A 230,686-nucleotide genomic window follows, 5' to 3' on the forward strand; every position below is an offset into this window, starting at 1 on the left:
TTAATCAGAGGTTTCTCGATAAAAGCTTTTCCAGCTTTAAATTCCTTCAAATTGTCTAGAATACTATTGAGTTGCACTTCATGAGTACCCACATTATCCAGACTTTTTTTACGGTTTTCATGATTATCTTTTGGAGGAAGTTTAAAATAATCATCCATTTGGAGCACCATAGCTGTAACCCCGTTTTGTTCCATTACTTTTTGGAGGGCGAAAGCTGTTATCGATTTGCCACTTCCGCTTTCCCCGCAAATTCCTATTGTCAGTTTGTTATTGCTAGCAAAAGGTAATTTTTGTTCGATAATGTGATACATACTTTCTGCCGTTAATAAATGCTTTTCCTGTAGCTCTATTACATCTCCGATCATCTCTTTATTCTGTTTTAATCAATAATTATTTAATAAGGTGGCCAGCTTGTTTAGATTTTACTATTGTGGGTAATTTCAATGTCAGGCTGAGCACAGATTGAATACCTGCGAACGAAGTTTACGAAGCCTGTTACACATTTTTGGAATAAAATCTAAACAAGCTCTAAATTGTCATAAGTAAGTATCCTGAGGCTGAAAAGCATAGTTGATCGGTACCCGAAGGTAATAATTGATCTGTTGAATAATACTCTTTGAAACTTGATCCTTTTTGCTCAAGAAGCTGTTCGTATTGTTTTAAAATTTTGAGTGGAACTTCATGAAAACCTCTCTCCTTTAAAGCCAGGCAGAGCCAGCCGAGATATATCGGCCATGACCCTCCATTATGAAAATGATAAGGTTTGTTTTTAAAATGATAGCTGTAGTTATTTTCCAATAATTTCCAATCAGGATCCGTAGGAAAGATCACAGGATAAAAAACCGGAAGCATCCAATGATGAAATTCTTTGTTTAGGTTTTCTAAAAAGATGATAAAGGCTTCCATATCCAGTTCAAAGCCTAAAAGAATGGCCAGTGCATTTCCTGCAAGATCAAAACGTTCATCATATCCATTGGGATTTAGAGATGCCCAGAAATAAGGTTTTTCAGATGCTTTATGATAAGCGGTTTCGTGGTATTTTGTTTCATGAATATTATTTTTTCTGAAATTATTTTCTATCAGCTTTTTAGTAGCTTTGGCCTGAGTAGCCAACTGGTTATCTTCATATACTTCTGCCGTATTCTTTAAGGCCCAATAGCGAAGAATATTGTCATAGAGCACATATCCTGACGTTATATATTCATCGGCCCAGTTTCCACCAAGTGGGCTATACAGCAATCCTCTCTGGTTAAATTCCCAGGTTTTGAGACATGAAAGAGCCTTATAAATTTTATCTTTTAATGCTTCTTTTAAAATGTCATTTTGTGAATATCGGAGATATTCGCAAGTGGCAATAACCCACCAGATTGTTGCATCCGTTCTTCCGGCATGCGTTCCATAGCTTGCTTTTTCGTCAAAGACATTCGATGGAATCTGCCCGTTTTCTGCCTGGTGTTTTGCTAATGTTATGATAGATTTTTCAAGACCGTTGATGATCATTTCATCTTTGATGAGTATACCGGTAATTCCGGTCATCATAGAATCTCTGGACCATATTCTGGCATAATTATCCCGTTGCTCCGATGAAGCTAAGATTCCTTGTTCCGTTATAGATTGATAAATTACATCTAAAGCTTTTTGTCTAAACATATTATTCTTAATTCTTATAAATTTGGAGTATCCTCAGTTAAATTAATTATTTTAAATATAACTCTAAACTCACCATTATCTCATGATACCTTTTTTACTATAACACTTTAATTCTAAGTCTGATATCTAACTTCTAACAATCTATTTAGAAATCAAACTTTATACTTGCTCCAAAAGTCCTTCCGGGCAGGGTTCTTGCTCTGATGATTCTGTTCGTTCCAGCCAATGTACCTTCTTCTGCTTCCGTAATCGCCAGGGCATTGAAAATATTATTAGCATTCACATTTAGAGTTAGATTTTTTAATACTTTATAAGAGATGTATGGATTGACGATAACATAACCCGGCATAACAAGTTTGTTGATATCCTGGGTATAGGCCTTTGTAGAACCCACCAAAAATAAACCTAAGCTGAGCTTTTCGATAATGACATTGGGGTTTACAGAGTACATCACTTTAGGGACTCTTCTCGGGGCATTTCCAATAATGGTTCTATCGATTGCATCTTTGATTTGTGCATGAGTATAGGTCATTCCGGCTTTGATATCAAAATTTTTATTGATTTTGTAGTACCCGTCAAGTTCTACTCCAAGTGATTGGTACCTGTTTTCAGTTCTTAGTTGTGTTGTGGCCTCGTAATTAGCTTCTACAGTTTTAGCATAGAAAAGAGTAGTATTTAGAAAGTAGTTGGATCCTCTTAGTTTATAACCGGCTTCAATCTGATTAAGCTTGTTTACTTTCACTGCATCCAAGGCAGGATCATTATTATTGGTGTAATTATATCCAGCAAATAAAATTCTGTCTGCCGAAGCACTGCCTCCCTGGCTAACTCTTGCAAAAACAGCATTATGAGAATTGATTGCATAATTGGCTCCGAAAGAGTAGCCGAAAATTTGATAGCGGTAATCTACAGGAACGGTGCCATCTACTACAGCTACTGAACGTTCAGGGGTTTCAATAGTTCCGTTTTGGTTGATATCGATTATACGGGTGGTATTTTGAGTGCCCGCAAAACTTCCCGATACTTTACCGAAATCATATCTCACTCCTAAATCCAGGGTAAGTTTTTCAATGGGATTAAGTTCAACCTGAACATGAGGAGCAACTACTGAGTATCGGGTATCGTAATTTCTGTTCAAACCGCCCCAATCCGGTACACCATAATGCAATAGTCCGTTGTCTGTGATTTTGTTCCCTGTTGCATCCATAACATCTACCAGTCTTGCATTTCTGTCAGATACTTCCATCAGATAAGTATTCCAGTTCCAAGAAAGATTGATGTTCTGAATGCTGTTATATACGCCTGTGTTGAGTTTTATTTTATCCCATTTCTTAGTAATGTTCAAATCATTGAAGAAGTTGTTGAGATTATTCAGTTTGGTATTAAATAATACAGTTTTCATATACTTTGCATTGTTGTCTACAGTTGTGTTAGTTCCTGCATACACAGCATTGTTGTATCCTGTAATCGACTCCAGAATTTCTGCTTTGCTTCCTACAGAAGCTGGAAATGGAGCTAAAAACTGTCCGTCATTAGCTGAATATCTTGCTTTTTCTTCCAGCTTCCAACCAGAGCCTAAATCATAATTAAATTCTAGGCCGACTGATTTAGAAACAGAATGCATACCATCACGAATATCACTTTTTAAGATTTGTCCATTTCCTCCAAAAGTCAGATCATTGGTCAAGTTGCGAGATTGTAAAGCTCCGGTTAAGATGTTGTAGCTGTTGAGGGACGTATAGTCAGGATTACGATCAGAGCCGGAAACGGCTATAGGCATAGGCATATAGGCTGCTGTTCGGTCGTCCAGATACTTCCCGTATATACGGATGCTTCCTTTCTCAAACTTTTTTAATAAAGAAAGGCGAAACTGTCCTCCGTTATTCGAAATATAGCCTGTTCTTCTCGGCCCGTCACCTCCTCTGTAAAATCCACCGACCCCTATGAAAAAATCCTTACCTAAAGAAGTTCCATAGTCTATATCTGTTCTAAAATTATTGTAATTGAGACCTACCTGCTGGGTAATGCTACCACCTTGTTTTTCTCCGGTTTTAGTAATAAAGTTGATAATACCTGCTGGTGAATTGGATGCAAAAACAGAAGCGGAACCCCCTCTTAACGCTTCAATTCTGGATACAAAAGTATCAAATCTCGTAAACTGATCCTGTGTACCGAAAGCAATATCTCCAAATTGCAATACCGGAAGGCCGTCTTCCTGTATCAATAAGTATCTTGAACCACCGGCAGAAACAGGGACACCTCGCACTGTGATATTAGAGTTTCCTTCACCACCCGAAGATTCTGCCCGTATACCCGGAATCGTTCTAAAGATTTCAGCGGTACTTCTTGGAGCCGCATTGATGATATCTGCAGGTTTTAAAGTGGAAATAGAGGTACTGGTTTTAATGGAAGCTTTCGGATTAGAATTACCGGTAATCACGACTTCATCTATCATTTTATCTCTCACAGCAAGAGAATCTGTAGTAGTTGCTTGTGAAAACATAAAAGCAGCGGTATTCATTGTTCCGAAAACCAGCAATTTCTTAATTACTTTGGATTCCATAATTTTTCAAGTTTTGTTTATGGTTTAAAAGTATTTTTTTTACACTTTAGAAATGTGAATTTGAACTTTGTATTAAGGTAATATGAATTTCAAACGATTGTGCAAACGGTTGCGGTTGGTAAGTTATTTTTATTTTAACTTTTAATTAACATTTTTACTCGTTTTATTTAACGTTTTTTGGCAAAAAAGGATGGGGTAAATATTCCTAATTTCTCCCAATAATCTAAGCCGACTGCCAAAATGAAAAGAACTACCATAAAAGACCTTGCAGAAATGCTTCATATAAGTACTTCCACTGTTTCCAGAGCTTTGAAAGACCATCCTGATATCAGTAACTCTGTAAAGCTCAAGGTAAGGGAGGCGGCAGAAACATTTAATTATGTTCCTAATGACTTTGCGATTAATTTCAGGAAGAAATCCTCTAAAGTGATCGGCCTTATTGTTCCATCCATATCCATGTTTTTTATTCCTTCTATTATCAAAGGAATTTCTTCGGTACTTAATAAAAAAGGATATCATTTCTTTATTTTATCTTCTGAAGATTCCTATGAGATTGAGCGGGAAAATATTCAAACCTGTATTAATTCCAGAGTAGATGGTATTCTTATTTCCTTAACCAAAGAGACCAAAGATTTTAAACATTTTGAGAAAATGAATGAGATGGAGGTTCCTGTTGTCATTTTTGATAAGATTATTCCTCAGGATCTTTATGATTCTGTCATTTTTGATAATGAAAAGAATGCAGAATTATCTGCAAAAAAACTGATTCAGCATGGGTGTAAAAAAATATTGGCCATTTTTGGAGATGAAAGCCTCGGAATCACACAGACCAGAAAAGAATCTTTTTTGAACACCTTACAAAGTATTCCTGAAATCCAGTGTAAAACAATATATTGTGAATCTCCTGAATCGGTAAAAGAAAAACTTGACATTATTTTGGAGTATGATCAGTTTGATGGCTTTTTCGCTATGAGTGACGAGACTCTGGCAGGGCTTCACAGTTCTTTGGTCAAAAAAAAATTGGATACAACCCATATCAAAGTTGTTGCGATAAGTGAAGGGACCTTGCCTAAATATCTTGATGAATCTTATGAATATCAGATTAATGACGGATGCGAAATGGGAATGATAGCAGCATCTGCACTGATTAGCAGAATTCAGAAGAAAGAAGAGGAGGATGTGATCCTTGTTCCGAAGACATTTTATATATAGAGTTCTTATAAAGGTAAAATCGCAAAATCGCAGATTTGTAAAGCCGTAGAAGGCTCAGTGTTGCCATTTCGACGAAGGAGAAATCTCTTACTCTTATGTGTACTTGTTATGCAGCATCTATCTAACTTCAATAACTTAAGTGTTCTTTGTCATTGACTACGTCTAATCTTTGATTTCAGAACACAGACGATAAGTCTGCGAACATAGTTCAAAAGCGAAGTGGAGGAATCTAACCATAGTTTTCCCTCCAGAGAAGCTAATCTAAAGGCAAAATCGCGGATTTGTAAAACCGTAGAAGGCTCAGTGTTGTCATTTCGACAAAGGAGAAATCTCTTACTCTTATGTGTAATTCTTCTACACCACGAATTGAACTTAAATAACTAAAGTGTTTAAAAACTTTTGTGACTTTTGTGGTTTAATTTTTTCACTACTGATTAGCACAGATGTTAACGCTATTTTTGTGCTTTTAAATCTAGTAGAGGGAATTTTTTTGAAATTTATTTTCAATAATTATTGAAAATTCAAAAACTATAATTATATTTGTAACAGAAATTCAAAGTCATACAAAATGAAACTTTCAGAAGCCAAAGAAAAATACATTCAAACCTGGGGAACATTTGCTACCAATTGGGGGATCAATCGTACCATGGCACAGGTGCATGCTTTGCTTTTGGCAAGTGGAAAACCTCTTTCTACTGATGAGGTAATGGAACAGCTGGAAATTTCCAGAGGAAATGCCAATATGAATTTACGTGCTTTAATGGATTGGGGTATTGTAAAGAAAGAATTTGTAAAAGGAGATCGAAAAGAATATTTCATTGCAGAGAAAGATGTATGGTTTCTTTTCAAACAGATTACAAAGGAACGCAGAAAAAGAGAGATTGAGCCTGTGATTTCTTTTTTGGAAGAATTGAAGGGTATTGAAGATAAAGATTCCGAAGAAGCAAAGGAGTTCATTAAATTAATGGATGACTTCAGTAGCGTAACCGGAAAAATTAATAATATTATGGATTTGGCGATAAAAAGTGATGATCACTGGCTCGTAGGAAAGATTACCAATTTATTAAAATAGAAAAATAGAATAGAAGAGGATGAAGATCCTTTTTTATTTCAAATAAACTTTCAAAAATTATTGAAAATATAATAAATATAAAATGTTCAATATTATTTCATATATATTATTTCTTTCTGTCAGTTCTTATATAACCATTGATGTTGGAAGACGATGCTTTGATTCAGGCAAAGTTTATCTAGAATATCTCATCAAGGACAAGAATTTTTGTTTAACGGTAAACAGAATACTTTTAGGGAGTTATTACCTGGTGAATCTTGGCTATATAGCAATAAGCTTGAGCCATTGGAGAAAGATTATAAGTTTAGAGGAAATAATAACCACTGTCTCTATCCGTATTGGATACATTATGTTGATTCTTTGCTTTTTACATTGTACCAATATTGCGATACTATATATTTTAAGAAAAAAAATAACATTAAATAAATTATCATGATTACAACTATTTTAACCCCAACCTACAATTTCTCAGCGTATATGATCTATCTGCCAATTGTAATTACATTAACCGTAGTCGTATCACAGTTTTTATTCAAAAATTCCAAAGCATTTATGATTGATATTTTTCACCAGAAGGAAGATATTGCCCTAGCTACAAATAGTCTTTTTAAAATTGGGTTTTATCTTTTAAATATCGGTTTTGCGCTTTGTATTATAGAGTTCTTTCAAATAGAAACGATCGAGAGATTAATTGTAAGCTTAAGCCGGAAAATAGGAGGTTTCTCTATTTATCTTGGTGTAATGATGCTTATAAACCTTTTGCTTTTTCTAAAAGGTAGAAAACACGCAATGAATAAAGAAAATATATTAAAAAATGAAAACGCAGATTTTTAAAATCTGGATGTATTTCACATTCAAATTCTCCAATAAAAGAACAAGGGGAGACTTTTTAAACCTTTGAACATAAGAATAATTATTCGGATTGATAAAGAGTTGTTCAGACATTAGTATAAACACATATTTAAAAAATTAAAAATGTCTAGAATTTATTTAGAAACTATTATTGAGGCAGATATTCATACAGTTTTTGATCTGGCAAGAGATATTGATCTACATCAGAAATCAACATCTAAAACTAATGAAAAAGCTATTGAAGGACGTACACACGGACTCATTGAATTGAATGAAACGGTAACCTGGCGAGCCCAACATTTAGGAGTTTATCAAACCCATACTTCAAAGATTGTTAGCATGGAAAAACCTTATCAATTCACAGATGTGATGTTGAAAGGAACTTTTAAATTCTTTGGACACCAGCACATTTTTGAGGAGAAAGGAAAAAACACGGTCATGATTGATATCCTCGAATTTGAATCTCCATTGGGAATTATAGGAAAACTTTTCAATAAAGTTTTCCTTAAAAATTATCTTAAAGATTTCTTATTGGAAAGAAATGCAATCATCAAAAAAATAGCTGAATTATGAATTTTTCAATAAGTAAGCTAATATCAGTATTTTTCCTAAACCCTAAACCCTAAACCCTAAACCCTAAACCCTAAACTATGAAAATAATTATTGCCGGCGGTACCGGATTTCTAGGTGAAAACTTAGAAAGCTACTTCGAAAAAAAAGGAGATCAGGTCTATATTTTAACCCGAAATCCAAAACGTAAAAATGAAATATATTGGGATGCCCAAACATTAGGTGAATGGAAAAATCATCTTGAGGGTTCAGATGTTATCATCAATCTTACTGGAAAATCTGTAGACTGCAGGTATCATGATAAAAATAAACAGGAGATATTTTCCTCAAAAATTGATAGCACAAAAATTCTCCAGAAAGCAATAGATGGGCTGGTGAACGCTCCTAAGGTTTGGCTGAATGCAAGCTCAGCGACTATTTATGTTCATTCTGAAAAACATTTGAATACAGAAGAAAACGGAATTATAGGAGATGATTTTTCAATGAATATCTGTAAAAGCTGGGAAAAAGAATTTTTCAAAGTTAACAATGAACAGATAAGAAAAGTAGCATTGCGGACATCAATTGTTCTTGGCAAAAACGGAGGTGCTTTTCCTAAGCTTTATCAGGTGACAAAATTAGGATTAGGTGGAAAGCAGGGGAAAGGAGATCAGAAGGTAAGCTGGATCCACATTCATGATTTCTGTCGTGCCGTTGAATGGATTATTGAAAATGAAAATATTTCCGGAGCTATAAACGTAACAGCCCCGAACCCTCTATCTAATGAGGAATTAATGAAAAAATTAAGGAAGAGTTTGAAAGTTCCTTTTGGAATGGAAGCACAGGTCTGGCAGCTGGAAATTGCCTCTATTTTCCTAAGGACAGAGACTGAGCTATTATTGAAAAGCCGGAATGTTTATCCTGGAAAATTAATGGAAGAAGGTTTTGATTTCTCATATCCGGATATTGATATTGCATTTCAGAATTTGCTTTGAAAGGTTTAATTTTTTTTGAAAGTTCCCGATAGAATTGACAATGAAGGTAAAATCGCAAAATCGCTGATTTGCAAAACTGCTAATTCAGCCTATGTTTGTCATTTCGACGAAGGAGAAATCTCTTAGTATTTTAGTAATGGTTTAATTTTCCCACGGATTACACAGATTTTCACAGATGTGGATGCTTATTTTTTTCTCGCAGATTGCGCTGATTTCGCAGATCTTATAAAAATCTTTGATTTTTAAGAAGCTTATGTGTACTTGTTATACAGTATGAATTGAACTTAAATAACTAAAGTGTTTAAAAACTTTTGTGTCTTTTGTGGTTTAATTTTCCCACGGATTACACAGATTTTCACAGATGTGGATGCTTATTTTTTTCTCGCAGATTGCGCTGATTTCGCAAATCTTATAAAAATCTTTGATTTTTAAGAAGCTTATGTATACTTGTTATACAGTATGAATTGAACTTAAATAACTAAAGTGTTTAAAAACTTTTGTGTCTTTTGTGGTTTAATTTTTTCACCCCAGATTCCTCAGATTAGCACAGATATTTATGCTATTTTTTTGTTCACAGATTGAGCCTATTTAAAATATTAAAAATTTAATTTCAAACTATTACATTAGCAAAAAGTATTTTTATGCTGACTTCACGAAAAACCAAAGTATTTTTTCTTGCTTCAATTTGTCTTTCTGCGGCTTCTTTTTCACAGGCTCATCAAGTATCAAAAGGATATGAAAAGCCTACTGATCCTTTAGTAGTACAGAATCTTGAAGAGTGGCAGGATTTGAAATTCGGACTTTTTATGCATTGGGGGACGTACAGCCAGTGGGGTATCGTGGAAAGCTGGAGCTTATGTCCTGAGGATGAATCCTGGACACAGCGTAAACCTGAGCATGGAAAATCATATGGTGAGTATGTGAAGAATTATGAAAACCTTCAGACTACATTCAATCCTACTGAGTTTAACCCTCAAAAGTGGGCTGATGCAGCTAAAAAAGCAGGGATGAAATACGTGGTTTTTACGACCAAGCATCATGATGGCTTTGCAATGTTTGATACCGGAGAGTCAGATTATAAAATTACATCATCGAAGACTCCTTTTTCTACAAATCCGAAAGCAAATATTACAAAGGAAGTTTTCAATACATTTAGAAAAGAAGGGTTTAAAATAGGGGCTTATTTTTCAAAACCGGATTGGCATTCTGATGATTATTGGTGGACTTACTTTCCGCCCAAAGACAGAAATGTCAACTATGATCCCAAAAAATATCCGGAGAGATGGGAACGCTTTAAAAAATTCACATTCAATCAGCTTAATGAAATTACTTCTCAATATGGTAAAATAGACATTCTCTGGCTTGATGGCGGATGGGTACGTCCTTTTCGAACGATAGATCCGAGTGTTGAATGGCAGAAAACAATTAAAACGGAACAAGATATCGATATGGATAAGATTGGAATGATGGCCCGTAAAAACCAACCGGGCATTATCATTGTCGATAGAACAGTTCCCGGAAAATGGGAAAATTATGTAACGCCTGAACAGGCTGTCCCGGAACATCCCCTTTCTATTCCATGGGAAAGTTGTATTACTATAGGAGATTCTTTTTCCTATGTACCTAATGACCATTACAAATCCTCTCAAAAAATTATAGAGACCTTAATAAAAATTATTTCACGAGGAGGAAATTACCTGATGAATATTGCTCCAGGACCTAATGGGGATTATGATCCGGTGGTCTATGAAAGGCTAAAAGAAATTTCGGAATGGATGGACAAAAATGGATCTGCAGTTTTTGCAACAAGGAGTATAACTCCTTATCATGAGGGGGACTTTTATTATACCGGAAGCAAAGATGGCAGAACAATCAATATTTTTCATATTCAGGAAAAAGCGAATTATTCTTCACCATCAGATCTTAGTTTTACAATTCCTGACAACTTTAAACCTTCATCGGTAAAGGTTTTAGGAATTTCGTCTAAGGTTCAATGGAAGAAAACAGGAAATACGATGCATGTACAGCTTCCGCAGGAACGAAGCAGGCTAAAATATTCTACCGTAATACAATTGAAACAGTAACGTTATCGGTTAAAAATAAGCTTTAAATGATTCAATCCTAAGATTTTGAAGGGAAGGTCCAAATTCAAAAACAATGACAAAAAAACTAAAATAATGTGGATTTCTTAAGCTTATGAAGTGATCTGGTTTTAAAGGATTTTTAATTTAAAGCAGATTTTATTGAAAGAAAATGCTTGTAATGGAGTCTTTTTTTGTTTAAAATTAATTGAATTTAGCTTTAATAATACATTGTCAGATGAATTTGGCGAAACGTGGAACATCCCATATTTTTTCCTTAAATTCGCATAAAAAATTTAAGCTAATGAATTACGATATTATTGTCATCGGGAGTGGTCCTGGTGGATATGTTACAGCAATTAGAGCAGCGCAATTGGGTTTCAAAACTGCAATTATCGAAAAAGAAAACTTAGGAGGAATTTGCCTTAACTGGGGATGTATTCCAACTAAAGCTTTATTGAAATCTGCTCAGGTTTTTAATTATATCAACCATGCTGAAGATTATGGTTTGAATAAAGTAGAAGCAAGTTTCGAGTTTCCAAACGTAATTCAGAGAAGCCGCGGAGTTGCTAACAAAATGAGCAAAGGAATTGAATTCCTGATGAAGAAGAATAAAATTGATGTTATTCTTGGGACGGCAAAAGTTTTAAAAGATAAAAAAGTTTCTGTTACAGATAAAGATGGTAAAACAACTGAGTATTCAGGAAATCATATTATCATCGCAACAGGAGCACGTTCAAGAGAATTGCCTAATTTACCTCAGGATGGTAAAAAGGTGATCGGATACAGACAGGCATTATCTCTTCCTGAGCAGCCGAAATCTATGATTGTAGTAGGTTCTGGTGCCATCGGGGTAGAGTTTGCAGATTTCTATAATACAATGGGAACAAAAGTAACTGTTGTTGAATTTATGCCGAATATTGTTCCTGTAGAGGATGAAGAAATTTCTAAGCACCTTGAAAAGTCTCTTAAGAAATCAGGGATCGAAATTATGACCAATGCTTCTGTAGAAAGCGTTGATACTAGTGGAGAAGGAGTAAAGGCTACTGTGAAAACAGCGAATGATACTATTACTTTGGAAGCTGATATTTTACTTTCAGCAGTAGGTATCGCTGCGAATATCGAAAACATTGGTTTAGAAGAAGTAGGAATCCAAACGGATAAAGGAAGAGTTTTAGTAAACGAATGGTATGAAACTTCAGTACCGGGTTACTATGCGATTGGAGATCTTATCCCGACTCAGGCTTTGGCTCACGTAGCTTCAGCTGAAGGAATTACTTGTGTAGAAAAAATCAAAGGATTACATGTTGAGAAAATCGACTATGGTAATATCCCTGGATGTACATACTGTCACCCTGAAGTTGCTTCAGTAGGTCTTACAGAAAAACAAGCAAAAGAAAAAGGATACGAAATCAAAGTAGGTAAATTCCCACTTTCAGCAAGTGGTAAAGCTACTGCAAACGGTAATACAGATGGTTTCATCAAGGTTATTTTCGATGCTAAATATGGAGAGTGGTTAGGATGTCATATGATTGGTGAAGGAGTAACAGATATGGTTGCTGAAGCTGTTGTAGCCAGAAAACTGGAAACTACAGGTCATGAGATCATTAAATCAATTCACCCGCACCCTACAGTTTCTGAAGCTATTATGGAAGCAGCAGCTGCCGCTTATGGGGAGGTGATCCACATTTAATTTATACAACAAATATTACTAAATATTAAAAAGCCTGGATTATATCTGGGCTTTTTTAGACCAATTCATTATGAAAACAAGATTCATTATACTATTTTCTTTATTCTCAATAGGTCTTTATTTTTCGCAGGAAAAAGAAGATAAACGATTTTTTCCGGTAGAATATATTTTAAAAAATTCTAATGATACTATCAAAGGAAAAATAAGAAACACAGGCTACTTCACAAACAAAAAATACTATTTTGCCACCATTATGTTTAAAATGAAAATGAGAAGTGGAAATGGTGAGGAAACCTGGGTACAGCCGAATGATGTAAAATATATTAAAATTACTGATGAAAATAACATCAAGCATGAATACTTTGCGTCTACGGAAAAATTGCCTAAGGATGAGGGGTTAATTGAAATTATGTATGAAGGAAAACATATAAACTGGTATAAGGGATACCGTAATCCGGTTCTTGGAACCCAACTTGAGATTCGGGGATATATTACGGATAAGGATAAAAATTTATTGTATTCAGGTTTTTTTTATGATTTCAAAGGGAAGTTCAAAAAAATGCTCAAAGATGATCTGGATTTGGAAGCTAAACTAAAAGCAGCAAAGACTGATGAAGAATATGTTGAGGTATTTCGATTGTATGATGCCAAGATTGACAAGCCTTAGTTGAAAAAATACGATAACCACAGACAAAATCTGTGGTTTTTTTATGGAATTTTATTAATTTCAGCAAAATTTATAATATGAAAAACAAATATATTGTAGTTGCTCTTTCTTTGGCTGGAATTTTTCTATCAGCACAGGAAAAAAGCGAATTTGTTAGTCCTAATGAAAATCTGGTTTCGGAAAATATTTTACCAATTCCGAAAAGCTTGAATCAGACGATAAAAAAGTATTCTGAGAGCCGAAATGCAGGATTAGCAGACATTCATCCTAACGGTCAGGAAATTATTGCGACGACACGTTTTGCATCTACTAATCAGCTTCATAAAATTTTAGCTCCTATGGGAAGCAGAAGGCAAATTACTTTTTTTGATGAGCCTGTGAATACGGCCAGCTATGAACCGGTAAAAGGAGAATACTTAATTTATTCAAAAGATATAGGTGGAAATGAGTTTGGACAGCTTTTTAAATTAGATTTGAAAACCCTGGAATCCAAACTTCTTACTGACGGTGGAAGATCTCAGAACGGTGGAATTAAATGGAAAAAAGATGGATCAGGATTCTACTTCAGCTCTACCAAGAGAAATGGGGGAGACCGCGATATTTATTATATGAACCCCATGAAACCGGAAGAGGCACAGCTGATTTTAGAAGTGAAAGGAGGCGGTTGGGGAATTAATGATATTTCCGACGATGGTAAAAAACTCCTGATAGGGGAATATGTTTCTGCCAACGATTCTTACCTGTATATTTACGATCTTGAAACTAAAAAATTAGAGCCTTTAACGGATAGAAAAGAAAAAGGAGTGGTACAATCCGGCGCTACTTTCGGAAAGAATCCCGATGAGATATGGTATGTAACAGATCGTAATAATGAATTTAACCGTCTGGCTGTACTTAATACCAAAACAAAAAAGACGAATTACCTAACCACTTCAATTCCATGGAATGTTGAAGATTATGAAGTTTCGAAAGATAAATCCAAAATAGTTTTTGTTACCAATGAAAGTGGGATCAACAAAATATATATACTGGAAACAAAGACCAATGCATTTACCCCCGTCAATAAAATTTCGTCTGGACTGATGGGAGGTGTCAAGTTCTCCAAAGATGGACAATCTATCTACTTTGCTCAATCTAAGGCAAATTCAGGATCGGATATTTACAAATTGAACCTCGCATCTCAAAATGTTGAGCGTTGGACAGAAAGCGAGCAGGGAGAAATGCAGCCTTCTGATATGTCAGTTCCGAAATTAATTGACTGGAAGAGTTTTGATGGAATGAAAATTACAGGGTTCTATTATCCAGCTTCATCAAAGTTTACAGGGAAAAGACCGGTTATCATATCTATTCACGGTGGGCCGGAAGGCCAGTCAATGGCTTCATCACTAGGATCAGGAAATTACTATACTAATGAAATGGGTGTGGCCATGATCTCCCCCAATGTAAGAGGGTCATCAGGATTCGGTAAAACGTTTATTGCTGCGGACAATTGGGAGTTAAGAATGAATTCCGTTAAAGATATTGGAGCATTGCTGGATTGGATCGCTAAGCAGCCTGAGCTCGATAAAGACAGGATTATGATTATGGGAGGAAGCTACGGTGGATTTATGACACTGGCTACTGCTTATGAATATGCTGATAAAATCAGATGTTCTGTTGATATTGTAGGAATTTCAGACTTTAATACATTCCTGAAAAATACAGAAGAATATCGAAGAGACTTGAGAAGGGTAGAGTACGGTGATGAAAGAATTCTGAAAATGGCCGAATTCTTCACTAAAATAGCGCCTTTAAATAATATTGATAAAATTAAAAAACCGATGTTTATCATTCAGGGGGCTAATGATCCACGGGTTCCTGTAACAGAAGCTGTACAAATGAAAGATAAATTGAAAGCACAAGGGAAAACGGTATGGTATCTGGAGGCTAAAAACGAAGGTCATGGTTTCCGTAAAAAAGAAAATATAGATTTCCAGCGTTTGGCCACGATAAGGTTTATGCAGGAGTATTTATTAAAATAATTTAAAATATTGATATTTAATAAAATTAATCGCATTTTCTCGCCCTGTTTTCTTAATTTTATTCTATGAATTTTGAGAAAGTAGGGCTTGTTTTATCAGGAGGTGGTACCAAAGGTATTGCCCATGCAGGAGTTTTAAAATTCTTGATTGAAAACAATATAGATGTTGATGTCCTATCATGCTGTAGTGCAGGTTCCATCGTAGGCTGCTTATATGCGGTAGGGAAGACACCGGAAGAAATTCTTGAGTTCTTTAACTCTGTTTATTTTTTCAATTGGAAACATTTTACATTCAATCAGCCGGGACTGGTTTCATCCGTAATTTTCAGGAATTATCTGAAGCCAATTTTTCAGGATATGAAATTAAAGGATCTGGATAAAGAAGTGAAGATAGTGGCGACTGAGCTTGTTTCCGGGACGGAAAAAATATTTGATGAAAATTTCAAAGTGGTAGATGCCATCATTGCATCATGTTCTATTCCCGGGGTTACAACGCCTTATATTCTAGGAGAAGAAATGTATTGTGATGGAGGAGTACTGAACAATTTTCCTGCAGATGTCATAAGGGATGAATGTGATAAGCTAATCGGGATTTTTGTCTCTCCACCCCATGATATTGACATTAAAGATTTAAAAACAATTAAAGCCATTGTCTCACGTTCTTATGACCTTCTTTCTTACAGGGTTGAAAAAGTAAAATTCGAGCATTGTGATTGGTTTATTTCTTCACAGAGTTTATCCAGCTATGGAACTTTTGAAAGAAAAAAGGATCGGTTGGAAGAGATTTTCAACATCGGATACAAGGCTGCAAAAGAAAGTTTTTCCGAAAGTAGCTTTTATAAAGAGATTAAACAATTAGGTACATAAACAAAAAGCTCTCACTGTAACAAGTGAGAGCTTTTTATTTGGTGTCGGTTTTTAATAAGCGATGTTAGTTTTTATTTTACGCAAAAATTATCCACCCACTTTGTCATCCCGTAGGGATCTCAACAAGCACTATAAATATTTCAGAGATAGACCTTTCAACTGTTTAGATTCTTTCAGAAACTAAAAGTTCGACGAAGTCAATGACAAATACTGCGTAGAGACTTAATGAGCTGCTTTGTCCAGAAAAATGCGAACTTTTACTTATCCCATAAGTTTGAGACAAGCATTATAAAAGCTTCAGAGATGAAACCATTCAACCGGTTGGATTCTTTTAGAAACTAAAAGTTCGACGAAGTCAATGACAAATAATGCGTTGAAGCGTAATGGATTCTATGGGTTATTTTTTCGGACAGCAAGAAACGGGATATCCCAATACCATCATCCATCATCCAGCCTCCAGCTCCCATCTCTATAACCTTCACCTCTTCACAATCTGTCCGTCCTGTTCTACCACTGTATTTCCCTTTTCATCACTTACAACAAGGGTATAAGGTGCTTTATTGGCTGAATCGGTAAGGTAGTTTCTCCAAACCTGATAAGTGTAACCTTTATTGGTGAATGCGTAGTAATAATTACCACCCGTTCCATCAGGAATCAGTTCTCCGTCGCTGATGATCATATTGGGCTTTGAAGTAATTTTTGAATTGGCTCCCCAAGCCTGATAGAGATACTTGCCGTTGGGTTGCAGATCGATTCTTATTTTAAATTTTTTCGTTTTGATAATAACGGTCTTTGGTATTTTTTGAAAATAATCTGTACTGTTATGGAATGGTATAGTAGTATTTTCATTAAATCCATTGGCATTAACTGACCAGAATAGAGTGACAGATAATGCACCCACTAAAATTTTTTTAATCATGGTGATTTGTTTTTGAAGTTGGGTTACCTGAATCAAATATAGAGCCATTTATACTATCGTAATAAGCTGTACACGACTGATAAAAGCTTTCCTTGCGTAGAAAATTTTGGCTGAATTAATTGATGAATACGTCGGTAAACTTAAATTCCTGGCCATTAAACAAACCTTTGTCACTAAGCTTTAATTCCGGAATAACCAAAAGTGCCATAAATGATAAACTCATATACGGAGCTCTTAACTGGCTTCCCAATTCTTTGGCATATTGATCCAGTCTGGTATATGAAGCAGCTACCTCTTCTGCGGGAATGTTCGTCATAATTCCGGCAATAGGCAATTCAAGAACGAGTTCTTCAGTTGCTGTTGCTAATGAAATACCGCCTTTAGCTTTAATAATTGCGTTCACGGCTTTACACATATCATCGTCATTGGTTCCCACAACTACAATATTGTGACAGTCATGAGCCACGCAGGATGCTATAGCACCGGTTTTTAAACCTATATTTTTAATAAATGCTGTAGCAACCGGTGAATCCTCATAGCGGTTTACTACGGCAATTTTCAATATATCTTCCTCGATATTAGATTCTGCATAGCCATTAACTATTAAAGCATTACTATGGATTTCATTGGTAATTAACTGTCCGTCCAGGACTTCTATTACTCGGATTTTATCTCCTTTACTATTTATTTTAAAATCTGAAGGTTGCTTTAAGCTGCAATGGAAATTATTAACGATAGGAGCCTCAACCGATTGAATAAATGATTCACCGTTTTCAGCTACCAGTTCACCCTCAATATAGGTTTTTAAAACCGTAAAGCCTTTGAGATTGTCAATTTCAATAAAATCAGCCTGATCTCCTTCCTGTAGTAACCCAATTGGCAAATTATAATGCTTAATTACGTTGTAGGAAGCTGCACGGAGAACATCATATAAATCATATCCCAGTGCGAGCGCTCGTTTTACATGATCATCAATATGAGACTCTATCAAGTTATCGGGATGTTTATCATCACAGCAAAACATAATTTGATCAGGGAAGTCTTTTAACAAAGGAATCAGGGTATCAAAATTTTTGGCAGCGCTGCCTTCCCGAATGATTACTTTAACTCCATGCTGTAATTTTTCCAAAGCTTCCTGATAATCAAAACATTCATGATCAGTAGTGATACCGGCATTGAAATAATTTTTCATTTCTTCTCCCATCAACCCGGGAGCATGTCCGTCAATAGGTTTGTGATATTTTTGTGCAGATGCAAGCTTTTTCAGGACTTCCTCATCGTTATACAGAACTCCGGGGAAATTCATCATCTCTGCCAGATATAGAATTTCTTCCCTTGCTAGCAGCTCATCTATATGACTGGAATCGATCACGGCCCCTGCAGTCTCAAAGCTGGTTGCCGGGACGCACGAAGGAGCACCGAAATAAAAATGAAAAGGAACCTGTCGGGCATTATCAATCATATAATCTACTCCTGCGACACCTAATACATTAGCTATTTCGTGAGGGTCTGAAATAGTTCCTACCGTTCCGTGTTTTACAGCAATACGTGCAAATTCAGAAGGAATCAGCATGCTGCTTTCAATATGGACATGAGCATCAATAAACCCGGGTAAAATATAGGTATTCAGGGATTCGCTGATCCTTTTTACAGAAATAATCTTATGATCTTTAATGATGATCTCAGCCGGATAAGTCTCTCTGGAAACAATATCTATTAAATTGGATTTGATGGTCAATGTCATGATGTTTTGTGATCTGATGGGTTGGGGAACAGCGTTCCCGGATATTAGCGGGTATGGCTTGCAAAAGCTTCTTCCAGGCTGTCAAATTTCCCTTTAAATTCGTCAATAGGGCAATCCTGAAGAATGTTTCCTTTATGGATAAGGATAACACGGGAGCAAAGTGCTTCCACTTCCTGCATGATATGGGTAGATAGTAAAACTGTTTTTTCTCTGCCGATCTCCTTTACTACATTTCTGATTTCGATAATCTGGTTGGGATCTAAGCCATTCGTAGGCTCATCCAGTATCAATAGGTCAGGCTGGTGAATAATCGCCTGAGCGAGTCCGACTCTTTGCTTGTATCCCTTTGACAGCTGTCCTATTTTTTTAGACTTTTCAGGTGTAATTCCTACCAGCTCTATAACTTCGTCAATTCTGCTTTCCGGAATCTGGTGAATATTGGCAACAAACTGTAAATATTCTTTCACATACATTTCCAGATATAGAGGATTATTTTCAGGGAGAAAACCAATGTTCTTTTTACTTTCTATTTCATGTTCTGAAATATTCTTATCGTTAAAGATAATTTGCCCTTCATCTATTTTTAATGCACCGACAATGGATTTCATTAAAGTGGATTTTCCTGCTCCGTTGGGTCCTAAGAGACCTATAATTTCATTTTTATCAATGGAGATATTAATATCATTAAGAGCAGTTTGTTCACCAAATTTCTTGGTTAAGTTGATTATTTGAAGAGACATAGTAGGTAATGATCTTTTTGCAAAAATAAAAATAAAAAACTCATTCGAATGAATGAGTTGAGTTTATCTTATAAAATAATTTTTATTTTCTGGATTTCTTGTTCTTATTATAAGAAGAAGATGTTGTAGAAGCAGAACCTGCAGTTTCTCTTCTGATATTGTTCATGGTTCCGGTTTTGTCATACAGTGTAGATTTCCCGTTGGTTTTTCCAAAGATCTTGTCAACCTGTTTTTTATTTAAGAACTGAGATTTTCCAACATATTTCTTGTTCTTGTTGATATATTGGATAAATTGTACAGTAGGCTGACCATAGTTTCTCTCATAATTCAGCTCAATAATATCATTGGGAAGTTCCAGGATAACATTTCCTTCGGGAGGGGATATAAATCCGTCTGTGATCAATTTATAAAGATCAGATACATCGCCATTAAGATTCTGGAACGAAAAAGACCTGAAAGTATTCAGATTACTGGTATTCAGATCCTGATAATTGATTGTGAATTTATCTTCTTTTTTATATAAGCCAACAGAATTATCTTTACCAATTTCCACTAAACTTTCGTTTTTCAGCACTTTTATTTGTGAGAAAACTGAAATACTGAATATACAAGTAAATAGTAAAATTATTTTTCTCATTGGATTGATTTTTAATGTTTTATAATCTGGTGTTATGAAGATTTTAGGTTGAAACAATAGCAAAATAGTTCGTCCTTAAAGCAAAAGTAACACTTTTTTTTGATATTTATTTTTGAAAGATAGTCTATACTATGCGGAATATTTGACTCTGTAATCCGGAAGTTGATGCTTAATTGCAGATCAGATTTTCTTTCAAGAAAATTGAAGACTTAGTATAATTTTGGAAAAGAGGAAGTTGGGATCGGTAGATAATCTTGACGAGATCTCCCGAAAGGAATTGGTAAAATAAATTTTTCATATTTTTTTATTGTGTTAAAAAACAAATTTATGGTATTAAATTTAATTAATTAAAAAAAGTTATGGAAATATATCGATTAAATTAAAGAGGCTGTCTCAAAAGGACAGTCTCTTTTTAGTATTTCATTGAAAAAAGATTTCGATATTTTGAATAAAAAAAATATCTTGGAAAAAAGAAGATATAAGTCAAAAAAGCAGTCTGTTTTAGGCTGCTTTTGACATTTTCTTTAGATTGTGGGCAATTGCGAGTATGCCGATTTCTACCTCGACTTTATTTTTTCCCCGAAGCATGAATCGTTTAAAATTTTTGTTGTGTTTGAGCTCTGCAAAAACAGGTTCAACATCATGGCATCTTTGTTTTCTGAGTTTGATGCCCTTGCTGGTATTAAGAAGTTTGAAAACCTTTTCTCTGATTTTTGCCAATTTAGGATTGTTTTGTGAAGTGGTTATTTGTCCCGATTTCTGATCTTTTCTGAAGTAATTATATTTAACATAAGCTTTTATTTTCTTAGATTTTAACAAGTTGTAATTTTCTTCTGAGCCATAACCAGCATCAGCAACAAGCTCTTTGGGAGCTTTATGATAGCTTTCTTCAAAACCCAGTAAATGAGTCGCTAATGTTTTGGTGTCTGTTGGGTTGGGATGAATTGAATAATGTAAAATGAATTGTCTATGGGTAGAAATTTGTAGATTGTAAGCGGGTTTTAGTTGTCCGTTTCGCATATGATCCTCCTTCATTCGCATAAAAGTAGCGTCTGTATCGGTTTTGGAATAGGAATTTCTATCTTCTAATAATTCTTGCTGTTTTTTATATTTCTCTAAATTATCTGCCCAGTTTTTCTTAGCATAATTCAGTTTCTGACGAACTTTTGAAGCTACTTTTTTATCTTTCAAAACTTCATTGATCTTTTCGATGGTTTGAGTTACTTTTTCAGAATCTACTTCTTTAAAATCAATACTTTCTGTATTTTCAAGCTCGTCTTTGGCAACTGTTTCTGCATAGTTCCAAAGCTCTTCTAATTGCTCTGCAATCCTTTCTTTGTGTTTTTTGACAGCTCTTCCCCAAACAAAAGTATAGCGATTGGCATTGGCTTCTATCTTGGTGCCATCTACAAAAGTGGTTTTCAGACTTACCAAACCTTCCTTTTCCAAAAGAAGAACAATTTGTGTGAAAATAGCTTTAATCTCACCTTTCAATCGTTCACTACGGAACCTGTTTAAGGTGTTATGATCGGGACGGCTCATTGCAGAGAGCCACATAAAATGGATGTTTTCTTTCAAGGCCTGCTCCATTTTGCGGCTTGAATAGATATTGCTTAAATAGCCATAAATCAAAACTTTCAAAAGCATTTTCGGGTGGTAGCAAGATGTTCCGCCAGGTTTGTAGGTTTTAATTAAGCTTTTGATATCCAAGCCATCAATAATGTTTGAAACAATTTTCACAGGATGTCGCTCATCAATCAACTCCGATAAATTGGGAGGAAAAAGCAGATTTTCTTTGGGGGTGTAATCTTTAAAGACTACTTTTGACGTACTTAACACAATGCAAATTAATCAATTTGCAACTATTAGGAAAGCGAAAGCTTTCCTTTTTGCATAAAAAAGGCTATCTCTTTTGAGACAGCCTCTTTTTTTATTGATTTCTGTTTTGCTTATCTGAAGAAAGAGGCTAATTTCCATTAGGATCTAGAGTCATAGCTATTACAGGGATATACAGGTGTTTTCGCAATTTTCTGACCGGAAGGTATACGAAAATTACGGAGAGTACTCCTGCAAGAATTCCGTCCAGAATGGCCATTGCAGTTGCATCTAATTTATAATATTTTGACAGGCTGAATTGGGCTAGGATCAATATGGATAACACCAATAAACCGGTAATAAGCCCATGTAGAATACTCAGTCTTGTCATCAGCTTTTTTATATTAAGCTGGTCATCCACCACAAATTCAATAGCGCCCTGTTCGGCAGCAACCGTTACTCTTTTGATAATATCAATGGTAAGGATGACGGGCAGGAAGATAGCCATGGGAAGAGTAAGCCGTGCCAGATTTTGTGTTCCTGCAAAAAAATGGGTGTAGCCCAGCTCCTGAAAGCTGGCATACGCAATAATAAAATTGAAAAATACATTCGGAAGGACATAGTAGATCGTTCGCTTGATCAAAAAGCGTTTAAGGGTAGTTTTCTTTATTTTCTTTGGTTCAGCAGACTTCATTTCAAATTTCATACAGGTATAGGCTGGGTTAACAGCTCAAGGGCTTTATCTCTGATTTTACTGGCTTCTTCTTTGGGAAGAAAATACTCATTGGACATGAATGTAAAATCCATTTCCTGATTGTAGGTGCTGGTAACCAGTGTATTGGAGTTCAACCATGGAAATGCTACAGTGGGGCTAAAAATTGTTTCCAGCTTAAAATGTTTATAATTTTTCGGAATATCAATTTTACCCATATTAGATAAGGTGATATCATGTCCTCCGGTGGTTGACTTAAGCATGGAAATCATGCGTTCAACAACCGGATGCATTTGTTCTCCCATCCATAAAAGCTCTCGTGCTTCCATCTTGTCTATCTTTTGGATGAGCTCCTCTTTGATCAGTTTTGCATGATCGATCATATCCTGTTTCCCTTTTTTTAACGATAGCTCAACAGTAGGGGCAAAGGCAAATAAATGGTCTTGTTTGATTTCCGGGATAAAGTGGCGTACATCTACAGGGCTGATGACTTTACCTTTGGCCTGAGTGCCTTTTATCTCTTGGAATGCCTGCATAAAGGCCGTGCAGAGAAGCGCATGTACAGAGATGCCATGGGCTTTACATTTTTCGGTGACCTGTACCGTTGTCTTTGAGTCTAACTTTCGGTGGATAGCATAATTTTTTCCGAGATTCCTCTTTTTGCTTTTCCTTTGCATCAGGAAAAAGATTCTGGCAAACATCAAATAAAGGTTAGCCTTGTATTTCCTTTTGTTTCCATTGGAATTCGCAGGGAAAAACTCATTCACCGAATTGAATGCCTGATAGGGATCTAACTCGAGAGAGGGGTCATCCAGAAGATAAAGCAATTCGCGGATTAAGGTAACACCCGTTGTACCATCACCGATACAATGAGGCACTACCCAAAGCAGTTCAGACATTTCCGGACCCTTGACCCATACCATCCGGGCCAGTGGTTCTTTCTCTTCATTAAAGAGGTGAAACCACTCCTTTTCAGATTCCAAAAGCCAGTCTTCATCCGTTTTTCGTTCTACAATACGAAGTTCGATAGGCTTAATCTCTTTTTCTTCTACAAAAAAAGGATACGGCTCACTTTTATCATCAATAGTTGTTCTTAGCAAAGAATGTTTTTGCTGGATTTTTGCTAAAGCAATTTTAAAGTTCTCTTCGGAAAGCGTTCCGTTGATTCTTGCTGTAAACACACAGTTTAAAGGTGTTTGAGAATCAACATACATGATTCTTTCCACCATCATTAGTTTTCTCTTCATCATGATACGGCTAAATATTCAAGTTTTAATTTGATTGTTTCAATGACTTCATCACGAATGGCCAGAGCATCTGCATACGGTAAATACCCTTCACTTCCGATAAAAGAAAAATCCATTTCTCCCTGGAATGTTGAGACAACAAACCCGGTAGTCTGGCCTAAAGGGCCAAGTGCCGAAGGGCTAAAAACAGTATCCAATGCAAAGTTCTTATATTCATGAGGAACCTGGATAAGTCCTAAATTGGAAAGCATGCAATCGTTGGTTGCTTTACCATTTCTCAAAATTTTCGTGAAATTGTCCAAAGCATAATGCCATGATTCTATCACCATCATTTTAATATAGGGATCAAGTTTGGCGGTTTTGCGTTTTACTGTCTTTTGCATTAGGCGTACATTATCAACAAAATTCATTTTTTCATTAATCGAAACTTCGACCATAAGCCCGAAAGCAAAAATATGATCGTGTTTGATCTGTGTCGTAAGACGTCTGATATCTACAGGACAGCAAACCTTATTTAAAGCTGTCTTTCCTCTTATTTTTTTAAATGCCTTAAGAACTACTGCACATAAAAAGGTATTCACTGTAAAGCCATTGGACTTGCAGTAGGAAATCAGCTGTTGGGTCATTTCCTTATCAAATTTCCAGTGAATGAGATAGTCATTTTGCCTCTCAATAGCTTTTTTGCTCACAGGAGCATATTTGATAATAGTAGACGCCACTCGTCCTATAAATTTTGCCTTCAAACGTTGTCTGCGGCTGTTTAGAATAGCTGGAGGAACAATATCCTGAATTCCCAGGATTGGATTTTCCGTACCAATATCTGCTGCGGGATTATCCAATACCTGTAAAAACTCATACAGGAGCGTCATTGCAGAACCTCCATCACATAGACAATGGTGAAATGCAAAGAACATGTCCGATACTTCTTCTCCTTTAATCCATACAAACCGGATTAAAGGAAACTTTTGATGATCAAATGGCATATACCATTCTTTTTTTGATTCTTCCTGCCAATCATCTTCTCCTTTGCGGATCACTATTCTTATGGGAATAGAAACCACCTGTTCGGGAACTTCAAACCAGGGTATATTTTTCTCGTCATGGGTGACGTGTGCCCTTAGCCAGGGATGTTTATTCTGAAGTTGAGCCAAAGCCCGCTGAATTTCTTCCAGGGTGAAGGTACCTTTGAGCCTAAACGGAATAACGCCGTTAAAAGGCTCCGTTCCGTCTCCCAATATCATACGTTCTCCAAATAGTAATTTTCGTTTCATAGGGTTATATTGAAATTAGTTTTTGATTCTTCATGTTTTGTTATACAAAACTTTCTTAACAATTCCACACCATATTGTTGCTATCTGCGGGAAAGAAACGGTTTGATAGTTTCTTTCCTTTTATATTGAAATCCGGCGGTACCAATCATTTACTGAATTGAATGCCAGACAATGCTGCAGCATACAAACTCCTTTCTAAAAGTATCATTAATTTTTGATTAATTATGATACGGCTATATATTCCAGTTGCAGTTTAATCGATTCGATCATCTCATCACGGATAGCCAAAGCCTCCGAATGTGGTAAATACCCTTCGCTCCCCATGAAAGTGAAATCCATTTCGCCTCTGAATGTAGAAACCACCATGGTTGTGGTATTACCCAAAGGACCAATCACCGAAGGACTGAAAATTGTGTCCAACGTAAATTCTTTATATTCATGAGGAATCTGAATACGTCCCAGGTTTGAAAACATACAGTCATTTGAGGACTTACCCCGTTTCAACAAATTGGTGAAATTTTTCAGAGCATCGTGTCCTGATTCCATGACCATCATCGTCATGTATGGATTGAGCTTGGAGGTTTTACGTTCCACTTCTTCCTGCATCAGAGCCAAATTATCCAAAAAGCTCATTTTTTCGTTGGATGAAATAACAATCATCAGCCCAAAAGCGAAAATATGATCTTCTTTTATTTGTGGTGCAAAACGTCTTATATCTACCGGACATGAAACCTTGTTAAATGCTGCTGTTCCTCTTACTTTTTTAAATGCATGAAGTACTGCTGCACTTAAAAAAGTGTTCACCGTAACTCCCATCGATTTGCAATAAGAGATGAGCTGCTGACTGATTGCTTTATCAAGCTTCCAATGAATCAGATAATCGTTTTTTCGCTCAACCATTTTTTTCCGTACCGGAATATATTTAATGGCTGTGGCTGCGAGTCTTCCAATAAATTTTGCTTTAAGCCGCTGTCTGCGATTCGTTAAAATAGCAGATGGAACGACATCTTCAATTCCAAGGATAGGGTTTTCAATTCCGATATCAGCAGCCGGATGATCCAATACCATCAGAAATTCATATAGAAATGCCATTGCGGCTCCACCATCAGACAAACAATGATGGAAAGCAAAAAGCATATCGGATACTCCCTCTCCCTTAATCCATACGAATCGGATAAGAGGGAATTTTTCATAATCAAAGATCGTATGCCATTCTCTTTTAGACTCTTCCTGCCAGTCATTTTCTCCTTTTCGGACCACGATTCTCATGGGAATAGGTATGGTAGGCTGAGGAACTTCAAACCATGGAATATTTTTTTCATCATGGGTAATGAGTGCTCGTAGCCAAGGATGCTTAGCCTGAATCTGATATAAGGCATGTCTGATGTTTTCTTCTTTGAAGTCACCCTTTAGCCTGAAAGCAATAACCGCATTGAAGGGTTCTGTTCCATCCCCCAGGAGCATGCGCTCGCCAAATAACAATCTTCTTTTCATAAGCTTAAACGGAAACTAAAGTTGAACGTTCTTCTTGTACAAAATTCTCTAAAAGCTCTACAGCCTTATCATTTCCGCCTGCAGTAATAAAGGTATGCTGAACCTCTTTAGCGGCAGCTCTGTATTTAGGATTTTCGAGTAATTCAAAAGCCGTTTCGCGAAGGGCATCAACCCTTAATCTTTTGTATCGGATTCCAATTCCACAACCGGCCTGCTCAATTAATTTTGCAATATGAAAATGGTCGTAAGCAATAGGAGTGATTAACATTGGTAATCCATTGTAGAAAGTATCATTCACGGTATTGAAACCTCCATGGCAGATCACCATATCCATATGAGGCATTAAGGCTGACTGGGGCACAAATCCGCTCACGATGAAATTAGAAGGCCATTCTTCAAATATTTCCGGTGGAGTGGCCGCTACAACGGTGACAGGTTGATCGGCAAATGCAGCAATCACCTTTTCAAAAAAGGCCTTTCTGATATCGACCAGCAATGTGCCTAATGATACAAATATTTTCGGTGTGGTAGCTGCGTTTAGTTTTTCCCAATCAAAGGGACTGTTGTTTGGACGTCCTTTTACGGGACCTACAAATCTCATATGCGACGGAACAGTGTCAAAACCTGCGAATGCCTGTGATGTAAACACAAGATTTAATTGATGCGAGTGAATGAAAATACCGTCGTCTGTAATTCCTACTTCCTTTTGGAGATCTTTAATCAGATTTTGCTGCCATTCAAATATCTTAGGGGCGCTTTTCTCAGTATCGCCCATCACATCCGGTGGAACGGGAGTGGTAGTCACACAAGGAATTTGATGCTTATGAGCGAAGAGGGCTCCTCCAAAAGTAATACAGTCGTTTACAATAACATCAGGTCGCCAGTTTTCTGTAAGGCGGGTTAATCCCGGCATCATCATCTTAGCAAACGGAACATACGTTTCCTCCAACGCCAGTTTCATCACCTCAGGTCCCGAGCATGCGGGGCCATCATCCTGTCTTTTTAAAATACGCTGGATTTCCTCCTGATACGGAATTAGATCTTCTTCAGGATAATAATACGATCCTCCTTCCGGAATATGTTTGCTGTCCAATGGAGTAATACCGAACCATTTTACTTCATGCCCACGGGCAATGAGGCTGGCACCCACACTTAATGTTGGGCTGATGTGTCCGAAAAACGGAGGGATAACAAATAAAAATTTAGAATGTGGTTTTACCTGTTTGGGTTGACTAATCAATGTTTGTTCGAGCAAATCTGCTGCAGTTGCTGTGCCTCCGGCATCAATAAAAGACTGACGGACAGCTTGAGCTGCTTCCCGGTAACTTTCATTGCTTAAAACCTGTTCTACAGCTTCCTGTAAATGATTAGCCTTAAATCTGTTGAAATTGAGACGCTCACCAGCTCCTGTACGTACAACGCGTCCGGCAACATGAGACTGATCATATGCGATTGGAATCACAACCAGCGGAAGTCCGTTCGAAAGTGCTTCAGAAACCGTATTATGTCCACCGTGACAAACAACGGCATCAAGATGAGGTAATAGATCCAATTGTGGAACCTGCTGGTACACCATGAAATTTTCCGGCCAGCTGTCAAAAAGCTGAGGATCGGAAACGACAACAACCGTTAAGTCTTTGTCTTTAAATGCATCCACTACTTTTTGGAAAAAGGCTTTTTTATGATCATGATCGAAGGTGGTGCCGATACTGACCAGAATTTTCTTTTTGGTACTGCTTTTAAAGGCATCCCAATCAAATTCACATGCTATACGTCGTTCCGTAAGAACAGGACCTGTGAACTGGTAATTGGAAGGTAAGTCCATTTCACCAAAGAAATATTGTGAAGTTAAGACCAGGGTTAGTAAATCTGAACAAGCCAAAGAATGGTTTTCTTTTACACCCAGTTCTTCCTGTAATGCCATGATTTGGTTGACTTCCCATTCATGAACTTTAGGAAGCTCACTGATTATTTTAATGGCAGCCGGTGCCGTAACGGAGGTACAATAGGGAAGACCCAGAGCCTTTGCAGCGATGGGTGCAGCGAAGAGCTGATGGTCACCAATAATTAAATCGGGTTGATATGCTTTAAGTAAGGTAACAATACCGTTATAACAGTGTCTGTTTAAAGGAATGAGAACATCTTCATAAAGAAACTTGATGCTGTCAATACCATACACTACTTTTTTTGAAATAATATCGAGATATTGTTCACTTTCTCTTTTTTCATCATCAGTCTGATCGTATTGAATAAGTAAGAGCTCTCCTCCGGCAGGAAGTTTAGCGCTAAGATTGTTATCAAGACTGATCCATGCCACCTGATGTCCTCTTTCTAACAGAGTAGCACCGATGCTTAAGGTTGGATTGACATGTCCTGTCAATGGTGGAACTATAAATACAAATTTAGCCATGGTTTTGTGTTTTAGATTTAGATAAAAAATGAACGATAGTTTCTGCTATCTGATGAGGTTCCTGGATAGGGATATTGTGATCACCAGGAATTAATTCCAATTCAGACAAGACGATTTGCGATTGTAGAAATTCGCCTGTAGGTCTGCAGTTGGACCCAGAACCGTAAAGTAACAAAGTAGGAACAGCCAGATCATGGAGAGGAACTTCATTCAGGAAATTTTTTTCCCGTATCATATCTGCTTTAATGCTGGTCTGCTCAAATAGAAACTCATACATACGATGGTTTTTTTCCATTTGCCTTTTGCCCATCTGAACTTTTGTGGTGTCTGTGAAATTAGCTACATAATGTTCAAGGAACTCTTTACTATATTCGTCAATAATATTACGTGTTTTGTCATCTCTCGGATCCGGAGCTTCCATAATCACCAGCTGATTTACACGGTCAGGATATTTCAAAGCGGTTTTAAGGGCAACAAGGCCTCCGAAACTGTATCCTACAAGATGTACTTTTTCGAGCTGGAGATAATCCATCAAACTAATAAGGTCGGATGACATGTTGTCCAGATCATATCCATCCGGAAAACGCTCACTCATGCCGTGGCTTTTTAAATCATACATCACAACATGGAAATGCTGAGCCAGGACAGGAGCAATATTAAAATAGTAAATGGACAGATTGCTGAACATACCGTGGATGAGCACCACGGTTTGTTTAGCATCTTTGTTGAGTTCCTGTATATGAACTTTTCTATTGTCAACAGTAATTATTGGCATTCGTAGATATAATTGATAATCATACTAAGGTCAAGGTTGATCAATTGGTCAAGGTCCATAGAAGACAACCAACCGGTGAAATCAATCTGATCGCCAAAATGGGCTTTGATCTTTTCAGAAAAAGAAACAATTTCTATACTGTCCATTTCGAGGTCTTTGGTGAATGAGCTTTCCGGAGTAATATTCATTTCTTCTACAAATTCTTTACCGATCACTTCAGTAATAAAACCTTTTAAAAGTGTAAAAAGTTCCTCATGATTCATTTTTAATGTTGGGTTTAGAGTGTCCATCCTATTATATAATTTTTATGTTTTATGGTTTTAATTTCAATTTGGTTGATCCACAAATGATCATCCTGTATGCGGGTAACTTCGTATGCTTTCGGGTTACCTTTCAGTCCTGTTCCCAGGAACTTTCCATAGGCCTCTTTGGCTACCCAGAAGCGGGTGGTCCATTCAGCCTGATCTCTGCCTTTCAGTAATGCCAGTTCACCATCAGTAAATACCAGGTCATAAAATCCGGAACTGCGTTCTTCCATAATTTCCATATCAATGCCTACGGGACTGCCATGGCGTGCAATAGCAACGGCTTCTTTTCCTTTGTGGGCTAATGATACATGGATATCTTCGGTGAAATCACTGATGAGGTAAGGTTTACCGGCTTCATCTGAACTTATTTCAAAGGTGATCGGGAAGCAGGCATAATTTTTTTGCTGACGAAGAAGATTCCGAACGGCATCTTTTACCGCTACACGGCTGACCATCCAGTTTTTTTTCTTGTTTGGTAGCAATTGCTGGTGGTGTTGCTTTTCAGTTTGGTTGAAATAGCGTTTGAGGATAAAATCCCATGAAGCCACTCTGGTATAAGCCTGGTGAAAGAAGAATACCTCAGGGGCAATTTCTTCTGAAAGACGGTTATGCAAAGGTGACATAGAAACATTCCATAATGGAGCGTCAATTTCTAATCTCCTGTTTTGCCATCCAGTGATCATACACCATACCTTTCCGTCTCTTTTGAGCATAATGTCTGCTATGGCAAACTCATCATTGAGTTCAGTAAGCATACAGGTGCATTCAAAAAGACCTTCCTGGTCATGCATATTTCCAAAGAATTCGATGTCCTTGATTTTAACAGGGAACGCAATACGGTCTTTCGTTAAAGTCAACTGTAACCAAAGTCCGAATAATTGTCCTGCATTATCGAGTAAAGAGCCTTTTCCTCCGTTTCCTTTGATTTTTCCAATAATACCTTTAGTTCCTACTGCCGATACCTCAGTAATTCCCTGATAGGCATCTCCATGGAACATATGTTTATCATAGATTTCTTCAGGAGTTCGTTCGATAGGTAAGAGGTCGCCAATAGATAGTTTAAAGTTAGGGACAGGAATAGAAGTTGATTTCAATACTACTTCTGCATTAGCGAAATTCTCGATATCCAGATAAGCATGATTGGATGACCGCCATTCTCCTTTTACTGTTTTTTCAAATGGCTTGGCAACATTCATCCATTGGAATACACTTACATTCATGATTTTATGCACCAATGTTCCTGGTATTTCAGCTTCTGCGATTTCAGCCAGCTGCTCAAAAATCATGGTCATAGGAATAACCGGTTCCATATCTGAAACATGAGGCCAGCCTGCCGGCTGTCTCAAAAGACTATGATCGATCAGATAAGGATGGCTGTCCAGATTGACATGAAGAGCTTGATCGAAATGAGTGCTAGCAGGTACTTTAGGTTTTGGCGGTGCAAAGTTTGGAGCAGGGGTTTCCGGACGATTTTGGAATAACGTCAGTACTTCTTCCTGCATACGGATCATATCTTCTATATTCTCCTGAAATGCCTGTACAAGGGGATGTCCTGTTTTTGCAACAGTTGCAGAAACTTTGTTTTTCCTTGATGCATCAAAAGAAGGTGTTAAAGACTTTATTTCTTTGAAATCACGGACAATGGGTGAGCCCAGCTGCAGTTTAATTCCTTTGCCTGAAGGTTTTTTGGAAGAACTGTGCAGATTTAAAAAATCAAGTGCTGTCATTTTACCCTCCACGAATAATGCAGCGACTACTCTTTGTAGCTGAGCCAATGCAGATCGGGTAGGCGTACTGGAAGCAATCGTGCTGAACGCTTTCCCTTTTAGAGTATCGTCGATAAATCCAATCAATCCGCCGGTACCTACCTGGATAAAAAATCTTGCCCCTTCTTCATAAAGCTTATCGGTCAGCTCACGGAAGCGGACAGGCTGAACCAGATGTTCAGCGCTTAGCTTTCTGATAGCATCCTGATCAGCAGGATAGGGTGCAAGGGTAGTGGCAGACCATAATGGAATCTTTGTCTGCTGAAACTGTGCTTTTTCCATTCCCGCTAAGATAACATCGAGTTGATCTGCTATAAAAGGAGAGTGAAAACCAGATTGGAAAGGGAGAACCTGATGAAATATCTGTTTTGATTTCAACAACGGTACCAATTCATCCAACGCTGCATTACTACCACAAAGTATAACCTGATTAGGGCAATTGTCATTTGAAACATACAGGTTAGGAATTTGACCAATAAGCGGAGTAATGGTATCAATACCAGTCCCGATTGCAATGAATTTGGAATCCTTTAATTCAAATGTTTCAGGATGAAGCACATCGATCAATGCCTTAACAGAGTTGGCTTCTGCCAGTTCAGAAGAATAACCCGCAAGCCATTCCCCTAAGCTATGTCCGGCATTCATATCCGGTACAATTCCCAGTTTTTTCAATGAATGATCAAGAATACAGCATTTGTTAAACACACCTAGTGCGTCAGTTAACAGGCCTTCACCTTCAGTTTCTATGGGTTCCGTTAGTCCAAAGTAACGGCTGACACTGTCAACTTCACCTTTAGCCAGACCGTCTAGTCCGGGAAAGACAAAGGCTATTTTGCCACCATCCTGAAGTAAAGGAGTTGAGGTATACCAGATATCCTGTTTATTACGCCAGGAATTATTCTTGGATACGATCTTGATCGCTTTTTCTATTCTTTCAGGGGTAGGGTCGAATAATGCAATTCGATAGTTCCCTTCACCTATTGTAGTTTCGTTATTTTGTAAAGCGGAAAGCAGCTCTTCACGTGTTGCTCTGGCCAGGAGCAATACAGGATCTTTTTTGGGCATGTCATATCCTTCGAGAACGACATGTGCATTAATACCGCCAAATCCAAAAGCATTTACAGCCGCTACTTTGGGCAGACCGGTTTTCGACCAATTTTTTGCTTCCTGTACGGGAGCAAACCGGGTTTGTTGCATATCAGCGATTGGATTTTCACAGTATAAGGTTGGCGGTAAAATATCGTGATGCAGAGCCAGACAGGTTTTGATTAAACCTGCAATACCTGCTGCAGGCATAGCATGTCCTATATTGGATTTTACAGACCCTATACCCGCAGCCTGTGCTGTTTCTTCTTTACCGAAAAACTGTGCGAGGGTCTGAAGTTCTGTTTTATCTCCGAGTGGTGTTCCGGTACCATGAGCTTCAAGATAACCAATCTTTTTTTCATCGAGATCAGCATTGTGCCAGGCTTGTTCCAGGGCTTTCAGCTGGCCTTTTACGGATGGGCTCATCACACTGGTTCCATTACCGTCGCTGCTGATGCCCACGCCTTTAATTACGGCATAGATTTTATCCTGGTCGCGAACAGCGTCTTCTAATCGTTTTAAAACTACGAAGCCACAGCCTTCTCCGATTAATAATCCATCGGCATCCATGCTGAACGGCTTGATCTGCTGTTGACGAGACATCGCTCCCAGCTGGGCAAAAATACTCCAGAAAGCAGCATTCTGTCCCGTGTGAACACCTCCTGCAATAACCATATCACAACGGCCACGATGAAGTTCCTGCACAGCATGGTCTACAGCAAGTAAAGCACTTGCGCAGGCAGCATCTACAGTGAAGGCTGCACCTCCCAGGTTGAAACGGTTGGCAACCAAAGAAGCCACAAGATTAGGAATTAATCCCATGGCAGTATCGGCAGCAAAACGTCCTTTACGTTCCTGGAAAGCATACTTCACTTTTTCGATATCTGCTGAAGAAACTTCCGGTAATAATTCCTGGAGTAACGATGAAATCTGTTCTCCGGTCCTTACAATTTCGATAGCACGGGTAGCTCCGGGTCCTGTATAGTTTCCTTTACCAATGATGATTCCTGTTTTTTCAAGTGAAATCTTCTTTTGAAAAACGCCTGCATCTTCCAATGCTTTCTGTACCAGGTCAAGGGTTAATAAGTGGTCAGGTTCTGTTCCTTCCACGGCTAATGGTAAAATACCAAATGCTGTGGGATCAAACTCATAATCAGGAATGAATCCGCCGCGTTTACAGTAAAAACGGTCGACCGGGCTGGTAGCATCGCTAAAGTGAACCGGATCGATCCGGTCAGCAGGAGCCAACTCGGTAGAATCTACTTTATTGATGATATTTTGCCAAAAAGTTTGGGCGTCTTGTGCCCCCGGGAAGACACAAGACAGACCAATTACAGCAACATCTGTTTTTTTCATAGTTATTATATACAGAGGGTTACCAATTACTTCCTGACATGATAAGCACTTGGCTTTCAGTTCCGTATTTTATCTCATTAAGAAAAGTCTCCTTTCCCTGATCCAATGGAATTAAAGAAATACCACGACGCTCATATTCTGTTTCCAGTGTTGGTGAGACCATTCCGGCACCTTTCCATGGTCCCCAGTTGATAGAAATTACTTTTCCTTTTAATCTTTTGTCTAAAGCTCTGGCGTAATCATCCAGTACGCTGTTTGCCGCTGCATAATCTGTTTGGCCTTTGTTTCCATATACCGAAGCAATACTTGAAAATAAAACAACAAATTGGCAATCCGCACGAAGCTGTTCTGCTAGTACACGTAGAGGTTTTACCTTGGTATCAAATACACGTCCAAAGGAAACGGTTGTTTTCTGTTTAAACAATTTGTCTTCCAATAAACCTGCTCCATGAATAACACCATCCAAACGATCATATTTTTCATAAATATTGTTGATAAGGTCACATAATCCGTCTTCATCACAAAGGTCTAAGGATTGATAAACCACTGTGCTTCCAAGTTGCTCCATATCTCTGATGGTACGAAGGATCTGATTATTTTTGAAAACACGAACCGTTTCTTTTTCTATTTCGGCAGGGGAGGTGAAATTGGCTGTTTTAATCAGGTAGCTTCTTATTTCCTCTTTGGTTTTCATCATTTCCAGCTCTTTAGATCCGGAAACTTCATCCCTTGGATCCGCTGAACGTCCGACAAGAATATAGGTACATGGATAGGCTTCTGACATATGCTTAACAAGCTCAGAAGTGATTCCCTGTGCGCCCCCGAGTACCAGAACAACGGATTGCTCATCCAGTTGGATATGCGCTTCTTCAAGGCTGGTAGACAATGGAGATGGGATGATATCCACTTTATGTCTTTGGTTATTTTTATAAATGACTTCAACTGGTTTGTCAGCCGTCAGAATTTCCTGCAAAGTAATTTCAGCAACCTGGTCAATCTCCTGAGAAGTGCTTAGGCTGATCAGTCTGCAGGTCGTATTTTCAAATTCTCTTGCTAAACTTTTGAAAAGTCCTGAATATCCCTGATAATGACGTAAAATACGCATGTCTTCCAGTTCTTCAAGGTGTGCAGGAATATCTGTAATCAGATACACCCATTTGGCTTTATCAAGATCCAGTTTTTTTATAAGCCCTACGTGATCGATAATGCTGTTTTTAACAGAAGAAGAGAATATGTCGAGAATAATTAATCCGTCAAAGTTCGTCAGATCATTATCTGTATCCACCAATTCTGCAATTGCACCATATTTTTCAAGGGTATTTTTGATAGCTAATGTTTGCATGCCATTGTCCTGAGTAATTGCAAAACGTTTTCCCTGTAGTATTTCTGTATTTTGTATAAACGATGCATCAGTCGGGCTCAAATCGAAGCGAAGACGTGATAACATAGCTTGCTCCGGTTCAGTGTTATTGGTCTTGGTATTGTCAGGAGTACTGATCGTATTATCTGTATTACCGGTATTACTGATGTCATGAATCCATGTTGCCAGTCCGCTTAATGTTTTGATAGCCGCCAGTTTTTCCATAAGGTCATCAGCCTGCTCCAGATTTTCACCAAAACCTATTTTGGTTTTAAGATCCGCGATGATTTCCATACGCTTAATGGAGTCAATACTTAAATCGGCTTCCAGATCTAAATCCAATCCCAACATTTCTTTTGGATATCCGGTTTTTTCACTCACAATATCCAGAATGGCTTTTTGAAGATCTTCAAGAGAGAATGACGATTGGCTCTGTGGTTTTGAGGTTGTGATTTCCGCATGATTTCCATTGGTTTCAGAAACAGTTGTCTCTGTACCTCCTATACATTCTGTAAGCCAGGAAACTAAACCGCTTAAAGTTTTTATTCCTGCCAATTGCTCCATTACCGTATCCTCATTAGCCTGATTGTTGGCAAATGCACCTAGCTCATTACGGAGAGTTCCTATGATTTCAACTCTTTTAATAGAGTCGATGCTTAGGTCGGCCTCCAGATCCATTTCCATTCCTAACATTTCCTGAGGATATCCTGTTTTTTCACTGACAACCTGTAATAATACAGATTTGATATCTTTTGCCGGAGCTTGTTTGGTTGGTGTAATAACAGCGGTAGCAGCTGGTTTATCTCCATTGACCTGTGTAGCGGGGATGGTTACCAGGCCGTTGACATGGTTGGACGCCGGTGCCGGAGTGTGGTATACAGGAGCTTGAGTTATTTGTGGATTCTGCCCTAAAAAGGAAAGCATAACGTCACGTTGTGCCTGTATAAGCAGTTTCATACTATTTAAATATTCCTGCAGCATACGTTCAGCGGCTGGCTGGCTTTCAGTTGCAGGGGCTTGTTGATTGGTGAAATTGTTCATTTGAAGAGGGTTTAAAATAGGTAATGCACCATTGGTTGGCAATGAGCCTGTTGTTGGATGAGCAGCTTGCCCATTAACACGCCAGATGGCAGGATTTTTCTTATAAAGATCAGGTTGATCAATCTGGATCAATTTACCGTTACGGCCTTCGAAAAGCTTGTTGAGGTCGAAATGTCGGCCTGTACCCAAATATTCGGCAAGCATGCAAAGAAGATGGCTGAATTTATTACGGCTGTTATCCTCTACAAAAAGAGTTAATTGATCTTTTCCCAGACAGGATTGGGTTAACCCTGTAAGTACCTTACCTGGCCCTACTTCGATGAAGATTCTTGCTCCATCGTCATACATTGCCTGGATTTCTTCTACAAACCTCACTGGCTGTACCAAATGGTCTGTCAATCTTTCCTTTATTTCAGATGAATTATTCGGATATGGAGTGGCTGTGGTATTCGACCATACAGGGATCTCCATTTCCCGGAAAGGAACATCTTTTAATACTTCAGTGTACAAATCTTTGGATTTGGCGAGTAAAGGACTATGGAATGCACAGGCAACCTCCAGTTTCTTAGCTGAAATACCTTCCTGTTTAAGAACCTCCATTAATTGGTTGATAGCCGGTGTGCTTCCTGCGATCACACATTGTGAAGGAGCATTGTAATTGACAGGATAACAACCTTCTACTTTTGCGAGGATAGGTTGTAAGCGTTCTTTGGTTGCACTCGCAGCCAGCATGGTGCCCGGATCTCCTCCTTCTACAGAATTCAAAATGGAATGTGCACGTTGGATACTTAAGTCAACCAGTTTTTCTTCCCCGAATACACCGGCAAAACACAATGCAGGTAATTCACCATAGCTATGGCCAGCCAGCATATCCGGAACAATACCTAATGATTTCAGGAATTGAGCCAATGCAAGGTCAACGATACCTAAAAGAGGCTGTGCTAAGCGCGTATCTTTTATTGTTTCTTTTTGTTGTTTTAACGTCTCTGGATCAAAAGTAGTGGAAGGGAAGACTACTTTTTCAAGCTCCGGGTAATCTTCCATAAGCTTGCGCATCGCAGGGAAAATTACAAACAGGTCGCGAGCCATATTGATTCGCTGACTTCCTTGTCCCGGGAATAAAAAGGCTACCTTACCAGCACGTTTATTAACCGTGAAGGTGTCTTTAGTTTCAATACCGGATTGGATCAATTCGATTTTCATCATCAGATCTTCAGCGGTGTCAGCAACAATACTTAGCTGTACAGGCTTTTCTGAGCCAACTGTTAAGCTGTAAGCAATATCTTTTAAAGAGATGCTGTCGTTGATTTCCAATAAAGATTTTACCTGAACCAATTGGTTTTTGGCTTCTTCGTAAGTGTCTCCGCGGAATACAAACAATTCTGATGGCCAGGATTGTAATACAACAGATTCTTCTTGTTCCGTATGATTGGCAATCACCGTATGGAAATTAGTTCCGCCAAACCCAAAAGCGCTGATCCCGGCATAACGGTTTTTGTCGCTCCATAGTCCGCTTTCTGCATAAAAAGCGAAAGGGCTGGTTTGTGCATTATAATAAGCATTGGGCTGTTGAAGATGCAAAGTAGGAGGTTTTACACCGTGATACACTGCTAGAGAAGCTTTGATAAGACCTGCTAATCCGGCTGCGCATTTGGTATGTCCAATCTGTGTTTTTACAGATCCTAAATGCGTTTGACCAGGCAGAGCTCCTGAACGGCTGAATAAATTGGTCAGTGAACTAAGTTCCGTTTTGTCTCCAACTACTGTTCCCGTACCATGAGCTTCAACCAATCCTACGGATGCAGGACTGATACCCGCTTGGGCATAAGCACGCTCTAAAGCACGTACCTGACCTACTTTTCTTGGTGCGGTAAGTCCAAGAGCTTTACCGTCACTGGATCCTCCGACCCCTTTGATCACTGAATAAATGCGATCACCATCACGTAGTGCATCATCATATCTTTTTAAAACAAGAATAGCAATCCCTTCTCCAAGGGCAATACCATCTGCCTCACTGTCGAATGTGGCACATCTTCCTTTTCGGGAAAGTGCATGGGTGCTGGAAAACATAAGGTAATCATTAATACCATTATGTAAGTCAGCTCCACCGGCAAGAACCATATCTGATTTGCCTAATATAAGTTCCTGGCATGCCAGTTCAATAGCTGCTAAAGAAGAAGCACAGGCAGCATCTACCGTATAGTTTCTTCCACCAAGGTCTAATCGGTTGGTGATTCGTCCTGCGATTACATTCGCTAGAATACCAGGGAAAGAATCCTCTGTGGTATGTGGAAATGCTTCTTTAACCTCGTCATGAAGTTCTCCGAAAACCTGCTTATAATAGCCTCTGAAGCTATAGCTGTTGGCAAGATCATTGCCTCCTTCGGCTCCGATAATTACGGAAATATTTTCTCTGTTGACTTGCTTTTCTCCATATCCTGCGTCTTCCATGGCGCGCTTGGCAACCAGCAATGTCAATAATTGTGTCGGTTCAATGGCTGCAAGGGATTGTGGTGGGATTCCAAATGCAAGCGGATCAAAATCAATTTTTGGAATAAATCCACCCCATTTGGAGTGGGAAACATCCGGTCCGTCTGAATCCGGATGATAGTAAAGGTCCTTATTCCATCGTTCATCAGGAACTTCTGTAACACTGTCTTTTCCAAGAATGATGTTACGCCAGTATTCCTCCAGATTTTTAGCACCTGGGAAAATACATTCCATTCCAATAATGGCAACATCCAATGGTTTTTCGCTGGATGATGGCTGCTCCGGTAAAGCAGCGTGTTCGATGTAGCTGTAATTGTCTACAGCAACATCTTCATGGAGCGCTGCAATAGAGACAACACGGTCATGCATGGTGGCAACCTGTCCGATCATGTACATGCCAAGATCCAGCTGCTCGTCTTTAGGAATGCTTACAAGTTTGTCGCCTTGACGGTCAACTCCCTTGGCAGCAATACGCAAGCGGCCTACATTTAGTTTTTCCAGGTGCTCCCAGGCTTGTTTTTTATCCACTCCTGCAGCCAGAAGTTTTGTTTTTTCAGCATTAAAATATTGTGCAAATGCAGTATTTAAACAACGGGTTTCGTGTCCGGGTGCTGTTTCCAGTAAGACGGTATCTTTTGCCTGCATAGCCTGCAACTGGAATTCTTCCTGAATCGCTCCTGTAAGTACAGCCTCGTGAGTATAAAGATAGGCTGTTCCCATTAATACACCGATTTTTACTCCTCTGGCAGCTAACGGAGCCGCCATAATAGAAATAAATGCTGATGAAAATGCATTGTGAATACCTCCTGCAAAAAATACACTGATATTTTCAGGATGATCTTCTTTTAAGATGCGTTCAATCTGTTTTTCCCAAAGAACCATACTTGAAAGGGGACCTACATGGCCTCCGCATTCACGTCCTTCAAAGATGAAGTTTCTGGCTCCTTCTTTTAAGAAAATATCCAGTAAGGCTGGGGAAGGAACATGTAAAAATGTTTTGATTCCTGCTTTTTCGAAAACTTTAGCCTGTGCGGGTCTTCCTCCGGCAATCAGGACTACGGGAGGTTTAGCTTCCAGGATATATGAGGTTTGTTCTTCTCTTAGTTCCTGAGGAGCAAAACCTAAAATACCTACACCCCAAGTTTTTTCGCCGGCAAGCTTTTGAGTTTCCATTACCAAAGCTTTTGCCTGTTCCCCTTTAAGTAAAGACAAAGCTACGAAAGGTAGAGCTCCCGCTTCGGCTACAGCATTAGCAAATAAAGGAACATCGCTGACGCGGGTCATTGGTCCTTGTGCGATAGGATAGCGTAGACCCAGTTCTTTTGCAAGTATATTGTCCTGATCAATCACCTGAAGAGCTTTTGCCTGTTTCAGATGTCCGTACATGGCTTCTTTATACCCGAAGACCATTTTTTTCAGGGTTTTAAAATCTTCATACAAATCTATTGCTAACGAAATATCTTGTCCCATTGGGATATAGCTTTTCGTAACATCAAGATCAGTAAAGTATTGCTGAAGTTCCTTAGCGCTTATGTTTTCCGGTAAGGTTGGTGAGTTAGGTCTTACCAGTACCCGGTGGTTGGCTATAATTTTGGTTTCGGTTCCATTTAATTTTGAGCATAGATCTTTTAGCTCCTGAGGAACTGAACTCTCCGGAAACAGAGCTAGCTGGCTGTCTAATATGACCCCTGTTGCTCCCAGAGCTTTTACCGCAGCAGCAGTATGGAGGCCTATTCCTCCCTGTACCCATACCGGGATGTTTTGAATTTCATTGATGATACGCTGAAACAGAATAAAGGTAGACTCATATCCGACAAGTCCGCCGGCTTCGTTTCCTTTTATAATAATCCCTGTTGCACCCATCTGTTCGGCCTCCCTGGCCTCTTCCAGACTGCTTACCTGGTAGATAGCAGGTAAATTATGGGAGAATGGCTTTGAACTGTCAAACGGCAGGATAGCAAAGCTTGCTTTTTCCGGAATTTGAAGTGAAGTAAAAGGGTCGCTAGGAAAATAAATACCACAGGATGGTATATCTATCTTATCAAGTTGATTCAAAGCTTCCTGAGCGGTCGTTAACTCATGTCCTAAGCTTAAAACTGGAAATGCACCCGCCTGATGTAATCCAGACAAAAGGTGGGCATCCGGCTTTTCAAAAGGCGTTAGTCCAATAATGGTTAAGTTTTTCATGGCATTTATGGTATTGAATTGATTTTCATAACAAAACAGGGTCACCTTTTTGCATCACGGTTGTTGTTTTTGTTACGAGAAAATAAAAATTATTAATATATAGTTTTTTTAATAATAAATGTAATTTGATAATGATTCCTTAATTGCAAAAGAGGTTTGTTTTCCACATATGATTAGCAGATAAGCTCTTTGGAATAAGATTGATGTCCGGCTTTTCAAAAGGCATTAAGCCCATAATGGTTAAGTTTTTCATTGCATTTATGGTTTTGAAGTGTGTGCAAGAGGTTTCATAACAAAAACGCTAACCTTTCGGATAATGCGCAATTGTTTGTTATGACGGAATAAAAGTAATTAATTTCTGTGATATTTTTAATAATAAAGGTAATTTGATAATAATTTCTTAACAAAGAAATGTTCAAAAGACCAAATACTGTTAATAATCTGCAGTTTATAATTTTTATTCTTAGAAATAAAGCGGTACAATCTGTGCGATTATAATTATAAAATTTATAATTATTTAGTAATATGAAGCAAATATATGAATAAAAATAAAATATTTCAATAGTCAGAGACTTGTTTTTATATATTACAAAAATATAATATGTATAGCCGTCTGTAAAAGCAGGGGCAGGTTTCCTTTTCTGAAATTTTTCAGATGACCAATACTTTCTTGGAGATGCTTTTTAATACGCTATTTCTTTAGGATTATTCAAGGGCTGAGTGACCTGGAAAGCGGTGCTGTAAATGACGCTGTTTTAAATTAAAATTAAATTAAATAAAACTTAGCATATATTTAATTTTTTAAATAATCTGTAATATTCATAGAAGAGGATTTAATAAATTAGCCTGTTCAACCGTTAAAGGTTTAAGCTGCTAATAACAACATTATGAATAACTCAGGGAATAGAATCAAAAGAAACAGGCAAATCCTTTGTAAAGCAGAATTATCTTTAGGAATACAAATAATACGCAGAGCGGTATGGGTTGTTCTCCTATTAGTATCTGCTATTGGTTTCGGTCAAAGCCGTAATTCTTCATTTGATCTTTTGTATCATCAGATGGAACAAAAGAATTTTTTCAAGGTGCGTGAGATTTTTGCCGGGGCAAAAGAAAATTTATCTAAAGATTACCGTTATTTTACAGAAGCTGTATTGTATAATGCTTTTAATAAACCTGAGGGATCTAACCGGATTATTATGCAATTGCAAGCTTCAAAAAATAAGCTTCCGGATTCACTGATGCTTAAAATATGGCGCCTTAAAGAAGACAACTGCATGAAACAGTATGATTATGCAGGTGCTAAAAAAGCAATAGAGACTGCTCTTGCTCAATATAACCATCTTCTTAAGGATGAAGAAAAAGCCGATTTTAAGAATAATCTGAAGATCTGGACTGCTCTGGAAAATCAGCCTCGACAACAGGTTAAACTGATTGGGCCGACCCGTCTGAAAATGAATATTATTCCGGCCGGTATTGATGTGGATGCCATTATAGGTGCTTCTGTCAAAGCGGATCTTGCGGTTTGTAAAAAACTGACTTTTGGAAATGTGATCGTAGAAAATGCGATATTTCTTGTGTTTGCAGATGAAGCTTTAAGTTTTCCACAGATGAACTACCAAATTAATGGGATTCTAGGGTTTCCTGTTATTGAAGCACTCAAAGAAATACAACTGACTCAGGACGATTATTTTATGGTGCCGGATAAGGAAACAAAAATAAAAGCACCGTCAAATATGGCCATTGACGGTTTATCACCGCTTATTTTTATCGATGGTCAACATTTCACTTTTGATACCGGTGCAGATCATACGATGCTATACGAACCTTTTTACCGGGAAAATAAAAAAGATATTGATCAGCAATATCACCTCGTGAAAATTGGAATGGGAGGAGCAGGAGGAAAAACCGAACACGATGGATTCAAAGTGAATCATACTTTTCATATACTGGGAAAAGAGGTATCTCTTAAAGAGGTTAACTTATTGAAAAACAAAATTAACAAGGAAACTGTTTACGGAAATATTGGCCAGGATGTAATTCGTCAATTTAGTAAAATGACCCTGAATTTTGATCAGATGTTTATTAAATTTGATTAAAAACAATTCTTTTTCCTGATATTCTGTTGGGTTGAACTCCTTTTACCCGAAAAAATAATTATATTTTTGGGGATAATTTTATTTAGACATTTTTTAATTGTTAAGCATGATCAATTGTGCGAAACAAATTTCAATAGTATGATGAGAAAATATTTTACTTATATTTTACTTTTTGGATTTCCTTTGTTTGGGTGCCAAAATAAAGTGGCTGAAAACTCCACTTATCAACAGAACTGGATGGTATTGGAACAGGAGAATAAAGCATTAGCTTTTGATGCTGATATGAAGCTGTCCGATGCTGAAATAACATTAGATAAAAAGCTGTTTCAGATGCGAAAGCAACTTCTTGCCGAAACAGATCAGCAAAAAATCTCTTTGTTTAATAGTTCTTTTAATCAGCTAAAACCATTAATAGAAAAAAGTAAACTGTATGAAGTAATTCAGTCAATGCCTAAAGGCAGTTTACTGCATACCCATAGCGGAGGGATAACAGATGTAAAATGGCTGATCACAGCAGCAAGAAAGTACAAAGAATGTTATGTGTATGATCAGGCTGATCACGATCAATTTATTTTTGGACAGCTTGCTTTTTTTGAAGAAGGTAAAGTACCAAAAGGATTTGTTAGTCTTGATAAAAAGCTGGCTTCAAATCCTGGCTTCGAAAAAGAACTGACCGAGCTTCTGATCCTGAAGCGAGATGCGTTATGCGGTTATACAGATTACTGGATTGAATTTGAGAAACGTTTTAAGCGCATCAGCTTATTGCTGCCTTATCGTCCCTTTTTTAAGGAATATTATTTGAAAGGCTTCCAGGATTTAGTGAAAGATAAAGTGCAACATGTGGAGATCAGGTTTGTCTTTGACGAGCTTTATGATTTCAAACATGGAAAATACCCATTGAAGACTTCAATTACTGATTTGCAGGATGTGGTTAAAGAAATACAGAAAACACAGCCGCAATTCGGGTTGAAATTGATTTATTCAAGCTTTAAGTTTTTAGATCCGAAAAGTATTGAAAAGCAACTTGAAATAGCCTTTGAGCTTAAAAAAGAATTTCCTGATATGATTTCAGGTTTTGATCTTGTTGCCGATGAGGCTGCCGGAAACAGCGTCTATTCTTTCCGGGAAAATTGGGTGAAATTAAATGAACTGACTAAAAAGTACGGGGTAAAGATGCCTCTCTTTCTTCATGCCGGAGAAAGTAATTCTGTTTTTAATAAAAATATTCTGGATATTTCAACATTGGATAATCCAAGGATTGGACATGGGTTGAACCTGATTTATTTCCCAAAGACCATGGAGCTTATCAGAAAACAAAATAAACTGGTTGAAGTGAGTCCGATTAGTAATCAGATTTTAGGGTATGTCAGTGACCTGAGGAATCACCCTGCAAGAGTTTTACTGAGTAATGGAATACAATGTTCTATTAGCAGTGATGATCCTAGTGTTTATGGATATGAAGGACTCAGTTATGATTTCTGGGTAGCTTTTGTCTATTGGGAGCTTGATGTAAAAGCATTGAAAAAACTGGTTTTCAATTCGGTTAATTATTCTTCTATGAATGAAAGTGAAAAAAAGGAAGCAGTAAAGCATCTGAATACTCAATGGAATGATTTTATCCGAAAAATGAACCTGGAATTGAAATAAAAAACGGATCATAAAATTGGTACGGACTACAAGATAAAAAAGGCTATCTCTTTTGAGACAGCCTCTTTTATTGTTATAACGGTAGTGCATTGTTTAAAAAGCCTTAAAGATGTTACGATTGAATTGTTTGATTTTCTTATTTTTGATATATGGAAAATTCAACATTGAAGAATACAGAAGATTTAAAAGATCTTAACGTGAAGCTTAAAGGTTTTAGAGTTTTTGAGGTTGAAGAATCATTGAGAGGTATTCCTGAGTATTCCAGGAAGGACTTTTATAAAATATGTCTTCATAAAGGAGAGAGTACCATTCATTATGCTGATAAAAGTGTATCGGTTAAAGGATATACTTTGTTTTTCGGGACGCCCCACATTCCATATTCATGGGATATCAATTCTGAAAAGCATAATAGCTATAGCTGTATTTTTACAGAAGGATTTTTAAGCAATAATGAACGGCTGGAAAGTCTCCATAATTCACCTCTTTTTAAAGTGGGAGGAACTCCTGTTTTTGCATTGACGGAAACTTCCTATGAATTCATTAAGTCTGTGTTTGAAAAGATGATTGAGGAACAGGATTCCGTTTATCATTATAAAGATGAGCTTATTAGGAATTATATCAGCCTTATTATTCATGAAGCTCATAAAATGCAGCCTTCTGAAAACTACTTCACAACAACCAATGCTTCCTCCAGGATTTCCGGATTATTTATGGAGCTTTTGGAAAGACAGTTTCCTATAGAGAATCCTAATCAACCGTTAAATATTAGAAACCCGAATGATTTTGCAGAAAGATTAAATATTCATGTGAATCATCTCAATCGTTCTGTTAAGGAAATCATAGGTAAAACAACCAAAGATCTTATTACAGAAAGGATTGTTACGGAAGCTAAGGAGCTTCTGCATTATACAGACTGGAGTATAACTGATATTGCCTATTCTCTAGGGTTTGATTATCCTACGTATTTCAATAATTTTTTCAAGCGGGTCACCGGAATTACTCCTAATGCATGGAGAAAGACTTCAGCTGTTTAAAGGGTGTCTTCTGATTTTTAAACTTAAATATTTCTACGCTAACAAGTAAAAATCCCAGCACTGCTGAGATTTTAAAATTACCTGTAATAATTCTGAGATCAGTAATCGATCATTTTGATTCTCCGGGTTTGTGCTTGTGCGGTTTTAGATCCGGATGCTTTGGTTTTGTTTCCGGTGTTACCCTCCTCCTTTTGTCCGGAGTTCCGTCAGACTTATCAGGTTTTGGTCCTGGTTTAATTGCTTTAATGGTTTCCATAATCAATTTATTTAACACACTAAATTTAAGGTAAGTTACATTGGCTACATTACGGATAACCGTATGGATTAGAACTTTATTATTGTTATTTAATTGCTTTCAAAGGAGGCTAAAGTTAGCCTTCACAAAGAAGACGTTTCGTTAATTTCTTTTGAATAAACTAGCTGAAAACAAGGATGTTTTTCAATGGTATTTTTTCACAAATTTGCCTTTTGTATGAGTGTAAACAAAAAGAGTAAAGCAATGAAGAAAATAATTTTAATTTTTTTATCCTTAGCGGTGATTATTTCCTGTAAGGATAAGGCACAAGAAACACCAAAAAAATTAATAAAGTATCATAAGGAAATTCAATCCGGTAGAAAATCAACGGTTCCTAAGCTGAGTCCGGATGAAGTGATCACCGCAGACTTTAGAATTCTTTTGCCAAAAGAATATCGGGATTTGGGAAATGAAAATGAAGTCAATGAACTGACCAATAATTGGCTGGATTTACATCAGAAAAACGGAAAATATTATTTGGGGAAAGCTGACTATACCATTTCGATAGGGTATTCTGAATGTTCAGGAGATTCTACCAGAATCATTAATTCTAAATATAATACGATTTTACTGTTAGGTAATTCACGATTGGAAGCGGGTGAAGTAAAGGCTGTTACAATTGAAAAAAATAAAATATGGCCAAAAGAAAAATTAAAGTTTCGTTTTGGAAATGAGGAGTACACACTGCGTGCGGAAGGAAAAGTCCTTTCATCCGAAAAAGTACATACGGATAATGGAGAGGAGATATATCAGAATGTAAAAGATTATAAGCTTTACCTGTCCGCCCATAACTCTCCCGAAACATTATTTTTGGAAGAAGAATCGTTTAATGACACTTTTGTCGAATTGCTTTTCATAGGAGATATTGATAGGGATGGAAAGCCTGACTTTATTTTTGGTGCCAACAGGGATTATGAAGAAGAACGGGTGATTTTATATCTTTCTTCTCAGGCAAAAAACGGAAAACAAATTAAAAAAGCAGCTGAAGTCGCCATTCAATTTGATTGCTAAAATAGTCATAGCAAGGTCGGTAGTATCATTCTTTTAATACGTAATAAGAATACATCGATTGGCCTTTTTTCATTTTTATTCCGGGGAGGAGATGACACAAATAGCTGAAAACAGGGATTTCCTGTAATCGTGATTTTACAGACCTTTGTTTCTGTTATTTCAGGACAAAACACAATGAAATTTTTCCGTCTGCCGGAAAAATGTAATATAAAATTATGATGAGATTACCCGGAATTTTAATGATAGTAGCTGTTCTAATAAAACAACACACGCAAAAAATCTTTAAATTTTATCAAATCCAAAATAATGATTTCCTTTTACAGGAAAATGGATGATTTCGGGAGGTCGATGAAAATCTGAAATTGATAAATAATCTATTCACGCCTAATATAAGCCGGCCTGTATGGCTTTTTACATATATCTAAATCTTTAAAATATGAAGAAATTATTTACGTCAGCGGTTTTTGCCCTGATCATAAGCTTCCATGCAAGCGCACAGGAAAAAATCTATTTTGATGAAAACTGGGAGAAAACCACTCAGAATCAAATGGCATTCTATCGCGAAACGGAAAGCAAGGGCAAACTTACTTTAATCAGAGACTTTTATAAAAACGGAACACTTCAGATGGAAGGTCTTGTTTCGGATGCTACACCAGGCGCTGAAATCTATGAAGGTAAAATTACCTGGTATAATCCTGAAGGTAAAGTTTTGAGTATGGGGACCTATTCAGCAGGTGAGCAAATTGGACCGGCTAAGACTTTTGATGAACAGGGAAGGCCTTTGGAAGATCTGATTTATAAAGCGGACGGTACTTTTACAGGTAAAATATACAACTATAAAAACCCGGAAGAACTGTCTTATAATAACGCGATTACAACTTATGAAACTTCCGATAGTTTCAAATCGATTATTTATGATGAGGATATTAAAGGAATCCGTTATGAAATAAGCAACGACGGCAAAGGGTTGATTGAAGCTAAATTTTATGGTGAAAAAGGAAAATTTATTGGTACAAATAGTTCCGCAGATTCTAAAGATAAGGTGATGGTAGCGTATTATGATAATCCGATGAAGGTTTCCAAAATCGAAAAGCAAAATAAAGACGGAATGGTAACAGAAAGTATCATCTACTCCAAAAAAGGGGGAATTTTACAGGAAGAAAAGAAAAATAAAAAAGGCAGCTATCAAAAAACGTATGATGAAACAGGTAAGCAGATAGGTAATCTTACCTATGTGTATGATAAAGAAATTGATTATTACAACCCGCAGGACGGAGAAGAGTATCAGTTTAATTATGAGTTTTCAGGATTCACTAGTGTTAATGTTTATAAAAATGGGTTTGCGGTCCTGAGTAAATATTTCGATGAAAATGGAAAACTAGATTCCGAACAGATTTTAAAAGAAGGAATAACCCAGGAGATTAAGTATTATTATCCGGATGGAAAACTAAAAGGGGCTGTGACCTATAAAGATGATATGCCATACAATGGTACGCTGTACGAAGGACTTGTCGAGCAACATTATAAAGACGGTATTTTAATGAAGTCGAAGTCTTTCAGACTAGAGGGGGATTTAGAAACGGAAACAAAAATCAATGCAGATCAGACATTGTATAATTCTACTATTTATGATGAAAAGGGAGCTGTCACCTATACCTACAGTAAACCGGTCGAACAGGGGGATGGTTTCACAGCGCAGATTGTACAGTATGCTAAAGGAAAACCCGCTAATAAAGCGGTTGTAAAAGATGGTATCCTTGAAAACGGAAAACTTAAATACAAATCTGAACATGGTTTAAAAGAACTGGAGCGCAAAGGAAAATGGATTATGGTAAAAACCTATAATAGGGAAGGAGGACTGATTCAGGATTCTAAAGTACTTGCAGAAAGCCAGGAGACGGATACTTACAATTCGTTAAATACCCTGATTACAGAAGCAGATCTTCAATACGAATTTCTGGAGTCTATATAACCTATTATCATTCACTATCAAAAAATTAACCAAGCTTTTGGCTTTTGTTCGAATAAGTAGTAAATTTTTAAATTCAGTATTTTCAAAAGAAAATACTGAATTTTCCGTTTATTTATTAAATTTGACTCATGCGAAAGAACCTTTATCTCATCATTATATTATTTTCTCTTGTGAGTTGCTATACTTACCAGGTTAAAAAACAAGCCGATACAACAGTTGACAATAAGAAAAAATCTAATGAGAGTGTAGCTCAACAACCGCCTGCTCCTATCAACATTCAGGAGAAACTTGCACCTAATAAAAATGTTAGAATTGACGTTGACGGTAAGACCTATAAAGTCATCGTTGACAGATGGGAAAATGACAGTCTGGTAGCACATCCGGTTCATAATGCTAATAAAATTCTGAAATTCCATAAAAGTCAGATTAATGCAGAGAGAATTGCTGAAAAACGTTTTTCACAACCGATTGCTGATATTATTACTGTAGTTGCTTATGCCAGTGCGGGTGTCCTAATATGGTCACTTGTGAAATAATTTTTTAATTTTACCTCGCTGCGCAAAGTTCCCTGATTTTGAGCCCATCTTTTCAACAAACTTGGCTCGTTTTTTTCGGTTAATTCTTCAAGGATCTATGTGCTATTTCTGCTTTTCAAACGCCAAAAAACCATCTGACGATTCACTTTTTTCTTTTGTTTTTAAAGAGAAGACAGGATGTTGACTCAATATTTTCATGGTTGGTGATTCTCCTTTCCAGTTCATGTTTTTATCCAGAAAATAAAAAACAGACCCATCATTGGTTTTAATCTCAAAAAAATAGTCCGTGAATTTGTTTAGCGTATTTCTTACAGGCATATACGTAATTTCTTCTATTTGCTCAGAAGTATAAGGCGTTTCGTTGATGATCAGACTGTCATTCGTCAGTAAAACATTCGCAGGAGGAAGGTGTTTTCTCAGCATCCGATATTCTGTTGAACAGACCAATAATAGAAAAAGAAAACATAAAATACTTGGAATAGCCCAATTAACAGGGTCTTTTTCTTTGGTGTAAAGATAAATCGATATGGTCACTACATGAACACCAATTACAATGACTCCATATCTGAAAAAGAAGAATTCGAAATAACTAGGATTTAATTTTTTCATAAATAAGAATGTTGGGCTTTTGCTACCATTAAATGGAGCTGGCAAAAAATGTATTTCGTTCTATAAAAATACAAAACTTTACAGGAATATTTAATCTGAGATTTCTCAGTAGTTTGGGATATAAAGCATTTAATTTCATGACAAAAAGATCATGATAAATTCTATAGATACGGACATGTCTTTATTAATAGCCGAGTATTAAGCAGTTTATTAAAAAACGATAATCTAATCTTTTTGATACTAAAGGAATGGCTGGCTATTTGATGGTCAGATTAAATAGTAAAGCATTCTCGTTAATCACTTGAAATATTTGTTTAATTGTATGATACAAGTGATACTAGAAAGTAAATATGTAAAAACAAGTTGTCATGATTAACAAAATAAAAGAATTTAAAGATAACGCACTTGCTCTGGAGATATTGGGGGCATTCACGGAAACAGATGCTTTGCTGATAGAGCAGCTTTTCGAGGAAAAGTTGAATATGGGATACCAGCATGTCAACATACTCATTAAAGTCAAAGATATGTCAGTGATTAAAGATATGAAATTAAAAGGCTTTTTGGAAGGCGAGCTATGGGGAATACAACACTTCGGAAAGATAGGGCGTTGTGCTGTTGTATCTCATTCTGATTTTATGAAGTCAATAGTCAATATTGAAAATGAAGTCCTGCATTTATTTAATTCTGCTCTGGAAGAGAAATATTTTGATGAAACAGAGTTAGACGAAGCATTAAAATTCATAGCACCCAATGAATAAATCAGAAGGTTAAAATTGGACAATTAGAATCTTTACACCCTTTCTGCTGGCATGAGCCTCTGACTCGTGTCTAAATAAGATAGTTTCATTATATTTCGAAAACTTCAAGTAAATTTTATGTATTTGTAAACATTTATAAAAATAAACCCTAACTCTCGCCAGGATTTATTCATTTTTATACTTTATCCAAAGCAAACAAAAGTTTAGTTATGCTTCCGTTTTTAGATAGAGCTTTTATTAAAATCGATAGCCAATACTCAATCCATACTTGGCAACCACATTATGATCTGTTTTGTCTGCATTGAACAAAAGTTTTCCGTAGCCTGCATTGGCTTCAAAAACCAATCCTTTTTTTGTGACTAGTTTATAGCCAAGACCAGCACCCAGTGCAACATCATAAACATCTTTATTTTCAGTGAATGTCAGACGGTCTGGTGAGTATATTTTTTTTCCATCAATGGAAGTGAACATTCCAAATCCTTCGACAAAAAAACCGGAAGCATATTTTTTACCCAAATAATATCTGTAATATGGGGAGATGTAGTAATTCAAATCCTCGTCTTTTGTATGATCATAAACAAAAAATGCAGAGATCCCCAGGGATGAGTTTTTGTTTAGATATCGTTCAAAATTTACTTCCACAGCCCCGGATAATGGCGCTATTAAATTTAATCTGATTTCATTGTTTTTCTGATTAGGATTTGCACCCGTTTCATTTTGAGCATTGACAGAATAAAAAGCAAACAAAATGATTAGTAAAAAGGTTTTTTTCATAAAAATTAAGGCGGGTTTCAAAAGCTTAAAAATGGATAAAATGGTACTTATTTGCTGGTATTTTTATATTCATTGGGTGTTTGACCGGTAACTTTTTTAAAGGCTTTATAAAAAGTTGTTTTTGAAGTAAACCCGGATTCTAATCCCATCGTCAGTAAAGTATAGTTGTCATATTCCGAATTGGATATCATTTCCTTGACTGCTTCCACCCGATATTGATTAATATAATGAGCGAAGTTGTCTCCTGTTATTGTGTTCACAATTTGTGAAACATATCCTGCGCTTATGCCTAGTTTTTCAGCAACTTTTTCTCTGTTTAATGTACTGTCGGTATAAATGTGCTCGTCTTTACAAAGAAGTTCCAGTTTTTGAAAATAAAGATTATCTGCCGTGATCGATTCCTTATATTCTTGTGGCGAACTCTCTTGTAGAATTTGCAGATGGGGATACGAAACAGCTGAATCTTGATTTAGAAAAAGGTAAATAGCCTCTTTGTTTTTGGCCAGTTTATATTTGTAAATACCTATATAAGCGGTCCAATGAATGATAAATGTTGCGCATAAAGCCAGGGCACTCATCGTAGAAGAAATATCATAGTTAAGAAGTAAGCCGGCCAGAGCGGTAATAAGCCAGACAAATAATACTGAAGAAACGAGTGTTAATAAAATAAGTATCCATTTTTTTTCCTGTGAATCTTTTAAATGTTTTATCTTAAAATAAGAGTAAACCGGAAGGAATGGAATGAATGTAACAGCTAAAAAAAGTTGAATCAGACCAAGTATTTGGATGATAACGATGCCTGACTCAGAAAAAGTATAAACTCCTGCCACATGATCAAGATCGTTGATAATGTTAAGGGCAGCGGAATAGGCAAACGGAATAAAACACAAATAATCTTTTTGTTTACTTTTTCCAGTGTAATCAGTCCTGTTTTTAATAAAAAGGTATAGGAAAGCAGGCATCAGAAATACCCACTCGATGTTGTCTATTATATGAAGAAGAGGATAGGAGGTAAATACCTGTTCGATATCAAAAACATGAGTCAGTAATTTAATGGAAAGAGTAAATAATAAGTAGGCTAAATACTTATTTGACTTACTATTGAATAGGGAAGACTTTAAGATCACTAAGCCTAAGATGATTCCCTGGAAAATCGCAATATTTAAAAGTGTTGTATAGATCACTTTTATGAAAATTGTTTTAAAGATTTGCTTTGGCGTGCCATGGTAATTAATTTCTTTTAAATATACCTCTTTCATACGGATTGATAAAACGAATTTATATTCATACTGATGATTTCCGCTGCACAAAGTCTCTCAACTTTAATATATTTATAACCTAGCATCATATTTCTTTTATATTTTCGGTGATATGAGCATTAATACTATCTTTAGATAGAAATAATCATGTGTTTAGTTATTTAACCAAAAAAATAGTATGTTATGAAAGATGATGATGAAAACCACTGGAAATTGGGCATTTTTTATTATAATAAAGATGACAAAAGGCTTTTTCCGCCGAAAAGAAATAAATTTTTAGGTTGGACGGTTAACTTTGCTAATCCTTATTCTATTCTGGCCATGTTTTTATTAATTACCTTATTTATACTCATAGCAGAATATATTAAAGAGATGTAATTGTTTAATTTTTAATCGTTTACCTCGTATTTTATTCGTGTTCGACGAATACAAGCTATTCAAGAATAAAAATAGAACAATCCCTTTAAAAAACCTCCAGACTTCGGAAAGCAGAGAGTTCAAAAAAATTCTGAATAAGTGATGTTTACTACATCTATAGTGTAGAATCCTTCAAAATTGACCATCTCAATCCTGTGAAAATGATCAGTTGATTCCTGAGCAAATTGACCATGGTATTCCTGAGCAAATTGACCCCCAAAAAAAAGTCAGAAAACGTGTCTTGAATAACTTAGCCAAAAAATACCAAATGGCTAACAAAAGAATAGACATGTTGAACATTAAACAATTATTACGATTATACACCCAAGGGGTAAGTAAATTGCGGATAAGCAAACAACTGGGTATCTCACGCAATACTGCTAAAAAGTATATCAGCCTGTTCCATGAACACCAGCTTACATATGACGAGCTGATAGAGCTGAGTGATGAAGATTTAGATGATTTATTCGAGACTCCGCCAACCGATATAAGGGATAAGGCCAATATTAAAAAACAACTTGAATCGTTGTTTCCTTACATATCCAAAGAACTAAAACGTGTTGGGGTCACCCGTTATCTGCTATGGGAAGAATACATAGATAAATACCCTTCAGGCTACCAATATTCCCGCTTTTGCCATCATTACCGGGAATGGTGTAAAAAGGTGAACCCTTCCATGCATATTGAACATAAGGCTGGGGATAAACTTTTTGTGGATTATACAGGAAAAAAACTTCACATTATTAATAAAGAAACAGGAGAACAACAGGAAGTTGAGGTCTTCGTATCCATACTTGGAGCCAGTGGCATGACCTTCGTAGAAGCTACAAGAACCCAGGGGAAAGAAGATTTTCTTGGAAGTCTTACCAAAACCCTGCATTATTATGGAGGAGTTCCCGCAGCTATTGTTACCGATAACCTGCGTACAGCCGTAAAAAAGAGCCATAAGTACGAACCTGTCATCACTGATTCTCTTCTGGATTTTGCTTCCCACTATAGCACTACAATACTTCCTACGCGTACCTATCATCCCAAGGATAAGGCTTTGGTTGAAAATGCGGTACGCATTGTGTATACCCGCATTTTTGCTCCATTGCGTAAAGATCACTTCTTTAGCCTGGAAGCATTGAACAAAGCTATAGAAAACCTGCTGGAAGGATATAATGAAGCTCCCATGAAAAGAAAGAAGTATTCCAGGGCTGATGTTTTCCGTGAGGTTGAAAGACATGCATTATCCCCACTACCAGCTATGATGTACCAGCTCAAGCATTCTGCACGTGCTACCGTTCATAAGACCAGCCATGTATATTTAAGTAAAGACCAGCATTATTACAGTGTTCCGTTCAGCTATATTGGTAAAAAAGTAAACATTATTTTTAGTAAAAATACAGTCGAGATTTACTATGACCAGCGCAGAATAGCATTCCATAACAGAATCCTGGCTAAATATCAGTATACGACTGTAAAAGAACATATGCCTTCATCTTATCAGTTTATGACTGAATGGAATCCCTCCCGGTTTATCTCTTGGGGAAGGTCTGTCGGGGAATATTGTGAGCAGTACATCATCAAAATCCTGGAAAAGAAACAGCATCCTGAGCAGTCCTATAAAACCTGCCTGGGAATCCTTTCATTATCAAAAAAGATCGGCAACATAAGACTTGACAATGCCTGTAAAAGAGCGTTGGGATATGAAAAATACAGCCTTGCCATGATTAAAAGTATTCTGGAAAGAGGGCTGGATAATCTAACCGATGACGATGCATTTTTTGAAGAAAAGAAACTGCCTAAACACAAAAACATAAGGGGCGGAAAATACTATCAGTAACATCTACAATCATTAACAATTAAATCATTAATACAAAACCTATGAATCAGGCAACATTAGAAAAAATGAAACATTTAAAGCTCCACGGGATGCACAGGGCGTTTTCCACAACAATGGAAACAGGAAGTATCTCCTATACCAATGATGAACTTATAGCCTACTTGATTGAATCCGAGTATGACGACAGGGAAAGCAGAAAGGTAGAAAGATTGATTACCACAGCTAAGTTCAGATACAGGACATTTATGGAAGAGATTACGGCCTCTTCTTCCAGAAATATTGATAAGAATACTATTGGAAGATTATCTTCCTGCGATTTTATATCACAGAAACAGAATATTCTTATTACAGGCAGTACAGGAGTTGGAAAAAGTTTTATCGCAACTGCCATTGGATACAAAGCCTGTACAATGGGATATAAAGTCATGTACTTCAGCATCAACAAACTCTTCTCAAAGCTTAAGATGGCTAAGGCAGACGGATCTTACCTTAAAGAGATAGACCGAATAGAAAAGCAGGATCTTATTATCCTTGATGATTTTGGATTACAATCCCTGGATAATCTTAAACGTCAGGATTTTATGGAGATTATAGAAGACAGACACGGAAAACGTTCCACTATTATTGCTTCGCAACTGCCTGTAAGTGCCTGGCATGAAGTCATTGCGGAACAAACAATAGCCGATGCAATACTTGACAGAATGGTTCACAACTCCCTGAGAATAGACCTTAAAGGAGAATCGATGAGAAGAAAAAAAGCTGATCAGAAAATCAGCTCAGAGTAAAGATTTATTTTATATTTTTAAACCATCTTTTAGACACCTTTTTTGACTTCATTCTTAGTGGTCAATTTAATCAGGAATTAGGTGGTCAATATCACTGGAATTTACATCTATAGTTTAGTTTATATTATAGGATTAATTATAAGCGGCTTTGTTACAACATAGTTGGTGATATCTGAAATGATGCGAAGAAAGGTTTTGAAATAGTGATGAAAAAATGGTATAAGAGGGTAATCGTGTAAATTATTAATATTATATGAATTTATTATGGGATAAAATAAATTAATGGACTATAAAATTTAAATAATAAGTATAAATTCACTATTTGGGACTATTTTATTTGGAATTCTCTATATGGAGATATATTTTAGTAAATAAAAGTACAAGTACACAATTTTTTTTAATATTTAAAACAGAATATTCATTTTTAAATTTTAAAAATGAACTTATCTAGATTATATGTACAAGAATTAAGTACAAAAAAATGAGATTAGTTGATGGTGGTTTTCTACCAGTGGCGTTAAGCTGCATGGGCTATAATGGAAGCTATTGATGTAGGTTTAATTATTTTATGCTAATTAACAAAGAAAGAATAATAATGTATAAGCGTAGAAAAGATAATATACCACAAAATTATAAATCTAATATCGGAGTAATTATAGCAGTTGCACTAATGTTCTTTGTAGTGGTTCTTGTCTGTAGTAAATAAAAATATTATTTTACAATTTTTCCGCTGTGCAAAGTCTCTCGACTTTGAGCTAGTAAAATAAGATTATTTCATTTAAACTTGCTCCAAAGGGTAGCAGTGATGATAATTAGGATGTATAATAAGCTTACGGAAAACCGTAAAAAGAATATAAAAATATATTTATTATTGTTTAAGAATCTAATATATTAGCTTCTAAACTAATTAACTGATGAAGAGATGAGAATTAAACAAATACAAGTGAGAAATTTTAGACTTCTCGATAATTTTTCTGTCAATATTGAAGATGATATTACCCTTATAGTTGGTAAAAACAATACTGGTAAAACTTCACTATTTGAAGCGATTAATGTTTTTACAAAAGTTTCCCAAGAAATTTCCTTTGAGGATTTTTCGTTAAGTAGTTATCTGAAATTTAAAAAGATAGTTAATTTTATTACTAAAATTGATTTTAACAACATTTCTGAAAAAAGAAAGGAAATTTTTGAAAAGATAATCCAAAACCAAACTCCCAAAGTTCAACTTTTTATTGAATTTGAATATGATATAGAAAAAGATTCTCTTGTTAATTTAAGTGAATTTATAACTGATTTAAATGAAAAAAGAAATGATGCAACTGTTTTAATAAGTTTTGAATCTCTCAATTCATTAGGTTTATTCTCTTCTTTTTTAAATAGAGAAAGAAAAGAAATAGAATTAATTTCTTGGTTAAAAGAGAATCTGAAAAAATATTATCAACTTACATGTCATGCCATTGACAAAGATTCAAATTTTAAAAAAGATATTGGTTTAAATTTTAAATCTAAAATTGAAAAAATTGTTTCATTTGAAGGTATCAAAGCTTCAAGAACTTTAGACGATACAAAATCGGATAAAAATAAAACATTAGCTACTGGATTTTCTCATTACTATCGTGAAAGAGATAAAACTAAAGAAGATGTTAAAAAGCTAGAAGATACTTTAACGAAAGTTTCTGTTGACTTGAAAAATGAATATGAGAAAGTTCTTAGAGAGGTAATACATGATTTGAATCATTTTGGAGCTTCGACACCTATATCCATACCTAAAATTGAAATTGATTCAGAGTTTAATTCAGAAGCTGTAATAAAAAATAATATCAAATATTATTATAAACATGATGATATTAACCTGCCTGAGAGTTATAACGGCCTAGGTTATAGTAATCTTATTTTCATGGTGTTAGAGTTGACAAGTTTTATTGAAAGATTTAAAAATTCAAGTGAAGAAAAAAAGTCTGAGTTTTTGACTATTTTGATTGAGGAACCTGAAGCACATATGCATCCTCAAATGCAGCAGGTTTTTATTAAACAAATTACAAATAAAATTAATGACGCTAAGTCGAATGGTATCAACATTCAACTTATAATTACAACACATTCATCTCATATCATAGCGGAAGCAGGGATTGATATAAAAAAGGGCTTTGATAGAATTAGATATTTTAATAAGATTAATGGTAATCTTGAAGTAAATGATTTTAACAACTTCAAACATAAAAAAAGTGATACTGAAACATTTCGTTTTTTAAAACAATATCTTAATCTTCATAAATGTGATATTTTTTTTGCTGATAAAGTTATTATGGTAGAAGGTATTACTGAGAAAATGCTTTTACCTCTTATGATTAATAAAGTTGCACCCGAACTAAATAAGAAGTACATATCAATTTTAGAAGTAGGTGGAGCATATACCCATAAATTTAAAGAGTTACTAAATTTTATAAAAGTAAAAACTTTAGTTATAACAGATATTGATTCTGTTCATATAGATGATAATAGAAAAGCATGTAGGGTAAATACATCAAATTCTGTTACGTCGAATGCTACTTTAAAAAATTGGTTACCAAAAAAAGATGCAATTGCAGATTTAATTTCAACAAGACTGGAAGAAAAATTTGATGGGAAATTTATTCGAGTCTGTTATCAAATTGCCGAAAATACCGAAAATCAATATACAGCTAGAAGTTTGGAAGAAGCCATAATTAATCGAAATTTAAATTTCTTTAAAAATAAATACAATGATTTGGATAAAGATAAAAAAGTAGTTGAAGTTGATGTAAAATCGAAATTTGAGTTATTAAAAAAAATAAATTTTGAAGAGCAATTGGATTTGTATGAATTATCTCCAAAAAAAGGAGAAAAATCACAATTCGCATTTGATCTCATGACTTTTAAAGCTGGAATTGAAGACTTTAGTTGGGAAGTTCCTAAATATATAGGAGAAGGTTTAGAATGGTTAGAAAAAGATGAATGAGATGACAGCAATAGAGCAAATTATAGAGAATATTGATAATAAAAAAAGTTTTGTATTAGAAGCTGGCGCTGGTTCAGGAAAAACTTATACTCTAATTCAAACTCTGAACTATTTACTTGAAAATAAAGGTGAAGATTTAAAATATAATCATCAAAAAATAGTTTGTATAACCTACACTAATGTTGCAAAAAATGAGGTTATTGAACGTTTAGAGAATCATCCTTTAGTAATAGTTTCAACTATTCATGAATTTTTGTGGGATTGTATAAAATCATATGAAAAGCAGTTGAAAATTGAATTATGTAAGTTAAATGAGATTAGGTATCAAATAGATATAGATTTAGGTATAGATGAATCACGGTATATCCCCAATTTAGTAGATAGGTTAGATAGAATTGATTCAGTTTCTTATAATGATACAGCATTTAGGGATTTTGAAAAAGGGCAACTCCATCATGATGATGTTATTATTTTATCAAAAATGATGTTTTTTGCTTATCCACTACTCACTAATATTTTATCACAAAAATTTCCTTATTTACTAATTGATGAATATCAGGATACAGCAAAAGAAACGATTAACGCATTAGTAGATTCATTGCTCGAAAATAATAAAGATAAAATTATTTTAGGCTTCTATGGGGATTCTCATCAAAAGATTTACAATAATGGTGTTGGTGATTTAGCTAATTATACTCATCCTGATTCTCACAAGCTATATTTGGTTAAGAAGGAGGAGAATTATCGTTCTTCTATAGCAGTGGTAAATCTATTAAATAAATTCAGAACCAATATAGAACAAAAGGCTCAAACCGATGTTGAAGGAAGTGCAAAATTTATTTATTGCGAATATAGGCCAATTAAAACCAGAATTAATAGAAATAATAGGGAAGTAGATGATGAAAGTCGATCCGCCTACAATGCAGAGATTGATTTACAAAAAAAAGAAAATTTTGATAAAGTTGTGAATTTATTAGTAACTAGAGAAAATTGGATTTTTGATAAATTAGATAATAAAAAAAATGACAAAATACTAGTATTAGTCAATAGTGCTGTTGCTAAACGAAATGATTTCTCTAATTTATACAGAATTTATAGTAGAAGATATATTAGAAGTGTTGGGGATGAATTAAATAAAAGGAGAAATGCCTTAATTCAATATTTCGTCGGTTATACTGATAAAAAAATATCTCAGGAAAGAGAAACTGGAATTGAACATTTGGTGAAGTTTTGGGAGGAGTGTAATTATAATGAAGTGTTGCGCTTTCTTAAAAGATATAGCTCTTTATTTGTTGATGGGTATTTAGAACATAAACATAAGAAAATCATAACTGATATTTTAGATGAGTTAATAGTAATTAGAAAAACTAAATCTGTAAAAGAAGTTATGGAATTTGTTGAAAGTAGAAAATTGATAAGAAGATCTGACGCTGTTAAAAAATTTATCGAACAAGTCGGGCTTGATTTTGATAAGTTAGAAGAAGGGTCAGAGAAGAGTAGGTTTGTAAATAACAAAATTTTATATGATTCATTGTTAGGCCTATCTTATAAGGAAATAATCAACTTTTTTGAATTTACACAAAATCATACTGTTTTTTCTACAAAACATGGAACAAAAGGGGAAGAGTATAGAAATGTATTGACAGTTATTGATGATAAAGAATGGGTAAATGAAGCTGAAGGATATAATTTTGAAGGTTTTTTCGATAATACTGATGTTAATGAAGAAAGAAAGTTGAGAACTAGAAATCTTTTTTATGTTGAATGTTCTAGAGCAAAAGAAAATTTAATTGTTTTAGCACTTTCTCCCATGGGAGAATCAGCATTAAATAATATTGAAAAATGGTTTGGTAAAAATAATGTTATCAAACTAGATAATTTTTGAATGTTTGCAAACAACTTATTTATTAAAATTAAAATAATTTAAACCTCATTATTAATATTAAAAATGAAAAATATGTTTAATGAATATCCTGTTAAAATTCAAACAAATTGTATGAGTGAAGAAGATTTGTATGAGCAAATAAACGAAATCAAAAAACTAAATGATAGTGAGGTATATTTATCTCATTTCTTTGATTTACTTGACAATATTCATAATAGGACCACTCAGTTTGAAAAAAATGCTTTTACTATTGATAAATGGATTGAACATTATGAAGGAGATAAAATAGTTACCAGTCCCGATCAGCTTATTTTGTTTTTCGAATATTTACATAGGTTTCACTCTGGTTTAATTTCTAAATCAGATAAGAAGTATACACTAATAAACAGTCCTCAAAAAGAAAATTTTGGATTAGAATTAATTGTCTTGAAAACAATGGAAAATGATTAAAAATATAAATTTCAAAACGATATATCTACTAAAACTGTAAACACAAATAAAATCCCAATAATTATTGGGATTTTCTCTTATTTTGATTTTTAAATTCTTTTTGCAGCTGCTCGATTTCACCCTCAATTTTCTTTAATTCTTTTTCATTTATTTTTGTAAATAGATATAATATATCAATTTCAAAAAAATTACAGATTTTAACAAGACTTTCAATGGTTGGATTAGTTTCAGCTCTTTCAATTCTACCGATATGGTTACTTGAGATATTGAGCTCATTTCCAAGTTGTAATTGTGAAAGTTCTCTTTTGAGCCTATGTAACTGAATAAGCTTTCCAATTTGGAATTTTAATTCCTCTATTTCCCATTTATACATTTAGTAAAGTTTAAGCTTTCTAAAATTTTTCATCAACACATATATGTGTTTTAATGTTTTTTTTCTTACATTTGTACAATAAGCTACAATAAAGTAGCTTTGCGATACTTCAAAGAACAATAGAAGCTATTGCTTAGAATCTCGATCTGAAAACTGGTAATTTTTAACGTACGAGACGATAAGCAGGAAGCTCACGACCTAGGCGTGGGCTCTCTTATCTGTACGTAAGGTATACCAGTACCTCAGATCGGATATTGTAGAGTCCCATGCCGTTTTTATTTTATGCCGTTCTGCTTTTCTACAATCATATTTTTCTAAGTTGCTTCACTACATAAAGTATCATGATAGGATACAATGGAGTGTACAATCCATTGCGGCTTCAGGGCTTTCACGGGAACACAGATTTTATTTCTATTCATCATTTACAATAAAACTCAGCGTACATCGGTAGGCTGGTGGTTTTATGCATTCTAAAAATACAAACTCATGAAAAAGATAAAAACAGATTTTAATACCCGGTTTCGGGAAGGTAAGAAGTACTCCGAGTGGGAGCTGATGGAAATTTTCTTTCAGTTCAATGAGCTGGATGTTTCTAAAGAAAAGCTCAGCAGCATTATGAATTATGCGGTAAAGAAGAGTAGTTGGATCAATGAAGATCCGGCGGTCATCTTTCAGTTTCACCAGTCGATGAAGTTGTTGATCCGGGCAGGGTATCTCATCATGCTGAAGGAAAAGAAATGGACTGTCGATACCCGGCCGGAAAAGATTTCCCCGTTGGTTCTTGGTCTGCTTTCGGAAAAGGAATACCGGAATCCTCTATTGGTTTTCAAAACAGCATTCAGGGAATACAGCATCAAAGAATTTGATTATTTTATGTCCGGAATCGTTTATTTCTCAATGGGTGTTTATGAAAATCTACCAGAGAGGAATATCGTTATGCCCTATATTCATACGGTTAAAATGCTGGATGCTGCACATCTTATCACTCAAAGAAGGAAGGAAAAGAAAATGGCTGACACTAATTAAGGATAAGAAGGTTGAGTGTAAATAAAAGGTTGGGGCTATTGATACAGGTGATTAATACAATAATGATGTGTTTTTCTGACGCAAAGTTTTCATTTTTGAAACTGTTGATATTAAGAGAGCAAAGGATAGAATCCACTTCGTTGATTCGTCGAAGCGTATGGATAAGCCTACCGCTTCATCAGCGACAAAGTCGCATCACTTTGCTCCACTTAAAATAAAGCAGAGTTATCAATAAACTTTGCGTTTATCCCTTTAATTAAGAAATAATTTAACACATGATCTATTGAGTTTTATACTGATGACGTGTTTTTCTGACGCAAAGTTTTCATTTTTGAAACTGTTGATTTTTAGAGAGCAAAGGATAGAATCAACGAAGTTGATTCGTCGAAGCTTATGTAAAAGCCTGCCGCTTCATCAGCGACGAAGTCGCATCACTTTGCCTTCTTAAAATACAGCAGAATTATCAATAAACTTTGCGTTTATCCCTTTAATTAAGAGATAATTTCACATGGTCTATTGAGTTTTATACTGATGACGTGTTTTTCTGACGCAAAGTTTTCATTTTTGAAACTGTTGATTTGTAAGAGAGCAAAGGATAGAATCAACGAAGTTGATTCGTTGAAGCGCATGTAAAAGCATACTGCTTCATCAGCGACAAAGTCGCATCACTTTGCCCCCTTAAAATAAAGCGGAATTATGAATGAACTTTGCGTTTATCTTTTTAATCAAAAAATAATTTCTACCATGATTTGTCGAGTTTTATCAATAGAAAACATCTTTTAAACTTAACCCCAAAAGTCACAAAAGTTTTATTTTTAAAACACTTTAGTCCACTTAAGAAGTTTAAAATAACTCTGCATAAGTTCACATAAGATGAAAATCAAAGATTTTTATAAAACTTAAGTGTACTTCTTTTACACAAAGCATATGACTTAAATAGCTTAAGTGTTTTAAAAGCTTTTGTGACTTTTTACTCCGTCGAACCTTCGGTTTGTGGTTTAATAAAATATTCAAACAGATTTAATATAATCAGGCACATCCAGGTATATAATGCCATAATTTTGTCTATATTTATATATTTAGAAGCATATTAGTATACACGTTTACAAATGTTTAGAAAAATGGCTTGTGTTTGTATTTTGTACTCTAAAGCATGCCTATAAATATGATATAAAAAAAGATAATGCCAATAAACCCAATACCTCCGGACGGAGGCATGTTATATAAAGAAACAGATATGGCTCAGTTTTTCCCTGAACCATTCAATGCAATAACTGCTCTATTATTTTTAGCCATAGCTATTTTTTGGACCATTAAAATGAAGGATAATTTTAAAGAATATCCTTTTTTAACCTACTGTTTGGTCTTATTATATATTGGGGCCATAGGGGGAACTATTTATCATTCATTCAGACAATGGCCGATATTTATCATGATGGATTGGATGCCCATTATGTTACTCTGTTTGTCTGCCGGATTTTATTTTGTAGCTCAGAGCACCAGATGGTACTATGCTGTTGTAATGGTTCTCGTATATTTAATGCTCATGTTTGCTTTAAGAAATTGGATTTTGGTAGATAACCCTTCTCTCTTTATCAACGTAAATTATGCAATCATGGCTTCATTTGTACTTTTTTCGGTAGTAAGGTATTTAATCTATACTCAATGGAAAGCTGGAAAATGGGTGGGCTTTGCTTTATTGTCGTTTGCTCTTGCACTCACTTTCCGTATCATTGATAAACGGGACTGGTTGAGTTTCGGAACACACTTTTTATGGCATACATTTGGGGCGGTAGCAACATTTTGCATGTTTAATTATATCTATCTTACGCGGAATACGATTAGAAAAACATAAGCTGTTTTTATTTTCTTTGAAACTCTGATTCATGCATAGAGTGTGTTTAGATTTAACCACAAAAGTCACAAAAGTTTTTACTTTTTAAACACGTTAGTACACTTTAGAAAGTTTAAAATAATACTGCATAAAAGTACACTGAAGAAAAAAAATCAATGATTTTTTAAAACTTATGTGGGCTTATTTTGCGCCAGGATATCATCTTAAGCTCATTTAAGTGTTTCAATCTTTTGTGGCTTTTGACTCCGTCGAACCTTCGGTTTGTGGTTTATTTTTAACTACAGATGGTAAAAATTTTTGGAGAAAACACTAACTGCACATTGTTCTTTTATTTGTAAACACGTTAGTACACTTTAGAAAGTTTAAAATAATACTGCACAATTAAGTTCACATAAGATGAAAATCTTTGATTTTCGATAAAACTTAAGTGTACTTCTTATCCACAAAGTATATAACTTAAAATAGCTTAAGTGTTTACAAAACTTTTGTGACTTTTGTGGTTTAATAAAAAAAATAAACAGTTTTTTTCGTGAAATTTAGAGTCTAATTCTTTTAATGTTGAAAGAAAAACGATTTACTTATATTTGTCGCAAAGCAAATTTAAATGTTCAAAAAAGTAATCACTGTATTTATTCTTAGCTTTTATACGGTTTTTTGTTCGGCCCAACAGGTTCGACCCTCCAAATCATCTGAAATTTACCGTGAACTCAAAACACTGAAACACCTACCTAAAGTTTTATACCTTGCGGCTCATCCCGATGATGAAAATACAGGATTGCTTTCCTGGTTAATTAACGATCAAAATGTAGAAACGGGTTATTTGTCTTTAACCAGAGGCGATGGGGGTCAGAATTTATTAGGTACAGAACAAGGTGCTGCATTGGGTTTAATCAGAACGCATGAGCTTTTAGAGGCAAGAAAGTTAGACGGTGCCCAACAGTTTTTTACCCGGGCGATTGATTTCGGGTTCTCAAAAAATACGACCGATACCTTTAAACAATGGGATGAAGATAGTATTATAGCGGATGTAGTTTGGGTGATCCGTAAATTCCGTCCGGATGTGATCATTTGTCGTTTTCCTCCTACTGCTGCGGCAGGTCACGGACAACATGCGGCTTCGGCTGTGGTTGCAGAAAAAGCTTTTAAGCTGGCAGGCGATAAAACGGCTTTCCCAAACCAACTAAAATATGTTAATGCATGGCAACCAAAACGGGTATTGTGGAATACTTACCGATTCGGTGCGGTCAATACGACAACTGAAAATCAACTGAAAGTTACCGTTGGGCAATATGATGCGCAACTGGGAATGGGTTATGGTGAATTGGCAGGACTAAGCAGAAGTTTACATAAAAGCCAGGGTGCGGGAACACAGTCTGTAGCCGGCATCAGAACTGAATATTTTGCCCACGTTGTTGGTGAACCTGCAAAAGCAACACTTTTTGACGGAGTAGTTAAAACCTGGACCGCAAAAGGAAACGCTGATATTGACCAATCATTAGATAAAATTATTTCCGCTTTCAATTTCAATAATCCTGATCTTAGTTTACCTGCTTTGCTTGCTTTGCGAAAAAAGGTGATGGCACTGAAGGATGTGGACCTAAAAAGGGATAAAATTAAATCTCTTGACAATATCATTTTAAGCTGTGCCGGGTTTATGGGTGAGGCAGTTACCAATCAGGCTGAAGCTGTTGCTGGGGATCATTACAATTTCAGGTTAAATTTGATTTCAAGAGCTTCTGATCCTCTTGTTGTAGAAAATATAAAGTGGTTAAGTCAGTCGGAAAGTTTCAACAGAAAACTATCAAAAGATTCTTTAATTACCATTCAGCATGACATTCAGATTCCTGCAGATGCAGCACTTACAGAACCTTATTGGTTGGCAAAATCTCCCACGAACGCAGCCACTTTCTCTGTTCCAAACGATACTTTAATCGGTTTACCTGAGGCAGAATCACCACTGAATGTTTTGGTTGGTTTAAGAATCGGTTCAGAAAAGTTTCAGGTTAAACTTCCTTTATCTTTCAAGAAGTTAGACCCGGTGCGTGGTGATGTAGTCGAAGCCTTGCGCATTGTTCCTGCATTGGAACTGAAATTTACACAACCGCTTTATGTAGTCAAAGAAAATGAAGACTTACATTTGAGTTTAAACTTTAAGGTCAATTCCAACAAACAGTTCACTAATGGTAAACTAAGCCTGATGTATAATGGAGAACGATTAGGCAGCACTGATGTAAATTCACTTAGTGGGAAAGATTTTACCGTGGATTACGTTATTCCAAAAACTAAGCTTGCATCAATCAAATCATCTCGCTTGCCATTGGATGCCAATTTTGTCGCAGATGGAGTCACTTATAATAAAAAACAGGTATTAATTCAGTATCCGCATTTACCTTCCTTACAATATTTTGCGCCTGCCACTGCTGTCGTAATGAAAGGCGATATTCAGGCGAAGGTTAAAAAAGTGGGTTACATCGAAGGAGCGGGCGATTTCATTCCTGAGTTTCTACGTATTGCAGGTATTCAGGTGGATGTCTTGAAAGACGAAGATTTTTATGGCAATATAGATGAATCTGGCGGAAATAGTAATCAAAACAAGCTGTCACAATATGATGCCATCGTATTGGGTGTTCGTGCCAATAACACAGAGAAAAAGCTGGGTCGCTGGATGCCTTTTTTATGGTCTTATGTAAAAGCTGGCGGTAATTTGGTGATGCAGTATAACACCAACCAGGATACAACCGTTGACAAATTGGGGATATACAATTTCAGTATTGCCAACAAGCGTGTTACCGAAGAAAATGCTGCGGTTACGTTTTTAAATCCAAATCATAAATTACTGAACTTCCCGAACAAAATTACTGCGGATGATTTTAAAGGTTGGGTACAGGAACGGGGTGCTTATTTCCCTGCTCAATGGGATGCGGCATACGAACCGCTTTTTGAAATGCACGATACCGATGAAGAGTCTCTTCAGGGATCAACTTTATATGCTAAATACGGGAAGGGTAATTTTATTTATACACCGTTAGCATTTTTCAGACAGCTGCCTGCGGGAAATGTTGGGGCGGCACGTTTATTTTTTAACTTTTTATCTGCACAGAAAAACTGATGAACAATAAACTTAAAAATTGGAATATCTGGTACCTATTACTAGCAGTTGCATTAGTAGTTCAGATTGTATTTTATTATTTGTTTACTAAATTCTGGGCATGAGTAATATAGATTGGACAGTTCTCATTTTTACACTTGTTGCAGTGGTTGTTTACGGCGTATTTATAGGTCGTGGCCAAAAAAGCAACGAATCCTACCTGAAAGCTGATAACAAAATGCCTTGGTACATTGTGTTGATAGGTATTATGGCTACGCAGGCAAGTGCCATTACATTTCTTTCAGCACCGGGTCAGGCTTATACAGACGGGATGCGTTTCGTCCAGTATTACTTTGGTTTGCCTTTGGCGATGATTGTGATCTGCATCACTTTCATCCCGATTTTTCAACGTTTAAATGTTTACACGGCCTATGAGTATTTAGAAAACCGTTTTGATAAAAAAACAAGGGTGCTTACTTCATTACTTTTTCTTTTTTCCAGAGGCTTATCAACCGGAATCAGCATTTACGCTCCGAGTATCATTTTATCAAGCGTTTTAAACTGGAATATTTATGTAACCAATATTTTAACAGGTGGCATTCTGTTGATTTATACCTATGTTGGCGGTGCAAAAGCGATCGCTCACACCCAAAAACTACAGTTTCTGATTATTCTGGGAACAATGGCTTTTGCAGGTTATTTGCTTATTCAAAATATGCCAAACGGAATTGGTTTTAACGATGCGCTTTATCTGGCAGGGAAATCCGGAAAGCTTAATGTCATCACCACAGAATTCGATTGGAAAGATAAATACAATATTTGGAGCGGGTTAATTGGCGGATTTTTTCTGGCACTTTCTTACTTCGGTACAGACCAGAGTCAGGTCGGGAGGTATATTACTGCGAAAGACAATACCAATGCAAAAACGGGCTTGTTGTTGAACGGATTGGTTAAAATTCCGATGCAGTTTTCTATTTTATTGATTGGTGCCTTGCTTTTCGCATTCTTTTCTCTAAAACCGGCTCCGATTTATTTTAACGAACGCTCTTATCAACATTTAAAGGAAGCAAAACCTGAACAGGCCGCGGTTTTTGAAAAAGAACATCAGAATTTGCAACTCAAATTTAATGCAGAATCGAAAGAAATTCTAAAGTTGAAAGAAAACAACTCTCCCCAACTCAACAAAACGATTCAGGATTTTAAAAGTACACAGGCTCAAGTAAAAGCATTGCACGGCAGGGTAGAGGAAGCTATCAATCAATCAAACTATAATGCAGAGAAAACGGATACCAATTATATTTTCCTGTATTTCGTAAAAAATACCTTGCCGGTAGGGATGATCGGTTTACTGTTTGCCGTCATTTTTCTGGCCAGTTGGGGTTCCATTTCGGCAGCGCTGAATTCTCTTGCCGCTTGCTCATTAAAAGATGTTCATTTGATATTTAAAAAAGAAATTCCCGATGATGCAACCGAATTGAAGTACAGTCGCCTGCATACTTTAGCCTGGGGTATATTCTCAATCGGCGTTGCCATGTTTGCCACTCAAATGGGTTCTCTTATTGAAGCAGTTAATGTATTGGGCTCTCTTTTCTACGGCCCGATATTGGGGGTTTTTCTAGTCGCCTTTTACTATAAAAAAGTCGACGGTGCGAACGTGTTTATTTCTGCAATTTTATCAGAAATTGTGGTTATTGCCGTTTATAAGTTCGATATCATTTCTTTCCTTTGGCTTAATGTAATCGGGGCAGCGGCAGTCATTATATTTTCTGCAATCGGGTTATTGTTTTATAAGCCGAAAGCAGTAAATTCGTAAACCAATAACAAACAAAAATATTATGAAAACAATGATTAAATCTGTTACCGTAGTTTTTGCTGCAGTGACGCTTTCAGTGAATGCCTTTGCACAGGATACTAAAAAACCTGCCAGCCCTCCGGCTACTGCTACGGGAAAAATTAAAGATGCTACCATTACAATTGCCTATAGCAGTCCTTCTGTAAAAGGGCGTACCATCTGGGGTGGTTTAGAAGCTTATGATAAAGTTTGGCGTGCAGGTGCCAATGAAGCAACAACTTTCGAAACGGATAAAGACATTACCGTTCAGGGTAAAAAACTGGCTAAAGGTAAATACAGCTTTTTCTTAATTCCTAAAGCATCCGGAACCTGGACTGCGATTTTTAACAAAGAACCCAAACAATGGGGTGCTTATAAATACGAACAAGCTAAAGATGCTTTACGTGTTGACGTAAAAACAAAAGCTTTACCAGCAACACAGGAAAATTTAGTTTATAAAATAAACAGTAATGGATTCACAATGGATTGGGATAAAATCTCCGTTCCTGTAGAGATCAAATAAATTTGAATATTAGAAATTAAAATCCCGTTAATGCGGGATTTTTTGTTTATTGTATCAAAGGTTACTATTTGTGACAATTTCAGACTGTTTATTTAAAACAGACTAAGCATTTTACGCTTAAAATGTCGAACATTAAAAATATTAGATTGTAAAAGTTTGATAAAAAAGATGATTTATGGGCATAAAAAAAGAGACAACTATCAAATAGTTGTCTCCTTAAGTGACCTCGACAGGATTCAAACCTGTAACCTTCTGAGCCGTAATCAGATGCGCTATTCAGTTGCGCCACGAGGCCATTGTTTCCTTATTGTTTAAGGGTTTGCAAATATAGCACTTTTTTCTTTTCTTTGAAATATGAAACTAAGAATTTTACTACTATTTGCGTTTTGTATTCTAATATCCTGTAAAAGAGAACAAAAAATTTCATCCAATGGTTGGGATACCATCTCAAGCAGGGTGGAGTATAAGAAAGATAGCCATGCTTTTGAGCTAAAATCGGGGAACTACACCTATAATTTTAGAAAACATCAGACTCCTTTTAGGAAAATTATCTTACTTAATGCAAGTTTAATGGGGTATGTTTCTGCCCTAAACGCAGAAAATTTAGTTATTGGCATTTCCAGTCCTGAGTATATTTATTCTGAAAAAATACAAAACCTGGTGAAAGAAGGAAAAATTCAGAATATCGGGAGCGATCAGAAATACGATGTAGAAAAAATTATTTCTTTAAAACCGGATGCTGTTTTTACCAATTACATTCCCAGTTTTGAGAATACCTATCAGTTATTAAAGAACAATGGCATTCAGGTTGTGTTTCTGGATGAATATATGGAACAGAAGCCTCTTGAAAAAACAGCTTATTTAAAAGTGTTTGGTGGGCTACTGGGAAAGGAGAAAGAAGCGGATAGTCAATATCAGGAAATTGAAAAGAACTATAATGAACTCAGGAAGCTGGCAGCTCAGGCAAAGGAAAAGCCTCTTGTGCTTTCCAATGAGATGTATGGAGATGTTTGGTACCTGCCGGGAGGAAAAACATCTGTAGCGCACTTTATTGCTGATGCTAACGCCCAGTATATTTTAAAAAATAATAATGATGAAAAGGCTGTAACCATGAGTTTTGAGGAGGTTTTTGCAAAAGCAGGAGGTGCTCGCTACTGGGTCAATGCAGGAAATCATGTTTCTAAAAAAGAAATCCTGGATATGAATCCTTTTTATGGAAAATTAGAAGCTTTTAATCAAGGTAAGATTTTTAGTATTGCAGGAAGAGAAAAGCAAAAAGCTAATGACTTTTTCGAAAGTGGAGTCGTAAGAGCGGATTGGGTTCTTAAAGACTATATTAAAATCTTCCACCCTGAGCTTCTTCCAAATTATCAGTTGACTTACATGAAAGAATTGCAATAACTCGGAGTATTTGTTTATTTTTGTATCGCTTTTTTAAAAGGTATGTGGAAAAAAATAAAACAACTGTTGTTTATCGTTCTTATTCTGAATGTCGTATTTATCATCTGGGGTAGATTCTTCAATCCTCCCATCACCATTACACAAATTGGGGGACTTTTTGAATACGGAAGATTACAGAGGGATTATATTTCCTATGATGAAATGGGGAATAATGTCAAGAAGGCTGTATTAGCATCTGAAGATCAAAAATTTTTCTCCCATAATGGGTTTGATTATGATGCTATTGAAAAGGCGATGAAGAATAATGAAAAAGGGAAAAAAGTAAGAGGCGGAAGCACTATTTCCCAGCAGACCGCAAAGAATATTTTCCTTTGGCAGGGAAGAAGCTGGATCAGAAAAGGGTTGGAAGCTGCTTATACCTTTATTATTGAGAAAGTATGGGGTAAAGATATTATTTTGGAAAGATACCTGAACTCTATTGAGATGGGGCAGGGTGTTTTCGGAATAGAAGCTGCAGCAGAATATTATTTTGGAAAATCTTCTAAAGACCTTTCTGTTTCTGAGGCGGCGTGGATTGCGGCAGTTTTACCGAATCCTAAAAAATATGACCCTAAAAATCCTTCTTCTTACTTGAATAAGAAGCACAATTGGATCATGAGACAAATGAGAAATGTGAGTTTGAAATAGTATCATTATCTTTGCACTAATGAAATTCTTCAATTCCAGCACAAATTTTGAATCTATTCTTAAAAAATACTTTTCTTTTAAGAATGATACGCTCTCTTTAGAACCTTTTTGCGACTTTGTAGAAAGTGTGAAAAAGACCGACTTTACAGTTGTTGTTAATTTTTTTAAATCTAATCCTGAATTTGCTGAAAATTTTAAGTATTACATTAACAATATCTTTAAAGACAGACCTTTTAATCTTTCGTTGACCGAGGCCAATATCCTTTCGGAAAACGCTTTCTTTCCCGAGCTTAAAAAGAGAATTCTTAATAAGATTCTTCCTCCGGTAGAAAAAGAAAAAACAGTCTGGTATCTGATAGACAATGTCAGCCTTACTCCTAAAAAAGATCTGGAGTATCTTCATAATCTTCCTGAAAATGAAATCAATGAATTTCTGACTATTTTAGGAATCTCAGATTTTATCACAAAAAGCAATGTGAAAAAAGAGCTTGTCTTTTCGATGAATATCCTTTCCTGGAGGGTTACCGGAATGGCGATGGAAGTGGAAGTTGTAAGGATGGCTCCCGAATACAGAAATTTCGATAATCCTTTTTTGGCTTTACAAAATGAGCTGGAAGCACTTGCGGAAGACCTGGAAAATAATCCTGATCTCCAGCTGCATTCCAAAGATAGCTGTTATAAGCAGATTAAGATTTACACCCAACAGTGTAACGAATTTGTCAATATAGCTTTTAAAAACTCTTCTAAATATGGAATTTCGGGTAAGATTAACCAATCTCTTTTAAAGATCCGACAGCAGACCGACCGGATTTATGAAATCTTGAAGCTCTTGGTGATCAACAATGAAGAAGATATTATTATTAAATCAAAGCAGTTGATTTTTAATATTGTGAGCTATAAATCTCATAAAAATAATATTTCTGAACTCATCAATGACAGCACGAGACTGATCTCGCACCTGATTACCAATCATACTGCGGAGACAGGGTCCCATTATATTACCTCTACCAGAAAAGAGTACATGAAGATGTTCTATAAAGCCAGTGGCGGTGGTATTATTGTAGGGGCGCTTTGTGTTTTGAAAATGCTGTACGGATATATTCCGGGAAGTGATTTCTCCCATGCATTCTTGTATTCCATGAATTATGCGATGGGGTTTGTCATGATTTATCTGATGGGCTTTACACTGGCTACCAAACAGCCGGCAATGACTGCGGCAACCATGACCAAAGTATTGGCAGAAGAAGGGTACAGTAAAAGAAATAATACGGAATTTGCCCACCTCGTTTCAAAACTATTCAGAAGCCAGTTTATAGCATTTGTAGGAAATGTATTATTGTCGTTCCCAATTGCTTTGGCTATTATATATGGACTTGATGTCTTTTTCTCTCAAAACCTGGCGATTGAAAGATCGGATAAACTGCTTCAGGATCTGGACCCGTTTAAGTCCAAGGCAATCCTGCATGCAAGTATTGCAGGTTTTTATCTTTTCATTTCCGGGATTATTTCCGGGAATATAGGAAACAACTCTGTATTTTATCAGATCCCTGAGAGGATTGCAAAAAATATTTCGATCAGAAAGCTTTTTGGAGCTAAGTTCGCGAAAAGCCTTTCCAAATATTATGCGAAAAACTGGCCGGGAATTGTCTCTAACTTTTGGTTTGGGGTATTCCTTGGAGCTACAGCCCCTGTAGGACTGTTTTTCGGACTGGATCTTGATATCCGACACATTACGTTTGCCGCAGGTAATTTTGCGATTGGATTGTATGGAAAAGATTTTTCGGTAGATTCCTATACTTTTTGGATATCTTTTATAACGGTATTCTTAATAGGGTTCTTTAATTTCCTGGTAAGTTTCGGATTATCGATGTTTTTGGCATTCCGATCAAGAAAGCTGAATTTTGGACAGGTAAGTGAAATCTATAGAGAAATATTCAGGTATTTTCTTAGCCATCCGTTTAAATTTTTCTTTCCTTTACGTTCAAGGCTGGATAAAAAGGCAGATGACCTGATGAGCAGTACGATTACTACAAAATCTGAAGATCATTAAACTTTTCAGCTCCGAATTTATCCTGGAATTTTTTTAAATAAAAGCTTCTTCGCATTTTGAAATCATTTTTCAGAAGTGGTGAAATGATTTTGATGTAGATACACTGATCGTGAATATTGACACTTTTGATTTCATTAAACAGACTTTCATCCAGATAATCTTCCAGGAAATCTTTAATTTCAAATGCAACTAATTTATCTTCAAAACCATAGATTCTGGCAAAGGATTTTACAAGTTCTGAAGATTGATATTCACGTTTTTTTCTTTTCATAGTATGAGGTTCGAGTTAACGGGTTCCGAGGTTCGGGTTTCGTGTTGACGAGTTGCGAGGTTCGGGTTGACGGGTTATAAGACTCGATGTTATTTTTTAATATAGGTTATAGTGATTATTCTAATGAGATATTTTCTGATTTTAATACTTTGATTGTATGTCTGATATTTGAAGTTTATTTATGAACTGCTCTCGTTCCAGTTTTCCTTTACCCATTTTTTATACATATTAATTTTTCCACCTAACAGGTTATATTCTTTTTTTAGTCCTTCAAATTCTAAAGCGAATTCAGGGTATAATGCTATAATTTTTTCTAAATGATTGATGGTTTCATCATTACTGGCATGGCTGAAATTAAATGCAAAATTGTAAAATTGCGGATTCGCGAAATCGCTTTAATTTAGACAAAACTAATAATATTCTATTTCTTAATTAAATGCGAGTCCAGCACCTCGAATCTCGTACCCCGCATCTCGCCTCATATCTCAAAAATAATACTCTCTTCATTGATTTTCTTGACCACACTTTCTGTACGTTCTTTATGCGTATCCGTAATAAAAATCTGTCCGAAGTTTTCCTGGTTGACCAATTCAATCAGTTGGGCAACTCTATGATCATCCAGCTTGTCAAAAATATCATCTAAAAGAAGGATAGGGGTTTTGCCAGTGAGTTCCTTAACAAGACTCATCTGAGCCAGCTTTAGGGAAATAAGGAAGGATTTTTGCTGTCCCTGGGAGCCTATTTTTTTTATCAGAACCGTATCCATTTCAAAAAGCAGATCATCTTTATGAATTCCTTTTGATGTGTAGGTCAGCATCCGGTCTCTTTCCAGGCTTTCTTTTAATAAATGTTCAAAAGGATTTTCTAGTAAATGAGATTCATAAATAACAGAAACCATTTCTTTTCCACCGGAGATAATCTGATAGAAATTTTGAACGATAGGATTCAGCTGAGAAACAAATTCCCGTCGCTTTTCGAAGATTTTAGTCCCAAATGTTGTGATGGGATCATCATAGATTTCTAACGAATCTTTATCGAAGACTCTGTTTTTAGCGAAATATTTTAATAAGGCATTCCTTTGCTGAATCGTTTTCTGATACTGAATCAGATCAAAAAGATAAGCTGAATCGGTCTGACAGATCATCGAATCCAGAAATTTTCTTCTGCTTTCCCCGGAATCTGAGATCAGGTTGGAATCATAAGGGGAAATCATTACACTAGGTAAATATCCGATATGATCGGCCATTCGGTCGTAGCTTTTGTCATTTTTCTTAATGATCTTTTTAGCTTCTTTAGGCTGAGATATTTTTATGGTATCTTCGCTGTCATCATTGTCAATTTCTGCATCGATCGTAAAAAAGTCCTCTTCCCTTTTAATATTATTAAGATCGGTGTTTCCTAGAAAGCTTTTTCCTACTGATAAATAGTGTAAAGCATCCAGAATATTTGTTTTTCCAGCCCCATTATTCCCTACAAAGCAATTGATCTGAGGTGAAAATTCAAATTTTTTCTCAGCATGGTTTTTAAAATTGTACAGGGAAAGTTTCTTAATAATCATTTGTCAAAAATACTTCATTATTCCTAAAAATAAAAAAGGAAGTGCAGAACAGGTTTCAACTCCGAAAGAAAAATAGGCGTCATCTCTCTTGTTTTCAGAAAAATAAATAAGAATATAGGTAACAATACTCGCCAAAAAAAATGAAAAAGAATACTGATACTCCAGAGTAAAGATGGCTATAATTAAGCTTGTAAAAACAAGCAGATAGGCAATGTATTTCGTATCCTGTATACCTATGATCTGTGGAAAGGTTTTCACGGTGTCGCTTTTCATATCTCTGATGTCAAAAGGAAGAACCAGGGCTGTAATAAAAAAGAAACTTATAAGAAAAATTGGGAGATTGAATTCAGGCAGCGTAAGCCAGCAATTGACAAGAGCCCATACCAATCCTACATAAAAGACTTTCAGGAGGGGAATTTTTCTAATATATACATCGAGAAAAAAGCTGTTATAAAGCAACCCTAAAACCACAATAATAAACCATTTTATTAATCGTATTCCGTTGTGATTATGAATGATTAAAAATGCACAAATTACACCTGCTATAGCATTTAGTATTAATATTTTAAGAAAATGACGGGTGTATTGATACTTTGTGTACAGGTATCCACTAAAATAGGTGATGAAAATTAAGAATACAGAAGGAAAACGGAATGTGTTTTGCTCTTCCATGAAAAATACTGCAAAGAGAGTTCCCATTAATGAGACATAAAATTGGCTGTCAATGACGTATTTTTTCAGTATTTTTAAGAAATTCATTTATCAAAAATAACGTTTATGAAAAGATTTTCCAAGATTTTTATGCTTTTGCTTTTAACACTGAATTTTTCAGCTGTTTTCGCTCAGAAGTATTACGATACGGAGTGGAAAAAGATTGAAGAAAATAGTAAGAAAGGAGCCTATAAATCAAATCTTCCCATTGTTTTAGACATACAAAAACAAGCTATGAAAGAAAATAATACGCTTCAGCTGATCCGTTCTCTGAAAGCTGAGTTCAGTATTGTAAACCAAACTACCGACGATGACCAGAATAATTCTGCCTCAAAGTTTTTTAGTAAACTGCAAGATGCAGAAAAGCAATTAAAAGGGGATGAGAAGATCATTTATAAAGTACTCCTGAACGGATTCTTTTTAGATTACTATAATCAGAATGCCTGGCAGGTTAATGGCAGAACGAATATCAACTCACAGGATATCACACAGATTGAAACATGGAGTAAGCTGGATTTTAAAAATTACCTGACTAAAAGCTTTCAGGAGCTCGATCAGCAGAAGCCTGCAATGAAGAAAATTGCATTGGCAAAATATAAAGAAGCTTTCTCCAATACACAGGATATTACTTATTTTCCAACGCTGTTGGACTGGTATTCTCTTAAAAAAAACAATTTCTTATCAGAAAACGGTCTTTTTACCAAAAATGAAATCACGGAAAATAAAACACTGATCAATACTATTTTTGATGAATTAATTGCTCAGAACAATGGAAATTCAAAGTTGTACTTCATGCACCAGAAATTGTCAGAGAACTGCAATTTAAACCAGTGCAAAGATAAATTAGCACAGCTTCAGAATCTTTTGAAATCTAATGAAGCAGGAGATTATAAAGTTCTGATCATGGATGCTATCATGAATGAACTGATCGCCAAGAAACAATCCAAAGAAGCATTGGCCGTTGCTAATCAGGCTAAAAGTGAGTATCCGAAATCTCCTTTTCTGGAAAACATTAGAAATAAGGAGAGCCAGATCACGAACCCGCTTTTAAACATTAAATATGAGCAGCAGACCCAGGCTAACCTGCCGATCCATTTTGTGGCAGAATATAAGAATGTTCCTGAATTTTCATTACATATTTACGAAGTAAAAGAAGACTTTACTTCGTTGATGCAGTATATTAAGAATTCCTATGGGAATACTTTTGCAAGAGTGAAAAAGAACCTTGTAAGAAAGGAAACGTATCAGCTTGGCAATGCTAAAGATTACCAGTCTCATAAAACCTCTTTGGAAATCAAACCACTTCCTTCAGGGGTATATGTTGTAGAATATCTGGTAGCGGGATCTGATAATGACGGGAAACAGAATTTTTATTTTTTAGTTTCTAATAATAAGGTCATCTATCAAAATAAAACAGACAGAAATCAGCTGGCCAACGAATTGAAACTGGTCAACAGTGACAATGGTAAAGCTGTCATCAATGAAAATCTTACCTTTTATGAATTTGTTGCCAACAAGACTTTAAACAAAGTTGATGGAAAAACGAATGATAAAGGAGTATTCAAATTTCCTTCCACAGCAAGTAATGACTATTACAGAACATTTCTGATCCAACAGCCTAAAAGCAATGATTACCAAATCATGCAGGTCTATGGAAATAGTATAAGTTCGGAAGATTATAACCCTAATAAAGTGGCCCGTACGAAAGCTCAGATCTTTACAGACAGGGCTATTTACAGACCGGGACAAATCGTTTATTTTAAAGTAATCAATACGAAAATTGATAAAGAAATAGAATCTGTAGCCTCCGGATTAAAACAAAAGATAACATTGCTTGATGCTAACAGCGAAGAAGTTTCTACACAGAATTTCTCAACCAACGAATTCGGATCGTATCACGGGAGTTTCATTCTGCCGAAAGGAAAGCTTAACGGTACATTCTATCTAAGCACGGATGGAGGAACCCAGGGATATAAAGATATCAGGGTTGAAGAATATAAACGACCTAAGTTTGAAGTGACTTTCGATCCTGTAAAAGACGAATATAAGTACGGTCAAACCATAGAACTTAAAGGAAAGGCTACCATGTTTTCAGGGGTAGCTCTGAGCAATACGACGGTACAGTATGAAATCAAAAAGCATAATATCCGATGGAGGTATTTCTGGTGGTATCCTCAGGGAGACGACAATGAAAACTCTATTCTTGGAGAGGCTAAAACCAATGAAAAAGGTGAATTTGTTATTCGTCTGGATCTTAAAAAAGATGAGAACCTTGAAGGAATCCAGATTGATAATTATGAAATTAATGCTTCTGTAACAGATATTAACGGAGAAACTCAATCGGCTAATACCCAGTTAAAAGTAGCTTCTGTTTCCCATTATATCAAAGCAGACGAAATCAAAAACGCTTTTGCCGGAGATAATGTAAAAGTGAAAGTTGAAACGAAAAACTATAACGAACAGAATCTTAAAAAATCATATCAGGCTAAATTGTCTAAACTACAGACTCCTGATCGTATTTTCAGAAAGAATTTTGAGAATGCAGTTCAGGATATGCCGCAATTAACGAAAGATCAATTCATCAGTAAATTTCCTCATGATCTATTTGATAAGAATGATGAAATGAAGAATTGGAAAGCTGAAAAAATTCTTTTCAATAAAGTTCAGCAACCTGGTGCGGATTTGGTCTCTGATCTTGATCTTGGTAAATTGGAAGCCGGAGATTATCAATTGGAATTATATAATATTGAAGGTAAAGACACTATTAAATCTTTACAAAATTTCAGTATCTGGGATAAAAATTCTTTAAAACCGAATCAGAAAACATTCCTGACGGTTCTTGAACCTAAAAGTGAATGGACCAGAGGAGAAAAAGCAAAAGTATATGTGTACTCTGCTATTCCGGATGCCGTGATTAATATCTTCGTTCAGGATGGTTCGGGAAAAACCGTTTCCGAAACACAAAAACTGAAAAACGGAACTTTAGAATACCAGGTAGAAATCCCTAAAGATAAAAGTATATCTGCCCTGAATCTTCAGTTTCAAATGGTTGCTTTTAATGACGTACAGACGGAGTCGGTTAATTTAAAAATTAAAAATTCAGAACAGCCTTTAAAAATTGAGACCGTTACTTTCAGAGATAAATTAGAACCTAATTCAAAAGAAAAATGGTCTGTTAAGGTTTCGGGGAATGATAAAGAAAAGATCAATGCTGAGGTTCTTGCCAATATGTACGATATGTCTTTGGATCAGTTTGCCGTGAATACATTTAATTGGGAGAATATATACAGTCCATACACTGTTATTACGTCATATGATATCAGACAAGACCTTTTACAGAAGTACTATCAAAAGAGAGTCAAGTATTTTAATGGGAAATCTGTTGAAGTACCGGTTTTCGACTGGTTTGACAACTCTCTTTACTATGATAAGACCGTACTTAATGAATTAGGAGGTAAGGCTGGTGGTATCCAGGTCAGACGTGAGCTTGGCTACAAGACAGCATATCCGCCTACCGCTATTGCTGCTAAATCGGAATTAACAGTAATGGAAGATAGAGTGGCACATGAAGTAGAAGTGACAGATGTGAAAAATAATAGTAAAGGAGCGAAATCTGAATCTCAGGAATCTTTAGAGAAAGTTCCGGTTCGTCAGAATCTGAATGAAACTGCATTTTTCTATCCTGCTTTAAAAACGGATGCAGAAGGAAACGTTAATTTTGAATTTACTTCTCCTGAAGCGTTAACGAAATGGAAGTTGATGTTTTTAGCACATACCAAAGATGCCAGAGCTGCAACATTAGAAAAGCAAGTGGTTACTCAGAAAGAATTTTCAGTAACTCCTAATTACCCTAGATTTTTAAGAGAGGGTGATGAGCTGAATTTACAATCAAAACTTTCAAATCTTACAAATAAACGATTATCAGGTTCTGCCGTTTTACAAATATTAGATGCTTTTAGCAATGAGGATATTTCTTCAAAATTCGGAATCAATTCCGGAACCCAGAATTTTGATTTGAATGAAAATGGAAATTCAGCGGTTACATGGAAGGTAAAAGTTCCGAACAATGTTTCATCCATCATTTTAAAAGTAGTGGCAAAAGCGGGAGCATACTCAGATGGTGAGCAGCAGGCCATTGCCGTTTTACCCAACAGAATGTTGGTGACAGATGCCGTTCCTGTTTTTGTAAAAGAAGGAGAAACCAAAACATTTGTATTGGATAATCTTAAAGATGCAAACTCAACAACACTTGCTAATGTTTCAAATACGTTGGAGCTGACTACAAACCCGATCTGGGAAATTATGTTTGCTCTGCCAAGCTTGAAAAACGATCAGAACAATTCTGCCGATGTAATCTTCAATAAATGGTTTGCAGATGTTTTAGCTTCTGAAATCTTTAAAGCAAATCCGAAAATGAAAACGGTTTTCAAAGAATATCAGAGCAAAGGATTATTAAATTCAAATCTTGAAAAAAATCAGGAACTGAAACAATTGCTGCTTGAAGAAACACCTTGGGTACTGGAAAGTAAAAATGAACAGGAGCAAATGCAAAAGCTGGCTCTGTTATTCGATGCCAATACCATGAAGAATTCGATTAATCAGGATTGGGATGATTTCAGGAAATTACAAAATCCGGATGGAGGTTTCTCCTGGTATTCAGGTTATCCAAGTTCTTACGGAGTTTCCCTGTATATTCTTAAAAATCTAGGGAAGATCAATGTATGGCTAAAAGATCAAGTGAAAGATTACCAGAGTTCAGCGCAAAATGAAATGGTAGCCCAATTGGTACAGTATGTAGATAATGAAATCAATAAATATGCTGATGAAACAAAAGAAAATGTGTGGAATAACTGGACATTGGATTATTTGGATACCAGAAATTATTGGGAAAAGCAATATCCTTTAAAAGGAAAAGGAGCTGCTCTGAAATCATTGGTAAAACAAAAAGCCAAAACGGCAAAGATTACTGATTTTACATTCTTCGGACTTCACCGTGCAGCTTTATTAATGAGTGATTACGGGTTGAAAGAAACTTCAGATAAATTGATGACCTATCTTAAAGAAACTTCTACGGACACTAAAACTCAGGGAGTATACTGGAAACAGAACCTTAATGATTGGGGCTGGTTCAGTTCAAAAATTGTCAATCATGCAGGAGCATTGGAAGCCTTTAACAAGCTGAAGCCGAATGATCAGAACTTTATTGAAGAAATGAAGATATGGCTGGTGACCCAGAAAGAAGTTAATTCGTGGGGAAGTTCGAGAGGAACTTCTGAAGTGATTTTCACAATTCTGAATTCAGGAAAATCATGGACGGGTGCAGAAAGTGATAAAGCAACAATTGTTTGGGGTGGTAAAGAACTGGTTCCGCAAACACAGGCGACAGGATATGTAAAGTCTACGATAAAAACAGATGTGATAGATAAAAATCTGGGTACGGTTACTGTAACAAAACCAGGTCCCGGAATTGTACAAGGAGGATTATTCTGGCAGTATTATGAAGATCTGGATAAAATAAAGTCTTCAGAAAGCTATATATCCATTACCAAAGAACTTTATAAAAAGATAAAAACCGTTAATGGAGAAGAGTTGCAAAAAATCTCTGCCGAAACCCCTCTAAAAGTAGGAGATAAGGTAACGGTAAGAATGATTCTGAATACAGACAGACCTATGGAGTTCATTCATATCAAGGATATGCGTGCTGCAGGATTTGAGCCTGTAGATGTGTTGTCCGGATATCAATGGAAGAATAATCTGGGATATTATCAGTCTACAAAAGATGCTTCCACCAACTTCTATATTCAGTATATGCGAAAAGGAAAATATGTATTTGAATATGATTTTGTAGCTAACGCATCTGGAAAATTCTCCAATGGAATTACTACCATGCAGAATTATTATGCACCGCAAATGAATGCGCATACAAAAGGCAGTAATATTCAGATTTTGGAATGATTTTTGGCTAATAGCGAATAGTAAATAAAAAAGAAATAGAATGAAATTTTCAAAATTGGTAATTACTGGATTGGTAATGATGGTAGGTGTAAATACTTTTGCTCAGAAAAAAGCAGAAAAGTTTGAAAAATTGGAGATAGAAATGTTTCCTAAAGCGAAAGAAGGATACAAGCAGGTGTATATCCAGCTTCCTGTTGCCAAAAACGAACAAGACTTAAAAGTTGAGTTTTTTGTAGGTACTGAAAAGATGTTGGATTGTAACAACTATTTTCTGATGGGAAGTGTAAAATCTCAGGATCTGCAAGGCTGGGGATATAACTATTATGAAGTGGAATCCAATGGAGAGACAGCAGGAACATTAATGGCTTGTTTAGATAAGAAAATGACTAAGAAATTTGTTTATATTAAGCCTGAAATTACGAGATATAACAGTAAGTTACCTTTGGTATTCTATGTACCAAAAGACTTAGAAGTACGATACAGAGTACTGCGTCCTGATACTGCCATGAAAAAAGCAGTTCAAAGGTAATTGAAATACGAATAATCAATAAGCTCCCCACATTGTTGGGGAGTTTTTTTATTTAGCCATGAATGCACGAATGGTATTTTTGGTAATATATTTGTCATTGGCTTCGTCTAATCTTCGATTTCAGAATGGAGCTGAAACAGCGGAGTGAAGAATCTCATAGAGTATCAGGATCATCAAGAGATTTCTCCTATCGTCCTTTAGATTTGTAAATAGTTAAATTTATAGAATTAAAGAAGAGAAAAGTGTTTAAGTAAACTAACCCTGTCTTAGAGTAAAACTCATATTTCGATTAAGACTTAAACACTTTCTTATCACAATCTCAGATAGAAATTCGGGCTAATGACCCATTATCAAGGAGTTGAGTTAATGATAAGATCTCTTCTTATTAATATGCAAAAACAAATTTATGAAAAATGTAATTATTGGCATTGATGTGAGCAAGCTTACTCTCGATATTAGTGTACTTATTGATTCTACCTTTCAGTTTTTTACGATAGAAAACACGGTAAAAGCATTAAAAAAGTTTTTTAAAGAATTTAAAGAACACCAAGTGATGATAGCTATGGAGAATACTGGCCGTTATAATTATCACCTTTATGAAGTTTTACCCCTTTTTGAATTTAAGGTTTATGTTATTAATCCACTTCATATAAAGAGAAGTATAGGCCTGGTAAGAGGTAAGAATGACAAAATAGACAGTAAAAGAATCGCTTTATTCTTAGAAAAACACCATATTGATCTACGTATCTGGAGTCCTTGCAGTAAAACACTACAAAAAATCAAACTCTTAAATACTGAGAGAAGACTCCGTGTTAAAATAAGAGCAGCTTTACTCACCCAGTTAGCAGACCAGTCGCTTCTAAAAGGAATGCAGGATAAAGACCTTTTAAAACTCAATAAGGACTTCATTGCCTTATTAGACAAACAGATTTCATTCATTGAAGATAAAATCCTCTATCTTATTGAAAATGACGAAGTCTTGAAAGATCAATATCATCGAATTCAAACGATACCAGGTGTAGGCAAAGTTTTGGCTGCTAACATGCTTATTAAAACCAACGGCTTTACCGAGATACAATCTGCCAGAGAAATGTCCTGCTATGCTGGTGTAGCGCCATTTGAGTATCAATCTGGTACTTCATTGAAGTACAAATCAAAAGTATCCCCCCTGGCAGATAAGGAATTAAAAAAAATTCTTCATCTCGCTGCAATGAGCGCTATTCGGTTTAAAAATGATTTGGCTGTCTACTATCTAAGAAAAGTGTCAGAAGGTAAAAATAAAATGTCTGTTTTAAATGCGGTACGAAACAAAATTATACACCGAATTTATTCGTTAATTAAAAACAAAACTTTTTATCAAAATCAATTGGAAATGTCATAGAAATCGAAATGACAAAGCTAAAACAGAACGTGTGTCATTCAGAATGTAGCGAAGCGGAATGAAGGAATCTAAACATAGTACTTAAACGTAAATGGAAGCAGTGGGGTTTAAAATCTATTATTTTATTATCCCGCAGATTTCACAGATGGCGCAAATGTTTCTTGTCTGTGGCTAATCCAAATCTTTGTAGAGCCTTCGGTTTCTGAACACGGACGAAGCAGATTTTCATACGATAGTGTTGTAGAGAATGTTTTAAAGAGAGTTAATTATTTTAACCTGAATTGGAGTGTTGAAAGATTCGCTTATCTTTTATAAAGAGGATTTCATCGGAAATTTCTTTTACTTCATTTAGATTATGACTAATAATGAAAATTATTTTTTCTGATTTTAGTTTTTGTATTAAATCATAAATAAATTTTTTATTTCCCTGATCAAGAGAAGATGTAGGTTCATCCAATATCAACAATTGTGGATTGTGATACAATGCACGCATCCAACCTAATAATTGCTTTTGGCCTCCCGATAAATTAATTCCATCTTCTCCAGCTAATGTTAGAAATCCTTGAGATAGGGAGGTAATAAACCTGTCAAAACCGAGTGATAGCAATGCTTGTAGTTTTTGTTCATTGGCTTGCTGATCAAGAATAATATTTTCTAAAACGTTTGCATTGAACAATTGTACATTTTGCGGAACAATTCCTGTTAAGCTTCGCCAACTATTTATAGAAATATCTTGTGAATAACTATTTTTATTGATGATGATGTCCCCATTTTCAGGCAGATAATTTTTTTGTAAAATCTCTGCCAGTGTAGTTTTACCACTTCCGCTTTCTCCAAGAAGACAAGTGACATTTCCCTTCTGTAGAGAGAAGGATATTTGATTGAGCAATCTGCTTCTCCCATTAAACCTGAAATCAATATTTTTCAACTCGATAGATTGAATATCTGTAATTTCCAAACCATTTGTTTTTTCTTTTTCCAGTGAAGAATATTCAAACATTCTGTCAAAAGCAATTTGGGCTTCTTGTATGGGAATAATGACCAAAGCTAAATTAGTAATAGCAGAAAGCAAAGAGCTGGAAATGCCTAAAATAGCCATTAATTCACCCAGTTTAAGATGATTGTTTAAAACCTGATAAGAGGAAAAAGCAAGAATTAATAAAAGAAAAATAACTAAAGTTAGACCGGAATATAGTGAAATAGTTAGGTTAAGCTTTCCGAGTTCGAAAATTTTTGTTTGAAAAAAACCAAAAATAGTTTCATTTTTTTTAATGAATAGATCTTGTTTGGAAAACCCCTTGATTACTTCTATACCTCTGATACTATCTATATAATTAGCTTCATTAGCACTATAAGCCTGCATGACATTTCTTTGGCTCTCGATAATTTTCTTATTGAAACTGAAAATAAGATAGAAAATGAAAGGAGAAACAATAATACAAATTAAGGCAAGTTTCCAGGAATAGAAGAACAGAAAACCTATTGAGATTAAAATACCCAAAATATCAACGGCTGTATTGGTAATCAATTGTTTTATTACTGTTTGTATCCTTTGAGTATCATTGAGCCTTGCTACAAAATCTCCTGTTTTTCGACTATCAAAAAACAGTTTTGGAAGATAGAGCAGGGAAGAGTAAAATTTTTTATTAATTCTTTGATTAAATAATTTACTTTGTCTAATAATATAAAATTCCCTGAGGGCATGAATAAATACTTTTGCAAAAAGTAGAAATCCAAGAAATGAAATGCTTAATAATAAAACGGATATCTTTTTCTTTGGTAGAATATCATCAATTAATTTTTGTGAGAAAATTGACATGGACATTCCTAGTAAAGTAAAAATAAAGCCGAGAAGAATAATCGTAAAAATAGCTTCCTGATCTTCTTTAATCAAATTTTTTAACCATTTCTTTTTCTCCTTATCTGTTTGTTCTTTTTTCTGAAACTGACCATTAGGTTGCAGAGTAAGGCAGGTTTTAGATTGCCACACCTTTTCCAAATCATTTTCCGTCCAGTATTCTAGCCCTTTTGCAGGATCTCCGATAAGAAATTGATGATTTCCATCATGATTGTAAGAATAACATATAACATAATGTTCAAATTTTTGATCTATAATAGTATGTAAAATAACGGGCTTGCCGTGTTCTATGAGCGCATTAAGATCCGCTTCACATCCTTCTGCATCAAAACCGACTGAATGAGCACATTGATATAAGCCCAGAAGAGTAGTCCCCGTCTTATTGGTTCCACTTTTTTCACGTAAAGTTTCCATCGGAACATCTCCACCATAATACCTTACCAAAGACTGAAGGCATCCAATCCCGCAATCTTTTAGGTCTTTCTGAAGTGAGAAAGTCTTTTTTATACGTTTATTTTCTTTCATCAAAATTTTCCAATAGTTTGTCTAGTTTTATAGCCCCCGAATTTCTTTTAATTAATCGATTATTCTTATCATATACCAAAAAATAAGGAACAGAATTCATTCCTAGTTTTTGATAGAGTCTGGCCATTTCATCATGACACCAATGAATATTTGGCTCTTTATCCATATTATACTTTTGGGCAAATTGTTTGATGTCTTCCAGAGGTTCACTGGCAATCCAAATCCATTGAATATTTTGATAGTCGTGGTTGTTTTTTGATAATTCCTCAGCTTCTGCCTGACAGAAATGACAACTTGGGCTAAAATACACGATAATTTTAACCTGATCGTTAGCTAAGTTATATTGAGTAAAAGAATTGCCATCAATCGTTTGAAGATGAAATGTAGGAACATTCTTCAATGCGTCTATCTTTTCTTTCTTTTTTTGAAAGTTTACAAATAAATAAACTATTACTCCAATCAATAAAAACGGAAGAATAATAGCTGCTGTTTTTAAAAGTTTTCTATTTTTCATTTGTTTTTTCGGTAAAATACAACACAGCAGGTTTATATATCATTTTCCCAGTTTCTAAAACACTGTATGGTAAGCAATATCCATAATGATATCAAAAAAAGAGGGAATGGTTCATTATCATCTTTGATAGATGTAGAAACTTTATATATGATGTATCCTAATAATAGAGTACTTCCTGTAATATTCAGATACCATATTATTTTTCTTTTTCTTTTCATTCTAAAAATCTTTTCAGATTAATATTGTGCGTTAAGTATAAAAAATGAAACGACTGAAACCCAAAATAATAAGCCGATTCCATATGTGATCAACACTAGACCCAAAGATTTTGGAAAACCGATTTTCTTCTCTGAAAGTTCCCATATTCCCCAGGCAAGAATTCCCCAGTAAAAGAATTCAAAAAGGTTGACTAACTGTAAAGGGTAGGCGAGCCATTTTTCTATAGAGATAAATTCCCGAAGATTGATTAAAGAAATCGGATAATATGTTTGTAAAGTTTCGATTGTGTAGTCTGTATCTATCCAATAAAAGTTGACAAACTTATAGAACCCAGCGATGATAAATACAAATTCTGCTATCAAGGATAGAGAAACAAATTCTGAAAAATTTATATTGTCTAAACCGGGTAGATCTAAAAGCTTAATAAAATTAAGGCAGAAAGCAACCAGTAGAATCTTGATTCCTATAAAAAGAGGTGTTACAGCATAGCTCACCCACCACCATTTTTTCTGACTCTCCATATAATTTTGCACAATTTCATTAGGATAATCTTTCGCAAGGAAATCTACCATTTTTGAACTTGTAGTAATAAAATTCTTATCCAAATAGGTGAGTAGAAAATAGCATAGGATGATACTTATGAAAAGTATAAAATTTTTCATTTATTTTTTTTACTTTCATTTACGAAGTGCATAATAGATAGAACTAAAAACCCTATACCACTTATCCAGTTAGAAATCTTAATTGGTTTTTCTGATAATTGAAGAATAGCATTAACAATAGCAACTGCTAAAAAAATGTACTTTGTATATAATCTATTAATCATAATTTGTGATTTTTAATGAAAAATTTACGAGTTTGATTCTCTTTGATGAGGCGGAGTTTAAAACGAGACTGTAATAGTTAATATTACAGCCTCAACTTTAATTATAAAAAAAATGCTGTACAGGAAACTATTGCTATACCAACACCTATACCTGTTGCAGCTGTAGCTAATCCGTAGCCACACCCTACACCTGATAAGAAAGCACCCCAGCCTCCTTCTGCGTGCATGTTTTCCATTGAATCTAAATTTAATGTTTTCATTGTAAATAATAATTTGAAAGTTAATAATATAGGTTAAAATATACAGCTATATAAAAGAGCTGCTCCAGCCGCGGTTCCAATTCCTGAACCCGCCAAAGCTGTTCCTACTGCTATTCCTGCAAAGAATAGAGCAGTATTTTGATTGCACCAACCTTCTCCTTGTAAGTTTTCCATTTGTGAAATGTTTAGTTTTTTCATTTTTTTTGATTTAGAGTTAATAAATAATTTTGTTAATCCCTGGAAAGGGCTTGTCGATCAGATCAAAGTTTAATTGTATACTGCGCAGTTACAAAAAATAAACATTTGTGTTTTTCTCTGAAGCAAAGATGCATTTGTCTTTTTTTTCTCACAAACAAAGGATTCCAAAATTGATCAATCTTGGGATAATGAAACTCAAAATTGGTCAATTTTGGAATTCAATGAATGGATAATATGTTATTTGATCAGGAAAATAATAAAAATGTAGTATTATTGTGTGTTAAAAGCACATATGTCTAAATTTTTATTTCTTTTATTCTTATTTTGTACTGATTTATACTTTTCTCAGAGTGTAAATGAGTTCCGTATTCCAGATTCTTTAAAAAATAAAACTTTTGACCAGCTAGAGAAATCCTATGGTAAGGAGTTCCGGGTAGATCATAAAGCGATCCTTTACGCAAATACTTTTTTATCAAAAGCAAAAAATGAAAAAAATAATATAAAGCAAATAGATGGGTATTTTTTACTTTTTACCAAATCAAAAAAAAATATGCAATATGTTGATAGTATAAAAAATGTTATCAACAAGAGTAGCAATATAGATGATTTATCATATGGCACTTATAAAATTGGCAATATATATTATAACTCAAGTAGATATGACCAGGCTCTATCTTCTTACTTGCAGGCACTTGATTTTGCAAAAAAAAATAATAATAGAAAAAATATTGTACTAATTAGGAATGTCATTGGAAAAATAAAATATCTCACATACGATTATGAAGAAGCTTTAAAGATTTTCGAAGAGAATTATAATTATATAAGAAATGAAGAAGAAAAAGATCCTAATAATTACTTAGCTATTTTATATAGTTTGACAATTGCATATAATGCAGTAGGAAAACATGATTTAGCATATGAGTATGCGAATATAGGAAGGGCTAAATGTCTTGTATATAACAAGAAATATTATTTTAGGGCATTTGACCTTGCTTGTCATATTATTGAATATTATTTAAAAGATAATCAACAATCAATTAATGGATTAAAGAAAAATATTGACTATTTCAAAAAATATGATTCTACAAGCCTTGGAATGACATATATGTATCTATCCATGAATTTCCAGAAATTGGATAATAAGCGTGAATACTTTTATTATTTTAATAAAATGGATTCCATGCAAAAAAGAATAAGTTTCATAAGCCCGGATTTAATAGGATTATACAAGAACTCTTTAAAGTATTATGAAGAAGAAGGGAACAAAGAACAGCAGGTTTATTTGATCGATAGGCTTATAAAGCTAAACGATACTATTTATGCATCAAATTATAAATTTGCTAAAGAAATTCATCAAAAGTTTGATACTCCTGAGTTACTAGAGCAAAAAGAGAAGCTGATTTTAAACCTAGATAAACGAAATACAGTATTGTACTGGGGGTTGGGTGGGGGCTTGTTACTACTTTTCCTATTCATCTATTTGTATATTACTAATCAGAGAAAATTAAAATTGTATCGAATTCAGGCTCAAAAACTAATCGACTCGGATAATAAAAGTTTGTTAATTAATGAATTGGGTAACTCTGAGAAACTAGGCCCGGAAAGTCAAACTATTCAAATCAATGAGATGTTAAATGATGAAAAAGTCAATAAAGCTAAAAATCAAATTCCTGAAAATGTAAGAGAAGCTCTCATTCTAAAGTTACATGATTTTGAAGAACAAAAATTGTTTATCACTAATAATATTACACTATACTCGTTATCTAAGGATTTTGAAACCAATAGAGATTATTTGTCCAAAGTAATCAATGAAATAAAAGGTAAAAATTTTTCACAATATTTAAATGAATTGCGAATTAATTTTGCTATTACCGAACTAAAGGAAAATAAAAAATTAAGGTTAAAAAAGATAGCTGTTATTGCAGGTGATGCGGGCTTTAATAATGTGGAATCTTTTACAAAAGCATTTAAACAAATTACAGGTACTTTACCTTCTTATTATATAAAAATTTTGCAAGAAAATGATGTGTAGTTGAAAATCAATAAATTATTAATTTGGTTAATATGAGATTTATCAATTAAATGATATACTATAATAATTAGGTGCCAAATTAAAAAATTACATGAAAAAATAGAAGAAATCATATTAGGACAAGATATGTTATTACAAGAATTGAATAATAAATATTGGAAATTAAATTCGGGATTTTTAAGATGTAAGGAATAAAATAGTGCTTATATCTTTATTTTACATCAGATCTTAATAATGATATGAAATATATAATCACATTTTTGACTTTTTATAATCACATTTTATTTTCTCAAATTCAACCAATCCCGTTAACTGACGAATACTTTGGAAAAAAAATAATTGATGAATATCGTAATCTTGAAAATATAGAAAATTCATCTGTAATCAATTGGATGAAGGATCAAAGTGATTATGCCAGGGTTGTTTTACAAGCGATTCCCAATCGACAATACTTAATTGATAAGCTTGATGAGATGGATAATGAAAATGAATACTCGATCTCATATTTACAAATTACAGATAATGATCAATATTTTTATGTAAAAAGAAAGGTTAAAGAAAATATTCAAAAACTTTATGTTAGAAACGGATTTAATGGCAAAGAAGAATTGTTGTTTACTTCTGATGAGTATAAAAAAAATAATAAAGAATATGTTATTAATTATATAAAGCCTAATTATGACGGATCTAAAATTGTTGTTGCCCTGACGGAGGGAGGAAAAGAAATTGGAGAAATGGTGATTATTTATGTTGAAAAGAAAACCAAATTACCCTATATAGTTACGAATTGTTGGCCATCTGATGGTGGTGGAGTATCTTGGTTACCCGACAATAATAGTTTTATTTATCTTTATTATCCTGAAGTAGATAGTAATTCAGATCTGTTTTTAAAAAATATGGTTGCTGTACTATATAAAATTGGTAATGATCCAAATAAAATTTATCCGCTATTATCAAAGAAGAATAATCCAGAGTTGAATTTGAAGGCGGAGGATTTTCCTATGGTTTCTATCAATAAAAATAATTTGAATTATTTAGTAGGAAATATCGGAGGAGCTACCAATTTTACAGACACTTATTATGCTGATATTTCAGAATTAAATAATAAACATATAGGCTGGAAGTCACTGTATAGAAAAGAAGATAAAGTGGTTGATTATACAATGGTAAAAGACGATTTATATTTTGTGAGTGCTAAAGGGGTGAAAAATAATTTTGTTGCACGTACTTCAATAAAAAATCCAGATTTTTTACATCCTGAAATCATTATCAATGAAATAAAAGGAGAAGTGATTGAAACGATATATTCTACACACGATGGTTTATTTATTACGTCTACAAAAAATGGTGTAGAGGCTAAGTTATATTTTTATGGTTTGCAAAAAAAACTTCAGGAAATTGTTTTACCTGGTTCTGCAGGAAGTATCAATCTTGCAACGAAATCAAATAAGTATTCTGATGCTTGGGCTACTTTTTCAGGGTGGAATAGTGCTAATAAAACATATAAGTATAATGTCTCTGAAAATAAATTTATTCCTGAAAATATAAACTTGATTATAGAGTCTCCTGATTTTAAGGAAATTAAAGTTTTAGAGACAACAGTGAAATCTCATGAAGAAGAAGACATTCCTCTATCAATTATTTATAACAAAGAATTAAAATCGACGGAGAAGTTACCCTTGTTAGTTTTGGGATACGGATCATATGGTATTTCTTCTAATCCTGTTTATGCAAGAATCGCTTTATTATGGGTTGCAAAAGGAGGAATAGTGGCATATACTCATATAAGAGGAGGAGGAGAAAAAGGGGAAGAATGGCATTTGGGGGGATATAAAAAGACAAAGTCTAATTCCTGGAAGGATTTTATTTCCTGTATAGAATATATGCATGAAAAAGGGTATTCAACCCCGGATAAAACTGCTATTTGGGGTAGTAGCGCTGGAGGAATAGTAATGGGTAGAACTATGACAGAAAAACCGAATTTAATAAAAGCGGTAATTATAAACGCAGGATTCCTAAATACTATAAGAATGGAGTCTTCTCCAAATGGAGCAAACGGGATAAAAGAGTTTGGAACGGTTAAAAATAAAGATGAGTTTAACTATTTATATGAAATGGACTCTTACCATCATATAAAGAAAGGAATAAAGTATCCAGCAACCTTGATAACTGGAGGGTACAATGATCCGAGAGTACCAGTATGGATGTCAGCAAAGTTTGGAGCAAAATTGATGAGCGAGAATGCTTCAAAGAATCCTATTTTATTGAAAGTTGATTTTGATGGAGGTCATGGAAGAGATAAAACCAAGAAAAAGGCTTATGAGGATATAGCAGATATTTTCGCTTTTGCTTTCTGGCAGTTAGGCCACCCTGACTACCAGCCCCAGGAAAGTCTAAAAAAATAGAACATCATATTTCTTCTATCAATTTCTATAAATATGTTATCATGTTGTAAGAAATCCTTTAAATGATCAAATTAATATTTGTTATTATTCTAGTTTAGATCTAAGCTCCATTCACTATTGGAGAGTTTTTTTGTTTTAATGAAGGGGGTAATGAAAATAATATGCTTGGAATAATGGGGGGCAATACAACCGGAGGGGATACTGGAACACTTCCTACATCCAGATAAATGATAATATAATGAGTAAATTAAATTTAATTTTTTGTATTTGTATTTGTATTGGAATGATTAATGCTCAGAAGTATAATCTAGCACCCTCTAAATTAATAACTGACGAATACTTTGGAATTAAAATAGTCGATGAGTATAGAAATTTAGAAAATTTAAATGATCCCTCAACTATGAATTGGATGAAGGATCAGACAAAATATTCTTTATCCATTCTTCAAAACATTCCTAATAGGCAATATTATATTGATAAAAGATTAGAATTTGATAAAAGAAAATCATTTTCTGTATCTAATATTAATATTACAGAAAATGATTTTTACTTTTATTTAAAACAAAAGCCGCAAGAAAATACTGCAAGAGTATTTTTGAGAAAAGGATTTAATGGAATTGAAAAAGAGATTTTCAATCCCCAAAACTATAATCCCGAAAATAAAAAAAAATATCAAATTAATTATATTAAACCTAATTATGATGGTTCTAAAATCGCTATTGCCTTAACAGAAAGTGGTAAAGAAATTTCAGAAATGATAATTTATGATTTGATACAAGACAAATTACTTCCATATATTATTACAAATTGTTGGCCTGCTGATAGCGGAGGAATATCGTGGCTGCCAGATAATAATAGTTTTATTTATTTATATTATCCTGTTATTGATCCTAATTCAGCATTATTTTTAAGAAATATGGAATCTGTTCTATATAGAATAGGGGATAATCCTAAAAAGCTTAATGTTTTGTTATCCAAGAAGAATAACCCTGAATTAAAAATAAAATCTGAGGATTTTCCTCGTGTAAAACTCCTATCAAAAGACTCTAAATATTTATTTGGGTATGCATCTGGATCCACAAAATTTAAGGATACTTATTACATGAATATTAAGAATATTAATAAAAAAAAACAATGGAACTTTTTATTCAGCAAAGAGGATAAAATTACGGACTTTATAATTATAGATAATACTATTATCTATATTTCAGAAAAAAATGGAACTAATGCTATATATAGCACTTCATTAGAAAACCCTAATTTTAAAAATCCTAATATAGTAATCCCAAATATACGAAACGAAGTCATTAATGCTGTATACAAAATAAGGGATGGTTTTGTTTTCAATACTTCGAAGAATGGAGTAGAATCTAAATTATATTTATATAAAAACAAAAAAAGTGAACTGTTGATTTTACCATTTTTAGCAGGTGATGTCTCAGTTCTAACTCAGGATAATTATTCCAATGATTTTTGGATAAGTTGTAGTGGTTGGAAAAATGAAACAGAATGGTTTAAATATAATTCATTGACTGGCAAATTCGCTGCTGAAAATCTAGCACCTGTTATTGAATATCCAGAACTTAAAGATGTTGTTGTTGAAGAGATTACTGTGAAATCGTACGATGGATTAGATATTCCTCTTTCGTTGATTTACAATAAAAATATTAAAAAAAACAAGTCTAATCCTTTACTTGTGGATGCTTATGGTGCATATGCTTACAAGAATAGTCCATACTTTGCAAAGACCTATATGCTTTGGGCTTTACAAGGAGGTATTGTTGCAATAGCTCATGTAAGAGGTGGAGGTGAAAAAGGTGAGGAATGGTATAAAGGAGGATATAAAACTACAAAACCAAATTCTTGGAAAGACCTAATCTCTTGCGCTGAATATATGATTAAAGAAAATTATACATCATCTGAAAAGATAGCGATTTGGGGAGCAAGTGCAGGCGGGATTACTATTGGTAGGGCTATGACTGAAAGACCTGACTTATTTAAAGTGGCGATTATTGATGCTGGTATTGTAAACTCATCAAGAATGGAGTTTACTCCAAATGGTTTAAATAGTGCAAAGGAATTTGGTTCTTTAGGTATTGAATCGGAGTTCAAAGCATTATTAGAAATGGATGCTTATCAACATCTTAAAAAAGGAGAAAAATATCCCACAACTTTAGTCACTTCTGGTATTAACGACCCCAGAGTACCTCCATGGATGCCAACAAAATTTGCAGCAAAATTACTAGCTTATAATATCTCAGAAAATCCCAATCTTTTAAAGATTGATTATGAAGGAGGGCATGGAGGAGATATTCCTGTTGCACAAATATACGATAATTTAGCTGATGCGTTTGCTTTTGCTTTCTGGCAGTTAGGCCACCCTGACTACCAGCCCCAAGAAAGTTTAAAATAATAGAATGTGATATTTCTTCTATTAATCTATGGATCTATGGACCATATTATTTTATAAAATGATCAAATTAATATTGATTTTTATTCTCTAGTTAGATACTAAGCTCCCCACATTGTTGGGGAGTTTTTTTATTTAGTTTGGCAATCTCCTATCGTCGAAATGACAGAGTATATAAAAGCATACAAATAAGCTTTTTATTCCATGGAAATTTTCTCAAATAAAAAATATTTTCGATTTAAACTTTCTTTAAACGATCCCTGATGAAAACTGTCTGACAGAGGGTTTCCGCTAAACATTCCTTAAATTCACTGGTCAGGCGAATTATCTTGGAGGATTTAACATTTTTTTGCATTATATTTGTTGTAAACATGAACCATGAAAAACAATTTATTGATTTTTACCTTTGGTTTTTTTGTACTTCCAGTTTTTGGTTGGGCGCAATCGGCGCCGGATTTTAAAGAACTTTTAGATAGTGCGATGATTCGGGATTCTGATCTTAAAATGCAGATCACTAAGAATAAGCTTACAGATCTTGATGAGCACAAATTAAAAGATATCTTTCTTCCGACTTTAGAAGTTAGCGGACAGATCGGATACATTAATGCGACTGCTCGTCTTACTTCCCCTGAAATCAATCTTCAACCTTTTATTACGATACCTGAAGGAAGGTATAATAACAATCTGAATGTTTCCGGTTTTTCGGGGATTGCGAAAACGGATGCTAAAATGCTGCTGTACTCCGGTGGTAAGGTAAAGTATCTGAAAAAAGCTGTTGAAGAAAAAAAGGTTTCTGAAGACATCCTGTTAGAAAAGACCAGAGATGAGGTTGTAGCCGGTATTTCCAAGGCATATGATCAGTTGGCTTTGATCCATCAGTCGAAAAGAGTTCTGGATGAAAGTAAGAAAAGGCTGGACATTAACAGAAAAACAGCAGATAAGGCATTAGGATATGGGTTAATTACACCCTACGATCATAAGAAAATTGAGCTGGCTCAGGCAACCCTGAATGCTAAAATTGTAGAATATGAGGGCAAAAAAGAACTTCTTCTTACCCAGCTTTATATACTGACGGGAATTAGTAAAGAACGTCTTAGAATGATAGAGCCGGTTTTGTCACCCGTTGATATGCTTGTATCCGAAAAAGGAATTGAAGAAAGGGCGGAAATTCGTGCATTAGACCATGGAATTGTGGCTGCGGATTATAAGATCAAGGCAGAAAGGACATGGATGATTCCAAAAGTACAGCTGATGGCTTCTGCTTATTATATTGGATTGTACGGAAGCAGAATTAAAACTTCGGAAAATGTTATTCCTGCAGTTCCTGCTTTGGGATACCAGGGAGCTAAGCTTGACTGGAGACCTACCAATATTAATATTTTACCTCTGCTTACTGCCGGAGTTGGTTTTAAATGGGAAATATTTGATGGAAGGGAAGGGAAACATGCTGAAGAAACGGCTAAAATAGGAAAGGAAGTTTTACAGAACCAGAAAGAGGATGCGCTTAAAAAACTAACTTTGAACTTAGCCAATAACCAAACTAATTACGATATCGCAACCGCACAGATCACGTTAAAAAGCAAAGAAAAAGAATTGGCTAAAAATGCTCTCGTACAGGCTGAAAAAGAATTTAGATACGGAATGAGCAAATCTTCACAGTTGATAGAAGCTGAAAGTGATCTCGAAATGGCAGAACTTGAATATCAGAACGCAATTTTTAATCAGCGAAGAGCTGGAATAGAGCTAATGAGATCTACTCAGGAGCTGGATATTGCGAAACTTTATTAATCCTTTAAAATTGTAATGATGCAAAAAAATATCTCTATATTATTTCTTTTTCTGGTGTTATTAGGGAGCTGTACTCAAAAGAAAGAAAACCTTAATGATTCAGAAGGTAAGACCAAAAAAGATGTGATTTCCTTCGCTCCTAAAGTGACGGGAAGAATTGTAAAAATATATGTAACTGAAGGGCAAACCGTAAAAAGAGGGGATACGTTGGCTTTGCTGGATATTCCTGAGGTTTCTGCTAAAATTGCCCAGGCCCAAGGAGCTGTAAGTGCAGCAACGGCTCAGGAACAGATGGCTAAAAATGGAGCAACTGCTGATCAGATGAGACAGCTTCAGGCTAAATATAAAGGCTTGAAAGAGCAATATGATTTTGCTCAGAAATCATTCCGCAGGGCTTCCAATATGTATAGAGACAGTCTGATGTCCCCACAGGCTTATGATGAGGTGTACGCCAAGCTTCAGGGTGCAAAAGCCAAATATGATGCTGTGGTAGCAGAATTAGATGATGTGAAAAGAGGGACCCGTTTTGAAAAAGTGGAAATGGCGGCAGGACAGGCTTCCCAGGCAAAAGGAGCATTACAGGAAGCGAATGTAGCTTATTCCGAAAGGTATGTGATCGCGACCAATGATATGGAAATAGAAACGATCAGTCTTAATCCGGGAGAACTGGCAACGGCTGGTTTTGCATTATTTAACGGTTATATTCCGGAAAGTACATATTTCAGATTTACCGTTCCGGAAAGTGAGATCTCAAAATATAAAAAGGGACAGGCTGTAACCTTACAGGTCGTTTATAATAAAGAAAATTTAGAAGGAACCATTTTGTATATCAAACAATTAACCAGATATGCTGATATCACGACTGCTTATCCTGATTATCAGTTGCAGGATGCGGTGTATGAAATCAAGGTGAAGCCAAAGGATATGAATAAGGCAAAAAATATTCTGGTGAATGCTAATGTGATTCTAAAATAATAAACAGATGAAAGAATTTTTCCGCCTTTTGAAGCGTGAGTTTAAAATGTTCATAGGTAACTCTACATTAAGAACCGTATTCTTTCTGGCTCCGTTATTCTATGCCACTTTACTGGGTTTTGTTTATCAAAGCGGAAAAGTAGAAAACACTCCTGTTATTGTAATTGACAGGGATAATACCCCTTTATCTAATCAGCTGACGGAAATGCTTGGAGATAACAAAAGCATTCGAGTACTCCGGTATGTTCAGGAACCCGTGAGTATTAAAGATGAGGTGATCAGACATGAAGCGGCTGCGGTGGTGATTATTCCTTCAAAATTTGAGGGAGCAATGCTACAGAAAAAATACCCTGAAGTCAACGTGTATATCAATACGGGAAATGTACTGACCGCAAATTTTGCAACAAAAGCGCTTCAGCTTACCATAGGAACTTTTTCTGCAGGAGCATCTATAAAAGCTCTTCAAAAAGCAGGGATGCCGGCAACCCGTGCGGCCACTCAGTTTGAGCCATTTAAAACCAATTATATTACCCTGTTTAATACCACCAGCAACTACCTGATTTTTATGTGGCCGGCTATGCTGGCTGTTGTATTACAGCAGGTTATTCTGTTGGCTATGGCGGTAAGCTTTGCGGCGGAATTCCAGGGTGGTACTTTTGTAAAAGAATACTATGGAATGAAAAGATGGGCATTCCCAACGATGCTGATTAAAGTAATTCCGATCTGGGTATTTTCAATTCTTATTGTGGGCATGTATTACTTTATGCACATGATTTTTAAAGTCCCGATGCCACAGGGCATTTTCAACTTTATAATACTCACCTCCGTTTTTGTAGGTTCCGCGTCCTTTTTAGGAGTCTTTATCAGTATACTGATTCCGGATGCTCTAAAAGCAACTCAGATTCTTATGGTAATTGCTTCGCCTGCATTTATCATTAGTGGATTTACATGGCCTTTGAATGCTATGCCCGGGTTTGTACAATTCATCGCGAATATTATTCCATTAACGCCCTTTTTACAGGCATTCAAAATATTATTGATCCAAAAGGGATCGGTAGCACTTACATACCCTTATATGAGACATTTGGGTATACTTCTCATCGTATATGCCATTTTGGGATGGATTGCCCTTAAGATCAAACTTTGGCTGATTTTCAGATACGTAAAACCTGAAAAGGCACAGGAAGAAGAGGTCTTCGAAGATCTTTAATTAAACCCTGTTTTTTGTTTTAGCTACGAATGCATCCATAAAAAATTCGTGCATTCGTGGCTAAAAATAGTATCTGGATACACTTTCTCACTTTTAAGGCAACCTTTTTCGGCATCTCCCGGAATATCTCAAAATTGTCACTTGCTTTATTAAATCTTGAATCTACACAAAATGTAATTCCGAGGAACCTCATAGACTCTTTATACCACTCCTTTCTGTTCAGAATTTAAGTATACTATATCATATTGATTTAGCTAAATTCATCAGTAATTTAAAACTCATTTTCAGGGTTTTTACGGTTTTTTAAAAAGGATATAAAATCATGAGAAAAAACTAATATATTTGTTTTTTGAACAAGTAATTAGACAATGGAAAATGTATTTGACGCAAAAGATGCTCAGAATTATATCAATAGAATCAATAATCTCGTTGAAGGAACTCATGGATTATGGGGAAAAATGATGGTGGATCAGATGTTGGCTCACTGTTGTGTTTCTTATGAAATGGTGTATGAACCGGAAAAACACAAAAAGCCCGGAGCAATTGCCAAGTTTATCTTGAAAAATTTTGTCAAGCCTAAAGTAGTAGGTGAAAAAGGATATTCAAGAGATTCACCTACAGCACCCCAATTTATGATCGTTGGGCGAAGAGATTTTGAAGAAGAAAAGAAAAGACTGATAGGATATATTCAGAAAACCCAGCAATTGGGAGCAGCTGCTTTTGATGGAAAGGAATCTTTCTCTTTTGGTAAACTGAAATCACATGAATGGAATAATATGTTTGCAAAACATCTCAACCATCATTTATCGCAGTTTGGAGTTTAGAAAAAGTTAAAATTTAAACAGAGAAGATTTAAAGAAAGAGCTAAAAGAAAGATTTTCAACCATTAAGTTTACCCTCAAAACCAATACCATGAAAAAAATAGCATTCCTCCTCATTCTTATTTCCAATTTTGTTTTTGCTCAAATGCCTAATATTTCCAATGTATGGCTTAATAATAGCAAACCATATACGGGAACCATAGGAAATGGCAACCAGGAAATTAAACTCAAAATCAATATTTCCGAACAGGATAAAAACAATGATCAGGAATATTTTCTTTCCGGTTACTCTTTGGTAGATAAGAATTATACAAAATTTGAAGGAAAGCTGGCTATTACAAAGTATAGAGATTCCAAGAAAAAGGGCAGTGTTTTCGGAGAATATGAATTAGCAGAAGAAAATAAAGGGAAGCATTCCGGTATTTTCAAAGGAAAGTTTATCTATACCTTTCAATGGGATAAAACGAAAGAAAAAGTAGTGGGAGAATATATTGAATTCATTGGAGACTGGAAGAGCTATGATGGAACATTAGATTTTAAAACCCGTCTAAGAAATCAATAAAATTGAGCTTTAAATAGAAAAATAAAATATGAAATTAGGAGTATTTTCAATCAGTTTAAGTGTGAAGGATTTAGAAAAATCCAAAGACTTTTATGAAAAGTTAGGATTCAGTTCTATGGGCGGAAGTATGGAACAAAACTATCTTATTATGAAGAATGGAAGCACTTTGATTGGCCTTTTTCAGGCTATGTTCGACGGGAATATGCTTACATTCAATCCGGGATGGGACGAAAATGCCCAGAACCTTGAATCGTTTGACGATGTACGCGATATTCAGAAACACCTGAAAGAAAATAATATTCAATTGGAAAAAACAGCTGATGAAACTACTTCAGGTCCTGAACATATCTTTCTTAAAGATCCGGATGGAAATATGATTCTGATAGATCAACACAGATAGATAAAAAACACATTGTATGAAAATTTTAAAATGGATCATCATTGTATTGGCATCAATACTGATCATCTGGCTTGTGGCTGCGGCTCTTGTTTCAGGAGAATTCAAATATGAAAAATCAATTTCAATAAATGCCCCGGCTGAAAAAGTATGGCAAAATACCAATACTCTGAAAGCTATGGATCAATGGAGCCCATGGAATGATATTGATTTGAAAATGCGAAAAGACTGGAGTGGAACTACCGGGCAACCAGGTGAGAAAATGTGTTGGGAAAGTAAAAACGATAATGCCGGAAAAGGCTGCCAGGAAGTGAAAAAGGTAGATACTGCCGGTAAAAGAATAGATACTTCTATCCAGTTTCTGGCTCCCTATCAGAGCAGTGCGGATACGTATGTTACCGTTATTCCGGAGGCGGGTGGAAGTAAAGCTACCTGGGGATTCGTTTCACAGATTCCATATCCTTTTACTTTGATGAAATTATTTATGAATATGGATGGAGCGATCGGAAAAGACTATCAGAAAGGACTTTCAAGATTAAAAGAAATCTCTGAAAAACCTTAACATATACAAACTAAAAACTAAAACAACGAACACACTATGGCATCAGTAAACGTTTATCTGACATTCAACGGAAACTGCAGAGAAGCATTTGACTTCTACAAATCTGTTTTTGGAGGCGAATATCCGTATATCGGGACTTTTGGAGAAATGCCTCCAATAGAAGGAAAAGAAACTCCTGAAGAAGACAAAGATAAGATTATGCATGTTTCCCTTCCGATTTCCAAAGAAACAATACTTATGGGAAGTGATACGGGAGGAGAATGGGCCTCCCACTTTAAGATGGGAAATAATATTTCCATTTCTATTAATGCCGAATCTAAAGAAGAAGCAGATCGCTTATTCAATGGGCTTTCCCAAGGAGGGCAGATCACAATGCCGATGGAAGATACTTTCTGGGGTGCTTATTTTGGGATGTTTACAGATCAGTTCGGAATCAATTGGATGGTAAATTATGATGATCCGGCTAAAACCCAGGTTCATCCATAATATTCATATTTTGTATTCAGAATATAGTTAAAAATAACCGGCAGGACTTCCTGTCGGTTTTCATTTATTATACATTTGCATTCCGATTTTTTTTAAATTTGAAAAAAAATACTGACTTGTTGAAGATTTAGAGTTCGGGAAGCCTTACTTTTAAAATATAATAAGCAGGAAATACACAAGATGAAATTTAAGATAACCGATATCGCAGCAGAGCACGCAAAAGTAAAAAGCGGTGCAGACTTTCCAGAATATATTCATGCTATTAAAAAGAAAGGAGTCTCCTTTTATAAAGTGTATGTAAAGGATGGAGATACAGAATATTTCGATGATGAAAACCAATCCATTCATACCGGGAGTAAATACGATTCTCTCGCTATATCAGAACCATTAAATTTAGAAAACTTTAAATCAAGATTAAAATTACACCAGCAAGGTGAAACAGATTATCTTACATTCTGTAAAGATTGTGCTGATCATGGAATCAAAGGCTGGAAAATGGATCTGAGTAAAATGATCTGCATTTATTTTGATCAGGCTGAAAATGAAGTTTTAGCAGAGAGGATTCCATCTCTTTCAATTAATTAACTTAAAATAAACACATATGATTTTGAAAATAGTAAGTATTGCATTAATTTTAGTTGCAGTATATATGGGCTTTAAACAAGGCTGGGCAATGATCTCGGGAAAAGCCGAAATGTTGCAGATGCTTGGAAAGCTGGGAATGAGTGCCAGTGCAGTCATGATTTTAGGCGTTATAACCTTATTAAGTGCAGTAATGATTCTGATCCCGCAAACCTTTGTCTGGGGGAATTTTATAATGGCAGGAACGATTCTGTTGATTATGTGCCTTGAACTCTTCCATGGAGATATAAAAGGAGCATTGATTGAATTTCCTTTCATTATTTTGAACCTGATTATTATTTATTTAAATTACCCTTTCAAATTTTCATGAAAAAAATTCTTTACATACCGCTGTTATTTCTGATGTGTTCAGCATGTGCACAAGAAAAGGGAGCAAAAAAGACAATTCAAACTCAACAACTAACGAAAAATAATATGGACTTAACCAAGCTAAATGAAACAGTAAGAAAAGCTTTTGAAGCATGGCAAAATGGAAATGCACAGGCTTTTACTTCTTTCTTTACGGAAGATGCAAAATTATATGATGACGGAAACCCAAGGGACTTTAAGAAATTTGTGAAAGACGCTTGTGGTCATGAAAAATTCACAAGCATAGATAAAGTGGAAGATGAAGGCAAAGCCATCTATGGACAATTTCATACGGAGAGCTGGGGAGACTTTAAAACCTATTTTAAGTTTAAGCTGAATACAGAAGGGAAATTTGATACCCTGGAAATAGGACAAGCTAACTAATCAATTCACGAAGAAGATTAATATGAGGATTGCAAGGTCATTGGCTTTGGTTATTTTTACTTTGGCAACAACATTTTCGTTCGCGCAGAAAAATGATTTAGGAGCCTGGTATATGTATTTTGGAAATAATAAAATTAATAAAAAATGGAACTGGCATAATGAAATTCAGTATCGTAATTATGATGCAATAGGAGATCTGGAACAGCTTTTAATCAGAACAGGGATTGGGTATGATCTTTCTGAAAATAATAATAATGTATTGCTGGGATATGGTTTTGTTTTAAGCCAGCCTTATGTGAATGGTGAAAAGAAGGAAAATATTGAACATCGTATTTTCCAGCAGTTTATTACCAAGCAACAGTTGGGTAGATTCAACCTCCAGCATCGTTATCGTTTGGAAGAACGTTTTCTGGAAGATGACTTTAGAATGAGGTTCCGTTATTTCCTGGGACTTAATATTCCGATCAATAATAAGGAGATGCTTCCGAAAACCTTTTATGCTTCAGTATATAATGAAGTTTTTCTACATTTTAACGGTCCTGTATTTGACAGAAACCGGGTATATGGTGCATTAGGATATGTGATCAGTAAAAATCTGAGAATAGAAGCCGGATATATGAATCAGCTTCAGGAAAATAAGAACAGAGGACAGATCCAGATCGGATTTTATAACAATATCCCTTTTAACAGAAAGTAAACACAAAATAAAAAACACGTATGCACTCAGGAAAAAGATTTGGTGTTCGCGAATTTGCGATGTGGACCAGAAGAAGTATTTATGTCTTAACAATTTTAGCTGCGATTCCTACAGCATTGTATTGCCTGGGATGGACTTTCGTTTCGTTTCCATGGCAGCCGATAGCGATTATGGGAACAGCAGTTGCATTCATCGTAGGGTTCAAAAATAATGCGAGCTATAGCAGACTTTGGGAGGCAAGACAGATTTATGGCTCGATTATTAATAACAGCCGTAGTTTTGGATACATTTTGAGAGATTCGCTTTCGGAAAAAAATCCAGAAAAAGTTAAAGAAATGTTTCTGCGTCATTATGCCTGGCTGACAGCACTTCGTTTTCAGCTGCGTGAGCCCAGAGCCTGGGAACATATGAATACGGTACAATTTGATGAATACTCAAAAAAATATGATATTCCGGAACGTCTTTCAAAACTGGACGAAGAGCTGAAAAACTATATTTCAGATCAGGAGCTTCAATATATTATGAGCAAGAAAAACAGAGCAACTCAATTGACGGCAACCCAAAGCAAGGAATTGTCGGAAGCTTATGCAAGAGGAGAAATTAATGATTTCCAATGGACGCAGATTAACCAGCAATTGGTGAAGTTTACAGACGATCAGGGAAAGGCGGAGCGAATTAAAAACTTTCCTTATCCAAGGAATTTTTTATCGATTACGACCTATCTTTTGCTACTGTTTATTGTCTTTGTTCCTTTTGGATTACTAAAAGAATTTGACAAATTGGGAGAAGGAACACTATTGGAAGGATATACCATATGGTTCAATATTCCGTTCTCACTATTAGTAACGTGGTGCTTTCATACCTTAGACAGTGTAGGGGAGGCTTCAGTCAATCCTTTTGAGGGTAGTCCAAATGATGTTCCTATAACACAGATAAGCCGTACGATTGAGATTGATATGAGAGATATGCTGGATGAAAATAATTTACCATCAGCCATTACACCTAAGAATAATATCGTTCTTTAATACGACCTTATCATAACGATGAAAAATTTTATTTAAAAAATCCCCTTAAAATAATAATAACACTAATAAAAAATCATATTTAAATGATTCACAATTACGTCATAATATCCATCACTGTATTATTATCTGTGATGATATTGGTCATGATCGGGCAGAAATTGAAGGTAGCTTATCCTATATTTCTCGTGATCGCAGGATTATTGATCAGTTTTATTCCGGGAATGCCCAGGGTTGAAATAGAACCCGATCTGGTATTTCTTATTTTTCTTCCACCTATTTTATTTGAAGCAGCCTGGTTTACCTCCTGGCAGGATTTTCATAAGTGGAGAAAACAGATCTTTTCAATGGCTTTCGGGCTGGTATTTCTTACCTCAATCGTCGTAGCTTATCTTTCGTCATCCATTATTCCGGGACTTACTGTGGCAATGGGATTTTTATTGGGAGGTGTGAATTCTCCTCCGGATGCGGTTGCGGCTACTTCCGTACTGAAACACATGAAAATTCCAAAGAAAATAACAAGTATTCTCGAAGGAGAAAGTCTGATTAACGATGCTTCGAGTTTGATTGTATTTAAATTTGCCCTGGCTGCAGTTATTTCAGGACAGTTTATTTTCAGGGATGCAGTGCAGGATTTCTTTATCATGGCTATTGGAGGCATTGCTATTGGGATTGCTATAGGATTTTTGTTTGGTGCATTACTCCGTATTATTCCATCCAATTCTAATATAGATACCATTATTACCCTTATCGTTCCTTATATTATGTACGTAGGAGCAGAGCATTTTCATTTCTCAGGAGTATTATCGGTAGTAGCCGGAGGATTGCTGATGTCATACAATTCCCATTGCTATTTAAGCCATACGTCAAGGATTCAGTCGGGGAATGTATGGAGCGTTTTGATCTTTTTGATGAATACAATCATTTTTATCCTTATTGGTCTTGAGCTGCCTGTTGTGGTTAGTGCAATGAAAGAATATACCATTTCAGAAGGTATTTTTTATAGTATTGTGATTGGCGGGGCCATTATTCTGACAAGAATTATCTACAGTTACGCTTTAATGTATTTTCCAAGACTGTGCTCAAAAGAGTTGAGATTAAAAGTGCCTAAACCGGACTGGAGAGAACCTTTCATCATCAGTTTTGCTGCTATGAGGGGAGTGGTCTCATTAGCTGCTGCATTATCTATTCCTGCATTTTTACCGAATGGGGAAGCGTTTCCACATCGTAATATTATTTTATTTGTAACTTTCGTCATTATTTTGATTACGTTAGTAGGACAGGGACTATTGTTGTCTCCCATTTTAAAATTACTGAAAATCAATGATGCCGGAAGTGAAATACCGGAAGAAAAGCAGGAAATCATCTTAATGAGAAAGCTAAAAGAAACGGCTTTACATAAATTAGATTCCGATTTTTCAGAACTGGCAGAAAAGAACAGTATGGTGGGTTATCAAAAACATAAACTGGAAAATGATGTGATGATGATGACGGATAAAGCTCAGTGTATGGCCTCCACGGGAGATTATGCGAGAGTAATGAGCGAAAACAAAGAAGTACTTCGACAGATTATCCAGGCACAGCGTAACGAACTTCATCGGATGAAACGTGAAAAGATATTTGATGATCATGTTATGAGAACCATTGAAATGCAGCTGGATTTTGATGAAGCTAAAATCACAGGATTTACCCATGGGTAAAATTTAAATATTGTAAAGAAGTAGAGATGAATACTCCAATTATTATTCAAAAAAAGGTAGAAGCCCCGATCGATGAGGTTTGGGAAGCCCTTACTGACAAAGAAAAAATGAAATCATGGTATTTTGATGTACCCGATTTTGAATTAAATACGGGAAAACAGTTTAATTTCTATGAACCGGGAGAAGAAAAGAAATACCACCATCAGGGAAATATTTTGGACTTTGTTCCTAATGAAGTACTGAAGCATACGTGGTGCTATCCGGAACTATCAGATAAAGAAACTATTGTTACATGGGAACTTCAGCCAGACGGTAATGGAACACTGGTTAAGCTAATTCACGAAAATGTAGATAATTTCAAAGCTCTCGGCGATAGCTTTTCAAGACAAAGTTTTACAGAAGGCTGGAATGGAATTATAGGACAGAGTCTGAAATCTTATCTGGAATAACAATAATCAAACGCAAAATCATGTATTATAATTAAGAAGTGATTTTGCGTTTTTACTTTATAATATAATTGCTATGATAAAATATAATTCCTTGCGTCCAGTATTGTGGACAGAAAATCTTGATGATACCATTGGTTTCTATATTCATACTTTGGGTTTTAGCCTGCTGGAGAGAAATGAAGAGTGGCAGTGGGCTTCTATTCAAAAAGATGGAGTTTATATAATGCTTTCAAAGCCTAATGAACATGAGAAATTTAATGGGATAGCTTTTACAGGGTCATTTTACTTTAATGTAGATCATGTCGATGAGCTTTGGGAAGAACTTAAGGGTAAAACAGAAATCTGTTATGAAATAGAAACATTCGACTGGGAAATGAGAGAGTTTGCCATCTATGATAACAATGGCTATATATTACAATTTGGTCAACCTGCGGGTGAAATTAGTACAGCGGAATAATATTTGCTATTTTTGAGAAAATATTTAGAAATTCAATGAGAAAAAATATAATAGTCGGTTTTGCGGCGATTTTGATGTTGGCGTCTTGTAATAATGATAAAAAGGTATTGAATAGTTTAAATGATTACAACAATTCAATGGAAAGTAAAGGCTATCATTTTGGGGATAAGCTGGCACTTCCCAAAGAAGTGGCTGACAATGCAGAAAGTGTTACCATCAGTTTTGGAGATAAGGAAACTTCCAATCTGGTCATTGATCCTAAATTCTTCACATTAGGAGATAATGCGGTAACTTTTAATATTAAAACAAAAGGTGGGCAGACATTGAATCAAGATGCAACGATTAATGTTTTTGCTAAAAATCCTGAAAAAAATATTCCTTACCAGATTGTAGCGGAATATCCTCATAACCCTGCCAATTTTGTTCAGGGATTCCAGATAGAAGGTAACACAATATATGAAAGTGACGGGCAAAACGGTTCTTCTCAGATATTGAAATATACTTTAGGTACTACAACTCCTCTTGTATCGACAAAACAGGCGCAGGAAGATTTTTCTGAAGGAAGTACAATTGTTGGAGATAAAGTATACCAACTCACATGGCAGAGCAAAAAAGGGTATATCTATGATAAGAACTCTTTGAAATTATTGTCCGAGTTTGCTTATCCTAATGTATTAGGAGAAGGATGGGGATTAACCTATGATGGGAAAAACCTGATTGCATCCGACGGAAGTAAACTTTTATATTTCCTGGATCCGAAAGATCCTTCAAAATTAGTAAGATATATTGCTGTGGCAGGAAGTGCTCAGGCATATGATCAGCTGAACGAGCTTGAATATCATAACGGATTTATCTATGCGAATGTTTGGCAGAAACCTATCATCTTAAAAATCAATCCTGCTAACGGAGAAGTGGTGGGAACATTTGATTTTACAGATATTGCCAAGCAAAATACCAAAGGGAGTGATGATGTGTTAAACGGAATAGCTTTCAAAGGAGATAATATGTTGGTGACAGGAAAAAACTGGTCTAAAATCTATGAAGTTGCTATTAAATAATGCAAACAGCAATTTCAATTCACAAAATAATATTGATAGCGCTTCCTTTAAGGAGCGCTATTTTAGTGGAAACTACGAAGTCATAATCGAGGATATTCGCACAGCGGAATTAATTTTGCTATTTTTGGGAGAAATATTAGAAACTTGAAAGTAAACCTGATAGCAACATTTGTATTGGCTTTAGTATTAACCTCCTGTAAGAATGACAGGAAAATTCTGAATGCTTTAAATGACTATAATAATTCAATGGAAAGTAAAGGCTATCATTTTGGTGATATGGTGGTACTTCCCAAGGATGTTGCGGATAAGGCGGAAAGTATTACCATCAGCTTTGGAGATAGTGAAACTTCAAATTTAATGATTGATCCCAAGTTTTTTAGATTAGGAGATAATGATGTTACTTTTGTAGTTAAAACTAAAGATGGTGAAACCTTACATCAGGATGCCACAATCAATGTTTTTGCTAAAAATCCTGAGAAACAAATTTCCTATGAAATTAAGGCTGAATATCCCCATGATCCCAATAATTTTATTGAGGGATTTACACTTGAAGGAAATACCGTCTATGAAAGTGTTGGGCTTACCAATTCTTCTAAAATTGTAAAATACTTATTGGGAGCAACAGAACCTATTCTGTCTGTAAAACAATCTGGTGATATTTTTTCTGAGGGCTGTGCTATCGTGGGGGATAAAATATACCAGTTAACCTATCAAAACAGAAAAGGCTTTATATACGATAAAAATACATTGACTCTGCTTTCTGAATTTCCATTACCTGATGTAATTAAAGAGGGTTGGGGGCTGACCTATGATGGGAAAAATCTTATCGCTACAGATGGCTCAAAAAACCTGTACTATCTTGATGTTAATGATCCTTCTAAAGTACTTAAGACTCTACCCGTAGCTGGTAGTTCTGAAGTTTATGATCAACTTAATGAATTAGAATATCATGATGGATTTATTTATGCTAATGTGTGGCATAAGCCTATTATTTTAAAAATTAATCCGTTGAATGGCGAAGTTGTAGGTAAGTTTGATTTCACTAAGCTTACAGAGGAAAACTCTCAGAATAACAGTGAGTATGTTTTGAATGGCATTGCGTTTAGAGGAGAGAACATGTTGGTGACTGGAAAAAACTGGAATAAGATTTATGAAGTTGCTATTAAGTAAATTAGAAGCAGTTTAAAATAAAGTATGTAAATTGGTAGTGTTCCTAATAGAACATAAAAAGAACTTTGAAATTATTATCCTTAATATTTGTTTTTATTTTCTGTTCAGTTGCTGGACAGAAAGCAATGGCTTTTGATACATTAAAATTAAAAGAAGCCAGAGATATGTTTGCTGATGATTACGGCAACGTATATATCTATAAAAATAAAGATTTCAGCTTTACGAAATACGATTCACTGGGAAAGCAGCTTGGTAAAATGATGCTTACCGTTCCTTATAAAGTTCAGGGAGTTCAAAATCCTTTAACGGTGCCGTTATTTTCGGAAAATGCTCAGGAAATGAAATTTGTGGATCAAAACCTCAATGAAATTCAGCGCCTAGATTTTAAGCAGAAATTTACATTTATAAGGATTGCTTATGCAGAAGACCTTCAGCAGATATGGCTGTTGGACGAAAGCTCAAAACGATTGATTCAATATAATTTCAGGAATGATACAACCATCAATTCTTATCCTTTTGATGCCAGCTTTGATGACCTGATAGACCTTTTAGTTTATGAAAGTAAGGTTTATATTTTAACCAGAAAGCATTTCAGGATGTATACCTTGAAATTTGAGAAACTGGTAGAAATTCCTGTAGAAAATGCAAAGCGCTTCAGAAGAGAAAATGAATTTATTATGGTAATCACCAATAATTCAGTTTTTAAGTACTTTCCTGAAAAAGGATTGGTAAAAACTTTTGGGGATCCTGATGCACAGATTGTGGATAAAAACACGCTTGCTTATTTTGAAATCAAAGCCAACAAACTTTATCTTTACAACCTCGAAAAGAGCCAACATATTAAAGAACCAACAGAGCCGGGGCCTGAACAAAAGAACACTGAAGAACCTGCAGAGAAAGCGGCTGAAAAGCAAGCCGAAACAGAGGAGAAGTCTTTAGATCAAGTTCAGGACAAGTTTATTAAAGACCAGTCCGTAGAAAAGCCTGCAGATGATACTTTAAAGAAACTGACTGACGAAACCTCGGAAATTCAGACTGTAGGTATTTAAATGTTTCAAATTAGAACAATAAATATTAAGGGAAAATAGAATATGCACATTGCGGTTACAGGAAATATTGGAGCAGGAAAGACTACTTTAACTACTATGCTTTCGAAGCACTACGGATGGGATGCTCAGTTTGAGGATGTAGATCACAATCCTTACTTGGAAGATTTTTATGCAGATATGAGCAAATGGAGTTTTGCGTTACAGATCTATTTTCTGGGGAGTAGATTTCAACAGGTAAAGGAAATCAGGGAGAGTGGTAAAAATATTATTCAGGATCGTACGATTTATGAAGATGCCCATATTTTTGCAGAAAACCTGAATGATATGAACTTGCTTTCGGACAGGGATTTTAACAATTATACTGCGGTTTTTAATCTGATGAAATCATTTGTTTCAGCTCCGGATTTACTGATCTATCTTAAATCAGATGTTCCTAATCTGGTTAAAAAGATCTACAAAAGAGGACGGGAATATGAAGCGTCCATCAGTATTGAATATCTCTCCAAACTCAACCAGAAGTATGAAAAGTGGATTTCCAATTATACTGAAGGGAAGTTGTTGATTATTGAAGTGGATGATCTTGATTTCGTGGAAAAACCTGAGGATTTTGGATTTATTCTTGAAAAGATCGAAGCAGAGCTTAACGGATTGTTCTAAATGACTTTTTCAAATGTCTAACAGTTTCTCTTTACTGCGTGAAATGCTTTGTGTCCTTATCAACACAATGATTTAAAAGACTTTTACTCCTTTGCAATTAGCCAATTGTCCTGAAAATCAGATTAATTAACAGATATTTGGGATCTTTTAAGTTTTTTGTAACTGGATTTATTACTAAATTTGTTAGAGTACAAGTTTAATTTTTTAATACAATTAGATATGCTAGTGAAGGTTTTACATAATGGAAGTTGTTCAAAATCCAATGCTGTTCTTGAGTATCTGGATGAAAATGGAGTGCCTTTTGAGATCATCAATATAGTTGAAGACCCATTGAGTATTTTAGAAATAAGAACGGTATTGAAAAAACTGAATCAAAGTGTTTTTCATTTGATTAGAAAAACGGAAAAGCTTTATTTGGAAAAGTTTGCAGGTAAGAATTATTCAGAAGATGAATGGATAGAAATTTTGTCTCAGAATCCTTCTCTGATTCAACGTCCTATTCTGATTAAAGGATCGGTTGCCATGTTAGGCAGACCTATTGAAAATGTGAAGTTTTTTATTGAGAAATAAACATAAACAGCTTATAAAATAAAAAAGTCAGCATCACGCTGACTTTTTTATTTTTACAGAAGGATTACTCCTTCTATTTTGGCAACTTCTTTATAAATAGTAACCACCTGATCCGCATCCAATACAAATGCATTGATATTACACGCGGTATATTTTCCATTCTTACTTTCCCGGTTTCCCAGTGTGAATTTGATCCCGTCAAATACTTTGTATATTTCTGTAAGCTTTGATTTATCTGTAGGAATTATAAATTTAAATAAATAATCCTCCGGAAAGTCATGGTGACCTTCTAGTTTTTCCTTTAAAGAATTGTAAAACTCTTCAGGACTTGCGTGTTGATTTCCTTGAATGATATCCATCTACAAATTTTAAATATTATATAAATTTAACGAAATTTTTACTATTTTCCAAGAGGTCCCAATAGCGCCTTTGAATTTTGTACTTCATAATCCTCAATAATATTGAAGATTCCGTCAACAAGTTGTTCAGAAGCTAATCTGCTGAGTCCGCCTGCATTAACGGTATTGTTACTTCCGCCCAATAAATTTCCTAAGAAATTGCTTCCTGCTAAAGCTGTATTGATGGTTTTAACGATACCATATTGATTGAGCTGTTCATCTACCTTCGGTGTAATAGCTGCTACCAGTTGTTGAGAGGTTTTTTCCTTTAAAATAAGGGTAGCTGTTCCTTTCGGCCCCTGAATGATTCTTGATACATCCTGTGTATTTAAGCTGCTTACTGCATTTTGTAAGATCGGTCTTGAAATATTTACCGTATAAGAAGCTGCTTCTGCAATATACTCCCTTTCTTTAGCAACTAATGAAGGAGCTACTTTTTCCAGCATGGTATTGATTTCTCTCAGCTCTTTAGGCAATGCCTTATCCACTAAATTATTTTGAAGGAAGGCACTTTTATTTCCATAAACCGCCATTCCTTTATCAATGCCATTTAATAGAAACCTTTTGATTACGGATACACCCAAATCAGTGGTTGCTAACGTCGTGCATGAATTGATAGAAGTTGTGATCACGGTAACAGTTCCTACCAATAAAGCTGCGGCTATGATATATTTTTTCATTTGATTTTTATTAATGGTTATTTTTTTCAAATACTGCGCCAAAGGTAAACAGGAAAATCTGTTTAACAAAATATTAAATGAATGGAGAGGATTTCGGGGCTTTTTTGTTAAAAAGTACTAAATCCTCATTGTGTTTTTAATTATAATAGGGGGTATATTTTATTAATATTTAGTTAATATGTAAGTGTATTGTGTTTTTTGGTTTATTATATTCCATGAATTTTAGAATTTTTATGATATTTTAATGATGTTTCAGATATTTTTATAATTTTGGCTAATGTCTTTTTTTGAGAAATTCAATATTTATTTAATTAAAGGCAGTTGGTAGGTTTAAAAACCTACTTCGAAAATTGATTGTACGAAATAAAATTGAACTATATGAGACAAAGTGATTTAAAGTATTCATCACTCATTGCTGTTTTATACTTTGGTATGAACGTCAATGCGCAGGTAACTCCTAAGGATACTGTTCCCAAAGAACAGAAAATCGAAGAGGTGGTTATGATTGGATATGGTAGCCGTAAGAAAGTTGATAATACAACTTCCATCAGTTCCATCAGCGCGGAAGAAGTAACGAGAACAAAGGTGTTAAATGCTTCACAAGCTATCCAGGGAAAAGCGGCAGGGGTACAGATAATTGCATCTGATGCACCCGGTTCAACACCAACTGTAACGATTAGAGGTCTTGGGACTGTATTAGGTGGTAGAACTCCATTGTTTGTTGTTGATGGTATGTTTACAGATAATATTAATAACATCAACTCCAATGATATATTAACTTATGATATCTTGAAAGATGCTGCTGCGTTAGCCATTTATGGTAATAGAGCTGCGAATGGAGTTGTTATTATTACCACAAAATCAGGTAAAGGTAAATTAAGTGTCTCTTATGATGGTTTGATAGGAATAAGAAACCCTTTAAGAACTATTAAGATGGCAAATGCTTCAGAATTCGCAACTTATAATAATGCAGGTTCTAAAAGCGATTATCTAAATCCTAATCAACCCTACAATACTGATTGGTTTAAAGAAATTACCAGAACAGGTATTTATAACCAGCACAATGTTTCGATTTCCGGTTCCTCTGAGGCTGCAAAATACTTTTTCAGTTTCGGTAACTATGAAGAAGAATCTATTCTTAAAGGAACTAATTATAATAGAACTACGATAAGAACTAATAATGAGTTTAAGATTGCCAAAGGGATCAGATTATCTCAGACGTTGAGTGCTACATTTACTAATGATACCCCTAAATCATTTGGAGCTTTTACCAATGCATATAAACAGTCTCCTTTAGTTCCTGTATATTATCCAAATGGAAGGTATGGTCAACCAATCTTTGATAAATCCAATGGTAATATTGGATACGAAGGAGGAAGATTTAATAATGTGGGAAACCCTGTAATGCAGCTTGATTACGATAACCAGCAGGGGAAAAATTTTCTATTGCAAGGTGGTGTAAAATTAGACATTGATATTGTTAAAGACCTAAAATTTACATCCCAATTTAGCGGGGAGTATAACAATTATAAGTACTATAATTTTGTAAATTCTAAAGCTTTCTGGCTGGATAGTGACCCGATGAGAACAGAAAGCCAGTATTCTTCAACATCACCAATAACAAGATTAACAAATAGAAGCCAAAACTATTACAATTGGTTACTCAATAACTATTTAACGTATACCAAGAAAGTAGGCAATCACGATATTGAAGTTGTAGTGGGTACAGAAGCTTCCGTGAAAAATGGACTTGAGACTTTAATTATAAATAGAAAGAATGTTCCCGTTTCAAAGGACTATTGGAATCTGAGCGGGGTTGATTATTATGGCAATTTGTACAGTGATAATGATACAAAGGCTCTTGAATCGATACAAGGAAATAGAAATACAACAATTTCTTATTTTGGAAGATTTCAATATAAATTTATGAACCGTTACTTATTGAGCGGGACTGTAAGAAGAGATGGCTCTTCTCAATTTGCCGACGGACATAAATGGGGAACGTTCCCATCGTTTGGTGCAGGTTGGATCATCTCTGAGGAAGAATTTATGAAGGATGGCTTCTTTAATATGTTGAAACTTAGAGGAGGCTGGGGTAGAATAGGTAACCAAAATGTGCCATTGAATTATTTACCGCTTTCAGCTGGTGCTACTTATAATTACGGGTTCGGTAGCTCACCTGTCAGTAATGGAGTTACTGTTAATAAAAGTTATGATCCGGATTTAGGATGGGAAGTTACTCAAGAATCTTCTTTAGGATTGGATTTTGGGATCTTGAATAATAGATTAACCGGTACTTTTGATATTTATAACAGAAAAACGAAGAATCTTATTTTAGGAGTGGTTCCTTATTTAGGAACAGGAATTTCCGAAGTCAATTATTCACATATGGGAAGTGTTGTGAATAAAGGAGCTGAGGTAAGTTTTAACTGGGCTGATAAAGTAGGAGAAGACTTCACTTACTCAGTTGGAGCAAATTATTCTTACAACAATAATAAACTTGTTAGTATGAATCTTTCGAAGCCGGTTTCTCAAATTATAGGTGGAAATCTTGGTAATGGTATAGATACAAAAATTTTCAATGCTTCAGCGGTAGGCTATGCTTTAGGGAGTTTCTATTTATATGAAGCAGATGGTTATGACGCAAATGGAAATCTGAAGTTTAAAGATTTGAATGGTAATGGAGTTACAGATGGTGGAGATAGACGTTTCTTTGATTCTTATATACCGAAATCAACATTAGGAGTAAATGTTTCTATGGCCTATAAAAACTGGGATTTTGCCCTTAATGGTTATGGAGCATTTGGCTTTAAAGTATATAACGGTAAGAAAGCACAAAGAAATGGAGGAGAGAATGTTGAAGCTTCTGTAGCTAATAACTTCTGGACACCAACAAATACGAATGCTGCCAATCCCGTAAACCCTGCAAACATTCCAATTGCGTCAACTTTCTATCTGGAAGATGGAGATTATTTCAGAATCAATAATATTTCGGTTGGATACACATTTAAAAATGTAACTGAGTACATGAGATCAATTAAACTTTATGTAAGTGCCATTAATCCTTTTGTATTTCAGAAATATTCAGGATACTCTTCAGAACTATCAGGTTATAACCCTACAGATACAACAGCTGAAGGAGACCCGTATAAGCGTGCAGGGATAGAACTAGACGCGTATCCTACATTAAGATCTTTTGTATTTGGTGTTAACCTAAATTTTTAAAAAATGAATAAGAAATATATCATAGCCGCCGCATTTTTAGTGTTAGGCGCTTTAAACCAAAGTTGTAGTAATGATTTTATTGATGTATCACCTACAGAAGCAATTCCTGAATCTGCACTTGGTGAAATATATAATAATAATGAAGGAGCAAATAGTCTGGTTGCATCTATTTATGCAAAGTTTTTAGATTGGAATATGAGCACTTTTGCATGGATCGGAGTTACATCTATTGTTTCTGATGATGCTGATAAAGGTTCCAGCGCAAGTGATTCCGGTTCTGATAAAGATATTCTGGATGCTTTAAACTTTACAGCAGCAACTCCATCATTCAAAGAATTGTTTGCTTCTAACTATCAAGGAATTAATAGATGTAATCAGGCGTTGAAATATCTTCCTCAATTAGATAAGGCTGATCCGGCATTACGTAAGAGATTAACGGGAGAAGCTAAGTTTTTGAGAGCATTTATGTATTTTACGTTAGTTAGATCCTTTGGTGGTGTCCCGTTGGTAGACCATGTTCCTGTATCAGGAGTTGAAGCTGATAAATTAATGACCCTGACAAGGAAGAGTAAGGAAGAGATTTATGCATTCATCGAACAAGACCTGAAAGATGCAATCGAAGCACTTCCAAACAAATCAACTTATGGAGACAGTGATAAAGGCAGAGCATCGGTGGGTGCAGCTCATGCGCTATTGGCAAAAGTTTATTTGTATCAGAAAAAATGGCAACTAGCTGTAGATCAATGTAACCTGGTGACAGGCTATTCATTGACTCCTAATTTCCAGGATATTTATAAAGTTTCAGGAGAAAATAATGCAGAATCTATTTTCGAGATTAATGGTACTGGCGGAACAGCAGGAAGAGCAATTCAACAGTATAGCCAGGTGCAAGGCGCCAGAGGTACTACTGGTTGGGGGTGGGGATTCGCAACTCCTACTCAAAGTTTGTATGATGCTTATACTGCAGCAGATACAAGGAGAAATGCAACAATTATCCATAGGGATATGACTTTGTATGATGGGTATTATGTAGGTCCCAATACGGATAATAAGTTTTATAATTATAAGGCTTATTCTTCAAATTACAGAGATCAGCCATCGACAGATGTTAATATCCGTTATCTAAGATATGCTGAGGTTCTTTTAATGAAAGCTGAAGCAATGAATGAATTAGGTCAGACTTCTGCAGCAATTCCTTTCTTAAATGAAGTAAGAAACAGAGCAAATATTGGAAATTCTCCTGTGACTACTCAAACAGATGTAAGAGTGGATGTTTGGAAGCAAAGAAGATTAGAATTAGCTTTTGAGCATGACAGATGGTTTGATCTAGTTAGAACAGGACAGGCCAAAGCTGCAATGGCAGCAGATGGAGGTAAAAACTTTATTGTAGGGAAGCATGAATTATTTCCGCTTCCTCAGGATTTTATTTCGGAAGCAAGTGGTTTGTCAGCTCAAAACCCAGGTTATTAATCTACCATATATAAATAGCCAAAGCTGGACTTTGGCTATTTTTTTAATTAATTCTATGTAAACGTATATTTTATGAAGTTAGGTCTTATTTTTATTCTTACAGTTGCAACCCTGTTACCATGCAAAAATATTCAGGCACAGAAAACGGTTGATAATAAAGCTGTAAAAAGCACAGGTACTGATGAGCAGTTGATGGATAAAGTTCAGAAAGATGCATTGAAATATTTCTGGGATTATGCAGAACCAAATTCTATGTTGGGCAGGGAGCGTTATCATGAAGATGATATCTATCCGGATCAAGATAAACACGTCATCACTACAGGCGGATCAGGATTTGGACTGGCGACTATCTTAGTAGGAGTAGAGAGAGGTTTTGTTCCTAGAAAGGAGGCGGTAAAAAGGCTAACTCATATGATGGATTTCCTTGCAAAAGCAGATCGTCATAAAGGAGCATGGTCGCACTGGATCAATGGAGAAACAGGAAAAACGGTGCCTTTCGGAAAAAAAGATAATGGAGGTGATTTGGTAGAAACGGCATTTTTAACTTCGGGAATTCTTATGGTTCGTGAATACTTTAAAAATGGAAATGCCGAAGAAAAAGCATTGGCTAAAAAATGCGATGATCTATGGAAAGGAATTCAATGGAACTGGTATACCAAGGGAGGCGAGAAAGTATTATACTGGCACTGGTCACCGGAATATCAGTGGGAAATGAATTTTCCATTGGAAGGTTATAATGAGTGTCTGATTACCTATATTCTGGCAGCTTCGTCACCTACCTATTCTATTGATGCGGAAACCTATTACAAAGGATGGACAAGGAATGGAACTTTTCTATCCGACAAAACAAAATACGGACTGCCAATGTATGTGAAGCATAATTATGCTGAAGAATATGGAGGACCTTTATTTTGGGCCCATTATTCATACATCGGTTTAGATCCGACAGGATTATCCGATAAGTTAATTAAAAACTATTTCGATTTAAATAAAAACCAGGTTTTAATAGATTATAAATATTGTGTAGAAAATCCAAAACAATGGAAAGGATATGGTCCGAACTATTGGGGACTTACGGCAAGCTATTCCAGAAATGAAGACGGGACTACGGGATACAATGCTCATTTCCCACAGAACGATCATGGTGTGATTTCTCCGACGGCTGCATTAAGCAGTTTCCCTTATTCGCCAAAGGAATCAATGGATTTCTTACAATTCATATACACCCAGAAGCCAGAATTTGTAGGTTCTGCAGGTCCTTATGATGCTACATCAATCCATTATAATAATTGGTTTACACCACGATATCTGGCCATTGATCAGGGTACAATTGCCCCCATGATTGAAAATTACAGAACCGGATTCTTGTGGAAGTTATTCATGAATGCTCCTGAAATTAAGCAAGGTCTTAAGAAGTTAAGCTTCAAATCTGCCAAGTATGGAATCCAATAACCTGGTCTCAATAAAGGGCGGGCTTTAGCCTGTTTAAACTCATCATACATCAAAAAAGGCTTTAGCCAAAACCTAAATAACAATATGAAATTAAAATTAAAACACGCATTTCTTTTACTTCCGTTGCTCTCATTACAGCTGAGTGGCCAGGAAATAAAAGCTGAACTGAACAAAGAATTTAAAAGAACTGAAAAAGTATCCTATATTTTAGACTATCCGCAAAAAGTGAAGGGTAACGTTCCTTTGATCATATTTCTTCACGGATCGGGGGAGAGAGGAACTGATCTCGAAATGGTAAAAGCCCATAGTCCTTTTACTTATAAAAATCTAATAAAGGAGCCTGTCGCTATTTTAGCACCACAATGTCCTGCTAATAGCTGGTGGGATACGGTTACGATTTATAACCTGATTAAAGAAATTCAGAAAAAATATAAAATTGATGCCTCAAGAACTTACCTTACGGGACTTTCATTGGGAGGATGGGGAACTTTAAAGCTTGCGATGGAGCACCCTGAAATGTTTGCAGCAGTAGCTCCGGTATGTGCACCCACAGATCAGATCATGACGGCTAATATCAACCGATATAAAGACTTGAATATGAAAATTTTCCATGGAGGAATGGATGATATAGTGCTGCCTGAAAATGCGTTTAGATTGTATCAGGCGCTGCATCCGGTGAACCCATCAGCGGAATTAGTGATTTTCCCTAATGACAATCATAATTCATGGGACTCAACCTATTCAAATCCTAAATTTTACGAATGGATGTTATCTCAGAAAAAAGGAGTTAAATAATCATTGAAAAAGTAGAATATAAAAGCTTTTGTAGCTTAAAGGCTGTCAGAAAAATGCGTCTTTGCATTCAAATTAAAAATAGAAATAAGAAAATACAACATACATAATTGAAGAAGATAGATTGATGTAATCTAAGATTCACGAATACTATAAAAATGAAGATAAAATGAGTAAGAAGTTAATTGTAATAGCAGCTTTAGCACTTTCGCCAATGTTTTTGGCCCAGGAAATGGTAACGAAACCTGTTCAATCTTACCAGACGGCCCAATATCAGTCGAAGAAAAAAGCCTTTGTAGATCAGCTTTTGTCAAAAATGACGTTGGATGAAAAAATAGGACAGTTGAACTTGCCCAGTTCAGGAGATTTTACAACCGGATTGGCTCAGAGTTCAGATATCGGAAAAAAAGTAGAACAAGGTTTAGTCGGTGGATTATTTAATATAAAGGGAGCAGATAAAATCAAAGCCGTTCAGAAAGTAGCGGTTGAAAAAAGCCGTCTGAAAATCCCGTTGATTTTTGGGATGGACGTTATTCACGGATACGAAACCACTTTTCCGATACCTTTAGGATTGGCTGCTTCATGGGATATGAACCTGATTCAGCAATCAGCAAGGGTAGCTGCTAGAGAAGCATCTTCAGATGGAATCAACTGGACTTTTTCGCCCATGGTGGATATTTCTCGTGAGCCGAGATGGGGAAGAGTTTCCGAAGGTTCGGGAGAAGATCCATATTTAGGAAGTGAGATCGCTAAAAATATGGTGTACGGATACCAGGGTAAAGATCTGTCTTTAAGCAATACTATTTTAGCCTGTGTAAAGCATTTTGCGTTATATGGAGCAGGGGAATCGGGGAGAGATTACAATACGGTAGATATGAGCCACGTGAGAATGTTTAATGAATATTTCCCACCATACAAAGCTGCAGTAGATGCTGGTGTTGCCTCTGTTATGGCTTCCTTTAATGAAGTAGACGGTGTTCCTGCAACAGGAAGCAGATGGCTTCAAACGGAAGTTCTTAGAAATAAATGGAATTTCAAAGGTTTTGTAGTAACCGATTATACGGGGATCAATGAAATGGTTGATCATGGAATGGGAGATCTTCAACAGGTTTCAGCATTAGCCTTAAAAGCCGGAGTAGATATGGATATGGTGGGTGAAGGCTTTCTGACGACATTGAAAAAGTCTTTATCAGAAGGAAAGATTACCCAGGCAGAAATTGATATGGCAGCCAAGAGAATTCTTGAAGCTAAATATGATTTAGGATTGTTTAATGACCCTTACCGTTATGGAGATGCAAAACTGGCCGCAAAAGAAGTATATAACTTTGAGAATCGTACTATTGCCAGAAATGCCGCTGCTCAATCGATGGTATTGATGAAAAATGAAAATCAGGTGCTTCCATTGAAAAAATCAGGAACTGTAGCGGTTATCGGTCCTTTGGTTAATAATTCATTGAATATGGCGGGGACCTGGAGTGTTGCTGCGAAACACGACCAGTCAGTTGCTCTAATGAAAGGGCTTCAGGATAATTTTGGCAAAGAGGTGAAATTTATCTCTGCAAAAGGAGCGAATATTGATTACAGTGCCAAATTAGAAGATATCTATGCTGCTCACGGAAAGAAAACAGACAGAGATAACCGTTCAAAAGAAGCACTTTTAAAAGAAGCTGTAGATGTTGCCAATAAAGCCGACGTTATCGTTTTGGCAATTGGAGAATCTGCAGAAATGAGCGGTGAATCTTCTTCCAGGACAGAAATCACAATTCCTCAGTCTCAGGTTGATCTTTTAAATGAATTGAAGAAAACAGGAAAACCGATTGCAATGATTCTTTTCACAGGACGTCCATTAGCTTTGACGAATGTGAAAGATGCGCCGGACGCCATTCTGAATGTATGGTTTTCAGGTTCTGAAGCCGGTAATGCTATTTCTGATGTCTTATTTGGAAAAGTAAATCCTTCCGGCAAATTGCCGATGACTTTCCCAAGAAGTCTTGGACAGATTCCGATCTATTATAATGCTAAAAATACAGGGCGACCGCTAAGTCAGGAGCTGGTTGATAAATGTGAGTACCAAAGATTCCGTTCCAATTATATGGATGAATGCAATACACCTCTTTATCCATTTGGTTATGGATTAAGCTATACCCAATTCAATTATTCTGATCTTACCATTTCAAATTCCAATCCCAAAGGAAACCAAACGATTCAGGCTTCAGTGACGGTGACGAACTCCGGAAACTATGATGGTGCTGAGGTGGTACAATTATATATCAGAGATATGGTAGGAAGCATTACAAGACCGGTAAAAGAACTGAAAGGGTTCCAAAAAGTTTTCCTGAAAAAAGGAGAATCTAAAAAGGTAACTTTCGATATTACTCCTGAAAGTCTGAAGTTCTACAATGGAGATTTGAAATTTGACTGGGAACCGGGAGAATTTGATATCATGATAGGAACGAACTCGGAAGAAGTAAAACACTCAAAAATCAATTGGATAAAATAATTTTCATAAGCCATTCATTTTGAATGGCTTTTTTGTATCTTAGAATTAAATTTGCTTAAAACCTTACTTTTGGCACGGTTTTTACCAAATTGAAAAAACAATAATCAATATAAAAATGAAAAAAACAATTTTATTCAGCGCCATGTTCCTAGGATCATTAGTATTTGCACAAACCAAACCTGTAGTAGGTGGAGACAGAGACGCTCATGGATGCATAGGATCAGCAGGGTATACCTATTCTCAGGTAAAAAAAGATTGTGTAAGGGTTTTTGAACAGAAAATCAAGTTAACAGAAGTAAAGCCTGAAGGAAGCTCCACTTCAATGACAGCAGTAATTTTTAGTAAGGACATGAAAAAAGCGGAAGTATTTCTTCCCGAAGATAACACAGGAAGTATGATCCTGACCAGAATGGGGAAAGGAAAAGCATGGAAAAAAGACAACTATACGCTTGTTCCTTACAAAAAGAACGGATATCAACTTAAAAAAGATAATGTGGTGATCTATAAATAATCACACTATCCAAAATAATAATAAAGAAGCGGTCTCAAAAAACGGGATCGCTTCTTTTTTGGTTTAGCCACGAATGCACGATTTATCATAGTAATTTGAAACCCACAGTAATATATTTTGTGCATTCGTGGCTAAAAATAATGATGTATTCTCCTAAAGAAACCAAACATCTTTTATGTGAGAACTCCCTTTCATATTTTGAGCGGAATACTTATAAAACAGGCTTTAGTTGGTCTTAATAATAAGAAATAATCTTTTGGTCCGAGCCAAAGCTTAAAAGCATCATAACAATTTTCATCTCTCGCTGGAAATACGTATTTTTGTACTTCTAAAAAGTAATAAGAAAGAATGAATTCCTACAAAAATCCATTGGAAGAGCGCTACTCCAGTGAAGAAATGTTATTTAATTTCTCACATAATAACAAATTCCGTACTTGGAGACAGCTTTGGATCGCTCTTGCTGAAATCGAAAAAGACCTTGGACTTGAGATTTCTGACGAACAGATTGCAGAGTTGAAAGCTAATGCTGAAAATATCGATTTCGATAAAGCAGCCGAATATGAGAAAAAATTCCGTCATGATGTAATGGCTCACGTTCATACGTATGGTGATGTGGCGCCTTCAGCAAAGGGAATTATACATTTAGGAGCTACTTCAGCTTTTGTAGGAGATAATACAGACTTAATCCAAATCCGTGACGGGCTTTTGATCTTAAAGAAAAAGCTGGTTAACGTGATGAAAAATCTTGCTGATTTTTCGATACAATATAAAGACCTTCCTACTTTAGGATTCACCCACTTCCAGCCGGCTCAGCTAACAACGGTTGGGAAAAGAGTTACGTTGTGGTTACAAAGTTTGGTTCTTGATATTGAAGAGCTGGATTTCTTCCTTGAAACTTTACGTTTCAGAGGAGTAAAAGGAACTACAGGTACTGCCGCAAGTTTCCTGGAGCTTTTCAACGGTGATTATTCCAAAGTAAAACATTTAGATAAAGAACTTTCCAAAAGATTCGGTTTCGAAAAAGTTTTCGGAGTTTCAGGTCAGACTTATGACCGAAAAATTGATGCTAAAGTGGTTGCGTTATTAGGCAATATTGCTCAATCGGCTCACAAATTCACCAATGATTTACGTTTACTTCAAAACCTTAAGGAAATTGAAGAACCATTCGAGAAAAACCAAATCGGTTCATCGGCGATGGCTTACAAACGCAATCCAATGAGAAGTGAAAGAATTGGAGCATTGGCAAAATATGTAATGTCTTTGACAACCAGTTCTGCAATGGTAGCTTCTACACAATGGTTTGAGAGAACATTAGATGACTCTGCCAACAAGAGATTAACCATTCCACAGGCATTCCTGGCAGTGGATGCAATCCTGTTGATCTGGAACAATATTATGAACGGAATCGTAGTATACCCGAACAGGATCAACAAACATATTGAAGAGGAGCTTCCTTTCATGGCGACAGAATACATTATCATGGAAGAAGTGAAGGCTGGTGGAGACCGTCAGGAAATTCACGAAGTGATCAGAGTTCATTCTATGGAAGCTTCCAAGAAAGTAAAGGAAGAAGGAAAAGAAAATGACCTTATCGAGAGAATCTTGAATGACGATTCTTTAAAACTGGATAAATCAAAATTAAAAGAAGTTCTGGATCCTAAAAACTTCATAGGCTTTGCACCGATTCAAACGGAAGAATTCATTAAGAATGAAGTTCAGCCGATTCTGGACCAAAACAAAGACTTGATAGGACTGGAAGCTGATCTTAAAGTATAAAATAATATGCAGTCTTTTCGGCTGCATATTTTATTTGCACTAAAGAATAATGGATAAGATACTTTTATTTCTTTCATTAATGCCGGTGCTTTTCCTTTCACAGGCGAAAGAAGGTTTAAAGTATTTTAAATCTAAGGATTCTTTGGTAGGAATAAAAAATCAGGATGGGAAAATAATTATTCCCGCACAATTCAGGGTATATTCATTTCTTAAAGATGGTGAGCCGGTAAAAGAAGAGACGATCTATTTTGATGGTTCCAAACCTAATGAAGTCAGTGAGAAAAATGCTTGGGGATATGTGTATGACAGAAAGGGGAATTTTTTATACAGGCCTTTCTTTTATGATAATGGAGCCGATTATTTTGCAGAAGGCGTAAGAAGGTTTGTTAAAGATGGGAAAATAGGTTTTGTCGATAGAAACGGAAAAACAATTATTGAAGCAAAACATGATTTTGTTTCCCCATTCAATTACGGATATGCTGCATTTTGTGATGGCTGTGACTGGGAGAAAACAGATGATGAGCATAAAGCAATCGTTGGCGGAACCTGGGGTATCATAAATTTCAAAGGAGAAATAGTACAACCGCTACAGAAACAATCTGAAAAAGAAGTGGAAATTAATGGAAAATATTATCCATCTCCTTTTCAATACAGTGAAAAAGAAAAGACTATTCTTCAATTTTTTCAAAAGTATAAAAAGCAGCTTTCTGATGTCTATTATGTTAACCATTACAATCGGTTATCTGAAAACGAAAAGAAAGTATTTTTTGAAATTGTTGAACGTCCCAAGGAAAATTTTCCTTACTTTCAGATTGACACCTATGATAACAAAAAAATGAATTCAGGATCATCACGTTTTCATTTCATAGTTTCGGAAGATGGTAACCATGTTTATGCTTCCGATTATGATGTTGAAAAGATGCCTTTTGAGAAGTGGCTGAAGAAGCAGACAAAAGAAGCAGAGAAATTTCAAAAAGAGCATCCTGATAATCCCAATAAATTAAGTAAATAAGTCTAATAATATTTAATATCTGGCATCTAATGTCTAATAACAAAAGAATTTTCGTAGAAAAAAGAGGAATTTTCGATGTAGAAAGTCCAAAAATTTTTGATGAAGTAAAAGCAGTTGCTCCGTCAGTCAAAAATGTGAAAGTATACAATGTATATGATATTTTCAGATTGAATGATGGGGAATTCGAGAAAGTGGTCAATAGCACATTCGTGGATCCGGTTACTGATATTTTACACACAGAAAATCCGGCAGAAACCATTCATTTTGCAATGGAGTTTTTACCCGGACAGTATGATCAGCGTGCTGACTCTGCAGAACAATGTATTGCTTTGCTGACTGAAAATGAAAAGTCTAAAGTGAGAAGTGGAAAGCTGATTGAGTTTGAAGGTGTCTCTGAAGCTGATTTGGCTAAAATCAAAGACCTTCTGATCAATAAAGTAGAGTCTCAGGAGAAAGACTTGTCTGTATTAGATATCCCAGCAGATGAAGTTCCTTCGAAAGTTTTAATCCACGAAAATTTCATCAGTTTTAATGATGCTGAACTGGAAGATTTTTACAATCAGCATGGGTTTGCATTAGGTCTTGATGATTTAAAATTCATTCAGGAATATTTTAAAACCGAGCAGAGAAATCCAACGGAAACCGAGCTGAAAGTTTTAGATACATACTGGAGTGACCATTGTCGTCACACGACTTTTGAAACAGAATTATCAGATATTCAGTTTGAAGGAGATTTCAAACACACATTAGAAACCATTTTCAACGATTACATTGAAAAAAGAAAATTCTTAGGCCGTGAATTGAAGCCGATCTCTCTTATGGATCTGGCAACCGTTTGTGGCAGATATTTCCATAAAACAGGGAATCTGGAAAATTTAGTAGTTTCTGACGAGATCAATGCATGTACCATCCAGATCGAAGCTGAATACGACGGCAAGAAAGAACCGTGGTATTTGTTATTTAAAAATGAAACCCACAATCACCCGACAGAAATTGAACCATTCGGTGGTGCGTCAACATGTCTGGGAGGAGCAATCAGAGATCCGTTATCAGGAAGATCTTTTGTATTCCAGGCGATGAGGTTAACGGGTGCAGCAGATGTACTTGAGCCGGTAGATCAGACTTTACCAGGTAAATTACCTCAGAAAACGATTACAAAACAAGCCGCAAACGGATATTCTTCTTATGGAAACCAGATTGGTTTAGCTACTACTATGGTTTCTGAAATATATGACGAAGGATACAAGGCAAAAAGAATGGAAGTTGGTTTTGTGACTGGTGCCGTACCGGTAGATTGGGTAAGACGTGAAAAGCCTGCTAACGGCGATTCTGTTATTATCTTAGGTGGATCAACGGGAAGAGATGGTGTAGGAGGTGCAAGCGGAAGTTCTAAGGTACAGGATGAAAATAGTATCCATACCATGTCTACTGAAGTTCAGAAAGGAAATGCTGTTGAAGAACGTAAGATTCAGAGATTATTTAGAAAACCGGAAGTAACAAAACTGATTAAAAAATCAAATGACTTTGGTGCCGGAGGTGTTTCTGTAGCAATCGGAGAAATTGCAGATTCCTTAGAAATCAATTTAGACGTATTACCTTTAAAATACGAAGGACTTAACGGAACAGAGCTTGCTATTTCTGAATCTCAGGAAAGAATGGCGGTTGTTGTTGATCCAAAAGATAAAGAACAATTCATTAAGTATTGTGAAGCTGAAAATATTGTTGCTGTAGAAGTGGCAAAGGTTACAGATTCAGGAAGAATGCAGATGTTCTGGAAAGGAGATAAGATTGTTGATCTTTCAAGAGCATTTTTGGACACCAATGGATGTGCAAAAAGCCAGGAAGTGAAAATCACTCACCTTAAAGAAGTAAAACTTGATCATAAACCTTTCTCTGAAGAAGAATTATTAAAAGTTTTAGCAGATAAAAATGTAGCTTCTCAAAAAGGATTGTTAGAAATGTTTGATGCCTCGATTGGTGCAACAACAGTTGCAATGCCGGTTGGAGGTAAATATCAGCAGACTTTAATGGAAGGAAGTGCACAGACACTACCTATCCTGGGAGCTAAGAATATAGAAACAGTTTCTTTTGCAAGCTGGGGATTTGATGCTGAAATCTCGAAACAAAACTCATTACTGGGAGCATCTTATGCAGTAGTAGAAAGTGTTGCTAAGATCGTTGCTATGGGTGGCGATTACAAAAATATAAGATTAAGTTTCCAGGAATACTTTGAGAAATTAGGACAAAATCCTGAAAAATGGGGTAAGCCTTTAGCCTCCCTTTTAGGAGCTTATGATGCTCAAATTAATCTTGGATTAGCAGCAATTGGTGGTAAAGATTCAATGAGTGGGACGTATCAGGATCTGAATGTACCCCCAACATTGATCTCTTTTGCATGTGCTGATGGACAAAAGAAAAATGTGATCTCTCCAGAATTTAAAGCAGTAGGAAATAAATTGTATTTCTATAACCACATTTCCCAGGAAAGTGGTCTTCCGGATTACAACAGTTTAAAAACGGTTTATGATTTTATTTTTGAAAATATTAAATCGGGTAAAATTGTTTCTGTAAAAACGGTTAAAGACGGAGGTGTTGCTGTAGCTTTAGCAAAAATGAGTTTTGGAAACAGACTCGGAGCTGAGATCAATGTTAAGGAAAATACTTTATTAGCTAAGAATATCGGTAGTCTGATCATTGAGGCAAAAGAAGAATTAAGCTCAACAGTTCTTCAGCTAATTGGAGAAGTAAAAGATTCAGGGATGTTGAAAATAAATAACCTTGAATCTCCAATCTCGAACCTCGAATCTGCTTATACCAAAACCTTCGAAAATCTTTTTCCAACTGTTGAAAAGGAAAAGATTACTGTTGAATTAGATGAAAAATTAAATTCAACAACTCCAAGAAATATTATCATTAAAAAACATGGAATCGCTCAGCCAAGAGTTTTTGCTCCTTTGTTCCCAGGGACGAACTGTGAGTATGAAACACTGAATGCATTCCAGAAAGAAGGAGCTGTGGTAAACAGCTTACCTTTGATAAATATCAATCACCAATTGCTTGATGAAAGCATCGATGCATGGGTGGAAGAGATTAAGAAGTCTCAGATCTTAGCATTCTCAGGAGGATTCTCAGCAGGAGATGAGCCGGATGGCTCTGCTAAATTCATTGTGAATGTTCTGAAAAACGAAAAAATGAAACAGGCTGTTCATGATCTATTGGACAGAGATGGAATGATCATTGGAATTTGTAATGGTTTCCAGGCATTGATCAAATCAGGTCTATTGCCTTACGGACAAATTAAAGATCTTGATGAAAACTCTCCAACACTTGCTCACAACGCAATCAGAAGACACATTTCTCAAATGGTTACCGTAAAAGTAGTGAATGACGAAAGTCCATGGTTAAAGGGAATGAAAGGCCAAACCTTTACCATTCCTATTTCTCACGGTGAAGGTCGCTTTATGGCTTCTGAAGCAGAGATTGAAAAGCTTTATAAAAATGGACAGATTGCTACCCAATACATAGATTTTGAAGGAAATATTGCCCACGGGATGCCGTTCAATCCTAACAATTCATTATTCGGAATTGAAGGGGTGACCAGCCCATGTGGTAAGATTTTTGGTAGAATGGGACACCCTGAACGTTTTGCTGAAGGTCTCATGAAAAATATTCCAACAGCGAATTACCATAATATCTTTAAAAATGGAGTCGAATACTTCAAATAAAATTGATAAGAAAATGATCGTCATTAATGGCGATCATTTTTCTGATCTGCCAGGATTTTATGAAGAAGCATCTAAGGTCTTCATGAAAGATGTGGATTGGAAAGTAGGAACATTAGATGGTTTTAATGATATCCTTTATGGAGGTTTTGGTGTTTTTGAAAGTAATGATGAGATTGAATTCACCTGGAAAGAATCTGAAAAGTCAAGACATGATTTAGGATTAGAAACAACCCGCGAATTTTACCAAAGAAAAATCAAACAAGGAAAACCTTTTAATGTTGAACTGATTCAGCAAAATCTGGATGAGCTTATTGCCGGAGAAGGACAAACATTATTCGATATCCTAATAGAAATTATTGAATCACACGAAAATATTAATCTTATTTTAGATTAAGCTAAAATGATAATGAAGAAAATGATCTATGGACTGTTCTTTGGGGACAGCATCACTTATGGAGAATACGATGGTGTATTTGGGGGCTGGGTCGATATTTTAAAAAGATATGCGTTACAGAAATTTCACGAAGGAAGTAATGAAGTCATTGTCTATAATTTAGGAATTGGTGGCGAGACTACCGATGGTCTGATAAAAAGAATTCCACATGAATTAAACGCCCGAAACTCAGCAGAAGGAAACTTTGTTTTTATGGCATACGGAGCTAATGATCTTGCGATAAAAAATGGAAGTCGAATGGTAACTCCTGAAGAGTTTAAGGCTAATATTCAAGCAGCAATTCAGCAGGCAAAACAATTTACGGATGATATTTATCTGGTAAGTATTCTGCCATTTTCTAAAAATGTAGATGGAGTTCAGGTAGCTTCCGGAAAGCTTAGAACCAATGATGAGGTTTTGGTCTATAATAAAATTCTCCAGGATATTGCGGAAGAAGACTCATTCACCTATATCGATTTCTATACTGCATTTTTAGAAGATAAAGAAATTTTGCTGTCTCAGGATGGCGTTCATCCCAACGAAAAAGGCTATGGGATGATGGCCGAATTAGCGATTCCAATCATTGAAAAATACTTATAAATGCCTTATTTATTTTCATACGGAACCTTACAGAAAGAAGAGGTTCAAATCGAAACATTTGGAAGAGTACTTTCAGGTGAAAGAGATATTCTTACAGAATACAATCTTAAAATGCTTGAAATTACTGATCCAGAAGTATTAAGAAAAAGCAACCAGAAATACCATCCGATTTTGGAATATTCAGGAAATAGTGAAGATGAGGTAGAGGGGATTCTTTTTGAAGTGACAGAAGAGGAAATTCTTAAGGCCGACGAATATGAAGTGGATGATTATAAAAGAATTGAAACGATCTTTAAATCTGGAAAGAAGGGATTTATTTACGCAGGTAAATAGAGTTTTAAACACAAATAGCACGAATTATTCTTCACGAATAACACAAAAAAGGTGTGGGAATTTTGTAAATAGAACAACTCTTGTCATTAAGAGCGAAACGAAGTGAAGCGTGGAATCTCTAATGCCTACAATAAACAGGCTTTTTATTCTTATAGATTCTTCACTACACTTCGTTTCGTTCTGAATGACAGATAATCACAGTACTAAAAAAATCTGACTGATCTACACAATCTGCGAGAGATTTAAATTCATAAATTTTAATAGCTGGATGATATCTGGTTGGAAATATATTTTCAACAAACCAAAATTCAACCTCACAGTTATAGGCACAAGAGACGAAATTGTAATATGGATTAGCTTCTAAAATAACAGACCTTTTCTATTGTAAGAAAAAGCCTGTTGTTAAATATATTAAAACTGTATTTATAATCCGGCCGGAGCAGACGCAGCAGAACCTGTAGAAGAACCATTTAGGTTATAGGTTTGAGTAGATAATCCATTAATTAAAGAATTATTAATAATCAATACATTAATAGTCCAGTTTCCATTTACTCCAGGTGGCGGATTACCTCCATCATAGTCTGCAGTAAGTCGCCATGTTCCGTTTTGTATGAAAGCGCTATAATTTAATGGATTGTAGGTCGATCCGGCAGGTGTACCTTCAGCACCTACCCTTAATCCTTTTGCATTAGGTGAACCGCCGAAGGAAAGTCCTGTAACAATAACCGTATAGTCTGTCGCCGATATCTTTGTGTCAAAATTGTTTACCCAGTCACCATTCACGTTATTCAGTTGATAAGTAGCTGTGCTAAAAGATTTTGTATTTGAACCTACTCTTACTGCCATTATTTCTCCTGTTGTTTCGTTTCGGACTAAAGTTGCTACTCCATCATTTGGTGCGGTTGCTACAGTGTTGACGTAAAGCTTTGAAGGAGAGGAAGAATTGGGAGCTTTAGTAGGAATCATTCCTATCCCTACATTTCCGCCGTTAGAATTAATGGCAACGGGAAGGCCTCTATTACTATTTTTATCTAAAGACTGGATATAGGCTCCATAAGGTGCACTAGAAATAGTTCCTATGTCTAAAGCGTGTTCAGTATTTCCGTCAATTCTTAACGTTGCTTTTCCATTATCTTGAGAAGTTCCAGTACGATCATAATTCACTCCTTTTATATCAAGAGTGGCTTTTGGACTGGTCGTATTAATTCCTACTTGAGCGTAAAATGCAAATGGCAGCATGGCCATTGCAAACAATAGATTCTTTTTCATTTCCTTAATTTTATTTTTATTATCAAAATGCATACCAAGTAAATACTTTGCACCGCTTGTTAAATAAAAGGACGCCTTTAGATAAAGGGGTTTTCATGAAATATTAAAATAAACATAAAATCTCTGAACAAGAAAAAGTTTCATTATATCCCGAAGTTTATTTTAGTAATTACCGGTCTATCAATTGTAAAGTAACTATGATTTCTCATCAGGAATGGAGGTTTGAAATCACTTCTAAACTAGGACGGATGTGATTTATTTACGCAGGTAAATAGAGTTTTAAACACAAATAGCACGAATTATTCTTCACGAATAACACAAAAAAGGTGTGGGAATTTTGTAAATAGAACAACTCTTGTCATTAAGAGCGAAACGAAGTGAAGCGTGGAATCTCTAATGCCTACAATAAACAGGCTTTTTATTCTTATAGATTCTTCACTACACTTCGTTTCGTTCTGAATGACAGATAATCACAGTACTAAAAAAATCTGACTGATCTGCACAATCTGCGAGAGATCTAAATTCATAAATTTTAATAGCGGATGATATCTGGTTGAAAATACATTTTCAACAAACCAAAATTCAACCCACAATCACAGAGACAAGAAGCAAAAGGTAATACGAATCAGCTTCTAGCAATAACAGGCCTTTTCTATTGCAAGAAAAAACCTGTTGTTAAATATATTAAAACTGTATTTATAATCCTGCTGGAGCAGATGTAGCAGATCCATTTATATTACCATTTAAGTTATAGGTTTGGGTAGGTAAAGTATTAATTAGAGTATTATTAATTACTAATACATTAATAGTCCAGTTTCCATTAATTCTGGCAGCAGTACCCCCTCCATCATAATCAGCATATAACCTCCAGGTTCCACCTTCTATAAAAGCTCTGAAATTTAAGGGATTATAAGTGCTTCCAGATACACCTGATTTTAAGCCTTTTGCTTGTTCTGAACCCCCAAAAATAAGTCCAGTAATAATAACCGTATAGTTGGTTGAAGATATTTTTGTGTCGAAATTATTTACCCAGTCATCACTTACATTGTTAAGTTGGTAGGTAAGAGTGCTAAAAGACCTTGTATTATTACCAGCACGTACTGCCATTATTTCTCCTGTTGTTTCGTTTCGGACTAAAGTTGCTACTCCATCATTTGGTGCGGTTGCTACAGTGTTGACGTAAAGCTTTGAAGGAGAGGAAGAATTGGGAGCTTTAGTAGGAATCATTCCTATCCCTACATTTCCGCCGTTAGAATTGATAGCAACAGGAAGGCCTCTATTACTATTTTTGCCTAAAGACTGGATATAGGCTCCATAAGGTGCACTAGAAATAGTTCCCATGTCTAATGCATGCTCAGTGTTTCCGTCAATTCTTAACGTGGCTTTTCCATTATCTTGAGAAGTTCCGGTCCGGTCATAATTCACTCCTTTTATATCAAGAGTTGCTTTTGGGCTGGTTGTATTAATTCCCACTTGAGCATAAAATGCAAATGGCAGTATGGCCATTGCAAACAATAGATTCTTTTTCATTTCCTTAATTTTATTTTTATTATCAAAATGCATACCAAGTAAATACTTTGCACCGCTTGTTAAATAAAAGGACGCCTTTAGATAAAGGGGTTTTCATGAAATATTAAAATAAACATAAAATCTCTGAACAAGAAAAAGTTTCATTATATCCCGAAGTTTATTTTAGTAATTACCGGTCTATCAATTGTAAAGTAACTATGATTTCTCATCAGGAATGGAGGTTTGAAATCACTTCTAAACTAGGACGGATGTGATTTATTTACGTAGATAAATAGGTTTTAAACACAAATAGCACGAATTATTCTTCACGAATAACACAAAAGATAAGTGTAGGAAATTTTATTTTTTATTTCTCACAGATCTGGCTGATTCAGCAGATATTTTAGCACCTCGATTAATCTGCTCTATCTGCATAATCTGCGAGAAATTGAAATGAGTCTGCTATAAGCTCACGATTACAATCTAGCTGAAAATATACTTCCAGTAAACCAAAACCCCAACAATAGCAGAAACAATACTCATGAGGATAACGGCTCCCGCAGAAACATCCTTAATAAATCCAATTCTCTTGTCAAATTCAGGTTGAATGATATCACAGGTCTTTTCAATAGCGGTATTGAGAATTTCAGTGCTTAAAACCCCAAAACAAGCTAGAAGGATTAAAGCGGTATCTATTCCTGAGAGCTGTAAATAGAAGATGAGAAAAAGATTGATCAGAAAGGCCAGACATTCGATCTGAAAATTTCTTTCTGTTTTTACCATTAAAAAAACACCTCGAAAAGCATTCTGGAAACTTCTGTGAATAGGTGGTTTACGCATGATAGGAAAGATTATGTACAAATATAATTAATTGCTTAAAGAAAATGCCTATCTTTAGTCCTTTATGATATCTTTATTATCTAAAAAGCGGGCAGGAGGTAGTTGTAAAAATCTTTTGATTGTTGTTAATAACTCTCAGGATTATTTTTTTTAATCTATTTTCTATTTATTATATTTGTAAAAATTTATTTTTAAATCTATGAAATTTATTATTTCAAGTGGTGAACTGCAGAAGGCTTTGCAAACTGTAAGTGGCGTAATATCAAGCTCTCAATCGAGACCGATTTTAGAAAACTATCTTTTTGAGTTAAACGAAACTCAAGTTACCATTACAGCATCTGATGGCGAAACAACGCTTGTAACTTCTTTAGAAGTAAAATCTGATGATTCGGGTAAATTTGCTGTTCCTGCTAAAATTTTTCAAGATTTTATCAAGACTTATGGCGAACAACCTCTGACGTTATCAGTAAAAGATAATGCAGAAGGTACCGGAAGTCAGCTGGAGATTTTAGATGAGAAAGATAATTTTGCAGTAGCATTAGATAATGCGGATGATTATCCTGAATTACCGGAATTTGACGCTTCACAAAGTGTAACGATGTCTGCCGGGGTTTTATCTGAGGCTCTTACCAATACTCTTTTTGCAACAAGTAATGATTCACTACGTCCTGTAATGACAGGAGTATTATTCCAGTTTGGAGAAAACGAAACGAACTTTGTTTCTACGGATTCTCACAGATTGGTGGTGTATAAAAGACTGGACCTGATGAATGCTGAACCTATGGAATTCATCATGCCTAAAAAACCATTGAATATTTTCAAAAATATTTTGGCAAGTTCAAATGAAGATGTTACCATCGATTTCAATGAGAACATGGCTAAATTTACTTTTGGTAAACATATCTGGATCTGTAGACTGATCGATGGAAAATATCCTAACTATACAGCGGTAATTCCAAAAGAAAACCCGAATGTATTAACGATCAATAGAAACCTTTTATTAGGAGCTATTAAGAGAGCTTCTATCATGTCTAATAAATCGACTAATCAGGTTAGATTTAAATTATCTGCAAACATTCTTCATCTTCATGCTGAAGATACGGAATATGCTAACAAAGCAGACATGCAGATTCCTTGTGACTATAATGGAGAAGATATCAATATCGGATTTAGTTCTAAATTCTTAACGGAAATGCTAACGATTTTGAGTTCTGATGATATCACTATGAAAATGTCTCAGCCGAACAGACCGGGAATTATTGAACCTCTGGATGGTCTTGAAGAAAACGAAAATATCTTAATGTTATCAATGCCGGTAATCGGTTTATAACAAGAGACTTATACTACATAAAAGAGGTTTTGGATTTCCAGACCTCTTTTTTTTATTTTTGAGGTGAGTTGAGAAGTTAAAAATTTCGCTATTTCTTAAAAAAACACGACATTTGTAGACGCAAAAATTCGAAATACAATTTTTCAAAATAAAGGAGATAAAAACCATATAATGGTTAAGTCTTAGCGATAAAAAAATAGATTTAAGCAGATGAAAATATCAAATAACTGGCTGAGAGATTACATAAAGACGGAATTGAAAACTGAAAGAATCGGTGAGTTCCTTACAGATATTGGTCTTGAGGTTGAAGGGATAGATAAATTTGAAAGTGTAAAAGGAAGCTTAGAGGGAATTGTAGTAGGTAAAGTCTTAACCTGCGAAAAACACCCGAATGCTGACAAACTAAAGAAAACAACAGTAGACATAGGAAACGGAAAGATACTTAATATCGTTTGCGGTGCACCCAATGTGGCCGAGGGCCAGACCGTTCCTGTAGCAGTTGTTGGGACAAAAATCTACGATAAGACCGGAAACTTTTTTGAAATCAAAGAAGCAAAGATCAGAGGGGAGGTTTCACAAGGAATGATTTGTGCTGAAGATGAGCTGGGTCTGAGTGAAGATCACGGTGGTATTATGGTGCTGGATGAAGCCCAATATGAAGTTGGAAAAAACTTTGCCGATTATTTTGAATTGACGAATGATGAGGTTATTGAAATTGGTTTAACACCAAACAGAACTGATGCGATGTCACATTATGGCGTGGCAAGAGATTTATATGCTTTTCTTTCTACCAATCAGCAAAAAGCACAATTTGAAAAAGTAGCTTCAGAACCTTTAAATAATGAAGGCTCTCACAGCTTTACATTAGAGGTTGAAGATGCTGATCTATGCCCAAGGTATATCGGAGCAGTAATTGAAGATGTAAAAGTTGCCGAATCTCCGATTTGGTTAAAAAACAGGCTACAAGCAATCGGATTAAACCCGATTAACAATATCGTTGATATAACGAATTATATCCTTCACGGATATGGACAGCCGCTTCACGCTTTTGATGCAGATAAAATTGCAGATAAAAAAGTGAAAGTAGGAACTGTTAAAAAAGGAACCAAATTCACAACATTAGATGGTGTTGAAAGGACTTTAAATGGGACTGAGGTTATAATCAAAGATGGAAAAGATCATCCGATGTGTATTGCCGGAGTTTTTGGTGGTGCCCAGTCGGGAGTTTCCAATGAAACAAAAACTATTTTCCTTGAAAGTGCATATTTCAATCCTGTAGCTGTCAGAAAAGGAGCTAAATTTCATGGCTTGAATACGGATGCTTCTTTCAGGTTTGAAAGAGGGGTAGACCCTAACATTACAAGAACAGCGATTACTCATGCTATCAAAATGATTCAGGAAATAGCTGGCGGAAAACTGATAGGAGAATTATTGGAAGAATATCCTAAGAAAATTGAAGACAGCTATGTTATCATAAGATTCTCTAAAATTGAACAGATTTTAGGAACTAAAATTCACAGAGAGAAAGTAAAAGAAATTTTAAAAGCTCTTGAGATAAAAGTTTTAAATGAAATTCAAAACGGATTGGAGATCTCTGTTCCGGCTTACAGAGCTGATGTAACAAGAGAAATTGACGTTATTGAAGAGATTTTAAGAATCTATGGATATAATAAAATTGATGCTCCACAAAAGATTTCATTTACTCCGGTGAAGCTAAGTGCTAATGATCAGGATGAATTGGAAAACAGTTGGGCAAGAACTTTACAGGGCTTAGGCTTCAATGAAGTAATGAATAACTCATTAACTTCTGTAAAAGATGAAACCGATGCTGTGAAATTATTAAATCCATTGAGCAGCGATTTAGCGTTTATGAGAAAGTCTTTATTGGAAGGACTTCTTCAGAATGCAATCTATAATATCAACAGGAAGAATCAGGATATTAAATTTTTCGAATTCGGGAAAATTTATCATAAAAGAGCTCAGTACGAAGAAAGAAAACAATTGGCTATTTTGGTTAGCGGAAGAGATGTTGCAGAGAACTGGCTAAAGCCGAAATCCACTACTGACTTCTATAACCTGAAAGCGTACGTTAAGGTTCTATTGGAAAAATTAGCTATCGATTACAAAGAAGTGGCTTTATCTGATGAAAGATTCTCTGATGCGTTGGCTTATGAAGCAGATGGAAAAACTTTAGTAAGAATCGGAAAAGTTGCGGCAGGGCTATTGAAAGACTTCGATATCGATCAGGATTGTTTCTATGCTGAAATTGAACTTGAATTGGCTCAGGAGCTTCGTTCTACGAATGAATTGAAATTCAAGGATATTCCTAAATTTAATAAAATCAGAAGAGATTTAGCTTTATTGATTGATAAAAATATTACTTATCAGGAGTTATATCAGACTGCTCAAAAGAACAAGTCTCCATTCATTAAAAATATCAATTTATTTGATGTTTATGAAGGGAAGAACTTACCGGAAGGGAAGAAGTCGTATGCAATGAGTTTTGAACTTTTAAATGAAGAGAAAACTTTAGAGGAAAAAGAAATTTCGGAAGTAATGGACTCTTTAATCAAATCTTTCCAGAAGGAATTCAATGCTGAATTGAGATCATAAGAATGTATTCTATATCATAATATTAAACGGGCTTTAGCCCGTTTTTTTTGTTTCTGAAATCCTGAACTTTTTATGCTTTTGGCTAAAGCCCTTTGGAAGGGAGGAGAATAAGTGAGCGGACTAAAGCCCATTTCTATTGATAGCATGAGATATATAGTAAATTCAATTTTAATAATATCAATAGAGGTGGGTTTTAACCCACCTTTAATAATTATCCACCAATTCGGTTTTAGCTAAAACTTAGACTCACCACACTAAGAAATAAATTACAGATGCAAAGGATGCGTGAATAATAAAATCCTTTGAAAACCGTTTAAATAATATAATTTCCGTAAATTTGATCAAATCAAAAAAGAAAAAAATGAAAAATCTTTTTTTAAGTATAAGTGCAGCCTTGATTTTGGCATCGTGTGGAACTATGTCAAGTCCATCTGCATCGAAAGTGGGAAAATCCCAGCCTTCATTAGCCAATACCAAATGGACGCTGGCAGATAATGTAAAAGGAAAAATTCCTACCCTGAATATTGAAGGAGAAAAAATCACTGGAAACGCAGGATGTAATAATTATTTTGGAACGGTACAGCTGGATGCTGCTACAGGTAATTTTGCTGCCGGACAAATGGGATCTACAAGAATGGCTTGTGATAATATGAATGTAGAGCAGAACTTTATGGATATGATGGGGAAAGCCAATAAATATGTGATTTCGGGAAATACACTGGAACTGTACAAAGACAATTTATTATTATTGAAATTTAATAAATCAGAATAAAATAAAAGGAACTCGATTGAGTTCCTTTTTTATGCTTTAATGTTATTTCTTATTCTTCTTCCTCTTCATCGTACTTAGCCAATTCCTCATCACACCATTTGAAAGCAGCTTCTACCACTTTAGTAGCTTCATCTGCCATCGTTTCTTCATCATCTCCTTCCAAATCATCCAGCCACTCAACTTCTTCTTCCTCAACGTTTAAGATAAATCTTGGATATTCTGTATGAACCACGAATAAATCTTCAGGAAATTCCGAATTATCTGCTAATAAAAACTTTGGTAATTTCATTTTTTTAATGTTTTAACTTTCTCAAAGATAATAAAATTATTGGTATTTGTTCTTGTCGATTATAATTTTTTGTAAAACTTTATACCTGGTGAGTGTTGTTTTCTGAAGGGTATCTTTAGGCTTGAAAGTCAGGCTTATCTGAGGATTAACTGTGCTTATTAATTCGGCAACCTGTATCTTTTCTAAATCTTCAGTAGTTTCCAGGTAAAATTTTATCGGTATGTCAGACATATTTTCAGATGTTAAGAACTGCTGAATAGATTTTCTGTTTTCAAGATAATTCCCTTTGGAAAGCCAGGTAAAGAGTACACCGGATATGAGACTTAATGCGCCAATAGCATACACCTTCCAATTAAAAATATTAAATAACATTTTAAAATAAACTAACCAGATCGGAAAGCTGAAAGGAGCTAGTAGCCGATAATCCAAGGGGTTGACGGGATAAAAGTACTGAACAAAGTAAGAGCAGACTGTACCCGATATGCCAATGGTAATGAAGAATTGATCACTTTCTGAAAGCTTGTTTTTAGTAAATAGAAATAAGATTATCAAAATGTTGATAAACCCCAAGCCATATATAGCATAGTTAATCAATCCTCCTCCCGGACTAGCCATATGGATAAAAGGATTGAAGGTCACAGTTAAGCCCTGAAAAAGTTCAACCAGCAATTGGGAAGTGGGGTGTAGTCCCATTTCAAGGGCTTGCTGGATATAGTTCTCATTAAAATAATCAAGAAACAAAAATTTATAGGCAATGATAAAAAGAACACCTATTGCTGAAGAGAATATAAAAACCGGAGCATAGTTCTTTTTCCATCTTATCAATCCGAAAAGTCCGGTTCCACCGATAATAAATAATGCACTGTATCTGATGTTATACAATACAATCAGAGAAAGGGACAGATAAAATAAGCCTTTCCATTTTTTTAATTGTCCGGAAATAATTAGATGAGCCGTATACAAAAAAAGAAATACAAAAGGAAGAATCAGCGATTCACTCATTGTAAAAGAATAAATAGAAACAAAGCTGAATAGCGCACTAATGACAATAGTTTCTTTCAGATAGAAATTCTTTTTCCAGGCAAAAGTAACCATAAACAGAAAGGCTGCAATTCCGACGACCTTACTGCTCCAGAATTCATCTAACCCGAAATAAGTAAAAAACTTAATACTTAATGGATACCCTAATGGAGTTACCGTATTATCAATGACAGGAAGCACATGGGCAAATCTCATATACCGAATAGAGTCGGGGCTTACCCTTCCTTTCTCGTTGAGTAAAAAACGTAAAATGGTCATCATTAAAGTAATGATGACCAGTGATATTTGAATATGCTTTTCTTTAATTTTCATGGGTTGCTGTTAATCAATTACAGGTTGGCGGCCGTGGCCTGATTCATCACTTATAATTCACAACCCATATATTTTTCAGTTATTTCAAAAACATTTTTGAAACCTTCTCCGCTTTTTTACTTTCAGAGTAATCATAGAATCCTTCTCCTGATTTCACACCCAGTTTTCCAGCCATCACCATGTTTACCAACAATGGGTTAGGAGCGTATTTAGGATTTTTAAAGCCATCATACATAACATTAAGGATAGCTAGACAAACGTCAAGTCCTATAAAATCTGCTAACTGAAGAGGTCCCATAGGATGTGCCATACCCAATTTCATTACCGTATCAATTTCCTCTACACCGGCAACACCATTGTAAAGTGTTTCAATAGACTCATTGATCATCGGCATTAATATTCTGTTAGCGACAAACCCTGGATAATCATTAACTTCTACCGGTACCTTTCCTAGTGTTTTACTCATTTCGTAGATAGTATCGAAAGTCTCTTTAGAAGTAGAGTAGCCTTTAATAATTTCCACAAGTTTCATGATAGGCACAGGATTCATAAAATGCATTCCGATAACCTTATCCGCTCTTTTCGTTGCAGCCGCAATTTTTGTAATAGAAATAGAAGAAGTATTGGTTGCCAAAATACAATTCTCCGGAGCGAATTCGTCCATTTGTCCGAAGATTTTTAATTTCAGATCCTGATTTTCAGTGGCTGCTTCTACGATTAAATCTGCAGATCCCACTGCATTTTTTAGCTCTGTAAAAGTGGTGATATTTCCTAAAGTTTCTGCTTTTTGTTCTTCAGTAAGGTTTCCCTTTGCAATTATTCTGTCGAGGTTGGTGGTAATGGTTTTTAATCCTTTATCTAAAGTATCCTGAGATACATCTACCAGGCTTACTTTAAATCCGCTTTGTGCGAAAGTATGTGCAATACCATTTCCCATGGTTCCAGCTCCGATAACTACAATGTTTTTGATCATTTTTCCTTAAATTAAATTATTTTTTATAGAGAGTTAAATTTTTTGAATTGGCTAAATCAGTCCTTGTGATTATGATAGATTCATCAAAATTGACGTTCCCGTCACTGCTTTTATTTTTTCTGCTGTTCTGTTTAAAAATTGCTGCTTTCAGCCCATTTATAAAATTGGTTTTCTGAGTTTTTGAAAGCTGGTCTGTTCCAATATACAAATTGAATTCACCTTCTCTTCCCAACCCATTCTGTTGATAGATTTCAAAAGATTTTGTTTTATTCTTTTTCTGAAACTCTGATATATACCGGATGATAGGATCCGGAGAAGGAGTGCCACAGCAAATACTTGCATAGCCAATCTGCAGGTAACTCTGGTTCTTTTGCCCCAAAAGAAGGTAAAAGAGAGAATGGCAATCAGGAGTGTTAATTTTTTCATAGAAAAAGTTTTGATTAATGTGATGAAGTAATCAGATTATCAACGGCTAAAATTAAGCTTTAAAAACTATTTATTCAAATCATCCCATACCGCTTTGGATACATCGGAAATGATTTTGCAGTTAACAGCTTCTGCTTCAGTAGAGTTGCTTACAAATACGGCTATGGCATAATGCTTTCCGTTAGGTAATGTAACAATTCCCATATCATTTTCTGCTCCTGTTAATCCATTTTTATTTTTTCCGGATGAACCTGTTTTATGAGCAACAGGTGTATTTTTAGGAAGCTGTTCAATCAATTTGTTTGTTCCTGTTTTGGTTCCTAACATTACCTGCATGAGGTAATCTGTCGATTTTTTAGAGAGTAATTGGCCTTCATAAAACTTTTTCAGAACCTGTACGATAGAGTTTGTTGAACTGTAATTTTGATATTGTGCATTCCAGTCTTTATGCATTTCTTCTTCGCTAAAGCGAATCTGAAAATTCTTTATTCCTTTGGTATCCATGAATTTTTGGACAGTATTGGTTCCGTCAATTAATCGCAGGAGAATATCACATCCGTTATTATCACTCTGCGCTACAGTGAAATCAATAATTTCACTTAGAGGAATTTCAATATTGCCATTAGGATACTTTTCTCTTAGAGGAGACCATGTATTATCCAGAAGGTCAGATTTTTTAACTAAAATTTTCTGATCTAAAGACAGTTTGCCCATATCTACAAGGTTCAGAACTGCAGCAGCAATATGAAACTTGAAAACACTCTGCATGGGAAGCTTTTTCTCACCATTTTTATTGTAATTTAATGGATCTTCAATTCCCAGTACAGAAACTCCTACAGTAGCTTTTTTATCATTAATAATAGAATCTATTTTTTGTTCCAGTGTTGTATGCTGAGCAAAAGCAAATGAAGAAATCAAAAGAAGTAATAATGCTGCTTTTTTCATAATGGTTAATTTTCACTGTCGTAAATTTAAAAAATAAATCTCTTTTAGATCCATAACTGTGCCTTAATTTATCAGGATATGTTTTAGATCTTTTAAATAGAAATAAATAATCCGGAAAAGTCAATTTTCCGGATTAAATAATATCGATTAAGTTGTTAACCTTTTGTCGAAATGTAAGAGTGTTACATTAAAAGTACGTCCACTTAGTTCCATTGAATACAGCTACCTGGTTGGTTGCCGTATCATAGACCATAAGCCCTGTCGGAGGAGAAGTGAATCTTTCCGATGGCTGACTGATTAAAGGTAATACCAGGGCCTTGTCTCCCTGTTTAGCTTCGAGAATAAGCACTCCATCTGCATCAGAAGTATCTGATCCGATAATCATCTTTTTTCCATTAGCATCCGAACCGGCAAGAGCACCTCCTGTCGTTCCTCCTAGAGCTGGTGGATTCCAGGCTGGTGTAGTACCTCCGTAATACCTGAAGCTTCCTGTAGCAGTGTCCCAAACCATAGTTCCTTCACTAGCATTCATTGTAGTAGCATTTTCTACTTTAGGAAGAACTATTCCTCTGTTAGAAGAATTTCCAAATTCTAATATGGTATTATTATTCGTTACACTTTTTTTACCAATAGCAACTTGAGCATTGATGCCTGAGCCTATCAGCAATATTGAGATTAAGAATATATTTTTCATCCTTTATGTTTTTTAATTACAGAAAATAGAAGTGGAAGTAGAGTTTCCTAGAGTTCTCCATTCTGTTCCGTTATATACTTTAAATTCTTTTTGGGTGGTATCATATACGATCATACCTTGAAGTCTGTTTCCTGCAGGAATATTATTGGCATCTGAAACTCTGGTAACTACCATACCTTTAGATTTAGCATTGAGCTCGAGCCATGCATCAGAAGCAGATGGTAATACACCCGGAATTGAAGAAATACCTACTTGGCCTCCGTTCACAGTACCTCCTGTTATATTTAGATTAGCTTTAACTAATGTAAAATAAGAATTGCTGTTGTCTGCAAAATTGGGTATAACATCAATGGTGTTACCTGTTCTCAAAACTTTTTGATAAATAGGATTGGTAAAAGAAGGGCTCTGAGAAATAAGCATATAATAGCTTTCTCCTGCGGCAAGTGCCGGAATGCTGGTCGCATCAAAACGAAGATTGATACATCCTACTTTATTCGTGTCTGTTGCTTTCCATCGGGTAGCAAGTGAGTTGTTGAATTGAGTACCGTCAGCGGCAGTGATTGTGCTACCGGTAAAAGTCTGTGCTCCATTATTGGATGCAAAAATAAGGTATTGACCATCAGTCAGCTGATTAGCATGGGTGTCATTCTGGTTGATGAAATTATTATCTGTAGATGCCGTAATAATGTTAGTAGCCTGTCCACCATCGTTGTTGATGGACTTTGAAATTCGTTGGTCTAATCCTCCGCGGACATCTTTTGCTACTCCAAAAATATCGTATTGATATGTTCCGTCAGCTGTGAAAACAGGATTTCCTGTACTGTTACGGTAGTTGGTATCTGTTGCCAGATCTGTCAATGTTGTTCCGTATTTTATAGCGAGGTAACTTTCTACCTGTCGACGCTCTGTTCCCGTTAAAGCAAACCCAAACGCAAGGTGCTCCGCAATCTGTGCAGTAACCCCTACATCATTACCTGGCATACTCGACTGGTTATTGGCTCCATATACAAATCCTCCCTGTCCAATATATACGGTTTGTCCTGTAAGGTTCGTTCCAATTCCGCTACCGTTTAATCTGTGTTGTACGGTACTGTTAGTAGCGCTAAGGCTCACATTGGAAATGTTGGAAAGTGTAGTGCTTAAAGCTGGATTGAGTACTGTATTGGTAGCATTATTACTGGTTGGAGTATTTCCTCTGGATAGGTAATTTGCCTGTGTTGATGTATTCCAATCATAGATTGCAGCTCCGGCAGCAGAATTTTTTAAGTCAAAATTAACTCCGAAGAAGCGGTTATTCGCTGTCCATACGTTATCTTTTATCACATAAAACATCTCTAATTCTGAAGTGGATCCTTCAAAAGGTGCCACCCCTTCATTTCCTATTGCCTGATTTGTATTGGTAAAATCAATATATGGGTTAAAGTTAAAGGTAGCAGCAGTTGCAGCATTACTTACCGGAACATAATTAGGTTTTGTGCTTACATCGGCAACCTGTGAGGTTTTGATTCCGAACATCTGATCTACCCACTGATTCACTGTTCCCGAAGCAGCAGTAACATCTTTATCTGCTCTGTTCCAGAAATTTCCAAGTACTCCTCCCGGGCCTACCGGAGTTCCTGCAATGGTAAAATAAAAAGTACCATTAGAAGTAAAACCATTGAATGCGTTAGATGCCACTCTGTATGGTTCATTCACATAGTCTTCTCCGTCTACAGTATTAGTATTGGTTCCGATAGGGATAAAGTGGGTATTACTTGAAAAATCACTGGTCGTACTCATGACCAGGTATATAGGTTTGCCACTCAGCGTAAAACTGTTGATCAAACCTTTAAGAATGTTGAAATATACATCATCATTTCCATTGATATTATAATTGCTGGTCTGTGCTTTCCAAACTTTGGAAAATCGATGCGTCACAGATGAGAAACCAGCATTGGTATAGGGGGTGAATCCAACGGTACCATTGGTACCCCAGGTAAGAAATTCCTGGTCGTTATCAAACGAGTTATTTGCTGCATGAGTAGGGTTATCCTGAGAAGCAGGATTACCTAAACTTATTAGCATTTCGTTGGTATTATTGATACTTTTAGACTGAACTTGTTTCAAGGCACTGGCATCATCACGACCAATTCCAGCAATATTTTTAGAATATCCGGAATTGGAGTTTGCATCCCATATGGTTGTACCTTGGGAACTTACATAACTGTATGGTGTCGTCTGATCCAGAGAAGTGGCGTATTTAATGGCCAGATAAGAACGTACTCTTTGGAGTTCAGCGTCAGTTAATACCCGCTCATAAGCAATCACTTCAGACATATTCCCATCAGTAACTTCAGGTTGTGAACCTAATACAGAGCCATTAGCAGTTAATGCATATCCGGCAGCAAAAGTTCCTGGCGCAGCCGTAACAAAAGAATTGAGTCCGTGTTTCATTCCACCGGCAACACCAATTTCCCATGAAACATCAGATAAATAGGTTTTTCCTATATCCAGTTTTTGATTAGGACTGGTTGGTGGATTATATGGATAAAGCTGCATAGCTTTGTTTCCATTAAAACTTGCTGTTAATACTGGGGAGTTAGCTTGTATAAGACCGGCTCCTGTCCCTGTTCCTCCGAATCCCAAATAATCCCTGTACGTGGTATCAGAGTTTCTATTGACAATGATAAAAAGGTTACCATTCAATCTATTGGCAGTAAAGGGCTTACCTGAAGGAACTACCATAAACCTTGCATCCGCTCCCGTAGTTCCGAAACTTACCACAGGGTTAAAATTATACCTTGCAGTAGCGGGCTGTAAAAAGGGTTGTCGTGAAGCATTGGTTTGTGTGTAGTTGTTGCCGGCAGCAGATTGATCATTCCATTGGGAAGAAGTAAAGCCGTTATCTGCTTTCAGCCAAATCCTCAAATCTCCTGATACACCTCCGGGAGCCTGAGCATAAACGCCCAAAGATCCTATTAATGTAATAATTAAAGAACATCTAAAATTTTTTTTTTCATCACTTAGAATTTTACATTTTATGCGAAACTAAAATGATGCCAATGACTGATTATCTTGACGTTGGAGAGAGAAATGACGTTATGCTTTTTGTGGAGTTATTCTTATATTTATGTAGATTTTTAATGTGATTTTACTGTTTTATTGTTACTTTGATAATCAAATATGGAATGTTTTGTTAAAAAAAATAAAATAAAAAAATTATTATTATTTTTTTTATCTTAGTATAAGTAGTTAATTAATAAATAAAATTCTCGTATTTATGGAAATTGATTTATAATTTAATTTTGTTGTTATTGTTTTACTTCAAAATAATTAAGGTTAATACCTTCATTTTCAAAAACAAATCTAATCTTATTGTCTCCTTTTTGTAATTTAATTCCTTTCACAGAAATTGTTTTCCAGTTTTCTTTTCCTCCCGTAGAAGATAGAGAAACGGTTACTAGTTGTTGACCTGAGGCATTCTCAATTCTTATTTTAGAGTCTGCAACACTGGAGTACCTTATATCAAAAACATAGCTTTTATCAGCTTTACTATGAATAGTGTATTGAATCCATTCTCCTTTTTCGGTTTTTCCTACATAATAATGGTTGGTAACTGTATCATTACAAGTATAGATATCAACTCCGTCATTTCTTAGTTGGTGGCCGGCATTCCACTCAGATCTTTTGGCCGGATCACTTACCCATAGATTGATAAAGTCCTTATCCATATATGCAGAACCCATTCTTCCCAAATCATAATCTGTGGCGAAAATCCTTCCCGGAACCTGATGATTTTTGAACGGCTTTGTTGAAGCATCGGTTACTTGTCTGAACATGGCATCAATCACGTCATTTTTTATTTCAGTATTACTAAATTTATAATGGTCGGCAATTTTCATTAAAGCTTTTGTTGCGAATTCTTTAGACGGTTTTTTACCCCCGTTTTTCCAATAATCTAGTAACTGTTGGTACTCAGGTGTGATTTTTACATTGGCAATTCCAGCTGTATTATCAATTTTTTTCATGGGCCAGAACGCATACCCGATATTATGTTTATCCATGAGTTGGATCAGTTCTGTAAACCATACATTGGAGTTTTCTCCAGTCTCTCCCAGCCAGATAGGAATATTATGCTTCTCTCTTAAATCCAGTATTCCCTTTATGGTAGCATCATCATTATTGTTCCAATATTTATGGAAACTAAAAACGATATTCTTATCCCAGATTGGTATTAAGCCATTATAATTATTTCCCCAGCCATTTCCTTCAAGAATGATGATGTGCTTTTTGTCAACCTCACGAATGGCTTCCGTAATCTCTTTTTGCAGTTTCCAAAGTGGAGCGTTGGACATTTCGTCCGTTCCGTTTGGATTTTTTCCGGTAAAATTAATATTAGGCTCGTTAATAAGATCATATCCTCCGATCCAGGGTTCATCCTTATATCGTTCTGCCAGCTTTTTCCATAGAGCAATAGTCTTTTTTTGATTATCTTCATTCTCCCATAGGGAAGGTTTTGATTGATCATTATCAGAAATGTTTACATCATTTCCCTGTCCTCCCGGAGCAGCATGAAGGTCTAATATCAGATATATTTTATTGTCTGCACACCATTTCAATAAGTCATCCGTCATTTTAAAGCCTTCTTCCAGCCAGGTGTCTTGACCCTTTACCGGTTCTTTTTCAATAGGTAATGTATGCAAATTGTAATGCATAGGAAGCCTGATGGAATTGAAGCCTGATTGTGCCAAGAAGTCAATATCCTGTTTTGTGATTCCATTTTTCAAATAAGCCTTATAGAATTCATTCATCCCGTTTTCACCAATCAATTCTGCAATTTTTTCTTTGATTTTATATTGTGGGCCGGCAAAATCTGCTGTTTTTAGCATATATCCCTCCTGTAGCATCCATCCGCCTAAACCAAGACCTTTAAGCTGAATATTTTCACCTTTATCATTAACGATTTTCTGACCGTCTGTTCTTAATAATTGTGATGTCCCAAATTGAGACAATAAAAGTGCGGATAATAGGATGGTTCTTTTCATAGTTTTGATTTTATAAAATTATGGGATAATGATTAGAATCGATTCTTCTTTTAATAATCACAAATATATTTAAAAATTATTGAATTAAATTAAAATTCCTCTTTAAATAGATGAAGTATTTAAAGAGGAAATGTGTTTTAGATTTAAATTCTTAGCCCTTGAGACTATTGATTTGGGTTGATACTAAAATCCACTAAATCTAATCTATTAGTACGAGTCGATATTAATTAGCTGATCAGTTTCATGATTTCCAAAGCTACTTTCAAGGCTTCGGTTCCATCTTCTAATGATACTTCTACATTTTTATTTTCTGTGATAGAATCAGCAAAAGAATTCAGCTCGTCTAAAATTGCATTATTAGGCTGGATATTTGGATATTCAAATAAAATCTGATTCTTTTCTCCCTCAGCATTTTCAATGATCATATCAAATGGAGTAGGAGTTTCAGGAGCATCTTTCATGCGGATAACTTCTGCTTTTTTCTCTAAAAAGTCAACTGATATATAAGCGTCTTTCTGGAAGAAGCGACTTTTACGCATAGCTTTCATGGAGATTCTTGAAGTAGTAAGATTGGCAACACAGCCATTTTCAAATTCTATCCTTGCATTAGCAATATCCGGAGTTTTACTTACGACACACACACCACTGGCATGAATATTTTTTACCTTAGACTTAACCATGCTCAATAAAATGTCCAGATCATGAATCATTAAATCCAGAACTACAGAAACATCCGTACCACGGGGGTTGAACTCAGCCAGTCTGTGGATTTCGATAAACATTGGATTTTTGATATATTCCTTGGTAGCCATGAAAGCCGGATTATATCTTTCAACATGTCCTACCTGAGCTTTTATTCCATTTTCTTGACATTTATGAAGGATTTCTTCAGCTTGCTCCAAAGTCTGTGTAACCGGTTTTTCAATGAAAAAATGAAGCCCTTTTTCAATAGCTTTTAAAGCATAATCATAATGATAAACTGTGGGAGTTACAATATCCAGCATATCGATCTGGTCCAATAGTTCATCAAAATTTTCAAAATATTTATATCCGAATTCGGCTTCTAATTTTTTTCCGTTTTCTACATCTTTATCATGGAATCCTACAAAGTCATATCTATCTGATTGATTGAGAAGTCTTAAGTGTATTTTTCCTAAATGTCCGGCACCTACCAAACCTGCTTTCAACATAGCTTTTTTAATTTTTGTAAAGATATAAATTAGGTACGATATTTCAGATATAAAGACTTTTGACTTTAATCAGCAAAAATTGCGATGGTTTCCCTAAATCTAAAATCTAATTCTTATTTTTGTGAGAAACTAGTACCCGCTATCTAATAACTAACTATTATCTAATGACGCAAGATTCGTTTGTACATAAAGGAAAAAGAAAAATTTTAGTTGAGTATCTTCAACAAAGAATTGGGATTACGGATAAAAATGTACTTTCGGCAATGAATGAAGTTCCGAGACATCTTTTTATTGAAAGTATTTTTGAAGACTTTGCCTATGAAGACCGTGCCTTTCCAATTTTGGCACACCAGACCATTTCGCATCCTTCTACGGTTGCCGAACAATCAGAGCTATTACAGGTGATACCTGGAGAAAAGGTACTGGAAATTGGTACCGGCTGTGGATATCAGACTGCTGTTCTGTTAGCAATGAAAGCTTTGGTGTATACAGTAGAAAGACAAAAAGATTTATTTGATTTCTCTAAGAAAAAATTACGGGAGCTGCATCTTTTTCCAAAATTTCAGAGTTTTGGTGATGGCTTTGCTGGACTTCCTACCTTTGCTCCTTTTGATAAAATTATTGTGACTTGTGGGGCTTCTGTACTGCCTACCGAGCTATTAAAACAATTAAAAGTAGGTGGGAAAATGGTTATTCCATTGGGACCCACTGACGAGCAGGTTTTATACCGTTTTACAAAAATTTCTCCTACCGAAATAGAAAAAGAAGAGTTTGGTGCGTATAAATTTGTTCCGATGCTCAACAATACCAATACCTAAATACCCATTATACCTGACACATCAGATTGTAGCGAGAATAGGAAAAATCCAATCTGAAGATTTGTAATCGTCTTTGTGAAACTGATCAGGTTAAAATAATTTTTTAGCGAAGGGAGTTGAAAATAATTGCTTTATAAAACCTTTTATAAAGCTTTCCTGCTTTATTCCGATAGTTTATAATCGATTCATATGATTTTTCGGAATGAAAATTGGAGCATTTTTATTACCTAATCACTTAAATCTTATTATTATGGACACCAACAGATTTAAATCTTCACACGATTTTAGTAATCTTCAGAAAAACTTGCATAATAATCCAGGCTATAGTGTAGAAAGCTATTCTCAGCAGGTCAAGGATTATATGAACGATATGAAAAGCAAGAATAAGGAAGCAACCAAACAGGACTTTATGAGCCAGGCTCAAAAATCAGCAAAGGATGTTTGGGAAGACATGCAGGATATGGCTTCTAAAGCTTGGGACGAAAACAATGAGCAATCCAGCAAACAGAAATAATTTTAAATACTAAAGTTAAAAACCTCACCTGTGTTATGAGTGAGGTTTTTTATTTTTAAATACATAAAAAGGAAAAATAATGAAGGTTTTTATCAATAAAAGAATTCCTGAAACAGGAATCAAAATGCTTGAAGATGCAGGTTTGGAGATTATCATTCCTGAAAATGGCAATTTATCTCAGGAAGAATGGTTGAGCTATTGTAAAAATACAGACACTATTTTGAATGTGGGAAATCATACATTCGACCATGATTTTTTTGATGAATGTCCGAATGTCAAAGCCGTTGCTTTATATTCCGTAGGGTTTGATCATGTGGATATTAAGGCAGCTAATCAAAAAGGGGTGCCGATAGGAAATACACCGGATGTTTTGAGTAATGCTACTTCTGATGTAGCTTTTTTACTGATGCAGTCGGTAGCAAGACGGGCAAGTTATAATTTTCAGAAAGTAAAAGAAGGAAATTGGGGAGACTTTGATCCATTGCACGCATTAGGCCAAGAATTGTATGGTAAAACATTAGGTATTTTTGGATTAGGAAGGATCGGATTTGAAATGGCTAAAAAATCTCAGAAAGCTTTTGATATGAATATTATCTACCATAACAGACATCATAACGAAGAAGCGGAAAGAGAACTTAATGCCCGATATGTTTCTTTTGATGAGTTGATCGAGCAATCTGATGTTCTAAGTGTTCATGCTAATTTTATTCCTGAACAAAAAGACCTTTTCAACCGTTCGGTTTTTGAGAAGATGAGACCTGATTCTATTTTTATTAATACTGCAAGAGGTGGTTTTCATCATCAGACCGATTTATATGAAGCTCTTGTGTCTAAACAAATCTGGGGTGCGGGTCTGGATGTTACCAATCCTGAGCCTATGTTTAAAGAGGATCCTATTCTTGGTCTTTCAAATGTCTGTGTATTGCCACACATCGGCTCAGCCACGATAGAAGCCAGAAATGGAATGGCGAAATTAGCAGCTGAAAATATCATAGCATTTTCAAAAGGTGAAAAAATGGCGAATTGTGTAAATCCTGAAGTATTTTCTAATAATTAACTAGGACTTGGAATTATTTTTGTTCTATAGGTAACATCAAATACAAAATATTATGGTACCTGAAGATAACATCAACGAGCAGAATAGAAAATTAAGAGAAATGGATTACAATCCTAATGAGGATTTGTTTAATAAAGAGAAGCATATTCCTCTCGATGGTGATGGCAATCCCATCCTCAACGAGGAGGATGAAGAATATGAAATGGAGATGGATCTGGATGTTCCCGGTTCAGATGAGGATAATGATATGGAGGAAATTGGATCCGAAGATGAAGAAAACAATTATTGGAGTACAAGTGACAATAAAGACGATCATGAAGAAGAAAATGACGATGTACTCACATAAAGAAATATTATAGAGCATATATAAATCCTTACTCGATCGAGTAAGGATTTTTTGTTTGTAATAATTATATGATATGATCGCAATATTCTAGGGATAAAACTCCTCTCCACATAAAGGCAATTTTTTACGTTTTCTTTGCTTTATATTTTCTAATTTGAATATCTTTAAAACTTTGAATTTTTAAATGTAGACTTAATATAACTATGACTTTCCAGGAACAAATACAACAAGGTATTCCTAATCAGTTACCGCAGCCAAAACCATACGAAACCAATATCAATCACGCGCCAAAACGTAAAGAAATTTTAGGAGAGGAGGAGAAAAAACTGGCATTGAAAAATGCTTTGCGTTATTTCGACCCTAAGTTTCATGCAGAGCTTTTACCTGAATTTAAAGAGGAATTAGAGCAGTATGGCAGAATTTATATGTATCGCTTTCGTCCGGATTATGAGATGAAAGCGCGTTCAATTTCGGAATATCCCGGAAAATCTGAACAAGCAAAATCAATTATGCTGATGATTCAGAATAATCTGGATTATGCAGTGGCTCAGCACCCGCACGAATTGATTACTTACGGTGGGAATGGAGCGGTTTTTCAGAACTGGGCACAATATCTTCTTACCATGAAGTATTTATCTGAAATGAATAATGAACAAACGTTGGTCATGTATTCGGGACATCCGATGGGGCTATTTCCTTCCCATAAAGATGCACCGAGAGTCGTGGTTACAAATGGAATGGTTATTCCCAATTATTCAAAGCCTGACGATTGGGAAAAGTTCAATGCATTAGGGGTTTCTCAATATGGGCAAATGACTGCGGGGAGCTATATGTATATTGGTCCGCAGGGAATTGTACACGGGACAACGATTACTGTTCTTAATGCGTTCAGAAAAATAAAAAAAGAACCTCAGGGAGGGCTTTTTGTTACTTCAGGATTAGGAGGAATGAGTGGAGCTCAGCCAAAAGCTGGAAATATTGCAGGTTGTGTAACGGTTTGTGCTGAGGTTAATCCTAAGATCACCAAGATCCGACATGAGCAAAAATGGGTAAACGAAATCCATGAGAACCTGGATGAATTGGTTGAACGAGTGAAAAAAGCTCAGGAAAATAAAGAAACTGTTTCGCTTGCTTATCTTGGAAACATCGTTGAGATTTGGGAAAAGTTTGATCAGGAAAATCTAAGAATAGATATTGGTTCAGATCAGACCTCTCTTCACAACCCTTGGGCAGGAGGGTATTATCCGGTAGGCCAGAGTTTTGAAGAATCCAATACCATGATGGCAGAAAATCCTGAGTTGTTTAAAGAAAAGGTGCAGGAAACATTAAGAAGACACGCTGCAGCTATTAATAAACATAACGAAAAAGGAACATATTTCTTTGATTATGGAAATGCCTTTTTATTAGAAGCTTCAAGAGCCGGAGCAGATGTTATGGCAGAAAATCCAACATTAGGAAGGGAGTTTAAATTCCCGAGCTATGTTCAGGATATTATGGGACCTATGTGTTTTGATTATGGTTTCGGGCCTTTCCGTTGGGTTTGTACAAGTGGAAAGCCGGAGGATTTACATAAAACAGATGATATTGCATGCCAGATTTTAGAGGAGATTCAGCAAAATTCTCCGGAAGAGATCCAACAGCAAATGAAAGATAACATTCAGTGGATTAAAGGAGCTCAGGAAAACAAACTGGTTGTCGGCTCTCAGGCTAGAATTCTTTATGCTGATGCAGAAGGAAGAATGAAGATTGCGGAAGCTTTTAATAAAGCCATCAGAAATGGAGAGATTGGGCCTGTTGTACTGGGTAGAGACCATCATGACGTTTCAGGAACAGATTCGCCTTACAGGGAAACCTCTAATATTTATGATGGATCAAGATTCACTGCGGATATGGCTATTCATAATGTAATAGGAGATAGCTTCCGTGGCGCAACTTGGGTATCCATCCATAATGGTGGTGGCGTTGGCTGGGGAGAAGTGATTAATGGCGGTTTTGGTATGCTGTTGGACGGAAGTGAAGATGCAGACAGAAGACTCAAGTCAATGCTTTTCTGGGATGTAAACAATGGAATTTCCAGAAGAAGCTGGGCAAGGAATGAAGGAGCTATTTTTGCCATCAAGCGAGCAATGGAAGTAGAGCCTAATTTAAAAGTAACACTTCCTAATATAGTGGATGATAATTTATTATAATTTTTTGAAAAATATTCATAAGGAAACTTTGCTTGTTGCAAAGTTTTCTTATTTTTACGCAAAACTATGAGAAAGTGAAAATTTTAATATCTGAACCATGCCATGAAAACTGGAATGAAATGACTCTTGATGAGAAAGAAAGATTCTGTAATGTTTGTAGCAAAACGGTTCATGATTTTAGTGGCTTTTCAGATGAAGATCTTGTTAATACCTTTAAAACAAATAAAAATGTTTGTGGAAAATTTACAGGAGATCAATTGGGAAGAAATTTAGATTTTCACTGTTAAGTAAAATCGCTTTAGGACTACTGACTACAGTAGGAGGCATTTCAACATACATGCTCAGGAGATGAAAAATGATGAAGTGAAAAAAGTTGATTTTAAAAAAGGGATTGAAGGAATAGAAGTAATTAATGGCACTTTACGTAAAACTGTGTGGGTAGGGATGCCAACAAAAGAAGATTTGGAATCTACAAATCCATTGATTTTATTAGATGGTAAAAAGATTTCGGAAGATAAAATGAAGAGGATAAATCCGGATAAAGTTAATAGTGTGAAAGTGTTTTCAGGTGAAGGAGCAAAAAAGCTATACGGCTCCGCCGGAGAATTTGGAGTGATCATTATTGAAAGTAAGAAGAATAACTAAAGATAATTATTTTGTTTTGAGTTTAATTTCATTTTAATTGTAAAATATGCCTTTGAAAAGATATACTGCTAAATTTGAAAAGAGAGGATTAACCTTATTTTCAGAAAGTAATTCTGAAATAGGAAAAATCACAAGAGCAAGTAAAATTATCTCCTGGAAAAAATGTATTGTATGCGACTCTAAGAGATATCACATCAGGAGTACCGGCTTTTTATGGAATGACATAGAACTGTCAGACGGTAGAAAAGTGATTTATTATACAGATTTTGGCAAAGACAGAATTGTAAAAGCAGGTGAAGATATAAGGGTTTGCCACTTTGAACTTGGAAAAGGAATGAGGCTTTACGAGCAAAAGAAATTAATTATCGATATTCAGCCCCATACCAAATGGTTTAAGAATCCTGTTTTTACTATTGAGATGGATGATTCTGTAGATGAGGCATTAGCTTTATTATTCCTATATTATTCCAGTAAATAATACAATCAGATAAAATAAAAGGCTCAGCATAATACTATGCTGAGTTTGTTTTTTTAGCTCTACATTAATTTTAATTCAAATGATGGTCAAATAGACTAAATCTATTAATCATGTGTTTTTAAAATCAATTGTAACGTCTACCTTTATTTTGTTAAAAAAACAGACACTCAAATAAAAAATAAAATATGGATTCAGTACATCACCAGTCGTTTCACGATATTTTCAAATCTGAAAATGAGATACCTGAAGAATATAAAGTCCCCGAAATTCATCAGAGAACCTATCTGTTAAATGGAGAGCTTGTTGAATGGAAAGGAGAGGTAATGGATATCTATTCTCCTGTTTGCATTCCTACGGAAAATGGCTTACAGAGGAAGTTATTGGGGAGTATTCCCAATACAAGCCCTAAAGAGGCTATGGAAGCTCTTGAAGCATCGGTCAATGCTTATGATAACGGATTGGGAGAATGGCCTACAATGTCTGTGGAAGAGCGGATAAAATGCATGCAGAAATTTGTGTATCTGATGATCCAGCAACGTGATCTTGTTATTAAATTGTTGATGTGGGAAATTGGAAAGACATTAGCTGATTCTACCAAAGAATTTGACCGTACTGTAGATTATATTAACCAAACGATTGATGCATTGAAGGATTTGGATCGGGAGTCATCCCGTTTTCAGGAAGCGGAAGGAACTATTGCACAGATCAGACGAGCCCCGTTGGGAGTAGTCTTAAGCATGGGGCCTTTTAATTATCCTTTGAATGAGATTTTTACTACGCTGATTCCTGCATTAATTATGGGGAATACCATTTTATTTAAACTTCCAAAACATGGTGTTTTAGCTCATTATCCATTGTTAAAAGCTTTTAAAGAATCCTTTCCTAAAGGAATGGTCAATACTTTGTATGGTAAAGGTTCGGAAATTATCACTCCTATTATGGAAAGTGGTAAAGTAAATGTGTTGGCTTTTATCGGATCAAGTAAAGTGGCTAATGGTCTCAAAAAGCTGCATCCAAAAATAAATCGTTTAAGAGCTATTTTGAGTCTGGATGCTAAAAATGCGGCAATTGTTACCAAAAATGCCAATCTTGATGTTGCGGTAAGTGAATGTATTCTTGGGGCGCTTTCATTCAATGGTCAACGTTGTACAGCCCTTAAGCTGATATTTGTGCAGAAAGATGTGGCTGATGAGTTTATTGAAAAACTAAATAAGGCGGTATCCGCTTTAAAGCCCGGGTTGCCATGGGAGAAAGATGTGAAAATAACACCGCTTCCTGAAGTGAATAAACCTCCTTATCTTAAGGAGTGTATTGATGATGCTCTTGCACATGGTGCTAAAGTTATTAATGAAAATGGAGGGTATACAGAGGCTTCTTTTGTGTTCCCGGCTATAGTATATCCGGTAAACAGTGAGATGAAATTGTATCATGAAGAGCAGTTCGGTCCTGTAATTCCTGTTGTTCCTTTTGACCATATAGATGAGCCGATTGACTATCAGGTCAATGCTTCTCATGGGATGCAGGTAAGTATTTTCAGTGAAGATGCCCATGAAGTATCTAAGCTGATTGACCCGTTTGTTAACCTTGTAAGTCGTGTTAATATCAATTGTCAGGCACAACGTGGCCCGGATGTTTTTCCGTTTACCGGAAGAAAAGATAGTGCGGAAGGTACGCTTTCTGTTTTTGATGCGTTGAGGTCTTTTTCTATAAGATCTTTAGTAGCCGCAAAATTAACGGAATCAAATAAGAAACTGTTAAATACAATTGTAAGAGAACATAATTCGAATTTCCTGAGTACAGATTATCTATTTTAAGATAAATATCTCATAATAAGAACCACAATAAATCATGTTTATTGTGGTTTTTTTCTACTAATCTTATTTTTATTTATTTTTTTTACAAATAGGTGTAACATTTTTAGCGAAATGTCACTAACTCTATAGAGCTAGAAACCATGACCCTCATACAGCAAGAATTTTTAGAAAAAATTGAAAAACATAAAGGAATCATTTTTAAGATTTCTAAAATGTACATGGATCATAAAGATGATCGTGATGATCTTTTTCAGGAAATTATTGGTCAGGTTTGGAAGGCTTACCCAGATTTTGAAGGACAAAGTGAATTTTCCACATGGTTGTACAGGATTGCTTTAAATATAGCTATTGTTTTTTTAAAGTCAGAGAAGAAAAGAGGTTTTATAACCAACGAAGATTTTTCTAATTACAAAGTGATACAGGATGATTATGATGATGAAAAAGAAGAAAAACTGGCTGATATGTACAAGGCAATTCACCAACTAAACCCGATAGACAAAGCTTTTATATTTTACTATCTGGAAGATTTTTCAGGAAAAGAAATTGCAGAACAGATGGGAATTTCTGAAGGTAATGTAAGAGTGAAGATGAATCGGGCTAAAAATAAGCTGAAGGATATTTTAAGCTCAAATAACTACTAATTTTTAAATCAATACCAATGAATATAGATGAACTAAAAAATACATGGAGTGAGGATGTTTCTTCGGAAATCCCTGAAATCAGTATTGAAAATAAAAATAAGATTAACCTCCCATTGGAAAGGATGCGTAAAAATATGCGGATGGAATTTTTTTCCACTATTGGAATATTTATTTTTGGATTTGCTATTGTATGGCTTTGTGGGGCGCCGTTTAAGTTTAAATTTTATCTTACCATTTTATTGGCTTCTATGGTATTGGTGACATTTTTCTTTTTTAGTAAATTTTTCAGGTTGTATAAAGATATCAGTGATCCGGTATTGAAGACGTATGAAGGTTTGAAAGATCTTTTGTATCAGTTTAACCTGAATAAGCAATACTACCTTTCATTCTATCTTACTTTTGTTCCTTTTCTTGTTTGTGAGATTATTATTGTTATAGAGTTTATTCCAAGGCCTGTGCCACTAGGCGACTCCACAATAGCAATTGTCTTGATTGGATCCGTTAGCTTTGGATTAGTATTGTTATATTTTTTAGGAAACTGGTGGTTCAGTAAATTATACGGGAAGTATATCACAAGAGTTGAAAATCTCATAATAGAGTTCAAGAAATAAGCTACGGCGGGCATTGACCCGCCGTAGCTGTAATCATGATTTTTTTAAGATACGCTGTGCTGAATCAGCAGCAATAACCAGGCCGGCTCCCAGCATGATGATGTCTTTTAGTACCAGCCGCCCGGCTCCTGAAAGATATGGAAAGCCATAATCAGGACCACCTAGATTGGGAACCCAGACCTCCGGGGTAGTAATGAGAAAAGAGAGGGTGACGATAGACATTCCTGTTGTTAATAGCCCTCCTGTTAAGCCTATTTTAGGGTAGAATATTCCTAACAAGACTAAAGCTCCAATCGCTAGTATAACAGTTCCTAATGCATAGGAAAATATATAAGTTCCGTTGGCCTGATGCCATTTAATGTTTGTGGGCACAAATTCTCCCTCTTTGTTTTTATGGAGTTTGTAATTATCTGTGTCCGATACTTTTTTATAAAGGAAGAAACTCATGAATGGTGAGTTGGCAACAAAAGGAATAATTCCTTCTGCTTCATAAGGAAAGGCTTTTAGGCCACCGATCCAGGCCATAACAATGAAAATACTTATTCTTAAAAAATGGATGAAGTTTTTCTGTGAACGGGCTAAGAATTCAATCATAATCTTTTTTATGACAAATATATTTCCAATATCATCGTCATGGAATGGAAGATCGTGGACATTATTTGTACAAATCTGCAACGATAGAAATGCCGACTTCTTTCCGGAATTGAGTAGGAGATACACCCGTATATTTTTTAAAATACTTACTGAAATAAAATTCATCATTGAAATTAAGTTCCAATGCAATTTCTTTGATTGATTTGCGGGTAAGATGGATTTGTTTTTTAGCTTCAAGAATTACTCTTTCCTGAATAATTTGAGAAGGGGTTTTGTTGAAACGTGATTTGATCTTTTTGCTTAAAGTGTTGGGCGTAATATGAAGTAGATCTGCATAAAAAGATAAATTTTTCTCTATCAGAAAATGCTCTTCTACCAGGTTTTGAAAAGATTTTAATTCATTAAAATCATCTTTGGCTAGTTCTTTATCAGGAAGTATCTTATTTTTCTCTTTGCTACAAATGGCGAGAATAAGTTGTAGATACGATTGTAAAACAGCATGTGAAAAACTTTCTTTTGGATCTACTTTCTGGATTTTTAAGAAGTAATCTGCAATTTCCTCAAACAGCTCTTTATTAAGGGTAAAATAAGGAAAAAGATAAATGTTGTTAAAAAGCAATCCGTTACAGGCGACTTCTTTTTTATGAAATTCAATGCAGTAAAAATCACTATGGAAACTAAGGATATCAATAGGGGTATTATCATTACTGAAAATCTGAATATTCTGAAAAGGAGAAGAAAATAGAACAATTCTTCCGTTAAAAGTATATTCAGTAAAGTCTATCACTATGGTACCATTTCCTTCAAATAAAAAAATATGATAAAAAGGATCACTGAAAATGGTTTCAAAGTGATCTGAGCTTTTTCTGTCAATTGAAAAGGACATAGGTTCCACGGAGTAAAACTACACAAAAAATGATAATTTTTATTCTCTATTTACTGCTTTGGCTTACTTTTCTTTTCCCTTGTGATTTCATCTTTAATCCATTTTAGCTGGACGTCATTTTTATTGATAATATCCTGTAGTGTTTCTGTGACTGTGGTGTCGGGAATGACCCCATGCTGAGAATTGGTAAGGGTGATATTAGGATTAACTAATAGTAGTCCGATAGGAAGTGTAAGCTTCGAATTAGGAAGAACTTGATAAGAATAAAATCCGGCAACGGTTCCATCATTGGCACCTCCGGTTTCTTCTCCTACCAGAAAAGCTTTCTTGTCGAATTTTAATTTGGAGCTTATAATGGAAGATGCTGAAAAGCTTCCGCCGTTAATCAAGACAAAAATTTTCCCCTTGAAGGCATTTTTACGGGGTTTGGTAACATTGTCAGCTTTTATTTTATAGTAAAATTTTCCATCTTTTCCTTTATAGGTGTGAAGCGTTTTCAGGAAAAGATAGGTAGGATATGCAATCCCTTTTAATGCATATTCCAGCGGGCTGCTTTTTTTGAAATATTTTGTTTTTAAAGGTGTTGTTCCGGAGTTGATACGTGATGGCTTTATCAGTGTAAAAGGTTCAGAAACCAAATAAGAATATAAATTATTAATCTCCTGTAATGATCCCCCATAATTATTTCGGATATCAAGTATCAGGTATGAAGACTTAGCTTCCTTAATTCTTTCAAAGGTGTCTCTGTAAAATTTTTCAGAGTTATTATTTGAAAATTTCTTTATACTAATATAAGCTATTGTGTTACCCTCATCAAGGAATCTGAAACTTCTGTTAGAAGCACAATAGTAATTCTTTTTTTTACTTGTCTTGTTTTGAAGCCCTTCTTTTTCCTTTTCTCTTTCCAGAATATAGCTTTGCTTTTGCTGATGATATTGGGTTTCAATCTTTACATGATCTAGGTATCCGTTTTCCATACTGAAAAAACAAAAGAATGTATCTTTTAAATAATAAGGAATGAAAGTCGTATTACGTCCATCACTGCTGATGAGCTTTTTGTATTTGTGGATGTAAGTTGTTACGGGAATATCATTAATACTCAGGATTTCAGTCCCGGGCTTTATATTGAAAAGGGAGTCTTTATTTTCTATGATATAGAGACGAGTTCCTTTGATGTAATATTTGAAGTAGCTGAATAATCGTCCTTCACTATTACTGTTTTTTATTTTTTCATAAGGGATTAATAAAGAAAGATGTCCCTCTCGTATTGTAGTGATTACCGGTTGTAATTTAAAATAAAACTGAAGAGCCGTAAGAGGTTTGTCTATGGTTTGTTTGAGACTGTCAAACTTATAATCCAGGTCTTTTCGGGGTATATATTTATAGAGTTGAGGATGCATTTCCTTTAGTTTGGTATATGCATAATCAACATCTTTTTTGAGAAGATCCGGAGCAGTATACACGGGTTCCTGTTCATTTTGTTTCACAACAGAAGAGCAGGACCATAATGTAGCCAGTCCAAATAAAAATAATAAAAATTTCAAATTCTTTGTGTTTAAACTTACAAATTTAGACGTTTAAAATTATTTGGATATTAAAAAAAATATAATTTTTTGAGTTACAGTGATAATTTTACGTTAAAAAATAGGGTGTTTTTATTCTTTTATGTACCATTTAAATTTAAAAGTTAATACATTTGACCTTTATTTTTACCAAATGATGTATTTAATTATTATTCTGTTCATTTCAATTGCAGTCTATTTCTTAATAACCAGCCAGCCGGCTTTTGGAGCGGAGCCTACTGGGAAAAGACTGGAAAAAATGAAAAAATCCAAACACTATAAAGAAAGCCAGTTTCATAACCTGAGCCATACACCATCTATCGCAGAGGGATATAGTATGCCCAAAGTTCTGTATGATTTTTTTCTGGCTAAAAAAGATCCGCTTTTAAAACCATTAAAAAATATTCCGAGTGTACACACGGATCTCAAAAATATTTCAAAAGATCAGGATGTTTTCATCTGGCTGGGACACTCTTCTTATTATATCCAGACGGATGGAGTTTCTTTTTTGATTGATCCTGTTTTAAGCAGTTATGGTTCACCTTTTAAATACTTTAATAAAGCATTTGCGGGGTCTGATATTTTTAAGCCTGAAGATATTCCAAATATTGATTATCTTGTTATTACGCATGATCATTATGATCATTTGGATTATCCTACAGTAAAGGCAATCAGAAACAGGGTTGGAACTGTTATTCTGCCTTTGGGGGTTGGAGCTCATTTTGAGAAATGGGGATATAGTGAAAGCCAGCTTATTGAAGAAGAATGGGGAAGTACCAGTGATTTAAAAAATCAGATCAAAATAATCTATACTCCTGCAAGACATTTTTCCGGGAGAAAAGTAAAAAGAAATGGTACGCTCTGGACTTCTTATGTGTTGGAAACGCCGACCAAAAAGATATTTTTAGGAGGTGATAGTGGCTACGATAGCCATTTTAAGATGATAGGGGAAAAGTACGGTCCTTTCGATTATGCGATCATGGAGAATGGGCAGTATAATGAGGCATGGAAATATATTCATGCTCTTCCTGAAGATGTAGTACAGGCAAGTATTGATATCAATGCACGGAATATTATCCCCGTTCACTCCTCAAAATTCGCCCTCGCACTTCATCCATGGAATGAGCCCCTAAAAAAGATCACAAGCCTTAGCAAAGGGAAAAACTTGCATATCCTTACACCGATGATTGGGGAACAGGTGAATCTGAACCATTCGGACAATCAGTTCAGGCTATGGTGGGACGATTAATTTCAGGCGTGCCAGATATCTTTATACCTTTTAGGATGGTTTTCAAATTGTAGTCTTACAAAATCACATTCAGGATCTATTAATAGGTCCTTTTCTTCTGCATATCGTACCAGTTCATCTAAAAGAAGTTTTGCATATCCTTGTCCTTCGAGATCCTCATTTAATTTGGTGTAGTAAACAATTAATTGTCTTCCGTCAATCTCTATGGACATGTAACCTGCCTTTTTCTCATCGATTAACATCTGCAATTCATCCTGATATGGAGATATTTCAAACTTTAAATTTTCCATAATATTGAGATTTTGGTGGATTAAATATGATTTTAGAGAGCTTAAAAAATAATCTCTTCTTTAAAATTACAAATTAAAATAATACAAAAGAACAATTTTTAGGAATCTTAACGCAATTTAGACTGTTTTCAATTAACAAATGGTTAAGTGGTAGAGTATGAATAGGTTATATTTTTGTTCTGAATTAAAATAGACTGAATTTCAGGATTGTTGATTAATAACCCTTTATTCATGGGGGATTGCAGTTTGTAAAACTATTTCAAAGGTTTTCAGGTGTTTATGAGTTTTTATTAAAAAAATGTACTATCCATCATCAATTTGGCATTTTTATTGTCATTACAAGATCACCATTAGAATCACTTATCACTATACACTTAATTTTTTTAAGATGACTGTTCGAAAGATCAGTCATTTTTTATTGCCTTCAGGTGTAGCAAAAATGAATTACCTTTGTTTGAATTTTATAACTTTGAACAATGGAAATATCAGAGTCTTTACAAGAATTTTATCATCGTAATCAGGTACCGGTTTTCCCCTCGTGTCTTTTACATACAGGCTTAGGACATTTTAATGTTTTCTCCAGGGATAACTGTGCATTGGTGAGTCCTTACAGCAGAAGAGATTATTATAAGATTTCATTGATTATTGGAAAAGGAAAGCTTCATTATGCCGATAAGTGGATCCGGATAGATCAGCCGGCTTTATTGTTTTCGAACCCTGTTATTCCTTATTCCTGGGAGGCAGACAATGAAGAGCAGACAGGCTGGTTTTGCCTTTTTACAGACCAGTTTCTTCAGAATGGAACCCGTTTGGGAAACCTTCAGGACTCCCCTCTTTTTAAAATAGGAGGCACGCCAGTCTTCTTCGTTAATGATGAACAGCAGAAATCTATTTCAGATATTTTTGAAAAAATGATGACAGAAATCCAATCTGATTATATCCATAAATATGATATGCTTCGTAGTTATCTTCATATTTTAATCCATGAAACCATGAAGATGCATCCTGCAGAGAGCTTTGAGCCTTATCAAAATGCTTCACAAAGAGTAGCTTCGTTATTTATGGAATTACTGGAAAGACAGTTTCCGATTGACAGTCCTGAAGCATTTTTAAAACTTAAAACACCTAATGATTATGCAGAAAGTCTCTCCATTCATGTTAATTCTTTAAACCGTTCAGTAAAAGAAGTTACGGGAAGAACGACTACGCAGCAGATTACCGCAAGGATTATTCAGGAAGCTCATGCTCTTTTGAAGCACACCGACTGGAGTATTTCTGAAATTGCTTATGGTCTTGGATTTGAAGAACCTGCCTATTTTACGAACTATTTTAAAAAACAAACTGGCAATACTCCCAATATGCTAAGAAATAATCTTGTTTGAATTTTATAATTTTTAGTTTGAATTCTATATGAAATGTCTGGGTTTGTTATTATAATTTTGTTATTATAATTTAAAACCACAGCAATCATGAAATTTAGAAAATTAGGAAATACAGGAGAACAACTGTCCGCTATCGGTCTGGGATGTATGGGAATGAGCTTTGCATATGGTCCAGCGGATGAACAAGAGAGTATTAACACGCTGCATAGAGCTTTAGATTTAGGAGTTAACTTCTGGGATACGGCTGATATGTATGCCAATGGAGAAAATGAAAAACTGATTTCCAAAGTATTGGTTCCAAATCGTGATAAAATTTTTATCGCTACAAAATTCGGATTTAGATTTAAAGACGGTAAAGCCAGTCACAGTGGTGCTCCCGGAACTTATTTTGACGGTTCCCCGGAGTGGATCAGACAGGCCGTAGATTTAAGTCTTCAGAGACTGAAAATTGATACAATAGATTTATATTATGCACACAGGGTTGATCCGAATATCCCTGTTGAGGAAACAGTAGGAGCGATGGCAGAGCTTGTAAAAGAGGGGAAGGTAAAATATATTGGTTTATCAGAAGCTTCTGCTGAATCAATCAGAAAAGCCAATAATATTCACCCAATTACGGCTTTGCAGTCCGAATATTCAATCCTTACAAGAGATGTTGAAAAAGAGATTTTACCCACAATCAGAGAGCTGGGAATTTCCTTAGTTCCTTACTCCCCTTTAGCAAGAGGACTTTTCGCTAACATCAATGAAGCACAGAATTTTGGAGATGATGATTTCAGAAAGTCATTACCCCGTTATCAGGAGGCAAGCCTCGAAAATAACAGGAACTTAGCTAAAGAATTTAATGATTTTGCTAATGTTAAAGGAGTAAAAGGAACACAGTTAGCATTAGCGTGGGTATTGAACCAGGGAGATGATATTATTCCTATTCCGGGAACCAAACGGATTAAATACCTGGAAGAAAATATTAAAGCAACGGATATTGAGCTTTCTCAATCAGATCTGAATACGATTGATACCATCTTGAAAAAGTACCCCAATGTTGGAGAAAGATATAGTGAAGGATCTATGAAATTGGTCAATAATTAGACTAAACATTATTTTAAAATAAGATACATCTGCAATGAACAGAAGAGAACTTTTAAAAAATGGACTATTAGCAGGAGCTTTTAGTGTTTTACCTTTTGCCAATACTTTAGCGGGAACTCATAAGAAAACCTTAGTTTGGAAAGATGATCTTTCAGGAGTTAAAAAAATCAAATTAGGAGAATTGGAGTTGTATATTCTTACAGATGGATATATTCACGAAGAAAACCTCTTGTCTTTTGCTCCCCGGGGAAATATATCTGAATTAAAGACCATTCTCAAAGATAATTTTCGCTCCGAAGATTCTATCGATATGGCAATGAATATTTTGCTGGTTAAAGCAAAAGACAGATTGATCTTAATGGATACCGGAATGGGAATTTTTGCAGACGAAAGAACCGGATTTCTGTTAAAAAGCTTGGAAAAAGCAGGGTTTTCAGCAGCTGATGTTACCGATATATTTATTTCTCATGCTCATCCGGATCATATCGGCGGAGTGGTGGATAAAGAAGATAAACTGGTTTTTCCTAAAGCTGATATTTTTATTTCGAAAGTTGAACATGATTTCTGGATGAGGGCAACACTCAAAGATTTTACCAATAGTGCTTTAAAAAAGCAACCGGAACTTCTTAATAAGATTATACTTGCCATTCAGAGGATCTTAAAGACTATAAAGCCAAAACTGAATTTTTATGATTTGGATAAATCGTTATATGATAATTTCAGCTTTCAGTTAGCACCGGGACATACACCGGGACTTACATTGGTGAATATTAATTCCGGAAATGAAAGTTTGCTGTATATCGCAGATCTGATGCATTCTGATGTCGTTTTATTTCCGCATCCCGATTGGGGATATTTCGGAGATACGGATCTGGATATTGCTATAGAATCACGGAAAAAAATCCTTGATCAATTAGCCAAAACTAAATCCAGAGCTTTTGCTTACCATTTGCCATGGCCTGGTTTAGGTTTCACCCAAAAGAAAGGCAATGGATTTGAATGGTTTCCGGAAAGCTTTATGAATTAATCCGACTTTGTTTAAATTTTCTACAATAGACATAGTTAATAATAAGCCCTCTCAGAAATGAGAGGGTTTGTTGGTAAGATAAAGATTGTTAGAATGTTTGCAGAATGAAATGGAACTTATTTATAAAATAAAAGAGGCTGTCTCAAAAGGACAGTCTCTTTTTAGTATTTCATTGAAAAAAGATTTCGATATTTTGAATAAAAAAAATATCTTGGAAAAAAGAAGATATAAGTCAAAAAAGCAGTCTGTTTTAGGCTGCTTTTGACATTTTCTTTAGATTGTGGGCAATTGCGAGTATGCCGATTTCTACCTCGACTTTATTTTTTCCCCGAAGCATGAATCGTTTAAAATTTTTGTTGTGTTTGAGCTCTGCAAAAACAGGTTCAACATCATGGGATCTTTGTTTTCTGAGTTTGATGCCCTTGCTGGTATTAAGAAGTTTGAAAACCTTTTCTCTGATTTTTGCCAATTTAGGATTGTTTTGTGAAGTGGTTATTTGTCCCGATTTCTGATCTTTTCTGAAGTAATTATATTTAACATAAGCTTTTATTTTCTTAGATTTTAACAAGTTGTAATTTTCTTCTGAGCCATAACCAGCATCAGCAACAAGCTCTTTGGGAGCTTTATGATAGCTTTCTTCAAAACCCAGTAAATGAGTCGCTAATGTTTTGGTGTCTGTTGGGTTGGGATGAATTGAATAATGTAAAATGAATTGTCTATGGGTAGAAATTTGTAGATTGTAAGCGGGTTTTAGTTGTCCGTTTCGCATATGATCCTCCTTCATTCGCATAAAAGTAGCGTCTGTATCGGTTTTGGAATAGGAATTTCTATCTTCTAATAATTCTTGCTGTTTTTTATATTTCTCTAAATTATCTGCCCAGTTTTTCTTAGCATAATTCAGTTTCTGACGAACTTTTGAAGCTACTTTTTTATCTTTCAAAACTTCATTGATCTTTTCGATGGTTTGAGTTACTTTTTCAGAATCTACTTCTTTAAAATCAATACTTTCTGTATTTTCAAGCTCGTCTTTGGCAACTGTTTCTGCATAGTTCCAAAGCTCTTCTAATTGCTCTGCAATCCTTTCTTTGTGTTTTTTGACAGCTCTTCCCCAAACAAAAGTATAGCGATTGGCATTGGCTTCTATCTTGGTGCCATCTACAAAAGTGGTTTTCAGACTTACCAAACCTTCCTTTTCCAAAAGAAGAACAATTTGTGTGAAAATAGCTTTAATCTCACCTTTCAATCGTTCACTACGGAACCTGTTTAAGGTGTTATGATCGGGACGGCTCATTGCAGAGAGCCACATAAAATGGATGTTTTCTTTCAAGGCCTGCTCCATTTTGCGGCTTGAATAGATATTGCTTAAATAGCCATAAATCAAAACTTTCAAAAGCATTTTCGGGTGGTAGCAAGATGTTCCGCCAGGTTTGTAGGTTTTAATTAAGCTTTTGATATCCAAGCCATCAATAATGTTTGAAACAATTTTCACAGGATGTCGCTCATCAATCAACTCCGATAAATTGGGAGGAAAAAGCAGATTTTCTTTGGGGGTGTAATCTTTAAAGACTACTTTTGACGTACTTAACACAATGCAAATTAATCAATTTGCAACTATTAGGAAAGCGAAAGCTTTCCTTTTTGCATAAAAAAGGCTATCTCTTTTGAGACAGCCTCTTTTATTTTATAAATTCAGGAAATTAAATTCCGTCAATGATTGCATTCAAAATCGTACTTGGTCTCATTGCTGCATAAGTTTTGTATGGGTCTGTTTTATAGTACCCGTCAATATTCTGAGGCTTGCCTTGTGCACTGATTAATTCTTCATTAATAACTGCTTCATTTTCCTTCATATTCTCTGCAATAGGCTTGAATTTTTCAGCAATTTCTGCATCAGCAGTTTGGTTAGCCAAAGCTTCTGCCCAATACATTGCTAAGTAGAAATGAGAACCTCTGTTATCGATCTGTCCTACCTTTCTTGCCGGTGATTTATCTGTAGCCAAGAATTTAGCATTTGCTTCATCTAAAGCATCTGCCAATACCTGAGATTTTGTATTTCCTTGAGTTTGAGCTAGGTGCTCTAAAGATGCCTGAAGTGCAAGGAATTCACCTAAAGAATCCCATCTTAGGTAACCTTCTTCAATAAACTGTTCTACGTGCTTAGGAGCAGAACCTCCGGCTCCCGTTTCGAATAAACCACCTCCGTTCATCAATGGAACAATAGATAGCATTTTCGCTGAAGTTCCTAATTCAAGAATAGGGAAAAGATCTGTTAAATAATCTCTCAATACATTTCCTGAAACGGAGATTGTATCTTTACCTTCTCTTGCTCTTTTTAAAGTTTCAGTCATAGCATCCTTAACATCAAGAATTCTGATGTCTAATCCTGCGGTATCGTAATCTTTTAGGTATTTTTCTACTTTTTTGATGATTTCTCTGTCGTGAGCTCTTCCTTTGTCTAACCAGAAAATAGCTGGAGTATCTGATAATCTAGATCTGTTAACTGCTAATTTTACCCAATCCTGGATTGGAGCATCTTTAGTCTGACACATTCTGAAAATATCGCTTTTTTCTACTTTCTGAGAAAGAAGAACATTTCCTGCTTCATCCTGAACTTCAATTGTTCCGTCTGCAACAGCCTGGAAGGTCTTATCATGAGAACCGTATTCCTCTGCTTTTTGAGCCATTAAACCAACATTCGGCACAGAACCCATTGTAGTAGGATCCAGTTTTCCATGAGCTCTCATATCGTCGATTACTGCCTGGTAGAAACCTGCATAAGAACGGTCTGGAATGATCGCCACTGTATCTTCTTCCTTACCTTCCTTATTCCACATTTTACCGCCACCTCTTACTAAAGCAGCCATAGATGCATCAACAATGATATCTGATGGTACGTGGAAGTTTGTAATTCCTTTGTCAGAGTTTACCATAGCTACTCTAGGCCCTTCTGCAAGAGCTTTGTCAATATCAGCCTTGATTTCAGCTTCCTGAGCGTTTCCTTTAATCTTTTCAAAAAGATCGGCAAGACCGTTGTTAGGATTGATATCTAAAGATTTGAAAGTATCTGCATATTTAGTAAACACATCTTTGAAGAACGTTTCTACGATAGCTCCGAAAATAATAGGATCAGAGATTTTCATCATCGTAGCTTTCAGGTGCGCTGAAAGAAGTACGTTTCTTTTCTTAGCCTCTTCAATTGCTTCTTGTACGAAAACTTTTAAAGCTCTTAAGTTCATCACAGAAGAATCGATAATCTCTCCGGCCTGAAGACCAGCGAAATCTTTTAATACTGTTTCAGAACCATCGTTTCCTTTGAATACGATTTTATACTTCAATGCATTTTCAACTGTTGTAGAAGTTTCAGTACCATAGAAGTCTCCATTATTCATGTGAGCTACATCGGTTTTGCTGTCAGAAGCCCAGTCACCCATTCTATGAGGGTTGGCTTTAGCGTAATTTTTAACAGCTTTTGGAGCACGTCTGTCAGAATTTCCTTCTCTTAATACAGGATTTACTGCACTTCCTAATACTTTAGCATATTTAGCTTTGATTGCTTTCTCTTCATCATTTTTAGGCTCAGCAGGATAATTGGGAACTGCGAAACCTTTAGACTGTAATTCTGCGATCGCTCCATCAAGCTGAGGTGCAGAAGCAGAGATGTTAGGTAACTTGATAATATTTGCATCCGGTGTTGTTGCCAATTGACCCAATTCTGCTAAAGCATCAACGGTTTTTTGATCATCCTTTAAAAACTCAGGGAAGTTTGCTAAAATTCTCCCTGCCAAAGAAATGTCCGGAACCGCAATCTCAATATTTGCAGATTTTGTAAATGCTTTTACGATAGGTAAAAACGAGTGGGTAGCCAACATTGGAGCTTCATCCGTTAATGTGTAATAGATTTTTGATTTTTCTGACATTATACTGTTATTTATTATTTGATTTTTAACTCCCACAAATTTAGTTAAAATTTAAATTTTTTTGGATTAATCCTCAGCAAGTTTTTGCACTTTAAGAATTATTTAACCTTTATTTGAAAGAAAAAATAAGTAATTTGAGTAAATTTGAAAAAACCTAAAAAATAAATCATATGTCGACTACTATTACGTTAAAAGGAAACGAAGTACATACTATAGGAAGCCTTCCGTCAAATGGAACAACAATAAGAGATTTTGCATTGGTAGATTCAGGATTAAATGTGAAAACACTGGCAGATTTTGAAGGAAAGAAAAAGGTCTTCAATATCTTTCCAAGTATAGATACGGGAACTTGTGCTGCTTCAGCAAGAAAATTCAATGAAGAAGCTTCCAGTTTAGATAATACAGTTGTCATCAATGTCTCTAAAGATCTCCCATTTGCATTAGGAAGATTTTGTGCTGCAGAAGGCTTAAATAATGTAGAAACTCTATCTGATTTCAGAAGTAGTTTCGGAGATGACTATGAAGTAACGATGACAGACTCTCCTTTAAAAGGACTTCTAAGCCGTGCAGTAATCGTTACGGACGAAAATAACAAAGTGGTATATACCGAGCAGGTTTCTGAAATCGTTAATGAACCAAATTATAGTGCCGCTATTGAAGCATTAAAATAAATAATTGAAAATTAAAATTTCAAAAAGCCTTATGGAAGTTCTGACTTTCGTAAGGCTTTTTTATTTAAAAATTATATGAAAGATAGGCCAGAGTTTGTTTTAAAAAAAGAGAATGATCACTAGAAAATAGTAAGGATATTTTTAATTCAATGAAATAGAACGAAATGCATAAAGAAAAGATCTAAAATAAGTATTGGTTTTAAACCTTTGATCATCTTTTTCATATCTTTATTAAAATTTAAAACATAAGACATTCAATTGTTAATGGATCAAAAAACACTACAAATGCTTGATAATTACAAAAGGTATGGAGAACTATTTCAGGTTGACCAGGAACATTTCGAAGAATTCTATTCACTCCTTAAAAATACTGAGCTTCAGAAGTCTGACTTCTTTCTAAAGCAAGGAGAAAAATGCAAATATTTAGGCTTTATTAAAAGTGGTACGATCAGGAGCTTTTATATTAATGATCAGGGGCGCGAAATTAATTTTGGCTTCTATTTTGAAAATGAATTTTTTACGGATTACGAAAGCATTCTGTGCGATACGGTTTCCAATATGAATATCCAGGCCATCGGAAATTGTGAAATTTTACTTCTCAATAAAGATGATTTACAAAAATTATATCAGAAAGAAGCTTACTGGCAACAATTTGGAAGAATGATGAGCGAAAAGATTTATCTGGATGCCAAGAAAAGGATTGATGATTTATTGTGTAATTCACCTGAAAATAGATATCTCAATCTTCTGAGAAAAGAACCTGTAGTTTTTCAGAAAATAGCACAGAAACATATTGCCAGCTATCTTGGAATTACAGAACAATCTCTTAGTCGTATAAGAAGCAGGATTATTAATTAACTTAAGTTAACGTCTATTGAATTTTAAGAACGTAGTTTTACTAATATCAACTTAATATTATATAATTATGGATCAAAAAGATTTAACCATTATCTTGGTACACGGAGCTTGGGGAGATGGTTCCCACTGGCAGTATGTTATTCCTTCGCTTACCAAAGCAGGATATAAAGTGAGAAGCGTTCAAAATCCTTTAACTACATTACAGGACGATATTAACAAGACTAAAGATCTTATTGATGCACAAGAAGGAAAGGTGCTTCTAGTTGGGCATTCTTATGGTGGTGCTGTAATTTCCGGAGCTGGAAATCATGATAAAGTAGTGGGGTTGGTTTATATTGCAGCATTCGCTCCGGATGCAGGTGACAGCTTAGGAGCTCTTTTAGGAAAAAGAGAATCTCCGGGAGGAGCTAGTATTTATCCTGACAGTAAAGGATTCTTATGGATTAAATACGATGAATTCCAATCGGCTTTCTGCCAGGATCTGGATGACGAAAAGGCATTGGTAATGTCATTATCTCAAAAGCCAATCCACAGCCAGTGCTTCGGTGACGAAGCAGGAGAGCCTGCCTGGAAAACAAAACCAAGCTGGTATCAGATTTCGCTGAAGGATCGTATGATCCCTGCAGAAACTGAAAAAGAAATGGCGGAACGCATGCAGCCTAAAAAAATCATTTCTTTAGATGCAGGACATGCTTCATTAGCTTCACATCCTCAGGATGTTACTCAGTTGATTTTAGAAGCAGCATCAACGCTGTAAAGATTCTGGATAAAAAATAATCTGTAAGCCTTGTGATATTTTACGTAAATTCACAAGGCTTTTCTTTGTAATAAAGATTTTAATTAAATAACCATGGTTAAAAGAATTGTAGCCAACTTACAGACAGAGGATTTATCCCGCGCAGACTATTTTTATCATCATATTTTAAGTCTTGAACTATTAATGGACCATGGCTGGATCAAAACATTCGGCAATGATGAAAAAGCAAAGGTTCAGATAAGCTTTGCTGTTCAGGGAGGAAATGATACTCCTGTTCCTGATTTTTCTATTGAAGTGGATCAAGTGGATGATATTCATCAAAAGATGAAAGATTCAGGTTTTGAGATTACCTATGATATTACTGATGAAGATTGGGGAGTCCGAAGATTTTTCGTGAAAGATCCATTTGGAAAATTAATTAATATTCTCTCCCATCAATAACTCATTGTACTCATGAAAGCAGAACAGATTATACCTATTCTCAGGATTTTTGATTACCAGAAAACAATTGAATTTTACGTTGACTGGCTTGGTTTTGAAATTGTCTGGGAACATCATTTTGAAGATAACACCCCTGTTTACATGGAAGTGAACAAAGAAAATATAACCTTTCATTTAAGTGAACATCATGGTGATGCTACGCCGGGAAGCAGTGTTTTTATCTGGGGAGAAGGAGTGGCAGATTATCATAAAGAATTAATTGCTAAAAAGTATAAATATAACAGGCCGGGATTGGAAAAAACATTTTATGATGCAGTCTCTTTTACAGTTAATGACCCGTTTGGAAATAAGATTATTTTCAATGAAAAATTTGATGAGGCGAAACATAAGGAGTTGGAGTTTTATTCGGCAGGTTAGTGAAAGGAATTTAGATTAAAAAATTGAAAGATTACGTCAGTTGAGCGTATTGTCATTCATTGGTTAATACGGATCAATAGAAGAGGGCTTTAGCCCGTTTTCAATTATAGAAGCCCTGCCTCTGGCTTTAGCCAAAACTATACAGCGGTGTAATTTGTGGTTAGAATGCAGGTAAATTCATGATTCAAATCATCAAAATCTTACTAATTAACCAGTATCTTTGGACTTTAAAATTGAGATGAAACGTTCAGGAACAGCAGACCTACCTTTACACTATGGCAAAGTACCGCCATGGCTGTATGAGCGTATGTCTGTACTGGGACTATCCATTATTGAGGTAATCCTGATGGATTATGGTAAAGATGAAGTTCTTCGCCGGTTGTCAAACCCGTTTTGGTTTCAAAGTTTTGGAGCGGTAATGGGAATGGACTGGCATTCTTCAGGCATAACAACCTCTGTAATGGGAGCATTAAAACGATCGATTAATCCCAACTCAAAATCCTTAGGTATTTATATTTGTGGCGGAAAAGGGAAGTTTTCAAAAGATACGCCTTCAGAACTTATTGCAATTGCCGATAAAACCGGATTAAACGGTACAGAATTGGTCAGAGCAAGCAAACTCTCTGCGAAAGTGGATAATACAGCTATTCAGGATGGATATCAGCTGTATCTGCATAATTTTATCCTGTCTGATACGGGAAGCTGGAGTGTTGTTCAACAAGGAATGCACGAATCTGACGGAACAGCGAGAAGGTATCACTGGCATTCAGAGAATGTAAAATCATTTATTGAAGAACCTCACACGGGGATCAATGGGATTTCGAGAGGAAAAATTCTTAATCTTACTGATGCTCATGCTTCCGACAACCGAAAAGGAATCCTGGAGATTTCTCATACCGATTCTACGGAGGTGATGAGTGATTTTTCGAGGCTGATCCTTCCGGCACATCATGATGTTCAGGGCTCCGATGTTGATTTAAAACGTTTAGGTGCTCTTTTATATGTCACGCGTGAGCAGCAGCCACAAAATTTCGAAGACCTTCTAATGTTGGAAGGGGTAGGGCCACGTACGATGCAGTCCTTGGCTCTGGTGAGTGAGGTGATCCATGGAGCGCCGTCCAGATTTTCAGATCCAGCAAGGTTTTCTTTTGCTCATGGAGGTAAGGATGGACATCCTTTTCCAGTTCCTATTAACGTATATGATGAAAGTATTGGTATTCTTAAAAAAGGGATTGAAAAATCCAAACTGGGAAACTCAGATAAACTGAAATCATTACATAAACTTCATCAGATTATTGCTGAGACAGAAAAAAGCTTTACACCGGATTTTGATATTCAGGAAGTGATAGAAGAAGAAAGGCAGAACTCCTGGAGATTTGGTGGTAAAACTGTTTTCGGAGATGCTGAAAAACCCGGAAAGCCAAAGCCTATTCAGCTTTCCTTATTCTAAAGTCATCACTGTAAACTTAAACGTAATCTTTATCATGGATGTCGATTAATCTTGGATTTCAGAATACAGGATGAAGTCTTGCGTGTACAGTTGATGGAAGAATCTAAATACAGTAAATCACCAATCATTTTTACACCTGTAAAACTTTTTTGTAACAATTCCAATAAAAATTATATTTTTAGATCATTAAAAATATTCATCTCATGGGTAATATAGCTTTAGAAATTTCATATGATTTTCCATTTTTCATGCATGAAGAACTGGGTGAGATCTTTCAGGCTCATGAAAAAGTAACCTTTCAAAAAGGAGATTTTATTCTTGAAGAAGGAAAAACAGCTAATGAATATTATATTTTGGAAAAGGGGCTGGCCAGATCATTCGTTAATGACTTTAATGGCAATGAAGTTACCACTCATTTTTTCGCGGAAAATGAAATTATTATAGAAGTTTTGTCTCTTTTTCAGAGAATCCCATCGCAGGAAAATATTATGTGTATTACCGATTGTGAATGCTGGAAATTAGATTATAATACATTTCAGGATCTCTTCCACAAAATTCCTAATCTCAGGGAGTGGGGACGTTCATGGATGTCCCAACAGCTTTTTGCTTACAAACAGCGATCTGTAGAAATGTTTACCCTTTCCGCTACAAAGCGATATCTTAACCTGTTGGAACAGAAAAATAAGGTGATACAATTGGCTCCCCTCAAACAAATAGCCTCATACCTTGGAGTTACGGATACTTCTCTAAGCAGAATCCGTAAAGAATTGGTGTCGCATTCAAAGAAAATTTAAATCTTGCCTTATGGCAAGATGATTCTGATATTGACTTGGTAATTTTGGTTAAAAGTTTAACACTAAAATTAGAAAAAATGAAAGTCAATCAAATTTATGTGAATCTTCCTGTTAAAGATATTCAGAAAACGAGAGAATTCTGGACGAAACTGGGCTTCACGATCAACGAACAATTTTCAGACGAAAAAGCAGTATGTATAATGATGAAGGAAGATAGTATTTATGTTATGTTTCTAACGGAAGAATACTTTCAGACTTTTTCCAGTAAGCCGGTTCCTAAAGGGGATACAGCTGAGGTACTTGTTGCTGTTAGTTTAAACAGCCGTGAGGAAGTTGAGCATATAGTTAACACAGCTCTGGCAAACGGAGGTTCACAGCATGAAGAACCACAAGATTATGGATGGATGTATCAAAATTCTTTTTGGGATCTTAACGGACACGGCTGGAATATAACATTTGCAGATATTTCTAAGTTTCCTGCTGAATAGGTTTCAGATACAAGTAGGATTAGAATCCACTAAAGCTAATACGTACTCTTTGTGTTTAAACAAACAGAATAATTATGGAAACGAAATCAAACGATATTGAAATCATAAAATATCTAGTATTTAGCAATTACAAAGTAATTTCGATGAATATTGAAGGTATTTCCAATGAAGAAGCAATGATTTTCCCGAACGGGGAAGCGAATTGTATGAACTGGATTTTAGGACATTTAATTTATGTAAGAAATGCTTTTTTGAATGTTTTAGGAAAAGAGCCAGTTTGGGACAACGAAAAATTTTCATTTTATAAAAGAGGTGAAACTCCTTTAAACAGGAAAGATGAACTGATCAGTTTTGAAGAACTGAAATCCTATTTAAATGAAACTCAAAGCCAACTTGAATCGAAGCTCAATAGTATTGAAAGTCTTGAACCTACATCCATTAATGATATTTCAACACTTTCTCTGCACGAAATTTATCATAGTGGTCAATTGGGGTATCTCAGAAGAATTCTCGGAAAACCCGGAGCCATAAAATAAATGATGTTTCTTATCTGTTAAAGAAAAATATAAAATTCTAATCACAAAATCACTTAATAATGGACACGCCAAAATCAAAAAAAATAGAAATCGTTATTCCTGCTTATAGAATGCACTCCCAAAGCTTTTTGAATGTTTTGGATGGTATTTCGGAAGAAGATGCCATGAAACGGATTGATGGAAAAACCAACCATATCGTATGGATGGCGGGAAACTTTCTCAATATGCGCTACGGATTAGGCTGGGTCTTAGGACTCCAGGAAGAAGATCCTTATAATGAGCTCTTTTTCCAGGGTAAAGCCTTAGATGAGAGTTTCAGCTACCCAAGCCTGGAGGACCTGAAGAAAAGTTTTCATGCAGTTTCCCCTAAAGTATATCAGAAATTATTGGAAGCTACAGATGAACAGTTGGATGAAATTTTTGAAATAGGCATGAATGCACCCTATTTTAAAGAAACCAAACTTAATTTCATAGGTATGTGTATAGGACGCGAAGATTATTTATGCGGGCAAATAGGATTGATGCGGAAAATTTTAGGCTATCCTGGAATGAAGTATGATACTGATGAAAATTTAAAATACTAACCAATGCATCCTATAGAAAAAGGTTATAAGACGGTTAATGGAATTCAGATGTACTATGAGGTATATGGTTCCGGAAAGCCATTAGTCTTAATTCATGGAGGAGGTTCTTCCATTCTATTTGACTTCAAAGAAGTTATTTCAAGACTGGAAAATCGATTTCAATTAAAATTAATAGGAATTGACCTGCAAAATCACGGAATGACGGAGCATAGGAATATTCCGGAAACCTTTCAGCAGGATGCTCATGATGTGGTAGCTCTTTTGGCGGAAATAAAAATAAATAAAGCCTCATTCTGGGGATTTAGTAACGGAGGAAATACAGTCATGCAAATTGCATATCTCTATCCAGGAATAATGGATAAGTTGATTGTAGCCTCTTCTTTCTACAAAAGAAACGGAATGCAGGACGGTTTTTTTGAATCGATGGATGAAGCCAGTCTTGATTCAATGCCAGAACCGCTTAAAATTAATTTTCTGGAATTAAATCCTGACTTTTCCAGATTAGAAAATATGTTTGATAAAGACAGTAAAAGAATGCAGTCTTTTGAAGACTGGGGTGATGAAATCCTGACGTCTATAAACAGCTCTGCATTATTTATTTCCGGAGATAAAGATATCATAAAACCCGAGCATACAGTAGAAATGTGGCGACTGGTTAAGAGATCTCAATTAATGATTCTTCCTGCAACTCATGGTTCTTATATGATGGCTGATTTTGAGGGGAATACCGATGAAAAGCTCATAGATTTAACCGTGAATGAAGTAGCGACATTTTTAAAAGATTAAGATTTCATAGGCTTTTAAGATAGCAACTTTAGTTATTTTCCTATGTTTTTATTTGTAAAGGTAAAATCGCGAAATCGCTGATTTGCTAAATTGTTAACTGCAAATTTGTTGACTCAAGGAATATTTTTCGACAGTAGGAGAAGTATATTAATAATCTTCTTAACACAGAATCTTAATGGTTCAATAAAACCTTAATACTAACTTTAAAAATTAAATATCATGGCAAAATTAAATCCATACCTCAATTTTGATGGTACAGCAGAAGAAGCTTTCAATTTTTACAAATCGATCTTTGGCGGAGAATTCCGTGGCGAAGTCTATAAAATGGGAAATGCACCGGGAACAGAAAATCTTTCCGAAGAAGAAAAAAATAGGGTGATGCATATTGCGTTGCCTATCGGGGATGATCTTTTGATGGCATCAGATATCGTTCCCGGATTTGGGCAGAGTCTGACGGTGGGAAACAATAATTATGTTTCTATTTTCCCCGAATCCAGAGATGAAGCAGACAGACTTTTTAAAGGACTTTCCGAAGGCGGGAATATAGAAATGCCTATTGAAGATCAGTTTTGGGGAGACTATTTCGGAAGCTTTCAGGATAAATATGGTGTTCATTGGATGGTGAACTATAATGAAGAATCTGCAAAATAATCTTATATTTAACTAAATTTTTTAAGGGCAGTTGGAAAATTAACTGCCCTGTTTTACCCAATCATTAAAAAAAAGAATTATGGATCCAATTAAAATAGATATTACCATTTTAGCACCTGTTGAAAAAGTCTGGGATTATTTTAATGCTCCTAATCACATTACCCAATGGAATTTTGCTCATGAGAGCTGGCAATGTCCGAGCTCTGTAAATGATTTGAGGGTTGGAGGAAAATTCAAAACCCGGATGGAAGCAAAAGATAAAAGCTTCGGATTTGATTTTGAAGGAATCTACGATGAGGTTATTCCTTATGAAAAGATAAAATATCACCTGGAAGATGGTCGAAATGTGGAAGTAATTTTTGAACGTATTGATTCGAATACAACAAAAGTTACTGAAGTTTTTGATCCTGAAAAGCAGAATTCAGCGGAAATGCAAAGAGATGGCTGGTACGCGATCCTCGATAATTTCCATAAATATGTTGAAAAACACTAAAAAACTTTTTTATAACCATGATCAATTTAGTAATAATGGCCAAATGTTTAAGTTCCATTTGTGCTGTTAATCATGTTAGTAAGGAGGATTTTTTATATGGTATTCTCGCTATGCCTGCAAGACGGTCTTTGGAAAAAGAAAAAATTGATTCTTTAGAAAAGCTATGCGATTATTCTGAAGATGAGATTAGGCAATTTCATGGCTTTGGAAAAAATACAATGGAAAAGCTTAAAAACCATATGAAAGAGCATCAGGTCTCCTTTAAAAATATACACTAAACCAAGTCTTTTGCTGTTCTGGCAAAAAAAGAATCTCAATAGAAGTTGAATAATCACCTGATTTCACTTGTACTGAGGATATATAACTATTACGAATCATCCTCTAAAATATAAAATAATGAATAATGATATTTTCCCATGTTTATGGTGTGATGAAGATGCAAAACAGGCTGCGGAGTTTTACTGCAACGTTTTTAATGGGACTATTACGGCTGATACTCCGGTTGTAATGAATATAGATCTTTTTGGTCAAAAACTAATGCTGCTTAACGGTGGACCTCAATTTAAAAAGAATGCTTCAGTTTCATTCATGGTTATTTGTGAAACCGAAGATGAAGTTCAGGATTATTGGAATAAATTAATGGTTGGTGGAATGGCTCTGATGCCTCTTGATTCCTATCCCTGGAGTAAAAAATATGGCTGGGTTCGAGATCAATATGGCGTTACCTGGCAGTTATTTTTAGGAGAAAAACAAGAAGATCAAAAGATAATACCCACACTGATGTTTATCCATCAGAATAATGGAAAAGCGATGGAGGCGATGGAGTTCTATACACAAACCTTTCCTGATTCAAAAATCGGAAATATCCTGAAATATAAAGATGGTGGTGAGCCCCACGAGGTTCCTGAAAATATACAGCATGCCCATTTTATCATTGACGGGTATGTTTTATTCTGCATGGATAATTCTTATGATCACCAGTTTGATTTTAATGAAGGCATTTCTATGGTCGTTATGACTAATGATCAAGAGCAAACAGATTATCTCTGGAATACACTTATCTCCAACGGAGGCAGAGAAAGTATGTGTGGCTGGTTGAAAGATCGCTTTGGAATGAGCTGGCAGATTGTTCCTAAAAGATTGATTCAGCTTATGAATGATTCAGTCCCGGAAAAAGCCCAGAAAGTAGTACAGGCCATGATGAAAATGCAGAAGATTATAATTAAAGATCTGGAAGAAGCTTATTCTTCTTAATCCAATATATTTTGTTAACCCCTTAAAATTAAAACAATGAATACAACAATTTTCCCATGTCTCTTGTATAATAAAGAGGCTAAAGAAGCAGCTGATTTTTATTGTAAAGTTTTTAATGCAAAAATTCTTACAGAAACCCCTTTCGTAACTGAGATTGATGTATCCGGGCAAAAACTAATGCTTTTAAACGGCCCTGAGGTTGAGAAAAATCCATCAGTTTCCTTGATGGTCATTTGTGATACCGAAGATGAAGTTCAAAATTACTGGGATCAGTTAATGGAAGGAGGGAAAGCCTTGATGGATCTTGGTTCTTATCCCTGGAGTAAAAAATATGGCTGGGTGAGTGACCGGTATGGATTCAGCTGGCAAATTATTTTGGGTGAGAAACCCGACGGGCAGAGAGTAGTACCTACAATGATGTTTGTACATCATAATAATGGGAAGGCGATGGAAGCGATGGAGTTTTATACACAAACCTTTCCCGATTCAAAAATTGAAAACGTTTTAAAATATAAAGATGGCGGTGGAGATCAGGAGACTCCTGAAAATGTACAACATGCTTCATTTAACATTAGTGGATATCATATGTCATGTATGGATTCTTCTTATGATCATCAATTTTATTTTAATGAGGGAATATCGATGGTGGTAATGACCAATGATCAGAAAGAAACGGATTATTTTTGGGATACCCTTATTTCCGGAGGTGGAGAAGAAAGTGTGTGCGGATGGCTGAAAGATCGATATGGATTCAGCTGGCAGATTGCCCCGAAAAGACTCATTGAGTTAGTTAATGATCCGGATCAGGACAAAGCCCAGAAAGCCATGCAGGCTATGATGAAGATGAAGAAAATTATTATCAAAGATATAGAAGAGGCTTATTATTCTTAAAGTTATTTCGGCTTGTTGTTTGATGTTATTTAGAAAAAGATTTGCTTATGAAAACACAGAACAAGTCAAAGTTTAAATCAAAAGTGCCTGAAGAAGGACTGTTTCCAGAAATTATCAGAAAGAATTATTCAGGAAGTAAGAAACTTGCCAATAAGAAGGCAGTTATTTCAGGAGGAGATAGTGGAATAGGGCAAGCTGTTGCCGTTCATTATGCAAGAGAGGGAGCAGATGTCGCTATTATTTATAAAGAAAGCGACAAAGATGCTAAAGAAACCTTGAAGCTGGTGGAAAAAGAAGGACGGGAATGTATATTGCTTAAAGGAGATGTCTCTAAAAAGGCATTTCGGGACCGTTGCATCAACAGGATAAAAAAAGAATGGAAGAACCTGGACATTCTTGTTAATAATGCAGGAATACAATTTCCCAAAAATGATATTGAGAAAATTTCCGATGAGCAGATCAGGGAAACTTTCAATGTCAATATTATTTCGATGATTGCTCTTACAAGAGATTTTCTATCACTGATGAAAAGCGGCAGCCGTATTATTTGTACAACTTCTGTTACCGCTTACAGGGGAAGTGATCACTTAATTGATTATTCTTCTACGAAAGGAGCTATTGCTACCTTTATACGTTCGTTGGCGACCAATCTTGCAGAGAAAAAAATTCTTGTCAATGGAGTAGCCCCCGGACCTATCTGGACTCCGCTTGTCAAAGAAACATTTGATGACCTTTCCACTTTTGGAAAAGATAACCCTTTAAAACGAGCCGGTCAGCCGTCAGAAGTAGCACCTGCTTATGTTTTTTTGGCTTCGGAAGACTCGAGTTTCATTACCGGAGAAATCATTCATATCAATGGAGGTGATTTTGTTGGAGGATAAACGGATAATCCAGAATGATAGAAAAGTTTTGAAGATTTTTTTAACATATATATCCGGATAAGTTAAAATTATATATTCTAATGCTTTTAATGGTTCAGAATAAAAATAGCTTACTATCTTTAATATTCAACCTTAAAAAATATAAAAAGTAAAAACATGGAAGCATTATCATACACAATCGAAATAAATGCACGTCCCGAAAAGGTATGGACTGTCCTTTGGGGTGAAATGACGTATCAACAATGGACAACAGCTTTTACAGCGGGCTCTTTTTATCAGGGAGATCTTGAGGAAGGAAGTATTGTCAAGTTTTTAGATCCCAATAACAATGGCATGTACAGCCGTGTCGAAAAAAATATTCCCAATAAGGAAATGAGATTTCTCCATTTAGGAGAAATTTACGATGGTGTTGAAGCACCACAAGAGTGGGGAGATGCAACAGAATCCTATGTTCTCGAAGAAAGAGAAGACGGAACGGTTCTGAAATGTAAAATACAGACTCCCGATGAGTTTAAAGACTTCTTTGAAGATAAATTTCCAAAAGCTTTGGGAATTGTAAAAAACCTTTCAGAAAATCAGCTCTAACTAAATGTTAAAGAATTAAAATTCTAAATAGTTAAGAGATTGAAAATGGAATAGATTAATTGGCAATGTAACGAAGACTTACTTAATAGGTCAATCATTATTTATATTTTCATTAAACCACAAAATTAATAGATTATGGAAACATTATCATACGAAATAATAATCGATGCCCCTTTACAAAAAGTATGGAATGCTCTCTGGACCCCGGCAAATTACTCTGAATGGACCAGGTTCTTTGGTGCAGGGTCTCAGATGAAATCAGATTGGAAAGTAGGGGGAAAAACCTATTTTTTGAATTCGAATAATGAAGGAATGGTTTCTACGATTGATAGTTTGGATGAGCCCAATCAGATTGTATTTAAACATCTTGGAATGGTCAAGGATGGAGTGGAAGATACACAAAGCAAGGAGGTGATGGAATGGAGCGGCGCTTTCGAAAAATATTTTCTTATTGACCTTAACGGAAAGACAAAACTGCATGCAGAAGTTCAAGTTGAAAAAAACTGGGAAGAAGATATGAATAAAGGTTTTACAGAAGGTCTTAAGGTCGTTAAAGAACTTGCTGAAAGAAATTAGCTATGAATCAAATAGCTTTCTCCTGTAAATTAAGCTGAGAACGCTTATTTTTATTATACTTTTAGCATTAAACTCAATTCAATCATTTGCTGGATTAGCAGATTTGCGAAATATCACATACAATATGAAACTATTAACAATTCTTTTCGCTACGTTTATTCTGGCTTTATTGGGAACAAAATTGTTCCAGGGAGAGTGGAACTTTTTATTTTCTGGAAATCTGGGCATGGCCGCCTTTATCATTTTTACAGGATTTGCTCATTTTAAATTTCAGAAAGGAATGGTTATGATGATTCCCGATTTTATCCCAGCTAAAATGTTTTGGGTATATCTGACCGGAATTATTGAAATTGCAGCCGGAATCGGGCTGATGATTCCCTCGATTCGCGAGATAACAGCTACTTTACTGATTGTTTTTTATATTCTGGTATTTGTAGCCAACATTAATTCCTCTAAAAAACGGGTCAATCTTTTCAAAGGAGATTATACAGGTCCGGGGATGAATTATTTATACAAAGAAAGAATTCCTATGCAAATTATTTTAATTGTATGGACTTGGTATTTTGGTATTTATTTGCAATAAAAAAGAGAATTATAGATAAAAAAAGAACGGAGGGCATTAGCTTTTCGTTCTTTTTTTTCACATTTATGAGATAAAAATGTAACATTTGAAGATGTAAAAGCGTCTAATAGAAAAACACTATCTATTAACCTCTTACCAAAACATGAATTATGAACTTTAATATTAAACTTCTAATAACCACTAAGGTTGTATTGTATACGATTATGATGAATGCACAAAACACTACTACCAAGCTACCGGGAGATGTTACATTACCCTCTGATAAAGCAAGCCTTGAAAAACTAATTTCCTATGACAAGGGTAATTTTAAATACAGAGTAGAAGATTATTTTGCGAGGCCTAACGCATCACAATTTAAAATTTCTCCTGACGGAAAGTTTCTTTCTTATAAAGAAAAGGATAAAGATAAAAAGAATCATGTTTATGTAAAAGATCTGAAAACAGGAAAAATCACGAAAGCTATCGAGGAGAAAGAAGATCTTATCAAAAGCTATGGATGGCTGAATAAAACAAGGTTGTTTTTTACTCAGGATAAAGGTGGTAATGAAAACCTTCATTTATATGCTACAGATACCGATGGAAGTAATTCTAAGGATCTTACTCCATTTGAAGGTGTAACACTAGGCTCTGTAAGGCTTATAAAGGATACAGATTTTGTAGTCGTTACGATGAATAAAAATAACAGACAGATCTTTGAACCATACAAAATTAATTTTGTCACCGGAGAAATGGTTCAGCTGTATGAGAATAAAGATTCTAAAAATCCTATCGATGAATATATTTTTGATAAGGACGGGAATTTAAGAGGCTATACGGTTCTTGTGAATGGATTGACAACCCATACTTACTATAAGGATTTAGCAACAGGTCAGTTCAATCTTGTTAAAAAAACAGATTGGTCCGATACATTCAGTATCATTGGATTTAATGATCATTCCGCAGATAAGGATGATGCTTATGTTGTTTCTAATCTGGATAGTGATAAAGCCAAAATACTTTTATATGATCTTAAGCAAAATAAGGTCATCAAAGAAGTATATTCAAATCCGGTATTTGATGTGAGTTCTATCAGTCTTGCAGGTAAAAACAGAAACTATGAACTGGATTACATCAGCTATACCGGAGATAAAAATGAAACAGTTCCTGTAAGTGCCTTTTATAAGGAAGTTGATGCACAGTTGAAGTCTGAGTTCGGAGATCAGCAATTTGCGATTGTTTCTTCAGACGATCAGAATGATAAGCTGTTGGTTATTGTAGATAGTGACAAGCTTTATGGTACTTATTATGAATATGATACCAAAACGAAGAAAACAAAACTGCTTTATGATCTTATGCCTCAATTGAAGCAGGAAGATATGGCGGAAATGAGACCGATAGAATTTAAAAGCAGAGATGGCTTGACGATCCACGGGTATATTACTTTGCCAAAAGCCGCTTTAGAAGGTAAAAAAGTTCCTCTGATTGTTAATCCCCATGGAGGGCCTCAGGGAATCAGAGATGATTGGGGCTTCAATCCTGAAACACAATTGTTTGCCAGCAGAGGATATGCTACTTTACAGGTGAATTTTAGAATTTCCGGAGGTTATGGTAAGGAATTCCAGAAAGCTGGTTATAAGCAGATCGGGAGAAAAGCAATGGACGATGTGGAAAATGGAGTGAAATACGCTATACAGCAAGGATGGGTAGATAAGGATAAAATTGCCATTTATGGAGGAAGCCATGGAGGATATGCCACTTTAATGGGATTGATCAAAACTCCGGATCTGTATACTTGTGGCGTAGACTATGTAGGGGTTTCCAACATTTTTACATTTTTTGATTCATTTCCGGAATATTGGAAGCCTTATAAAGAAATGATGAAGCAGATATGGTATGATCTTGATAATCCTGAAGATGCTAAGATTGCGAAAGAGGTTTCTCCTGTTTACCAGATTGATAAAATCAAAAAGCCACTTTTTGTAGTGCAGGGCGCCAATGATCCGAGAGTAAATATTAATGAATCTGATCAGATTGTAAAAGCAATGAGAGCTAAAGGATTTGAAACTCCTTATATGGTAAAATACGATGAAGGACATGGGTTTGGAAAAGAGCCGAATAGACTGGAACTGTACAAATATATGTTAGGCTTTTTTGCTAAAAACTTCAGTAAATAGATTCAAGCTAAATACATAAAATGAAAAAGGAAGACATCGGTCTTCCTTTTTTTATTTTATGATAAGGAGATGTTAGTTATAATAAATTAAATTTTATTTTCGAGAATAATACATTTGATGCTATCAATAAGGGGTATAAATTGCAGCTTGATGGTTTATTAGGATACGAATTTTTAAAAAGTCATATAACAATTATAGATTTTAAAGCTAAGGAAATACGTATTTATAAAAGATAACATTCACTCTGCTGCTAAGGATTTCCTGGCAGCAGTTTTTATTTCAGCTTACTATTAAGCGATAGCCGGTAGCTCTTATATTGATAATACTAATTCTCGGATCTTCAGAAAGGTATTTCCGAAGTTTTGATATAAAGACATCCAGGCTTCTGCCATTGAAAAAATGATCATCCCCCCACAATTCCAGCAGTGTCTCTTTCCGTGGCAAAAAACCATCTTTATTTGTAGCCAGACGATAAAGAATTTCCCCGGATCTTGGCGAAAGCATAACTTCCTTATTCTTATAAGTCAGTTTGTAAGTACTGTGATTATACTCATAACTTCCTACACTAATATTATTTGTAGATTTTTTCTCAGAGAAAAAACGCTTAAGAATTCTGTGTATCCTAGCACTAAGCTCTTCTATACTGAAAGGTTTTCTCATATAATCATCCGCACCCAGAGAAAATCCCTTAAGAACATCTTCTGTTAAAACCCGCGCGGAAATAAGAATCAGAGGAGTATGGTTGTCCATGTCTCTTATCTGCTTAAGAAAACTATAACCGTCAAGCTGAGGCATCATGATATCAGCAATAATGATATCAAACTTTTCATTCATAATTGCCTCAAGACCCTCGGTTCCATTGTTTACCCACTTTATAGAAAAATTCATTCTTGTGAGCATATCAGTAGTAATTTCACCTAGGTCTGGATCGTCTTCTAAATATAATATTCTTGGTTTATTCATCTGTAGCAATTTTAATTTCCATTGTTGTACCTTCGGTTTTCTGTCTTATAATCTTTATGCTTGCCCCTTGATTCATCAGAGATTTTCTTACAAAACTTAAGCCCAGACCAAAACCTTTGATATCATGCGTATCATCATTGACAATTCTAAAATAAGGAGAAAAAATATCTTCAGTATATTTCTCCGGAATTCCCAAACCATTATCTTTTATTCTAATCAAAACATTATTTCCCGTCTTTTCAGCAGAGATCAAAACCAGTGGACTGTTTGCCGAGTACTTAAGTGAATTGTCTATTAAATTTGAAAATACCTGTGTAAGCTGTTCGTAATTTCCTTTTACATGAATATTCTGATCTATATTAGTAATGCTGATTTTAGCTTCCTTTTTGTGAATAATGCCGGATAAATTTTCTTTCACATCTTCCAGTAAATGGGCAAGATTTATACTTGTTAGCAGAAGTTTTTCAGTATTATGATCGGATCTTGCGTGCTGGAGAATAGATTCTACAAGTTGGGATAGCTGCCTGCCCGCTCTCTGTATCATTCCAGCATATTTTTTTGCGTTTTCGGGTTGGTTTATAATGTCATGTTTTTCAAGACCTTCTGCAGCAATGAGAATGGTAGAAATTGGGATTTTGAGCTCATGAGTCATGTTGCGTGTGAAGATTTCTTTATTTTTCAATAGTTTCTGATTAAAAATAAGACTTTTAAAAAGGATAAAAATGGTCACCAGGAAAAGTAAAACATACAATACAGAAAATATAATTGTTTCTTTTATTTCGCTGATTACCAGACTTTTCATGTTTTCAATATGAATACGGTAGGTAGTGTTGAGTCCCAGCAATGAATTAACGTGAGCTGTTGTATTTTTATCCTCAGTTTTTGCATTCTTCGGATAAATTCTTTTGATCTTTTTTCCCTCATATAATATGGTGATTTCAGCATCCTTATTCAGCATTTTTTTTAAAGTGCTTTTCATGGAAATATATAGAAGAACATCCAGTTTTTCATCTCTGTAAAAAGCAGTGTTTTGCTGTTTAAAGCTTTCATTGACCATCGTTTTTGTAGGCTCACTAATAAAGACTTCTATCTTTTCTTTTTTGTTTGATTTGTTCTTCTTACTCAATTTTTGTTTGAGAATAGGCTCATTAAGCATATTATTAACTAATAGCTGAATCATTTCAGATCTGGTACGTTCTAAGATTTCCTCTTTTTTGTTTTGAAAGCTAATGTAAATCCAGTATCCCTGAAAAACAAGAACAACAAATATGGTCAGAACAAAAAGTAATTTTCCAAAATGGGTAGATATTTTATTCATAAGATGATATAACATATCGAAATTAGCATATTATAGGATATAAAAATAACTTGATAACACTATTTAACACTATGTAACAGTTTGATAACCCATATCTGAATGTCTTTGGAGGAAATTTGCAGTATTGAATTTGAACCATAAAGAATTGTTTAATACTAAAAAATGTAAAGGATGAATTTAAAATTAAAACTATTAGTTATTGCTCAAGCCATGCTATCTGCAATTATAATCAATGCCCAAAAACACACAAAATTACCTGGTGACACTACACTTCCTTCTTCCAGAGAGAATCTTGAGAAACTTATTTCTTTTGATAAAGGAGATTTCAAATATAAAGTGGAAGACTACTTTGAAAAACCAAAAGCTTCGGCATTTAAAATCTCTCCTAATGGGAAATATCTTTCCTATAAAGAAAAAGATCAGGACAAAAAGAACCACGTTTATATCAAAGATCTGAGTTCAGGAAAAATTACCAAAGCCATCATCGAAAAAGATGATTTGATTGGGAGTTATGGTTGGCTCAACAGCAAACGTCTATTCTATACACAGGATAAGGGTGGAAATGAAAATGTTCATCTTTATGCTACAGACATAGATGGCGGTAATACTAAAGATCTTACCCCATTTGAAGGAACTAGAATTGAAGGTGTTCAAATATTAAAAGATACAGATTTTGTTATCGTTACGATGAATAAAAATAATAAACAAATTTATGAACCTTTCAAAATCAATTATAAAACGGGAGAAATGGTTCAGTTGTTTGAAAATAAAGATACCAAAAATCCTATTGATAACTATATTTTTGATAAAGACGGTAACCTAAGAGGGTATGTAATTCTTGAAAATGGATTAATAAAAAAAACATATTATAAAGACTTGCAGACAAGTAAATTTAATCTTATTAAATCTGTAGATTGGAAAGACAAGTTCAGTATTATTGAATTTAATGAAAATTCTAAAAATAAGGATGAAGCTTATGTAGTAACGAATATGGATAGTGATAAAAAAAGAATTGTACTCTATGATCTTAAGAAAAATGCAGTGATCAGAAAAGTATATTCAAACCCTGTATACGATGTAACCTCCATAAGCACAGCCGGTAAAAACAGAAACTATGAGCTGGACTTCATCAGCTATGAAGGAGTTAAAGAAGAAACTGTTCCGGTGAGTAAATTTTATAAAGAAATCGATGACCAGCTGAAGGCTCAGGTGGGGAACAAAGAATTCGGGATTGCCTCCTCTGATGACAATGATGATAAATTGCTGGTATTTGTCACAAGTGATAAGCTGTATGGAATTTATTATGAGTATGATACAAAAATAAAGAAGCTGAAATTCCTTTATAATCTCAAACCACAGCTACAGGAAGAAGATATGGCAGAGATGAGACCTATTGAATTCAAAAGCAGAGACGGAAAGACCATTTATGGATATATTACATTGCCTAAAGCTGCTCTGCAAGGGAAAAAAGTTCCTTTAATTGTAAATCCCCACGGAGGTCCGCAGGGAGTCAGAGACAGCTGGAGATTCAATTCGGAAACACAGCTTTTTGCAAGCAGGGGATATGCTACCCTTCAGGTGAATTTCAGAATATCCGGAGGCTATGGAAAGGAATATCAAATATCGGGATATAATGAAATCGGAAGAAAGGTGATGGATGATATAGAAGACGGAGTAAAATATGCCATTGAACAAGGATGGGTAGATAAAGATAAAATTGCCATTTATGGAGGAAGCCACGGAGGTTACGCTACACTGATGGGATTGATCAAGACTCCTGATTTATATCAATGTGGGGTAGATTATGTAGGAGTATCTAATATATTTACATTCTTCGATTCATTTCCTGAATATTGGAAGCCGTTAAAAGAACAGGTGAAACAGATCTGGTATAATCTGGATGATCCCCAGCAGGCTGAGATCGCTAAAGAGGTTTCACCTGTCTATCAGATTGATAAAATTAAAAAGCCATTATTTGTAGTACAGGGAGCTAATGATCCAAGGGTAAATATCAATGAATCCGATCAGATGGTGAAAGCTATGCGTGCAAAAGGTTTTGAAACCCCCTATATGGTAAAATATGATGAAGGACATGGGTTTGGAAAAGAACAAAATAAAATTGAGCTCTATAAATATATGTTAGGTTTTTTTGCTCAGAATTTTAATAAGTAGTAAACTAATTATTTTTTTATATTTTCAGAAACGGGGAGTTCTTACTTTCCGTTTCTTTTTTATCATCTCAGACAAAATCATGATACATTATCATTCATTATTCATCAATTATTATTGATCACCCCTAGCCCCGATAGCAGCGGTTACCCCGGAGTATGAGTGGGAGAGTCGGAGGGTAAGAGTGTGGGATAGTGGGGCATGAGGAGTATGAGCGGATAGCGGGAAAAGGCTTCTGAAAAAATAATAAATAGATAAATTGCTGATAATTTGATGAATAAAATACTGATGGATAAAAGAAAAATTGAATTCTAAGAAAAATATTTTAAATTTATTAAAGTAAAACAAAATAGATAACCGTCTTGTTAGTATGGAGGTTGTCGAAAAAATAACAATGCCACAGAAAGAGAAAGAAAGTATCATCTCACAAACCGTTTCAAAGTACGGAGGAAAACTGATGTCTTTCATTCGGCCGAAAGTGAAAAATACGGAAGACGCAGAAGACATTCTGCAGGAAGTGTGGTATCAGTTCAGTAGTATTACCAATCTTTCTGAGATTGTGAATGTAGGAGGATGGCTGTATCGTGTAACAGCCAATAAGATCACGGACCGGTATCGTAAAAAGAAGACGGAAAATCTTGAAGACTTCGTGTATGAAGACGAAGATGGAGATTTCTCTATCAAAGATATTTTATTGATGGATGAAAGTGCGGGACCGGAAGTCAAAATGTTTCAGGATGAAATTTGGAAAAAGCTATTTGAAGCCCTGGAAGAACTTCCCGAAAAACAACGACTGGTTTATATGGAAAACGAACTGAACGACAAAACCCTCCAGGAAATTGCCGACGAACAAGGCGAAAATATAAAAACCATCATCAGTCGAAAAAATTATGCAGTAAAGCATTTGAGAAACAGACTGAGAAAGCTATACGAAGATTTAAATAGTTAGAAATTAGAAAGAAGATATTATGAATCATAAACACAAAAAAGGTTGGATTTTTTTAATTCTATGTCCACCATTGATTTTCCTGGCCGTTACATGGATTGTAATGACACTCTGGAATTGCCTTCTTCCTGAAATTTTAGGAGTGAAATCAATTACCTACTGGCAGGCAATGGGAGTATTGGTATTAAGTAAAATTTTATTTGGAGGCTTTCATTTCGGAAAAGGGATGCGAGACTTTAAAGAGAGAAAAATGAGACAAAGAATGCAGCAACTATCTCCTGAAGAAAGAGAGAAATTCAAAGAGGTTTGGAGGAATAAATGTGAAAGCGGGTTCTTTGGAAGACACAATAGAAATAACGGATAATTTAAATTTTTTAAAGAAGTAGTAAAGTAAAATTGAAATTCATCCGTCTATATAAAAAACAAGAAGTAGTAAAATTTAAAATTTTGAAAAAATGAAAAATTCAGCATTAAAAGGTGCATTAGGTGCACTAGCCGTTGTAGGTGTAGCATTAATCGCTAAAAAAGCAGCACAAAGAAAAAGATTTATAAAAGGTGTTTTCGAAGAATACGGAATTAAAGAAAAATCTCCTTTTGGTCTTGCAGATAAAATCAGAGAAATGAATGATGAGCAATATGAAGAATTAAAAGGAAAATTTAAAAAAGAATTTGCTTCAAGATGTTGCAAAAAAGATAAAGCTTGCGAAGCTTAATCATTATAACTTAATTGATATTGTTAAATTCCGGTGTGGGAAGCCAAGCTTCCCGCACCGGAATTTTTATTTAATAGAAGTTAGAGATTGAGAAATCGACTGTCATATTCAGCTTTTCTGAGAGCTTATAGGCTTTTAAAACTTATGAGGTTTATAATAAGATGATACAGATCTTCATAGTTTTAAATACCTGTTCAATGAGCATTAAAGCAATAATATTTATTAAATATTTTGAAGAATTTGTTTCAGATGATAAACAATTGTTCAATGGATCATGACAAAAATCGTAGCTAACTTCAATGTATTTAGAAAAATAAATTCATATTTTTGTAGTATTCTACATGAAAGATTACTACTACTTTCTCGGTGTTTCTGAGGATGCTTCAGAAGAAGACATCAAAAAAGCGTATCGAAAATTATCATTGAAATATCATCCTGATAAAAATGATAATGATGATTTCTTTGCAGAACGTTTTCGTGAGATACAGGAAGCTTACGAAACCTTAAGTGATTCCGGAAGAAGGAAATCTTACGATCAGAATCTGGAAAGTCACCAAAAAAGCTTCAGATATAATGTGCCACCGGCCATTAAAACGTTTACGGCAAATAAAATTCACGCAAAAAAAGGAGAAGAGATCATTATTAACTGGCAGACGAGTAATGCCGATATTGTAAAAGTCCTTCCTTTTGGATTGGAAAAAGCTTACGGAGAAAGAGTCTTTAAAATTACAGAGTTTAAAGATGGTAAATTCCAGCTTTTACTTCATGTTACCAATTCATTATTGCATAAAACCATAGTTCAGGGAATAACCATTACAGAGGTTTTTGAGAATGATTCTGAAAAATTCAGAACTAATGTGGAAGATTTATTTAAATCCCAGCCAAGGACTATAGCCAACCCGAAAGGGCAACCTAAGATTATAAAAATAATTGTAGCACTAATGATTTTAGCCGCAGCACTTTATTTTTTAATCAAAAGCTTCTAAAAGTCTACTCTACACTATATAATTCTACCATTGAACATATTACGAATGTCATCTTCGTGAAATATAAACAAGTAAATGAAGATTTTAATGTTTATTGGCCTGTTCATGCTTTGTTGTTATATGGGCTTTAATAGCATTAATAATCTAAAATGGATGTCTTTTTGATACTCTGGAAATTTCATTTCAATCTTTGTTTTTTCTTTTTTGAGGTTTGTTTTAGGTGGTTCAGTAAAAAAAAATGGAAATCCGAATAATAGCGGAGTAATTTTGCCTCAGAAAATAATTGAATCTTTTTAATAATAAATAGGATTTATTAGAATAAATTCTTCTACTATTAAAAGAAATACTGCTAAAAAATAAAACTATCATTAAAACACACAAATGATGAATAAGATTAAAAAAAGCTTATCTCTTGTAAATGGATTTGTAGTTGCACTTGATGCAAAAACAGATTTATGTGTGTGTTGCATAGCAGGACCAAATTTTTGTAGATGAACTCTATAAAAATAACATCTTCAAAAGTATTCTCATTTTTCTCATAATTTGAGCGAAACTTTCGGATATGTTCCATTCTTTCATTCTTAATTAGACTTTATAAGTCTCTTACATTGCTTCTGAATTTCTCAGAATCACTTTCAAAACTTCTAGTAATAATAATCTTGAGACTGCGGTTTATACTGCCAGGGTTAATATTATGAATTAAACACGACACGATGAAAAATATATATAAGAAGCTGATTGCTTCATTTATACTGATGTTCTTGTATAATATAAATGCCTACGCGCAAGTAGAAGTGGCAGCTTACACCAATAAAAAAACGGATAATAAATGGAGTGCCTATATTGAGGGCTTCATACAGGCTGACGTCATGGTAGATTTTCAAAAAAATGGATATAAAGACGGATTTATGGCTCCATTTATAGAAATTCCTCAAAATAATTCTGTTGATGGTAAATTCAGTATTAATCAATCACAAATAGGATTGGGGGTAAAACGAACTGACTCAGAAGGTAATTCAGACTTGTCAGCCTACGTGGAAATCGATTTTTTTGGTCCGTATAATACAACCAGACCAAGACTAAGACAAGGATATGTACAATGGAAAAAACTATTGATTGGGCAGGCCTGGAGTAACTTTACTGATTTCGATGCATTTCCTGCTATTTTAGATTTTGTAGGGCCTAATGCCATGCTTTTTTTGCAGGTTCTCCAGATCCGATATACGACGCCTCTTTCTGCTAAATCAGAATTATCACTCTCAATTGAGGATCCTAATGTAATTAGTGCTTTGCTTCCGAATGATCGTAGATGGAAAAAGAAGCACAATCTCCCATCATTTACTGCTTTATATAAGTATACTAATGAAAATAATTATATTAAAGTTGGAGGACTTTTATCACCTATAAGGCATGAAGTTAATGATGAACTTCAACAAAAATCTGCTATTAAAACTACTTTAGGGTTTGCGGGAATGGTTTCAGGAAAGGTATACAGTAAAGAAAAAAATAATTTTATCTTTCAGTCTTCGTATGGAAGAGGATATGCTACACATAATACGGTTTTAAATGAAGCGAGATATGATGCTATTCCGAATTTAGACCGTAATCGATTACAGGCGATGAAACTTTTTAATATTTATGGAGTATATGAACATTGGTGGGCTGCGAAGTTGAGTTCGACTGCTTATTACAGTTATTCCAGGTTCGGTAAGGGAGATTTTATACCAGGAAAAATGGTCCAAAAATTTCAAAATATAGGGGTTAATTTTATTTATTATCCTTATGAGAAAGTGCGAATTGGGGTGGAAGGCAACTATGGACAAATGAGCAACTTTGACAAGGAGAGAACCAATGGTGTCAGGCTTCAGTTTGCTTCTACATTTTACTTCTGATTTATACGGAGGAGACAAAAGATTTTAAGTGTAAAAAAAATGGATAACTCAAAATTTGGTTATCCATTTTTGTATGGTTAGATTGTTATAGCGCCTAATAAGGGTATAAAAGATCAAAGATCTATAGTAAAATGCGAAATTATCTTTTATAGTCAGAGAGCTGCTAAAGCCCGAAAATAGATTCCTATTTACATATATAAGAATAATAACTTTTGCCAACTTTAAAACTGGCTAAATAAGGTAAGGGAGAAGAGTATTTAATTAAAAACTAATTAAGCCATCTTTTTTCTTCCTGGACACTTTTTACATCTTTTTCCTTTCTTAAATTTTTTGCAGCAAGACTTTTTTTCGCAAAACATATCTTCATTATTGAATGAATATACAGGTGTTAAAGGAGGTACTTTAAAAGGGGTAATCATATTCATGATGCAAATATATTAATTTAGAATAAATATAATTAATAAATTTTCATAAAATTTAAATGCTGATAATCATACGATTGATGAAGGTGTTTTACTTTAATTTTTTACCTGTTTTATAAATTAGGTGTTAAAAATATCAATGGAATGCTTAAAAAGATAATGAAGATGAGAACTGAAGTCTGAAAGCATTTGCACTTTGCTGACCGAAGTTTTTCAGGTTTCCATAAGTGCCTTCAGCACCAATCCTTAAATTTTTAACAGGTTGATAAATCAGGTTGATCCCTGCATTTTGAAATTTTTGAACCATATTTAGCGGCACTAACGGATTTTTCCCTAGTTGAGAGTAGCTGTAATACACTACTGAACTCCATTTGGGAGTCCACCAATGCTCGTAAATTCCAAGAATATTAAAAAGGCTGAGTGTTTCCAATCGGTTATTTTCTAAATCCGGTACGGCATCATATTTTTCTCCGATCAAAATAGCATTGTAGGTTGCATATCCTTTTCCATACGAAGTTTGAAATCTGAAATTACTGAGTTTGTTTCTATATAATCTTCCTGAAATCATTCCTCCATATCCAAAGATCGTATGGGGACTATCTTTTTGCTGGGTTTCATTTTTGATGGTATAACCTATTGGTTTTAGCATAGCGCCGAGTTTAAGATAATCTTTAGTATTACCATATCTGTACAAGGCTGTGGCTATCGGGATCGTAGATTTCTTCGTCCAGTTGCTATTGGTGGTAGGAAGTAAAATACTGGTAATATTCGGATCTTCTAAAGATAACGAAAGAGTTCCTTTTTGGGAAAGTGGTGTTGTGTACCGAATCTGAACAGTTCGTATAAACATGGTTCCGTTAGGACCGACAAAATCAACAATATTGGGGAAAATATCGAAATCGGAAAAATTACTCCAGGCTTGCCCAATCAATAATTTCTTCCATTGTAAGTAACCTTGTCTGAATCTTGGAACCGTAGTTCCGTTGGGTCCTAGAAAATCAATCTCCACATAAGCAGACATATCTGATTTTCCTTCGGAGTTGGTTTGTTTTATCCCGACTGCTATTTGGGACTGCTTTATACTAAAATTGCTGCCTAAAGAATTATTTTGAGGAATGGCTATGGAAGATGTGGCGTATCCGTCTTTAAATGACATCTCCTGAAAGTCCAACATGACGTCGGTTTGTATAAATCCTTTTATATAAGCAGACCATGTGTCATTTGAAGTTTCTGATGATGAGGTCGTCTGTTTATTGATAAGATTTATTTGAGCTGAAATTTTTGTATTGAATAAGGATACAATAATAAATGAAGCCATAAGCCCCTTGTGTTTTTTTTTCGTCATTTTTTGTGTTTCTTGATATGCTGTATTTATACTTTCATGTGCATTTGAAAAAAAAGTTTTTTAGTTTTTAGGGTTATGTAATTTATTTTATAAAATATTATTTTTTATTTGGCAGTGTTTTAATAAAAAATATTCGTGAATTTATGTTTATACTATGATTGCAGTAAATCAAATTTTTATAAACAGTATATATTTTAATTATATTGACTGTCAATATTTTAAATTCCGGATGAAACTACAAAATTATTTACTGATAGGTAAAGTTGATTTTTTTTAAATAAAATAGATTTATATGTTATAAATTAAATTTTTAATTTAAAATTGTATTATATATTTAATTGTTTACTGTTTTTGTTAGAATTAAAATCTAAAATTACTTCTAATATCTATGATTTATATTTTTTGCTTTTTTTCATGATTTTTCCAACTTATACCTAATATAAGCACATGATTATTAGGATTTGTCAATAATTTCGGACTATTGTACAATACCTTAAAAAAATGTAATTTTACACATCTTTTTTACAAACAAAATCTAATAAAAAAAATGAATACAGAACAGTTTGTGAACCGTCACATTTCCATTAATGAAGCCGATAAACAGGCGATGTTGGAAAGAGTCGGCGTTTCAAGTATTGAAGAGTTGATTTCTCAAACAATCCCATCAACAATCCGTTTAGAAAAAGACCTTGATATTTCAGAGCCCCTTTCAGAATATGAAATGCTTCGTCACTCAAAAGAATTGGCATCCAAAAATGCTGATTTTACGAATTACATCGGATTTGGATACCACAATACGCTTTTGCCATCGGCAATTCAAAGAAATATCTTTGAAAACCCAAGCTGGTATACTGCTTATACTCCTTACCAAGCAGAAATTGCTCAGGGAAGGTTAGAAGCATTACTCAACTATCAGACTGTCGTTTGTGATCTTACGGGATTTGCATTAGCGAACGCATCTTTGCTGGATGAATCTACTGCAGCTGCTGAAGCGATGCATATGTTCTTTAATAACAGAACTAAAGATCAGAAGAAAAACAATGCTAATAAATTCTTTGTTTCTGAATTGGTTTTGCCTCAGACGGTTTCTGTATTGAAAACAAAAGCTGAAGGGCTGGAAATTGAAATTGTGATCGGGGATCATGCTACGCATCAGTTTGATGAAACATATTATGGTGTTTTATTACAGTATCCTGGGAAGAATGGGGTTGTTCTGGATTATACAGAAAACATTATAGAATATAAAAAGCTTGATTTACAGGTAGTAGTTGCTTGTGATCCAATGGCTCTGGTTAAGCTTAAATCTCCTGCATCTATGGGAGCTGACTGTGCTGTAGGTACTTCACAAAGATTTGGTATCCCAATGGGGTATGGAGGTCCTCATGCAGCATTTTTCTCTTGTAAGGAAGATTATAAAAGAGATATTCCGGGAAGAATCATTGGAGTTTCTGTGGATGTGTACGGAAAGCGTGCATTAAGAATGGCTTTACAGACAAGAGAACAGCATATCAAAAGAGAAAGAGCAACATCTAATATATGTACAGCTCAGGTACTTTTAGCAGTAATGGCTGGTATGTATGCAGTTTACCACGGTCCTAAAGGATTGAATTATATCGCTGATCAGATTCACTTTAAAGCGAATGCTTTGAAAAACGGTCTAAAGGCTTTAGGATACAATACAGTTGAAGAACCTGTTTTTGATACTGTAAAAATTGCAATGAATGAAGATGAAAAAGGAAGATTGATGAGAATGATGCAAGATCATAAAATCAATTTGAATTATTTTACGGAAGGATTTGTAAGTATCGCGATCAATGAAAGTACATCTTTGGATAAGCTGAATGAGCTGATGGTTTCATTTGCTCAGTTTATCGACAAGCAAGCTTTCAAATTAGAATTAAAAGAAGGATACAGTATTCCTGAGGAATTATTGAGAAAAGACGAGATTCTTAAAGAAGAAGTATTCAACAAATACCATACGGAAACAGAATTGATGCGTTATATCAAGCGTCTGGAAAGAAAAGATTTATCATTGACTCACTCTATGATTTCTTTAGGTTCTTGTACGATGAAGCTTAACGCAGCAACGCAAATGCTTCCTCTTTCATGGGGAGAGTGGGGAACTGTGCATCCGTTTGTGCCGATAGATCAGGCAGCGGGATATCAGGAAATGATTGCAGAGCTTGAAAAAGATCTTTCTGAAATTACTGGGTTTGCAGGAACTTCATTGCAGCCGAATTCCGGAGCGCAAGGAGAATATGCAGGACTAATGGTTATCAGAGAGTATCATAAATCAAGAGGTGAAGCTCACAGAAATGTGGTATTGATTCCTCAGTCTGCGCACGGAACAAACCCTGCATCTGCAGCGATGGCAGGAATGAAAATTGTTGTTGTTAAAAATCTTGAAAGCGGAGAAATCGATTTCGAAGATCTAAAAGCTAAAACAGAACAGCATTCAGAGAACTTATCTGCGGTAATGATTACTTATCCGTCTACGTATGGATTCTTTGATGAAAACATTAAAGAAATTACTCAACTGATCCACGAACACGGAGGACAGGTATATATGGATGGTGCTAACATGAATGCTCAGGTAGGATTCACAAGTCCCGGAAATATCGGAGCTGACGTTTGTCACTTAAATCTTCATAAAACATTCGCGATTCCTCATGGAGGAGGAGGCCCTGGAGTAGGTCCTATTTGTGTAGCTAAACACCTGGTTCCGTTCTTGCCAACCAATGCGAATATTAAAATAGGTTCTAAAGAAGCAATTGAAGGTATTTCAGCGGCTCCTTACGGATCCGGATTAATCCTGAATATCTCTTATGCTTATGTTAAAATGCTAGGGACTGCAGGATTGAAGAAAGCAACTGAACATGCGATCTTAAATGCTAACTACTTAAAAGAAATCCTTGCTGAACATTTCCCTATTTTATACTCTAATAAAAATGGGAAAGTAGCTCACGAATGTATCGTAGATTTCCGTCAGTTCAAATCATTAGGAATTGAAGTGGCTGATATAGCGAAGAGATTAATGGACTATGGTTTCCATGCTCCTACGGTTTCTTTCCCTGTTGCGGGAACATTAATGATTGAGCCTACAGAGTCTGAAAGTAAAGTGGAGATAGATCGTTTTGCAGAAGCATTAATTGCTATCAAAAGTGAAATTGATGAAATTTCTGAAGGTAAAGCTGATACGGCAAACAATGTATTGAAAAATGCCCCGCATACTGAGCAGGTGGTAATTTCTGATTCTTGGGATAAACCATACAGCAGAGAAAAAGCTGCTTATCCATTAGATTGGGTGCGAGATCACAAATTCTTTGCTTCTGTTTCCAGAGTGGATGAAGCTTTCGGAGATCGAAATCTGATATGTACTTGTGCACCGATTGAATCATATATGTAATAGGAATTTTTCCTATCAGCAATAAATAAAATACCCACTCCAAAAGGAGTGGGTATTTGTTTATATGTTTTCTAAGGCCTTCTTTTAGACCGGTATGCTATGAGAAGTGCAACTGCCATGATGATAAAGGTGACAATAGAAGTGATTTCAATTGCAGTTTGACTTTCATTACCTTGTGAGTTGTTATTTTGTTTATCGCAAGAAATTAACAAAACTGTTGCTATTAATAAACAAAACTGGAGTAATTTATGTTTCATATTTATACATGTTTGGTTATTAGTATTTTATCAACAATAAACATGCCGGGTGTGGATGCTGTTATTGAGACTTGTATGCTTTGAATAGCACATGCCTCTGGCTTATAGTCAGGTTTGTTTTATTAGAGTAGCTTTTGAGTGATAACGTAGTATTTTTTTATATTTACAAGGAGTAGTTGTAAACTATATCTCTGATAATATTCGGAATTTGGCCCCTTATTAATTGAGAATAATAAAGAATATTTAGTTTTATGACTTGATAGATTGGATTTCCGCCTCCAGTTTTTTAATCAGATTTCTTTTGATAACTGTGAATGTGTAGTCTTTTGCCTCAGCAAAAGAAAGGTTATATCTACGCTCAATGGAGTTTAAATCCTCTGGAAATTTAGATAATAGATTATCGTAAAAAGTATCCAGAAATTCTTTAGAAGGCATTTTATAATTAATCTTCACCTGAAAACGTCTTAGCAAAGCAGGATCAATAATATCAGGGTGATTGGTGGCGCAAAGCAATAACGCATCCTGAGGGTAATAATCAATCAACTGGAGTAAGGTATTAACAAGCCTTCTCATTTCGCCCACATCTTTATCATCACTTCCTCTTGATTTTCCAATCTGATCCAGCTCATCCAGAAAAAGAACTGATTTTTCTCTGCCGGCTTTATCAAAGATCATTTTAATGTTCTGCGACGTTTCTCCTATACGGGACGAAACGATAGTACTAAGGTTAAGAATAATGATGTTTTTCCCTAGGGCATTGGCGATAGCTTTAGCGGTCATGCTTTTTCCACATCCCGAACTTCCCTGAAGCAACACTTTATTATTGACTGGTAAGTGGTACGCCTGAAGCTCTTTGATATAAGTATGTTCTTTGATCAGTTGTGTTAACTGCTCTTTATTTGACTCTTCGAGAAAGACCTCATGAAGTGTTACCTGTTCTTTGTCCTGAATAATAAGATCGTACAGATTCATATATTTGAGAGATTATCTGGATAATAGATTATAGTGCAAAGATAGAGTGATTAATCTTTTAGGTTTAAAATTTGTTCAAATTTTGTAAGAAAGTGATCATCGGAAAAATCAATGAAAAACTGTTTTTGCCAATCCTGGGTCTTTTGTGCCTGTTTGTTTTGAGGAATATCCCAATTGGGGTAAACCCTGAATCCGCGTTTGCCTTCCTTGGATGGAGAAGTTAAAATTTGTTTTTGAATCAATATCGATTTTGGGAAAAAGAAAAAGCCGGACTGGTGTTCAGACTCTGAAATAATGATATAAAAATCAAAATAATCCAAATACGAAAACGGTTCCGTTTCTTTAGTTCCTGGATTTCTTTTCCATAGCGTTACAAATTGCCCTATCTTCTTTGGAGTAATTTTAGATTTTCTTGACTTTATATGGTATTGATTCAGTTGGAAGTTGTGGCCGAAATACTCTTGGCACTCTAAATCGGGATGAACGTTTGAGATGGGTAATTCCAGTTTTGAGAAGACTGAAACTTGGAGTTGATTGATTTCGTAGGTCATTTTATTTATGTTTGGGGCTCTTTTACTCATCGAGTAAAAGAGCGTCGATCTGGTTTCAGACTGCAAACATAAACAATACAATTAACATAATATTTTAAGCTGAATACAGCTTAAGGATATGAATTAATTTCTTTCTCTTCTTGCTGCTGCAAAATAAGAAGAAAAAACGACTACACATGTTGCGATAAAAGCGTAAGTTACCATTTTTGTTTTTAAATTTTAATTATACTTTCTTTACTAATTTTTCAATTGCAATATTACAATATTCAAATGGTGTTCCAAATAGAATAAGTATGATGTATATCAGATATTTACGTATTTGGATTGGTGTTTTTGTTGATTATTTATTTACATTAATTTAATATATTTTTAGAAAAATATATGTAGTATTATTGTCTTTTTCGTAAAAATTATTAATTTGATAAAGAATTTTACTCCTCTATTTAAAGATTGATAAATGTAATGCTATACATATTATTATTAAATGTTAAATTTTTAAAACACACAAAAGTGAAAAATGTAAATTCAAATATTAAGAAAATTTATTTTTTCAAAATTGCTTAAGAGAAATTATTACGCAGAATTAATAATGAGAGTATAGGTGTTTAAAAAAAGATCAATTTTAGTACTTTTGCAAATAAAGTTTTATGGGACGCAGTTATATTTACCTTATGCTGGCAATTGTTTTTGAGATCATTGCCACAACATTTTTGAAAAAGTCTGAAGAGTTTTCAAAACTGATTCCTTCCTTAATTACTATAGTAGGATATGCTGCAGCTTTTTACTTTATGAGTCTAACCCTTAGACAGGTTCCTATAGGGGTTACTTATGCGATATGGTCTGGTGTAGGGATTGTGTGCATTACTTGTATCGGAGCGATAGCGTTCAAGCAAATACCTGACTGGCCAGCGATCATTGGGATTGCACTGATCGTAATTGGAGTGGTTGTGATTAATCTGTTTTCCAAAATGGGAACACATTAGTGAGTATTTTTGAAAGCACTCAAATTCATAGCTTTTTATAATATTTCTATTATAAATAATGATTTTATCTGTTCAATCAATTCGAGTCTTTTGACAAGACTTTCTTTGTGTAATCAGATTTCAAGAACTTTTGCAGTATAATCTTATTGTAGAATAACTGTAATTTTAATTTTTATATTTGAGGTTTCTATACCAGGATTTCAAGAATGGTCTGTATCATGATGAATAAACCAAGTTGATCCTGTACTTTAATAATATCCTGTGTGACTTGTTTTTGTTTCCAGTGTTCTGCTCTTTTTTCGTAAAGAAAGAATTTACCCAGTTTATATTTAAATTGTAAATATCCACGGAATTCAATTCCATTAAATATTCTGTGGGGAATGCTGGGTTTTTCTGCGAGAGATTGCTTAATACCATTGCTGAAAACAGTAGGCCCTGTAGTAGCATGAATATTATTAGGATAACGGTGTGTTTTGATATTATCCAGCATCAGTTCCAGTGTTTTCTTCAGGAAAGGGTGATTCTTATTAAAAATAAGGGCCCACTGCACATATAGTCCCTCATGTCTTTCCTTGCTGATTACCGCTTCATCATCTTCATTGATTAATTGACGCAGGGGCTTTGTAATAGCACTGTCTATGTCTAAATAAACGCCTCCTTTTTTATATAGGATAGCATATCTGAAAAAGTCTGCCTTTGCAGCACCAATAGTTAATTTGTTGTAATTTTCAATATACTCGGGAGGAAATTCATCCTCTATGAATTTCTGGATATCATTATCATCATAGAAAAAATAGTCGTATTCGGGATTTTTTCTCTTCATATTCCAGATATACCATTGGGTCAGCCAAGGAAGTTTTTTAGACTTAAAAGTTTGAAATATTTGTTTTGGAATGGGCATAATTACAGAGTTAGCAGGTTTAAACGATACACAATAATTCTTTTAACCACTATTCATTATAGTGGCAATCAGATATTAATTGCGAAACTTAAAGCTGTGTTCTGTGTTTGATTACGATTTTACTTTAAAGTTAGATCGTGGTCAAAAATATGAAAATTATTTCACTTGTATTTTCTCTGGAATAGCATAAACCGTTCCAGATTAAAACAGAATAGATATAAATAAACTTTGCGAAATAGAATTTATTAAAGAGTTCCATGTGGAAAACCATTAATATACAGAGCCGGTGCCTGATTATCATGGAGGGTCTGGAGATTGTTCAATGCAAAAAGGATCTTGCCTCTTCTATGAAATAATATATTTTACATGCTGATATTGAATTCTTCAATAGCCGTAAGTTATATTATATATAGAGAAGCTAAAATTTGGAATTAAGAAGCTGGCTTGTCAGGTTTTAAATTTGGATCTATAGTTTTAGTCGTTTATTTCTTCTTTCCTATGAATCGGATGACAGAACCTGTTCCGTTATGAAATAAACCTTCCTGAAGTTCTACCTCGGATTCTTTCAGTTTTATCACATCATAATTTGGAAAATCGGCTTTGATTTCTTCGATGGAGAACAATGACTCGATATCTTTCGGACCACCTATCTTTTCGTTTCTTGCAATATACTCAAGATGATTTTTGCTAAAGGCTTCAAAAATAACATATCCTCCTTTGCGAAGATATTGATCAAGCATCGTATGGATAGAAGATTTTATATCTGCAGGAAAATGGGCGTAAATGAGAGCAAGACAATCAAATTGATCCTTTTGAAAATTCAGTGTTTGAAGTTCACCAACATGATAATCAATCGTAATCTGTTTCTTTTCTGCTAATTGTAATGCTTTGCTTCTTCCTGCCGTACTGATGTCAAAAGCAGTGACTTCCCAACCTAGTTGAGCAGCGAAGACAGCATTGCGACCTTCTCCTTCTGCTGGAAAAAGAATCGATCCTACCGGAATCTTTTCCAATTGTTCTTTTAAATACTCGTTGGGTTCTGTACCATAAGCGAATTCATCATTACGGTATCTTTCATTCCATCGTTCTTTCCAGGCGTTGTCGGTTATCATATTGTCGTTGAGTTTTTATAGTGTAGTTTTTATTCCCGAATACCGAAATTTAATTTATTTCTGCAACGGTAATCAAAGATAGCAACATTTACTTTTCAGTAGCTGTTATATCTAGTAAAGTTTTTGATCTTTTTCACAATAAAAACTTCTTCTTTTTCCGAGACCGGTTTGTTTCTTTATTAATTTTTGTCCACATATCGGGCAGGTGTTTTTAGTATGCACAAGCCAGTGCTTTTTCAAAACAAATTCTCTTTTCCATTTCAGAAAATCAAAGCTGTAATTCCGGGCTTCGGAAATAAGTTCTTTTAATTTTTTAGGAGGTAAGTTTCCTACTAAGCTTTCAGGCTGAACGCCGATTCTGAAAAGAACTTCATTTTTAATAATATTTCCGACTCCTGAGAAAATGTCCTGATTCATGAGTGCATCACATACCATCATTTCAGGTTTTGATTTCAGCTTTTTTTCGGCCTTACGGGGATTCCATTCATCACTCATAATATCAGCTTCCCAATCAATGGTTTTTAAAAATGCAGGTTCCACAAGTTTTACGGAACAAGTATAAAAATAGAGGCTTCCAGTTTTGAAAAATAATGCTAAACGAAGACTGGTGTTGGGTTTTGTTTGCTCGTTAATGCTGTAAGAACCAAACATGAGAAGATGAATCCTAACGCTGAAAGTGTCGAAGACCAGATAAGTTTGCTTTCCAAAAGTTCGGACTTCGAGAAGTATTTTTCCAATGATAGGCTCTTTATCAAATTTGGCATTTCCCGATGCATCGGTAACTTTTTTACCTACAAATTCAATTAGATCTTCTTTCATGAGGAGTATAGACGGACCTTCTGGCATGGCGTTATTTTTCTATAAAAGTTCAAATAGTATTCCGTAAAAGTAAAATTTGAAGTAATTTTGAAAAATGATGAATTTAAACCAGATTTTTACTAATCAGCGTACAGGAAACAATCCCCATACTAAAGCTTCAAGAACTGATTTTCAGAGAGATTTCGACAGGATCATCTTCTCATCTGCTTTCAGAAGACTGCAGAATAAGACCCAGGTTTTTCCGCTTCCAGGGAGTGTTTTTGTACATAACAGGCTGACCCATTCACTGGAAGTTTCTTCAGTGGGCAGAAGTTTGGGAAGTATTATAGGTGAATTTATCTCTGAAACATATAAAAATGACCTTACCGAAGATTCCAGAAATTTTTATCTTCATAATTTAGGAAATGTAATTGCGGCAGCGTGCTTGTGTCATGACGTCGGGAATCCAGCTTTCGGACATTCAGGAGAAGATGCAATTGCAAGCTATTTTGAACGAAATCAAAGGGATCTTAAGCCTAAGTTTAATGAGAAAGAATGGGCAGACCTTGTCAATTTTGAAGGGAATGCCAATGCTATACGAGTACTGGCTCAACAGCAACAGGGAAAAGATGAAGGAGGGATTCAGCTGACATTTTCTACATTGGCAAGTATTGCAAAGTATCCATGTGAAGCCATTGCAAAAAAGAAAGGGGTTATTCATAGAAAAAAATTCGGTTTTTTTCAGAACGAAAAAGAGATCTTCCTGGAAATTGCAAAAGGGACCAATCTTATTCTTGAGAGTGAAGAACCTTATATCTTTAAAAGACATCCGTTTGTATGGTTGGTAGAAGCGGCAGACGATATCTGCTATAATATTATCGATATGGAAGATGCCCATAGATTGGGTATTGTTTCCACTTCAGACTGTGAAAATCTTTTCTTTGAACTGATAAAGTCCGAAAGTAATGATACAGACAGGGTGAAGAATAAATTAGCTTCGATCTCAAATGAAAATGAAAAGATTTCTTACCTGAGAGCAAAAGCGATCAATGCCCTGATCAATAAATCACTTGAGATTTACAAACATGAGTTCGAAACTATACTTCAGGGTAATCTGACAAACGGATTGTTGGATATTTATAAATCCGAGAATAAAGCTTTGCAGGATATCGAATCTTTCTCGATTGAAAAGATTTACAACCATAAAGCAGTTGTTGAAATTGAGAATGCAGGCTATAACGTGATGTATGAGCTTCTCGACCATTTTATCCCTTCTATTCTGAAGCCGGAGCATGAACGAAAGTCTTATGATAAAAAGGCATTGAAATTAATTCCTAAACAATTTGTTTACGAGGAAGGAACGGAATATCAGAAGGTCCTTGGTGTTATCGATTTTGTTTCAGGAATGACTGATAATTATGCTACGGATCTTTATAGAAAAATCAAAGGAATTGATATAGGAATGACCATGTAATTTTAATAGGATTAAAAATAACAAATCCGTATATTATACGACTAATCAATTAAAATTATAAAACTATGGCATATTTAGGCATTATTATTTTCATAGGGCTGGTGACGTTGTTTGCTTCCTTCTTTACTGTTAAACAGGAGACGGCAGCCATTGTGGAGCGTTTGGGGAAATTTCATTCCGTTCGACATGCTGGTTTGCAATTGAAAATACCTTATTTAGACAGGATATCTAAAAGAATGAATCTCAGGATTCAGCAGCTTGATGTAATGATCGATACGAAAACACTGGATAATGTTTTCGTAAAGATGAAAATATCCGTTCAGTTTCAGGTGATCAGATCACAAGTGGCAGATGCTTTTTACCGGTTGGAAAGCCCTCATGATCAAATCACATCTTATGTTTTTGACGTGGTAAGAGCTGAAGTTCCCAAGCTAAAATTGGATGATGTCTTCTTAAAGAAAGATGATATTGCTATTGCAGTGAAAGCAGAGCTTCAGGAAGCGATGCAAAGCTATGGATATGATATTATTAAAGCATTGGTTACAGATATTGATCCTGATGAGCAGGTAAAACATGCCATGAACAGAATTAATGCGGCAGAAAGAGAAAAAACAGCTGCGGAATATGAATCTGAGGCACAGAGAATAAGAATTGTTGCTGTAGCTAAAGCAGAAGCGGAGTCTAAAAAACTGCAAGGACAAGGGATTGCCGATCAAAGAAGAGAAATTGCAAAAGGTCTTGAAGAATCAGTAAGAATGTTGAATAATGTAGATATCAATTCACATGAAGCATCAGCATTAATTGTCGTGACACAGCACTATGATACTTTACATTCTGTTGGGGCAAGTAATAGAAGCAGTCTGGTGTTACTTCCTAACTCTCCAACGGCTGCAAGTGGAATGCTAAATGACCTTGTTGTTGCTATGACTACAGCTAATACGGTGGGCGAAACTACTAAAGGAAAGTATGCACCGCCGCCTAAAGATCATGAACACTAATTTTTGAGTGTATAGCGAATATATTATTCTGTTGGTATAATCAGCAAAACAACTAAAAAAAGCCTTCCGAATTCGGAAGGCTTTTTTTTATATTATTTCTTTGTTTTAGAAATTTGTTTGATCAGGGTGTATTTGATTGAAGATCCGTCAGCTGGCGGATTGGCAATTTTTTCTGTTTTTACCTGCAATACATATTCATAACCTGGTTCATAAGTAAATCCTTCAATGTTGCTATAGAAATTAGTCCAGTTTTCTGAAGCATTTTCTTTTACCTGAAGACATTTCATAGGCGCTACTCCTGTACAGTCAGCAGTCTGAGGTCCAACAATAAATGTTTTTTGATCTCCGGAAGTTGTTTTTGGAGTCGTTGTACATTGTGTTAATACCGCTAATGCTAAAACAGGAAAAGCTCCTTTTAGAATTGTTTTCATCTTTTTCATAAAATCTAATTTTAAAAACTTACCTGGCAATTAGTGTGCCGAAAATGATGAATAATAGTCGTTGTTCTACTCTTGTTTCTTGTGTATTTATTATTTAATTTGAATATATATTAATTATTTTAATCAAATATAACAACATGTAGAATTATAATATGTAAAATCAAATTCAAGTTGAAAATTACAAAATTCAAAAACCTGAATCGTGGGCGGGAGGCGTGGATGATCAGCAGCTTATTGAAAGAATAAAAGAGTCTGATTTTTCCAAAAAGTAAATTGATAAGGGACGCGATTATTGTTATTTTCTGCCAGCAATACGGAGAGTAATGAGTATGCTGAAATTCATTGTTCATTGCATTCTTTGGGCTCCGTCACTTCGAGTAGTGAAATTTCAAAAGATTGAGCTAAACCTGAAATCAGAGATTATAAGTGAAGATTATCCACGACGTTTGTCATCCCGTATGGATCTCAACTATCATTATAGATGGATCATTCAATCGTTTAGACTCTTTTAGAAACTAAAAGTTCGACGAGGTCAATGACAATCAGCGTGCTTTACTTTCATTCAAAAAGATGTACTTTATTATTCTTATCTCGTCACTTCGAGTAGCGAAATAAAATGGACCATATCGAGAAGTTGGTTTACTCTGGCTGGCTATGTTTAGATTCTTTCGGAATGAGATATTTTAGATAAAGGACTAAACAGGATCCTGACTATTTTGCTTGGTTACACTATTTCCGTTAAACTTCTGTTTTCCAATTAACAGCTCAAAAAATAATCTGAAGTCTGAAATTAAAGACCAAATTGGGTACTTAAAAGTAGCTGGTTTATTTCTCTCAATAACTGCATGGCTGAACCACGCAAAGCCATATCCGAAAATCGGAATATACCAAAGAAATCTTTCTTTTCCGGAGCTGATCACATAAGCAATCACTGCAAATACAAGCAACGTTCCCAGAAAATGGAAAATTCGGGTGCCGAGTTTACTGTGCTCGGTAAGGTAGAACTGATAAAATTCTCTATAGGTTTTTATTCTTTCAGACATGGTATATAGGTTTTAAGTTTCTAAAAACTAATGCAATAAGTTCGCCAAATTGGTGGGATTGGGAAATTGTTAAATCGTAAAATCACAGAATTGTGGAATCGCCTTCATGAGGGTTGCAAAATTGCTGAATGGTGAAATCGTCTTTGATATGTATAATCTTTAAAGGAGATTGTGAAACTGTAGAGTTTCTGAATAATTTTTTAATCGAGGCCCTGAGAGAATAGAAATGAATCCAATACAAATAAAAAGGCAAATTCGCTCAACTGCAAATTTGCCTTTTTTATATTATATATTTTTAGCGATTTTGCCTTTCAGCCTTTTCGCTTTTTCACACATTATCCTTTTGGAATTTCCTTACCAAGCTTACTATTTCTGTATCCATAGCAGAAATAGATCACTAAACCTATGGCAAACCAAAGTCCGAACCAGAACCAGTTTTCATGACTCATTCCTGTAAGAAGATATAGACATGAGGTTAATCCGATTAAAGGAATCAATGAGAAGTTTTTAATAAAGGTCAAGGCACAAAGCACCAGGTTGAAGATAATAAAAACAAAAATTGAAGCTCTGAATTCTCCTTCCTTAGGATCATTCCAATCCATTAAATTATGGAAAAATTCAGGCTGCCAGATATAAAATCCTACTAATCCACCAATGAAAATAAGAGGGAATATGATTTTCCCATTGATATAAGGAAGGTGAAATCTTCCTTTAATTTTTTCTTTGGCAGGAAGCATTAGAACTCCCGCACAAACCAATACGAAAGCGAAAATGGTTCCGATACTCGTGAAATCAAGAATAAATGATTTATCCGTAAATAAGATAGGAACTCCTACTGCAATACCTGTGACAATGGTAGCAAATGAAGGAGTTTTATATTTAGGGTGTACGGTTTTAAATTTTTCAGGCATTAATCCGTCCCGGCTCATAGCATACCAGATTCTTGGCTGTCCCATCTGAAATACCAGTAATACGGTAGTGATGGCTACTATGGCTACGAAAGAAACGACAAGCTCCATCCAGGCAACATTCGCATTGGACTTTTCAAATATGAATGAAAGAGGATCTCCGATACCATCAAATTTTCTGTAATCGACCATCCCTGTAAGTACCAATGTCAGAGCGATATAGATTACAGTACAAAGTACCAGGGAAATGATCATTCCTTTCGGGAGTGTTTTTTGTGGGTCTTTTGTTTCTTCAGACAATACACTTAAAGCATCAAAGCCAATGTAGGCAAAGAAAACCCCTGAAACTGCACTCATCACACCGGCAAAGCCATTAGGCATGAAAGAGGCTACTTGTGTTTCCGGATTTACAGGTGTCCAGTTTTCCGTATTTATATAAGAGAAACCTACCAAAATCACTAAAACAATGACAGCGAGCTTTAAGATAACGAGTGAATTATTAAAGTTTTTACTTTCTTTTACACCTACATAACAAAGCCATGTGATCAATCCATTGATGACCAATGCAGGAACATCGACAATGAATTTTAAGCTTCCTATTAAAGGAGCTGTTTTCCAGGCATTAAGCAATTCTTTATTTTCAGAACCATTAATGAAAGCTTTTTTAGCTTCTGTGTAACTGCATGTAAGGTAATCAGGAATATGCATTCCAAGCCTTTCTAAAAAGCTGGTGAAATAATCTGACCATGAAAAAGCAACGTAGATATTCCCAAAAGAATATTCCATAATTAATGCCCAGCCGATGATCCATGCAATTAATTCTCCGAAACTGGCATACGCATAAGTATAAGCAGAACCTGCTGTGGGAATTCTGCTGGCAAACTCAGCATAACAAAGTGCTGTAAAGCCACATGCAAAGCCACAAATCAAATATAGTAGAATCACTCCGGGGCCGCCTCTGAAAACCGCTTCACCTAAACTGCTGAAGCTTCCCGCCCCTATAATGGCTGCAATACCAAAAAAAACGATATCCCAAACACCCAAAACCCTTAAAAGGCTAGTAGATGTATCTGTCTCTGAATAGTTTTTCCTTCTGAAAAGTTGATTCATTCAATGTCTATATTTGAGTTTGAAAAAAAGCAAATGTAATGATTTTTTATTTTGGTGTTAATGATGGTAACAATATTTAGAAAAAAATGCTAAAGTTTAGGTAAATCAAATGTTTTTATTCTTTATAAACAGGTATTTCGACATAACTGTCATTATACCATTTTATTTCCAATGGCTCACCCGCATCTTTAATGGTCTCGTCACTTACATCTTTTCCTGTTCCGTAGTTGATCTGCCAGGAAGGACTTTTGTTGACACCGACTAATAGTACCAGTTTGCTTCCTTTTTCTATTTTTTTGCTCATCATTATTGAATTTTTTATCGGGATCTGTTCTGTTTTACCCGGTTTAAGAAGTTGGCGATGCTCGTTGTCTTTTGCATAACTCGCTCTTACGATATGGGTTGATAATAAAAAAGCTTTACCATCCGGTTTTATCTGGTATAAATAAGTATCGGTATCAATGTCTTTTTTGTTAATGGAAACATTGAAAAAACCGGATATATTTCCACTCATAATAAGATCTTTATCCAGTACCTCACTTTCAAAGTAAAGAGAGTTAGTTGTTTTTATACTGTCGTTTTTACTTACAGTATGATAGGTTTCCTTTTGATCACGGGTTTTAAAATCAACAGTTTGCAGGGTGAAACTTTTATTTTCAGGGGTCTTAAAAACAGAAGGTGTCTTTTCATTGTGATTCTGCAAATAAAATTTGAGTGTTGAAGTATGCATTTTTTCAAGATCAGAGACATGTTTCCATGTGTTGGTGTTCATGACCTGGAAGTTGATTTTGTCTTTTAAGAGATCTGGTTTTTTGCCATTTTTAAGGATATAGTCAAACCAGGAAAAAGCCAGATCATCAATACTTATTCTTGCTACAGGATCTATAGGATTACCATTGACAAAAGTAAAACCGAAGCTTTGTGCGCCTCCATGGTTGTAAGGTCCTATTACTAAATAATGGTTTGCATTTTTATTATACCGGTGGTGCGCTTTAAAATAGGATAATGCTCCAATCTGGTCATCATCGTAATATCCGGTGGTGGTTAATATGGGGATATTTATTTTAGCAAAATCCTGTTGGTAAGGAACCATTTTCTGCCAATATGCATCATACCCCGGATGATCGAGCCACCTTTGGAATATTGTATTGGGTTTGCCACTTATGGAGTCTAAAGCTCTGAAAGATTTGCCGCTTTTGTACCATGCAGTATTGATAGAATCCCATTTTGGAAAATTATTAAAATCTGCTTCATCTGTAAACTTGTTATTAGTGACGTAGTTAATCCATTGAAGCATATAGCTCATGAATATGTTGTTTTGGGCAGGATAATCTATTCCTATTCCCACAGCAACCTGAGGAACTATTGTTTTGAGTGCAGGGTGTAATTTTTTTACAGCCGCCCATTGGCTGAACCCCAGATAACTTCCACCAATCATTCCAACTTTACCATTGCTCCAGGGTTGTTTGCTAACCCAGTCAATGACCTCATAGATATCCTGAGATTCATGCTCAAAAGGATTGTTTACATCGTTACTGGTTCTTTTGCCACGGGTATTGACTACCGCACCTACATAATTATAAATGGCAACTCTTTTTCCAAAATAAGAATCTAGCGGTCCCGCATAGATATTATTGGTAAGAATAACAGGAAGAGGGGATTTATTTTCTTTTTTTCTGATAATGGTAATCGTTAACGTGTTTCCATTTTTAGTTTTAAAATCCTTGGTTTCAATAATGAATTTTTCCCGATCTTTTAATGCCAGCAACTGCATAACCTGAGGCTTAATGCGGGAGTAGGCTTTATAGTCCAGGTAACTTTTACATAAAGCTAAAGCAGACGGATAGTCTATACTATCAGTATCTTTCTGTTTGTCCAATGTTTTTTTCAAAACTTTCCTGAAGTTATGAACGTCTCCGTCAAAACTAATTTCCAATCTTGGAAGCATTTTGTCCGAGAGACTGTTGTATTTTTTGTCAAATGCCTTTTGCAGAGCATTGGGGAAAAGAATGTTTTCTGTTTTTTCAGTCAGCTTTGCTAAGCTGTATACCTCATATGCAATGAATTTGTATCCTGCCATATTATGCTCAGCAAACTGATTACGATAATCTGATAAAGTAATGATAGATTTCTTGTATTCTTTTGAAATGATTTCCAGACGGAAAAGATTATCAGAGAAATTAAGTGGATTTTGCTGTTTAAGCTTAAGTAAGGGTGGTTGAGTCATTAGCTTGGATGCAAGACCGGACATTTGTTGTTCAAGAACCAAAGAGTCTGTTACGGCAGTTATTGGAAAGTAAAATTTCTGGGCTTGCAGAAAATTTACAAATATTAATGCTAAAAGTATTCTAATTTTCATGTAATGGTATGTTTTTAGATGGTGTAGAATGAGGATAAAATCAAAATATTTTTTCTGATAATTTGTTATTATTATCGTTTTCACTTTATGATACGAAAATAATCAATTTTTATCATGAAATCGTGAAATGTGTTTAATTGAATGTTTTAGATTATTAAACCTTTTAAAACTTGCTTAAACAATAAGTTTTTAATATTTTCGTTAACTTATATAGACTAATTTTTTTATTCAAATAAAGAATGAAATCAAAAAAAATACTTTTAGCGGCTGCTGTGATCTATTTCGGAATCTCCGAAGCTCAACAGTCCCAATACTTTACCCAGAAAGAAAATTATAGATTCAATCTAGCTGAAAATCTTTATCAGACCAAAATATACAACGCCTCTCAATACGAATATGCCAGACAATATTTTTACAATCAAAATTTGTCCAGGTCCAGAAAAGAAGGGGCGCAGTTTTTTGATAATGTCATCGGAGTGATCCTGCAAAAGAATCATGCGGAAGAAGGTCTTACGGCTTTTATGAAAGAATATCCGAATTCTGCATATTTTGCTCAGGCTAACTTACCGCTGGCAGATTATTATCTGGCAAAAAAAGATTTTGATAAGGCATTGGAAACTTTGAAGAAAGTAAACCAATATCAGCTATCAAAGGCAGAAAATACACAGTATATTCTTAAACTGGGATATGCTAAATTCATGACCGGAGATTCTAAAGGAGCGATTGATGCCCTGGAAGAAGCTTATAAAACGGGCGATGAATCTCAAAGAGGAGATATTGCTTATATGCTGGGCCACTTATATTATTCGAACAGACAAAATGATAAAGCGTTTCAGTATTTTGATTCAGTAAAGGACCAGCCGAAATATTCGAAGCTGGTTCGTCCTTATTATGTTCAGATGTATTATAATGATAAGGATTATGATAAAGCAATTTCTGAAGGAAATCTGCTACTGAGTGAAAATATTTCAGATTCATATAAAGCGGAGGTTCATAAGATCATTGGTGAAAGTTATTTCATGAAGAATGATTACGCTTCGGCTTATCCACATCTGAAAGATTATCTGAGTGTTCAGCAGAACCCTTCTGAAAATGATCTTTATGAAATCGGATTTATAGCAGCACAGCTGAAAAAGTATGATGAAGCTGTTTCCTATTATAATCAGTTAATCAATAGTAATTCTGCATTAGCTCAGAATGCTTATTATCAGTTAGGTAATGCTTACCTGGCAGTTGATAAAAAGCAGGAAGCACTTTCGGCGTTCCGTTCGTCTTACCAAATGGACTATGATGCTAAAGTGAAGAAGCTGGCTCATGAGCAATACGCAAAACTAAGCTACGATATCGGTAATCCATTTGAGAGCCCGTCTGCAGTAATCCAAAGCTATATCAACGCGAATCAGAATGAAGCAAATGCTGCTGAGATGAGATCACTTTTAGTGAAATCATATCTGTATTCAGGAAACTATAAAGAAACTCTTAATGCAATTGACAGGCTGCAAAGCTCGTCTCCTGATATCGATAAAGTAGATCAGGAAGTTTCTTATTTATTAGGAACAGAAGAATTCAATAAAGGGAATTATGATGAGGCAGAAAAGTACTTTTTAAGAAGTCTGGCCTTTAATATCAATAAAGAATTCAACAGCAGAGCATTATACTGGCTTGCTCAGACTTATTATCAAAAAGGAAATTATCCATCTGCAATTGTACGTTATGAAAAACTATTGACTGCGACTTTCCCTGAAAAGCAGCAGTTACCTTACGATTTGGGATATGCCTATTTTAAATCTAAAAAGTTTGATCAGGCACAGAACTATTTCAAGCAATACCTGACCAATCCAAAACCTGAATTTAAAAATGATGCTGAGCTTCGTCTGGCAGATATTCATTATGCGAATAATGAGCTGAACGACGCGATTGCTATCTATGATAAAAATGAGGACTCAACGGATTATACTTTATATCAGAAAGCAATGGCTTTAGGATTTAAAGGTGATACTCAGGCGAAAATCAATAACCTGAAAACACTTTTATCCAAGTATCCGGGATCTGAATATTATGATGACTCGCAATATGAGATCGGAACAGCGTATGCTGCACAGGATGATTATGCTAATGCCAATGATTATTTCGCAAAAGTTATTAAAACATCTTCGGATAAAGATTTGATAGCTAATGCTTCTATCTACAGAGCTCAGAATTATATTGATCAGAATCAAAATGATAAGGCACTTTCTGAACTGAAATCTTTAGGAGAACAGTATAAGAATACGGCCTATGCTCAGAAAATAGTTCAGGCTGCCAAGCCTATCTTTACGAAAAATGGGGATGTTGCAGGATACGAAAGCTTCGCCAGAAATATTGGGGTGAATGTAGCTGCTTCTGAAATTGATGAAATCAACCTTTCTACCGGAAAACAGTACTTTACTAAGAAGGACTACAAAAACGCCATCTCTTACTATGAGAAATATTTGACCCAGAATCCGACAGGAGAAGGGCTTTATCAGGCGAAATACGAATTGGGAGAAAGTTATTACCAAACGAAAAATACGACAAAAGCATTATTGGTGCTTCAGGAAGTAGCCAACGTTCAGAATGATTACCAGGATGATGCACAAACCCGTTTATCTCAGATTTATGTAGCCCAGGGTAATACGGCAGAAGCTAAGAAATATCTGGAGAATATTAGAAATTCTTCTGACATCGGTATCAGAAACTACGCTAATGTAGAGCTGATGAAAATGTATGCTGAAGAAAAGAATTTCTCACAAGCTGAAAAATTGGCGGATGCAGTAATCGCAAACAATAAAAACTCTGCCGCAGTTATTGAAACTGCCAAAGTAATCAAGGCAAGAAGTTCTATGAATTCCGGAAAAGATAAGGATGCACAGGCAGCTTATGCTTCACTGGAAAAATCTTCGAATACCGAAGTAGCAGCAGAAGCTTTATATGCTAAAGCATTCTATCAGAACAAAGGAAAAGCTTTTAAATCTTCTAATGAAACCATATTTAAACTGGCGAATAATTATTCTTCAGAAGAATATTGGGGAGCAAAAGCGTTGGTACTGATGGCGAAAAACTATATCGGATTAAAAGATAATTATCAGGCAAGTTATACTTGTGATCAGATTATTGCCAATTACAAAGATTTCCCTGAGATTGTTGCCGAAGCAAAAGAGGTTAAAAAGCAGATTAAAAAGTAAAAATGTACTTCGTATTAACGAGTATTAAGATCATTAATACATTTTACGTGACTACATAAATACAATAATAAGTAATGAACAGAAGAATTCAAATATTATCCATATTATTTTTAGGGGCTTCGCAGATTGCGTTTTCCCAGATTAAAGAAGAAAAGCTGATTCTTAATAAAAAAAGAGAACCGGAAGTCAGAAAAATCGAAAAGAAAAAGACTTCCGTGGAAACTATTAAGAATTATCCGCCGGAAGAAAAGTCTCAGAATCCTGTACAATACAGGATTACGGATGTTCCTGCGGTTTCTGACTTCAAAACTTCTACGATTCAAGGGGAAGACGTTACTCCAAAATTTGACGGAACTGCACAGAATAACTATCTACAGTTTGGAATGGGGAACTATGGGAAAATTTTAGGAGACGCTAATATTTCCAAAACCCTTAATAACAAACTGGAAGTAGGAGCAGATGTACATTTCCTTTCAACATTAGGATTAAGAAGAGAATATGCGTGGGATTCTAAACAGAGTTCTGCAAGTATTGGAGCTTTCTTAAATTCTTATGGAGAAAAAGGGAAGTTTAACCTAAATGCTCAATATGGACTGGATAATAACAGGTATTACGGAATTTATGCTCTTGAACCGGCTGCTGATGTTGATTTAAAACAAAGAGTGAATCAGTTTAATGTAAACGGATACTATGACTTTTATTCTAATGAAATTTTGAACGATGTAAGAGTGAAGTCTTCATTTTTAAAGGATCGTTTTGATGCTCAGGAAAATCAGGCTTCCGTTTTGGTGAACTTATCAAAACATGCAGTCGATTTGTCCAAAAGCGGGATCGTTATGAATGCTGATTTAGGAGTAGGACTGGAAACTGTGAAAACTGATTTCGCGATCAGAGACAGAAACTCATCAAGCTTTTTCAATGCTACTTTAGATCCTAAAGTTACTTTCGCTAAAGGAGAGTCTTATTTAATGTTAGGTTCTTCATTTGCATTCCTGAATGGTAAAAATTCAAATGACCTGATGGCAGAACAGATGAAGAATAATAAAAGCTATTGGTTTCCAAAAGCTGAATTCCAGTTTGCAGCTGCAAAAGAATTTAAATTCTACGGTGGGGTAGATGGTGGTTTAAAGCTGAATACGTACAGTGATTTATTGCAGCAAAATCCGTTTATCCTTTCTGATCAGATGTTGAGACCAACGGAAACAAGATATCATTTCTATGCCGGTTTAAGAGGGGATATTGATGAAACAATCAAATATGACTTTTCTGCAGGTTTTGGAAAAATGAGAGATATCCTATTCTTCAAAGCCAATGATTTATTCAACAATGATTATACATTAAATCGTTCTGCCTACAATTTTGCCAATACATTCTCCGCTGTTTATGATGACGGAAACGTAAGTGATATCAAAGGTAGTGTTCAGTATTTTCCTTTAGCAAATCTGATTTTGGATGCTGAACTTCATTTCACAAAATACAATTTAAAGAATTACGATAATATTTATAACGTTCCATTGTTCAATGCAAGCATTGGTGCTAAGTACACTATGCTGGACAAAAAACTATTGTTAGGATTCAAAGGAATCTTTGCAAGTGACAGAACGACAAACTCTTACTCTATTGAAGGTGTTGCCAATCCGGCAATGATGTATCAGTCTACAGAGAATACCAATGATAAAGTTGGTGGTTATGCTGATTTAAATCTTTCCGCGGAGTATAAATTTCACAAAAATTTCAGTATTTTTGCAACCGGAAATAATCTTCTGAACTCCAACTACCAGACCTATAAAGGGTATAAAGTATTGGGTGCCCAGATTTTGGGTGGTGTGAAGATTAGTTTCTAATCATAGGTAATCAGTAATGATTAATGAGTAATATCTAAATTACTTATTACTTATCATTAATTACTCATGAATAAGGCTGCATAGTTTAATGGATAGAACTTCGGATTTCGGCTCCGACAGTGAGGGTTCGAATCCTTCTGCGGTCACTAAAAAACCCCTATTTATAGGGGTTTTTCTCATTTAAAAAAGTTATTATAATTAAATTGTTTATTTTAGCTCGATTGGATTGTTTTTTCTTTTAAGATTTGCTTTAGCAGCCTCTACACTTTCAGGAGCTATTTTTAAACCACTCATAGAAAGCTCATTAATAATGTTTTCATTAATGTTTTTAATGGCTTTTATATAATCTTCCTTAGATAGTTTCTTATGCTTTTCCAAATATTTTTTACTAAATATCACATTTTCTGGCAGGTTGCTTTTCTTTATACTGCTCAATTCATAAGTAAAGTTATTTTCAGAGTCTGAAATTTTAACTATTAATCCTGGTAATCCATTAAATTTATAAGGACCATCCTGAAAAGGAATCTCTTTAGTATACCAAGCTGTCCACTTTCTTCCGCCATATTCTGTTTCAGCTTTAAAACAAGAGTAAGTTCCAATTTTCTGTTTTTCATCAATCAATTTCCATTCAAATCTTGGACTTTCATTATAGCTAAAAAAGTATTTTAAAACATTATCATAGAAAGTAAGACTGTTTTTTTCCTTATTCTTAATTAAAACAGATTTGAAGCGAGTATTGGGAGTATTAGAAAAATTTAAATTTTGTAGGTTACTAAAAGTCTTAATAATTGAATCTCGTTTAATAAAGTTATCACTAACGAAATAGGATTTTCCATTTTCAACAAATAAAGTAAAGTTTTCCATTCTTGTATTAAGAACATTGGTTGAATCTGGGACATATTCCAGCCTATAACCAAAAGAATAGTTTTTTTGTTGTGAAAAAAGTAGTGAAGAAAGAAAAATTAATGTAAGAAAAAAAATATTTTTACTCATAATACCCATTTTTTAATAGTGTACAGAAAGGCATTGTGAAAATGCCTTCCATATTTCTATAATTATATAATTAACCACAGAATAGAGTGTCTCCATCCCACGCGTTGGTAAGCATTTCCTGAACGGTGTCACCACAAGCATATCCACTTACCCCACAACTATATGGTACAGGTACGCAACTAAATGCAACTGCTTTTTTATTTCTGTTTTTGTAACTGAATTGTCTTTTGCACTAATAACTCCTGCAACTGCGAAAGTTGCTAATAATAATAGTTTTTTCATTGTAAATTGTTTAAGATTAATATTTTAAGATTCGAATCTTTTACAATTATACAAAATGTTTTTATTCTCTATTATGGGAGTTAATTTTTACTAAAACTTTTTAATTATATATAATAATAGTAATTTAAAATAAAGACAGCATGAATTCAGTAAATTAAAACAATATATTTCACTATCGCTATGCAACAGTTTTTTTATGTTTTGATTGCGAAAAACTCCTTTTTTGAAAAAAATATCATTACTCTTTCATTATTTTCTGAGAGAAAGTAGTACCATCTGAGAACTGAATATTGAGCATGTATGCACCTTTGGGTACAAAAGAAATATTCACTTTGGATGATGAGGTTGTTAAAATGATTCTTCCGGATAGGTCTAAGACTGTTGCGGATTTTATTTTTTTAGCTGTCTTTATATTGAGTTCTCCTTTAGTTGGATTAGGATAGATGCCTGGGTGTTGGATTTCGGTTTCACTGATATTCAATTCAGCGGTATCGTAATATTTCGCAAAAATCCCATTGGATGTAGATAAACTGTATCCGATAATTATTTTTTTACTATCCGGAGTGAAGGAAAGGTCAGTATAATAATTAATGCCTCCTGCAGATATTCCGGGTGTACCTATGGTCATCCAGCTTGTTCCGTTAAATTTTTTTACAGTAGCTTTCCAGTTATTGGTACCGTCTGAGTAGGCCATATAGGGGCTCCCGTCAGGTGATATAGCCAGACAGGTATAAACGGCAGTGCCATCAGAAAATTGTGCAGGGCCTACTGTTTCCCAATTACTCCCATTAAATTTCATAACAGTAGCTTTCTCAGTGTCATAGAAATCTGAATAACCAATATAAGGAGTACCATTAGGAGCTATAACAAGACTAGTGTACGCAGCGCTCATATCTGTCGAAAACCCTTCCGTACCTACGGTAACCCAGTTGGCTCCATCAAACTTTTTCACCGTAGCTTTTCCGCCATTAACGATATCTCGGTACCCTGCGTAAAGTGTACCGTTTTGTGCCAGAGCAAGACTTACATATTGAGCATCTCCCGCAGAAATTCCCCCTGTACCCAAAGTTTCCCAGTTGTTACCATTAAACTTCATGATAGTAGCTTTGTTGCTATTATTAAGATCAGAATATCCTAAATAAGGTATATTACCGGGAGCTATTACTAAGCTTGTAAAGATGGCAGGCCCCGTTGAAAAACCAGGTGTACCTACTGTTTCCCAATTAGTACCATTAAATTTCATAACACTAGTTTTATTTCCGTGTGCATAATCCTGATAAGCTATATAAGGAGTGCTGTCCGGAGCTGTAGTCAGTTTTATCTGTAAAATAATACCATCGGAAAATCCTTCTACTCCCACCGTTTCCCAATTGATTCCATTAAATTTCTTTACTGTAGCTTTGCCATTGTTGCTATAATCACTATAACCAAAGTAGATGGTCCCATTGGGGGCAATACTAAGACTTGTAATATCAGAGGTTCCAAAAGAAGGTTGACTAAAATCATTGGGGCCAAGAGGCTGCCAACTGTTATTTTGTGCACATAAAAAAGAAAATAGGGAAAAGAAGAGCAGGACAAATACCTGCTTTTTAAAGAATAATTGTCGTTTCATTGTGGTTAAAAGTTTGCTTTAAATATACTTAAAATAGACATGTAAACATTAAAATGAAATATTTTACGTTTTTATTATTGGTATTTGTATAAAATTTAGATTTTTATTTTCATTAATATTATTTAGGTAGGGATGAACTATACCAATACAAGAATCAAGTAAATTTAACTTAGTATGTTGTTTAAGGAAATACATTTGCAAGGGATCAAATCCGGGAAAATTAGTCTAGCTTTTCGCAATTGGCAAAAGGCTTCTGTAAATAAAGGAAGTCTTTTACATACTTCTATAGGCTTGGTTGAAATCCGTGCTGTTGAAGCCATTAGTGAAAATGACATAACGGATAAAGATGCTCTGAATGCGGGTTTTACAGACAAAAAACAATTGCTGAAATCGCTTATATCCAGCAATAAGGGAACGCTTTTTAAAATAACAGTCAGTTATCATTCGCCAGATCCCCGAATTGATTTAAGAGAACAATCGGAACTATCAAAACAGGAATTTGAGGACCTGACAAGAAAACTGGAACGGTTGGATCAGTTTAGTAAATCGGGTCCCTGGACAAAATCTGTCTTATATGCCATAAATGAAAATCCTAATTTTCATGCAATTGGAATCGCAGATTTAACAGGATTTGAAAAAGAATGGCTAAAACTAAATATCCGAAAACTAAAGAATCTGGGTTTAACAATAAGCCTACAAATCGGGTATGAGCTCTCACCGTTAGGAAAAGAATATCTTAAAAAAGGATTGCCGTATAATTAAGGGCATGTAAATTTTATTTTAAAAAAATCCAATTTCGAGTTTCATTAAAAAATTCCTCTTACAGATATAAAAGGATCATTGGCAAATGTCAAGCGGATATTGAAGTTGCAACAAAGTCATCTGTAGTTTTAAATACTTTATTGACAACAATGGAGTTAAATAATAAAATATTGTGTTGCAGATTATTATATAATATTAATTGAGATTATAATTAGCAATTACTAAACTCAAAATAAAATGAACATATTCCTCCTCAGCTTCTTTTCTGTTGATTAGTTTGTTTTTGTATTCGTACGAATTCAATTTTTGGGTTAGTCTCTGATAAATTTCATAATCATCTCCCTTAATTTTCACTCTTATATTATCATCCTTTTTTTTAATGAGCTGATCATCTAAAGTTCTTACCTTAAATAAAACCTCACATAATTTTGGATTAAAATTCATCGATCCGGCATACCTCTCAACAATATTCACTTTAAAGAAATCAAATAAGATCGTATTAAAAACAATGTTAGAGTTACGCTCCTGCATATTAAGCGCAAGTTTATAGTTCATGAAAGTAAATTTTTGGCAAATATATACTTAATTGTGCTAAATAGAAGCCATTTTTTAATAGATTATTTCCAATAATTGTTATGTATTATATCACTAGCGGAAATAGAATATTGATTAATTTAGCTTTTATTCATTTTGATGTGAAATAAATATATTAAAATTAATTAAAGAGTGAAAGGTTTAAACGTAATCCTCCTGATAGACGTAATCCTCCTATTTTGAGATATCTGGTGATGTCGGTTTCATAGAGTTAATTTATTATCAGCTTATAAATGAGCGATATGTAAAATGGTAAAGAATATTTTCAGGCTTTTTATTTTTTTACTCATAGGCATTTCCGTAAATTTATTGTTTGTATAACAAATTCAAATTAATACAAACACAATGGAAAGATATAGTTACGGGATGGTCGGTCTTGGAGTAATGGGGAGAAATCTTCTTTATAATATTGCCGATAATGGTTTTTCGATCGCGGGATTTGACCTTGACGAACAGAAAATAAAAGAGCTGGAGGAAGAGGGTACCTCAGAGATGAAAATAAAAGGGATCGGTTCTATGGAAGATTTTGTATCTGCTTTGGAAACGCCCAGAAAAATTATTCTGATGGTTCCGGCAGGGAAGCCTGTAGATGCAGTACTAGAAAGCATCACTCCTTTTTTAAGCAAGGGAGATATCGTAATTGATGCTGGGAACTCGTATTTTCAAGATACGAATAGACGTATTGCTGATCTGGCATCGAAAGGTTTTCACTTTATGGGAATGGGAGTTTCAGGAGGTGAAAAAGGAGCCAGAACCGGACCTAGTATTATGCCGGGAGGAGATGTAGAAGCCTTCCATCTTCTGAAGCCAATGCTTGAAGCTATTTCTGCGAAAGTAGATAATGAACCTTGTACAGCTTATATGGGTAAAGGCTCTGCCGGAAATTATGTAAAGATGGTGCATAACGGGATTGAATATGCTATTATGCAGCTGATCAGTGAAGCTTATGATTTGCTAAAAAGAGGGGCTCATTTAAATAATGATCAGCTATATGAAGTTTTCAAAGAGTGGAATAGCGGTGAAATGAACTCTTTCCTGATTGAGATCACCAGAGATATCTTTCAACAGAAAGATCCGTTAACCGGAGGTTATCTTGTAGATCAGATTCTGGATAAAGCAGGAGCAAAGGGAACCGGTAAATGGACTTCTGAGCAGGCTATGGAAATTGGTGTTTCTATTCCGACTATTGATGTTGCTGTTACTTCAAGAATTTTATCAGCCTATAAAGACGAAAGAATTAAAGCTTCTCAGTTATATCCTGAGAAAGAGATAACCACTCCGGAAAATATTGATTTGTTTATCAGGGAAGTTGGAGATGCCTTATTCCTCGCTACACTAATCAGTTATGCGCAAGGTTTGGCTTTACTGGTAAAAGCATCTGAAGAATACAATTTTCAGATCCCGTTAAAAGATGTTGTGAAAATTTGGAGAGGAGGATGTATTATCCGTTCGGTTCTGTTAGAGAAGTTCTATACAGCTTACACCAAAGATCCTAATTTGTCTAATATTTTACTGGATAAGGATATCGCTGTAATTGTTAAGGAAAAAATTTCTTCATTACGAAAAACTGCAGCTTTTGCTTCTTTGAATGGTATTTCAGGTTTAGGCCTTCAAACTGCTTTAGGGTATTTTGATGCATATACAACAGAATCTCTACCGGTCAATTTAATCCAGGCACAGCGTGATTACTTTGGAGCACACACGTATCAGCGAACTGACAGAGAAGGTGTTTTTCATACTTCTTGGCAAACTACAAATCACTAAGACTCATAAAGATGAATGAAAATAAAATTTTGAAGCCCACTACGATCATTATCTTTGGTGCTACAGGAGACCTGGCAAAAAGAAAACTTTTTCCAGCGTTTTACAACCTATATATCGATGGCAGAATGCCCGAAAGTTTTAATATCGTTGCGTTAGGTAGGGCGGATAACAGTGATGAATACTTTAAAAATTATATTAAAGAAAATCTGGAAAATTTCTCCAGAAAAAAAGTAACCGCTAAAGACTGGGAAGGCTTTCAGTCCCATATCACATACTTTCAGCATCAGCTGGATCAGGAAAGTTCTTATGAAAAATTACATCAGAAATTAGAAGACTTTGATAAGGCTTACGGGCTTAGAGCTAATAGGCTATTTTATTTATCGATTGGTCCTAATTTCATTTCCACCATTTCCAACCATATCAAAAATACGTCATTAGCGACTGATCCTAAAAAAGACCGGATTATTATCGAAAAGCCTTTTGGTCATAATCTGCAATCTGCGATCGAGCTGAATCAACTTCTGTCACAAACATTTGAAGAAGAGCAGATCTATCGTATCGATCATTATCTTGGAAAGGAAACCGTGCAAAATATACTGGCATTTAGATTTGGAAATGCGATTTTCGAACCTTTATGGGATAATAAGCATATAGAATCGGTACAAATTACGGTTGCTGAAGAAGTTGGGGTTGAAACCAGAGGAGCTTTCTACGAGCAGACCGGAGCATTAAGAGATATGGTTCAGAACCACTTATTACAGATTCTCTGTATGATCGCTATGGAACCACCGGCTTCATTGGAATCGGGTCAGATTAGGGATCGTAAAGTTGATGTCCTAAAGGCTATTCGCAGAATTTCAGCAGACCAGGTGGATCACTATGCGGTAAGAGGTCAGTATGGGAAAGGGGTAGTGAATGGAGTTGAAGCCAAAGGTTATCGCCAGGAAGATGGAATTGCTGAGGATTCTAATACAGAAACATTTGCAGCAGTAAAATTCTACTTGGATAATGAAAGGTGGCAGGATGTACCTTTTTACGTACGTACCGGAAAAAAAATGGAAGAAAAACATTCTTACATTACCATTCAGTTTAAACCGCTTCCACACTCAACTTTTTCGGACAGCCCACATCTTTTATCAGCAAACAGGCTTGTAATTAATATTCAGCCATTGATGGATATCAGACTACAGTTTATGGCAAAAAGACCAGGGCTTTCATTAGTTCTGGAACCGGTAGAGATGATTTTTGATTTCTTTGCCTGTCATGAAGATACTCCCGAAGCCTATGAAACTTTGTTGCTAGATGCCCTTTTAGGAGATCTTACTTTATTTATGCGTTCCGACCAGGTAGAAGAAGCCTGGGATGTTGTAAAAACGATACAGGAAGCCTGGGAAACTAATAAAGATTCATCTTTTCCAAACTATAAAGCTGGAAGCTGGGGACCGGAGGGTAGTTTTGCACTGGTTGAAAGACAAGGACATAGCTGGTCGACAGATAAAACCATAGAAGATTGTAAACCCGTACAAATTTAAATAAAAGAAAAAATGAATATTACGGTATTTGATAATTTAGAGAAACTGTATAAAAAAGCAGCCGATACATTTGTTGACCTTTCAAAAAAAGCAATTGAGAAAAGAGAGCGTTTTGTCGTAGCTTTAAGTGGGGGATCTTCCCCTAAAGCCATTTTTGAATTGCTGGCCACTAATGAATATGCCGATAAAATCGAATGGAACAAAGTGTACTTTTTCTGGGTAGACGAACGATGGGTCCCTTTGGATGATGATAAAAGTAATGCACGAATGACATTCGAGACGCTTCTCGATAAAGTTCCTGTCAATAAGGATCACATCTTTCCTATGTATAAGGATGGAGTAACGCCTGAGAATTATGCTGCAGAATATGAACAAGAGATCAATAAAGTACTTGGAGATGCGGGTGTTTTTGATTTTATCCTTTTAGGAATGGGAGATGACGGTCACACGGCTTCTTTATTTCCGGGTGAAAGTGTATTGGATGAAAAAGAAAAATGGGTTTCTGCCTATTATCTGAAACCCCAGGAAATGTTCAGAATCACGTTGACGGCACCATTAATTAATAAAGCTGAAAATATACTAATTGTTGCCTTCGGTGAAGGAAAAAAACATGCATTAAATGAGGTGCTTAATGGAGAATATAACCCTAAATTATATCCATTACAGCTTATTGATAAAAAAGAAGGAGTTCAGTTTTTTACTGATGAAAAAGCACGGGGATAGACTTCGATTAAATTAGTATTGAGAGTAATTTCCAGATAAATAAACAGTACCATTATATTTCTAATGGTACTGTTTTATTTGATTGAAGAATCTGTTATGATGTCCTTTTTTTTAACTGTTAGAAAGAGGAGCATTTCAATAAGCCGTATATCTGTAATTTCATAGTTCATTTGGTTTCTGATATGGTCAAAATGAAAACATGATTCGGTAGCTATTATATTTTGGATTGTTTCTATATATTTCAGATAATTTGAGATTTTGTTTACCTGGTTATGATTATTGTTGGGAAAAAAATATCTGCAAACTTTTCGGTCCCAGATAGGATAAACCGAAGGATTGATAAAATGTAGAAGTTTAGAGGCGCCTACTAATGAATTATTTGTAAAAGAAGTTAAGCACTTAATCTCAATTTCAGTTAACAGAGTATCGCTTGTTTTGGCTTTATTAAATAAATTAAGGATCTCATCAATCTTTGTACAATCGACATTTTTTAAGATAGTTGGCATCCAGCCGTAGATCATAAAAGCTCCACAGATCAGGTCTTTGTCGCTAAGCCGATCTTTTAATTTAAAATAATTAATAAAATGGGGGTAAGACAGGAGGTAATTATTTTTCTTTTCCAGTTCTATAGTAAGACTTGATTGTCTGAGTTCTTCTAAATCAATTTTCATATTTAAATATAATAAAAAAGCAACTGCCAAAAACCTAAATTTAATATGGTTTGACTACAATTAAGCTTAGATTTGTCGTGCGCTGGGTTGTAGCGTGAAAATTTAACTAAGCATTATAAACCATGAAAAAAATTGTATCAGTTATA

At 35.2% G+C, this 230,686-nt stretch carries 195 protein-coding genes and 2 tRNA genes (2 of these 197 only partly in view); 127 read left to right on the forward strand and 70 right to left on the reverse strand.

All coding sequences use genetic code 11. The features are described 5' to 3' along the window. The 3 genes from CJF12_RS01350 to CJF12_RS01360 form a co-directional block, all read right to left on the reverse strand. Positions 1-365: the 5' portion of a uridine kinase family protein gene (locus CJF12_RS01350; protein WP_034686262.1), read on the reverse strand. It extends 280 nt beyond the left edge of the window; only the first 365 of its 645 coding nucleotides appear in the window; the start codon lies at positions 363-365; the stop codon falls past the left edge of the window. A gap of 163 nt (positions 366-528) precedes the next feature. Further along, a complete protein-coding gene (locus tag CJF12_RS01355; RefSeq protein WP_034686263.1) occupies positions 529-1,650 on the reverse strand; it encodes a glycoside hydrolase 100 family protein in 1,122 nt (373 codons plus the stop codon). A 145-nt stretch (positions 1,651-1,795) separates the two neighbouring features. Continuing rightward, a complete protein-coding gene (locus tag CJF12_RS01360; RefSeq protein WP_051887349.1) occupies positions 1,796-4,213 on the reverse strand; it encodes a TonB-dependent receptor domain-containing protein in 2,418 nt (805 codons plus the stop codon). 240 nt (positions 4,214-4,453) lie between these two features. Between CJF12_RS01360 and CJF12_RS01365 the strand changes: the two genes are divergently transcribed. From CJF12_RS01365 to CJF12_RS01410, 10 genes are all read left to right on the forward strand, one after another. Next, positions 4,454-5,425, forward strand: a complete 972-nt coding sequence (locus CJF12_RS01365; RefSeq protein WP_034686264.1) for a LacI family DNA-binding transcriptional regulator — start codon at positions 4,454-4,456, stop codon at positions 5,423-5,425. Between the two features lie 568 nt (positions 5,426-5,993). Next, entirely contained in the window at positions 5,994-6,497 is a 504-nt protein-coding gene (locus tag CJF12_RS01370) for a GbsR/MarR family transcriptional regulator (protein ID WP_034686266.1), read from the forward strand. Between the two features lie 432 nt (positions 6,498-6,929). Then, positions 6,930-7,331 (forward strand): hypothetical protein, encoded by a 402-nt coding sequence (locus CJF12_RS01375; RefSeq protein WP_034686268.1) that lies wholly within the window; start codon positions 6,930-6,932, stop codon positions 7,329-7,331. 141 nt (positions 7,332-7,472) lie between these two features. Next, positions 7,473-7,922, forward strand: a complete 450-nt coding sequence (locus CJF12_RS01380; protein ID WP_034686269.1) for an SRPBCC family protein — start codon at positions 7,473-7,475, stop codon at positions 7,920-7,922. Positions 7,923-7,999: 77 nt separating this feature from the next. Further along, a complete protein-coding gene (locus CJF12_RS01385; RefSeq protein ID WP_034686270.1) occupies positions 8,000-8,893 on the forward strand; it encodes a TIGR01777 family oxidoreductase in 894 nt (297 codons plus the stop codon). A 641-nt stretch (positions 8,894-9,534) separates the two neighbouring features. Next, complete coding sequence (locus CJF12_RS01390) at positions 9,535-10,977, forward strand: alpha-L-fucosidase (protein WP_034686271.1); 1,443 nt, start codon at positions 9,535-9,537, stop codon at positions 10,975-10,977. A gap of 301 nt (positions 10,978-11,278) precedes the next feature. Beyond that, positions 11,279-12,667, forward strand: a complete 1,389-nt coding sequence (gene lpdA / locus CJF12_RS01395; RefSeq protein ID WP_034686272.1) for a dihydrolipoyl dehydrogenase — start codon at positions 11,279-11,281, stop codon at positions 12,665-12,667. A gap of 70 nt (positions 12,668-12,737) precedes the next feature. Beyond that, positions 12,738-13,334: a hypothetical protein gene (locus tag CJF12_RS01400; protein WP_034686273.1), complete on the forward strand. Its 597-nt coding sequence runs from the start codon at positions 12,738-12,740 to the stop codon at positions 13,332-13,334. A gap of 77 nt (positions 13,335-13,411) precedes the next feature. Next, a complete protein-coding gene (locus CJF12_RS01405; protein ID WP_051887350.1) occupies positions 13,412-15,355 on the forward strand; it encodes a S9 family peptidase in 1,944 nt (647 codons plus the stop codon). Positions 15,356-15,420: 65 nt separating this feature from the next. Continuing rightward, the gene (locus tag CJF12_RS01410; protein WP_034686274.1) at positions 15,421-16,221 is read left to right on the forward strand and encodes a patatin-like phospholipase family protein; all 801 of its coding nucleotides are present in this window, start codon (positions 15,421-15,423) and stop codon (positions 16,219-16,221) included. Positions 16,222-16,559: 338 nt separating this feature from the next. Here CJF12_RS01410 and CJF12_RS19810 read toward each other — a convergent pair whose 3' ends face one another. The 15 genes from CJF12_RS19810 to CJF12_RS01480 all read right to left on the reverse strand — a co-directional run bounded on the left by CJF12_RS19810 (position 16,560) and on the right by CJF12_RS01480 (position 41,579). Beyond that, a complete protein-coding gene (locus tag CJF12_RS19810; RefSeq protein WP_157759829.1) occupies positions 16,560-16,703 on the reverse strand; it encodes a hypothetical protein in 144 nt (47 codons plus the stop codon). After that, positions 16,700-17,140, reverse strand: a complete 441-nt coding sequence (locus CJF12_RS01415) for a hypothetical protein (protein WP_131329563.1) — start codon at positions 17,138-17,140, stop codon at positions 16,700-16,702. The genes CJF12_RS19810 and CJF12_RS01415 overlap by 4 nt, the downstream gene beginning before the upstream one ends. A 115-nt stretch (positions 17,141-17,255) precedes the next feature. Further along, on the reverse strand, positions 17,256-18,878 hold the full coding sequence (gene ade, locus CJF12_RS01420) for an adenine deaminase (RefSeq protein WP_034686295.1): 1,623 nt from the start codon (positions 18,876-18,878) through the stop codon (positions 17,256-17,258). Between the two features lie 50 nt (positions 18,879-18,928). Next, positions 18,929-19,624: an ABC transporter ATP-binding protein gene (locus CJF12_RS01425; protein WP_034686275.1), complete on the reverse strand. Its 696-nt coding sequence runs from the start codon at positions 19,622-19,624 to the stop codon at positions 18,929-18,931. Between the two features lie 82 nt (positions 19,625-19,706). After that, a complete protein-coding gene (locus CJF12_RS01430) occupies positions 19,707-20,261 on the reverse strand; it encodes a hypothetical protein (RefSeq protein WP_034686296.1) in 555 nt (184 codons plus the stop codon). A gap of 501 nt (positions 20,262-20,762) precedes the next feature. Then, positions 20,763-22,100: an IS1182 family transposase gene (locus tag CJF12_RS01435; protein WP_095591034.1), complete on the reverse strand. Its 1,338-nt coding sequence runs from the start codon at positions 22,098-22,100 to the stop codon at positions 20,763-20,765. A gap of 127 nt (positions 22,101-22,227) precedes the next feature. Further along, positions 22,228-22,782, reverse strand: a complete 555-nt coding sequence (locus tag CJF12_RS01440; protein WP_034687151.1) for a hypothetical protein — start codon at positions 22,780-22,782, stop codon at positions 22,228-22,230. Beyond that, a complete protein-coding gene (locus CJF12_RS01445) occupies positions 22,779-24,038 on the reverse strand; it encodes a condensation domain-containing protein (RefSeq protein WP_084675682.1) in 1,260 nt (419 codons plus the stop codon). Before CJF12_RS01445 ends, CJF12_RS01440 begins: the two co-directional genes overlap by 4 nt. After that, a complete protein-coding gene (locus CJF12_RS01450) occupies positions 24,035-25,306 on the reverse strand; it encodes a condensation domain-containing protein (RefSeq protein ID WP_034687146.1) in 1,272 nt (423 codons plus the stop codon). The genes CJF12_RS01445 and CJF12_RS01450 overlap by 4 nt, the downstream gene beginning before the upstream one ends. Before the next feature lie 222 nt (positions 25,307-25,528). Beyond that, positions 25,529-26,800, reverse strand: coding sequence for a condensation domain-containing protein (locus tag CJF12_RS01455; RefSeq protein WP_034687144.1), 1,272 nt, complete (start codon positions 26,798-26,800; stop codon positions 25,529-25,531). A gap of 4 nt (positions 26,801-26,804) precedes the next feature. Continuing rightward, a complete protein-coding gene (locus CJF12_RS01460) occupies positions 26,805-29,210 on the reverse strand; it encodes a glycosyltransferase (RefSeq protein WP_034687142.1) in 2,406 nt (801 codons plus the stop codon). Continuing rightward, positions 29,203-29,985 (reverse strand): alpha/beta fold hydrolase, encoded by a 783-nt coding sequence (locus CJF12_RS01465; protein WP_034687141.1) that lies wholly within the window; start codon positions 29,983-29,985, stop codon positions 29,203-29,205. Before CJF12_RS01465 ends, CJF12_RS01460 begins: the two co-directional genes overlap by 8 nt. After that, positions 29,976-30,275, reverse strand: a complete 300-nt coding sequence (locus tag CJF12_RS01470) for an acyl carrier protein (protein WP_034687139.1) — start codon at positions 30,273-30,275, stop codon at positions 29,976-29,978. The genes CJF12_RS01465 and CJF12_RS01470 overlap by 10 nt, the downstream gene beginning before the upstream one ends. Continuing rightward, positions 30,263-34,501, reverse strand: a complete 4,239-nt coding sequence (locus tag CJF12_RS01475) for a type I polyketide synthase (RefSeq protein ID WP_034687137.1) — start codon at positions 34,499-34,501, stop codon at positions 30,263-30,265. The genes CJF12_RS01470 and CJF12_RS01475 overlap by 13 nt, the downstream gene beginning before the upstream one ends. Positions 34,502-34,520: 19 nt before the next feature. Further along, positions 34,521-41,579: a type I polyketide synthase gene (locus tag CJF12_RS01480; RefSeq protein WP_034687132.1), complete on the reverse strand. Its 7,059-nt coding sequence runs from the start codon at positions 41,577-41,579 to the stop codon at positions 34,521-34,523. 887 nt (positions 41,580-42,466) lie between these two features. On the opposite strand from CJF12_RS01480, the gene CJF12_RS01485 reads away from it, so the two are divergent. The 3 genes from CJF12_RS01485 to CJF12_RS01495 all read left to right on the forward strand — a co-directional run bounded on the left by CJF12_RS01485 (position 42,467) and on the right by CJF12_RS01495 (position 46,356). Next, entirely contained in the window at positions 42,467-43,675 is a 1,209-nt protein-coding gene (locus CJF12_RS01485; RefSeq protein ID WP_034687130.1) for a hypothetical protein, read from the forward strand. Positions 43,676-43,813: 138 nt separating this feature from the next. Next, positions 43,814-45,322, forward strand: a complete 1,509-nt coding sequence (locus CJF12_RS01490; protein ID WP_034687128.1) for an amidohydrolase family protein — start codon at positions 43,814-43,816, stop codon at positions 45,320-45,322. Between the two features lie 149 nt (positions 45,323-45,471). After that, positions 45,472-46,356 carry a helix-turn-helix domain-containing protein gene (locus CJF12_RS01495; RefSeq protein ID WP_034687126.1) on the forward strand — a complete coding sequence of 295 codons (885 nt, stop codon included), beginning with the start codon at positions 45,472-45,474 and terminating at the stop codon, positions 46,354-46,356. A gap of 109 nt (positions 46,357-46,465) precedes the next feature. Here the strand turns inward: CJF12_RS01495 and CJF12_RS19815 are convergent, their stop codons facing one another. After that, positions 46,466-46,630: a hypothetical protein gene (locus CJF12_RS19815; protein WP_157759830.1), complete on the reverse strand. Its 165-nt coding sequence runs from the start codon at positions 46,628-46,630 to the stop codon at positions 46,466-46,468. 225 nt (positions 46,631-46,855) lie between these two features. Here CJF12_RS19815 and CJF12_RS01500 point away from each other — a divergent pair, with 225 nt between their 5' ends. From CJF12_RS01500 to CJF12_RS01510, 3 genes are all read left to right on the forward strand, one after another. After that, on the forward strand, positions 46,856-47,662 hold the full coding sequence (locus tag CJF12_RS01500; protein WP_131329577.1) for a hypothetical protein: 807 nt from the start codon (positions 46,856-46,858) through the stop codon (positions 47,660-47,662). Between the two features lie 436 nt (positions 47,663-48,098). After that, on the forward strand, positions 48,099-49,634 hold the full coding sequence (locus CJF12_RS01505) for a toxin-antitoxin system YwqK family antitoxin (RefSeq protein ID WP_051887378.1): 1,536 nt from the start codon (positions 48,099-48,101) through the stop codon (positions 49,632-49,634). 128 nt (positions 49,635-49,762) lie between these two features. Next, a complete protein-coding gene (locus CJF12_RS01510) occupies positions 49,763-50,170 on the forward strand; it encodes a hypothetical protein (RefSeq protein WP_034687124.1) in 408 nt (135 codons plus the stop codon). 102 nt (positions 50,171-50,272) lie between these two features. Here CJF12_RS01510 and CJF12_RS01515 read toward each other — a convergent pair whose 3' ends face one another. Continuing rightward, positions 50,273-50,779 carry a hypothetical protein gene (locus CJF12_RS01515; RefSeq protein WP_034687122.1) on the reverse strand — a complete coding sequence of 169 codons (507 nt, stop codon included), beginning with the start codon at positions 50,777-50,779 and terminating at the stop codon, positions 50,273-50,275. 368 nt (positions 50,780-51,147) lie between these two features. On the opposite strand from CJF12_RS01515, the gene CJF12_RS01520 reads away from it, so the two are divergent. Next, the gene (locus CJF12_RS01520; protein WP_034687120.1) at positions 51,148-51,537 is read left to right on the forward strand and encodes a SpoIIAA family protein; all 390 of its coding nucleotides are present in this window, start codon (positions 51,148-51,150) and stop codon (positions 51,535-51,537) included. 237 nt (positions 51,538-51,774) lie between these two features. On the opposite strand, the gene CJF12_RS01525 is transcribed toward CJF12_RS01520, so the two are convergent. Together CJF12_RS01525 and CJF12_RS01530 are read right to left on the reverse strand one after the other, a co-directional pair. Continuing rightward, complete coding sequence (locus tag CJF12_RS01525) at positions 51,775-52,311, reverse strand: DUF3575 domain-containing protein (RefSeq protein ID WP_034687118.1); 537 nt, start codon at positions 52,309-52,311, stop codon at positions 51,775-51,777. A 47-nt stretch (positions 52,312-52,358) separates the two neighbouring features. Further along, entirely contained in the window at positions 52,359-53,570 is a 1,212-nt protein-coding gene (locus CJF12_RS01530) for a helix-turn-helix domain-containing protein (RefSeq protein WP_228379121.1), read from the reverse strand. Positions 53,571-53,753: 183 nt separating this feature from the next. Here CJF12_RS01530 and CJF12_RS01535 point away from each other — a divergent pair, with 183 nt between their 5' ends. The 6 genes from CJF12_RS01535 to CJF12_RS01560 all read left to right on the forward strand — a co-directional run bounded on the left by CJF12_RS01535 (position 53,754) and on the right by CJF12_RS01560 (position 61,912). After that, positions 53,754-53,948, forward strand: a complete 195-nt coding sequence (locus CJF12_RS01535; RefSeq protein WP_034687116.1) for a DUF5808 domain-containing protein — start codon at positions 53,754-53,756, stop codon at positions 53,946-53,948. Between the two features lie 208 nt (positions 53,949-54,156). Continuing rightward, positions 54,157-55,815, forward strand: a complete 1,659-nt coding sequence (gene istA, locus CJF12_RS01540) for an IS21 family transposase (RefSeq protein ID WP_228423525.1) — start codon at positions 54,157-54,159, stop codon at positions 55,813-55,815. Between the two features lie 41 nt (positions 55,816-55,856). Continuing rightward, positions 55,857-56,600 (forward strand): IS21-like element helper ATPase IstB, encoded by a 744-nt coding sequence (istB, locus tag CJF12_RS01545; protein ID WP_034681199.1) that lies wholly within the window; start codon positions 55,857-55,859, stop codon positions 56,598-56,600. A gap of 922 nt (positions 56,601-57,522) precedes the next feature. Continuing rightward, positions 57,523-59,577 (forward strand): ATP-dependent nuclease, encoded by a 2,055-nt coding sequence (locus tag CJF12_RS01550; protein ID WP_034685956.1) that lies wholly within the window; start codon positions 57,523-57,525, stop codon positions 59,575-59,577. Position 59,578: 1 nt separating this feature from the next. Beyond that, positions 59,579-61,462 carry a UvrD-helicase domain-containing protein gene (locus tag CJF12_RS01555; protein ID WP_157759831.1) on the forward strand — a complete coding sequence of 628 codons (1,884 nt, stop codon included), beginning with the start codon at positions 59,579-59,581 and terminating at the stop codon, positions 61,460-61,462. Positions 61,463-61,573: 111 nt separating this feature from the next. Next, positions 61,574-61,912, forward strand: a complete 339-nt coding sequence (locus CJF12_RS01560; protein ID WP_157759832.1) for a hypothetical protein — start codon at positions 61,574-61,576, stop codon at positions 61,910-61,912. A 61-nt stretch (positions 61,913-61,973) separates the two neighbouring features. On the opposite strand, the gene CJF12_RS01565 is transcribed toward CJF12_RS01560, so the two are convergent. Further along, entirely contained in the window at positions 61,974-62,285 is a 312-nt protein-coding gene (locus tag CJF12_RS01565; protein ID WP_051887336.1) for a helix-turn-helix domain-containing protein, read from the reverse strand. A 486-nt stretch (positions 62,286-62,771) separates the two neighbouring features. Between CJF12_RS01565 and CJF12_RS01570 the strand changes: the two genes are divergently transcribed. The 5 genes from CJF12_RS01570 to CJF12_RS01590 all read left to right on the forward strand — a co-directional run bounded on the left by CJF12_RS01570 (position 62,772) and on the right by CJF12_RS01590 (position 70,608). Further along, positions 62,772-63,311: a hypothetical protein gene (locus tag CJF12_RS01570; protein WP_034685960.1), complete on the forward strand. Its 540-nt coding sequence runs from the start codon at positions 62,772-62,774 to the stop codon at positions 63,309-63,311. Between the two features lie 1,183 nt (positions 63,312-64,494). Next, complete coding sequence (locus CJF12_RS01575; RefSeq protein ID WP_034685962.1) at positions 64,495-65,166, forward strand: hypothetical protein; 672 nt, start codon at positions 64,495-64,497, stop codon at positions 65,164-65,166. A gap of 604 nt (positions 65,167-65,770) precedes the next feature. Then, positions 65,771-68,275, forward strand: a complete 2,505-nt coding sequence (locus CJF12_RS01580) for a PIG-L family deacetylase (protein ID WP_034685965.1) — start codon at positions 65,771-65,773, stop codon at positions 68,273-68,275. Between the two features lie 100 nt (positions 68,276-68,375). Further along, positions 68,376-70,067, forward strand: a complete 1,692-nt coding sequence (locus tag CJF12_RS01585; protein WP_034685967.1) for a sodium:solute symporter — start codon at positions 68,376-68,378, stop codon at positions 70,065-70,067. Positions 70,068-70,089: 22 nt separating this feature from the next. Beyond that, positions 70,090-70,608 carry a DUF2911 domain-containing protein gene (locus CJF12_RS01590; RefSeq protein ID WP_034685968.1) on the forward strand — a complete coding sequence of 173 codons (519 nt, stop codon included), beginning with the start codon at positions 70,090-70,092 and terminating at the stop codon, positions 70,606-70,608. 221 nt (positions 70,609-70,829) lie between these two features. Here the strand turns inward: CJF12_RS01590 and CJF12_RS01595 are convergent. Beyond that, positions 70,830-70,903: transfer RNA gene (locus tag CJF12_RS01595), tRNA-Arg, on the reverse strand. Between the two features lie 365 nt (positions 70,904-71,268). Between CJF12_RS01595 and CJF12_RS01600 the strand changes: the two genes are divergently transcribed. Genes CJF12_RS01600 through CJF12_RS01610 form a run of 3 tightly spaced genes read left to right on the forward strand, consistent with a single transcriptional unit; the run spans position 71,269 to position 74,746 of the window. Continuing rightward, positions 71,269-72,009 carry an ABC transporter substrate-binding protein gene (locus tag CJF12_RS01600; RefSeq protein WP_394336999.1) on the forward strand — a complete coding sequence of 247 codons (741 nt, stop codon included), beginning with the start codon at positions 71,269-71,271 and terminating at the stop codon, positions 72,007-72,009. A 42-nt stretch (positions 72,010-72,051) separates the two neighbouring features. Beyond that, positions 72,052-72,696 carry a monofunctional biosynthetic peptidoglycan transglycosylase gene (gene mtgA, locus CJF12_RS01605; protein WP_034685969.1) on the forward strand — a complete coding sequence of 215 codons (645 nt, stop codon included), beginning with the start codon at positions 72,052-72,054 and terminating at the stop codon, positions 72,694-72,696. A 19-nt stretch (positions 72,697-72,715) separates the two neighbouring features. Then, the gene (locus CJF12_RS01610; protein ID WP_034685970.1) at positions 72,716-74,746 is read left to right on the forward strand and encodes a recombinase; all 2,031 of its coding nucleotides are present in this window, start codon (positions 72,716-72,718) and stop codon (positions 74,744-74,746) included. Here CJF12_RS01610 and CJF12_RS01615 read toward each other — a convergent pair. The 3 genes from CJF12_RS01615 to CJF12_RS01630 form a co-directional block, all read right to left on the reverse strand. Next, complete coding sequence (locus tag CJF12_RS01615; protein WP_034685972.1) at positions 74,724-75,017, reverse strand: hypothetical protein; 294 nt, start codon at positions 75,015-75,017, stop codon at positions 74,724-74,726. The two genes, CJF12_RS01610 and CJF12_RS01615, sit on opposite strands and share 23 nt — an antisense overlap. A 478-nt stretch (positions 75,018-75,495) precedes the next feature. Further along, the gene (gene recF, locus CJF12_RS01625) at positions 75,496-76,575 is read right to left on the reverse strand and encodes a DNA replication/repair protein RecF (RefSeq protein ID WP_034685973.1); all 1,080 of its coding nucleotides are present in this window, start codon (positions 76,573-76,575) and stop codon (positions 75,496-75,498) included. Between the two features lie 3 nt (positions 76,576-76,578). After that, positions 76,579-77,334, reverse strand: coding sequence for a UbiA prenyltransferase family protein (locus CJF12_RS01630; RefSeq protein ID WP_034685976.1), 756 nt, complete (start codon positions 77,332-77,334; stop codon positions 76,579-76,581). Positions 77,335-77,352: 18 nt separating this feature from the next. On the opposite strand from CJF12_RS01630, the gene CJF12_RS01635 reads away from it, so the two are divergent. The 3 genes from CJF12_RS01635 to CJF12_RS01645 all read left to right on the forward strand — a co-directional run bounded on the left by CJF12_RS01635 (position 77,353) and on the right by CJF12_RS01645 (position 85,151). After that, positions 77,353-83,241 carry an alpha-2-macroglobulin family protein gene (locus tag CJF12_RS01635; RefSeq protein WP_034685978.1) on the forward strand — a complete coding sequence of 1,963 codons (5,889 nt, stop codon included), beginning with the start codon at positions 77,353-77,355 and terminating at the stop codon, positions 83,239-83,241. A 40-nt stretch (positions 83,242-83,281) separates the two neighbouring features. After that, positions 83,282-83,770 (forward strand): ecotin, encoded by a 489-nt coding sequence (locus CJF12_RS01640; RefSeq protein WP_034685979.1) that lies wholly within the window; start codon positions 83,282-83,284, stop codon positions 83,768-83,770. Between the two features lie 406 nt (positions 83,771-84,176). After that, positions 84,177-85,151, forward strand: coding sequence for an IS110 family RNA-guided transposase (locus tag CJF12_RS01645; protein ID WP_051887338.1), 975 nt, complete (start codon positions 84,177-84,179; stop codon positions 85,149-85,151). A gap of 271 nt (positions 85,152-85,422) precedes the next feature. Here CJF12_RS01645 and CJF12_RS01650 read toward each other — a convergent pair whose 3' ends face one another. The 6 genes from CJF12_RS01650 to CJF12_RS19825 form a co-directional block, all read right to left on the reverse strand. Further along, the gene (locus tag CJF12_RS01650; RefSeq protein WP_034685980.1) at positions 85,423-87,534 is read right to left on the reverse strand and encodes a peptidase domain-containing ABC transporter; all 2,112 of its coding nucleotides are present in this window, start codon (positions 87,532-87,534) and stop codon (positions 85,423-85,425) included. After that, positions 87,521-88,048: a TlpA family protein disulfide reductase gene (locus CJF12_RS01655; RefSeq protein WP_034685982.1), complete on the reverse strand. Its 528-nt coding sequence runs from the start codon at positions 88,046-88,048 to the stop codon at positions 87,521-87,523. The genes CJF12_RS01650 and CJF12_RS01655 overlap by 14 nt, the downstream gene beginning before the upstream one ends. A 32-nt stretch (positions 88,049-88,080) precedes the next feature. Further along, positions 88,081-88,266: a hypothetical protein gene (locus CJF12_RS19820; RefSeq protein WP_131329558.1), complete on the reverse strand. Its 186-nt coding sequence runs from the start codon at positions 88,264-88,266 to the stop codon at positions 88,081-88,083. An 18-nt stretch (positions 88,267-88,284) separates the two neighbouring features. After that, on the reverse strand, positions 88,285-88,929 hold the full coding sequence (locus CJF12_RS01660) for a hypothetical protein (RefSeq protein ID WP_131329559.1): 645 nt from the start codon (positions 88,927-88,929) through the stop codon (positions 88,285-88,287). 265 nt (positions 88,930-89,194) lie between these two features. Next, positions 89,195-89,329, reverse strand: coding sequence for a hypothetical protein (locus CJF12_RS20325; protein WP_262483420.1), 135 nt, complete (start codon positions 89,327-89,329; stop codon positions 89,195-89,197). Positions 89,330-89,386: 57 nt separating this feature from the next. After that, on the reverse strand, positions 89,387-89,551 hold the full coding sequence (locus tag CJF12_RS19825; protein WP_157759833.1) for a hypothetical protein: 165 nt from the start codon (positions 89,549-89,551) through the stop codon (positions 89,387-89,389). Between the two features lie 292 nt (positions 89,552-89,843). On the opposite strand from CJF12_RS19825, the gene CJF12_RS01665 reads away from it, so the two are divergent. The 24 genes from CJF12_RS01665 to CJF12_RS01780 all read left to right on the forward strand — a co-directional run bounded on the left by CJF12_RS01665 (position 89,844) and on the right by CJF12_RS01780 (position 113,402). Further along, positions 89,844-91,583, forward strand: a complete 1,740-nt coding sequence (locus CJF12_RS01665; RefSeq protein WP_034685984.1) for a helix-turn-helix domain-containing protein — start codon at positions 89,844-89,846, stop codon at positions 91,581-91,583. Between the two features lie 239 nt (positions 91,584-91,822). After that, entirely contained in the window at positions 91,823-93,988 is a 2,166-nt protein-coding gene (locus tag CJF12_RS01670) for a prolyl oligopeptidase family serine peptidase (protein WP_034685986.1), read from the forward strand. Positions 93,989-94,226: 238 nt separating this feature from the next. Continuing rightward, positions 94,227-96,401 (forward strand): prolyl oligopeptidase family serine peptidase, encoded by a 2,175-nt coding sequence (locus CJF12_RS01675; RefSeq protein WP_034685987.1) that lies wholly within the window; start codon positions 94,227-94,229, stop codon positions 96,399-96,401. A 375-nt stretch (positions 96,402-96,776) separates the two neighbouring features. Beyond that, positions 96,777-98,186, forward strand: coding sequence for a TolC family protein (locus CJF12_RS01680; protein ID WP_034685989.1), 1,410 nt, complete (start codon positions 96,777-96,779; stop codon positions 98,184-98,186). Between the two features lie 18 nt (positions 98,187-98,204). Continuing rightward, positions 98,205-99,161 (forward strand): HlyD family secretion protein, encoded by a 957-nt coding sequence (locus CJF12_RS01685; protein WP_034685990.1) that lies wholly within the window; start codon positions 98,205-98,207, stop codon positions 99,159-99,161. A 7-nt stretch (positions 99,162-99,168) separates the two neighbouring features. Further along, positions 99,169-100,371: an ABC transporter permease gene (locus CJF12_RS01690; protein WP_034685991.1), complete on the forward strand. Its 1,203-nt coding sequence runs from the start codon at positions 99,169-99,171 to the stop codon at positions 100,369-100,371. Positions 100,372-100,739: 368 nt separating this feature from the next. Beyond that, complete coding sequence (locus CJF12_RS01695) at positions 100,740-101,195, forward strand: DUF1569 domain-containing protein (RefSeq protein WP_034685992.1); 456 nt, start codon at positions 100,740-100,742, stop codon at positions 101,193-101,195. 88 nt (positions 101,196-101,283) lie between these two features. Beyond that, positions 101,284-101,754 (forward strand): hypothetical protein, encoded by a 471-nt coding sequence (locus tag CJF12_RS01700; protein ID WP_034685993.1) that lies wholly within the window; start codon positions 101,284-101,286, stop codon positions 101,752-101,754. A gap of 28 nt (positions 101,755-101,782) precedes the next feature. After that, complete coding sequence (locus tag CJF12_RS01705) at positions 101,783-102,154, forward strand: VOC family protein (RefSeq protein ID WP_034685994.1); 372 nt, start codon at positions 101,783-101,785, stop codon at positions 102,152-102,154. A 16-nt stretch (positions 102,155-102,170) separates the two neighbouring features. Then, positions 102,171-102,713 (forward strand): SRPBCC family protein, encoded by a 543-nt coding sequence (locus CJF12_RS01710; protein ID WP_034685996.1) that lies wholly within the window; start codon positions 102,171-102,173, stop codon positions 102,711-102,713. Positions 102,714-102,749: 36 nt separating this feature from the next. After that, positions 102,750-103,199: a VOC family protein gene (locus tag CJF12_RS01715; RefSeq protein WP_034685997.1), complete on the forward strand. Its 450-nt coding sequence runs from the start codon at positions 102,750-102,752 to the stop codon at positions 103,197-103,199. A 180-nt stretch (positions 103,200-103,379) separates the two neighbouring features. Beyond that, a complete protein-coding gene (locus CJF12_RS01720) occupies positions 103,380-103,784 on the forward strand; it encodes a DUF1398 domain-containing protein (protein ID WP_034685998.1) in 405 nt (134 codons plus the stop codon). A 16-nt stretch (positions 103,785-103,800) separates the two neighbouring features. Further along, entirely contained in the window at positions 103,801-104,151 is a 351-nt protein-coding gene (locus tag CJF12_RS01725) for a DoxX family protein (protein WP_034685999.1), read from the forward strand. Then, entirely contained in the window at positions 104,148-104,573 is a 426-nt protein-coding gene (locus CJF12_RS01730) for a nuclear transport factor 2-like protein (protein ID WP_034686000.1), read from the forward strand. Before CJF12_RS01725 ends, CJF12_RS01730 begins: the two co-directional genes overlap by 4 nt. A 22-nt stretch (positions 104,574-104,595) precedes the next feature. Further along, entirely contained in the window at positions 104,596-105,270 is a 675-nt protein-coding gene (locus tag CJF12_RS01735) for a DUF2490 domain-containing protein (RefSeq protein ID WP_034686001.1), read from the forward strand. Between the two features lie 20 nt (positions 105,271-105,290). Then, entirely contained in the window at positions 105,291-106,295 is a 1,005-nt protein-coding gene (locus CJF12_RS01740; protein WP_034686002.1) for a bestrophin family protein, read from the forward strand. A gap of 83 nt (positions 106,296-106,378) precedes the next feature. Continuing rightward, entirely contained in the window at positions 106,379-107,992 is a 1,614-nt protein-coding gene (locus tag CJF12_RS01745; protein WP_034686005.1) for a Na+/H+ antiporter, read from the forward strand. 26 nt (positions 107,993-108,018) lie between these two features. Next, a complete protein-coding gene (locus CJF12_RS01750) occupies positions 108,019-108,441 on the forward strand; it encodes an SRPBCC family protein (RefSeq protein ID WP_034686008.1) in 423 nt (140 codons plus the stop codon). Positions 108,442-108,532: 91 nt separating this feature from the next. Beyond that, positions 108,533-108,898: a VOC family protein gene (locus CJF12_RS01755; protein ID WP_316930827.1), complete on the forward strand. Its 366-nt coding sequence runs from the start codon at positions 108,533-108,535 to the stop codon at positions 108,896-108,898. A gap of 35 nt (positions 108,899-108,933) precedes the next feature. Further along, on the forward strand, positions 108,934-109,956 hold the full coding sequence (locus CJF12_RS01760) for a glutaminyl-peptide cyclotransferase (protein WP_034686016.1): 1,023 nt from the start codon (positions 108,934-108,936) through the stop codon (positions 109,954-109,956). Positions 109,957-110,100: 144 nt separating this feature from the next. After that, the gene (locus CJF12_RS01765; RefSeq protein ID WP_034686019.1) at positions 110,101-111,126 is read left to right on the forward strand and encodes a glutaminyl-peptide cyclotransferase; all 1,026 of its coding nucleotides are present in this window, start codon (positions 110,101-110,103) and stop codon (positions 111,124-111,126) included. Positions 111,127-111,191: 65 nt separating this feature from the next. After that, the gene (locus CJF12_RS01770; RefSeq protein ID WP_034686022.1) at positions 111,192-112,175 is read left to right on the forward strand and encodes a hypothetical protein; all 984 of its coding nucleotides are present in this window, start codon (positions 111,192-111,194) and stop codon (positions 112,173-112,175) included. A 42-nt stretch (positions 112,176-112,217) separates the two neighbouring features. After that, a complete protein-coding gene (locus CJF12_RS01775; protein WP_034686025.1) occupies positions 112,218-112,832 on the forward strand; it encodes a deoxynucleoside kinase in 615 nt (204 codons plus the stop codon). A gap of 219 nt (positions 112,833-113,051) precedes the next feature. After that, entirely contained in the window at positions 113,052-113,402 is a 351-nt protein-coding gene (locus CJF12_RS01780) for an ArsC/Spx/MgsR family protein (protein WP_034686028.1), read from the forward strand. Between the two features lie 53 nt (positions 113,403-113,455). On the opposite strand, the gene CJF12_RS01785 is transcribed toward CJF12_RS01780, so the two are convergent. Then, positions 113,456-113,761, reverse strand: coding sequence for a DUF493 family protein (locus tag CJF12_RS01785; RefSeq protein ID WP_034686030.1), 306 nt, complete (start codon positions 113,759-113,761; stop codon positions 113,456-113,458). Between the two features lie 41 nt (positions 113,762-113,802). Beyond that, positions 113,803-114,480: a DUF4197 family protein gene (locus CJF12_RS01790; protein WP_034686032.1), complete on the reverse strand. Its 678-nt coding sequence runs from the start codon at positions 114,478-114,480 to the stop codon at positions 113,803-113,805. Between the two features lie 378 nt (positions 114,481-114,858). Between CJF12_RS01790 and CJF12_RS01795 the strand changes: the two genes are divergently transcribed. From CJF12_RS01795 to CJF12_RS01850, 12 genes are all read left to right on the forward strand, one after another. Continuing rightward, positions 114,859-117,705 (forward strand): SusC/RagA family TonB-linked outer membrane protein, encoded by a 2,847-nt coding sequence (locus tag CJF12_RS01795; RefSeq protein WP_034686036.1) that lies wholly within the window; start codon positions 114,859-114,861, stop codon positions 117,703-117,705. Between the two features lie 3 nt (positions 117,706-117,708). After that, complete coding sequence (locus CJF12_RS01800) at positions 117,709-119,175, forward strand: RagB/SusD family nutrient uptake outer membrane protein (protein WP_034686038.1); 1,467 nt, start codon at positions 117,709-117,711, stop codon at positions 119,173-119,175. A gap of 72 nt (positions 119,176-119,247) precedes the next feature. Next, positions 119,248-120,627: a glucoamylase family protein gene (locus tag CJF12_RS01805; RefSeq protein ID WP_034686041.1), complete on the forward strand. Its 1,380-nt coding sequence runs from the start codon at positions 119,248-119,250 to the stop codon at positions 120,625-120,627. Positions 120,628-120,711: 84 nt separating this feature from the next. Beyond that, complete coding sequence (locus tag CJF12_RS01810) at positions 120,712-121,422, forward strand: carboxylesterase family protein (RefSeq protein ID WP_034686043.1); 711 nt, start codon at positions 120,712-120,714, stop codon at positions 121,420-121,422. A 166-nt stretch (positions 121,423-121,588) separates the two neighbouring features. Continuing rightward, positions 121,589-123,919 (forward strand): beta-glucosidase BglX, encoded by a 2,331-nt coding sequence (gene bglX, locus CJF12_RS01815; protein WP_034686045.1) that lies wholly within the window; start codon positions 121,589-121,591, stop codon positions 123,917-123,919. A gap of 115 nt (positions 123,920-124,034) precedes the next feature. Continuing rightward, complete coding sequence (locus CJF12_RS01820) at positions 124,035-124,430, forward strand: hypothetical protein (RefSeq protein WP_034686047.1); 396 nt, start codon at positions 124,035-124,037, stop codon at positions 124,428-124,430. 348 nt (positions 124,431-124,778) lie between these two features. Further along, positions 124,779-126,206: an adenylosuccinate lyase gene (gene purB / locus CJF12_RS01825; protein WP_034686049.1), complete on the forward strand. Its 1,428-nt coding sequence runs from the start codon at positions 124,779-124,781 to the stop codon at positions 126,204-126,206. Between the two features lie 49 nt (positions 126,207-126,255). Beyond that, entirely contained in the window at positions 126,256-127,218 is a 963-nt protein-coding gene (locus CJF12_RS01830; protein WP_034686050.1) for a WG repeat-containing protein, read from the forward strand. A 29-nt stretch (positions 127,219-127,247) separates the two neighbouring features. After that, positions 127,248-130,943 carry a phosphoribosylformylglycinamidine synthase gene (locus CJF12_RS01835; protein ID WP_034686052.1) on the forward strand — a complete coding sequence of 1,232 codons (3,696 nt, stop codon included), beginning with the start codon at positions 127,248-127,250 and terminating at the stop codon, positions 130,941-130,943. After that, positions 130,921-131,337, forward strand: coding sequence for a ribonuclease inhibitor (locus tag CJF12_RS01840; RefSeq protein ID WP_051887340.1), 417 nt, complete (start codon positions 130,921-130,923; stop codon positions 131,335-131,337). Before CJF12_RS01835 ends, CJF12_RS01840 begins: the two co-directional genes overlap by 23 nt. 12 nt (positions 131,338-131,349) lie before the next feature. Next, positions 131,350-131,976, forward strand: a complete 627-nt coding sequence (locus CJF12_RS01845) for an SGNH/GDSL hydrolase family protein (RefSeq protein WP_084675670.1) — start codon at positions 131,350-131,352, stop codon at positions 131,974-131,976. Beyond that, positions 131,977-132,309, forward strand: coding sequence for a gamma-glutamylcyclotransferase family protein (locus CJF12_RS01850; protein WP_034686054.1), 333 nt, complete (start codon positions 131,977-131,979; stop codon positions 132,307-132,309). 423 nt (positions 132,310-132,732) lie between these two features. On the opposite strand, the gene CJF12_RS01855 is transcribed toward CJF12_RS01850, so the two are convergent. From CJF12_RS01855 to CJF12_RS01865, 3 genes are all read right to left on the reverse strand, one after another. After that, entirely contained in the window at positions 132,733-133,578 is an 846-nt protein-coding gene (locus CJF12_RS01855) for a hypothetical protein (RefSeq protein ID WP_131329561.1), read from the reverse strand. A gap of 696 nt (positions 133,579-134,274) precedes the next feature. Beyond that, a complete protein-coding gene (locus CJF12_RS01860; RefSeq protein WP_131329571.1) occupies positions 134,275-135,108 on the reverse strand; it encodes a hypothetical protein in 834 nt (277 codons plus the stop codon). A 462-nt stretch (positions 135,109-135,570) separates the two neighbouring features. Next, positions 135,571-135,927: a diacylglycerol kinase family protein gene (locus CJF12_RS01865; RefSeq protein WP_034686859.1), complete on the reverse strand. Its 357-nt coding sequence runs from the start codon at positions 135,925-135,927 to the stop codon at positions 135,571-135,573. Between the two features lie 199 nt (positions 135,928-136,126). Here CJF12_RS01865 and dnaN point away from each other — a divergent pair, with 199 nt between their 5' ends. The 3 genes from dnaN (at position 136,127) to CJF12_RS01880 (ending at position 140,642) form a co-directional block, all read left to right on the forward strand. Further along, a complete protein-coding gene (gene dnaN / locus CJF12_RS01870; RefSeq protein WP_034686861.1) occupies positions 136,127-137,257 on the forward strand; it encodes a DNA polymerase III subunit beta in 1,131 nt (376 codons plus the stop codon). Between the two features lie 210 nt (positions 137,258-137,467). Next, the gene (pheT, locus tag CJF12_RS01875; protein ID WP_034686862.1) at positions 137,468-139,870 is read left to right on the forward strand and encodes a phenylalanine--tRNA ligase subunit beta; all 2,403 of its coding nucleotides are present in this window, start codon (positions 137,468-137,470) and stop codon (positions 139,868-139,870) included. Between the two features lie 361 nt (positions 139,871-140,231). Next, positions 140,232-140,642 (forward strand): META domain-containing protein, encoded by a 411-nt coding sequence (locus CJF12_RS01880; protein ID WP_034686964.1) that lies wholly within the window; start codon positions 140,232-140,234, stop codon positions 140,640-140,642. A gap of 49 nt (positions 140,643-140,691) precedes the next feature. On the opposite strand, the gene CJF12_RS01885 is transcribed toward CJF12_RS01880, so the two are convergent. The 9 genes from CJF12_RS01885 to CJF12_RS01925 form a co-directional block, all read right to left on the reverse strand. Next, positions 140,692-140,931 carry a hypothetical protein gene (locus CJF12_RS01885; RefSeq protein WP_007845674.1) on the reverse strand — a complete coding sequence of 80 codons (240 nt, stop codon included), beginning with the start codon at positions 140,929-140,931 and terminating at the stop codon, positions 140,692-140,694. Between the two features lie 36 nt (positions 140,932-140,967). Then, entirely contained in the window at positions 140,968-142,284 is a 1,317-nt protein-coding gene (locus CJF12_RS01890) for a hypothetical protein (protein WP_034686864.1), read from the reverse strand. 79 nt (positions 142,285-142,363) lie between these two features. Continuing rightward, entirely contained in the window at positions 142,364-143,254 is an 891-nt protein-coding gene (locus CJF12_RS01895) for a 3-hydroxybutyryl-CoA dehydrogenase (RefSeq protein WP_185097172.1), read from the reverse strand. A 159-nt stretch (positions 143,255-143,413) separates the two neighbouring features. Further along, positions 143,414-143,683: a hypothetical protein gene (locus tag CJF12_RS01900; RefSeq protein ID WP_228379118.1), complete on the reverse strand. Its 270-nt coding sequence runs from the start codon at positions 143,681-143,683 to the stop codon at positions 143,414-143,416. A 66-nt stretch (positions 143,684-143,749) separates the two neighbouring features. Then, complete coding sequence (bla-A, locus tag CJF12_RS01905) at positions 143,750-144,628, reverse strand: CGA/CIA family class A beta-lactamase (RefSeq protein WP_034686869.1); 879 nt, start codon at positions 144,626-144,628, stop codon at positions 143,750-143,752. Positions 144,629-144,815: 187 nt separating this feature from the next. Further along, positions 144,816-145,322 (reverse strand): hypothetical protein, encoded by a 507-nt coding sequence (locus CJF12_RS01910; protein WP_034686871.1) that lies wholly within the window; start codon positions 145,320-145,322, stop codon positions 144,816-144,818. Positions 145,323-145,334: 12 nt separating this feature from the next. Further along, complete coding sequence (locus CJF12_RS01915; protein ID WP_034686873.1) at positions 145,335-148,271, reverse strand: hypothetical protein; 2,937 nt, start codon at positions 148,269-148,271, stop codon at positions 145,335-145,337. Between the two features lie 341 nt (positions 148,272-148,612). After that, positions 148,613-150,346, reverse strand: a complete 1,734-nt coding sequence (locus CJF12_RS01920) for a cellulase family glycosylhydrolase (RefSeq protein ID WP_034686876.1) — start codon at positions 150,344-150,346, stop codon at positions 148,613-148,615. A 227-nt stretch (positions 150,347-150,573) separates the two neighbouring features. Then, positions 150,574-151,536, reverse strand: a complete 963-nt coding sequence (locus tag CJF12_RS01925; protein ID WP_034686879.1) for a Gfo/Idh/MocA family protein — start codon at positions 151,534-151,536, stop codon at positions 150,574-150,576. A gap of 164 nt (positions 151,537-151,700) precedes the next feature. Here CJF12_RS01925 and CJF12_RS01930 point away from each other — a divergent pair, with 164 nt between their 5' ends. From CJF12_RS01930 to CJF12_RS01980, 11 genes are all read left to right on the forward strand, one after another. Next, complete coding sequence (locus tag CJF12_RS01930; protein ID WP_034686883.1) at positions 151,701-152,354, forward strand: protein-L-isoaspartate(D-aspartate) O-methyltransferase; 654 nt, start codon at positions 151,701-151,703, stop codon at positions 152,352-152,354. 250 nt (positions 152,355-152,604) lie between these two features. Next, positions 152,605-152,868, forward strand: coding sequence for a hypothetical protein (locus CJF12_RS01935; protein ID WP_034686966.1), 264 nt, complete (start codon positions 152,605-152,607; stop codon positions 152,866-152,868). Between the two features lie 79 nt (positions 152,869-152,947). After that, positions 152,948-153,925, forward strand: coding sequence for a 2-hydroxyacid dehydrogenase (locus tag CJF12_RS01940; RefSeq protein ID WP_034686886.1), 978 nt, complete (start codon positions 152,948-152,950; stop codon positions 153,923-153,925). Between the two features lie 52 nt (positions 153,926-153,977). Next, complete coding sequence (locus CJF12_RS01945) at positions 153,978-154,271, forward strand: hypothetical protein (RefSeq protein ID WP_034686888.1); 294 nt, start codon at positions 153,978-153,980, stop codon at positions 154,269-154,271. A 203-nt stretch (positions 154,272-154,474) separates the two neighbouring features. Then, positions 154,475-156,460: a urocanate hydratase gene (locus CJF12_RS01950; RefSeq protein ID WP_034686889.1), complete on the forward strand. Its 1,986-nt coding sequence runs from the start codon at positions 154,475-154,477 to the stop codon at positions 156,458-156,460. Positions 156,461-156,534: 74 nt separating this feature from the next. Continuing rightward, positions 156,535-156,747: a hypothetical protein gene (locus CJF12_RS01955; RefSeq protein ID WP_131329573.1), complete on the forward strand. Its 213-nt coding sequence runs from the start codon at positions 156,535-156,537 to the stop codon at positions 156,745-156,747. 61 nt (positions 156,748-156,808) lie between these two features. Continuing rightward, positions 156,809-157,105 carry a hypothetical protein gene (locus CJF12_RS01960; RefSeq protein WP_034686893.1) on the forward strand — a complete coding sequence of 99 codons (297 nt, stop codon included), beginning with the start codon at positions 156,809-156,811 and terminating at the stop codon, positions 157,103-157,105. A gap of 46 nt (positions 157,106-157,151) precedes the next feature. Then, a complete protein-coding gene (locus CJF12_RS01965) occupies positions 157,152-157,583 on the forward strand; it encodes a hypothetical protein (RefSeq protein WP_034686895.1) in 432 nt (143 codons plus the stop codon). Positions 157,584-157,768: 185 nt separating this feature from the next. Further along, positions 157,769-159,397, forward strand: a complete 1,629-nt coding sequence (locus tag CJF12_RS01970) for an NADP-dependent glyceraldehyde-3-phosphate dehydrogenase (protein ID WP_034686900.1) — start codon at positions 157,769-157,771, stop codon at positions 159,395-159,397. Between the two features lie 140 nt (positions 159,398-159,537). Then, positions 159,538-160,038, forward strand: coding sequence for an RNA polymerase sigma factor (locus CJF12_RS01975; protein WP_034686912.1), 501 nt, complete (start codon positions 159,538-159,540; stop codon positions 160,036-160,038). Positions 160,039-160,055: 17 nt separating this feature from the next. Then, positions 160,056-160,649, forward strand: coding sequence for a hypothetical protein (locus tag CJF12_RS01980; protein ID WP_034686939.1), 594 nt, complete (start codon positions 160,056-160,058; stop codon positions 160,647-160,649). A 33-nt stretch (positions 160,650-160,682) separates the two neighbouring features. Here the strand turns inward: CJF12_RS01980 and CJF12_RS01985 are convergent, their stop codons facing one another. The 3 genes from CJF12_RS01985 to CJF12_RS01995 all read right to left on the reverse strand — a co-directional run bounded on the left by CJF12_RS01985 (position 160,683) and on the right by CJF12_RS01995 (position 163,673). Then, positions 160,683-161,243 carry a DUF417 family protein gene (locus CJF12_RS01985; RefSeq protein ID WP_034686946.1) on the reverse strand — a complete coding sequence of 187 codons (561 nt, stop codon included), beginning with the start codon at positions 161,241-161,243 and terminating at the stop codon, positions 160,683-160,685. Between the two features lie 61 nt (positions 161,244-161,304). After that, on the reverse strand, positions 161,305-162,129 hold the full coding sequence (locus tag CJF12_RS01990) for a helix-turn-helix domain-containing protein (RefSeq protein ID WP_228379119.1): 825 nt from the start codon (positions 162,127-162,129) through the stop codon (positions 161,305-161,307). 50 nt (positions 162,130-162,179) lie between these two features. After that, positions 162,180-163,673, reverse strand: coding sequence for a S41 family peptidase (locus CJF12_RS01995; RefSeq protein ID WP_034686950.1), 1,494 nt, complete (start codon positions 163,671-163,673; stop codon positions 162,180-162,182). Between the two features lie 172 nt (positions 163,674-163,845). On the opposite strand from CJF12_RS01995, the gene CJF12_RS02000 reads away from it, so the two are divergent. Then, on the forward strand, positions 163,846-164,940 hold the full coding sequence (locus CJF12_RS02000; protein WP_034686969.1) for an MBL fold metallo-hydrolase: 1,095 nt from the start codon (positions 163,846-163,848) through the stop codon (positions 164,938-164,940). Positions 164,941-164,942: 2 nt separating this feature from the next. On the opposite strand, the gene CJF12_RS02005 is transcribed toward CJF12_RS02000, so the two are convergent. Continuing rightward, positions 164,943-165,230, reverse strand: a complete 288-nt coding sequence (locus CJF12_RS02005) for a GNAT family N-acetyltransferase (RefSeq protein WP_034686953.1) — start codon at positions 165,228-165,230, stop codon at positions 164,943-164,945. 476 nt (positions 165,231-165,706) lie between these two features. Between CJF12_RS02005 and CJF12_RS02010 the strand changes: the two genes are divergently transcribed. The 3 genes from CJF12_RS02010 to CJF12_RS02020 all read left to right on the forward strand — a co-directional run bounded on the left by CJF12_RS02010 (position 165,707) and on the right by CJF12_RS02020 (position 168,728). Further along, complete coding sequence (locus CJF12_RS02010) at positions 165,707-166,612, forward strand: helix-turn-helix domain-containing protein (protein ID WP_034686957.1); 906 nt, start codon at positions 165,707-165,709, stop codon at positions 166,610-166,612. 87 nt (positions 166,613-166,699) lie between these two features. Beyond that, positions 166,700-167,701: an aldo/keto reductase gene (locus CJF12_RS02015; RefSeq protein ID WP_034686960.1), complete on the forward strand. Its 1,002-nt coding sequence runs from the start codon at positions 166,700-166,702 to the stop codon at positions 167,699-167,701. A gap of 34 nt (positions 167,702-167,735) precedes the next feature. Continuing rightward, entirely contained in the window at positions 167,736-168,728 is a 993-nt protein-coding gene (locus tag CJF12_RS02020; RefSeq protein ID WP_034686962.1) for an MBL fold metallo-hydrolase, read from the forward strand. A gap of 250 nt (positions 168,729-168,978) precedes the next feature. On the opposite strand, the gene CJF12_RS02025 is transcribed toward CJF12_RS02020, so the two are convergent. Then, complete coding sequence (locus tag CJF12_RS02025; RefSeq protein ID WP_034681241.1) at positions 168,979-170,316, reverse strand: IS1182 family transposase; 1,338 nt, start codon at positions 170,314-170,316, stop codon at positions 168,979-168,981. Between the two features lie 109 nt (positions 170,317-170,425). Further along, positions 170,426-172,645 (reverse strand): NADP-dependent isocitrate dehydrogenase, encoded by a 2,220-nt coding sequence (locus tag CJF12_RS02030; RefSeq protein ID WP_034683968.1) that lies wholly within the window; start codon positions 172,643-172,645, stop codon positions 170,426-170,428. A gap of 170 nt (positions 172,646-172,815) precedes the next feature. On the opposite strand from CJF12_RS02030, the gene tpx reads away from it, so the two are divergent. The 21 genes from tpx (at position 172,816) to CJF12_RS02135 (ending at position 188,494) form a co-directional block, all read left to right on the forward strand. After that, positions 172,816-173,316 (forward strand): thiol peroxidase, encoded by a 501-nt coding sequence (gene tpx, locus CJF12_RS02035; protein WP_034683969.1) that lies wholly within the window; start codon positions 172,816-172,818, stop codon positions 173,314-173,316. 285 nt (positions 173,317-173,601) lie between these two features. Continuing rightward, positions 173,602-174,174: a Crp/Fnr family transcriptional regulator gene (locus tag CJF12_RS02040; protein ID WP_228379086.1), complete on the forward strand. Its 573-nt coding sequence runs from the start codon at positions 173,602-173,604 to the stop codon at positions 174,172-174,174. 67 nt (positions 174,175-174,241) lie between these two features. Then, positions 174,242-174,931: an alpha/beta hydrolase gene (locus tag CJF12_RS02045; RefSeq protein WP_034683972.1), complete on the forward strand. Its 690-nt coding sequence runs from the start codon at positions 174,242-174,244 to the stop codon at positions 174,929-174,931. A gap of 93 nt (positions 174,932-175,024) precedes the next feature. After that, complete coding sequence (locus CJF12_RS02050) at positions 175,025-175,372, forward strand: VOC family protein (protein ID WP_034683974.1); 348 nt, start codon at positions 175,025-175,027, stop codon at positions 175,370-175,372. Between the two features lie 12 nt (positions 175,373-175,384). Then, complete coding sequence (locus CJF12_RS02055; protein ID WP_034683976.1) at positions 175,385-175,789, forward strand: glyoxalase superfamily protein; 405 nt, start codon at positions 175,385-175,387, stop codon at positions 175,787-175,789. Positions 175,790-176,027: 238 nt separating this feature from the next. After that, positions 176,028-177,239, forward strand: a complete 1,212-nt coding sequence (locus CJF12_RS02060) for a DUF763 domain-containing protein (protein ID WP_034683978.1) — start codon at positions 176,028-176,030, stop codon at positions 177,237-177,239. Positions 177,240-177,442: 203 nt separating this feature from the next. Next, complete coding sequence (locus CJF12_RS02065) at positions 177,443-178,033, forward strand: Crp/Fnr family transcriptional regulator (protein ID WP_051887260.1); 591 nt, start codon at positions 177,443-177,445, stop codon at positions 178,031-178,033. Positions 178,034-178,110: 77 nt separating this feature from the next. After that, positions 178,111-178,521 (forward strand): VOC family protein, encoded by a 411-nt coding sequence (locus tag CJF12_RS02070; protein WP_034683980.1) that lies wholly within the window; start codon positions 178,111-178,113, stop codon positions 178,519-178,521. Between the two features lie 74 nt (positions 178,522-178,595). After that, a complete protein-coding gene (locus CJF12_RS02075; RefSeq protein ID WP_034683982.1) occupies positions 178,596-179,057 on the forward strand; it encodes a hypothetical protein in 462 nt (153 codons plus the stop codon). 59 nt (positions 179,058-179,116) lie between these two features. Next, positions 179,117-179,641, forward strand: a complete 525-nt coding sequence (locus CJF12_RS02080) for a DinB family protein (RefSeq protein ID WP_034683985.1) — start codon at positions 179,117-179,119, stop codon at positions 179,639-179,641. 3 nt (positions 179,642-179,644) lie between these two features. Then, entirely contained in the window at positions 179,645-180,427 is a 783-nt protein-coding gene (locus CJF12_RS02085; protein ID WP_034683987.1) for an alpha/beta fold hydrolase, read from the forward strand. A gap of 219 nt (positions 180,428-180,646) precedes the next feature. After that, entirely contained in the window at positions 180,647-181,078 is a 432-nt protein-coding gene (locus tag CJF12_RS02090) for a VOC family protein (RefSeq protein ID WP_034683989.1), read from the forward strand. A 79-nt stretch (positions 181,079-181,157) separates the two neighbouring features. Next, positions 181,158-181,571, forward strand: a complete 414-nt coding sequence (locus CJF12_RS02095; protein ID WP_034683991.1) for an SRPBCC family protein — start codon at positions 181,158-181,160, stop codon at positions 181,569-181,571. 17 nt (positions 181,572-181,588) lie between these two features. After that, on the forward strand, positions 181,589-181,849 hold the full coding sequence (locus CJF12_RS02100; protein ID WP_034683993.1) for a DNA-directed RNA polymerase subunit alpha C-terminal domain-containing protein: 261 nt from the start codon (positions 181,589-181,591) through the stop codon (positions 181,847-181,849). Positions 181,850-181,967: 118 nt separating this feature from the next. Beyond that, a complete protein-coding gene (locus CJF12_RS02105; RefSeq protein WP_034683994.1) occupies positions 181,968-182,825 on the forward strand; it encodes a VOC family protein in 858 nt (285 codons plus the stop codon). A gap of 36 nt (positions 182,826-182,861) precedes the next feature. Then, positions 182,862-183,716 (forward strand): VOC family protein, encoded by an 855-nt coding sequence (locus CJF12_RS02110; RefSeq protein WP_034683995.1) that lies wholly within the window; start codon positions 182,862-182,864, stop codon positions 183,714-183,716. Between the two features lie 47 nt (positions 183,717-183,763). Continuing rightward, positions 183,764-184,597, forward strand: a complete 834-nt coding sequence (locus tag CJF12_RS02115; protein WP_034683996.1) for an SDR family oxidoreductase — start codon at positions 183,764-183,766, stop codon at positions 184,595-184,597. 156 nt (positions 184,598-184,753) lie between these two features. After that, positions 184,754-185,182, forward strand: coding sequence for an SRPBCC family protein (locus CJF12_RS02120; protein WP_034683997.1), 429 nt, complete (start codon positions 184,754-184,756; stop codon positions 185,180-185,182). Between the two features lie 135 nt (positions 185,183-185,317). Beyond that, on the forward strand, positions 185,318-185,758 hold the full coding sequence (locus CJF12_RS02125) for an SRPBCC family protein (protein WP_034683999.1): 441 nt from the start codon (positions 185,318-185,320) through the stop codon (positions 185,756-185,758). A 124-nt stretch (positions 185,759-185,882) separates the two neighbouring features. Further along, positions 185,883-186,341 carry a DoxX family protein gene (locus CJF12_RS02130; protein ID WP_034684003.1) on the forward strand — a complete coding sequence of 153 codons (459 nt, stop codon included), beginning with the start codon at positions 185,883-185,885 and terminating at the stop codon, positions 186,339-186,341. 149 nt (positions 186,342-186,490) lie between these two features. Beyond that, positions 186,491-188,494, forward strand: a complete 2,004-nt coding sequence (locus CJF12_RS02135; protein ID WP_034684005.1) for a S9 family peptidase — start codon at positions 186,491-186,493, stop codon at positions 188,492-188,494. A 279-nt stretch (positions 188,495-188,773) separates the two neighbouring features. Here CJF12_RS02135 and CJF12_RS02140 read toward each other — a convergent pair whose 3' ends face one another. Then, positions 188,774-189,457 (reverse strand): response regulator transcription factor, encoded by a 684-nt coding sequence (locus CJF12_RS02140; RefSeq protein ID WP_034684007.1) that lies wholly within the window; start codon positions 189,455-189,457, stop codon positions 188,774-188,776. Then, positions 189,450-190,775, reverse strand: coding sequence for a sensor histidine kinase (locus tag CJF12_RS02145; protein ID WP_165569116.1), 1,326 nt, complete (start codon positions 190,773-190,775; stop codon positions 189,450-189,452). Before CJF12_RS02145 ends, CJF12_RS02140 begins: the two co-directional genes overlap by 8 nt. 171 nt (positions 190,776-190,946) lie before the next feature. On the opposite strand from CJF12_RS02145, the gene CJF12_RS02150 reads away from it, so the two are divergent. The 6 genes from CJF12_RS02150 to CJF12_RS02175 all read left to right on the forward strand — a co-directional run bounded on the left by CJF12_RS02150 (position 190,947) and on the right by CJF12_RS02175 (position 197,481). Further along, positions 190,947-192,947, forward strand: coding sequence for a S9 family peptidase (locus tag CJF12_RS02150; RefSeq protein WP_034684010.1), 2,001 nt, complete (start codon positions 190,947-190,949; stop codon positions 192,945-192,947). Positions 192,948-193,338: 391 nt separating this feature from the next. Then, positions 193,339-193,893: an RNA polymerase sigma factor gene (locus CJF12_RS02155; protein ID WP_228379087.1), complete on the forward strand. Its 555-nt coding sequence runs from the start codon at positions 193,339-193,341 to the stop codon at positions 193,891-193,893. A 19-nt stretch (positions 193,894-193,912) separates the two neighbouring features. Further along, positions 193,913-194,254: a hypothetical protein gene (locus CJF12_RS02160; RefSeq protein WP_034684014.1), complete on the forward strand. Its 342-nt coding sequence runs from the start codon at positions 193,913-193,915 to the stop codon at positions 194,252-194,254. Between the two features lie 91 nt (positions 194,255-194,345). Next, entirely contained in the window at positions 194,346-194,603 is a 258-nt protein-coding gene (locus CJF12_RS02165; protein ID WP_034684016.1) for a hypothetical protein, read from the forward strand. A 341-nt stretch (positions 194,604-194,944) separates the two neighbouring features. Continuing rightward, on the forward strand, positions 194,945-195,589 hold the full coding sequence (locus tag CJF12_RS02170) for a J domain-containing protein (RefSeq protein WP_034684017.1): 645 nt from the start codon (positions 194,945-194,947) through the stop codon (positions 195,587-195,589). Between the two features lie 713 nt (positions 195,590-196,302). Next, the gene (locus CJF12_RS02175) at positions 196,303-197,481 is read left to right on the forward strand and encodes a DcaP family trimeric outer membrane transporter (protein ID WP_034684018.1); all 1,179 of its coding nucleotides are present in this window, start codon (positions 196,303-196,305) and stop codon (positions 197,479-197,481) included. A gap of 570 nt (positions 197,482-198,051) precedes the next feature. On the opposite strand, the gene CJF12_RS02180 is transcribed toward CJF12_RS02175, so the two are convergent. Further along, positions 198,052-199,248 (reverse strand): DcaP family trimeric outer membrane transporter, encoded by a 1,197-nt coding sequence (locus CJF12_RS02180; protein WP_034684020.1) that lies wholly within the window; start codon positions 199,246-199,248, stop codon positions 198,052-198,054. A gap of 547 nt (positions 199,249-199,795) precedes the next feature. Here CJF12_RS02180 and gcvP point away from each other — a divergent pair. Beyond that, a complete protein-coding gene (gene gcvP / locus CJF12_RS02185) occupies positions 199,796-202,654 on the forward strand; it encodes an aminomethyl-transferring glycine dehydrogenase (RefSeq protein WP_034684023.1) in 2,859 nt (952 codons plus the stop codon). 506 nt (positions 202,655-203,160) lie between these two features. On the opposite strand, the gene CJF12_RS02190 is transcribed toward gcvP, so the two are convergent. Together CJF12_RS02190 and CJF12_RS02195 are read right to left on the reverse strand one after the other, a co-directional pair. Continuing rightward, a complete protein-coding gene (locus CJF12_RS02190) occupies positions 203,161-203,883 on the reverse strand; it encodes an AAA family ATPase (protein ID WP_034684026.1) in 723 nt (240 codons plus the stop codon). Between the two features lie 50 nt (positions 203,884-203,933). Next, positions 203,934-204,434, reverse strand: a complete 501-nt coding sequence (locus CJF12_RS02195; RefSeq protein ID WP_034684095.1) for a MepB family protein — start codon at positions 204,432-204,434, stop codon at positions 203,934-203,936. A gap of 647 nt (positions 204,435-205,081) precedes the next feature. On the opposite strand from CJF12_RS02195, the gene CJF12_RS02200 reads away from it, so the two are divergent. Next, on the forward strand, positions 205,082-205,417 hold the full coding sequence (locus CJF12_RS02200) for a DMT family transporter (protein ID WP_034684028.1): 336 nt from the start codon (positions 205,082-205,084) through the stop codon (positions 205,415-205,417). 187 nt (positions 205,418-205,604) lie between these two features. On the opposite strand, the gene CJF12_RS02205 is transcribed toward CJF12_RS02200, so the two are convergent. The 3 genes from CJF12_RS02205 to CJF12_RS02215 all read right to left on the reverse strand — a co-directional run bounded on the left by CJF12_RS02205 (position 205,605) and on the right by CJF12_RS02215 (position 208,276). Next, a complete protein-coding gene (locus CJF12_RS02205) occupies positions 205,605-206,318 on the reverse strand; it encodes a glycosyltransferase family 32 protein (RefSeq protein WP_051887261.1) in 714 nt (237 codons plus the stop codon). 482 nt (positions 206,319-206,800) lie between these two features. Beyond that, positions 206,801-207,430 carry a class I SAM-dependent methyltransferase gene (locus CJF12_RS02210; RefSeq protein WP_034684030.1) on the reverse strand — a complete coding sequence of 210 codons (630 nt, stop codon included), beginning with the start codon at positions 207,428-207,430 and terminating at the stop codon, positions 206,801-206,803. A 111-nt stretch (positions 207,431-207,541) separates the two neighbouring features. Beyond that, the gene (locus CJF12_RS02215) at positions 207,542-208,276 is read right to left on the reverse strand and encodes an endonuclease (protein WP_034684032.1); all 735 of its coding nucleotides are present in this window, start codon (positions 208,274-208,276) and stop codon (positions 207,542-207,544) included. A 70-nt stretch (positions 208,277-208,346) separates the two neighbouring features. Between CJF12_RS02215 and CJF12_RS02220 the strand changes: the two genes are divergently transcribed. Continuing rightward, positions 208,347-209,702: a deoxyguanosinetriphosphate triphosphohydrolase gene (locus CJF12_RS02220; RefSeq protein WP_034684035.1), complete on the forward strand. Its 1,356-nt coding sequence runs from the start codon at positions 208,347-208,349 to the stop codon at positions 209,700-209,702. Between the two features lie 65 nt (positions 209,703-209,767). Further along, the gene (locus tag CJF12_RS02225; RefSeq protein ID WP_034684039.1) at positions 209,768-210,700 is read left to right on the forward strand and encodes an SPFH domain-containing protein; all 933 of its coding nucleotides are present in this window, start codon (positions 209,768-209,770) and stop codon (positions 210,698-210,700) included. 92 nt (positions 210,701-210,792) lie between these two features. Here CJF12_RS02225 and CJF12_RS02230 read toward each other — a convergent pair whose 3' ends face one another. The 4 genes from CJF12_RS02230 to CJF12_RS02245 form a co-directional block, all read right to left on the reverse strand. Next, positions 210,793-211,140: a DUF4377 domain-containing protein gene (locus CJF12_RS02230; protein WP_051887262.1), complete on the reverse strand. Its 348-nt coding sequence runs from the start codon at positions 211,138-211,140 to the stop codon at positions 210,793-210,795. Between the two features lie 695 nt (positions 211,141-211,835). Beyond that, a complete protein-coding gene (locus tag CJF12_RS02235) occupies positions 211,836-212,183 on the reverse strand; it encodes a DUF962 domain-containing protein (protein ID WP_051887263.1) in 348 nt (115 codons plus the stop codon). Between the two features lie 335 nt (positions 212,184-212,518). After that, a complete protein-coding gene (locus tag CJF12_RS02240) occupies positions 212,519-214,201 on the reverse strand; it encodes an APC family permease (RefSeq protein WP_034684043.1) in 1,683 nt (560 codons plus the stop codon). A gap of 115 nt (positions 214,202-214,316) precedes the next feature. Beyond that, complete coding sequence (locus CJF12_RS02245; protein WP_051887264.1) at positions 214,317-216,560, reverse strand: CocE/NonD family hydrolase; 2,244 nt, start codon at positions 216,558-216,560, stop codon at positions 214,317-214,319. A 239-nt stretch (positions 216,561-216,799) separates the two neighbouring features. Between CJF12_RS02245 and CJF12_RS02250 the strand changes: the two genes are divergently transcribed. From CJF12_RS02250 to CJF12_RS02260, 3 genes are all read left to right on the forward strand, one after another. After that, the gene (locus tag CJF12_RS02250; protein WP_034684045.1) at positions 216,800-219,763 is read left to right on the forward strand and encodes a tetratricopeptide repeat protein; all 2,964 of its coding nucleotides are present in this window, start codon (positions 216,800-216,802) and stop codon (positions 219,761-219,763) included. 74 nt (positions 219,764-219,837) lie between these two features. Further along, positions 219,838-221,607, forward strand: coding sequence for a TonB-dependent receptor (locus CJF12_RS02255; RefSeq protein ID WP_034684047.1), 1,770 nt, complete (start codon positions 219,838-219,840; stop codon positions 221,605-221,607). 74 nt (positions 221,608-221,681) lie between these two features. Next, positions 221,682-221,753, forward strand: a tRNA-Arg gene (locus tag CJF12_RS02260). Between the two features lie 61 nt (positions 221,754-221,814). On the opposite strand, the gene CJF12_RS02265 is transcribed toward CJF12_RS02260, so the two are convergent. The 3 genes from CJF12_RS02265 to CJF12_RS02270 all read right to left on the reverse strand — a co-directional run bounded on the left by CJF12_RS02265 (position 221,815) and on the right by CJF12_RS02270 (position 224,494). Then, positions 221,815-222,600, reverse strand: coding sequence for a GLPGLI family protein (locus CJF12_RS02265; RefSeq protein WP_157759835.1), 786 nt, complete (start codon positions 222,598-222,600; stop codon positions 221,815-221,817). A gap of 147 nt (positions 222,601-222,747) precedes the next feature. Further along, complete coding sequence (locus tag CJF12_RS20330) at positions 222,748-222,882, reverse strand: hypothetical protein (RefSeq protein ID WP_262483410.1); 135 nt, start codon at positions 222,880-222,882, stop codon at positions 222,748-222,750. 238 nt (positions 222,883-223,120) lie between these two features. Then, positions 223,121-224,494, reverse strand: a complete 1,374-nt coding sequence (locus CJF12_RS02270) for a T9SS type A sorting domain-containing protein (protein WP_034684049.1) — start codon at positions 224,492-224,494, stop codon at positions 223,121-223,123. Positions 224,495-224,668: 174 nt separating this feature from the next. Here CJF12_RS02270 and CJF12_RS02275 point away from each other — a divergent pair, with 174 nt between their 5' ends. After that, on the forward strand, positions 224,669-225,256 hold the full coding sequence (locus tag CJF12_RS02275) for an ASCH domain-containing protein (protein WP_034684050.1): 588 nt from the start codon (positions 224,669-224,671) through the stop codon (positions 225,254-225,256). Between the two features lie 195 nt (positions 225,257-225,451). On the opposite strand, the gene CJF12_RS02280 is transcribed toward CJF12_RS02275, so the two are convergent. Then, the gene (locus tag CJF12_RS02280) at positions 225,452-225,811 is read right to left on the reverse strand and encodes a hypothetical protein (protein ID WP_034684051.1); all 360 of its coding nucleotides are present in this window, start codon (positions 225,809-225,811) and stop codon (positions 225,452-225,454) included. Positions 225,812-226,195: 384 nt separating this feature from the next. Here CJF12_RS02280 and gndA point away from each other — a divergent pair, with 384 nt between their 5' ends. From gndA to pgl, 3 genes are read left to right on the forward strand one after another with little or no spacing between them, the layout of a single operon-like run. Continuing rightward, positions 226,196-227,614, forward strand: a complete 1,419-nt coding sequence (gndA, locus tag CJF12_RS02285) for an NADP-dependent phosphogluconate dehydrogenase (protein WP_034684052.1) — start codon at positions 226,196-226,198, stop codon at positions 227,612-227,614. Positions 227,615-227,625: 11 nt separating this feature from the next. Beyond that, positions 227,626-229,146, forward strand: coding sequence for a glucose-6-phosphate dehydrogenase (gene zwf, locus CJF12_RS02290; protein WP_034684056.1), 1,521 nt, complete (start codon positions 227,626-227,628; stop codon positions 229,144-229,146). A gap of 12 nt (positions 229,147-229,158) precedes the next feature. Next, complete coding sequence (gene pgl, locus CJF12_RS02295; RefSeq protein WP_034684057.1) at positions 229,159-229,869, forward strand: 6-phosphogluconolactonase; 711 nt, start codon at positions 229,159-229,161, stop codon at positions 229,867-229,869. Between the two features lie 74 nt (positions 229,870-229,943). Here pgl and CJF12_RS02300 read toward each other — a convergent pair whose 3' ends face one another. Next, the gene (locus CJF12_RS02300; protein ID WP_051887266.1) at positions 229,944-230,540 is read right to left on the reverse strand and encodes a hypothetical protein; all 597 of its coding nucleotides are present in this window, start codon (positions 230,538-230,540) and stop codon (positions 229,944-229,946) included. Positions 230,541-230,662: 122 nt separating this feature from the next. On the opposite strand from CJF12_RS02300, the gene CJF12_RS02305 reads away from it, so the two are divergent. After that, on the forward strand, positions 230,663-230,686 hold the start of the coding sequence (locus CJF12_RS02305; RefSeq protein ID WP_034684058.1) for a M20 metallopeptidase family protein. 1,284 nt of this gene lie beyond the right edge of the window; only the first 24 of its 1,308 coding nucleotides appear in the window; the start codon lies at positions 230,663-230,665; its stop codon lies beyond the right edge, outside the window.

It is taken from the genome of Chryseobacterium piperi (assembly GCF_002285635.2).
Taxonomy (GTDB): Bacteria; Bacteroidota; Bacteroidia; order Flavobacteriales; family Weeksellaceae; genus Chryseobacterium; species Chryseobacterium piperi.

Coding starts and splice junctions, on each gene's coding strand:
- CJF12_RS01460 (WP_034687142.1), bottom strand. CDS start 29,210: ATGGCTAAATTTGTATTTATAGTTCCACCATTGACAGGACATGTCAAT.
- CJF12_RS01735 (WP_034686001.1), top strand. CDS start 104,596: ATGAGGATTGCAAGGTCATTGGCTTTGGTTATTTTTACTTTGGCAACA.
- CJF12_RS02125 (WP_034683999.1), top strand. CDS start 185,318: ATGGAAACATTATCATACGAAATAATAATCGATGCCCCTTTACAAAAA.
- CJF12_RS02200 (WP_034684028.1), top strand. CDS start 205,082: ATGGGACGCAGTTATATTTACCTTATGCTGGCAATTGTTTTTGAGATC.
- CJF12_RS01740 (WP_034686002.1), top strand. CDS start 105,291: ATGCACTCAGGAAAAAGATTTGGTGTTCGCGAATTTGCGATGTGGACC.
- CJF12_RS01985 (WP_034686946.1), bottom strand. CDS start 161,243: ATGATTGAATTCTTAGCCCGTTCACAGAAAAACTTCATCCATTTTTTA.
- CJF12_RS01525 (WP_034687118.1), bottom strand. CDS start 52,311: ATGAAAAAAACCTTTTTACTAATCATTTTGTTTGCTTTTTATTCTGTC.
- CJF12_RS01950 (WP_034686889.1), top strand. CDS start 154,475: ATGACTTTCCAGGAACAAATACAACAAGGTATTCCTAATCAGTTACCG.
- dnaN (WP_034686861.1), top strand. CDS start 136,127: ATGAAATTTATTATTTCAAGTGGTGAACTGCAGAAGGCTTTGCAAACT.
- CJF12_RS01975 (WP_034686912.1), top strand. CDS start 159,538: ATGACCCTCATACAGCAAGAATTTTTAGAAAAAATTGAAAAACATAAA.
- CJF12_RS01365 (WP_034686264.1), top strand. CDS start 4,454: ATGAAAAGAACTACCATAAAAGACCTTGCAGAAATGCTTCATATAAGT.
- CJF12_RS01835 (WP_034686052.1), top strand. CDS start 127,248: ATGTCTAATAACAAAAGAATTTTCGTAGAAAAAAGAGGAATTTTCGAT.
- CJF12_RS02115 (WP_034683996.1), top strand. CDS start 183,764: ATGAAAACACAGAACAAGTCAAAGTTTAAATCAAAAGTGCCTGAAGAA.
- gcvP (WP_034684023.1), top strand. CDS start 199,796: ATGAATACAGAACAGTTTGTGAACCGTCACATTTCCATTAATGAAGCC.
- CJF12_RS01715 (WP_034685997.1), top strand. CDS start 102,750: ATGGCATCAGTAAACGTTTATCTGACATTCAACGGAAACTGCAGAGAA.
- CJF12_RS01635 (WP_034685978.1), top strand. CDS start 77,353: ATGAAAAGATTTTCCAAGATTTTTATGCTTTTGCTTTTAACACTGAAT.
- CJF12_RS01745 (WP_034686005.1), top strand. CDS start 106,379: ATGATTCACAATTACGTCATAATATCCATCACTGTATTATTATCTGTG.
- CJF12_RS01685 (WP_034685990.1), top strand. CDS start 98,205: ATGCAAAAAAATATCTCTATATTATTTCTTTTTCTGGTGTTATTAGGG.
- CJF12_RS01515 (WP_034687122.1), bottom strand. CDS start 50,779: ATGAAAAAATTAAATCCTAGTTATTTCGAATTCTTCTTTTTCAGATAT.
- CJF12_RS01570 (WP_034685960.1), top strand. CDS start 62,772: ATGAAAAAGATAAAAACAGATTTTAATACCCGGTTTCGGGAAGGTAAG.
- CJF12_RS01580 (WP_034685965.1), top strand. CDS start 65,771: ATGTTCAAAAAAGTAATCACTGTATTTATTCTTAGCTTTTATACGGTT.
- CJF12_RS01445 (WP_084675682.1), bottom strand. CDS start 24,038: ATGATGAAGAGAAAACTAATGATGGTGGAAAGAATCATGTATGTTGAT.
- CJF12_RS02195 (WP_034684095.1), bottom strand. CDS start 204,434: ATGACCTACGAAATCAATCAACTCCAAGTTTCAGTCTTCTCAAAACTG.
- CJF12_RS01640 (WP_034685979.1), top strand. CDS start 83,282: ATGAAATTTTCAAAATTGGTAATTACTGGATTGGTAATGATGGTAGGT.
- CJF12_RS02140 (WP_034684007.1), bottom strand. CDS start 189,457: ATGAATAAACCAAGAATATTATATTTAGAAGACGATCCAGACCTAGGT.
- CJF12_RS01615 (WP_034685972.1), bottom strand. CDS start 75,017: ATGAAAAGAAAAAAACGTGAATATCAATCTTCAGAACTTGTAAAATCC.
- CJF12_RS01400 (WP_034686273.1), top strand. CDS start 12,738: ATGAAAACAAGATTCATTATACTATTTTCTTTATTCTCAATAGGTCTT.
- recF (WP_034685973.1), bottom strand. CDS start 76,575: ATGATTATTAAGAAACTTTCCCTGTACAATTTTAAAAACCATGCTGAG.
- CJF12_RS02235 (WP_051887263.1), bottom strand. CDS start 212,183: ATGTCTGAAAGAATAAAAACCTATAGAGAATTTTATCAGTTCTACCTT.
- zwf (WP_034684056.1), top strand. CDS start 227,626: ATGAATGAAAATAAAATTTTGAAGCCCACTACGATCATTATCTTTGGT.
- CJF12_RS01530 (WP_228379121.1), bottom strand. CDS start 53,570: ATGAAAGAGGTATATTTAAAAGAAATTAATTACCATGGCACGCCAAAG.
- CJF12_RS01920 (WP_034686876.1), bottom strand. CDS start 150,346: ATGAAAAGAACCATCCTATTATCCGCACTTTTATTGTCTCAATTTGGG.
- CJF12_RS01555 (WP_157759831.1), top strand. CDS start 59,579: ATGACAGCAATAGAGCAAATTATAGAGAATATTGATAATAAAAAAAGT.
- CJF12_RS02255 (WP_034684047.1), top strand. CDS start 219,838: ATGAACAGAAGAATTCAAATATTATCCATATTATTTTTAGGGGCTTCG.
- CJF12_RS02095 (WP_034683991.1), top strand. CDS start 181,158: ATGGATCCAATTAAAATAGATATTACCATTTTAGCACCTGTTGAAAAA.
- CJF12_RS01910 (WP_034686871.1), bottom strand. CDS start 145,322: ATGAAAAATATATTCTTAATCTCAATATTGCTGATAGGCTCAGGCATC.
- CJF12_RS02275 (WP_034684050.1), top strand. CDS start 224,669: ATGTTGTTTAAGGAAATACATTTGCAAGGGATCAAATCCGGGAAAATT.
- CJF12_RS01485 (WP_034687130.1), top strand. CDS start 42,467: ATGAATAACTCAGGGAATAGAATCAAAAGAAACAGGCAAATCCTTTGT.
- CJF12_RS02180 (WP_034684020.1), bottom strand. CDS start 199,248: ATGACGAAAAAAAAACACAAGGGGCTTATGGCTTCATTTATTATTGTA.
- CJF12_RS02020 (WP_034686962.1), top strand. CDS start 167,736: ATGAACAGAAGAGAACTTTTAAAAAATGGACTATTAGCAGGAGCTTTT.
- CJF12_RS01820 (WP_034686047.1), top strand. CDS start 124,035: ATGAAAAAAACAATTTTATTCAGCGCCATGTTCCTAGGATCATTAGTA.
- CJF12_RS01495 (WP_034687126.1), top strand. CDS start 45,472: ATGGAAAATTCAACATTGAAGAATACAGAAGATTTAAAAGATCTTAAC.
- CJF12_RS02085 (WP_034683987.1), top strand. CDS start 179,645: ATGCATCCTATAGAAAAAGGTTATAAGACGGTTAATGGAATTCAGATG.
- CJF12_RS02170 (WP_034684017.1), top strand. CDS start 194,945: ATGAAAGATTACTACTACTTTCTCGGTGTTTCTGAGGATGCTTCAGAA.
- CJF12_RS01475 (WP_034687137.1), bottom strand. CDS start 34,501: ATGAAAAAAACAGATGTTGCTGTAATTGGTCTGTCTTGTGTCTTCCCG.
- CJF12_RS01790 (WP_034686032.1), bottom strand. CDS start 114,480: ATGAAAAAATATATCATAGCCGCAGCTTTATTGGTAGGAACTGTTACC.
- CJF12_RS20330 (WP_262483410.1), bottom strand. CDS start 222,882: ATGAAAAAACTATTATTATTAGCAACTTTCGCAGTTGCAGGAGTTATT.
- CJF12_RS02055 (WP_034683976.1), top strand. CDS start 175,385: ATGAAAGCAGAACAGATTATACCTATTCTCAGGATTTTTGATTACCAG.
- CJF12_RS02075 (WP_034683982.1), top strand. CDS start 178,596: ATGGAAACGAAATCAAACGATATTGAAATCATAAAATATCTAGTATTT.
- lpdA (WP_034686272.1), top strand. CDS start 11,279: ATGAATTACGATATTATTGTCATCGGGAGTGGTCCTGGTGGATATGTT.
- CJF12_RS01830 (WP_034686050.1), top strand. CDS start 126,256: ATGGATAAGATACTTTTATTTCTTTCATTAATGCCGGTGCTTTTCCTT.
- CJF12_RS01670 (WP_034685986.1), top strand. CDS start 91,823: ATGAAATATATAATCACATTTTTGACTTTTTATAATCACATTTTATTT.
- CJF12_RS01970 (WP_034686900.1), top strand. CDS start 157,769: ATGGATTCAGTACATCACCAGTCGTTTCACGATATTTTCAAATCTGAA.
- CJF12_RS01690 (WP_034685991.1), top strand. CDS start 99,169: ATGAAAGAATTTTTCCGCCTTTTGAAGCGTGAGTTTAAAATGTTCATA.
- CJF12_RS01455 (WP_034687144.1), bottom strand. CDS start 26,800: ATGAAAAGAAGATTGTTATTTGGCGAGCGCATGCTCCTGGGGGATGGA.
- bglX (WP_034686045.1), top strand. CDS start 121,589: ATGAGTAAGAAGTTAATTGTAATAGCAGCTTTAGCACTTTCGCCAATG.
- CJF12_RS01750 (WP_034686008.1), top strand. CDS start 108,019: ATGAATACTCCAATTATTATTCAAAAAAAGGTAGAAGCCCCGATCGAT.
- CJF12_RS01725 (WP_034685999.1), top strand. CDS start 103,801: ATGATTTTGAAAATAGTAAGTATTGCATTAATTTTAGTTGCAGTATAT.
- CJF12_RS02265 (WP_157759835.1), bottom strand. CDS start 222,600: ATGAGTAAAAATATTTTTTTTCTTACATTAATTTTTCTTTCTTCACTA.
- CJF12_RS01550 (WP_034685956.1), top strand. CDS start 57,523: ATGAGAATTAAACAAATACAAGTGAGAAATTTTAGACTTCTCGATAAT.
- CJF12_RS02280 (WP_034684051.1), bottom strand. CDS start 225,811: ATGAACTATAAACTTGCGCTTAATATGCAGGAGCGTAACTCTAACATT.
- CJF12_RS01845 (WP_084675670.1), top strand. CDS start 131,350: ATGAAGAAAATGATCTATGGACTGTTCTTTGGGGACAGCATCACTTAT.
- CJF12_RS01855 (WP_131329561.1), bottom strand. CDS start 133,578: ATGAAAAAGAATCTATTGTTTGCAATGGCCATGCTGCCATTTGCATTT.
- mtgA (WP_034685969.1), top strand. CDS start 72,052: ATGTGGAAAAAAATAAAACAACTGTTGTTTATCGTTCTTATTCTGAAT.
- CJF12_RS01700 (WP_034685993.1), top strand. CDS start 101,284: ATGAAAAAAATAGCATTCCTCCTCATTCTTATTTCCAATTTTGTTTTT.
- CJF12_RS01535 (WP_034687116.1), top strand. CDS start 53,754: ATGAAAGATGATGATGAAAACCACTGGAAATTGGGCATTTTTTATTAT.
- CJF12_RS01480 (WP_034687132.1), bottom strand. CDS start 41,579: ATGAAAAACTTAACCATTATTGGACTAACGCCTTTTGAAAAGCCGGAT.
- CJF12_RS01805 (WP_034686041.1), top strand. CDS start 119,248: ATGAAGTTAGGTCTTATTTTTATTCTTACAGTTGCAACCCTGTTACCA.
- CJF12_RS01430 (WP_034686296.1), bottom strand. CDS start 20,261: ATGAGAAAAATAATTTTACTATTTACTTGTATATTCAGTATTTCAGTT.
- CJF12_RS01865 (WP_034686859.1), bottom strand. CDS start 135,927: ATGCGTAAACCACCTATTCACAGAAGTTTCCAGAATGCTTTTCGAGGT.
- CJF12_RS02015 (WP_034686960.1), top strand. CDS start 166,700: ATGAAATTTAGAAAATTAGGAAATACAGGAGAACAACTGTCCGCTATC.
- CJF12_RS02045 (WP_034683972.1), top strand. CDS start 174,242: ATGGATCAAAAAGATTTAACCATTATCTTGGTACACGGAGCTTGGGGA.
- CJF12_RS01720 (WP_034685998.1), top strand. CDS start 103,380: ATGAAATTTAAGATAACCGATATCGCAGCAGAGCACGCAAAAGTAAAA.
- CJF12_RS02245 (WP_051887264.1), bottom strand. CDS start 216,560: ATGAAAATTAGAATACTTTTAGCATTAATATTTGTAAATTTTCTGCAA.
- CJF12_RS02060 (WP_034683978.1), top strand. CDS start 176,028: ATGAAACGTTCAGGAACAGCAGACCTACCTTTACACTATGGCAAAGTA.
- CJF12_RS01930 (WP_034686883.1), top strand. CDS start 151,701: ATGACGCAAGATTCGTTTGTACATAAAGGAAAAAGAAAAATTTTAGTT.
- CJF12_RS02050 (WP_034683974.1), top strand. CDS start 175,025: ATGGTTAAAAGAATTGTAGCCAACTTACAGACAGAGGATTTATCCCGC.
- CJF12_RS01945 (WP_034686888.1), top strand. CDS start 153,978: ATGGTACCTGAAGATAACATCAACGAGCAGAATAGAAAATTAAGAGAA.
- CJF12_RS01900 (WP_228379118.1), bottom strand. CDS start 143,683: ATGAAAAAATTAACACTCCTGATTGCCATTCTCTCTTTTACCTTCTTT.
- CJF12_RS01665 (WP_034685984.1), top strand. CDS start 89,844: ATGTCTAAATTTTTATTTCTTTTATTCTTATTTTGTACTGATTTATAC.
- CJF12_RS19820 (WP_131329558.1), bottom strand. CDS start 88,266: ATGAAAAGAAAAAGAAAAATAATATGGTATCTGAATATTACAGGAAGT.
- CJF12_RS02225 (WP_034684039.1), top strand. CDS start 209,768: ATGGCATATTTAGGCATTATTATTTTCATAGGGCTGGTGACGTTGTTT.
- CJF12_RS01405 (WP_051887350.1), top strand. CDS start 13,412: ATGAAAAACAAATATATTGTAGTTGCTCTTTCTTTGGCTGGAATTTTT.
- CJF12_RS01775 (WP_034686025.1), top strand. CDS start 112,218: ATGCACATTGCGGTTACAGGAAATATTGGAGCAGGAAAGACTACTTTA.
- CJF12_RS02110 (WP_034683995.1), top strand. CDS start 182,862: ATGAATACAACAATTTTCCCATGTCTCTTGTATAATAAAGAGGCTAAA.
- CJF12_RS02145 (WP_165569116.1), bottom strand. CDS start 190,775: ATGAATAAAATATCTACCCATTTTGGAAAATTACTTTTTGTTCTGACC.
- CJF12_RS01370 (WP_034686266.1), top strand. CDS start 5,994: ATGAAACTTTCAGAAGCCAAAGAAAAATACATTCAAACCTGGGGAACA.
- CJF12_RS01795 (WP_034686036.1), top strand. CDS start 114,859: ATGAGACAAAGTGATTTAAAGTATTCATCACTCATTGCTGTTTTATAC.
- CJF12_RS01360 (WP_051887349.1), bottom strand. CDS start 4,213: ATGGAATCCAAAGTAATTAAGAAATTGCTGGTTTTCGGAACAATGAAT.
- CJF12_RS02160 (WP_034684014.1), top strand. CDS start 193,913: ATGAATCATAAACACAAAAAAGGTTGGATTTTTTTAATTCTATGTCCA.
- CJF12_RS01560 (WP_157759832.1), top strand. CDS start 61,574: ATGAGTGAAGAAGATTTGTATGAGCAAATAAACGAAATCAAAAAACTA.
- CJF12_RS01695 (WP_034685992.1), top strand. CDS start 100,740: ATGGAAAATGTATTTGACGCAAAAGATGCTCAGAATTATATCAATAGA.
- CJF12_RS02210 (WP_034684030.1), bottom strand. CDS start 207,430: ATGATAACCGACAACGCCTGGAAAGAACGATGGAATGAAAGATACCGT.
- CJF12_RS02105 (WP_034683994.1), top strand. CDS start 181,968: ATGAATAATGATATTTTCCCATGTTTATGGTGTGATGAAGATGCAAAA.
- purB (WP_034686049.1), top strand. CDS start 124,779: ATGAATTCCTACAAAAATCCATTGGAAGAGCGCTACTCCAGTGAAGAA.
- pheT (WP_034686862.1), top strand. CDS start 137,468: ATGAAAATATCAAATAACTGGCTGAGAGATTACATAAAGACGGAATTG.
- CJF12_RS20325 (WP_262483420.1), bottom strand. CDS start 89,329: ATGGAAAACATGCACGCAGAAGGAGGCTGGGGTGCTTTCTTATCAGGT.
- CJF12_RS01965 (WP_034686895.1), top strand. CDS start 157,152: ATGCCTTTGAAAAGATATACTGCTAAATTTGAAAAGAGAGGATTAACC.
- CJF12_RS02250 (WP_034684045.1), top strand. CDS start 216,800: ATGAAATCAAAAAAAATACTTTTAGCGGCTGCTGTGATCTATTTCGGA.
- CJF12_RS02080 (WP_034683985.1), top strand. CDS start 179,117: ATGGACACGCCAAAATCAAAAAAAATAGAAATCGTTATTCCTGCTTAT.
- CJF12_RS01705 (WP_034685994.1), top strand. CDS start 101,783: ATGAAATTAGGAGTATTTTCAATCAGTTTAAGTGTGAAGGATTTAGAA.
- CJF12_RS01730 (WP_034686000.1), top strand. CDS start 104,148: ATGAAAAAAATTCTTTACATACCGCTGTTATTTCTGATGTGTTCAGCA.
- CJF12_RS01810 (WP_034686043.1), top strand. CDS start 120,712: ATGAAATTAAAATTAAAACACGCATTTCTTTTACTTCCGTTGCTCTCA.
- CJF12_RS01410 (WP_034686274.1), top strand. CDS start 15,421: ATGAATTTTGAGAAAGTAGGGCTTGTTTTATCAGGAGGTGGTACCAAA.
- CJF12_RS02190 (WP_034684026.1), bottom strand. CDS start 203,883: ATGAATCTGTACGATCTTATTATTCAGGACAAAGAACAGGTAACACTT.
- CJF12_RS02070 (WP_034683980.1), top strand. CDS start 178,111: ATGAAAGTCAATCAAATTTATGTGAATCTTCCTGTTAAAGATATTCAG.
- CJF12_RS01425 (WP_034686275.1), bottom strand. CDS start 19,624: ATGTCTCTTCAAATAATCAACTTAACCAAGAAATTTGGTGAACAAACT.
- CJF12_RS01860 (WP_131329571.1), bottom strand. CDS start 135,108: ATGAAAAAGAATCTATTGTTTGCAATGGCCATACTGCCATTTGCATTT.
- CJF12_RS01650 (WP_034685980.1), bottom strand. CDS start 87,534: ATGAAAGAAAATAAACGTATAAAAAAGACTTTCTCACTTCAGAAAGAC.
- CJF12_RS01645 (WP_051887338.1), top strand. CDS start 84,177: ATGAAAAATGTAATTATTGGCATTGATGTGAGCAAGCTTACTCTCGAT.
- CJF12_RS02130 (WP_034684003.1), top strand. CDS start 185,883: ATGAAACTATTAACAATTCTTTTCGCTACGTTTATTCTGGCTTTATTG.
- CJF12_RS01465 (WP_034687141.1), bottom strand. CDS start 29,985: ATGCCAATAATTACTGTTGACAATAGAAAAGTTCATATACAGGAACTC.
- CJF12_RS01500 (WP_131329577.1), top strand. CDS start 46,856: ATGAAGAAAATAATTTTAATTTTTTTATCCTTAGCGGTGATTATTTCC.
- CJF12_RS02065 (WP_051887260.1), top strand. CDS start 177,443: ATGGGTAATATAGCTTTAGAAATTTCATATGATTTTCCATTTTTCATG.
- CJF12_RS19825 (WP_157759833.1), bottom strand. CDS start 89,551: ATGAAAAAACTAAACATTTCACAAATGGAAAACTTACAAGGAGAAGGT.
- CJF12_RS01490 (WP_034687128.1), top strand. CDS start 43,814: ATGATGAGAAAATATTTTACTTATATTTTACTTTTTGGATTTCCTTTG.
- CJF12_RS01935 (WP_034686966.1), top strand. CDS start 152,605: ATGGACACCAACAGATTTAAATCTTCACACGATTTTAGTAATCTTCAG.
- CJF12_RS01470 (WP_034687139.1), bottom strand. CDS start 30,275: ATGGACACTCTAAACCCAACATTAAAAATGAATCATGAGGAACTTTTT.
- CJF12_RS01415 (WP_131329563.1), bottom strand. CDS start 17,140: ATGATTAAAAAAATTTTAGTGGGTGCATTATCTGTCACTCTATTCTGG.
- CJF12_RS02000 (WP_034686969.1), top strand. CDS start 163,846: ATGATGTATTTAATTATTATTCTGTTCATTTCAATTGCAGTCTATTTC.
- CJF12_RS02230 (WP_051887262.1), bottom strand. CDS start 211,140: ATGAAAAAGATGAAAACAATTCTAAAAGGAGCTTTTCCTGTTTTAGCA.
- CJF12_RS01390 (WP_034686271.1), top strand. CDS start 9,535: ATGCTGACTTCACGAAAAACCAAAGTATTTTTTCTTGCTTCAATTTGT.
- CJF12_RS01505 (WP_051887378.1), top strand. CDS start 48,099: ATGAAGAAATTATTTACGTCAGCGGTTTTTGCCCTGATCATAAGCTTC.
- CJF12_RS02040 (WP_228379086.1), top strand. CDS start 173,602: ATGCTTGATAATTACAAAAGGTATGGAGAACTATTTCAGGTTGACCAG.
- CJF12_RS01575 (WP_034685962.1), top strand. CDS start 64,495: ATGCCAATAAACCCAATACCTCCGGACGGAGGCATGTTATATAAAGAA.
- pgl (WP_034684057.1), top strand. CDS start 229,159: ATGAATATTACGGTATTTGATAATTTAGAGAAACTGTATAAAAAAGCA.
- CJF12_RS01960 (WP_034686893.1), top strand. CDS start 156,809: ATGAAAAATGATGAAGTGAAAAAAGTTGATTTTAAAAAAGGGATTGAA.
- CJF12_RS02090 (WP_034683989.1), top strand. CDS start 180,647: ATGGCAAAATTAAATCCATACCTCAATTTTGATGGTACAGCAGAAGAA.
- CJF12_RS02100 (WP_034683993.1), top strand. CDS start 181,589: ATGATCAATTTAGTAATAATGGCCAAATGTTTAAGTTCCATTTGTGCT.
- CJF12_RS01890 (WP_034686864.1), bottom strand. CDS start 142,284: ATGAAAATTAAAGAAAAGCATATTCAAATATCACTGGTCATCATTACT.
- CJF12_RS01940 (WP_034686886.1), top strand. CDS start 152,948: ATGAAGGTTTTTATCAATAAAAGAATTCCTGAAACAGGAATCAAAATG.
- CJF12_RS01355 (WP_034686263.1), bottom strand. CDS start 1,650: ATGTTTAGACAAAAAGCTTTAGATGTAATTTATCAATCTATAACGGAA.
- CJF12_RS01660 (WP_131329559.1), bottom strand. CDS start 88,929: ATGAAAAATTTTATACTTTTCATAAGTATCATCCTATGCTATTTTCTA.
- CJF12_RS02155 (WP_228379087.1), top strand. CDS start 193,339: ATGCCACAGAAAGAGAAAGAAAGTATCATCTCACAAACCGTTTCAAAG.
- CJF12_RS01990 (WP_228379119.1), bottom strand. CDS start 162,129: ATGTCCTTTTCAATTGACAGAAAAAGCTCAGATCACTTTGAAACCATT.
- CJF12_RS02300 (WP_051887266.1), bottom strand. CDS start 230,540: ATGAAAATTGATTTAGAAGAACTCAGACAATCAAGTCTTACTATAGAA.
- gndA (WP_034684052.1), top strand. CDS start 226,196: ATGGAAAGATATAGTTACGGGATGGTCGGTCTTGGAGTAATGGGGAGA.
- CJF12_RS01925 (WP_034686879.1), bottom strand. CDS start 151,536: ATGTTGAAAGCAGGTTTGGTAGGTGCCGGACATTTAGGAAAAATACAC.
- CJF12_RS01885 (WP_007845674.1), bottom strand. CDS start 140,931: ATGAAATTACCAAAGTTTTTATTAGCAGATAATTCGGAATTTCCTGAA.
- CJF12_RS02010 (WP_034686957.1), top strand. CDS start 165,707: ATGGAAATATCAGAGTCTTTACAAGAATTTTATCATCGTAATCAGGTA.
- CJF12_RS01630 (WP_034685976.1), bottom strand. CDS start 77,334: ATGAATTTCTTAAAAATACTGAAAAAATACGTCATTGACAGCCAATTT.
- CJF12_RS01980 (WP_034686939.1), top strand. CDS start 160,056: ATGAATATAGATGAACTAAAAAATACATGGAGTGAGGATGTTTCTTCG.
- CJF12_RS01440 (WP_034687151.1), bottom strand. CDS start 22,782: ATGAAATTTGAAATGAAGTCTGCTGAACCAAAGAAAATAAAGAAAACT.
- CJF12_RS01520 (WP_034687120.1), top strand. CDS start 51,148: ATGATTAACAAAATAAAAGAATTTAAAGATAACGCACTTGCTCTGGAG.
- CJF12_RS01565 (WP_051887336.1), bottom strand. CDS start 62,285: ATGTATAAATGGGAAATAGAGGAATTAAAATTCCAAATTGGAAAGCTT.
- CJF12_RS01780 (WP_034686028.1), top strand. CDS start 113,052: ATGCTAGTGAAGGTTTTACATAATGGAAGTTGTTCAAAATCCAATGCT.
- CJF12_RS01850 (WP_034686054.1), top strand. CDS start 131,977: ATGCCTTATTTATTTTCATACGGAACCTTACAGAAAGAAGAGGTTCAA.
- CJF12_RS01655 (WP_034685982.1), bottom strand. CDS start 88,048: ATGAAAAATAGAAAACTTTTAAAAACAGCAGCTATTATTCTTCCGTTT.
- CJF12_RS02005 (WP_034686953.1), bottom strand. CDS start 165,230: ATGGAAAATTTAAAGTTTGAAATATCTCCATATCAGGATGAATTGCAG.
- CJF12_RS01380 (WP_034686269.1), top strand. CDS start 7,473: ATGTCTAGAATTTATTTAGAAACTATTATTGAGGCAGATATTCATACA.
- CJF12_RS02150 (WP_034684010.1), top strand. CDS start 190,947: ATGAATTTAAAATTAAAACTATTAGTTATTGCTCAAGCCATGCTATCT.
- CJF12_RS02175 (WP_034684018.1), top strand. CDS start 196,303: ATGAAAAATATATATAAGAAGCTGATTGCTTCATTTATACTGATGTTC.
- CJF12_RS02135 (WP_034684005.1), top strand. CDS start 186,491: ATGAACTTTAATATTAAACTTCTAATAACCACTAAGGTTGTATTGTAT.
- CJF12_RS01610 (WP_034685970.1), top strand. CDS start 72,716: ATGAAATTCTTCAATTCCAGCACAAATTTTGAATCTATTCTTAAAAAA.
- CJF12_RS02165 (WP_034684016.1), top strand. CDS start 194,346: ATGAAAAATTCAGCATTAAAAGGTGCATTAGGTGCACTAGCCGTTGTA.
- istB (WP_034681199.1), top strand. CDS start 55,857: ATGAATCAGGCAACATTAGAAAAAATGAAACATTTAAAGCTCCACGGG.
- CJF12_RS02270 (WP_034684049.1), bottom strand. CDS start 224,494: ATGAAACGACAATTATTCTTTAAAAAGCAGGTATTTGTCCTGCTCTTC.
- CJF12_RS01680 (WP_034685989.1), top strand. CDS start 96,777: ATGAAAAACAATTTATTGATTTTTACCTTTGGTTTTTTTGTACTTCCA.
- bla-A (WP_034686869.1), bottom strand. CDS start 144,628: ATGAAAAAAGCAGCATTATTACTTCTTTTGATTTCTTCATTTGCTTTT.
- CJF12_RS02030 (WP_034683968.1), bottom strand. CDS start 172,645: ATGTCAGAAAAATCAAAAATCTATTACACATTAACGGATGAAGCTCCA.
- CJF12_RS02220 (WP_034684035.1), top strand. CDS start 208,347: ATGAATTTAAACCAGATTTTTACTAATCAGCGTACAGGAAACAATCCC.
- CJF12_RS01710 (WP_034685996.1), top strand. CDS start 102,171: ATGAAAATTTTAAAATGGATCATCATTGTATTGGCATCAATACTGATC.
- CJF12_RS02120 (WP_034683997.1), top strand. CDS start 184,754: ATGGAAGCATTATCATACACAATCGAAATAAATGCACGTCCCGAAAAG.
- CJF12_RS01800 (WP_034686038.1), top strand. CDS start 117,709: ATGAATAAGAAATATATCATAGCCGCCGCATTTTTAGTGTTAGGCGCT.
- CJF12_RS02240 (WP_034684043.1), bottom strand. CDS start 214,201: ATGAATCAACTTTTCAGAAGGAAAAACTATTCAGAGACAGATACATCT.
- CJF12_RS01675 (WP_034685987.1), top strand. CDS start 94,227: ATGAGTAAATTAAATTTAATTTTTTGTATTTGTATTTGTATTGGAATG.
- CJF12_RS01510 (WP_034687124.1), top strand. CDS start 49,763: ATGCGAAAGAACCTTTATCTCATCATTATATTATTTTCTCTTGTGAGT.
- CJF12_RS01840 (WP_051887340.1), top strand. CDS start 130,921: ATGGAGTCGAATACTTCAAATAAAATTGATAAGAAAATGATCGTCATT.
- CJF12_RS01450 (WP_034687146.1), bottom strand. CDS start 25,306: ATGAAACGAAAATTACTATTTGGAGAACGTATGATATTGGGAGACGGA.
- CJF12_RS01585 (WP_034685967.1), top strand. CDS start 68,376: ATGAGTAATATAGATTGGACAGTTCTCATTTTTACACTTGTTGCAGTG.
- tpx (WP_034683969.1), top strand. CDS start 172,816: ATGTCGACTACTATTACGTTAAAAGGAAACGAAGTACATACTATAGGA.
- CJF12_RS01375 (WP_034686268.1), top strand. CDS start 6,930: ATGATTACAACTATTTTAACCCCAACCTACAATTTCTCAGCGTATATG.
- CJF12_RS01590 (WP_034685968.1), top strand. CDS start 70,090: ATGAAAACAATGATTAAATCTGTTACCGTAGTTTTTGCTGCAGTGACG.
- CJF12_RS01785 (WP_034686030.1), bottom strand. CDS start 113,761: ATGGATATCATTCAAGGAAATCAACACGCAAGTCCTGAAGAGTTTTAC.
- CJF12_RS02205 (WP_051887261.1), bottom strand. CDS start 206,318: ATGCCCATTCCAAAACAAATATTTCAAACTTTTAAGTCTAAAAAACTT.
- CJF12_RS01760 (WP_034686016.1), top strand. CDS start 108,934: ATGAGAAAAAATATAATAGTCGGTTTTGCGGCGATTTTGATGTTGGCG.
- CJF12_RS01880 (WP_034686964.1), top strand. CDS start 140,232: ATGAAAAATCTTTTTTTAAGTATAAGTGCAGCCTTGATTTTGGCATCG.
- CJF12_RS01385 (WP_034686270.1), top strand. CDS start 8,000: ATGAAAATAATTATTGCCGGCGGTACCGGATTTCTAGGTGAAAACTTA.
- CJF12_RS02215 (WP_034684032.1), bottom strand. CDS start 208,276: ATGCCAGAAGGTCCGTCTATACTCCTCATGAAAGAAGATCTAATTGAA.